The following is a 230,686-nucleotide window of genomic DNA, read 5'->3' on the forward strand; positions in this document are numbered from 1 at the left end:
CATATCCGTGATCCGCTGCTGGCTGTCGATTCGTTCCATGGGAGTGCTGCCTGAGTGCTCCGCCAGATAACTCTTAATCCCGTCATCATTGCTCGCGATCACCGAATATTTCGTTAGCTGGTCGATCATGGTGTCCATCTGACTCATGAAAAACGTCAGTCGGTTCCGCTGGCCCTCCTCCACAGCCGAACGGACGACGTTGATGCTGACCTGATGGGAGTAGGCATACAGCAAAATAATCGGAATAACCAGGACCGCCAGCAATGTTGTAAGCTTGGCAAACGTACTTGTTCTTAACCGCTTCATCAATAACATACCCCCGTGTCAGAGCGATTCGCTCTACTTCTCGCTGTCGATCAGTTCTTGCAATTGAACGTTTGCCGACTCCGCAGCAATTCCGACATCTTCGCCGATAATTCCTTTCACCACGATACCGCCGATAATGTCCCGTGCTTCCTTCACGTGAATGACTTTTGGACGGTCGTAGCTCATTCCGATCGGAATGGATTCATTGATCACCGGAATCAGCTCATCCGGAAAGCCGGAGATTCCTTCCTTGTCATGCCACAGCGAGCTCCGCGCTCCCGGATTACCGATCTTCTGGGCTTGCAGCACCATGTCCCTGCCCGAAGCCCACTCGATGAATGCCCAGGCAGCATCCTTGCGGGCAGAATTCGCATTGATGCCAATGGCCCATGCAGTGGTGCTATACGGCTTGCGACCGGCATCACCTGCCGGAAAGAGCGCATACCCGATCTTCTCCTTAGCTAATCCCGATTGCGCTAGCAGGGAGTAGATCGCGCTGGCATCGGTGAAAAATACCGCCTTTCCTTGCGCAAAGAGATCTGCGGATTGCGGCCAGCTGTAACTAAGCGCATCGGGCGGTCCATAGTTTCCGAGCAGCCTTACATATCGCTGAATCCCCTTGAGCGTTTCCTTTGTGTTCAATGCCGCTTTATCTGCGCTTAGAAAATTCCCGCCCTCGGAGTAAACGAATGACGATAGCTGGGTTACGAGAGCGCTTCGCTGCCCTCTAGCGACAAATCCGTACATGCCATGCTCGGGATCATGCACCTGTTTAACCGCCGCTTCCAGCTCTTCTAAGGTCTGCGGGACTTCGATCCCTTTTTTCTCTAGCAGGTCCTTGCGATAGTATAGTATCTGCTGCTCCGTCGATAGCGGGACGGCAAGCAGCTCCCCGTTCACCGTTACCGATTCCAGCGCCGTTGAAGAGAAATCGGCGAAGTCGTAACGCGGGTTCGATACGGCATACGATTCCAAGGGCGTTAACCAGCCGTTGTTCTCATACAGAATTAGCTCTTCCAGCGGCCGGATCATGAACACATCGGGACTTTCGCTACCTACCGTCATCTGTACGAACATCTTTTGGCTGAGCTGCTCATTGGTCAACGCTTGAAAATCCACCTTGATACCCGTCTGCTTCTCAAATTCGGGAAGATGGGCGCGAAGGATGTCCGCAACCGGATTTTTAGCCATATATGCGGTAATCCGCACATTGTCAAACGGGCGTTCCGGTTGGTGAGACATACTGCTGTCGGCCCCGTTCCTCCCCGCCATGCATCCGGTCGCCGACACCATGATGACGACAATCCATAACACCATGCAGAAACGTCCTGCAAACTTCATAACTTCCCCTCCTGTCAGTCGGTCATAAATCGATATTAAAGCGTTTACAATGGAGAAGACACTGAAAAAATTTAACATATGGTATACATATTTAGCCTTTCATGCATGGACCTAATTCTCATTCGGCATTACGACAGACGAAATGGCCCTCTTTATCAAAGACTTTATTAATAGAAAAAAGCCGCTGATCTCGTTCCGATTAGCGGCTTAGAAATTCACCTATTCTGCTTTCTCTTCATAGACAACGACGGTCTGACTTTCCGCTTCCCACTTGACGGTTGCATTCAATGCCTCGCTTATAAATCGTACGGGCACATACGTATTGCCCTTTGTAACGGTAGCTGGGGCATCCAGCGAAATTTTCTTGCCATTGACGGACGCTGTTTTACTGCCAACCAGGAGTTGGATGCTCACTCCGTCCTTCGAGACGGTGATGGAACGCTTTTCAGGATTCCATATAACCTCAGCCTCCAAAGCCTCGGCTATGGCGCGAAAAGGAACATATGTATTGCCTTTTTTGACAAACGGTTCGGTGTCCGAAGCTTCGCCGTTCACATACAGCTTAACTCCATTCTTTTTACCTGCCTTTTTATTGAGCTTTCCCATGGTTTTGTAAAGATCCAGGTTTTTAAAATTGGCTTTGATGGCTTCTTCTTGCAAATACACGGCTTCAGTCACGCTGCCGTTTGTTTCAAGCATGTCCGCTGCCGCTTCTAACGCCTTGTCCTTTTCTATAATGGCCTCAAGTTGTTTTTGTTGCTCGTCCGTTAACTCGGCCGCATATTCGGTAAGCAAAATATTGGCTAGAACGGCGCCTGCCGGTTTATCCTCAACGTTTTGAATGGCATTTAGCAAACCTTTGTATCCTTTGTGTCCTTTGTTCTTGGAATCGACTTTATCGGTGGAAGGGTCGTTTGCTTTCTCTGTTTCCGACGTTGTGGATTCCTGAACCTGGTCCTCTTCTTTGCTGGACTTATCAGAGGAATCGACTTCCTCGGTTTGCTGCTTGTCATTACGAGTTTCTTTTTCTTTTGGTCCCTTTGGCGATGCCGCGTTACTTGTCTTGCCGGGGGGCGTGTTGCTTGGTTTGGCTGAGATCGTGCCTGCGGCGGTCGCAAACATCAGGGCCGCGCTGGTTAGCAGGATGACTGTTTTTTTCATGATGATTCCTCCTGAATGATCAGATATGCATGCTCCATTCTTTATCGGCAGAAAAAATAGACTTCAATAGATCATCGTAAAGATTTGAATAATGCGGTGAAAATCAAAAAGCCGCCATGAGGGCGACTTTTCTTGCACATCTATTTTGTTATGATCTGCATTCATATTGATAATAGTCTTGTGCATGCACGGCTTTAAATCCAACCGACTCGTATAACCTCAGCGCATGGTCGTTTTTCGTTTCGACTTCCAAGTGCACCGAGTATCCGGCTGAGCTCTGTTCCTTCACGATTCGCCGCAACGCTTTTCTGCCTATTCCTCGGCCCTGATATTCCGGCAATATGGAGAAACCATAAATCCACGCCTGCCCCTCTTCGCGGCTGACTCGAAGCTTCCCGACCGTTTCTTCGTTTACGTCAATCATGAACATACCCGTATTATCAGCAAAATGATGGCTCTCCATCGCCCTGGCATCTTCTTCGTCCAATCCGAATGCTTCCACGGATAAGCGCACGCTTGTTTCATAATCTTCCCATGTTGCCTGCCTCAGCAGAATACCGTCCGAATCCTCAAGCGGCATTTCCTGCCACGTCATTTGATGCTCCGAGAAAGCATGCTCCGCACCTAGTTGGTGCAAAAATGCCTTTGCCGCATCGGATCCCGCTGGCGCGTTCAACAAGATTTTCTTGTATCCGGCGAGTTTTACCTGTTCCATTCCGAGATGAAACAATCGCTGGAAATGCCCTTTTCGTCGTTCGGCAGGCTTTACCATGCCGCATACTTCGACGGTCGAGCCAAACGGATATAGCCCAAGAAACGCTACAAGTTCCTTTTCCTCATAATGAAAAAAATCCAGATTCTCCGTTTTGCGTTCTCTGAGCATTTCCCAATTCAGCTTTAATTGGACATGGTCATGAAGTTCGCACTCGGCTTGCAATCGTTCAATGTCTTTTAGCTGTTGTGTCGTTAGCATGTTATCTCCTAATCGGTTCTGAATGTAATTTACGGTCTCGTGCTATTTCAAAATATGGGATAATACGGCTACCGGCTTCCGGCCGGTGATCAGCTGTTGGCCATCCGTATAACCCTCTTCGCGTCCTTCAAGCTCTCCGATGAGGACCGAACGCCAATACCGGATTCGTTCCTGCCGATCTTCGTCCCCGATCGCGTTGTGCAGCTCATTGGGATCTTCAACCAGATCGAAGAACTGCTCCTTGCCTGTTTGGGAGAACCAGATGTATTTCTCCTTTCCGTCGGTAACCCAATGATTGGACTGAAGCCCTTGAGCGTGCTCTCCATGAAGATGGGGACGCCAAGCAGGCTTGCTTCCCCCATCCCTTCCTGCTGACGCTAGTCTCCAGATGCTCTCGCCTTCGACCGTTTCCGGTATAGGCACGCCGGCCGCTTCCAGCAGCGAGGGCATGATGTCCCGCATTTCCACGACATGATCTGAAACCGTGCCGCTCTTCAGGCCTAAACGGTTGCCGGGATCGTTGACGATAAACGGCACGCGGGTGCTGCCTTCGTACGGAAGAGACTTTCGGAATAAATGATGGTCCCCCAGCAGCTCGCCATGATCGGAAGTAAACAGGATCACCGTGTTGCCTAGCTCCCCATATTCGTTCAATGATTGCAAAAAGCGTCCGATTTGGTGATCGATATGCGTGATCAGGGCGTAATAGGCAGCCATCGCTTTACGCAGACGGCGTTTCGGGACAAGTCCCCGCCCCGTTATAGGGGAGTATCCGGCCAGATCCGGGTCCTCCGTCTCTGCCCAATCGCCAACCGGCGGCTCCGGAATATCGGCATCCTCATACAGATCCAAGTAGGCCTGCGGAGGGTCGAACGGAGGATGCGGCCTGACGAATGACATCCACAGGAAGAACGGCTTCCCGGGGTCCCATCGCCGCAAAAAGTCAATCGACTGCGTTACCACCCAGTTGGTTGGATGCTGCATTTCCGCCAAATGCCAAGGACGAGCGACGGTCGATGAATTGCAGTCCAAACCAAGATCGGTCATGTCGGCGCCCGGCACCCTCTCGCGAAGCCACTGCAAGTAATCGTCAACTTGATCGTAATGCTCCTGCATCGGAATGCCGTGGTTATTGCGGTTGTGATGCAGGTAACCATCGTGAAGCATTACGTTGTGGAACCCCAGCAGATTGCGTGCAGGGTAAACATGCATTTTACCGATACACTGCGTGTGATAACCGGCTTTAGCCAATTCCCCCGGCAGCGTCTCCTTGTAATTCCACGGGACGCAGTCTTGATAGCCGACACGGCCGTGAGCGCGCTGGGATTGGCCGGTGAAGATCGCCGCTCTTGCAGGTACGCAGGTGGGTGTGGCAGAATACGCACGGCTAAACCTTACGCCGCTCCTTGCAAGCTCGTCCAGATTGGGCGTTTCCACCACAGGGTGACCTGCTATGCTAAGGCAATCAAAGCGCATCTGATCGACCGTAATGAGCAGCACATTCGGCCTTCCCTGGCATTGAGTCGAATTCATCATATTCCCTCCTCGGCATGATACTGATATCTATTTGATCATACCTTGTTGCTGAGGGTTGTCAATTACTCTGCGATTATCCGTAATGGCCCAGGATGATTACGACGGTTATGAATCCACCAATCCTACTCTGCTTTACTTCTCTGTTACGTCTACGTTTTTGCCATAGGCTTCAAGCTGCGTTAATGCCGGAAAAAGCGCCTCATCGCCTTTGATCAATCGTTTGAGCACCAACCATTCCACTTTGCGGGGTTGAATCTCAAAATATTGGATGCTCCGGCTTTTCACGGGATAGAGCTGCTCCGTTGAACCATCGGAGAATGCAATCGTGACTTCCTTCCACCAGCTGTCATGAGGAAAATCGCCGCGTAAAACAAGACCGATCCGGTCAAGCTCAACCGTTCGCCCGAAATCCAGCGTCAGCTCCGCATCCGACTGCTGGTTAATACCCCAGGATTGATATGGATAGGAGCCGTGATTGTTGTTGGCATAAATGCCGTCGATCGCATTGCGCGCAAAGAAGGTGGGATCATTTCGGGTTTCCACGTTGGCGTGAGCATGCGGGTAAGCGTTGGAATCATGCTTCTGGTCATGGGTATTCAATGCCAAATTCCGATATTGGGTAATTTCGCTATCCGCCGCATAGCGTACCGAAACATAATGTTTTGTCCCCGTAAATGCCTTCTCTGGGTAGGCTTGCTTGAACGACAACGGTATTTCGTATTCCCAGCTGGTTCCCTTGACATATACCAGGGACGGAAAGAGTGCCTCATCCAACTGAACCACCAAATACCGATTCGGGTGCTCCGTCGTAATTCTAAATTTGTCGCCGGCGGCGTATTCCAGCTGTTGACAGGCCAGATAAGTGAAATCCTCGTCTTCCCGCTCCATCACGCGGTCATGGGAGGATTGCGAATGACGGTCACCTTCCACCCTCACGTTCTGTTCACGATTCAGCAATTCAATTTTGATTCTTGGCATGATCCTTCTCTCCTTGTTCAAGACATATAATGAACTCAAATGGATTTATATGAACCCATACGAACATTATACATCGAACGAAACGAACAGCAACTCCTACGACAATAAACATCAATGATTATTTTTCAAGTGCAAATAGGGCTGCTGTTGTTCCATGAATCTGAGTCGTATCAAAAACAGGAATATTCGTATCGTCCTGTTTAATAAGAAGACCAATCTCAGTACAGCCCAGTATGACTCCCTGGGCACCTTGCTTCTGTAATTGGTTGATCACACGCAAATATTCGTTCTTGGATCGTTGAGAAATAATACCCAAGCACAATTCGTCATAAATGATATGGTTGATAAGTTGTATGTCATCTTCATCAGGAATCAGCACATGAATGCCGGCTGCAATCAGTTTTTCCTTGTAGAAATCCTCAGTCATCGTGTATTTGGTTCCAAGCAAAGCTACGTGATTTATGCCGCTTTCCATGAGCTTCTTCGAAGTGGCATCTGCAATATGAATAATGGGAATACGGATTCTTTGCTGAATGATTGGAGCAACCTTATGCATCGTATTGGTGCAGATTACGATAAAATCCGCACCACCCCTTTCAAGGTTTACGGCAACATCTCCTAAAATTTCTGCGCTCTTGTTCCAATTCCCAACGGCCTGGCATTCTTCAATTTCTTGGAAGTCCACGCTGTATAGCAAAATTTTTGCGGAATGCAGCCCACCCCATTGTTCCTTTACGACCTCATTTATAATCTGATAGTACATCACGGTGCTCTCCCAGCTCATGCCTCCGATGAGTCCAATTGTTTTCATCATTGCCTCCGTAAGTATCAATTTTTCTGTGTCATTACTCTAATGTAAATAGATGTTAAGATCAACGCAAGCAGCAGCCTTCGTAACCGGTCGACAAGACGGCCGTCGTGCCGAAAGCCAGGAATCCGTTAATCATAATGAGCAGCAGCCCTGGCGCCAACGCTGCCAGTGGCCAATGGAATCAGATCAGCCGATCAGCATCCATTCAAAAAAAGGACACTGCCCAAATCAGGCAGTGCCCTAACTCTCTCTATGACTCATAATCAATGCATTACAAAGTCATGGCATGTCCATATTTCGCGAGGAAGGCTTCCTTAGCTTTGTAGTCCTTCATCACGCTGCCGACGCATCGCCAGAAGGATCGGTCATGATTCATATGCAAGAGATGACAGAGTTCATGAATGACCACATAATCAATGACCTCGATGGGCGCCATCGCGAGGCGATAGTTGAAAGTGAGATGCTTCGCCGAGCTGCAGCTGCCCCATTTCGTTTTGGACTCCTCGATGATGAAGGATTTCGGCGTGACTTTGAGCTGCTTCTGATAAATTCGGATTCGTTCCGCGATCACCTTCTTGCAGCTTGCGAAGTAAAATTTCTTCAGATCCCGTTGAAGCTCCTCTTCCGTTCGCCCGTCCGTTTCGATTAACTCATGCAGCGAATAATACTGCCCAAGATGAAGGAATTTGCCTTCATCCTCGTATGCCTTGACCTTCGGAGCCGTTCGGGCTGCCTCGATCGCTTGCAATTGCTTCACGATTTTGCTCCCATGCCGCCTTACGGCGTTGATCACCGTCTCATCGCTTGTACGATTCGGTGCCTTCACCGTGATCAGACCCGATGGGTGGACATGGATCGAAAGCTTTTTGCGTGGACCGTATTCTACATGACATTCGATTTGTAGTTCTCCTACTTGGATTTTCATCTATCACCAACATCGTTTCCGTAAGTTTTTTATTGTCAGATGGCGGAAAGTCGTTTAAACCTCACGATTGCATCTCGTTTTCGATTCGTTTCATAAAGTCTTCGGCCGCACTGTAGCCGAGTTGTTTAAGATACCAATTGTTGGCCGCCGCCTCGATCAGACTGGCTACGTCGCGCCCCGGCTGAAGCTGAACCTCGATATGAGGAATTTGGATGCCTAGATATTCCGTAAATTGAGGCACGGCCTCCAGCTCGTTGTTTAGGGAATTTTCACGCCAAGGCACCAATTCAATGTCAAGCACGATTCGCGTCTCATCCTGAAAAGCCGTGCGCCCGTATTGACGCACCACGTTGATCAACCCGATGCTTCGCAGCGCAAGAAACTCCCGGGTTGTCTCATTATGCGTTCCGAGAAGAGTCGAAGGGCCCAGCTTTTTGAGCACCACGATATCGTCCGCCACAAACCGGTGGCCCCGCCGGATAAGGGTGTGGGCCGTTTCGCTTTTGCCAATACCGGATTTGCCCCGGAGCAGGATTCCAATGCCGGATACATTCACGCACACCGCATGGATCGACATCTCCGGAGCCAGCGTCTTCACCAAATAACTGTTCAACTTGGCAATAAACTCCGTTGTCGTCTCGGTTGTACGCAACAACGGTATGCCTTCCTGATTGCAGAATAGAGTCAGATAAGGGATCTCCTGCTGTCCTGAGGTGACAATAAAGCACGGCGGATGATATTTGACGATATTTCCGATATGCAGTTTGCGTTCTTCTATGCTAAGCGTCAATAAATAGTTAATCTCCTTACGGCCGAGCACCTGCACTCGCTCCATCGGAAAAAAATCGAAATACCCGACAAACTCCAGACCCGGTCTGTGCGTCTGCGGACGGGTAATCATTCGATCCATGCGATTGGCGCCTGCAAGCACTTCCAAATGAAATAACTCCGTAAGACTTTGAACGGTGATCGACTTCATGTTGTTCTCCTCCTGCGGCTATAAGTGTTCCTGAAAAGGCCTGATCATTATTGCAGCATTCGGATATATTCAACGGCCGAGGGGTACTTTCCTGCAACTCATTGCTCAAACGCTAGATGAACGACAGCCTCGCGCCGATTTGACCGATATGGTTAACGTCTGCCCACAAGATGAAATAAGCGTAGAACATATCCCCAATTTGGACAGGGCTCGGATATCTCACAATAAGGGCTGCTTGGTTATTCATCTCCGTTGGCTGGTCAGCTGACGGATAAATGAAGCACGCTTCTTGATTTTGTATCATAGCAGGGACAATCCTTGGAGAAGAACCGTAAGGCATTAATGGATGAAAAGCTTCGGAGCTGCATACATCGGCAATCCGGTCGCCAGACGAAATCGCGGATACCTGGAAGAAACCGTCGAAGCCCTCGTATCTCTCTTCACTGACCGGCCGCCAATTTGCGGGATACGGGAAGGATACCCGGTATACAAGGCTTGTGAACATGCTTTTCGGAACCTTCCTGCCACCTGGGGACCACTGCAAGGCAGTAATCCTGCCTCCGCTAACGACGTGCATCGGCATCTGTTCCCTGATATCGACGATCCAAAGCTGACTAGCGAATTCTTCAACAGTGCACCCGGACAAATAGGCGATTTTGGCACCGTCCGGCGACCAATCGACGGGCGTGGCGAAACAGTTGGAAACTGCAACCGTCCTTTGATCCTGACCGGTACGGCTGTCAATCTGGATGAGCGAATAGTAATTTGGCTCGCTGTAGGCTGTTGCGCTGTAAGCGATGCTTTTAGAATCAGGAGACCACGCGGGAAAATAGTTTTTCGCGAGTGGGCCGCCTTCCAATGCATAGATGGTGCCGTTTGCCAAATCCACCGTCGAAATCATGGAGATGCTTGCTCCAGGGGATGTATACAACGCGAAGGTTCCATCCGGGGAAATCCGAACGTCGTGGAGCGGACCGTCCGTTAGATGTGTGATTTGTCTCCGTTCCGTGCCATCGGTCCGAATGCGGTAGAGCTGCGTAACCCCGCCAGAATCAGGAGACGCAAATAGAAGCTCCATGCCCGAAGGGAACCATTGGGCGTCCGTTGCTCCGGTCTCCGGGATGGAATAGCTTCGATGAGAGGCCGTATCATAAATGACGATCCGATCATTCTTGACATACGCCAAAGACCGGCTATCGGGAGACCAGTCCAGCAGCGTGTACGGTTCGATTTGATCAATTCTGGCTACAGTGAACGATACGGTATCCAGCACATGGACCACATTGCCGATACCGATGAATGCGATACTCCTCCGGTCGGGCGACCAATAGGGAACCGAAAATTCCGCGCCGAGCCCTTGAGTAAGTTGAAAATCAAAACCGTCCTGAGGGCGGTACAGCCATATGTCGAACGATCCGCCGCGGTTCGATGTGTAGGCAATCCACAGTTGAACGATACCATGAGAAACAGTTTGCAAGGCCAACATCCTCTCTTGAATCATCTGATACATCAGATATATTCAAAGGAGGACGGTTAGGCGACCGTCCCGGAACGCATTTATGAGCAGAGCTTCACCATAATACCGACGCTTGGATCGGTAAATAATCTTAAGCGATGGGCGTTCCATTCGGCAGATCGAAATCCGGCTTCAGAAGCACCACGTCCCCTTGCTCCGGTACGCCGCCGAGCACAAGCACCTCAGATTGATAGCCGGCAATGCGTCTAGGCGGGAAATTGACGATGGCCACGACTTGCTTTCCTACAACGCTATCCGCGTCATACCGTTTCGTAATCTGCGCACTTGTACGCTTGATCCCGAGCGGGCCGAAATCAATCTTCATTTTAATGGCGGGAACGCGCGCTTCCGGGAAGGGCTCTGCTTCCACGACCGTCCCGACGCGAATATCCAGCTTGGTAAAATCATCGATGGTTGCCATGCATTTAACTCCTTACAGGTAGGTTATGGAACATGTTCATGTGCTTCGCGACATGAAATTTAAGTACCATCTTACCACCTGGGGTTGCAGGCATTCAAGAGACAGATTGGTTTAGATCGTTCTATGACGAAGGAGATCAGCTTAGGAGTCACACGAGATGCCTGACTGGCCCCTCTAAGATCGTTGATCTTCCACAAGCCTCAGCCAATTCTGATGATGCTTGCACACCTTTGCCCAAATCTGATCCCGTTCTAAAGTGGAGTAGTTGACGAGCGGCTCGTAAAATACGTCCGCCAGGATCTCGAACCACTCCGATTTCGACGAGACCTCTACGGTATCCAGCATGCTGCCGTTCCATTTTCTCCAAATGCAGCCTTTGAGCTCGTTCATGCCCACATCGTGCCGCTGCCTGACAACCAATAGATCCATCCATGGGGATTCCGGCGATCGGCTGTAAAATTCATGATTTGTTTTAAATAATTCCAAGCTGTTTACAACCTCAGGCGCATAATCTACCCCAACATAGGAATAATGGGGATCATGAATCAACCGCCAGCCCTGATCCGTTATGCCGGACGGCTCAAGCACATACGTGAACGGCCCCTGTTCATATTTCCCGAATTTCAATGGAATCGGCTCCCATGGCATATCCCCGAGACCGACGTCGACAAGCCAAGACTCTTCTTCCCCAAGTTCTTCGTTCATGAGGCTGACCGTTAACCCAAGATGGAAGCCGTTAATCCGTGGCTCTTGTCCTAACGGCTGTACGCCGGCCTTATGCCAACTAACCGCATACCCCAAGGCTCGAAGAAGAGCGGTAAAAGCTCCATTCAAATGAAAACAATAACCGCTTCGTTGATGGATCAGCAGTTGCACCGAATTTTGGATATCCAAGGGAGTCGGTTTCCCGGCAAAAATATCCAGGGTCTGCCAAGGAATTCTTGCTACGTGCGCTTTATGCAGCTCGAATAAATATTCCTTTGTCGGAGCCTTGATTTCGGATATTCCTAATCGGTTCAAATACGCCTTTACCTCGCTATGCGTGATCATAAATACCTGCTCTCCTTCTCCTGTTTTTAGCTTATCATAACTAACAAATTGACCTGCATGGAATGGTCAGTTTGTTGGTGTTATAAAAGACAGGAGGGTCCCGAGTGGTTAGTTCATGTTCCAGGCTTTTTGCAGCAGCCGAATGCCCGTTTCCATTTCGGACGCATTCAAGCTGGCAAATCCCAAGTATATCCTCGGGTACTGTCCAGCGTCTTGACGCTGATTTATCCACGTCTTCCGCAAGTCGTATACTTTCACGCCGGCTTTCGCAGCCTCCTGAATCAATTCCTCCGAGGTAGCTTCTTTTTTGACGAGCAGCTGAAGGTGAAGTCCGGCATTCTGACCCGTAATTTCAACAAAGTTGCCAAGATGAGCCTCGATCAGCTCGATCAACCGATGATGTCTTTTCTTGTACAGGTTACGAACTTTGCGAATATGGCGAAACCAATGCCCCTGTTCGAAAAAAGCGGTCATGGCCCACTGCTCCACACGCGATGGGGCAAAAAACACCTCCTGCTGCATTTGGGTCAACTGATGCTGCAGTGCCTGTGGAAGAACCAGATAGTTCATTCGCAGTGCGGGGGTGAGCACTTTCGAGAAGGTGCCGGCGTAAATCACCCGTCCGTTATCGTCCAATCCTTGCAGCGAAGCAATCGGCTTGCCTTGGTAGCGAAACTCGCCGTCGTAATCATCCTCGATGATGTATGCATGTTTAGCATTCGCCCACTCCAGCAATCGTTCCCGCTCCGGATACGGCATAATGCTTCCTGTCGGGAACTGGTGAGAAGGCGTTACGTACACGAGCTCTGCATGACTTTGCTCCAATCGGTCAAGCGAGATCCCCTTATCGCCAAGCGATATCGGAAGAATCTCGCAGCCATTCAGCTGAAATTGATCCCGTACCAGGCTGTAACCCGGTTCCTCAACGGCAACATGCTTCATCCCTTTCAGCATCCTGGAGAGGAGACCTATGCTATATGCCGTTCCGGCACCGATAACTATTTGATCCGGCGTCGAATTGACCCCTCTGGAATTCCGCAAATATTCGGAAACCACGCGCCGAAGGGCGTATTCGCCTTGTGGATCCCCATACCCTCCGATCTCGCATACATGGTGGTCCAGCGCTTCCTTGAGCATTTTATTCCAAATTCGTACCGGGAAGGCAGCTTGATCTAATCGGGTTGGGTTGAAATCGATGACATTGGGATTGGTATGCGCATGGGAACGAATAACCGGTATCGTGGTCATGGAGGGCGGCTGTTGATGCTGTTGGGAGTAGGAGAATTCCTTGTAGGGATTCATGACGTATAGCCCCGACCTCGGTTTGCTGATCACATACCCTTCTGCCGTCAGCATCTGATAAGCCGTCTCGATCGGCGTCTTGCTTATATTAAGCTGAAGCTGGAGGGATCGCACGGATGGCAATCGTTGTCCGTCGGGAATGGCGCCGTTTCGGATACCCTCACGAAGTTGAAGGTATAATTGCTGGTATAACGGAAACTCGCTTTGCTCGGGTAAAAGGATATCAAACATAATGGACCACCTCAGGCTTTTTAATATAAATTCACGACCCACATTCCATTCAATCTGACTTGCATAAACAGCTCCAAAGTGACCATTTCTATGTGGTCAAATATATTCTAAGCTAGCTATAGGCTGAATGTACACTATAACTACCCGTTCAGTACGAAAGGACGAATGAGCCAATGACAACGCTTATCCATCTTCGGCACAAAATAGGGCAAGGCATATCCCCCCGTCAATTTATGGAGGGCATGAGGAGCCTGGAAATGAAACTGAGCCGAATCCCCAACACCAAGGAACAGTTTAGGCAAGTCTATGACCGCTTTCAATGGGACGACCAAGAAGTTCAACGGTTCTTCGCTGAACGTAACGAGCATGGCCAACTGCACTGCCTTATCCTCTGTACGGATTGGTGTCCGGATGTGATCTGGAATGTTCCCGTCTTGTTCCGGGTAATGGAATACAGCCGCATACCGACCGAAGTGCTCATCATGGAAGAGCATCTGGAAACGATGGATCTCTTTCTTACGGGCGGTGGCCGCGCTCAACCGATCGCCCTCTTCCTTAATGCGGCAACCGGCGCGGTTCTTGGACAATGGGGCGCACGACCGGCATACATCCAAAACGTCATGGACGAGTTCAAAAGAAAACACGCTGATAAACAAGCCGATTCGTATCAGGAACAATTGGATCAGGTCTACACAAGGATCGGTGAACTCTACCATGACGGGAACGATTACCGAAAGGTCATGCTTCAGGAGCTAAAGGAGCGGTTTACTTCATTCGCATGATATGGAATCGCACTGACTGCGGTTCGACATCGGCATCTAGGACATGTACAAGGTAACGTGCGATCAAAACCTTCTATAGTGAGCATGAACGTAACTTAAATCACACTCCCACTGCTTAAATCTTCCTGAATATGTTATCATTACTATCGAAAGCGCCTAATGGAGTTGTTGTGTATACAACTGCTAATTAGGGTAAGTAATTAGAAGCTTTCCATGTATAGGATTCATTAACTGAGTGCAAGGGAGAGAAACATGGATGACAAAAAATGAAGCTCAGCGCCCGTCCCGCGTCGTAATCATCGGTACAGGAGCTGTAGGAGCAACGACTGCGTACACCTTATTCTTGCGGGAAAGAGTATCTGAACTGGTATTGATCGATGCCAACCATGACAAGGCTCTTGGCGAAGCCTTGGATATGAACCACGGCCTCCCTTTTGCCGGCGGGGTGAAACTTTGGGCTGGAGATTACAGCGATTGCAAGGATGCAGACATCATTGTCATTGCCGCAGGCTCCAACCAAAGACCGGGCGAGACGCGAATTGATTTATTGAAGCGGAATACGGCCATATTTGACGATATTATTCAAAATATCGTGAAATACAATGATCACGGCATCATTCTCGTGGCTACGAATCCGGTTGATATCCTGTCTTACGTCACATTGAAAAAGAGCGGCTTCCCGGTTAATCGGGTAATCGGTTCCGGTACCCTGCTCGACAGCGCCCGCTTCCGTTATTTGATCGGGCAAAACAAAGGCATCAATCCGCGCAGCATTCACGCCCATATCGTCGGCGAACACGGCGATTCCGAGCTGCCGCTCTGGAGCATCGCCAACATTGCCGGTATCGGGATCGATCTGACGGACGAGGAAAGAGAAGATATCTTTGATCGTACCAAGAACGCCGCATATGAAATCATCAACGCCAAAGGCTCCACTTCCTATGCTATCGCATTGGCGCTTGACCGGATCATCGTCTCCATTTTGCAAAACGAGGGTTCCGTTCTCAATGTGTCCACGCTGCTTACAGACTACCATGGCGTGTCCGACGTATATCTAGGGGTGCCTTGCGTGGTTGACCGCACCGGCGTGCGGGAAATTCTTAGCCTTGAGTTTAACGACGAGGAATTGACCCAATTCCATGCTTCCGCTAACAAACTGAAAGAACAGATTTCCAAAATCTTCGAATAACCCAAACAAGGCTTTCCGGATGAACGTTCCGGAAAGCCTTGCTTTATTTGGTATGGCATCCGTGCACGCCGAGGCCCGCTTGCTATCCATTCGCTGCATAAATTGAGAATGCGCTGTATATCAGAAGCAGTCCCATCAATACATTAAACGTACGTTCATATCGGGACAACAGGTTCTGGAACAGCGAACCGCATAGCGCCCAGGTCATATTGGCGCAAATGCCAACGATGGTGAGCAGTATCGAGAATAATAACAGCTGCACATGGGTTGTTGCGATTGGCATCACGAAGGTCGATACGGCCGTAATCCCGTATAAAATGACCTTCGGATTCATGAATTGAAATATGAATCCGAACGTAAAGCTGTTAAATCCGCCTGGCTTATCATCTGCATCCCCCTGCGGCCTGCTTCGCATGATTTTTACGGCAAGATAAATCATATACAGGAAACCGATCATATTCATAACCGATCGAATCTTCGGGATATATTGATACATTGCCAAGTTGAAGTAACTGGACAGCAGCATGATGATCAAACACCCGGTTGCAACCCCGCCGATAAAGCGCATCGTTGCTCGAAAACCGTAACTTCGTGCATTGGTCATCGAAATAATGTTGTTGGGACCGGGCGTAAATGAAGCTACAATGGCATAGGTCAACAGCGGAAGGATAAACAAGCTCTTAACTCCTTTCTTGTATGTATGTTATAGTGATTCTTATCGGTCGTTATAGCGACCGTGCGTTATCATTATACTTTATGTATGTTATAACGTACAATATGTACAGTATAGAGGTGAACCATCATTTGAAGCCCATCAATCTGATATTGGCGAACAATTTAAAGGTGCTCCGGGAGCAGAGAAAGCTGAGTTTGGATAAAGTCGCGGAAATGACCGGCATCAGCAAGACGATGCTGGGTCAGATTGAACGCGGGGAATCGAGCCCCTCCATAACCACCGTATGGAAGATTGCCAACGGATTAAAGCTTTCTTTTTCGTCGTTGATCAATGAGCCGCATTCCGGTACCGTCGTGGTATCACGGGAAGAGGTGCAGGCACTGGTTGAGGATAACGGCCGCATTCGAATTTATCCGTATTTCCCGTATGAAGACGGGCGGCGCTTCGAGATGTATTCATTAGAAATGGAACATGGCGGTTATTTAAGTGCAGAGGCACATATCGAGGGTACGGAAGAGTTTATTACCGTTTTCGATGGTGAGGTCACCATTCGTGTCGATCATGAGGAATATACGGTAAAGCAAGGTGAATCCATCCGCTTCAAGGCAGACAAACCACATGTCTATCACAATTCGGGTAATTCCCTGAACCGGTTAAGCATGGTGATCCATTATTCCGGATCATGATGTCGATGGAAGAACAGCAACGGCACCCTTCATGAAAAGGGTGCCGTTGCTGTTTTGATGCTGTTGTATTATTAACGTTTTACCGACGCAGCGAATTTGCGCTGACCACCCCATACCGGGACAGCAGCTTGCGGCCGAGCAGCCCCACGGCCCGGTCTGTCAGGAATCCCATCAACCCCAGGCAGATCAAGCCGACAAATATCCAATCTGTACGGAAGAACAATCGTGAATTCCATATAAGATAACCAACGCCTTCATTGGATGCAATCATCTCGGCCCCGATAATCGCCATGAACGAGGTTCCCATGGCAAGCCGAATGCCGGTGAACATGAAAGGGACGGTTGCAGGAATGACGACATGCAGCACAATCTGCCATTCGGACGCCCCCATGCTGCGGGCGGAGCGGATCTTATCCTCCTCAACGGATAAAACGCCCGTCAGCGTATTCAAGACCACGATGAAGAAGGTTGCATACAGAATAAGCATGATCTTCGATGTCTCCCCGATGCCGAACCAGACCAGAAACAGGGTTATGAACGCAATCGGAGGAATGAACCGAATGAAATTGAGGAAAGGCTCGGCGAAAGCACGGATCGGTCCGACCTTCCCAATCATGATTCCGACCGGGATCGCTAGCAGACTGCCAAACGTCCAGCCAAGCAGCACGCGGTACGAACTGATTCCGATATATTGAATCAAGGTGCCGTCCGTCAACAATTCGTATCCGCCCTTTGCCGTATAGACGGGACCGGGCAGAATTTCCGGGCCATACGCAAGGGACAGCAGATGCCAGAAGCCAAGTCCTACCATCCATAACAGGATATGCAGGGACCATTTTTTTAGATGATTGCTCACGGGAACGCCTCCTCACTACTCGTCAAAATGCGATTGGATTTGGTTGTACAGGGCATGGAAGGCCGGGTCTGACAAATCTCTCGGGTATGCAAGCGGCACCTCATAGATATCCGTTATTCTAGAGGAAGGTCCTGCAGACATAATGCCGATGCGTCCTCCCAGCAGAAGTGCCTCCTGAATATCGTGCGTCACGAAGATGACGGTTTTGTCCGTATCCTGCCATATGCGGACCAATTCCCTTTGCATCGTGCGTCTTGTCATCGCATCCAATGCACCGAACGGTTCATCCATGAGCAGGATCGAGGGATCATTGGACAACACCCGTGCCAGCTGTACCCGTTGTTTCATGCCGCCAGACAGTTCGCGCGGATATTTGCTTTCATGTCCCGCAAGGCCCACGAGCTCAATAAATTCGCCGGATATCTCCCTTCTCTTCTCAGCTGGCATCCGTTTCATGCGGAGGCCGAACTCCACATTCTCCCTAACCGTCAACCACGGAAACAAGGATGAGTCGGCTTGCTGAAACACGACGGCACGATCCTGGCCGGGGCGCTCCACTTCCTTTTCCCCTACCCTTACTTGACCTGATGTCTTGGAGACGAAGCCGGCGATCAGACTGAGCAGCGTCGACTTCCCGCACCCGCTCGGTCCCAGCAGGACGAAGAACTCCCCGCCTTTAACCGCCAGGCTGACGTCCTGGATGATATAATGTAAACCGCCTGCTGATGCCTGCGTGTAACTTTTATTCAACTGCGCAATATGGATTTCATTCTGCCTTGACGCTGCTCTCATTTTCATCATCTCCTTACTTCAAATCAATGACTCGATCCGGGAAGGCTGTTCTTACCAAATCCAGATTCAATTTATCATTCAGCTCGAAATCCTTCTCGATGATGCCGTTAGCGACCATGTATTCCTTCTGTCCCCGCAATCCCGCATAGGCTTTGTCCGTAAATCCAATGCTCCATGGATTCTTCGGCAAATCCTTTAAGGTCGCTTCCTTCGGCTGCTTGACTTCTTCGTACATCAAATCCGCTGTTTCCTCCGGATGGGCTTGGGCATAAGCCGACGCTTCATCCAGCGCTTTCAGAAGCGCTACGAATCCTTCCTTGTTGCTGTTGATTAATTCATTTGAAGCGATCAAACCGGTGCCAAGCCTTACCGGCGTCTTCGACATATCCGATAGCTCTCTGGCTTCGGCAAGGGCACCGAACTTTTCGTTCAGCACTGCGCCATATACCCATGCGGCGTCAATTTCTCCTTTTTTCAGCGCCACGTAGGCCTCGTCGAAGCCTCCTTGCCCGATCAGCTCCACATCCGACAATGCAACCCCGTTATCGGCGAGATAAACATCCCACAGATAGGGAATGAATGTGCCTCTGGAGAAACTCAATTTCTTGCCCTTGAGATCGGCAGCGCTGGCGATCTCTTTACGGACGAACAGTTTCCATTCGCTTGCGCTCAAATCCGTGGCTGTTCCGGTTGAGGCGAATATAGAGTAATCGCCTTTGCTAACAGCATTCAGGAGTGGGAAGTCTGCACCGAATGCAACATCCACCTGCTTAATAAACAAGGAGTTCACGCCTTCGGCCGGCGTTGCGAAGTTCACCAGCTCGGCATCAATCCCGTGTTTGTCGAAGATTCCCTTGCTCTTAGCTATACGAAACACCGCATTCGTGGAAATATCGGCGATTTTCAATTGAAATTCACTCTCTTGACTGTCACCGCTGGCCTTACCGCATCCGCTAAGCAAACTCATTGCCAGCGTCGATATCAGAAACCAAGCATGCCATCGTTTCAAATAAGGTCTACGCATCGCGATCCCTTTCTTTCTGCGTTATTTCATCGGTCCTGGCCACGCATAACGCTCCCTCCCCATAGGAGATCGTGCCTTCTACTTCCACGGTACTAACGGCACCTCTCGGTGCGGCACCTGGCAGGCGGTAATCTGCCACATCAAGCGGAGCAATCTCGGTCTCTATGGGCAATTCAAGCTGTGGCACCCATTCATAAGGAACCCGGTATGCGCGGTAGACCATATTGGAGTTGCGGATATTTTTATATGGCGAAATATATTCCCATACCAGTTCAAATTCTCTTGTCACCTCGAATATTCGGCCGTCGGCTCCTTCGGTAATCAAGGTGTTGCCGTTGGGCAGACGCTGTGCTGAGCTGATATACGGACTGTAGAAGCGGTAAGAGTCCAGCGGAGCCTGAAAGCCGGCCTCCATGGGCGTATACTGCCATTCAATCTCTAAGGTTACGGGATTGATTTCCAGAATTCGCGAATGGTCGCGCCGCGCTATTTTCAAGCCATCTGCCGCTTCCGGATTCGGCTTTCCGTATCCGCCCCAGCCGCCGTTGTCGAAGATCAGAATATTGCCTTCGCCCGGAAGTCCCTTCGGTATGAGGTGAGCATGATGCTGGCCGATAATCCAGCCAATATGCTTCGTTTCTTCCGTGGAATAGTCAGGGCCAAGCTTCCAGACAATGTTCCCGGTTTTTTTGTCGATGATGGCAATAATGTTCGTTTCCCGTGCATCCCAGATCATATTATCGGGATGGAAGCGTTCGTCCCCCGCATCATAAAACCGGTTAGGACCAAGCACAGATACCGAGTTAATATGCATCCAATCCCCGGCATGGGCTCCGAAGCCGCGGGTATTCGGATCACGGGATAACGCTAGCTTCGCGTCTTCATCAAACCCGAGTTCATCAAAGTGATCGCTAACCGCCCATTCCCAAATGACATTGCCTTCCCAATCCACTTCGATGATCGTATCGTCCAATAGTTCGATGTCGGAAATTTCGGGACGGTTCACATTTTTGTGAGCAAGAATAAGCGTATTGCCGGAACCTACCTTCGGATCCTGCCCGGGTACATAATAACCGACGGGATTGCCCTCCCGCTGGTAATCATGATGCTGTCGAGCCATCCATTGTGCCGGATGACCCGGGTCCTCTATGTATTCATAACGATCGAATTTCCAGACGATATTGCCCTCCCAGTCGACCTGTACCAGATTGGTTTCATCCTGAAACCCGTACTTCGGATCGCGCTCTGAGGTGCTCCCAAGCACATAACCTCCGGGAAAGAGCTTGTTCGGAAATCCCCGAAGCCCTTTCCATAAGTGAACCTCCCTGCCGTTCATGTCAATCAGGAGGGCGCCGGTATCCGCGGCTTGATAAATCGTGTAGCCGTTCCACGCCTTCCCCGGTTGAAATACGGTTGTACCCGTTGGATAAATCGTTGGATGTCCCATCGTTCAACTTCCTTTCTAATATGAATTTTAGTAAGAAATGAATTTGTTCGAGCGTTTCAGTGAGCCTGGTTTGCTATGATCAATTGCTGCCGGCGTATCGAAAGATGGGCGGGGCGGCCGAAGCACGAAATCCGAGAAGCCCTCCAGATGATCGTTCAACCGTTCAAAATAATGGATCAGATCCCGCAGCTCCTCCTGCGAGAATATTCCGAATATTCGTTCGATCGAACGCCCGCCTATGTATTCGTTACGCTTCACCATTTCTCTTCCAGCATCCGTGATGTCCAGCACAATCGATCTCCGATCGCTCTCGCTCCGTCTTCTTACCGCGAACCCGCAAACCTCAAGTTTATCGCACAAGGCCGTTACCGCTCCGGACGTAAAATCGAGCTGTTCCGCAAGCTCCCCAAGCTTCTGCTCCCCATCCCGCAATATGGTGTTCAGGATCAACAAACCTGGCAGCGATACGCCTTCTATCGAGATTTTGTCACGCTCCTTGACAAATCTCCGCACCATTTTGCGAAAATGCCAATCCGCCTCTTCCATTAATGCCCAATCCGTTTCTTCCATGCCGCTCCTTCCTGTGGAACGATAGCCTCAGACTCCAAGTCATAATCCGTAACGATGTCCGGAAAATACAGAAAGGCTCCCATTTCCCCTTCCGTTAAAATAACGAAATCGAGTAAACAGGAGCCTTTGGTAGACCAATCGGCTGATATATCGTTCAATACTAAGATAATGAATGATCATTTAATGAGGACTGAATGAATTTGCTTGTGGCTAGATTAAACCAATTAATACCACCTGTCAAGTAGGAATTAAATATATATTTAAACCATCAAAACAAAACCCCGCACTAGATGCAGGTTTCTCCAAAGCCAAGCATATTGATATTGCATAAAGGTTGTTCCTCTTCTTTGTCGATAGGTCTTGAAGAGGATGCAAGAATAGGCTGTATGTCGATTCAGAAAATCCTATAGAAAAAAGCCGTCGAGACGGTTCCTCGACAGCCTGCATGCATCCATATTTTTGAGCTTGCTGTTAACATGCAATCTCATCTACCTTAACCCGATTTTAATAAATGCCCGCTTTCTTGGAGGTTTGCTGAATCCCGTCGGTTCCATGAACCACCGTGTTTCCCCAGCCGGTTAGGTTTCCGCTTGGCCCTGCAGCCAGATCCAAATCGTCCAGCTCCGGGCTGTTTCCGTACCAGGACCAAGCCAGCCAGCCGACTTCCTTCTGCTGTCCGTACTTCATAATAGCAATCTCATCGACATCTGCACCTTGATGATAGCCGCCGAACTCCCCAATGATTAAAGGCAATCCTTTGTTTAAAACATCGTCCATATTCGTTTTCACCGTAGCGGCATCCTTACCGGCATACTCATACATATGGATGGAGAATACCGTATTCTTCAGTTGATCGGAAGCAAATACCGCGGCCCCCTCATCCACGATGGATTGCGGGTATTGCCCCCATCCCGCTGCATCAACGATCAACGTATTCTTAATGCCCGCGTTTCTTAATTTGGGAATGGCCTGCTTATAACCATCGGCCCATCCGCTGCTGTTCCAATTTCCATACCATTCATTAGCAATATTGACGATGACGCGGTCTTCTTTTCCGATCAATGCCCCTTTGATGCTGATCCAATAGTCGACGGCCGCTTCAAGGGAAGCATACTCATCTTTGCCTGTCGCATCATGCACCTCCAGAACGGCTATCATTTGATGCTGCGACACCAGCGAGATGATACTGTTGACGGCGTTCAGGTCATCCTTGGTCCATTGCGCCCCGTTCGACAAGACGACTCGTACGGTATTGGCTCCCGTTTGCGCGATAGCCGGAATAGCCGCGTTCAGATCATTCTTGTACCAGGTGTGGGGATGATTTACACCCCTCATCACAAAGGCCTTGCCCGTTGAATCATACAGCTTGGTACCGTTTACATAAAATCCTGTGGCTGCTTCTGGACTAGGAAGCCCACCGCCTACTGACACACACGCCAAGATCGCGACTAGAATAGACTTCCATCCCTGCATCCATATCAACATCATCTTCCTCCCTCTGGATTCATATCATTTGATTTCTAGCCTCGACACTAGATGATGAATCAAAACCGAAGTGTGTAGATTATTTAGGTAATCGTTTAAGTAATAATTCGAATTTTATATGCCTCACCTTCACCTGTCAATGGTGTATGCATGTTTATAATAATATTGCTTACAAAAGATTTCGTTGACATCGAACGATACTCTTTCTTAAAATATTTTCTAAGGTTAACGATAACTTAATGACGGAGGCTTTATATGACAATGACTTTACATACCCTGGGTTCTGAAATCCGAAAAGAATGGCTGGAGCATATCCTGCCTTTTTGGGGAGGATTGAAGGACGAAACCAACGGCGGGTTTTACGGCCAAGTGAACGCCGATTTAAAGATTGATGAACAAGCAGCCAAAGGCGGGATTGCCTGTTCAAGAATTTTATGGAGCTTTAGCGCAGCCTATCGGACGACGGGGCACGAAATCTACGCAGAGCATGCCAGGCATGCCTTTCAATTTCTCTCGCGCCACCTCATTGACCGCCAATATGGCGGACTGTATTGGATGGTGGATTACAAGGGAGTCCCGACAGATACCAGGAAACATATCTACAATCAAGCGTTCGGGGTATATGCATTAAGCGAATACCACCGCGCTTCCGGGAACCAAGAGGCATTGGATCTGGCCAAAGAGCTGTACCGTCTGATCGAGAGTAAGGGGTATGATGCGAAACGGCAGGCCTACAAGGAAGAGTTCGACCGGGAGTGGAACGAGCAGCCCAACGAAATGCTTAGCGGCAACGGCGTGGTCGCGCATATCACGATGAATACGCATATTCACGTCCTGGAAGCTTACTCCACGCTTTATCGGGCTTGGCCCGAGGCGGTGGTCCGAGAATCGCTTCATAACCTGCTGTCCATTCTGTACCATCATATTTTCGATGCTGATCGGAGACGTTTAGGGGTGTTTTTTGACAAGGATTGGAACCCGCTCGTGGATGTCACTTCATTTGGCCATGATATCGAGGCCAGCTGGTTGATGGATGAGGCGATTGAGATCATCGGAAGCACGAATCCGGATTATAAGCGCATGGTTCTGGACTTGGCGTATGCCGTTTCTGAACGGGCCGTGCAGCAGGATGGTTCGCTCATGAATGAGCAAGAAGGCTCACGTCTGGATACCTCCAGAATCTGGTGGGTCCAGGCTGAGGCTATGGTCGGTTTTTTCAATGCCTATCAGCGTATGGGAGATATTCAATTTCTTGAACAGGTCTTCAGAATGTGGAATTATACGAAAAAAAATAATATCGATTCCCGCCCGGGCAGCGAATGGTTTTGGTCCGTCAATGAGAACGGACGGCCGGATCAGCACGAGATGGCCGGACCATGGAAATGTCCGTATCATAACAGTCGATTTTGCTTGGAAATCTTAAATCGAATCGAACATGTAAGCAGCAAGCTCTAACAAAATAACAATCAGAAATGCGCCTTCGCCTTTATTTGTCTCAGACGAGCAGGTATACTGTACTTGGATCATGGAATGATTGCATACATACTCGGACAGATGGTCTACTTCGACTGTAGATAAAAGGAGACAAACGCGATGAACAAAAACATAACGATGAAGGACATCGCGGAGCAAGTTGGCGTCAGCACGGTGACCGTCTCGAAAGCCCTGAACGACAAGGAAGGCGTAAGCGACGAGTTAAAGGCAAGAATCAAATCCATCGCCAGCGAAATGGGCTATCGGGTGAACACCGTTGCCAGGTCCATGCGCGAAGGGCTGACTTACAACATCGGCGTCATCATTCCCGAACGTTTTACCGGACCCGACCAATCGTTCTATCTTCGCGTCTATCAAGAAATCTCCAAGGGATTGGAAGACTACGGGTATTACGGCATACTTCATATTTTAAGCAGCTCGGATGAACAGGCCTTGCAGCTGCCGCGCATCTATTATGATCGCAAAGTGGACGGATTCATTCTGCTGGGACAGATCAGCAAACCTTACATCGAGATCATGCACGCCATCGAACCGCCGATTCTGTTTCTGGACTTCTACGATGACCATTCGGATATTGATGCGGTGGTTTCGGATAATTTTTACGGTGCCTATGAACTTACCAATTACCTGATCCGGCAAGGACATCGCAACATTGCCTATGTGGGCAGCTTGCATGCCACAAGCAGCATTCAGGATCGGTTCCTGGGTTACTATAAATCGCTGCTGGAGCATCATATCTCGCTTCGGCAGGACTGGGTAATCAACGATCGGAATGAGCACGGCAATTATCTCGACATCGAGATTCCGGATGAATTGCCAACAGCTTTCGTATGTAATTGCGATCAGGTCGCCTATTTGGTTGTGCAGAAATTGCAAGGCATGGGTTACCGCATTCCCGACGACTGCTCCGTCGTCGGTTTTGACAACGATATCTACGCTACGCTGACCGTACCGCACCTGACGACGGTTGAAGTCAATATGAAGCAGCTGGCTCAAACATCGATCCAGTCCATCTTAAGCAAAATCAGCACCCCTGATACCAAATTCGGCAGAATTGTGGTGAAGGGCAAGATCATCTATCGTTCTTCCGTCGCCAAGATGTAAACCCTCCCACCATCAAGCATGCCCCAAACCACGCATCGTGCACACAGGGAGCAGTGCGCACGATGTACAAAACGATTGCAAAAGAAAAGACAGCTGCATGGATGCGGCTGTCTTTTAAATTCGCGAAAAATTTACGGCTATTTATTTGCTTGTCTTCCACGTTAGCGCAGGTCTCGTCAAAGAATAAACGGCACAAACCAGGGACACGATGACGATCCCCCCGCCTACCCAGGCCGTGCTGGCTACGGTGCCTCCCTGCTCTAACACGAGGCCCCCAATGGCAGAGCCCAATGCGATGCCGATTTGCAGCGCGGAATTGTTAAAACTTTGCTGGATATCGGACGAACCCGGATCCACTTGAATCAGATAATTCTGCAGAGGAGGAGCCAGGCTCCAGCTCAATGCCCCCCATATCATCATCACGATTAAAAACACGCCAATCGAAAATGTGGATAACGGAAGCACGAACAATACCAGCATGAATGACGTAATGATGATCACGATGCTCTTATGCGATCCGAGCCGATCCGCAAGCGCCCCGCCGAACGCCCCGCCGCCGACGGCGGATAGTCCGAACAGGAAGTAACAGATGCTGATCCAATAAGGGCTCAGCCCAAGCTCCGATTCAAGAAACGGCGTGAAGTACGCATATATGGTGTAATGCCCTGCAAGCATGAACAAGGTGGCCAGATGCGCACCGGCGATTTTCATCTTGCCCAGCGCCTTGATCTGAACGGATAACGGCGTAACATTTTCAGGCTTGATCCGGTCCAGGAACATATAGATCAAAATCATGGAACCGATCGACAGGAAGCCGATACCCAGGAACAACACCCGCCATCCGAAAGCCTCGCTGATCAGGATGCCGAGCGGCACGCCTAGCACCAATGACGAACTAATCCCCATATAGATAACGCCAAAGGCTTTAGCGCGATGTGCAGGCTCAACCACCTTGGCGGTAATCGTCAAAGATAACACGATAATCAATGCCGTACTCATCGCGGTTAAGATTCTGGCTGCCATGAGCAGCGTAAAGTTCGGACTTACATAAGCCAGCAAGTTACCAATAAAGAAAATAAACAAGGAAATCAGGTAAAGCCGTTTGCGCTCCACTCTTGCCGTCAGCGCAAGAAGCACCGGTCCCGCTATCGCATAGACCAGGGCGAACACGGTAATCAGCTGACCCGCCGTACCGAGTGAAATATTCAAGTCGTCCGCAATGAGCGGCAGTATCCCGCCAACAATAAGTTCAACCAGCCCGACGGATATCGTCGAAATCGCTAGAATTAATACTTTCAGATTCATCTGGAATGAAATCCCCTTTCTTCGATGTCATGTTTATAATCAACAAAAAAATCCTGACTACAAAAAATGACAAACATTTTCTGTAATCAGGATTTTACGGTTCCTGGTAGAGACCCTCAGACCATATTAATGAGGTTATACATACAAATAAAATATTCAGTTGCACAACAATCGTTGATTAATTTATCACATCCGTTACGAAAGATCAACCTCCCATGCAGGATTCCAGCAAATCTCCCACAAATGTCCGTCCGGATCGAGAAAATGACCGGAATAGCCTCCCCAGAAGGTGTCTTGTGCCGGTACGGTTACATTAGCGCCCGCTCTACTGGCTTGCTCCATCACCTCATCCACTTCTTCCTTGCTGCCGACGTTGTGGCCGATCGTGAATTCCGAAGAACTCGGGGACGATAAGGGAACATTCGCTTCAACCGACAGATCCTTGCGATTCCATATCGCCAGCTTCACACCGGCTTGCAAGTCAAAAAATGCTACAGCCCCATGCTCGAATTCAGTGCCAATGATTCCTTCGGTCGAAAGCCCGAGCCCGTCACGGTAAAATTCCAGGGACCGTTCCAGGTCATCAACGCCAATCGTAAGTACGGATATGCTTGCTCTCATTTTACATTACCTCCTGTACATCATCATTGTTACTTCTACCCCATTGTCGTTCAACACCGGAATGAAAGATTGTAAAAAAAGGACAAACGTTGCCGCCGCCAAGCATACAAAATTTATGGTTGAAAAGCCTGCTTCGGCGACATGCCGTATAAGCGTTTGAAGGTGTTAATAAAATGAGGCTGATCATAATATCCGTATTGGGCAGCGATTTCAGGAAACCGGTTAGGCTTGGAACGGCGCATCTCCTGCAGCAAATTCTGGAATCGTATGATGTCCGTCATTTCCTTCGGCTTCATCCCCAATTCCTTCTGAAATGCTCTTCTTATGTTTCTCTCGCTGTAATTCATTTTTTCGGCCAGGGCATGAATCGTTATTCTCCCCTTGGAGGCGTATAAATGCTGCATGCCTTGCTCCACCAGCGGTTCAGAGCGAATGTTACTCCGTCTTAACGCGTTGAATAAAAACGTCTCAATCAGCTCGATGCGTCGGGCGGAGTCGAGAGCTGTCACTATTTCTTCGTTCAAGTGATTCACCTCTGCCCCCCACGCTTCTTCCAAGAGGACGGGACCCTCCCGAAATTCGGAAGCGGGAAATTGGATGAACGGACGAACGGTTTCCGCATAGAAGCGAATACCGAACAGAGACTGCTCCTGCGTGAGTATCGCCGCTTCATAACGGGACATCAGGCCCGTAACGAAACCGGAAGCCGAGGCGGTCCGTGCCTTCAAATTAAAAATGATATCCACGCAGCCGTCGGGAAGGATGCGATGGAGCGGAGCTTGAATGGACGTGACTCGGTAATCCAAGCTCCAATAACAGGCTACATATGCCATCAATGGCTGGCATGGCCTATATTCCGTATAGGCATAATCTGAAACAGGAGATTGAATCTCTATGGCCGGTGCTTGTACAGGCATAAAATTCCGCAATGCGCTCACCCTTAATTATGCTTGAATTAACAAACAACTTGATAAGAAAGAAAAAACGTAGTCTTAGCGTCTATCAATCATGCTGTCCTGCTCGTATCTGCAGGTTCATAATTTGACCGTCTCGCGACGTAATGTAAACCTTCCAATCCCCCGTTACTCCACGCCCGTCATGCATGGCGAATGTCCGGGTTCCCTCCGTGTCGGCTTTGACATCCGCGTATCCGAATTCCTCCGTTCCCCGGTAGACCTTCAGCATCACGTGGCCCGTGCTGTTCTTGTTATGAACCTCAACGGTTAATTTGCTGCCCTGCTCCGGCATGGTGGTAAACGTGTTTTCGTACGCATTGACGCCCTGGTACTTATCCAAGTCTATATATTGCACCTTAAAAGGCGTGTTGCTGTCAGCACCATCAACTTCCTCTATGTACGATGCCTGATGATGAACGAGTTCGCCCGCACTCTGATGGAACAGCGCCAGCGCCAGAAACATGGCGTAGCCGACTCCAAGCCATTTCATTTACGGCGAAACACCTCCAATAAATTTCCCTATGCGCACCGCCGCCTCGCGCAGAGCTTCCTCTTCCTGCACCAGCGCGATTCGCACGTATCCTTCACCTTCAGAGCCAAAAGCATCTCCTGGTATAACCGCCACGCCTGTATTCAACAGCAATTCGCGGGCGAACCGCCGCGAACTCCATGCTTCCTCGCGAAAAGCTTCTGGCATCCGAGCCCATAGAAACATCGTGGCCAGCGGTTTAGGAACGTCCCACCCCGCTTCTGCCAGGGAAGCTGAGAGGACATCACGGCGTTGTTCATACAGCGAAGCAACACCGCGTTCTTCGTGGGAAGCAGCCATGGCTTGACGCAAGGCATGGACCGCCGCCGTCTGAACCGGCTTGAACACGCCGAAATCGATGTTGCTTTTGTATTCCCGCAGCGCGCCGACAGCTTCCTCATGACCGGCAAGAAAACCGATGCGACAGCCTGCCATATTAAAGCTTTTGGAGAAGGAGTGAAATTCCACGGCGATGTCGATGGCGCCTGGAGCCTGCAGTACGCTTATCGGGCGATAACCGTCAAAGCCCATTTCGGAATAGGCCAGGTCATGGACGATGAGCACGTCCCATTTTTTCGCCAAACCGACCAACTTTTCAAAAAAAGCAAGATCGGCCTGAACCGCAATCGGATTCCCCGGAAAATTCAGCAGGATGAAGGTTGCTTTCATCCAAATCTCGTCCGGTATGCTGTCCAGATCGGGCACGAACCCCCGCTTTTCTTTCAGTGGCAAATACCAAGGCGTTACCCCTGCGATCGCAAGGGCTCCGGCATAAATCGGATATCCCGGATTCGGCACAATAGCCAAATCCCCCGGATTGCATATGGCTTGAGCCAAATGCGATAATCCGTCCTGAGAGCCCATTAAGGCCAGTATTTCCGTGTCGGGATCGACGTTCACGCCGAAGCGGTGCTTCATCCATGCTGCCGACTGCTCTCGGAATTCCATGGTTCCTCTGGTGCCCGGATATGTATAGTTATCTTCTTTTAGCGCTTCTTGGCTCAGGATCTCGCGTATATCGTCAGAAGGACCACGGTCAGGACTGCCAATACTCAAATCGATGATATGTCTTCCCGCCTGGGCAGCTTCTTGTTTCCATTCGCTGACCTCGGCAAATATCGAAGAACCGATCTGTGATAATTTGTCTGCACGCCATGATCGCTTAGAAGTTTGATTCGGCATGGTATCCACCCACTCCACTTTTTTTTCCTACATTATAGCATGAAGCCGGCTTTAGCTTCTCTTGGAATTCCGATCTGGGGCTTGACTTGAAAAGCCTTTCATATCGTAAGATCGAACCATACAAAAAGAGAAACCAGGAGAAGAGACAACCATGACCAGATTGAGAGAAACCATTTTTATTATCGCGTTTACGTTTGCAGCCTTTGTGCTGGGTACCACCGAATACGTCATTGTTGGATTATTGAAGGACATTAGCGCAACTCTCAGCATTTCGCTTGCGGCTGCAGGTGTCCTCGTATCCTGCTTTGCTATCGCTTATGCGCTCGGAACGCCTTTTGCAGTGACGCTGCTCGGACGCATTCCACGGCATGTTACCATCCTGTCAGCGTACATTGCGGTGTTGGTGTTTAATTACTTGACCATCTTCGCAACCACGTATCCTGTCATGCTGTTCATTCGCATCATCACCGCCATTCTGTGCGGATTGACCTTGTCGCTCGCCATTGCCGCAACCAGTGAGCATATGAGCGCTTCCCGCAGGGCTGGCGCGGTTGCCTGGATCATTGGAGGTTTTTCCATAGCGAATGTCCTGGGCGTTCCCGTCGGGACGCAGATCGGCCAAATGGCTGGATGGCAAACCGCTTTTATCGTTACTTCACTTGTGGGGATCATCCCGCTTGCGTTCATGTTGGCCGTTATGCCCAAGAGCAATACGATTAGCGTAAGCTCCATGAAGCAGCAATTTGCCTTATTCAAAAACCAACGGATTCGTCTTGCGTTCTTCATTCCGGTTTTCGGCGTAGGCTCCGTATTTATCGTATACACGTACATCACGCCGCTGTTAGAGAACGTGCTGGGGATACCGCAGCAATGGATCAGCACCGTCCTGCTGGCTTACGGCGCTTTCACGATTCTAAGCAACTGGCTTGGCGCCAAGGTAGCGCAAGGCAATTCCCGGGTTAAATTGAAAGTGATTTTCACCATCCAAGCGATGATTATGACGGCTCTGGCTCTCACCCTATCGCTCCCGTGGATGGCATTAGCATCCTTGATGCTGGTCGCCTGCTTCTCCTTTGCGCTCAGTACCGCCGTTCAGTTATACCTGATTGACTTGGCAGATGAATCTTCGCCCGGTTCCAAGGACTTCGCTTCCACGCTCATGCCGGTTGCATCCAACATGGGAATTGCGCTCGGCTCCCTTCTGGGCAGCCTGGTCGTGGACAGCATTGGCCTGGCCTACCTGCCGTGGGCTGCAGTTGCATTCGCTATCGGAGCTTTTGTCATAACTTCCCGCTGCCATCAGCTCGACCAAGAGCAATCGGAGTTAACGCTCCTGACATCGGTTAAAGCTTCATAGAACTATTTTAATCCTTCTCATTTTAGGTGAGAGGGATTTTTTTGAACGGCGGAAATCGGTCATTCTCGCTATACCAGATACCTTATCTAAAATGGCACAGTAAACTCGTATTCATTCGATGGTCAACTAATCCAAAGCCTATTTGGAATTCAAAAAGCTTACCCGTTATGTAACGGTGTAAGCTTTTTGTTATCCTGTCATTCAGTTCGGCAGGAATCGGCATGAGTCCAATATCATGCCGATTCCGATTCCAGCAAATAGCGAATCCTCTGTCCACACAATCTCCCTATTCGGCTGATTTCACCGAAAAAAACACCAGGGGTTGCGTCGCATTACCGACTCATCCATTAGGATAACGCCATAGATACAGCTTTGTTAAACCCCTTGGATTTGCGATATTAGAGGACACTGGTTCCGCTATTCCATTGTTTTTACCTAATTCATGGCATTATGCGGACAAGAGATCCGCTATTGTTGGATTTAGCGTGGATTCTTCCGTGATTATGGTGCAATAACGGATGCTGTGTCCGCTTGATCACCATAATAGGCCCATTTCGGCGAAATAGCGGATCCTCTGTCCTCATGAGCTCCATTTGGGGCATTTTCCAGCATGTAGCTGGGCCTCTTCTATAAGCATGAGTCCAATATCATGCCGATTCCTGCAAATAGCGAATCCGCTGTCCACACAATCTCCCTATTCGGCTGATTTCACCAATATAGGGGCTGCGTCGCATTACCACTCATCCATTTGGATAACGCCATAGATACAGCTTTGTTAAACCCCTTCGATTTGTGAGGTTAACGGACACTGGTTCCGCTATTCCATTGTTTTTACCTATTTCATGGCATTATGCGGACAAGAGATCCGCTATTGTCGGATTTAGCGTGGATTCGTCCGTGATTATGGTGCAATAACGGATCCTGTGTCCGCTTGATCACCATAATAGGCCCATTTCGGCGTAATAACGGATCCTCTGTCCTCATGAGCTCCATTTGGGGCATTTTCCAGCATGTAGCTGGGCCTCTTCTATAAGCATGAGTCCAATATCGTACCGATACCAGTAAATAGCGGATCCTCTGTCCCCATCGTCTCCCTATTCGGCTGATTTCACCAATATAGGGGTTGCGACGTATCACCGACTCACCCATTAGCTGTCCTCACAATCACCATAACAGTCTCACTCCAGCAGGCAGCGGTGCCCCCTCATTCTACATCTGCCCACTTAGTCTACATGTATCCAATTATAGGACCATTCCAGCATATAGCGAGCCTCCGCATCGTCCATCTGCTCGATCGATCCCCTGCTTAAGCCGCCATCTCCCGGCATGCCTTCGCACATCTGAAGCAGGCTTCCGCACATTCCTGACAGTGCTTAGCATCATGCTTCTTGCACTCGTTTCCGCAAGCTTCACAAACATCGGCACAGATCCTGCATATTTCTCTGGCATACATGCTGTTCGTGGACATGGCCTGAGCCGCAAAATTACATATATCCGCGCACTGTCGATCCAATCGTATGCATTCCTTCATCATCGCAACATCCTGCTCCTCCAAACATGCGGTGTAACAATGGTTACAAGCTACCATACAGCGCAAGCATTCCTCGATGCATTTTCGAAATGATTCGTGTGACATACAACATTCTCCTTTCGGTCTTAGCGATTATAGGATTACCTTGTACCAAGGTTGTATGTTATTAACCAAAACTTGTGAAGATTCAATGAGGATTTTTTGGAGCATCGAGTTGTCGAGCTTAAAGGTGTGACTAGATTAGATAAAAAAAGACGACTGCGCAGCAGCCGTCTCTCCTTTTTCATGATGCCATGAATGCACCATTTCCCGTTAATATACTTCGAGTTGGGCATTCATCGAACATCCCATTATTTTAGCCAGTCCTCACAGGAATCCGCCATTTTTTGCAAAGCTTGAAAGAACATGCTGGCATGGTAACCATCACACACCGCATGGTGCACCTGCATTGAAACCGGCAGCAGCATGCGCCCTCCCTGCTCGGCGTATTTGCCGCCCGTGATGATCGGCAGCAAATATTCTTTATCATGGGCAATATTCAGGTTGAACCCGCTAAACCTTGCCCAGGGGATCATGGATATGGGAAACGTATTGGGCGGTGGATTCTCCTTAACGAAGATCCCTTTGACATCCCGATAACGTTCCATGTCCTGCTCATATAGATCATGGAATCGATCAAAATCGTCCACAAATTCAGTCCATAAGCTGGAGAAGGTATGATCATCCTTGTGAAAAAAAGTATAACTTGGCGTCATGGAATCCCAGTACCCCAGCTGCCCCCCTGGGCTATACGAGGTTTTGAATTCTGCGCGTTCATTGACAACCCGGGTCACCATGTAAATAAAAGCCGGGTAAAGCTTATACCCCCGAATCTTCAGTGCTTGAAGCAACAGCGTGATATCCGTGTCGACAGTCATGCTGTAGGTGCATTGATTTACGTTTGTGTAATGCTCGAAATACGGCAGTCTGTTCCACCGCTCGATATCAATGGTATGGAAATTCATTTATTTGCCCTCCTAAAATAAAATCATTCTATTTCAGGAGGGTACATCCACCGCTTTAACCACAAGCCATCACTCCAAAGTTTTATATATCCGTCAGCAAGCTCAACGATTACATTTAAAATCCCGTACGACTTTCACGGTATCATAGAAAAAGGCCGTGTTGAACGCTCATATTTTGTTGTGTCCCTATTATAAATCATCACGCTCTTAAAAAATAGAGAATGACAATCCATGCTCCCGCCTGCTTATGTACCTTTGAACTCAACTCAGCGCGTCTCGTCGACGGGATACGCTCTAAAGAAAAGGCTTCGCTCCTCGAGCAGAAGCTCAAGTCGCAAAGCCTTTATCCTTCCAATCTTAATGAATCACTTCCGGCAATTGGGTAAACAGCAGGTTTACCGGCAAATTGCTTCCCGGCGCAGCCGTCAGCATGATTTCAACCTTTTGCTCAAAATCGCCCGTACGGTAGAGAACCGCTTGCTCTCCTGGGGATACCTGGCCCAAGGAATAAATCGGTACGATCGTTCCGTTCATCATGGCATAACCCGAGTACTTGCCGCCCCGCGGGTTAAACGAGATCAGGGTATTCGGCGCTACGCGATCCAGCGTGATTTTATACAGGACCCCGAAGTTGCCGGTATTGTGCGTAATATCTCCAACCATAGGATCCATGCCTTGCAGGTTAGGGTCATCCTGGTTGTCTCCAAGAACGAGACGCTGGGATTCTGCCCCCACCAGCTCGGAATAACGAATGATCCGCGTCGAATCCGGATAGGTGCCGCGGTTATGAACGCCATCGCGATCCAGGATCGGCAGCGTGCTCAGCACCTTCAACGGATCGGATTTTTCGTCAATCATTACGACGTCGAACTGGATCGGCAGGTCGCTATACATATCCGAGTACAGGGAAATGACATGCCCCTGCTTCATTCGAATCTCGCTCAGCTCCGTCATGACCAGCTTCTGTTCGCCAGGTGCAAGCGTTACGGAAGTTCGCTTCGAATCGTCCTGCATGGATTGGAAATAATTCAGCACGGACTTTTTGCCTGCTGCCGTCGCGATCGGCGATGGACCTGCAAATCCCAGGTAATCTTGTCTGAGCGTTACCGGAGTACTGTTCTTGTTAGTTGCAATCACGTACATCTTCACGTTTTTGTTCAGATTGTTCACGTGGTGAATCATGAAGCGCATGTCGCCTACCGCTGTCTCTTGATACACGATGCCCTCGCTGTTTACGGTTTCCGGGCTGTTACTGCGGATCAGCGTGCTTGGCTCGTCGTAAAAATCATAATTGATCTTCGGACGCGAAGTGACATTGCCGAGGAACGAGAATTTCTCTCCTTCCGGAATGAACAGCATATTGAAGTCGTCTTGCTCATACAACGTCTCGTTCGTTACGTTGATGGTCGTCTCGTAGGAGGAGCTAAGTCCCTTCTTATCGGTGACGGTCAACTTGATGGTATACACGCCAGGCGAGAAGAAGGCATACTCTTTGTTCTCCCACTTGTACGTCAGGTCCTCGTTCTTGTCCTGGTCGTCGTAGCTTTGATCCGTATAGGTGATCAGCTCGCCCATTTTATATTCCATCTTGTCGGTTTCGAACATGGCTACAGGCGGAAGGTTCGGCTGAACGACCGTAATCGTTTGGCTGTATGGTTCACTCCAAGCTCCCGTCGAATCCTGAACCGAGTAAGTGACTATGTATTGACCTGGCGCATCAAATATATCTTGCTTGCCTTCCCAACGCTCATCGATGATTTCACCTTGTACATTCTCAACCTGAGGTGTATAGGTAACTGTAGTCTGCCCTGCAAAGATCTCTTTAGGTCCTACCGTAAACTTGGCAACCGGCTTGCTTTCCAGACTCATGATGACGCGCTTGCCAACATTGTCCACTTTATATTGAATGTCCAGCGCTTGCGTGATGGCTGTCAGCGGAACCATGAAGGTGCTCTTGGTTTGGTAAGAGGTGCCTTTCATAGTTTTGGTTACGCCGTTGACGGTATACTTGCTGCTGTCCGTTTTGAAGCGGAGCTCATTGCTTCCTTTAGTGATAATCGTTTCTTTGGTCTTCTTATCGTAAGTGACCTTGAAGCCTACACGATCCACAAGGGCACGGATGGGAACATAGGATACTCCCTTCTTGACTTGCATCGGCTGCGGTGCATTGTAGGTAACGCCGTCTTGAACCATCTTCGTGCTATTAAAATAAAGAATAAGTTCCTTGCCCGTCACGGATGGCGTGTTATTCTGGTTATCCTGCCCTACCGTAGTCGTTCCCGGATCTTGGACTTCACCGGACTCCTCCACCGGCACTTCGGTCGTTCCTGTTTCGGTTGTACCTGTTTCAGTGGTTCCTGCTTCATCCGGCGCTTGAGTTCCTTCTGTCTCTGTCGTATCGGATGTCTCTTGAGCAGCGCCTGAAGCGTTTGTACCCCCGGATTTTAGTGATTTCGTTGCCGCTGAATTTTGCTCATACACTTCTTGGGTGACTGACGGTTGCGTTTGGTCTGCGGCATTGGCATCCGCGCTCGCCGGATAAGCTGCGGCCAATTGGGCAACAGCCAATACGGTTAGCAATGATCGTTTCTTCAGTTTCATTCCATAACTCCTTCTAATCCTTTTTGATATTTTAATGAGGTCATACTATTAGACGTAAATTTTGGTAAAAAAGTTTCTCTGAACTGTGAATAATATTTAAGATGATGTAGAACTTTGTTAAAAACCTATAAAAAATCCCGAAACAGCATCAACGCTGAAACGGGACTAATTGGTCACACGATAGAATTCATATAAATGTTCCTAGATTTCATAAATCCATTAACCTTCCTAAGGTTCCGATTCATCATCATTTTGGAATATACAATATAGGCATTGTAATCAACCGAGCTCATTGTTCTACGTTCAGATGCTCCTGCAAATTCGTAGCCGCAATAACCTTTCTCCCGCTTGCCGGGTCATATTTCCACAGATGAAGACCCGTATCTCCTGTCGGCACATGAATGTCGGTATGATAAGGAAGATTCAAGAAGCTCCGAAATAACATCGAGATCATCCCGCCGTGAGAAACAATGCAGACGCTTTTCAACTCGGGTTCGTTATCGAAGGTAGTAAACAGCTTGGACATGAATTGCTCGGCCCTTGCTCTGAGCTGCACTTCAGATTCTCCGCCTTTAATGGCATCATGCCGCTTCCTTCCGCCCAGGGGCAGAGGGTACTTTATCAATGCCTCTTCCCTTAACATACCCGCGATAACCCCATTATTTTGCTCCATCAAATCAGGATCATAGGTAACGGGTACTTTTGTCGTTTTAGCGATCATGATAGCGGTCTGCTTTGCCCGCTGAAGCGTGCTGGAAAAAATCGCATCCAACGCATATGCATGATGAATCCAATCCGCCAGCAGTCGTGCTTGCTGTTGACCGAGGTCTGTTAAAGCATAATCCGCCCATCCTTCACACCGATTCAAAATATCCGCTTCCGACTGTCCATGTCTGACGACTAGAATTTCAACCATATGCAGTCCCTCACTTACATCCTTCAGTGATTATTGTTTGTTGCCAACGGCGATCCAGCGCCCGTCCACATCCTCAAACACAAGCTCATAATTGTTATAATCCGTTATGGTTAACGGTCTGACAATCTTCACGTTCAATTCCATGAGCTCCTGCTCGATCTCTTGTAGTCCATACGCAACAAAATAGGCATCGTACCCGTAACCGTAACGGATTCGATTCGGCACGACCTCCACGTCTGTCATCGTTAATACGATTTCAATGGAATCCCTGTATAAGCACACATGCGGTTCGTCTGCATCAAGATAGTTCACGGCACGGAACCCGATTTCTTCATAAAACTGACTTGTCCTCTTGATATCAGATGTCGGAAAGATTTGCAGGCAATGGGAAAACCCTGTACTCATGGTTCTATCTCCTTATCTCCTGTTCTAGCCCTCTTCATAACGACTAAACTGCTTATCCTTCATTTCCCGTATATCCCGGATCGCTCATGTGACCGGATCTTCTCCCGGATCCACAGAAATTGACGCAATGCCAAACAGATGAAGAATCGCTAAGTAGAATGGGTAAAGCGCCAATCCCGCTATGGCAATGAGTCCTGTTACAGGGCTGGGTTTGTCGACCGGATTCGTGATCGGGAACCATGCAGCCGTAATGTAAACCAGCATCATGAAATAGGGAATCCATAAAATTAGAGCAAAAAAACTTGCTTTGCGACCGTTTAACCAATATCGGACCAGCTTCGGAACCCCCCAACCCGACAGAATGAATCCAGCAACGCAATAGACTAAGGTCAGCGCATTCACGTGATCCAGGTCCCACCCTGTCAATCTGCCAATCCGGTACACGTTGACCATCAGTTCAATCCCGGCAAAAGGAAACAGCGCATACAAAGCAGCCGCCATATTTAATCGAATGATGAAGTTCATATCCACTCTCCTTGCACGCATTCAACTGTAACCGATATGCGGCAGGCCGCTTTATGAAATCAGCTCTTTAATCAAATACAAATTCAGATCATCATCCGCGCATACCATGTCGCCCGGCACCACAGGTTCGTTGTTGTACATGATCCCGTTGCCGTCCGGAATATAACCGCGCCGTACATAGATTCTTTGAGCCGCTCCATAGTCCCTGTATAATCCCACCCCGATGCCGATACGCGGCAGTTTCTTGCTCACGATGATCTCGAATTCTTCTATGATCCGATTGGCGATCCCGTTTTTTCGATACTCGGGAAACACGTTCAGATCATTGATTTCCGGAATGTTCTGATCCCGAAAATACGGATAAGCCGACTCATATTTCAAATGCGATACGCCGGCCAGCTCACCCTGTACAAAAGCCAACAACGTGATGCGTATGCCGATTTGGTTTTCAAATTCACAACGATCATAATACTCATCCGAGCGTTGTATTTTTTGCTGTTCAAATGCATCTTTCCAAATACGTTTAAGGTCTGCGTTATCCAAAACTTTCAATGTAATGTCCATAGGGCTACCTCGCTGTTATGTATTGGTATGGTGAGTACCGTCAGCCTCTATTTTAATGCTTTTCCTTAACTTGGTAAATCATTCCGAAGCAATTGATGCATGAAATCAAAACGGCCAAGACGAATGTCCCGGCCGCTGCCCGATTTTTACCACAAATAACCCTGTTGCTAAGCAAAAAACTCGGTCTCTGCTACTTTCTGGCCGACATCAGCATAAACATCGGACGGTGACCTTCTTCCTCCCATTCGGGATGTGCCGCCAATTGTGCCTCAGAAGGACCCCAGTCCTCAACATGAGTTATGGTAAAGCCAAGCCCGATCAACATATTGAGATAGGTGCCCATCGTCCGGTGCTGCTTAATTACGCCTTCGGCAAGCCAATTCGTTGTACGCGGTCCTTCTTGCTGGTAATGATCAACCGGCCAAGTTTGATGCCCGCTGGGATGCTGAATCCATTCGGGACGGCTTGAAGCCGTGTATATCGGATGCTCGACGGAGCATACCAGGCTTCCGCCGGGCTTAAGTGAACGGTGCACTTCCTTTAAGAGGCCCTGCAAGTTTTCAATATAATGAAAAGCGAGCGAGCTATACACCAGATCATACTTTTCAGAATCCAGCTCCAACGTCTCCAGATCCGCTTTGATATAGCTAATGTTGGAGTCCTGCGTTTCGGCCTTCCCCCGTTCCAGCATATTCTCGGACACGTCAACTCCTATCACTTTCTCGGCGCCGCCATGCTCCCTCGCCCATCGGCTGAACCAGCCGAACCCGCAGCCTAAATCAAGAACGCTGGCACCGCTCAGATCCGGCAGCATCGATCGCAGCGTTTCCCACTCGGGAGCGCCGTCCAAGCCATGAACGGAACGACTTAATTGGCTGTAACCCTGAAAGAATCCTTCATCATCATAAATGTTTTGCGTCATCACCGTTATAGCACTTCCTTCGTCTAGAATATCTCTCCTAAACTTACTTTCTTCATGCGTGGTTCTCAAGTTTATGTTTGTTTCTGCCTTAAACAGGATCAAACACCCATAAAAAAGCGATATCTGAAGATCGCCACCGATCCTTCAAATATCGCTGCATTCTAACTTTTCCTTCGTTCGGCCCGAATAATTCTTCGTATCGATTGCTCCGTTAAATAATAACGTTCAGACAAGGTACGAATGGAATCACCCTTCATATGACACTTGAAAATGTTCCGATTCCGCTCGTCCAGATCTCGCTTGGCTCCGGTTTGTTCTCCCCAGCCCTTGCGGTTCTCCGACTTTCTGGGAATATAAATATAACTTCCATCAATATACTGCTGAATGGTTTTGATTACGTGTTCCGGCAAAATATGTTGTGCTTTTTCGTATTTCATACCCCTTGCCCCTATCTACATGGAATCGTGTAAATAGTGAGCAAAGCCTGCACAAATATAACAGCGGCTAATTCATGTTGGAAGTAGGCTCCGAACAATTTCTCTGCCCGTTATTTCCGTGCAGCTTTGCCCGGAGCCTGATTTAACCACTTGAACGGTCGTGCTCCTAACGTGAGCCATCATCATTTTCACCTCGCCCGATTGGATGATACAAAGTTCGTTCGCTTCCCTCTATTGTAACAAATTCGATTTCCTTTGTGTCAGGTTCGAATAACGAGATGACGAGTTCTCCCGATCCCACACCTACCCAGCAACCTAGTAGACAAACGAATGTAAAAAAGCTTACTGGGCCGTTAAAATCAGCGGTCCATCCTTCGTGATAGCGATCGTATGCTCATATTGCGCCGACAGCTTGCCGTCGGCCGTTCTCGCCGTCCACAGATCGTCGTCGATCGTGATGCGGAACGTACCTTCGTTGATCATCGGTTCAATCGTAAACACCATGCCTTCCTTTAACCGAATGCCTTTGCCGGCTACGCCGACATGCTCGTAGTTCGGCTCCTCGTGCAGGCTCCGTCCGATCCCGTGCGCCAGCAGATCGCGCACGACCGAGAACCCGTTCGCTTCCGCATGCTGTTGAATCGCCGACGTTATATCGCCAAGCCGGCCCCCGGGGAGTGCCCGGGCGATCCCCAGATCCAGGCATTCCTTTGCCACCTTCATTATGTTTCGCGCCTCCGGCCGGATATTGCCCACTGGATAGCACCAGCACGAATCGCCGAACCAGCCGCCGTATTCCACGACGATGTCGAGCTTCAGCAGGTCCCCATCCATCAGCGCCCGGTTCGAAGGAATGCCGTGGGCCACCACATCGTTGACCGATGTGCAGGTTTCGGCGGGGAAACCGTTGTACCCTTTCGTAAACTGCTTGCCGCCCAGCTTGGTGATGTGTCTGGCAACAAAGTCATTGATCTCCCGGGTGGTGATCCCGGGCTCGATCAGTTTGGCCACCTCGCGGTAGCAGTCCGCAACGATTTGGCTCGCCGGCTTCATCTCTTCGATTTCCTTAGGTGATTTTAAAATGATCATCTATGTTTATTCGCTCCTTATCAGCTCTATAGTTTTAAAAACCGCACGATATCCCTGGCCTCCTCGTGCAGCTTTCCGCGGCGAAGCGAGAGCGAGGCGCAGCCGACCAAGGCGGCCAGCAGCATTTCCGCGCGCTGCAGCCGATACGGCGGCTCCGCCGCGTTTGCGCCGGAAGCGGCAGCCTCGTTCGCCGCCCGCCCGGTTTCCAGCAGCGCGGCAAGCGGCGCAAGCACCTCTTGGCGAAAGGCGGTCGTAAGCGGGGCCGAGCGCGCTTCAGGCAGCGCGGCAAAGCCCTCACCGGCCAGCTTATGCAGCAGGAATAGGGCGTGATCCTCCGCCCAAAGCTGCAGCAGCCGGACGCCGGCGGCGGCGACGGGGCCAAGCTCAGCGGCAGCAGCCGTTTCGAGGCTTGCGCTGCGGGAATCCGCGGCAGCCGAATTGCCGATGTCAGCCGCCCCAGCCAAGCCGAAAGGCCAGCCCACAGGCGCCTCTCCCGAAGCAGATGCGCGCGGGATCTCCGGCGGGGCGTCCCGTTGAGCATCCGGCGAGACCTTCGGAGGGGCATTCAGCGGGACCTCCAGCCATTCCCCGGCCCGCTCCAATGCGTCCCACAGCAGATCGTGAAGCAAATCGCCCTTATTGCTGTAATAATGGTATACCGTTCCATAGCCGAGTTCCGCCTGCGCAGCCACATCGCGGATTTCCAGTAAAGGCCCTTTATTCAAAAACACATCGGCAGCGGCTTTACGGATTTGCGCCAGACGCCGCAGCCGGATCTCTTCGTTTTGTTCCTTCGTCCGTGGAGTCATCTCGTCCGTTCACCTCTTTTTTTGACCTACTCTTATGTCAATATAAAACATCAGCTTGCGAATAACAAGAGTATAGCTGGAGGATTTGCGGTTCAGCCTAGAAATCGGTGCTTGACCACAGGTTAACCTTAAACGCGCGGACCTGTTTAGAACATTGCTGCGCTAACGTTTCTCATGGCCTTAATCGGCTCCAAAACTCAAATCATGGTCACCAACAACCATTAGATATTTCCCCTCTTTTACGCACCCGCATACACTCTTCCTGCCAAGCACCGATTGATCGTTTCGGGCCGGAAATCCCGCTAATCCCCTGGCTGAGGCTAAAGCACGTTTTATTTCAGAATCTTAATACTAGGACCTTTCTCCTCTTTTAAACGTTCATTCCGGCCGGCGGACACCGAGCATGGTATACTCTTCCCAACCATTCAATGATTAAGGAGCCTGTACCGTGCTAAAAGAACGTATTGACTACTTGTGCAAGAAGAAAGGAATATCCCGCAAAGAGCTGGTTGAAGGATTCGTGACCACTGCCCACTTTGCGAACATCCTTGCCGAACGATATCCATTGCCCGAAGACCTTGCCGGGCATCTGGCGCAGCGCCTTCAAGTGTCTCCTTCCTACTTGGTGAAGGCAGGTAACACCGATCAAGATACGCTGGAGACCGCAAATTGCATTTTTGAAGAGCTTTCCCAAGCGGCTTCGCTTCTATCAGAAGAGCGTATCCACGATCTTCCGGATCGTCATGACTGTTTAACGGTGGAGCTCACCGTAGCTTTGATGAAAGCCGTTTATTACCAACAAGTGAATGATGCGGTATCCCATGATTACCTGCACCAGAACTATCTGAATTTTTACCTCGAGAAGTATGGGCGCCCCGATGAAGCCGAGCTCCCGCTGCCTGCGAAGAAAGCGATGCTTTTCTACAAAATCCAATTCTACCGGTCCAAGAACCGTTATCATGAGGCTTTAAGCCACGCGAACCGGTTAAGCGAATATGTGCGGGAAGGGACCGATTTATGGCTGACCACGCAAAACTTCAAGATGGAGGCCAGCATTTTTTTGAAGTTATACGACCAGGCCAAGCAGGTGTTTGAAGGAACGATGCGACGGGTTTATGAAGAACGGCTATTTCACCGCTTGACCGATCTGTACATCGCTTACAGCGGTTATTGTTACTCGATGGGATTGTATCAGGAAGCGCTAGTCACCCTGTCGATGGCGGAAGCCAATCTGGTGTATGCGGTAAACCAGGGGAATATGTTATCCACCATCATGAACAACCGGATCATCATGCTGACGATGCAGGGAGAGCATGAAAAAGCGGAGGAAGAAATCCGGCGCTTTGCGGAACTTCTCGAACGGGAATCGGCGGAGGTACGGGAGCAATTCCGTCCGATCCTATTGATTTACCGCTGCGAGTCGGCTGCGGCTCAAAAGCAATGGGGGCTATTAACCCAGTACATGCAAGAGCTCCAATCGTTGGAGCTGACAACGGATCAAGAGATGTCCGCATTTTTTTATCAATGCCAGCTCGCCTTGGCTCATGGACACCATGAAGAATTTATGGAGTATGCCCTGAAATGCCTGCCGTATTACGAATCCGCTCAGCTCACCATGCGACTAGAATCCTTATATGAAGCATTGGCGGCCGTATCGGAGGAATCAAGGAAATACAAGGAGTCGACCGTCTATTATAAAAAGCTGGTCTACCTGCTTCGAAACAAATAATTCATGCGTTAGAAGGTCGAAACGACCAACTTCATTCGCAAAACTTTCATCATGACTTACCGTTCATTGGCTTTGCAACCGAATCAACCTGATTGAACCCTATGAATACCGCAAAAGTTTTTCCGAAACGATGAGGTTCATTCCATCATATTGCCCGAAGTTTTGTTTCCTTGCGAAACCATTGTCGCCACAGCTCACCGAGGCTAACATTGAATTATAAATAATTCATCTAAGCGAGGTGCTCGATTATGGGATGGTTTAGCAAAAAGAAAAGTCCGCAGGATGCGCTGGAGAAAGCAGATCAAATGATGAACAAAGGTTTGACGGGTATGATGATGAAGGGTTTAGTGCCGAAAGAACATCGACACGCCATCAATCAAAGTCTGGAGCAAGCGAAACAGGCACAGATGGCAGCGACAGGCGCCCTTTCGTTAACGGCGACCGCCAACGTACGATCCATACGGGATACCGGAAAGCTGATCAATTTCGATCCCGTCGTCATCCTAGAACTGGATGTCACCGAGAACGGAGGAAAGCAATATACCAAAACGCTGGAAACGCTCGTATCGAAACTGCAAATTCCGAGAGCCGGTGATACCATCGGCCTCGCTCAGCATCCAGCCAATCCATCGGAACTGGTCTATATGGGGCTGATAAGCTGAATGCGCCACGTAAAAAGGACCTGAATCAGGTCCTTTTTGTTGTTATATGCCTGCAGCTTCCTGCAATTTTTCGTTCAACATTCGGAAGGCTTCGTGAATGCTCTCTTTTGGCGTCTTGCCGTACCTCTCCCCGATGTTGACTTCCGAATAACACTGATCTTCCCCTGCCTCGTTCAGATAAGCGACCAATCCGACCCCCGTCGCACGGTACACATCAATCAGGATCGGTTCCAGCTGTTCCTTGTCCATTTCAAAGTACACATGGAACATATTCGATACGGGCACGGCAGGCTTCGTCTTCACGCCTCGGCACTGGCCGAACATCGCTGCTAGCTCTTTGGCTTCTTCGTAATACCGGCCCATGCTGCCTATTCTTTCCGCATAATAATAATCTGAGCTGATAATATACGGGTAAAGACTGACCAGATCGCCGCCATGCCGTCTCTTCCACACTTTGGACTTTGCCGTGAAATCTGTCCCGCCGGCCAGAATGGCGCCGGCAATCCCGCCGATGCCTTTATAGAAAGATACATACACGCTGTCAAAAAGAGCACAGATTTCTGCAGCCGTTTTCTGATAATACGGTGTAATCTCGAACAATCTTGCCCCGTCCAGATGCAGCTTGATGCCTTGAGTACGGCAATAGGCCGAAATGGCCTCCAACTCCGCGTAATCAGGCAGCTGCCCTCCGATTTCACGCTGCGGCAATTCCAGAAGCAGACATGCAATGTCACGATCCAAACGCTGCACGTCCTCAAGCGTAATCAAACGCTCCTGATCGCCAAGCAGAATCGGCTCGATTTGATGCAGCTCTTTAAGCCCGTCCTCCTCGTGAATCTCCAAATGGCAAAGCGGGTGATACGCCACTCGCTTCAGATCCGCATCATCGCACCAGATCCGCAAAGCAATCTGCTGCGCCATCGTTCCGCTGGGAAAGAATACCGCCGATTCCTTACCCAGAACCTCTGCCATTCGCGTCTGAAACTCTTCGATGATGGCGCCCTTGCCGTATGTATCCCCCATCTGCGACCCATCCGCGCTGCGAAATGCCTCGAGCAGCACTTCAACATTCCTGCGGCTATGGCCAATCAATGGGTATGCTGTTTCGCCGTAAGCCTCGCCAAGCGATTTTCGCTGTTCTCCCATGTCGCAATAACTCCCCTTGTTCCATCGATTTTGAGCCTAATCTCTTTACATTGAATGAACCACCCTTTAAGCATACTAGATAAATGAGCAAGTGAAAAATAATTTTGATGACCTAATTTTTCGGAAAAACTTGACAACAGGAGAGGTCTGAAATAACATTGTATATGAGCATATGTTCATATTAAAATTCAATCGGCTTTTTGAATCATTCGTTCAACATTCTTAGGGTTTATCTGAAGGGAGTTTACGATTATGCACCATCACAACCACCGGCACGGTCATGACCACAGTCACCATGATCACGCCCGCTCAGGGAATAAGAAAGGTCTTGCCATCGCCCTGATCATCACGCTCGGCATTATGATTCTAGAATTTGTGGGAGGCTTGCTTACCAACAGTCTGGCCCTGTTATCCGATTCCGGCCATATGCTAAGCGATGCCAGCGCTTTGCTGCTCAGTCTGGTCGCTTTATGGTTTGCCGCAAGGCCCTCATCGCCGAACAAGACCTACGGCTTTTACCGTTTCGAAATACTGGCAGCACTATTGAATGGCGTCGCCCTGTTTGTCATCGCCGGCTTTATCGTCTGGGAGGCGATTCAACGCTTTGATGACCCGCCGGCCGTTGCCAGCGGCAGCATGATGCTCATTGCATCCATCGGCTTGTTGGCTAATCTTTTGAGTGCATGGTCCTTGATGCGGATGGGCGACGTGAAGAACAATGTGAACCTGCGAAGCGCCTACCTCCATGTCATCGGCGATGCGCTTGGCTCCGTAGGTGCTATTGTCGCCGGGATTCTCATGATTGCATTTGGATGGTATATTGCAGATCCTATGATTTCCATTCTGGTTTCGATCCTGATCCTGAAAAGCGCCTGGAGAATTATACAGAATACCGTTCATATCCTGATGGAGGGTGCACCTGCAGCGATTAACCCTGATGAGGTAACGAAATCCCTGCTGTCCATTCCGGGAGTCACGGGCATCCATGATCTCCACATTTGGACGATCACGTCCAATTTCGACTCCTTGAGCTGCCATCTTGTCGTGAATGATGACGTGCCTGGTTATGAGATCCTTCAACAAGCGATTGATCTTCTGGAAAGTCGATTCCACATTGAGCATTCAACCATCCAGATTGAGAACAGCGCCATCGCTCATAAAGAATATAAAGTGTGATCTGGTTCCTGCGGTAGTCCTTCCGTTCATGAAAAGGGGAAATCCGGCTGCCGAGGTTTACACTTTTTACAAGCTCGGTTGACCTCCATAATGAGACTATCAAGACATTCTACGTAAGTTACCGCGAAATCCTGAATGTCTGATAGGGAGGCTGCCATGAATAACGATATATATACGCTGGAGAAGCTAAATGAATATCGGCAAGCACATTGGGACGAACTGGATCGTCAAGGAAGATTCATTATTCATGATGAGATCGGCGTTGGTGAATCGGAGTCAAATGCGAGGAATCGTCGACTTATCGATAAGCTTTACGGGTTCTTTCGAAAGCGGAGATCACGAAAAACCCATTCAAAATCCTTATAAGCCAAAAGAGCAAGCGCGGTTGTACGCGCTTGCTCTTTTTTACGGGAATCACGCCCGCCAGATCTGCTTAAAATCCAGCCATCCCAGATTATTAATGACGACTCCCTTGTAAGAAGGATGCAAACTTGCGAAGAATCTCGTATGAATCAGAAATGATACATGCGCTTCCTCCCGCAGCCTCTCCTCGATGTTCGATAAAATGCTCAACCGCTCCTCGCACCGTTCTCTGGCAAGCGCGTCATCGATGCATTCTTTTACCCAATCCTGCAGGGACGGATCCAGGAACTCTTTGACAATGCTGCCCTCCTGCTCGTAATTCTCGATGATGCATACTTCTTCGCCCGGAAGAACTAGGCCGTGCAAAATGCAGTCCATACTATTCACCACGTCGGGATGCAGCATGGTATCCATACGTATCTCCCGGATCATCAATGAAATCCCAACGGAAGCACACTGATTCTGGATCCATTCGGCATCCTTGATATGATTGGCCAGCGTTGCCATGATGACGGGGGAACCGGCGTAACCCGACTGCCTCAACAGCGACTTGGCGAACTCGGGATCATAACGGTCTTTGCGGTAAGGCGCTTGTTCATCCATAATGAACCCTCTGGCCGGATAAAGACGATTGTCGCCCAGCTCCCGAATCATCTCCGAACGGTTCAGGATCAGATTGAATGCGCGGCGAAATTCGACGGATTGAAACGGCCCCTGTTTTTTCATATTCCATGTAATCAAAGTCGTGCAGCCTTCGGAGGATTCTATGATATCCACAGCATGATGGTCGCCGCCATGACCGAATTGCTCCGAATCCTGCAGCAGCCGCTCCCAACTGACGTTGCAGTGCTCGGCATCTTCCGGCATCATAATGATTTGGATGCTGTCCAAATGCGGCCGCCCTTGATAATAGTGGGCATTCGCATGAATGGTCAGCCTTTCCTCGGTCCATTCCTCCACCTGAAAGGGCCCCGTTCCGACAGGAAGCCTCCAGAACTGTTCTACATCCTGAATCAGCAGATGTTTAGGCACGATGGACATGCATATGGAACTGAGAAACCGGATGAAAATCCGATTCGGCTTATTCAGGATAAAACGGACCTCGCGGGGCGACACCGCCTCTACGCTGTGCAGTTCACGCACGATCCAAGCATTCCGTCGATCCTGACCCAAGCGCTCCACGGTGAATTTCACGTCCTCGGCCGTTAATTCCTTGCCGTCATGGAACAGAATCCCTTTACGAAGATGAAACGTCCAGCTCGTTCCATCCTCGCTGCTCTCCCAATGATGCGCAATCACAGGCATGTATTGATCCTTTGCTTTATCGTATACCACCAATCGATCGAATATTTGCTGGATCATATGAGCTTGAAAACTGTAATAGCACTCGGCGGGGTCCAAGGTTTCGATCAGCCGATAAACCGGCAGCCGCAGCGAGTCCCTGGCTTCTTCCTCCCCTTCCTTCATCTCCTTGCAAAAGCCAAAATGCCCATTCATCCACTCCACGTAGGAGTCGTTGGTCCGAATGCCTTGTCCGTAGGTACGAAGCAGCTCAAAGGCTTGCTTGTATTCCCCTTTTTCCGCGAGCTGCTGTGCCGCTTCCTGAAGCAGCTCTGCTTGATCCGCTTGAAAGGTCAGCTTGGACCGGTTTCCTCGCCCGCGTCCGGCTTTCCACAGAATCCAGCCCTTCTCTTCGAGCTTGCGCAAAACGAGCTTCGCGTTACGCGACGTGCAATAAAGCGTGTCGGCTATCTGCTCAAGCGTCACTTCCGTAGCGGTATGGACTGGAGCGTTAACAGCAAGCTTCCGGTGCAGCATGAAAAATTGTTCGTACAGCATTGCGATCCGCTCCCCCCTTGTAAAATCCAATACGTTTATTCTACTTGGAGATCGTTTCGAGCGCGAGTACCTTTTCAGTAGAAATCCATTATATTCAAAAAAGAACGGCTCCATTCCCCCTAAACCGTTAGCCTTAAACTGCACATCCTTGTTACATCACAGAAGCACTTCGTTTCATATCAAGCCATCAAGTTCCGGCTTATGAACTCCTCCGCTTCCTTCAATTTTAATGTAAGCTCCATGCCGTCGGACATGTTCTTCAATCGAAGCACGCCGGCCGCCGCTTCATCTTCGCCGATCAGAATGGCATAAGGGATGCCTTCCGCCGAAGCGGAGGCTAAGGTCTTTTTCAATTTGCGCCGCTGGGTAGCCAATCGGGTACGAATCCCGCGATTCCGAAGTGCCGCAGCAGCCATCAATCCTTCCGGGACAGCTTCTCCTATCGGGATGACCACAACGTGTGGCCTGTTCGTTTCAACCACCCGGTCCCGAAGCATCTCCATGATGGATTCCATGCCGAACGAAAGCCCTACCGTCGGATATGCCATATCTTCCCGTCCAACAAGCTGCCCGATGATCGCGTCATATCTGCCGCCGCCGCCCAGGCTTGATCGAAAAGCATGGGACGCGTCGTAAATTTCGTAAACGGTTCCCGTGTAAAACGACAACCCCCGGGAAAGAAACGGATCAAATACGCAGACGTCCTGCAAACCGACACGCTGCAGCAGGCTTTGCAGGATTTGAACTTCGCGCGCGCCCCTCCCGGCTCCAGGTTGTATGTTCTGGTAATCTGCTCGAACGTCGGTTCCTTGAGATCCACGAAACTCAGGACGCTGCGGCAAATTTCCGGATCAATCACCTTATCCGCGAGCTCTTTCCGAACCCCTTCCCTCCCGATCTTGTCCAGCTTATCCAGTGTCAACATGACGGATGAACTTAGGTCGGCCGGTACACCCATAGCTCCCAGGAGTTCACCCAGAAAGCCACGATTGTTCCACCTGAGGACGATCGGAATTTCAAGTCTTCGGAACACCTCGGCTGCGAGCTGCATCAGCTCCGCTTCCGCTTCCGGACCCGCAACCCCCACCACATCGACGTCGCACTGCAGAAACTCCCGCAATCTGCCCCTTTTGACGGGGCCGTCCCGAAATACCTTCCCCATCTCATATCGCTTGAATGGCTGGCTGATGCCTGGGTTCAGCGCGATCACCTTGGCGAACGGTATCGTCAGGTCGTAGCGCAACCCCAGCTGTCGCGCCCCCTGATCCGTCAGATGATACATCTCCTTGAGTATTTCTTCTCCTCCAGCATACTTGGAAGACAGCAGCTCCAATTCATTCAGGATGGTTGACTCCATCTCCGCGAAATCGTAACATTCAAACACTTCGCGTAGCGTCGATTGCACCTTTCTCCTTACAGCCTGTTCCTGTCCAAAATAATCATATGTCCCTTTTACGTTCTGCATCGCTGCTCATCCTTTCGTCCCGAGAAAATAAAAAACGCGCCGGACCTCATGGTCCCGCGCGCTTGGTATGCGGCAGGGAGGCCAACGCGAACAGCGTTAGCCCGCCCTGTAGATTTACAGGCGTGCTAACGCTGCTTGTGATGATGAAGTTGATTCGATTTGATGCTGTTCATGTCATAATCCCCTTCACTTTGAGCCATTGATTAAGGGGAATTATAGCGCAGCTGATCTATATATTCAAGGGCAATTCCTCTTAGATGGTTCGGGACCAATGGCGATGTGCCGCAATCGCATCAATGAAGGCTTGGCCGAACAGCTTCGAATCCTCATTCTCTTGAGCGACCACGATCCCTTCACCGCTCGCCGCCGGAAGCAGATTCATTCCTTCGGCGATGGCCGCGATCGGTTTGAAATGCTGATAAGCTTCCTTGATGAAGTCCAGCACCTTCTGCTCCGTCAGGAGCTCTGACACGCTTAGCGCCCCGCCCGCCACAAGCACCGCGTCGAATAACACGGAATCCGCCCCCAGGAGCGAATGTTTCACTTCCAGTTCTCCGCCGGATTTGCCTGTAATGACGCCAAGCTTCGGGCTAACCACTTCGGTGATGATGCCGGCTTGCTGAAGCTGCGCAAGCACGAACGGAAGCTCGTCCGTGAATCCATTGCCTGCAAGCACAGCTACCTTGCGCGTTAACGGGAGCTTCACGGTGTTCATCATGCTGAGTGCCGGAGAGGAGTCTTTGGAAGCGGAGCCGCTGGTTTGGGGAGGAATGGTTCCTAACCCTTCCGAAATTCTTGTCGCGAGTTCGCTGTCCACATTTGCAAACAGGTCGACGATCTGCTGGCGGATCTCCTTCCGCTGCACTTTGCCAAGCTCGAACTGGAATGCGGATACGATATGCTGCTTCTCCACCTCGGACATGCTGTTCCAGAACAAAGCCGCCTGGCTGAAGTGATCCTTGAAGCTGTCGCTTCGGGCTTGCACCTTGCGACCCTCTACCTTCTCGGTATAATGCTCGTAGCCGCCTCGTTCGGCTGGAACGGGCTTGGGCGTGTTGCCCGCAATGCCGTTCTTATGATAGCTGACCGGCCCCTTATTGATGGTCATGCGGTGTATCCCGTCCCGTTGGTTGTTATGAACCGGCGCAATCGGACGATTAATCGGAATTTCATGGAAATTCGGCCCGCCCAGACGGGACAGCTGCGTATCGGTATAGGAGAACAGACGTCCCTGCAGCAGCGGATCATTGGTAAAATCGATGCCGGGCACGACATGACCCGGATGGAATGCAATCTGTTCCGTCTCCGCAAAGAAATTATCCGTATTGCGATTAAGCGTCATTTTTCCGATGATTCTGACCGGAATGATCTCTTCCGGCCATATCTTCGTCGGATCGAGGATATCAAAATCAAAATTGAATTCCTCGTCCTCCCCGATCATTTGAACGCCAAATTCGAATTCCGGATAGTTCCCCGTGTCGATGGCATCCCATAGGTCGCGGCGGTTAAAGTCGGGATCCTTACCTGCCAGCTTCTGCGTTTCGTCCCACACGAGAGAATGAGTGCCCAGCACGGGTTTCCAGTGGAATTTCACAAAATGCGCCTTTCCTTCCTCGTTCACGAAACGGAAGGTATGCACGCCGAAGCCCTCCATCATTCGGAAGCTTCGCGGAAGCGAACGGTCGGACATCGCCCACATCACCATGTGCGCGCTTTCCGTGTTGTTAGCTACAAAATCCCAGAACGTATCGTGAGCGGACTGCGCCTGCGGAATCTCGTTATGGGGCTCGGGTTTTACCGCGTGAACGAAATCGGGAAACTTCATCGCATCCTGTACGAAGAATACAGGCATGTTGTTGCCAACCAGATCATAGTTGCCCTCTTCCGTATAAAATTTAGTTGCGAAACCGCGCACGTCCCGCACGGTATCGGCTGAGCCCCTGGAACCCGCCACCGTCGAGAACCGGACAAATACGGGCGTCACGACGGAAGGATCCTGCAGGAATTTGGCTTTGGTATAATCTTTCATCGATTCATATAACTGAAAATAACCATGGGCTCCAAAACCGCGGGCATGCACAATGCGCTCAGGAATTCGCTCATGGTCGAAATGCGTCATTTTCTCTCTGAAATGGAAGTCCTCCATTAACGTCGGACCGCGTTCGCCGGCCTTAAGCGAATGCTCATCCTCAGAGACCGTAAGCCCCTGGTTCGTGGTCAAGTTCTTCCCGTCATTGTCTACCGTAAATTGTTCCAGCTGTCGGTCCTTGCTCGTCTTGTTGTTGCTGTTGTTGACATTCGAATTGGAATTTGAATTGTCCATGATCGGAACCTCCTGGTATGTAGTAGATGAGTCTCTGACAAGTGTTTCCCTTGGTAACAGGTCCGCTTGCGGACCCGACATCTAATTACCCTGCAATATGGAATACGAATCCAGTTTCATGCGACCTTCATAAAAAGCTCATGCAATCGAGCTGCAGGCTTAGCGCCGGGACATTCAACGTCTTTCCCTTGCCAATAAAAAAAGCAGCCTCCCTCTTCAAAAGGTCGACCGCAATGTAAACTGTAATGGCTTAAATCCCTGTCAGTTTATCCGGATTTCTCACGATATAGATTTCCTGCAGCAATCCATTCCGGATATTGAAGAAAACGACGCCCGTTACGTTCCCGGCTTGCCGGAAAACAACCCCGGTTTGATGGTTCAATTCCCTGACCTCGATCTCCGGCGCAACACCATCCTCCAGCAGTGCTTGGCGCAGAATGCCGCTAAGAAAACGGGCAACCCGCTCCCGGGTTTCGACCGGCCTTGCCGCCGCGATCACTTTACCGCCGCCGTCGGACAGAAGGACGGCATCGTCCGCCAGCAGGGACAGGACATGTTCGGCGTTTCCCTCGGACAGGGCCGCGAAGAATCGGTTTACCCATTCCTCCTCAACGGACCCTACGCCAATCAGGTCTTCCTCCGTGATCCCCATTTTTCCTCTTGCCCTGCTCATGAGCTTGCGGCAGTTGGCCTCGGTTTTATCGATCAGCCCGGCGATTTCCGGGTAATCGAATCCCAGCGCTTCCCGCAGGACGAATACGGCCCGCTCCGAGGGAGACAGCCGTTCGAGCAGAACCAGCATGGCATAAGAGAGCAGCTCTTGGTTCTCGACGGTCTCATAGGTCTCGCCATAGGATTCCGGAATCGGCTCGGGAAGCCAAGGACCGAAATACTGCTCTCTCCGATTTCTGGCTGACTTGATCTCGTCGAGACAGCGATTCGTCACCATTTTGCACAAATAGGCTTTGGGCTCCCGTATTTGTCCGATGGGAAGGCTTTGGACCTTCACGAACACATCCTGTACCGCATCCTCTGCATCCGTAACCGTTCCGGTCATTTGATACGCCAGATGAAACAGAAGACCCTTATACTGTTCATACAGCTCTAACATACCGTCTTTTCATCCTTTCAAGCAGGATCGTCCCTTATCTAACGAACCATGCTGGAATAATTCCACATGAACGATTTGACCTTGTAAGCCAGCTTTCCTGTGATCATCAGATCCATTCCCCAGGCACGTGACCACACCAGGCCGTGTCCGGGTCCCAATCCAACCGTATACCCTTCATTTACGCTCCTGTGCCTGGCGGCTGGGGTTCCGGTTACATCCGCCTGCACGATGCCGCCAAGCCGCGCCGCTTGCGGAATCGCTTCCTTGCATGTCATCCGGTCTGCAGCACCGCTTGCCGGATCGACCACATGCGCGCAATCGCCAATGCCGTATATTCCCGGCGCATCCTTGACACGGTAGCTTTCATCCACAACGATCTGCCCGTCCGCCGTCACGGGCAGTCCCAGGTTAAGCAGGGCGGGATTCGGAGCCAGACCAAGCGTCCACACCGTAAGGCCGACAGGGATAGGAGCTCCTTCAAGAAAATGAAGCTGCCCCTGTTCCTCCTTAAGCGCTCTTCTCCCCTGATGAAGGACGATGCCAAGCTCGGTTAGATATCGTTCAAGCCGTTTCCCTACTTTGGCAGGCCCTTCGAGGAACAAGCGATCCTGAGCATTGAACAGATGCACCCGAATATGTTCCGGGTCTAAACGGAGCTTACCCGCCTCAGCCCGCATCGCGTGAATCAGCTCGGCCGACGTCTCGATTCCGGTAATGCCTGCACCGGCTACGGCAATACTCATCAGCCGCTGCTTCTCCTGCGCATCCGTTTCTGCTGCCGCAAGCCTAAGATTGGACTGCCAGCGTTCCCGGATACGTTCCGCCGCTTCCATGCCTGTCAGCGATATGCCGCCTTGTTCCGGTGCTGCCTGGCGCACGACGCTTCCAACCGCCATCACAAGGACATCATACTCCATCCTATGCTCCTGCCCTCTGCCGTCTTCCAAGCTCAGCAGCTTGCTCTCCTTGTCAATGTTAGTCACCCTGCCCTGTATGAAGCGGGTGCCTTCCGGCATGACCTGTTCCCACGGGACGGTTATGCTTTCCCCACTTACGGCAGGGCGGAATAAAAGCACTTTCCGCACATGGGCGGAACCTTGATCGATAAGGAACAATCTTAGCTTTCTTCCGTTCAGCCCTTTCTGGCAGCCTTTATGAATGGCTTTGAGGGCATGTATGCCGGCAAAGCCTCCGCCTACGACAACGCATGTGAAATCCTTTATCAATACAACCCATCTCCTTTGGTTTATGCGATTTGCACATAACACGAGGAGGGGGCTGCTTTTGTGACATGACCGCCAACCTTTTTTAAGGAAACCGGCTGCTCTTCATCAGCAAGCCCCATAAATACTCTCTTTGCTGTCCGATTCATCCTTAAAATCATGCCAATATGTCCGCTAATTCAGCTTCATACGGCCCGATATCTCGACGAGGCGACGTATTCCCTCATCCAGCTGAACCTCGCTGATATAAGAGTAACTAAGCCTGATCCACGATTCCATCCGATCCAGCGGATCGCATATCCGTCCGGGAACAAACGCTACCGATTCCGCCAGGCATTGCTGCAATAACGCATCCACGTTGATCGTTTCCGGCAGCCGTACCCATAGATTCAAGCCGCCTCCCGGGCTGCTCCAGCTCCAATCCGTAGCCGCCAGCAGGTTCTCCATCCTCGCTTTTCGAAGCTCCAGTGCAATCCGAAGCTTGGCCACATGCTCCTGCAGCCTGCTGGAGAAGAAATAATGCTGAAAAATCTTTTGCGTCAACAAGGGCGTACCGTTGTCCGAAAGCGCCTTGACCGGTACGATTACCTTCATCAGCTCCGGACGAGCGGCCAGGACCGATATCCGCAGGCCAGGGGCAACGTATTTGCTGAAGCTTCGAATATGAATGACGTAACCCTCGGTATCGTAATAAAAAAAGGGCAGCGGCGGCGGATCTCCAAAATAAATGTCGTGATAAACCTCATCCTCCACCAGAATGCATTCATATCGTTCGGCTAGTTCAACCAGCGCCTTGCGCTGCGTTACCGGTACCGTATATCCTGTCGGGTTTTGAAACGTCGGGTTCATGTAGAACAGCTTCGGCTTCTCCGTCCGCATCATATATTCGATATGTTCCAGGTCGTATCCTTGCGGCGTAATCTCGATGGGGAGCAGATTGACATTTTGCTGAACAAAAACATCAATCGCCGGGCTATATGTCGGCCGTTCGATCAATACAGCATCTCCGCTTTTGACGAGCGAACGCGAAATCAGATCAATCGCTTGCTGGGATCCCGTCGTAATCAGCAGTTCTTCCGGATGAACCGCTATGCCCTGCTTCTCCATGAAATACCGGGCCATTTCCTCGCGCAGCTCCAAATCTCCGGACACCGAAGAATAAGTGCTTAATACCTTCGGATACATGTCAAACACTTGTTTGACGTGGTTGGACAAGAATGCATTCGGCAGCAGCGCAGGATCGATGAGCGCTTCCGACATCTGGTAATCGACCTGATGCCTGTGAATGTCGGACAAGCGGCTGCGATTGACGTACAGCGATCTGGCCTGATATTCCCAAGGCGGGCTGAATGCAAGGGGTTCCGCCGAAACGTCTTCTGCCTTACTCGCCACAAAATACCCTGATTTATATTTCACTTCCACGATGCCATCCTCTAACAGCTGCTGATAAGCCTTCAACACCGTTAATCGATGAACCTTCAAACGCTCCGCCATGACCCTAACCGACGGCAGCTTGTCAGACTCCTTCCACTCCCCTGTTGCAATGCCTTTTGCAATGGTGTCGTAAACCAGCTGCTGCAATGACCCTTTTCCTGCCTTTTCATCCATCATCGAAAGCTTCATCTGTTCTTTCCCCCTGACCTATTTGCAGGCGTATCTGTTCTATCAGACCCAAATCTGTTCTATTAACTACCTATTATAGTATAGAAAAAGGAGGATGCAGCATGATTATTTTTAACTACTTATTAATGTGCGCCATTTTCAGCACCACGTTTCTCGCGATCAAAATCGGCGTGGAGGCTGGGCTGCCGCCATTTCTCTCGGCGGGGCTTCGATTTCTTCTGGCGGGCGCCTTCATCTTCCTGTGGATGATATTGCAGCGCAAGGCAAAACCGAGCCTGCTCTTGCGCAAGGAATTCCTTCTGATCGGGATGACCAGCACGTTTCTGACGTTTGCGACGCTGTATTGGGCCGAGCAGCATGTAGCTTCTGGCATTGCCGCCATTCTGTCGGCTACGGGCCCCATGATGATCCTGATGATTCAATCCGTTGTCATGCGGAAGAAAGCCCGGCGCAGCGATTACTGGGGCTGCGCGGTCGGATTTGCGGGCGTGTGCGTGCTCATCATGCCCAAGCTGGCGATCGGGAGCGACCTCATCTGGATTCTGAGCTGCATGGTCATCCTTATAGGCGAAATCGGTTACAGCGTGGGCTCGCTTGCTACCCGCAAACTGTCCTTTGACATGCCGGATATCTCGCCGATTACGATCAATGCGGTGCAGATGATGCATGGGGGCTTGGCTTTATTGCTTCTATCCTTGTTCAGTGAACGCGGGCAATGGACTGGGCTGACAACGATGCCGGCCATAGGATCCGTCTTATATTTGACAATCGTCGGCTCGATGCTGGGCCATAGCCTGTATGCCTGGCTGCTAAAAGCGACGAATGCCTTTTTCCCGTCCACCTGGCTCTTCGTGTCGCCGATCATCGCGCTGGGACTCGGTGCATTTCTGTACGGCGAAACGATTTCACTTTATTCGGTCCTAGGCAGTTTGTTCATTATCGGCGGGATTCTGATCGTGAATCTGCCTGAGCTCCGGACACGTTTCATGTCGCGCCGCATGGCATCAAGCTCAGGATAAAGCGTAGCATGGTTCCCCGAATGAATGGACAAACGGAAACGGCTGCGACCCGTAATTCTCATTACGTGTCGCAGCCGTTATGCTATGCGTTCGTTCCTATTGTTATGTTACGATTCCTAATCCACTTTGGCACGATAAGCATCCGCGGTCAGCAGTTTGCCTAGCGCTTCGTCCAGATCGCCTTCCACCTCTACCTCCATAATCCATCCGCCTTCATACGGCTCTCCGTTCACAAGCTCAGGCTGGTCTTCCAAGGAGGTATTCACTTTCGTAATGGTTCCGGAAACAGGGGAATACAGCTCCGAAACGGTTTTGACCGACTCAATGGTGCCGATGCTATCGCCTGCGGAAACCGCAGCGCCCGTCTCGGGAAGCTCTACGAATACGATATCGCCCAGCTGGCACTGCGCATGATCGGAAATACCGACGCGCACCACATTCCCATCAACCCTCAATGCCCATTCATGATCGTCGCTGTACACCAAATTCTCTCTGATTTCGCTCATTTTCGAATACTCCTCTTTTCTTAAAAAATGAAATTAAGGTGAATGAAAAAAAGGACGCGAAAAAAGGCTTTCGCCTTCTCTCTGTCCTCGGTACCTGAGAGTTTGTGATCGGCCGCCTCTTAACGGTTCGATCTTTCCCCTTGGGTGGCTTGCGCACTCTCCAGAGCTGCGTCGGATGGCGGTTCGTTTACCTGAGAGATTACTCGTCAGCCCGGCAGGCATAACGGTTTGCTCCTTCGGTGCCGCTCGGGTTATCCCCAACTCGTTAGCGGTCTCTCCCATCCATCGTCATTCGCATATTCGGTTGGCTTATTCTCCCACAGAATAAAACAGGGACGAGTCGATGTCAAGATTTCTAACAAAAATTTTAAACATGAACAAATTTTTGATGAAATAAAGGTTGACACTTTATGGAGAGGCACGTTTATAATAATCACAAGAACGTAGGAAGATGACAACTCAATATGTTTCACGCGGATGATGGTATTGGGAGAGATTACCGACAGACTGACAGGTAGCGCCGAAGGAGTAAGCCGGATCACACGGTGAATCTCTCAGGCAAAAGGACCTTTACCGGACGCACCTCTGGAGAGAATTCTGAATAAGGAATCACCCACGGGGAAACTCACACACGCTTGACACAACACTAACATGACATGTGGGGTAACTCTCAGGTACAAAGGACAGAGCAGAAGGATTACGCAACGAGCGGGCTTTTTGAGCACGGCTTGTTATCCTTCTGTCTGTCCTTTTTTGGTGTTTCCCCGATAGACCATGCCAATTAAAGAGGTGAAGAGATGAGTTCATTACAACGTACACCGCTTTACCCGCTTTATTCCGATTTTCCTTCTACTCGCTGCATCGATTTCGGCGGCTGGGAATTGCCCGTGCAATTTTCCGGCATCGTGCAAGAACATGAAGCCGTACGCAAGCACGCCGGCCTGTTCGACGTCTCCCACATGGGCGAATTTATGATCAGCGGACAAGACGCCGAAGCTTTCATCCAGAACATGACCACGAATGACGTCACCCGAATTACGGTCGGTCAGGCCCAATATACGCTAATGTGTAATGACAACGGCGGTACGGTCGATGACCTGCTAGTTTATAAACTGTCGTCGGATCGATTCATGCTGGTTGTGAACGCATCCAACATCGATAAGGATCTTCAGTGGCTTCATGAACACGTCACAGGTGATGTCGCCATCCGGAACGTATCCGCGGAGACGGCACTGATTGCACTCCAAGGACCTGCCGCCGAGAACATCTTGTCGAAGGCAACCTCGGAGACGCTCGGCGATCTCCCCTCCTTCCATTTTATTCAGAACGCGCAAGTATGCGGCCATGCCGCCTTGCTCTCACGGACCGGTTATACCGGTGAAGACGGCTTTGAAATTTATTGCTCCGCCGGGGATGCGCCGGATATCTGGAGAGGCCTGTTAACCGCGGGGGAAGACCATGGACTCATTCCGGCCGGACTTGGTGCGCGCGATACGCTCCGCTTCGAGGCGAAACTGCCATTGTACGGACAGGAGCTTTCGAGCACGATCTCACCCCTTGAAGCCAGCCTCGGTTATTTCGTGAAGCTGGACAGCGGCGATTTCATCGGACGGGAAGCGCTTCAACAGCAGAAACAAGACGGTGTGCCGCGTAAGCTGGTTGGCATTGAGCTTATTGATCGCGGTATCCCGCGGTCCCATTACCCTGTATTCAACGGTAATGGTGAACCGATCGGTGAAGTGACCAGCGGTACTCAATCTCCCTCGCTTAAGCGAAATCTCGGATTGGCCTTGATCGAAACCCCTTATGCAAGCTTGGATTCCGAGGTATGGGTCGAGATTCGCGGTAAGAAATTAAAAGCCAAAGTGGTTAAGACACCATTCTATAAAAGAGGAGCTGCCTTATCATGAAGCATCGTTACTTGCCTATGACAGATCAAGATCAGGCCGACATGCTTGCCGCCGTCGGAGCGGAGACCATCGAAGACCTGTTTGCCGATATCCCTAAATCCGTCCGATACAACGGCGTCCTCCCGATGTCGAAACGGCTGGGCGAGCCAGAGCTGCTGAAGCATATGCGCCGCTTGGCGGATCGCAATGCCGATTTCGACCGGTATACCAGCTTTCTCGGAGCCGGATTGTATGACCACCACATTCCCGTCGTCCTCAACCATGTGATTTCCCGCTCCGAATTTTACACGGCGTACACGCCCTACCAACCGGAGATCAGCCAAGGCGAGCTGCAAGCGATCTTTGAATTTCAATCTTATATCTGTGAATTGACCGGCATGAAAGTAGCCAATGCCAGCATGTATGACGGTTCAACGGCACTGGCTGAGGCAGCGGCGCTTGCCAGCGGGGCGACCAAACGAAAGAAAATCGTTATTTCCCGAGCCGTTCACCCGGAAGCCCGGGAGATCGTTCTGACTTCGGCTCACGGTCTCGATCTGGAAGTCGTTGAAGTCGGCATCGTTAACGGCGTTACCGACCCGGATGCGCTCGCCGCTGCCGTTACGGATGACACGGCAGCCGTGCTTCTGCAATCGCCGAACTTCTTCGGCTGCATTGAGGACGTGAGATCGATCGAACCCTTGGTTCATGATCAAAATGCATTGCTCGTGCTGAGCGTAAACCCGCTGTCGCTCGGACTGCTCGAATCCCCTGGCGTGCTTGGGGCCGACATCGTTGTCGGCGATGCCCAGCCGCTTGGCATTCCTGCCTCTCTCGGCGGGCCGACCTGCGGATTCTTTGCGGTATCCGAACCGCTGATGCGCCGCATTCCCGGCCGGATCGTGGGCCAAACCGTCGATAAGGACGGAAAGCGCGGCTTTGTGCTGACACTGCAGGCACGGGAACAACATATTCGCAGGGAAAAAGCAACGTCGAACATCTGCTCGAACCAAGCGCTGCTCGCGCTGTGTGCCTCCGTTTATATGTCTACGCTGGGTAAAGCCGGCATGCAGGAGGCAGCGCTTCTGAATGTGCGCAAATCCCATTACGCTGCCGACCTTGTCGCCAAGGGTTCCCTATCCCTCCCATTCAGCTCTCCGTTCTTCAATGAATTCGTAGTGAAGCTGCCTGAGGGAACGAACGTGAAGGAGGTCAACTCGAAGCTGCTGGAGGCCGGTTATATCGGCGGTTACGATCTTGGCTCTTCGTACCCTGAGCTTCATGGATGCATGCTGATCGCCGTGACCGAACGGCGGACGAAGGACGAAATCGACCAGTTTATTGGTGAATTGGAGGCGATTGTATGAAACCGGAAAAAGCCTTGATATTTGAACTCAGCAAGCCCGGCCGCGTCGCCTATTCCCTGCCCGAATGCGACGTACCGGAAACCGACGCCGCTTCATTCATACCGGAGAGCCTGCTGCGCAGCAAACCGGCCGAACTGCCGGAGGTATACGAAGTGGATGTCATCCGTCATTATACCGAGCTGTCGCGACGGAATTTCGGCATCGATAACGGTTTCTATCCGCTCGGCTCATGCACGATGAAATACAACCCGAAGATCAACGAGGATGTTGCCCGTTTTGCCGGTTTTGCCAAGATTCATCCGTACCAGCCTGAGGAAAGCATTCAAGGCGCACTAGAGCTGCTGTATACCCTGCAGAACGACCTAGCCGCATTGACCGGCATGGATCAAGTAACGCTGCAGCCTGCTGCGGGTGCCCATGGCGAATGGACGGGGCTGATGCTGATTCGCGCCTACCATGAGAGCCGCGGCGAGAAACGCACCAAGGTCATCGTACCCGACTCCTCTCACGGCACGAACCCGGCCAGCGCAACGGTAGCCGGTTACGACACGATCACGATTAAATCCAATGAACGGGGCATGGTGGATCTGGATGCCCTCCGCGCCGTCGTTGGTGAGGATACGGCGGCCCTTATGCTGACGAACCCGAGTACGCTTGGCCTGTTCGAGGAGCAGATCGTGGAAATTGCGGAAATCGTGCACGACGCTGGCGGTCTGCTGTACTATGACGGAGCCAATTCCAACGCCATCATGGGAATTACCCGGCCAGGCGACATGGGCTTTGACGTGGTCCATCTCAACCTGCACAAAACGATGAGCACACCCCATGGCGGAGGCGGCCCCGGCGCAGGCCCTGTCGGCGTGAAAAGCCTGCTGATCCCGTTCCTGCCGAAACCGATCGTGTCCAAGCGCCAAGACGGCACCTTCTACTGGGATTACGACCGTCCCCAGTCGATCGGCCGCGTGAAGGCGTTCTATGGCAACTTCGGCATTCTGGTTCGTGCCTATGCGTATATTCGCACCTATGGACCGGAAGGACTTCGCCGCGTCTCCGAGCTCGCCGTGCTGAATGCGAACTACATGATGCATCGTCTGGCTCCTTATTACGAAGTAGCCTACCCGGGCCTATGCAAGCACGAATTCGTGCTGTCCGGCAGAAAGCTGAAGGAGTACGGCGTGCGAACCCTGGACGTTGCCAAGCGGTTGCTCGATTTCGGCTATCATCCGCCAACCATCTATTTCCCGCTCAACGTGGAGGAATGCATCATGATCGAGCCGACCGAAACGGAGAGCAAAGAAACGCTGGACGGTTTCATCGACACGATGATCCAGATCGCAAAAGAAGCCGAGTCTACGCCGGACGTTGTCATTAACGCCCCTTACACCACGGTTGTGAAGCGACTCGACGAAACGACGGCCGCGCGCAAACCGGTATTAAACTGCACCTGCGGATAGCGCAGGAGTTGATCCGTTATAATAGCTTAACAGCTATCGACATGCCTTCTGAGAAGCCAGACCGCATACAGCGGCTGTTTTCTTGCAAGCTAAAGATTAGATGTGGAACGTCTCTGAATTTCATGCTCTCTAATCTCATAAGAAAGGGTGTCCCTCACCGCACAAGCGGCTGTTGGGACACCCTTTTTATGTTGCATAATATAAGGCTTAATGCATCTGTGGGATCTCAGACACACAGCAGCCCACTTGCCCTCACATGATGCTCTGACACCCTAGGGACAATGGCTGGCCCTTTCCATCTATCTCAATAAACCTGCTGCCATTCCTGGTACTACCCATGCCAACGATTCAGCATCGCTCAGCGGCTCAGAATTGGGACCATATCAATTCTCCGCTAACGGCATCAATAAATTCCAAAAAATACTCTGAAACGGTTACTCCTGTTTTTGCTCGTCTTTTGTACACGGGATCATAGATTAACCGGTAGCGGGCCGTGTCGTCATCACCATCCATATACCACCTGAGCGACATCTCCAGCCGTTCCGCATATCGTGCGAGTGCCGATGCCGCAGAAACCGCAGCCTTAAACCCGCAAGCCTCCAGCTCACGGATTTTCTCATGTGACACGCTGCGGTACTGAAGCACTTCTCCTGTAATCGTACTTACGCAAATATTTACACGCTCCAGACGTACCCGGTATTGATCGATATATAGCGGCAAGTGGAAGAATTCCCGATCCCGCGGCTCAGCTTCGCCCTCATCTCCCACTTGCTCACTGTCCGTTATCCCGGCTTCCCAATCCCATTTCACTTCCAACCGCAAATACTTGGCGTATGACGGAAAAAATCTCTGCAAGAACAGCTCTGCTCGTTCCCAGCATTGCTCGCGAGTGAGCACCGCCTCTCCGTCGGAGCTTTCCGGTTTATATTGGTACGCCTCTAAGCTGCCTGTGGCCTTATCGATATGTATCATGTGAGCTGCCTGAAGATTGCGAAGCGTATTTCCCCACCGCCGTTCAAAATATCGATCCACCGATAACGGATCGGTTGCCGATTGATCCGCTTCATCCTCGTTCATATCGCTTTTATCAAAGTACAATAAAATCAGGTTTTGATCGTCTCCCCTGGGCTTATCCAGAACATACCGCTCCGTATCAATGCCCAGCTGGGCCTCCCAGAATGGAATTAAATCTGAATCTTCATCTGGGCGTGAATGTTCGGTTCCGGTCCTTGATGGGAGAACAGGCTTAACAGTATAGGCGTTATCTAAATTACCGGGATCCGCAGGCGTGATTGAAACAGTCGGCGGCAGCAAATCATGCTGCAGGTTATGTAAGGGCTCGCCCGTAACGGCATCGATCTTACGACGCCCCTGAATCGGTTCATACACCAGCCGATGTTGATCCTCCTCCCCCTCCATGTCATATATAGAGGGATACAGTGTGGTTATGATGGGCTGCATCTCCATATCCTGAAGGATCCTTTGCTTCGCAGCCTCCGCACTAACGAGCAGCCTGTCCGGCCAAACCGGCAGCTCCATTCCCGGGAATTCTTCCGCCTTGTAAAGCACGATATTGAAATCGGCGTCAAGCCGGATCTTACAACCGGAGCGCGGCAGCGGCAATCCGCCGACCTCTGCCCTAAACTCAATCTCAACATAGTTTCGTTTGATCTCTGATCGAATCCAGGTAAGCGCTGCATAATTCGGATGATGCCGGATCATGAACGCTTTAGCTATGTCCGCTGCCTGCTCCGTCGTGCTTCCTGCCTCTATCGCGCTTCCCCGTATCGTGTCATCACGCTCTTGATCGATTTGAAGCCTCATCAGCTGACCGGTCTCCAGGCTTAATGAAACCTCAATTCGGCTGTTCTCGGAATGAGGGTCCTCCCAAATAAACGTTCTCTCTTTTTCATCGAACCCCTTAGGGGTGTTATCCTCCATGACAAGTTCATAATGCTCAGGTATGAAGGTGATCGTTCCTGCAGCTGCCCGGAGCGCCTGGATATCCATGGTCATATCCCGCTTTGCCTCCTTCTCCTTCTCTATTAGAAAGCTCTATTTTATGATATAAAGTATATAATTATATACGGCTTACTTCTACCAAGCTGACAATTTACGAAAGATGCGGTGATCGAATGAGTAACCCGACATATGGCCTGGACGTTAACCAGTATCTTGACCGTATTGGATATACGGGCCCGATTGTGAACAGCGCTTATATGCTCGCCAGGCTGCAGGAGCAGCATGTGCATACCGTCCCCTATGAAAATCTCGATATCCTTGACCGAATTCCGCTGTCCCTGGATGTTCCCCATCTCTACGATAAAATCGTCACCCGCCATCGCGGCGGCTACTGCTTCGAGCTCAATGCGTTGTTTGGCTGGCTGCTGCAGGAACTGGGCTTTAAGGTCACTCATTACTTCGGTCGCTTCTGGCGGGATGAGACCGATACGCCTGCTAAGCGGCGGCACCATATCCTGCAGGTGGATATCGAAGACCAGCGATATATTGCCGACGTCGGAGTGGGAGGCGCCGGACCTCGCCACCCTTTGGAGTTGGTAGATGGCCTGGAACAAACCCAGGGGAACGAAACCTACCGGCTGGTTCAGACCGAGGCTTATGGCTGGATGCTCGAGGAGTGGAAAAAAGATGCCTGGGATCCGGTCTTCTCTTTTACGGAAGAACCTAATCTACCGAAAGATTTCATCACCACCTCCTTCTGGTGCGAGCATGCCCCCGATTCGCCGTTTAATAAAACGGCCCGGGTATCCATACGTACCGCTGAAGGCAGAAACACCGTGGATGACGACGAGTTCAGAATCTACAAGTCCGGCGGCGTCCACACCTTTAAACCGGGAAATCCACAGGAATATGCCGAAGCGCTTCATACTTATTTCGGTATCCCTATCGATAAATAACAATAAACCGGGCTTCCCCCTAGCAGGGAGCCCGGTTTTTACGATTAATATTCAATTTTTCGCTCCGCAGAGCTCCACGCTTGGAATGGCAGCAAATAATCCGCTGTCCGAACCTGCTTCATGGGGATGGAACGCTGATCCATCGGCATGGCGATTTCATCGTATATGAAATGATCATCAAACCCGATCTCGGCCGCATCCTGCTTCGTGCTTGCATAATAAACGGCATCGGGCCTTGACCAGTAGATAGCCCCCAGGCACATCGGACAGGGTTCGCAGCTGGTATAGATCGTGCAACCTTTCAATTGAAAATCCTCTAAATGCAGGCAGGCTTCCCGTATGGCTTGCACCTCGGCATGAGCGGTAGGGTCGTTCAACGCAGTAACCAAATTACGGCCCCTGCCGATCACTTGGCCATCCTTAACCACAATCGCCCCAAACGGACCTCCTTCCACATGTTGAACGTTACGATGGGCTTCTGCAATCGCCTGATGCATCCAGTACTCATGATTATGATCATTCATTATGTACAGCTCCCTTCCCATGTTCATCCCGTTCCCGGTGTGCGTAATCAAACATCCTGATCGACCGGGCGGCTAACTCTCATCATAGCATATCTTCTTTCGATCTCCTTCATTTTCCAACCTTTTCGCTAAAATGGATTGACGAACCGTATACAAACGTATACAATCACGAGTATTGGTATACAAACGTATACATTTGACGTTGAAGGAGGTTGGTTACATGCGGCAAGAGGAACCACCTATGCCGGGCCAGAGCCGGTCGGAGCATCGCGACCGGGACAGCCACCGGCAAGGCGGACGCCACGGAAGACGGCGCGAGGAAGGGCATGGCGGCAGGGAAGGCGGGAAGATGGCGCAAACGTTCCGCCGGGGACGTGCGCTCTCTTTTCTGGACAACCTGGTTGTGAAACGGGAGACCCTGAAGAAACAGGTCAATGATCCGGACCTGCAAGCTATTCGGGACGTGGTCAGCGGAGAGCTGAAAGCGGTGGACCAGATCATTCAGGAGTACATTCAGGCTTTTGAATTGTATGATACGAGGCAGTCTCAGGACGGCCAGCAATAATGGCCCAGGCCATTGATAAACCAATAACCATGACAGAGGTAGGACTTGGAGCGTGATGATTTTTGATTAGAAAGTTTTTTTCATACTATCGGCCCTATAAGGGACTGTTTGTACTGGATTTTACGTGCGCCGTCATTGCGGGACTGCTGGAGCTTGCTTTCCCGCTTGCCGTCAGCAAATTCATCGACGAGCTGCTGCCCAGCCAGGATTGGCCGCTTATCCTGATTGCCTGTATCGTCCTTCTGTCCATCTATGCGCTGAATACCGCGCTGCAGTATATCGTGACGTACTGGGGACATATGCTCGGCATCAACATCGAGACGGACATGCGGGAGAAAATGTTCTCCCACATTCAGAAGTTGTCCTTCCGCTTCTTTGATAACAACAAAACTGGCCACCTGATGGGCCGTATCACGAACGATCTTAACGACGTCGGCGAAGTGGCCCACCATGGCCCGGAAGACGTGTTCATCGCCGTCATGACGCTGCTCGGTTCCTTCTCCTTGATGGCCTACATCAACCTGGAGCTTGCGCTGCTGACCTTTATTATCGTGCCGCTGATGGCATGGCTGATCATTAAGTTCGGCGGCAGAATGACCACGACTTATCGTCAATTGTTCCGAAACGTGGGCAATTTCAATGCCCGCATCGAAGACAATGTCGGCGGCATCCGCGTGGTACAATCGTTTGCGAACGAAGAGCATGAGAATAAGCTGTTTCAGGAAGAGAACAAGCAGTTCCGCGCCACCAAGCTGCTGGCTTATAAAACGATGGCAAAAAGCACGTCCGTCAGCTATATGCTGATGCGTTTGATCACGGTATTCGTGATGATCTGCGGCGCATGGTTCTTCATTCAAGGCAAAATCGAGATGGGCGAATTCATGGCATTCCTGCTGCTCTCCAACATCTTCTTCCGTCCGATCGAGAAGATCAACGCGGTTATTGAGAGTTATCCGAAAGGCATTGCCGGCTTTAAACGCTACCTGGAAATCATGGATACCGAGCCGGAAATCGCCGATGTGCCTGATGCCGTATCCCTTTCATCGGTACGGGGAGATATCCGCTTCGAAGGCGTCACCTTCGGGTACGAGCCTTCCCGAACGATACTGAATAACATTCACCTGACGATCCGTGCCGGAGAAACGGTTGCATTCGTTGGGCCGTCCGGTGCCGGAAAGACCACGATCTGCAGCCTACTCCCCCGTTTCTATGACGTGGATCAGGGCTCGATCACGGTGGACGGGATCGACATCCGGAATATCAAATTGCAAAACCTGCGCAAGCATATCGGTATCGTGCAGCAGGACGTGTTCCTGTTCTCCGGCACGATCCGTGACAATATCGCCTACGGCGACTTGAATGCAACCGACCATCAAATCTGGGAAGCCGCACGGCGCGCTTCGTTGGATGAACTGATCCGAAGCCTGCCGGACGGCATGGAGACGGTCATCGGGGAACGCGGGGTTAAGCTGTCCGGCGGCCAGAAGCAGCGTCTGTCCATTGCGAGAATGTTCCTGAAGAATCCGCCGATCTTGATTCTGGATGAAGCTACCTCGGCACTGGACACGGAGACGGAAGCGCAAATCCAAAAGTCCCTGGCTGAGCTGTCCGTCGGCAGAACAACGCTAGTGATCGCTCACCGACTGACCACCATTCAGAGCGCGGACCGAATTATCGTCGTCAATTCGGAAGGCATTGCCGAGCAAGGCACGCATCAGGAATTGATTCACTCCGGCGGTGCGTACAGCAGGCTTCACCAAGTTCATTAATGAAGCCGATGAATGGTTTGGTTGTGGATGAAGATTCGCCTTCAAGAAATGAACATCCCGCATTAATACTGAAAAGGATGGCTCCCAGCGAAAGGGAGTCATCCTTTTTTTGCCGCGCACCTATAAGAAGCATCCTGCTGATTTTGAGCAATCAGAATATTGTTGAGAGGATCCTTGCAAATTGTCCATGGATAAGAAAGTTGTCGCAGGGAAACATTAATGGCGTACTACAAAGACCATCGTTACAGGAGGGCTATATGTTTTATATCTACAGTGTCGGTTTGCTCTTCGGCGGACTGTCGATCATCAATCTGGTCTTCTCGTACCAAACCAAGCATATCCAGCATCTGTTCTGGCCTACCCTGCAGTTTCAGTTGTGGATGCTTCCGCTCTTTGTCATTGCCAATATGTGCATCGGGTACGGGATCCGCTTTGGTTACAAAGCCACCGATCAGCTGGGGTACACGTTGATCTTCTCCAAATGTCTGGAGATCCTGATATCGTTGGGCGTGGCTTACTTGTTCCTGAAGGAGGTTCCCACCTGGAAAAACTGGGCGGGGATCGGCATTATTGCGCTCGGGATCTTTCTGGTGAAGCAGAAATGAGCGCCCCTGCGCACGGATGCCTGTTTTGCCTAAATTCATTCTTCGCCAACATCCTTCGGACATCGGTACCATGGTTATCGCTGTCTCTTCCCCATCCAGCCTTGTTCGAAGGCATAGCGGGTCAGCTGTACCCGATTTTCCAAATGCAGCTTTTGCAAAATGTTCTTCAAATGGTTCTTGACCGTATTTTCGGAAATGCAGAGGTCGCTCGAAATATCGCGGTTGGACAATCCCTCGGCGACGAGTCCCAGAATTTCCTTTTCCCGCGCCGTTAAGGGACTTTTGCTCGGGTCCGGCTTGTCGTATTGCGAAAATTCCTTCAGGATGCGGAACGCGAGTTCCCTGCTCACCGGTGCTTCGTCCACCGCAATGGCTTTCAGGTACTCGTGCCATGATTCGGGATTCAAGTTTTTTAACAAATACCCCTGGGCTCCACGCTTCAGGGCATCAAACAAATGGGCGATGTCGTCGGATACCGTGACCATAACGATCTTAACGTAAGGGAACTTGTCCTTCACCCGCTTGGTCGCTTCCAAACCGCCCATGCCGGGCATCTGAATATCCATCAAGATGATATCGGGCATCCATATTTCGGTCAGATCCAGGGCATCCTCACCGCTTTGCCCTTCCGCCACGACCTCAAAGGTCGGATCGCTGCTCAAAATGGTGCGAATTCCTTCTCTTGCCAGATCGCTGTCATCGATGATTAACACGCGAAAAGGTTGACTGTTCATGCTGTGCTCTCCTTCCTGATGTTGATAATCGTCTGGTCGTGCCGCCTTTCCATCTGGAACTTCCAGCCCATGGCCTCGGCCCGATCCTTCATGATTTTGATACCATACCGGTTGCTGCCGAGCGGCTTGTCCAGATCAAAGCCTTTTCCATCGTCGGTGACAGTGCAATGCCAGCCCGAATCCGTTGTATTCGCGGTAATCTTGACGTGTTTTGCCTCGGCGTGCTTATGGATATTCAATAAGGATTCCCTGATCGAAGCCAGCAGCTCCACCTTTTCTTTGGCTGACAGCATGGCGTCCGGAATTCCCCACTTGATGTCGAAATGCAGGTCCGTCTCCTGCTTGATTTCCTCGATCAGGCTGCTCATGCTGTGCATCCACGGAATGGCTTGCGGATCTGCCGGGTAGCGGAGATTCGCAATAGCCTCTCTTACGTAGGTGTTGGTACGATGAACGCTTTCCTTGATTTCCTGATACGGAATGTCCCCCGTACGGCCTGACTTCTCGATTCGGTCGATCTGGGCGTTCAGCAGGAACAAGGATTGGGCGATTCCGTCATGGAGCTCCCGGCCGATCTTCTCCCGTTCATGCATGGCTGCTTGCAATGCCCTCGATCGGTTCAACTCCTCTTGATTCCGTTCAATCAACGAAAATAACTGGGTAAGGAACAGTATGGAAACCAAAAAAACGATGACAGGTGCCAGCAGATTGCCAAGATCCATCGATATATAAGGCAGCAGGAACTCATGGCGAACATATTCCCATATGCCAATCGTCAAGGTTGGAATGATGAGTATCAACCATTTCATTTGTTTATAAGACATACCCTGCCTCCTATTTCAATATAAAAGTAATGTAATGACCCCGCCTTTCTTCCTACTATGTTACCATTGGTTATTCCTTCATTGTAACCAAAATCGTTCATGAGCGGAATGACTCAATAGAGCTACGAATAATCACCGGATTCTCTCGTGCTGTAATAACCTATTTACAATTCAAGTGCTAATCGCTTATAAAGAGTAAAAGATATCCATTCATTCCATTTCCGATGAAGGGGGCTGCAGTTGGATGACGCAAAAAATTGCAGTGATCATTGTACACGGATTGGGAACACAAAAGAAAAGTTATGCGGATAAATTCATGAAAAACTTGAGGGACACCTTCTCCCGGACCTCCGGCATCCCGCATGAGCAGTTGGCCATGGAGGCCGTGCATTGGGCCGATGTTTTTGCGGCACGCGAGGATGAATTAATCGGCAGCAGCATTAAACCTTACCGTTTACGTTATCAGCACCTCCGGCAGTACGTAATCCATAATCTGGCGGATGCCGTGGCTTATCAGCCCGTGGAATCCGAAGATCAGAACTACGAGGCCATTCATCGGACGATCAGCGAGGCGCTGCACCGCCTTGCCCTGTCAGCCGGCCCCCGTGCTCCGTTATGCGTAATCTCCCATAGCTTGGGGTCCGTGATCGCCAGCAATTTTTTCTACGATCTGCAATTTTCCTCCCGCGGGCATCGTCTGGTCGTTAATCCCGAAGCACCGCTGGAGCGAGGAGAACTTCTGACCTTGTTCTATTCGCTCGGAACCACTTTGCCGCTGTGGAGCATGCGTTATCGTGACTTTGACAAGCCGATCGTGGTTCCTTCAGCTCAGCTGAAGCTCTATTATGAACATCTGCTGGGTGAATGGGTCAATTTCTATGATAAGGACGATATCCTTGCTTACCCCCTCAAAAGCATTAACGAAGAGTATGACCGCACGGTACGCCAAGACATATCCGTTAACGTGGGCAACTGGCTGACAAGCTGGAATCCGTTGTCGCACAGCGGATATTTCTACAGTAAACCGATTCTCGAATATATCGCTTCGCAATTGGAAGCGACCTGGCGAAGCATAAATCAGGTTAAATAAGCAATGCCGCAAAGACATAGGATCTTTGCGGCATTGCTCTTATATGATGATCCGATCATAGAATGAACTTAAGCACCAATTCCAACGTTGATCGAAGATGGCAGCATGTTTTTCACTTTAGAAAGCTGCTGTTATATCAGATGGTTAGATTCATCACCCATTGCTCTCCGATCGGCCCCATTCTTCTTCTGCCTGTATCTTTGAAACCAACACTTGCATACAGCTGCTGAGCCGGTACATTCTTATGATTCACGACCAGCACCACCTCATTGCAGGAAGGAAATTCTCTCCTAATGAACGCTGGCAGCGCAAGCATCCCTCGTTTGGCGTAACCTTTACGCTGCTGTCGATGATCAATGGATAAAGCAGTCAACAGCATCGCATGAGAATGACTTGTATATTCCTTGACGCGCTCCGTAGCATGCAGGATAAAGAAACCGACAGGATGACCATCAGCTAAAATGACGATGGGAAACTGACCTTCCCCTAGGTTTAAAACTTCTTTCGGATGAGAGGTGAATTGGACTTGGTCCTCCGGTAGCTCGAATTCTTTCAAGACGGGCAGATGTTCTGCCGTGCGGACAACAAGCTGGATTTGTTCTGCGATTGGCATGGGCCCTCACTCCTCTGTCAAGGTGACGTTGATTTAATCAAGTCTTCTTCGCGTTGAACATTTGTTCCCGCCTAATTATCCTGTTTCTTCGCCGTACCATAGCTGTCGGAAGCTTTCGCTGGAAGCCAGCAGCTGCTCCGCCGTGCCCTCGGCCTCAATCTCACCGCCGTTCAACACGATGATATGGTCAGCATGGTTAAGCGCAGCCTTCCGATGCGATACCACAAGACAAGTCGCACCTCCGCGCTCGCTGAACAGCCTCTCCCATAACTTGCGCTCCGTCTCAACATCCAATGCACTGGATAAATCGTCGAATACGTAGAGTTCCGCATCCCGTACCAACATTCTTGCCGCGGCTGTCCGCTGCGCTTGACCGCCGGACAGCTTGACTCCGCGCGGACCCACCATCGTCTCCAACCCATTTTGCAGATGTTTGATATCTTCTTCCATTACGGCCGCATGAAGCGCGCGTTCCAGACTGCCCGGCTGCTCGGATATACCCAACAGAATGTTGTTGCGCAGTTTGTCGCTGTACAGCCTTGGGATCTGCGCAGTATAAGCACTTTGTGGCGGTATGAAGAAATCAGCCGGATCCGTTACCCTTTCGCCGTTCCATCGGATTTCGCCCTTTTCGGCTGGCAGCAAGCCCAGCAATGTGCGAACCAGCGTCGTTTTTCCGCTGCCTATCATCCCGGTTACGACCGTAAAGGTACCGCGCGCGAGTCTCAGATTGATATTCGAAATGCCCCGTCCGGTTTCGGGATACTGGTACGACAGCCCTTGCGCTTCCAGCAGCGAGAGCGGAGGTGCCTCGATATATGCCGTTTCCATCCCGTCTTCGATCGGAGCGCCGGCAGCGTGATTGGATGCCCCATGCGGTTGCCCATATCCTGCGGCATGATGACCGGAATTCTCTTCATGGGTTCGCTTGCTCTTAACCTTGCCGATACCAATGTAATGGGCTGCGGTAAGCAGAGAAGCCGGTGCTCCTTGCAGCATGGATTTGATGCGCTGAAAGCTGACGCCCATCTGCTTGTAATACGTCATGAAATTGCCGACGTTCGATATGAGCTGGGTAACAAATGTTAAATAATATACAAAGAGGGACAAATCCCCGACGGTAAAATCGCCGTTTCGCATCTTAAGGCTTGCGAGCACGAGGATCAGGCCGGTACCGAGGTTAACGGAGTTCGTGAATACGGAGGACAAGGTTTCCGTCAGAAGTTTATCCTTCACCATGGATTGGCGCCGTTTCTCGCTCAGACTTACGAAACGCTCCACCACGCGTTTCTCCGCTCCTGCGACCTGGATCGCCTGCACGTTGGCAAACATTTCGCTGATCGCCCCGGTTACCTTGGCGGTCGATTCCCGGCTTGCCGCCCTGTATTTCTGGATGCGCGCGGTTGCGATCTGGGCTGCGGTCACCACCAGAATCAAAGGAACGAACACGAGAATCGTTAGCTGCAGATCGATGGATATGAGAATCCAGCTGGCGACAATGACGAAACCGACAAGCCCTAATGTATCTACTGACCAGCTCGTCGCTTCTTCGGCCTGATCCACGTCATCCCGGAAATTGCTGATGGCTTCTCCGGGCGAGCAAGGGATCGCTCGCGCGCCGGGCTCCTTCATGACATGCGACAGCATATTGCGGCGGAGCAAGGTGCTGATGCGGAAGCGGAAATGCACGTCTGTCATAAAGCCGCCGAAGATCAGCGCAATCCGTGCCAAGGCAGCGCCGATAAGCAGCACCGCAATCGCCCAAACGCCGTAAGGAAAAGAATAAGTGCCTTCCAAATGGTCGAAGAAGGCCTTGGTTAACAGTCCGGGCACAAGCGGGGCCATATGGATAAGGGACCACGCAAACAGGTTGATGAGGTACAACCCCGGGCGGTACATAATCAACCGCCAGAAAAAATGCCTAGTTTTCATGCCAGCACCTCCTCCATTCCAACGGCAAGCATGCGGCTGAACCGCGATTGCGGATCTGAGGCCAGCTCTTCCCTGCGGCCGCTTTCGAGCATTCTTCCGTTCTCCAGTATGAGAATCCGGTCGGCGCGCTGAACCGTAGCCAGACGATGGGCAATTATAATGCAGGTCTTCTCCTGCAGCAGACGCGAAATGGCTGCTTCGATCCGGTATTCCGTTAACGGATCAAGCCGGGAGGAAGCCTCATCAAGAATGACAAGACCCGGATCCGTCAAAAATACGCGTGCAAACGCCAGCAGCTGGGCCTCGCCCGCAGACAGGCTTCCGCCTCCAGAAGCCAGATTGGTATCCAGCCCTTCGGGAAGCGAGCCGTACCAATCCCCTAGTCCAAGCTCTTCTAACACGGATATAATGCGGGTATCGGCTATGCCTTCATCAAACAAGGTCAGATTATCCCGGACGGTTCCCTCAAGAATCTCAATATTCTGCGTGACCATGGCGACCTTCCGCCTTAGTTCATGGAGCTTGCAGCCTCGAATATCGGTTCCCGCCAGCTCGATGCTTCCCTCCTGTGGATCATAGAAGCGTAGCAGCAGGCGTGCGATCGTCGTTTTGCCGCTGCCTGTACGGCCGAGCAGCCCAAGAGTCTGGCCCGGCTCAAGGCGCAGCTGCAGATTTTCAAGCGTAGCCTGCCCGCCCTCTTCGTAAGCGAAGTTAAGGTTCCGGAATTCCACCGACAATGGGCCTGACGGAAGCGGCGCGCCAGGGCCGTCTTTGATCCGGGGCTCGGTTGCAAGCAGGTCGCGGACCCGCATCAAGCTGGCATCCGCTTTTTGCAAATCCTCCAATTGGGTACGAATCTTTTCAATAGGCTTGGCCAGCAGCTCCGTATAATAAAACACGAGATAGATGGAGCCGATCGTCAAGCCGCCCTGTCCGTTTTTCCACAGTATGGCGCACACGATAAAAGCCGCTGCATTGCCAAGCGCAAACACCAATATCGTGGTGCTCCACATCAAGAAAAATCCGATGAACGCACGAACGCGAACCGGCAGCATCCGCCTGGCCATCTCATAAAATCGATTCATGACATATCCGGCCGCCCCGTTGGCACGCGTATCTTCGGTTCCTTCAAGGTGCTCGCCGATGAATCCGTAGAAATCCGCGTTCAGCTCGCGCCACCGCTTCCAGACCGGTATCGCAAATCGCCGGATATGTTGAATGACGTAAATGCTGCCGACCACAAACACCGTCATGACAAGGCCGATCCAGAAGTTCTCCCGATACAGCAAAGCCAGGATCCCGATCATGAGGATCAGATTGCCGAACAGATGGATAATGAAACTGGAGAAGAAATTGGCGAGCGCATTCACATCGCCATCCACCCGTTCAATTAGAGATCCGGAGGTTTGGGTTTTGTGGAAGCTCATATCCAGCGACAGGCAGTGCTCCGCCAACTCGGCACGAAGCTTGTTGGTGGTCGTCCAGCCCAGGTTCTCGCTATAATAAGCCGCCGCTATGGAAACGCCTTGTTGAAGCAATGAAAAGAGAATAAAAAATCCTGCCGCATAATAAAGGGAGGTCAGGCTTCCCTCTCCTTGAGCCGTATCGATGAAATACCGGATGATCTGCGGATTGATCAATTGGAGCCCAATGGAAAATAACAGCAGCACCGTCAGGGCTGCCAGAAGCTTCTTATGGGGGAATACGTACCTGACGAGCATCTCCCGATACATCCCAATCCCCGTGGTCCTTCGCTTGCTGTTTAACGTGTGATCGCTTTGCATTTCGTTTATAATCCCTCCGCTTCGGTTAACCCTATTGATAATAATAAGCTCCATGGTAAGATATGACAAGAACGTGGGTTCCCGTTTTTCAAATAAATCACTAGGAATCGTTATGGGACGCACCAGCACCAAGTAAAACCTGAGCCCTAGCTTCTGGATCACGCCAAGAAGACCAGCCCCTCGGCATGGGAGCTGGTCTTCTAACAGGTTACGTATAGGAATCAAGATTTCTTATGTCTCTGCAACTATTTTCAAGAATTGATTGATCATTTCAGGGGTTATTTCCTGCTTCTCAGGCATGGTTGTAACGGCTGCGTTCTTGTCGACAGATTGAATGGCTACGTTGGATCTGACTCCATTCGAAGCGATACCGGTTCGGGCTTGACCATCATGAACGTTATCATGGTTGGCTAACATCATCATCAAAAAAGCACTTCCCAATCCGATCGACCACATACTCATTTTGTTTTTCTTGTTCATCGTCGTTGCTCCTTCCATCACTTGTAGTGACATACTTAGTATAAGGTCCGAACCTTAGTGAGAGATGAAAGCAATCTAAAATTCAGTTAAGCAAGTGACGATAGGATCAATTTCATGATAGTCCGTCTTTGGGCTGGATGCATAACATTGTTTTTTCATAGACTCGAACGAATCGTTCGCCTAACAAGAATAATAAAGTGATGCCGATAACGTTTATTTCCAAACCTGATCAAGTTTATCAGAATAAAAAGCAATGGCTCTCTGATAGCTCCTGGTCCCCTCGTCATTACTGGTTTCGCTTAATTCTCTAAGCAGCAGTTCCATCGCCTTGTCATACTGTCGCAAATTGTACAAGGTCATCGCGTAGAACACCCTGAACTCCCGCGCCCCGGGGTAATCCCGCAGTCCCTGCTCGAATGTCTCCTTGGATTTGCCGTACATCCCCAATGTGCGGTATGTGCTTCCAAGTCCAAGCAAGGCGCCGCACCGTTCTGGATCCTTCAGCCCTAAAGAGATCGCCTTCTCGTAATAAGGAACCGCTTCGCTCTCAAGGCCCATCATATCATGCACCCAGGCCAGCTGATAATGGATATCCGGATCATCCGGGGATTGGGGCAGCAGCTCAAGGAGAATTTTTTTCGCTTCCTCCGGTTTGCCTTCGGCGCGAAGTTCAATGGCTTGTTGTATCGTTGTCATGGGGCACATCCCTCTGAGTTTTATCCGCGTTTCCTACCTTATCTTACCAGACGCCATCCGCACTGGTCAAAATGCAACACCCGCCTCATCTTATAAATAACTTAAAGATGAGGCGGGTGTCACAAGCTGCCTGCTTACTTCTTATTGTTTATGCTTTGTTCTCAACGTTCAAAGCTGGCTTTCCTCAGCCGCCATATGGGCTTTGCCCGGCCAGAACGCCCACTTGCCCAACAGCGTCGTGATTGCGGGTACCAGGAAAGGTCTCACGATGAACGTATCCAGCATAACCCCGATGGCCGTGATGATCCCAAACTGTACCAGCACTTGAATCGGAAGCGTGGCCAGTACGGCAAAGGTTCCTGCCAGGATCAAGCCGGCCGAGGTGATCACCGAGCTGGTCTCTCCAACGCCTTCTTTGATCGCTTGCTTCAGCGGCATTTGCTTCCGCTTTTGCCATATGCTCGAGATCATGAAGATGTTGTAGTCCTCGCCTAACGCAACCAGGAACACGAACGAATACAACGGAATCGCTCCCTGGATGGCTTCCGCGCCCAGGCCGTAATGAATGATGATCCAGCCAAGCCCGAGGGCCGAGAAGTAAGACAAAATGACGGTTGCAATCAGATAAACGGTAGCTACAACGGATCTCAAATATACCAATAAGAGCAGCGTAATCAAACCGATAACGACGGGGATGATCAATTTGGCATCATGCTCGCCAGCGATCTCGGTGTCGTACTGGGTAGCCGTTTGACCGGAGATCCACACGGCTTCGGCCGGATTGCCGACACCTGCCTTCTCCAGTGAAGCCTCCGCGATCTCCCGAAGATCCGGAATGTGCTGCATTGCTTCCATGGAGTAAGGATTCATGGACAGCTCGATTTCATAACCGATGATATCGTTATTCTCGGCCCCATTCTGCGGCTCGGATACGCGATCCACGAAATCCAGCGCTTTCAGCCGCTCCTCGAGGTCCAAAGCTTGCCCCCCGCTGTCCACCATCACGCGAACCGGCGCAAGCTCTCCTTCCGAGAACTGCTCGCCGATGACGGCGAATCCTTCACGCGAAGGTACATCCTCAGGGAAAGAGGATAAGAGATCGTAAGTGAACTTGATTTGGGACGAGAACGTTGCGAGTCCACCCAGTAATACCAATGCTGCCAAAACGACGGTCCAAGGCTTCGTTGTCACCAAGCGGCCGATCCGGCTCTCCTTCTCCTTGTGAGGGGCAGGAACCGGCTTTCCTTTTTTCCGTGCGCGTTCCGCTTGCATCTCCGGGGTTCTCGGAATGAAAGGATAGAACGAACCTCTGCCGAAAATAGCCAACAATGCGGGCACCAATGTCAGACTGGCTATAAACATGATGAGAATCGACAAACTGAAAGGCACGGCAAAACGTTGATATGCCCCGTACTGAGCCAGCAGCAGCGCGAACAGAGACAATACAACCGTGAAGCCGCTCATCGCAATAGCGCCTGATGAGCTGGTAATCGCCTGAAACAAGGCCTTGCGTTTATCGGGCTCGTGCCATAACAGCTGGCGGAATCTCGAGATCAGGAACAAGCAATAATCCGTTCCGGCTCCAAAGAGCAGCACGGTCATAATGGCGATGGACTGGGAATCCACCGTGATCCAGCCTTGATCCGCCATGAACCCGAGAATCGGGCTTGTTACCATATACGCAAAGCCGACCGCAACCAAAGGAATCAGGGCCAGAATCGGTGAACGGTAAATCAACAGCAGCAATATCAGAACAAGAAGCACGGTTGCAATCATGAGCGATACGTCGGCATCCTCAAACAATCCGGTTGCATCAATAGATATTCCCACCGGTCCCGTTACGCGAGCGCTGATTCCGTCTCCGCTCTGAACGGCAGCCTGAAACGGATTGCTGCCCAGCAATTGTTCCGACCGCTTCTCCAGCTCGGCCGTTCCTTCCTTAAGCTGGTCCGTCTCCTGATCTTCTTCAAAAAATACAGGCATCACCAGCGTGCTCCGATCCTCTGATAACTGGGCGCTTAAGGCTTGCGGAGGCAGCTGATGGAAAGGAACGACGAACGTCTGATACGGGAGCGGATCGGACTCAAGGCTTGCCGTCAATTCCTGCAGCTTGGTCAGATCCTCTTCGTTTAATCCGCTTTCTTTATGCCATACGACGAGAGCCGGCACGCCGCCGTTGCTCGGAAATTCCTTGTCGGCCATCGCTTCCGCTACGACGGACGGAACATCCTCCTTCAGATTGGCTGCATTGTTATCCTCTTTATCTCCAACAGCCGGCCATAGCAAATTCAACGCCAGCGCGATGAGTATCCATACACAGAGCGTGACCCATTTGCTTCGCTTTCCCGCTACCCATTTTCCGTAATTCGGTCCTGATCCGTGCATATGCAGATCCTCTCCATTCCTACGTAGTCTTTGTACTTCATCATGGTTCTTCCTTCGTAAACCTTTCGATGCAACATTGCAAATTAATTATATATACCGGTCGGTTAATTTTCAATATTTATTTTGAAAATGCGCCCCTCATGTCTTACACTATACACAGGAGGTCATCATGACAAAAATACGTAACCCCCGAAATCCCGGACGTCCCAAAGCAGCTGCCGATCAGATTCCCATCCAGGAAACGATCCTCTGGACCGCCTCCAAATTGTTCATGGAGAATGGCTACGAGTCCGTATCGTTGCAGCAGATCGCGAAGGCTTGCCAAGTGACCAAGGCTTCCATCTATTATCATTTCACAAGTAAACCCGAGCTGTTTAAAATAGCGGTAACCACGATTCTAGATAAAGCTTATGCTTCTACACATCGCTTTTTGCAGGAAGCCGATACCCTAGAGGCTGGATTGATCCGGGTAGCCGAAGCGAAGATTGCCAAGCCTCATGCCGAAATGGAGACCATGATGCGGGAAGCGGAGCCTTTCTTGTCTAAGGAGCAAATGGCCGCTATCCGTGAGGCGGAACAGCGGATTCATGAAGTCCTTGCCGAACAGATTCATCAAGCCATGCAATCCGGCGAACTTCGGGAAGGCAACGCCTTGCTAATGGCACAGGCTTTCTCGGCCATGCTGATGCTGGGCAATCGTGAAGACACCCGAAGCGGTTATGCCAGCTCCCGTGATATGGCTGTTGACATCGTTGATTTATTCCTGCATGGGGCTGTAAGGCCTTCCAACGAGAATCTCGATGTGTAATTCCAAGCATAATCGGGCAAATTTCTAGACTAGAAGAGTTTCAACGACTACAACCAAAAAGAACGGAGGTCTGTTAATGACCTCCGTTCTTTTTGATGCCTGTTTAGATTTCATTCCAGAACGCAACGTCTTCCAGCGGCAATCTTACCGTCGGACGGCCTGGAGCGGCTGCTTTCCCGATGGCGATCAGCATCACGCTGCGGTAATGGGAAGGAATATGGAACTCCTCCACAAACCGATCCTTGTTATATCCGCCCATCGGAACGGTATCGTATCCTCTGGCGCGAGCGCTCAGCATCAGCTGCATGGAGATCAGTCCGGCATCCACGTCCACGATGCTTTCCTTAATGGACGGAGCCAGGTTCGCATACATATTTTCGGCCGTATGAATGAAGCGCTGCTTCACCTCTTCGGTCATATAACCGGCTTCTTCAGACATGGAATAAATTTTCTCGCCCTTCTCATACCATTTCAGATCGCCCAATACAGCGATGACGGCCGATGCTTGAAGAACATGCTCCTGATTGTTGGCGATCGGATGCAGCTTCTTCAAGAGGTCCGCATCATCGATCACAAGAAAACGCCATGGCTGCAGGTTGCTTGAAGAAGGCGCAAGTGTAGCATCCTTCAAGATCGCTTCCATCTCTTCTCTTGGAATCTTCACCGATGGGTCGTATTGACGAACCGAGTGGCGTTCCTGAATCACCGTTTGAAAATCGGGTTTTGTTGTCGTTGTTGCAGACATGGTTATCCCTCCAAATTTATATTGTGCAATATTCTGCACAGTTTATATCGCGGCTTAACTGTGTTGTTTAATGCACAGTATAAAGCACACCTAAATTATTTGTCAACCCAATTTAGAAGGGTTCATTGAGCGATGTCCGCGATCGTGCGCGACTCCAGTATTTTCAAGGTGCTCTCCTCAATCTCGGACAAGATGCCGGCAAAGGACTCCTTGATTTCCTCGGCAAAACAATGCCCTGCTGCCGCGTCCAGCATGCTGTCGCTAATCGAGCTGTGAACCTGAAGAATCGAGTATACTTCAGCCAGCGAAATATCGTGGGCATTCTTCCTCAGACGGTATCCCCCGTCCCTTCCTTCACGCGATTCAATCAGATCCGCTTGGGCAAGAGTTTTCAGCACGCGCCGAATCAACGTCGACTCCGAGTGGAGATACGATGCGATATCGCCGCTAGAACACTTGCCGGAGTGACGCTCAAGGGTCACAAGCGCTTGCACGGCAATACTGAAGGTTTTATAGGTGGACGGGCAGGCCATTGTCGATTTTTTGGAGGCCGCTTCTTTATTTATGCTCATGTTCCTACCCCCTTTTTAGAATAAAAAGCCCTTGAATGGGTACTCACCGGCAGAAGCAGATGTTCCCATCCAGCTTTTCATTATTGTAACGTAATCCTGACACTCCTTCAAGAACATAAGGGCCGCTGCTTAATGGCCCTCGTCCTCGACCAGCGCTTGCGACTCAAACAAATTCGCCTCCCGGTAATTCACGTCCATTCTAAGCTGGCTTGCCTGCGTCCGGTCTATATCGCCTTGCTCGAACATGCTCTGAATCTCGTTACGCTCGGATTGAATCGCTTTAAGTTCCAGTTCCATGCGTTCACTGCTCAGCTTCTGTTTTCTTCGGCTCCAAACGCGATCGTTCTGGAGAAAATGCTCCATTGCACGATAATCCGCGATTACCGCTTGCAAGATTTCCTTCTTCTCCGCCGGCTTCACCGCTTGAATTTCGACGATCGCCGCACGAATGGCCTCGAGCTTCAACGCCTTATACTGGTCCCAATCCGGATGATCCGGAGACATCGGCACTTCTTTGGGCTCGTTGTTTGTCAGCAAGCGCTTCAAATTCTGCCATAATGTTCTCATTAACAGCTTGATTTTGTATCGGCTGGCAAGCAGCATTTCGACTCTGTCAAGCGAGGATAGGAACAGCTCGGCTGCTCGCGTTGAGGCTTTATGTTCCTTAAGCCATGCTTCGGCAACGCTTCGCTCCGCCGCCAGGCCGATTTTTCTAACTGCGATCGTGGCTTCCCAGAACTCCTTCATGTCGCTCTTATCCGTGATATGAGATTGCTGAAGCCGCTTAGTATACGCATAGATGAGCTGGACTGCCTCTTCCTTGTTCTCGTCGGTCATTTCTTCCCGTACGGTGCGAAGACCCGCCTGGAGCATTTGAATCCGTGCTTCTTTTCCAGGATCGATCATCGTCGCCGTATCGGCATTTTTTTCCCGGGTCAACAGCGGGAGCAGGACACTCGCGATCACCAGGGTTAAGAGAATGACGCCCGCACAGATAAACAGCATCAAGCTTCGCTCCGGAAAAGGACGGTTGTCCGCAAGGGTCAGCGGAATGGAGAAGGCCGCGGCCAGCGTCAATGCTCCCCTAACGCCCGAGAGGGCCGTCAGCAGGGAAGATTTGAACTGACGGTTCGTTGATACCCATACCCATGCGAATCGCAGCAATATCAGCACAGCCGTTATCAGAAATATGTAACCGACGACTTGTCCGTTATTATAGGCAGGGTCACTCCATATTTGATTCACGACGCCCGGAATTTCATGCCCTAGCAGAATGAACACTAATCCGTTTAGCGTAAAAAGAATGACGGACCAGGTGCTGTCCGATACCACTCTGAGCTTGATGGACGCCGAGCGCATGCGATCCCTCTCCACTGCGTGGGTGACGCCCGCCGCAACGACGGCCAGAATCCCGGATACATGAAACTCCTCGGCTATGAGGTAAATGATAAACGGCGTCAGGATGATGATCAGCATATGAAGCGTGACATCCTCCATACCGAGCCGGCGCAGCAGCATTCTGAACCAGATCACAAGAAAACCCAGCAATGCACCGATGATGATTCCTCCGACCGCGATAACCAAAAAACTGCCGATAGCCTTCGTCAGGGAGAAATAACCCGTCACCGTTGCTGCAATTGCAAAGTTGAATGCAACCAGACCGGATGCATCATTCATCAGCGCTTCGCCTTCAAGCAAATGCATGATTTTACCCGGTAGCTTCACTCTACCCGACAAGGAGCCTACCGCTACCGCGTCCGTAGGCGACAGTATCGCTGCCAGGGCGAAGGCCGCCGATAACGGGATTGCCGGAATGAGCCAGTGAATGAAAGGCCCCGCGATGAAGACCGTAGCAAATACGAGACCCAGCGCCAGCAGCAGGATGTACGATCTCAGCTTCCATAACTCGTCGCGCGGGGTCAGCTTTCCATCATTGAACAAGAGCGGCGCGATGAACAGAACCATGAACAATTCGGGATTCAGCGGCACATGATGAAAACCTTGGACATAGGCCACCCCGATTCCGAGGGCGATCTGGATCAGCGGGACCGGAATGAACGGCAGAAATCGATGGATCATATTGGAGATCCCGATCAAAACCAGAAAAATAAGGACCATTAAAAATATTTCCACCCTGCATTCGCTCCTTTTCTGAGGGGATTCATCTATGTAACATTCACTGCCTTTCAATAGACGGGTTTAGGTTATGTAGAATACCAATGGTTTATTAATGAGGCGGTAAAGTTTCAGCCTTTTGCCTTGATCATAAAAAGGCCCCCTAAAGAGTGTCCTTTAGGAAGCCTATTTAACCAGCCGTTTCGTATTAATAAGCAGTCCAGCCGGCATCGGCTGTGACGACGGTGCCGTTGACAAAGCTGGCTTCGTCCGAAGCGAGGAACAATACCACCTTCGCGATCTCTTCCGGTTCGCCCGCCCGCGGGTTCAGGTTCATGCCGGCCATGGCTCGTTCCATGCCGAACGAATTCGGCGCGTTGATGGTGGTGCCGATATTGGTGCTGACGCCGCCCGGAGCAACCGCATTACAGCGGATGCCCTGCGTCGCATACTGGAAGCCGACATTTTTGGTCAAGCCGACCACGGCATGTTTGGCCGCCGTATACGAAGCGCCCGCCCTGGACCCCATCAGGCCTCCGGCAGAAGCAATGTTCACAATGACTCCGCTTTTCTTCTCCAAGAAGATCGGCAATGCTTTACGAATGGTTCTCATCGGCCCCGTTGCGTTGATGGCGAATACGCGGTCCCACAGCTCATCCGTCACGTCCGCTGCCGGCACGAAATTGTCCATGATGCCGGCATTGTTGATCAAGATATCAAGCGTTCCGTATTCTTTAACGGTGGCGTCCACCAACTGCTGCACTTCTTCTTCCTTGGCAACATTCGCGGCCACAGCCAAGGCCGTGCCGCCATTCGCTGCGATTCCGTCCACTACGGCTTGCGCCGCCTCAAGCCGAAGGTCGGACACCACGACTTTTGCGCCTTCTGCAGCAAACAATTCTGCCGTCGCTTTTCCCATTCCGGAAGCAGCCCCGGTTACAATCGCAACTTTACCAGATAATCTCATGCTTCATACCCCCATTATTCGTTGATCAAATTTTAATATCAGGCACAATATATCAACAGCTGTTCAATACCAGACATATGTCAAATCTAGTATAATCAAAGTATGATATAGGTCACAATCATTAAAAAACGCAAAAGTGTGCGTTAACGAACAAAATACGGGGATCTGTTTATATTTGAAATAATTAAATTCGTTATATTTTCACCGAAAGGACTCTTGCCTATGCAAACGAACAGAAAAAGGAGCGACCGGCGCATCGTCCGCAGCAAAGAGGCTTTAAAGCAGTCGCTGCTGTCGCTGCTCTCGCAAAAAAGCTTCTCCAGCATTTCCATCACGGAAATCGTCGAATCGGCCAACTATAATCGAGGTACCTTCTATACCCACTATGACAACAAAGAGGCTCTGCTGGATGATATCCTGACTCCGCTCATGGAGGAGCTAATCGCTTCATTTAGAGCTCCATACGGGGATGTCGACGTTTTTCATATCGATGAGCTGCCCGCCAACGCGGTCAAAATATTCGACCATATCCATCAAAATGCCGGCGTGGACACGTCCCTGTTCAAAAGCGATGTGCTGCCGCTGATCCGGGATAAAATGTTCTCCGCCCTTAAGCAAATCGCCTTGGAGGATTTGGACTATCCGGGCGAAGAGCTCAATCATGAACTTCTCATCATTTATAATATGAACGCCTTAATCGGCCTGGTATTCCACTGGATCGAGAACAATTTCCACTATTCCGTCCCTTATATGAGGGATCAGCTGATTCTTATGATCAACTGGAGGCCGCGAAGCGTTAGGACGCAGATCAAGCGGACGGACCCTACATGAAATCGGCGTTGATAACCTTGATAAGGAAGTAGAAAAACCATGAGCCCTTTCTTAAGCAAGTGAAAGGATTCATGGTTTTTCAACGTCGAACTGCCATAGAACACCATTTAAAATACGCTTTCTCCTTTCCTTCACAGGTTCCTCAGCGGTTAATCGATCATGAACCCGCTTTTCTTACAACCGGATTCTTATTCTTGTTGGTCTAAAGGCATGGATAGGACCGTCATCGTCGTTGTATGCCCATACTCGCTGCACTGATAGATAAAGGTTTCGAGAGACTTCATCGAACCTGTTTCGATTTTCATCAGAAAATTGTATTGACCGCTGACTTGGTATATCTCGACGACCTCCTGCGATTGTTTGGCGAATGTCGTCAGACGGCCGCAATGACTGGCCTGGATCAGGATGAAGGCCGTTACGCCCTTCCCCATTTTTTCAGCTGAAAGAACCGTACGATACTCTGTAATTACGCCTTTCTCCTCCAAACGCTTCACACGCTCGGATACCGCAGGCTGCGTCATGTTGACCTTTCTCCCCAATTCGGAGAAGGAGATTCTTGCATTATGCTTTAACAGCTCCAAGATTTGAAGATCAATTTGATCCATGATTACACACTCCCTGCCTTCCCAACTACAATTTCCAAGTCGAATGTACGAAACAGCTATGATTTCAAAGTATTACGGTAGGAATTCCTTGATTATCATCTGTAACTATACGGCTCTGATTTATACAATGGAACTAGGTTAACAAGCCACATTCTAGGAGGTAAATACAATGACGATCAGCCTGCACGATTCCATACGAATCGGAACCTTACAATTGAAGAACCGAATGATCATGGCTCCTATGCAGCAAAATCAAGGAACGCCGGATTCTCATGCAACCGATTATCATGTGAAATTTTACAGTGAACGGGCGGAACATGTCAGTATGATCATTATCGAATCTACCGTCGTGTCGGCAAACGGCCGGTTGTTCCCGGACGATATTGGAATATATACCGAACTGCATGCAGCTTCCCTACGCAGAATTGTCGATGCGGTCCATGCGAAAGGAACGCCGATCTTCATCCAATTGACCCACGCTGGCAGAAAAGCATGGCCTACCGTCACCGAAAAAAGTCTGGCTCCTAGTGCGATTGCCTACGATGATCAATATGGACTTCCCGAAACGATGTCCCAAGCGGACATTAACGCGGTCATCGACCAGTTCCGGATGGCTGCCCGCCGAAGCCTCCAGGCCGGCTTTGATGGAATCGAGCTTCATGCCGCCCATGGTCATCTCCTCCACCAATTCCTCTCTCCGCTGTCGAATCGGCGAACGGACGCATATGGTGGGAGCCTTGAAAACAGAGTCCGCTTCATCCAGGAAGTTCTGGCGGGCATCCGTACCGAAGTAGGAAACGCCTACCCGGTGCAATTGCGGGTTTCTGCATCCGACTTTGCCGATGGCGGCCTGACGCCGGCAGAGGTTGCGCTGGCCTTGACGTACCTTCAGTCCGAACTGGATGCCGTGCATGTATCTTCAGGCGGTCTCGTTCCTGCTGCGCCTTTAGCCACGCCGGAAGGCTACCAAACACCTTATGCGGCGGTGATCAAACAATATGTAAACATTCCGGTAATCGCGGTCGGCAATATACGCACCCAGGCGTTCGCCAATTTCATTCTAGCAGATGGGATGGCAGATATGATAGCCATCGGCCGCCCATTGCTGGAAGATGCAAATTTCGGTAAAAAAATGCTGACCTTAGTTTAATGACTGCGAACTCAAGCAACATAGTCGTTAACTTGCGCAATTCAATAGAAAAGCCAAAGGCCGTCTCCACAGGGAGCTTGAAACTCCCCTTGGAGACGGCCTATTCTTGAAGCCGATCAATTTTGCATCTGAACCAATTTGCCGATCCTCCTCAATAAACCGTGATCAAACGCCCCCATTGCTGTAGCAAATGGACAGGAGGTTTAGATTACCGTCAGGATCGAAACATCTTAAGCCGGCGGCAGGGTCGTCGATTGGCGGACGATCAGCTCCGGGGGGAGCACGATTCGACGGGCAGGATCACCCTTGCCGGACAGCCCCCTTACGACAAGATCAACCGCCATGCGGCCCATCTGCTCGATCGGCTGGGCAATAACGGTCAGCGGCGGATCGGTTACGCTGGCCAGAATCGTATCGTCAAAGCTGACGACCGAACATTCCTCCGGTACGCGCAGTCCGAGTTCGCGGGCCGCCCGAAGGGCACCGACCGCCAGCAGGTCGTTGCAGCAGAACAGTGCCGTGGGTCTTACCGCTAGCTCCAGCATGGCTTTAGCTCGTCGGTAACCATCCTCGATCTTATGGTCACAGGCCGCAATACAGCCGGGGGACAGCTCCAAACCGTGTGAAGCGGCAGCTTCAACAAATCCCCTTACCCGCTCGCTGCTGCTTGTCACCCGTTCATTCTCAGCAAGCACTGCGAGTCTGCGATGACCCAATTGTAGCAGATGCTCCGCAGCCAGCCGTCCTCCCTCCAGGTCATGTACCCGGACGCTGCTGGCATCAAGCGCAGGATTGTCCCGGGCAATAAGCGCTATCGCCAGCGAATGCTCTTGAAGCGGCTTAAGCAGCTCGCCATGGGATATACCCGTCCCGATAATCACGCCATCCACTTGCTTCTGCCTCAACAGATTAACGTAGCGCTTTACTTTCTCTTCTTGGTTGTCCGTGCTGCAGATGATCACGCTGTAACCGAGCTGATGTCCTTGATCCTCGACGGAGCGAGCCATCTCGGCAAAAAACGGGTTGGAGATATCGGGAACGAGCAATCCAAGAGTAAAGGTTCTTTTGCCGGCGAGGGCGGAAGCAATCGCGTTCGGCCGATAGTTCAGGCGCTTCATGATATCCAGAATTTCCTCACGCCGTTCGCGGCTGATCTTGCCCTTGCCGTTGATGACATGAGAAACGGTGGCAATGGAGACGCCGGCTTCGCGCGCAACGTCATAAATAGTCGCTCTTATCATCCCTTGTGCTCCATTTGTTTAATTTTGGAATTTCAATTTATTATGCGCCTTCCTCTCTTTTAGCGCAAGGCCGATTTATCGTTAATGCCGCCTGCAGACATTCAATCAAGAACCCTTGCCTGGATCTTATCTGACTTTATCTCATCAGCCAGTCATGATCCGGGTCGTTGCGGAATTTCCATATTCGCTTCGGACCTGCCATGACGTTCAGGTAATATACGTCATAACCCGGAGGGGCGGAAACCGGATGGTAGCCTTCAGGCACCATCACGGCCTCGCCGTCTTTGACCGCCATCGTTTCGTTCAGCGACCGGTCATCCGTGTAGACCCGCTGCACGGCAAACCCCTGCTCCGGCTCAATCCGGAAATAGTAGGTTTCCTCCAGCAGCGACTCCTCCGGCAGCTCGTCGCGGTCATGCTTGTGGGGCGGGTAACTGGACCAGTTGCCTCCGTCCGTGAACACCTCGACCACCAGCAAACTGTCGGCCGGCTTTTGCTCCGGCAGAATATTGTGCACCAGGCGCGACATGCTGCCGCTGCCCCGGTTCTCGACGCCCACATCCTGCGGCTCAATCAGACGTGCCCGATGATTCCCTTGCCCCGGGGCAAGGCACACCGCCAGCTCCGTTTCAGTAAGAGCCTTGACCTCATATTGCTGTTGCGAAGGCACATAAACGGTATAGGGGGGCGTCTTTTCGAACACGCTCATGCGTTTGCCAATGTTGTCCCAGCTTTCTCCCGCGGCCTTCACGTCGGCCCGCCCGGACAGCAGAACAAGGGCCGCCTCCTGATCTCCCGTGGCCCGGCTCAGCGTCTGGCCTTCGCTCAAACGGAAAACCTGGAAGCCTACGTACTCCCATCCTGCCGTCTGCGGCGTAATCGACAGCACGCATCCGTCCCGGTCCGGAGTCGTTGCGGGTACAATGAAGTTCGGCATGGTCTTTCTCCTCCTTTGTCGTGGATCAGATCTGCTAATCACGAAGCTATTAACCCACTGAAGTACCGGCGGTCAGCTCGGCCAGCTTCACCGGACGGCCCTGTTCCAGCGAGCGTTTAGCCGCCAGCGCAATCAGCTCCGCCTGCAGGCCGTCGTGACCGCTAACCGGCACTGGCGTGCCGTTCTGAAGGCTTTCGATAAACTGCTTCGCCTCGTTCATGTACGCTTCCGTGTACCGTTCCAGAAAGAAATACAACGGCTTGTCACGGGTGACGCCTTCCGGGCCGCTGACCACCGTGGTGCTCGGATAATCGTTGTCGGCGGTCACGCTGCCGCCGGAGCCGAATACCTCCACCCGCTGATCATACCCGTAGACGGCTTGGCGGCTGTTGTCGATGACGCCGAGCGCGCCGTTTTCAAACCGAAGCATCGTCACGGCTGTGTCAATATCGCCCTGCTCGCCGATGGCGGGGTCCACCAGCACCGCGCCTTGGGCAAACACCTCGACCACCTCGCTGCCCGATAGGTAACGGGCGATGTCAAAATCATGAATCGCCATATCCATAAACAGGCCGCCGGAACCTTTAATATATTCCGGATGCGGCGGGTTCGGATCGCGCGAGGTTATCTTGATCAGATGCGGTTCCCCGATCCTTCCCTCGGATACAATCTCCCGAACGCGTCTGAAGTTGTGGTCGAACCTGCGGTTGAAGCCGATCTGCAGGCTAACGCCTGCCGCTTTTACGGCCGCCAGCGCTTCGAGGGTCTGGTCCACGCTCAAACTGACCGGCTTCTCGCAGAAAATATGCTTGCCGTTTGCGGCGGCCTGCTTAATGAACGGGACATGCGTATCCGTCGAGGAGCAGATCAACACGGCATCGATATCCGGGCTTTCCAAGATTTCGATGCTGTTGTTTGTGACGACGGGGATGGCCCGCGACGCCGCCCAGGCACGCAGCTCATCGCCGGCGAACAGGTCGCCGATGGCCGATATTTTCGCGCCGGGGATGCGCAGCAGGTTATCCGCATGGATTTTGCCGATTCGTCCGGCACCGATGATTCCGATATGAATGGTTTTCATATGAACGTCTCCTCTGCTTCAGGGCTACCAGCGCGCCGTCACCATTTTTTTGCGGGTATAGAATTCCACGCCGTCCGTGCCGTTGGCATGCAGGTCTCCATAGAAGGAGTTTTTCCAGCCGGAGAACGGAAAGAAAGCCATCGGCGCAGGAACGCCGAGGTTTACGCCCAGCATGCCGGCATCGATATGTTCGCGGAACTGGCGCACATCGCTGCCGTCCTGCGTGAACAGACAAGCCCCGTTGGCGAAATCGGAGCGGTTCGATATGTCGATGGCCGCATCCAGTGTTTCCGCCCGCATGATGGACAACACCGGGGCGAAAATTTCGTCCTTCCAAATCTTCATTTCGCTTGTCACTTCATCGAAAATCGTCGGTCCGACGAAATATCCGGCCCCGTTCACGGCCTCGTCCGCGCGGCCGTCACGAATCAGCTTCGCTCCTTCCCGCTCGCCCGCTTCGATATAAAAGAGCGTGCGCTCCTTGTGGGCTTGCCGGATCACCGGCCCCAGGAAGACGCCTTCGTCCGCTCCGTTGCCGATGGAGATTTCATCGGCCGCCTGCTTCAGCTTCGCGATCAGCGGTTCGGCTACGTCCCCTACGGCCACCACCACGGAGCAGGCCATGCAGCGCTCACCGGCAGAGCCGAAGGCAGCGCTGACGATCTGGGTGACGGCGGCGTCCAAATCGGCTGTCGGCATCACGATGCTGTGGTTTTTTGCTCCGGCCAAGGCCTGCACGCGCTTGCCATGGGAAGAAGCGGTTTTGTACACATGCTCCGCCACCGGTTGGGAGCCGACGAAGGACACGGCGGCGATGCCGGGATGCTCCAGCAAAGCGTTGACTACATCATGGGCGCCGTGAACGAGGTTCAGGACGCCGTCCGGCAGGCCCGCTTCCGAGAACAGCTCTGCCAGGCGCTGAGCCAGGAGCGGCGTACGTTCCGAAGGCTTCAGCACGAACGCGTTGCCGCAAGCGATAGCGAGCGGAAACATCCAGCATGGCACCATCATCGGAAAATTGAACGGCGTGATGCCGGCCACAACGCCGACCGGATACCGGTACATGCCGGATTCCAAATGGGTGGCGATGTCCGGAAGCTGTTTGCCCATCATCAGCGTCGGCGCGCCTGCGGCAAACTCGACGCATTCGATGCCGCGCTGGACTTCGCCGTAGGCTTCGGCATAGCTTTTGCCGTTCTCCGCCGTAATCAGGCGTGCCAGCTCCTCCCAGTGCTCCACGAGCAGCTGCTGATACTTGAACAGAATCCGCGCGCGTCGCGGCACGGCGGTCTTGGCCCAGTCGCGTCCGGCTTTGGCGGCGGCCTGCACCGCCTGGTCCACATCCTCCTTGGTGGAAAGCGGAACGTAAGCAAGGATTTCTTCCGTCGCCGGGTTGTAGACCGGATCGCTGCGTTCCGATCGGGATGGCACGAATTCTCCGCCGATATAATTGTTCAGGATTTGCGTCATACGCGTTGGCTCCTTTCGATGAATCAGTCAGAATAAAATAATGAATGCTCCTTCAAGAATTGGCGGTAATTTCGCCTCGCTTGCAGCGCTCGATATAATCGAGAACGGCAGCGCTTGTCGGCATCGCATCGGAGCAGCTGTGGCTGGAGATGACGATGCTCGCTGCAGCACTTCCGAACTCCATGCAGCGTTCGATGGCCCAGCCCTGCATCAGGCCGTACAGGAGGCCGGCGGCATACGAATCCCCCGCTCCGAACGTCTTGATGACCTTCGCCGGAAAGCTTTGGGCCGTATGGCTGGCACCGCCGGGGGTATAAGCGATGGACCCCTCCTTGCCGTGCTTGATAATGACGATTTTGGCCCTGTAATCAAACCACTTGGCAGCCGTGACGCGGTCGCTTCGTTCCGGGTTCCCGCCGAACTGCTCCATCATATCGAACTCCTCGCGCGTGCCGAGGACAATGTCGCATTTTTCCGCCGCTAAATTGTAATAGGTTGCCGTCTCCTGCGGGGATTTCCAGGTGTACGGACGGTAATCGAGGTCGAACGCGATCACGGCTCTGTGGCGCTTGGCATAGTCCAGAGCCAGAAACACGGCTTCCCGGGAGGGGCTGGCCGCGAGCGCGGTCCCGGAGATGAGTACCATTTTGGCGGATGCGATCAGCTCCTCGCTCACTTCCCCCGTCTCCAGCAGCAAGTCCGCGGCGTTGTCCCGATACATCAGAATGCTGCAATCGGTCGGGCTCCTGATCTCGGTAAAAGCCAGACCCGTTACGGCCCCCGTGTGGTCGGTGGAAACGCCGTTCGTCGCAATCCCGTTATCCTCCAGATATTTGGTAATAAAACGCCCCATCTGATCGTCCGCCACCTTGCCGATGAAGCCTGTATTCAGGCCCAGGCGGGCCATCCCGATACAGATATTGGCGGGGGATCCGCCCACATATTTGGTAAACGTGCTCGTCTCTTCCATCGGCCGGTTAATCTCATTGGCGTTCAGGTCGATGCACAGTCTGCCCACGGCCACGAAATCCATCGGTTTTTCGTTATTGAACGTGATTTCACTCATGGATAAACCTCCTCGTTCGGATCAGCCCTGGCTGAGCAACCATATGATTCTGACTCCATGGCTCCGCTCTTCTATGGACCGTATCGCTTACAGCTCGTAATACTTTCAGTTAAAAACTTCCAAACGGTAAATACTCCCCGCTCAAGCCACTCACATTTGAGTTCGTTACTGGGGGATGAGTAAGTTACGATTCCTCCCCAAACGGGAGTCATGTCGCCTTGAGCCAAGCTCGACCCTCGAGAGGTGGACTTCAACCCTGTATCTTCTTCAGTCCGTCCAAGCTGTCCAAGTATTCAATCGCCCGTTGAGCGTACTCCTTGGCCGGATGCAGCACCGGATCCTGCTCACCCTCCAGCATCGCCCAGCCTTCATAGCCGCGTTCAACGAGCTCTCCGATTATCGGCGCGAAATCGATGCATCCATCGCCGGGAACCGTAAACACGCCCCTGCGGATGCAGCTTACGAAATCGCAGTTGTCCAGTCTCGCCTGTTCCAGCACATCAGGCCGGATATCCTTCAGGTGGATATACGCGATCCGGTCATAATGCTTGCGGAGCAGCTCCAGCGGGTCGTTCCCCCCGTAATAGGCATGACCGGTATCGTACAGGAGAGACACCAGCGAAGCGTCGGTCATGGCCATCAGCCTGTCGACCTCGTAAGGCTGCTCCACAACCGTACCGCCATGATGATGATAAGCCAGCTTCATGCCGTAACTCGCCGCAATCTCCCCTGCCTTGTTCAGCCCTTCCGCCAGGCTTTCCCATCCGGCGTCATCCAACCGGAGCACGATGCTCTCATTCGGCGTCCGGCGGGGATCGAAATGCAGCGAGCCGCCTACCTCCGCCGTGCTGATGACTTTGCTGCCGAACCCCGCCAGAAACTCCGCATGCCGGCGGTAGTCCTCCAGCTCCTGCTTCCGGTAATCGGGATCGGAGAACAGTACCGATTTCCACTGGGAAACCAGCTGGATACCGCGGGCATCCAGCTCCCGCTTCAGAACCGCAGGATCCTTCGGGAATTTACGGCCCATCTCCGTGCCTTTCAGCCCCAAAGCCGCAATATCGTCCACAATCGTCTCAAACGCCGTGCCTTCTCCATGCTCTTTTACATCCTCGCCGACCCAGTTGATGGGATGGATCCCAAGCTTAAACAGCCTGTTGCTCATATCCAGCACTCCTTTGCTTTGTGAGGTAGGGGCATGCTTCCTTGCTCAAGTGCCCTTAGCAGTCGGCTTTCTTGCCCCGAACACCTTCATGGCCTTCCGTCTATCGGGCTACCTTGACAGCCTTTCTTGTCCGCACCGCGCTTGCTTTCTCCGGCGCAGATGTTTCGCGTTGGATGACGGTCATCAACCACATCCTTAGGCTATAAAGTTAAAGGCCTTTCAGCGCTGCCGCTTAGTAGGGCCTGGCTTCCTTGCTTCGAGCCGCCATCTGGCGCTGCGCATCGGTTACCTTGTTAGTGGAAGATACCTCCGGCACCTCCACGCGCCACCAGGACTCATAACCGTCGGTGTTCGTTCCCGGAACGACCGGAATTTCGATCAGCGTTGTCACCGTTTCCTTCCGTGCCTGAAGCAGCGCTGCATGCAGTTCTGCCGGCGTGCGGCCCTTGTAGGCTTTAGCCCCTAGCGCGCGTGCGTGGGCGGCAAAATCAATCGGAAGATAATCGCCGGTGAGTCGTCCCGTGCCTTCCTCGCGGCGGCGGAACTCGTTGCCGAAGCCGTCGCTGCCGTTGCTCCGCTGCAAATTGTGAATGCATTGGAAGCCGTGGTTGTCGAACAGCAGTATCGTTATCTTGCGGCCTTCCTGCAAGCTGGTGACCAGCTCCGAGTGCATCATCAAATAACTGCCGTCCCCCACCAGCGCGTAGACCTCGCGGTCCGGTTCCGCCAGGACCACGCCCAAGGCGCCGCTTACCTCATATCCCATGCAGGAGAAACCATATTCCATGTGGTACGTTTTCGGTTCGGCCGGTCTCCATAACCGGTGCAGATCTCCCGGAAGACTGCCAGCCGCACAGACGATGACCGATGACGGGGAGATGACCTCGTTGATGATGCCGAGCGCCCTCGTCTGCGACAAGCCGTCGGGATGCTCCGCAGCGTACAGACGGTCTACCTCGCTGTCCCACTCGGCTTTCAGCTCAGCAAGCTCGCCTTTTTCGTACCAGGCTTGATAGCCTTTTTGAGACAGGATCTCCTTCAGTGCCTGCAGCCCTTCCTTCGCATCGGCGATCAGCGCTTCGCCCCCGAGCTTGGCTCCGTCCGCGCTGTTGACGTTCAGGTTCAGGAACGATACGTCCTCCCGTTGAAACGCCCATTTGGAGGACGTCGTAAAGTCCGAATAGCGGGTGCCGATGCCGATAATCAGATCGGCCTTTGCCGCTGCGCGGTTCGCCGCCAGCGAGCCGGTTACGCCCATCGCCCCCAGGTTCAGGGGGTGATTCCAGGGAAGCGCGCTTTTACCGGCCTGCGTTTCTGCAACCGGGATGCCGAAGGCTTCCGCAAAGGCTGCCAAATCCCCGGTTGCCTCGCTGTAGTGCACGCCGCCTCCGGCGATGATGAGCGGCCGCTTGCTTGCTGCAAACCGCGCCGCCGCCCGCATCAGTCCATCTGCCGCAGGCGGTCGGCGGTCGATGGCGTGCACGGTTTTCTCGAACAGCGATTCGGGATAATCGTAAGCTTCAGCCTGCACGTCCTGCGGCAGCGCCAGCGTGACCGCTCCCGTCTCCGCGGGATCCGTCAAGACGCGGATCGCCTGCCGGACCGCCGCAATCAGCTGCTCCGGCCGGGAGATCCGGTCCCAGTACCGGCTCACCGGCTTGAATGCATCGGCGGCCGATACGGTGTAGTCCGACGAGGCTTCGATCTGCTGTAGTACCGGATCAGGCTGGCGGCAGGCAAAGTTGTCCCCAGGCAGCAGCAGAACCGGAATACGGTTCACGGTTGCCGTTGCCGCCGCGGTGACCATATTCAGCGCGCCGGGTCCGATGGAGGAAGTGCAGGCCCAGATTTGCCGCCGGTTCTTTTGCTTGGCGTACGCCGTCGCGGCGTGCACCATGCCCTGTTCGTTTTTGCCCTGCATATAAACCAGATCCCCGGCGCTTCGTTCCAAAGCCTCGCCAAGGCCGGTCACGTTGCCGTGGCCGAAGATTCCCATTACCCCGCGCACGAACTTCGTCTCCACCCCATCGACGGAAACATACTGTGCATCCAAAAATTTCAGCAGCGCCTGTGCCATCGTTAATCGAATCGTTGTCAACCGGTTCATCTCCTTTTCATCGTCAATATATCCTGTGAAGAAAGCCATTTACGAATTAAGCGCTTAACTCATCGTACCGAAACGCCTAACCAGTTAACGGTTAAGCGCTTTAATGAAAGTGTATGCCTTACTTGCCGTTCAGCATGCCTTTCAATTTCATGATCTCCGCGCACGCCAGCATCATGATCCCGATCCCGTGGTTGTCATTGACCACCGTGAGCAGATCATGCTTATAATAGTCCCCGGTGAATGAATAACGGGATCCGCTGCACACTCCGTGCACGCTGCCGTGACGGTCGATGGCCTGCTCGGTCAACCCCTGCCATGCTCGAATGGCTGCATCGGCAAAAGGTGCCGGTTCCTCCAGCCAGCCGAACCGGACGCCTCTGGCAAAGGCATAGGCGAACATGGCCGAGCAGGAAGCTTCCTCATAAGCTTCCGAATCGGTAATAACCTGCCTCCAGAGTCCTGACTCCCCCTGATAAGAAGCAATTCCGGCGCACAATTTACGGAAAAACTCAAGCAGCGCAGGCCGGTCCTTATGATCCTCCGGCAGACGTTCCAGCAGTTCCGATAAGGAGAACAGGCTCCATCCGTTTCCGCGCCCCCAAGGAATTCGGGTCGCTTTCCCGTATTTGAAATCGAATACGTGGCTCATCACGCCTTCCTCCGGCATGAACAGATACTCCCGGTACCTCAAGAACTGCCTGGCCGCTTCATCCAGATAGGAGGAATCGCCTGTCATCCCGGCGTAGCGTGACAAGAACGGCGTGCTCATGTACAGATCATCCGCCCACATCGTATCTGCGGAATACTCCGAAACGCACAGACGATAGAAAGCGCCGTCCTCCCGGCGTTCCAGTCGGTTCACCATAAAATCCGCAATGTCCTCCGCGACTTTTACAACTTCCGGATTGCCGCTTTCCTTATCGTCTTCCAGCATCGCCGAGCCGAACGAACCACAGTTGTCCAGCATCTTGATCAGCACCAGCTGATGGTTCACGGACGGAAATCCGTAGGTATCCCGGTCCCAGACGGCGTATTCGTACCATTGGGTGCAGATGTCGATATGCGCCCGGGCATATTCCGCGATATCGGGCCGCCCCAGCGCTCGCGATGCTTGAAGAAGTCCATACATCGTCACACCGAGCGGATAGTCCCAGCGCCCGAAATTGGTGGCGGCCCCGGAGGTCCATTTGTTGCTCAGCATGGCGTTCTCATAGAACGGCCTGACCCGGTGGCCCGGCGCATCCAGGGACCAGCCGGTCAAACCGCGGCCGTCCGCACGCGGAAACAGTCTATTGACCGAGCACACCTCCTCCGGCGTTTGCTCCTCCCCTGCGGCCAGCGGCCCGGCATACATCCACGGAGACGGGGCGCCTTGTACCGGGACGGGAAGCTCAAACTCCAGCTCTCCCTGTGAAGCATAGGCATGAAGCTCAACCCCCCATCCCGACGGCCCGCGGCAGCTGCGTACCAAAAGATCCCCGCGGCAGGCCGAAGCGGGCAGCTTGCAACCGAAGACGCCCCCCTCAATGTCCATGACGGAATCATCGCCGATCCAGATCTCCGTCCTGCCCAGAGCGCTGCCCTTGAACTCAACATGGTCAACGCCGGCAGGCACCTTAAGCCGGCTCCATGCATACCCCGCAGCCGGGGCCTCCGGCAAGCCGAATATTCTCTCGAAATTCGGTTTATCCGCTTCCTCTTCACTCCAGCCTGTGAGCGGAAGCCAATCCATGCCGGTGTCTACTTCGGACCCGTGAGCGTTCGGAAAGACGCCGCTTTCGCCGAGCGTGCCGGCAGCCAGCGGTCCGACATATGCCCAACCTGCGGTGTCCTTCCGGTCTGCAAAAGGAGACAGCACCTGCAGAATGCGGACCTTGCCCTCCACGGCTCCGAAGCGGCAGCCGAATCCGGCTTCGGTCCTCCGGGCCTCAATCAACAATGTGTTCCAGCCCGGGCTCAGCACCAGCGGAATGGCGATTTTGGCATCGGGCTTCATCTCGTCCTCGGCACCCGAACGATACATCAGCCGCTCGTTCAGATAGAAGCGCATCGGGCTGTACGGCATGATCGCGGCATCCAGCGAACGTTCATCGTCGCTCCACACCAGACCAAGGGCGTAGGCCGCCTCCCCTTGCTTCGCTTCCCGGAACCGGTCGCCGAAGTTGAAGTCATAATATCCTTCCTCGGTCTGAAGAATACCCGTTTCGGCGAACGGCCGCAGCGCGAACGGAATTTCCGGATTCGCCCCGATATAGCGCCCTGCGATCGTCTTCAGTATCCCGGCATCATCGTCGCCCATCCAATACCGTATGCTTTCACGGGCTTCGATATAGCTTGTCATGATGATCCTCCCCTTTCCGTTCGGTCGAACCTAGCCGCTGGCGAAAGCTTGATATGAATCTCCTTCACGAAGGGAGTCACCACATTCAGCAGCAGCGTTCGGAAGCCGAGCGGATAAGCCGCTTCCCGGACGCCAGCCGCCGTGTGCTGCAATCCGCCCCGGCTGATTTCCAGCCAATCGCCGTCCATCTCGTAACGAATGCTCCCTTCCATCCAGAACTGGGCATCCCCGCCGGCTGGAGCAAGCTCTCCGCCGCTAAGACTGCCTGCCGCCGGAAAAATCAGCGAGATTTGCGACACGACCTCCTCCGGCTCCGTCGAGGAAATGACCAGCTTCCAGCCGTCACTCGCTTCCACCACTTCCACCTCCACCTTGTGCCGCTGGACATGCGTCTGCGGACGGCAGTGATGCGGCAGCAGATACCAAGGGCTGACGCCTTCCCTTGCACTATCAGGCAGAGCTGCTTCCGGCACCGGTCCGTTATAACCCTTTTCCTGTTCGCCGGATAACCGGTATCCCTGCTCCAGCGTCGTCAGCCGGCTCATCTTGACAAAGCCGGGGTCGAAATAGGAAGCGAACTGCACGCCGAGAAGCCGAGCCGCTCCATGACGCAGAGAAAAGAAGGAGGACATCTCCGTGCTCACGGTCACGCTGGTGCGGCCCTCACGGATTCGCGCGACCGGAGCCCCAAAATCCGTGTGCATCCGGCTGTATCGGATAACGCCGTGATGGCCGGCACCGGCATATCCGGACAAGTAGCGCTCCCTTGGAAATTCGCCGTTCAGCACGACGCGGTAATGCTCCGGCATGGGCGTTGTCTCTGCACGCTCGCGCATGAGACCCGGATCCAAGAGCAGCCGAACGGCTGCGTTGGTCGGTGCTCCGCCGGGATGTTTCAGCAGAGACAGCGACTGTTCCGCCATCCCTTGAAATACCGGATCGCGGTCCAGGGAAGCCATCATCAGACACGGCAGGAAGTACCCCGACATATCAAAACGCTGACCATAATCCTGCCGTCCGGAATATTCCGTGACGATTTCCCCGTCCGGGTGGACCAAATAAGTCATCATCTTCAGATTGGCCCGTACCGGTACCAGCAGCTCCGGACGCTTCAGCAGCCTGGCCGCGTGAATCAGCATGACATCGCTGACGACGTTGTAGATTCCGTTGCTGCGCTCGGTCCATTCTCCGTCCAAGGTGGCGTCCATGCCTTCGGCGAGCCACTCCTCCGCCCTGTTCAAGGCATCCCGCGAATCAAAAAGCTCATTCAAGAAGCCCAGCGCCGCGCAGATCACCCATCGGTGGTTCGGCGTATGGCAGCCTCCGGTAATCAGCGCAGGCAAGGTGCGCTCCAGAAACAACAGCATATCCGCAGCCGCTCCCTTCAGCTCCGCCCAACCGTCAGCCAGAATCAGCTGTGCAGCTTGCGCATATCCAACCACCACGAAGGCGGTATCCGGAGGGGAATGGAAATTCGTCCAGCCGGGCGAAATCGTACCGTCGCCGTGCTGAGCCGCAAGCATATAACGGGCCGAAAGCGCAAACCTGTGTGCCAGCTCCTTATCGCGGTAATATGCCGATGCCGGATTACAGAGTGCTGCTGCCCATATCGCCATGGCGGTCGGCGTCCCTGTGTTATGGTTGGGCGATGGCAAACCGTTCTCCATGGTGCGCACCCCGCCGTGCCAGCGATGCGTTTCCTCTAAGATCTGGCGGTCCATCCCCTCCCGCACCCAGCTGTCATTGACTTCAAAAACCCTGTTCAGCATCATACGATCCCCCTAATATCCGTCATCCTTAACCCTTCACGGCACCCAGCATCACGCCGCTGACGAAGTAACGCTGCAGCCACGGGTACACAACAAGAATCGGCACCGTGGCAAATACGACGCTTGCCGCTTTCAGACTTTCCGTGGTTGCTCTGACACCGGCTGCCGGTCCCTCGTTGCGGGTCAAATCCGTAATCATATTGTTTTGTACCAGCTGATAAAGCTTCAGCTGCAGCGGATACAGCTCTTCCTTCGTAATATAGAGCAGCGTGTCCTGGAATCCGTTCCAGCGCCCGACCGCGTAGAACAGGCTCAGCGTCGCAATGACCGGCAAAGACAGCGGCAGAATGATTCGAAGCATCGTTCCGATTTGGCTCGTACCGTCGATCTCGGCCGCTTCCTCCAGACTTTCCGGAATTCCGTTGAAGAAGGAGATCAGGATAATCAGATAAAACGGACTGATCAGCCCCGGAAGAACAAGCGCCCAGATCGTATTCAGCAGGTTCAAGTCCTTCACGAGAATGTACTCCGGGATAATGCCCCCGCTGAAGAACATGGTCACAATGATGATAAACATAAACACTTTGCGGCCCTTCAGCTTCTTTTTCGTCAACGGGTAAGCGGCAATCATCGTCATGACCATGCACAGCACCGTCGTCAGCAGCGTCAGCATAATCGTAAAGCCGAGAGAACGGATCATGCTGGAATCCGAGAATACGGATTGATAAGCCTGAAGGCTGAACTCCACCGGAAACAACGTCACCTCGCCGGACGTTACCGCCCGGTTGGAGCTGAAAGAAATGGCGATAATATGGAAAAAAGGCGCCAGACAGAGAAGTACGAAAACCGCCAGCAGGATCATGTTTACGGAATCAAAAACGCGGCTCGACACACGCTCGCTCATGAGTGAATCTCCTTTCTGCAAAAACGTTAAATGATGGACTCGTCCGTCAGTTTTTTGGATGCATAGTTGGCGCCTAGGATAAAGACCAGCCCGACGACAGCCTGGAACAGGCCGACCACCGTTGCCAGGGTATACTGCCCGGATTCCAGCCCCGTCCGGTACACATAGGTACTCAGCACGTCGGAATAATCCATGACCGCTTTATTGCCGATGACAAACGGACGGTCAAAGCCGATCGAGATCATATTGCCGAGGTTGATGATGAGGAGCGTCACAATCGTCGTTTTCAGGCCCGGCAGCGTGATATGCCAGATGCGCTTGAATCTGCCCGCTCCGTCCACCTCCGCCGCTTCAAACAGCTCCTTGTTGATGCCGGTCAAGGCAGCCAGATAGAGGATGGTTCCCCAACCGGCGCTCTGCCACACCCCCGTCGCGAGGTACGTAATGAGCCACGTGTTTTTTTCGGTTAGAAAAGGTACCGATTCAAAACCGAGCGCCATTAGCATGTTGTTGATCATCCCGGATTGCGTGCCGAACACCTGGTATACGATGCCGCCTATGATAACCCATGAAATGAAATGGGGAATATACAATATCGTTTGGGACAAACGTTTAAACCACTGGATTCTAAGTTCATGAAGCATGATGGCGAGAATCAAGGGCGCCGGAAATGATACCACAAGGTCCAGCAGGTTGAGCATCAGCGTATTGCGGAGGGTTTTATAAAAATCCTGGGTCTGGAAAACTTCGCGAAAAGCATCCAGTCCAATCCATTCACTTCCGGTGATTCCTTGGAAGAAGTTGAAGTCCTTAAAGGCGATCTGTACGCCCCACATCGGGCCGTATTTGAAAATAATGAAATAGACCAAAGGCAGAACAAGCAGTGCGTATAATTGCCAGTACCGGCGCAGGTAAACGGTTCCTCTCATCTGTATCATCCTCTCCTTGTCCATGACGCCGGGAGCGAAGGAACGGCCTCTTGAAGAAGCCGTCCTTTCCTTTTTCCCGCTGGTTTACTCAGGTTGCATTTCCTGATAAACTTTGGTCCGCTCATCAAGAATCGCCTGGCCGCCGCTGACCATGTAATCCTTCATGGTCGCTTCAAATGTTTTCTCGAAATCTTCCGGTTTCGCCATGGCCGTCTTCACGATCATCTCTTCGTATTTGGCCTGCAGGTTCGTGCCGTATTTCGCCTCAGCCTCGATCGGACGGTCGAAATTGACCGGCTTAAACGTATCCGTTGCCGAGATTTCCACGGCCTTGCGATGCAGATCCTGGAACTTTTCCGGGAAGTTGGTTGTCAGTTTCTCCCGGTTCTGCGTTTCGTCGCCTACAAAATTACCGTTGGCGATAATGGCAATGTCGCCGCTGTTGTAAAGTCGGTCAATCACCTCTTGAGGGGCGTCGGTCTTCATGACGGGAATGCCGTCCACCATTTCGTAGTTTTCGCCTTCCACGCCGTTTTGCAGCGCCAGCAGATTGTCCGGGTCGGCCATCCAATTCAGGTATTTGATCGCTTCTTCAGCATGTTGGCTTGTTTTCGGAATCATGATGTACATGCCGTTTGGAGCGTATTCCGGCTTCGCATGCTTGCCTTCGGAGTTGGTGAATGGATCAATCGGCGTAAGCTTGGCGTCCGGCTGGTTTTTGAGGAGCGTATCATAGGTGCCGTCGGCGTAGTACATGTTCGGATAATCCTCCGTCAGGAAGCCCGTAAGACCGTTGGTCACGTCCTGGGTCAACTGCTTCTTGTCTTCGTCCAAACTGAAGTCGCGGCTGATCAGCCCTTCGTTGTAAAGCTTGTTGAAAAATTGCAGCGCATCCTTAAAGCCCGGAAGCAGCGTCGGATAGTCGTTGGCTCCGAGCTTTTGCAGCAGCGTATACTTCTGCTCTTCCGTAGTCGGCTGAATAAAGGACCAGATCAGCGGATCATATTGAGCCGGTTCGATCGTCATGCCGAAGGGAATCACCTTGCCGCCGGTTTCGCCCGGATCCTTTTCTTTAAAAGCTTTCAAAACCGCGTACAGCTCATCGGTCGTTTGAGGCACCTCCATGCCGAGCTTTTCCAGCCAATCGGCGCGGATAAAGGAAGAATACTTGCCAAGGAAGGCCCGTTTGCCGGGAACGGCGAACTGTTTGCCCATGTACTGGCCGTAACTCATCGCGTCCTCATCGAGGAATTCCTTCAGATTCGGACCGTGCTCGTTGATCAAATCCGTCAGTTCCGTCAGCCCGCCCTGCTCCGCGTAGCGGTTGAAGGTCGGCGTGTCATACGTAAATACGATATCCGGCACATTGCCGCCGCTGGCCATGAGAACGTTCAGCTTCTTGATCTCCTCGGAACGGGGGACCGGTACGAATTCCATCTTAATGTTGTTAGGGGTTCCAAAGTTGTCCTGGATATATCGGGTAAGATAACTGTCGGTGATGGTATAAGGCTTCGGTGTATTGCCGCGGTCAAAAATTTCGACCTTCAGCGTAACCTGCTTGCCGTCATTGGAGCCGGAATCCCCGCCCGAAGCATTGGTGCTGCTGCCAGAGCCTGAGGAGCACCCGGATAATACGACCGTTCCGACCATCAACATGACCAGCGTGAGCTTTGCGAGCTTGCCCCATTTTTTCTTGCTTGCTGCCATCATTACATCCCCTTTTCTATTTGGATTATGTCCCTGCCGATTTGCGCCGATCTTATTCATGATAGAAAGCTGCGGATTCATCCGAATTGCTTCGGATCCCATAATGTAAGCGCTTAACCTCTCGGGTGTTCTCAGTATGCCTCAAGGGCAAGCGGATGACAATAAACCAAATTCCAAACGCGAGAACCCGCTTCGTTACAAGGTTTCAACGTAGAGAAATGACGATTTTCGTTATCTAAACCGTTTTCTAATCATGACTTTAATGCTTGATATATCCGGAGTTTGTTCCGTTTGCAGAACCCTTCCACATAACCCGCTGCATTCGGTACGCATACCGACATTCTCCAGAAAATGCGAAACGGGTGCTGCTTCCGGCCGGAAACTTCTGCACCCGTTTCTGGATAAACTATAATCATAAACCGTTTTCGTTATCGAAGCGCTTTCTAGGATCCGAGCTCCGTCCCCGGTGCAGGCTTCATTTGCAGCTTTCGGTAGTCGCCCGGCGTCACACCCGACGTCCGTTTGAACACCCGCCCGAAGGTAATGGAGTTGGCGTATCCAATCTTCTCCGCAATTTCCTGTATCGAGAGGTCGGTCTGCGCCAGAAGCTCCTCCGCCCGCTTCATGCGCAGCTGTACGAGGAAATCCACGAATTTCATATCGTATTCCATCTTAAACAGATAGCTTGCATATTTTCCGGAAATCTGAAAACGGTCGCTCAGATGCTTCAGGGACAAATTCGGATCGTCGAAATGCTCTTCTATATAGTGCTTCATCTCGCTGATCATGGCACGGTAGCTCTTGGTTTCGCTAAGCGCAACATAGGTGCGGTAAATTTCCGTCAACTGATCGGTGATCCTGCTCTGCAGCTCCTCTAAGGTTGCGGCTCCAGCCAGTACATGCTCCCTGCCCTCCGACAGCTGGTTCCTCAGCTCGTCGGATAACACACCGACCTCCCGGGCCAGCAGCTGAAGCATGCTGTTGACCAGAGAACGGATCGTATCGTCCTTCAGACGCTCTGCCTTGAATGAAACAAACATGTCCTTCAGACGGGTTCTCCAGCCTTCATTATTTAATCGGAAGTCCTTGACCAGCTCCGAGATTTCATTCAGATAAGGAAGCAGGCGGCTTAAATCTCCCTGGGGCAGCTCGTCCCCGACCAGCACGGCATGATCGCCCATCGCCAGCCTGTGGCCGAGCGCCTCGGAGGCTGATTGGTGCGAAGCGCCTATTTCATGCAGCCCGGCAACCGTGCTGCCCAGCCCGAACCTCACCGACAAACGAAGCTTTTCCTCGACCCAGCTCCGACATTCCTCAGCTGCGCGGATCAGGGAAGCACGCGTCTCCTCCTTCATCTCTGGAAGCGCGATCAGAATGCCTACGCGGCTGCCGGCGATCCATTCTAGCCAGCTGTTGAAGCCGGCATTGCGTGCAAGCTCCTGGAACACGTTCATCAAGGCAAACTTCAGCACGTTCTGGTCGCGGACGGTATGAACATCCTGAAAACCGCTGTAATCGTTGATTTCACCGAGCAGGATGACGTAACCCGCCGGCTGTTCCGGCAGCTTCATCGGAATCAGCTCTGCCATCCGGGACAGCAGTTCCTCTTCGGGCTTCTGCCCGCTGATCAGGTCCATGAACAGCTGGCTGCGCTGAAGCTGGAGATTCTCGTGCCGCTTTTTGTCATAGTCCATGGACCGGCTGATCAGGCTTTCAAGCGCACTATCGATCATGGAAAGCTCATCCTTGGCGGCCTGGGGCATGTTGAGCTGAATGGACTCGATGCGGTTCATCATGGCTTTGATCGGCTGATAATTCCGCCTGGTAACATAGACGATATAAATAACGGCAAGCACCACGGTTACGAAGCCGATCACGATCCAGATGTAGGACACGACCGACACCCAAGCATAGAGCTGCCCGACCCGGAGACCGCTTTCAAAAGTCCATCCCAGCTGATCCGATTGCAGCGTCGTCAGCACCTTGCCTTCTTTGGCCCGCTTATCCTCTCCGATTTGGGATGCTTCAAATATGAGATCTCCGCTGGAGTCCAAAATATTCAAAAAGGAAACGCTGTCATTTATCATCGGATTGATCATCTGCTCCACCCGGTACATGCTTACGTTAATGACGAGCAGCCCTTGGCTTCCGAAGGGAAGCGGCAAATTTTTATACATGGAGATGACCTGCTTCGGCTCGTTCTCCCCGAGTCCCGTCATGGATCGAACGGCGGACCACCCCCGGTAGTCGTGCTCTTTCACGGCAAACTCGATATAAGAACGGTCCGGAAAAGTCGAGAGCGGGCTTTGGCCGCTGGTGGTCAGCACCGACTGATCCGAATGACGGTATAAATAGACCGATTCGATCAGGTCGCTGCCCGATTGTAACCCGCGGAGACGTTTGACAAGCGAGTACATCAAATTTTGGTCGGATGACGGGTTGCTGAACAAATAGCTTGAGTATAGGGCACTCGTTTCCGCTTCGTTCAGCACGTTCATCTCGATGGCGTTGATGGAACGATCCAGATCTTCCATAATAAAACGCGTGGAAATTCCGTTCGCTTTGGCTGCCTCTTCGCGCGAGGCCTCATTAAACATGATGAATGAAAGAAACACCAGGATCGTAATCGTGATGAGGAATATGGGAAAATAGGAGAGAAGCAGCTTGCGGTACCAGTTTTGCTGCAAAGAAGTCATTCCTTTCTCTTCCAGGTTAAGCGTTTTACTTATGCTTGTGCTATATTGTAGCATGTCCGTGTCCCTCCCTGGAAGAGGGCTGTCTTCGAAAGACGGACGCTGATAAAGCTATGAAATGAGGACATCCATTGTTACAATAAAAAAAGCCGCGATTATCGCGACTTCTTCTATGCTTATGTTCACGCCCCGCACGTAACTGCAAAGCTATTCGAGCTCAGAGGCAGGATACGTTTCGAGTACTCCTCAGCCAAGGTTAAACGCCCATTCCGTTCATGAACTCCGAAATCATGATTTTCCGTCCGGTCTTGGCGCTTTCCAATGCAGCCAGCACCATCGCCATGCTGTATACGTTGTCGCTGCAGTCGGTTTCCGGCTTGATGCCGGCTTCCAGTGCGTGAAACATATTTTCCAGACAGCCATGATGCCCCGTCTTCCCCATGGCTGGCAGCGTGCCTTCAATCCGCTCATACTTCCGAATGAAGCTTCCCGATTGATCCCCTTCCGCCACGACCTCCGCATAGATCTCGTCATGTCCGTCCCAGATTGCCGTTCCCCTCTCACCCGTGACGCGCCAGGCGGCTTCCCAGGAGGTTTGAGCGCCTTCGGCACACCAGGACCCGCGGTAATTGAACACGGAGCCGTCCGACATTTCATAGATGCATATCGCCATCGCATTGCCGGCGTACCAGGAACCGGGCGGGTTGAACTCCTGACAATATACGGATACCGGATCGGCTCCGCTGATCATGCGGGCCTGATCGAAGGTGTGAATGGCCATATCTAGCAGCAGGGGACTGTCCATCAGGTCCCGAAATCCGCCGAAATGCGCGCCAAGAAAGAAATCGGCCCCTATGAAACCGGGCTTTCCGATCGCTCCGCTATCGATCAAAGACTTGAAAGCACGTATTCGCGGATCAAATCGGCGGTTTTGCATGACGGCATGGGTTCTGCCAGCAGACTCCGCCAGCTTCACGATATCCAGACATTCCGTCATCGATTCCGCTAACGGTTTTTCGCTGAATACATGACACCCGTGCTTCAGCGCAGCCGTGCTAATCCCATAGTGGCTGGCGGGAATGGTCACATCGAATACGATATTCGCACCGCTTGAAGCAAGTGCATCGTTAATATTGTCATACGTCGGACAGGAAAGACCGTGCCGATCGGCAAATGCCTTCGCGAAAGTCTCCTGAATGTCCACGAGACCCACGATTTCAACGTCCTCCCGCCCTTTGGCATAATCCGCCCAAGTATTCGCCATGCTCCCGCATCCCGCGATAACAACTTTAAACGCCGTGGTCATATTTCCATTACTCCCCCTGAATACGTCATCGTTTGATTAACCGCTTTCAAATCATCGCCTAGTGGTTGTAATCATTCCGATATTGGCTTAATGTAGATGAAGCAACTTCATTATAATGGCGAGACACAACAATATCTCTATACAACCTTGTGCAATACCACTCTTATCTTGCGGTTCGAGGTGAATTCGTATGTCCTATCCTAGAGAGCTTCATGAGAATACCAGGCTTGGCGATAAGGCGTATCCCGTACAGGTATTTCATAACTTCTGTCCCGGTGCCAAAACGAAGGATTGCATCCTCTATCTCCACTGGCATGAGCACTTTGAGATCCTATGCATGCGCCAAGGGCGCGCCGTGTTCCATATTGATACCACCCCATATGACGTTAAGGCTGGAGAGTTCATCATCATCCCGGGCGGCAGTCTGCATGTGGGTTATGCCCTCGAGGATGGCGATGTGCGGTTTGATTGCGTCGTGGTGAATGCATCCCTGTTCAACGATTCTCTTCATGATCCGGTTCACTCGCGTTATGTCGCTCCATATATGGAAGGCCGGCTGCGTTTTCCCGTCAAGCCTGCGGAGAGTGACCCGGCTGGCGCAGATTGCTATCCGCTGCTGGATGAAGTCATTGAAGAGCTTGCCGTCCGCCGTCCGGCTTATGAGCTCATTGCCAAGTCGAAGCTGTACACCCTGTTCGTGCTGCTGGCGCGCACGTTCATGCCCACACAGCTCGCGGAGAAAACGAACGAGCCTTATTTTGCGAATCGGGAGCGTTATAAAAAGCTGATACAGCATATCGAGAACAACATCGGCGAGAAATTGCCGGTGGAGGCCGCCGCTGCGGAAGTCGGTTTGAATCCGTTTCATTTTTGCAAAATGTTCAAGCGTTTAACGGGCCGCACCTTCGTGGATTACGTCAACCTGACCCGGATGAATGAAGCGGAACGGCTGCTTCGCGAACGGACGTTGACCATCACGGAAATTGCCGGCATCGTCGGCTGCAGCAACCCGAATTATTTTACCAAGCTGTATAAACAGTACAAGGGCATGACGCCTTCCCAGGCAAGGATGGTATAAAGCTGCAAGTTGATCCTGATTGCTTAGCTGTTATTTCAAGCTGCTCCCTGCTCGATGATAAATTGGCACCATGCATCCTATATAATAAAAGACTCAACTCCAGCAAAGGCTGCTGTATGTTGAGTCTTTTGGCATTCGTTATCGCATCGGCGAAGCCCCACTTAATACGCCTTGGGCACCTCCACTTTCCTGGTATTCCCGTCTTCGTTCGTGAAATAGATATGAACCCCATGGTCCTGATCGTCCAGAAAATACGAGACGTATTTACTCTCATCCACCTTCATCGGCACCAGGAGAGTCGCGATGCGATGGCTTGAAGCTGACTTCGTCTCCGCATGCAGATGCCACTGATTATCCAGCCCTTCGATCTCTTCGGGATCGACGCCGGTGAATTGATTATGCTGATTCAGCGATAGATCGCCTGAGGAGCAGTACACGAATCGCCCCTCCATCTCCGCTTTGCTGCCCATCACTCGGAACGTCTGCCCCGACAGCTTCATCCGGTTCAAGGCATGGAACAGCCACTCGATGCTGGCTGGCTTGGCGAGGTCCACCGTATCCACGATCACAACATAAGATTCGTCGAAGAAATAGATTTCGCGCACATAACGCTCCAGGTAGGGGACATTCTCCCGATAGGCCTGCGTTGCGTTCATGCGGGCGTACCCCAAGCCTGCTGCAGCGTCGACTTGCTCCACCCTGCCGCTGGCCTCGATGCAGAGAACCTTGTCTTTTCCCGCATACTGACCATGGCCATCGATAAGAATATTGTTCGTGGAGCGCGTCTGCCTACGCCAGTTCATATGCATCGTGCTGCCGAAGGCGATATAGTACCCGCTCTGGATAGCCAGCGGCTCGCCGTATGCGTGCAGCAGGAAGCCGTTCTGGTCACCGTGACTGTGGCTCATCGAGCCGTATCGGCTGCTCTTCGCAAGCAGCATGATATGTTCATCCGGATCATCCATCCGGTGATGCATTGCCACCCAGTCAATATCGCGGAACCATTTGACGGATTGAATGGCCCCTTCATTGGGTTCCGAAGCGTCCGATAAGGCAAAGGGAACGGTATCCGATGGAGGAACGGCTTCCACCTGAGGAAAGTCATGCCGATACAGCATATCGTCAAACCGGAAATCCCACCAGCCGTAATTATAAAATTTGGAGTCGGCATCCGTATCCGATTTGGCCACTTGTTCGAAATACCATTGATACAGCCCGTTTCCTGTAATGCCTGCAAACTGGCGAATATTGAAGGCCGTCTTCAGGCTGACCGGTTCTCCGAGGTAGGACTGGTCGCCGAAGCTGGCCCGAATCGTATCCGGACTGCTGCAATATAGCGGAAAATCGCCGGTGCGCCTGAAAAACGGACGTTTATAAAAATCGATCGCTACGTAATTGCGGATGAGATTGAGCGCATCGATCACGAATGCCATGCCGGTTGTCCAATAGAGCGGCCCTTCCGCCCAGCCCCCGTCCTCTCCGCCCCATGGGGAGTAGAGGCAGGCGTAGTATTCCAGCGTGTAATCCAGCCATACCCGCGCGCTTGCTTCTTCATGAAGCATGGCGATGCAGGCGGGGACCAGAACCGAGGATAACGAACGAACCGCATGGCTGTCGTAAGGGACATGATGGATCTTCGAGCGCTCCATCACATGGAAGGCCACCTGCTCGGTACGGCGCAGCAAGGCGCCCCTGACGAGATCAATCTCCTCAGCGCCGAGGTAATCGTGAAGCCAGTCGTACCCCCAGGCAAGCGCCCCGACCATGCGGAAAGCGGCTTCATCGTTGTAATCGCGGGACGTTGTTCCCTCCGTATCCCAACGGGCCGCGTGGAGCAGCCACGTTTTCGCTTTGGCTATCAAAGCGTCATCCTGCAATATAACTCCTGCCACGCTTAAATGCCGGACGGCATAGAGCGTTTCCTGGCAATCCATGTACATTTGTCGCCACAGCTTCGCGACGCGCTTGTTGCCCGGATAACGCTCCGGTTCCGGGATTAGCGGCTTATTCACCCATGGAAGGACCGATCTCTCGTAAAAGGCCTGCCAGCCGCAGTAATTTTCATCCTTGCGGAGACCTTCCCGGAACGCCTCAATCCCCTTTTCGTCCAACCATAACCGCGGATGACCGGTATGCGTGCGTTCGTACCTTTCCGCTCTGCCGGGCAGGGGAGTCTCGGGCAGCCCCGCCGGGACATGAAACATTCGGGATTGGCTCCAAGAAGAACGGTTATGCTCCAAGTCCGCGGTATCCTCGACTTGCTCACCGGTCAGCAAGGCATAGCGCCAATAATAAGTACCCGGCTCCAGCGGTCGATCCGGAGTGTATAAGTTATAGGGAATCGGCGATATCGTCGTCGTGGCCCCCGTTTCATACGAGGGTGAAGTCGAGATCTGCAGCATATAACGGTCGTCCTCAAGCTGTCCCGGCATCCAGGTGAAACGGGGAGGATTCTCCAGAAGCTTACTCCCTTCGTCCGGTTGATACGGCACGGACAATAATCCGCTTTTCGGTTCAAACAAGGTTTTCATCGAGCACCCTCTCCTTCAACCCGTTGTTGGTCATTGTAAAGCTTCTTGTCGTCCTCCCATCCGACAGATGGAGCCAATCCCCGTCCGCAGCATGCGTCCATCCCAAGGATATCGGCTCATTTCCGGCACGATAAACGACGATGAAGCGGGCTTTCGAATCCAAACGGTGAAGCCGGATTCCTTCCATGGGACGGCTGGGATCGTCAGCAAGCCCAGGCGATTCCACTCGTGAGCATACCGTTCCTTCAAAGGTGGCAAAGGATGCTACCGCAAGCGCTCCTGACTCGTTAGCGATATGAAGGTCAACCTGCATACCGTCTCTGGACCATACGTTAGAGGAGCGCTCTTTTACGTATGCGCGTCCGTCCTCGTTTCCCGGTTCCGCCGACCCGCTGTACTGAACCTCATCCGAAGCTTGGCGAAGCTGCCCTGTGCCGACGTAATGAAACCACCAATCCACGGCGGCCGGTTCATCCAATTCCACTTCGAACCAATCGAGCAGCCAATCTTCCGCCATGATCAAATGCCGGTCCAGAACGCCATGATCGTAGGCCTCATCGGCCCGAACCCAAATATAGGAACGGTTTGGAGCGGATTCATACCGCATGCATTTGCCTTCGGCCGGATTCTGCGAGCGGCCGCCTACGGAGACGGTGTTATGGCAGGCAGTATGGGGGTACCATTCCTTTTTCAGAACCGATCCATAAGGTACAGTTCCACGATCTGGCGAAAGAGGCTGATCCCCGGCATGAATCATCAGATTCAATTTATCAAAGTGACCATGCGATCCGCCATGGGGGCCAAAATCAATCAGCGCTTGAAGGCCTTGGGGATCGTTCGACCTTAACAGGGCGAACCCGCTGTGAGGAAGAAAAACGGAATTAGGCGATTCGCCGTCCGCATGGTTTAAGGTACCGCCTGCGATCCCCCCCGCTTCATGAGCTGTCAGATCACGATCTGCTTGCATAGCTTCTCCCGGTCTTGGGACCTCACGGGTGACCTGTACTTCGATAATATCCCCCGTTTCCCATATCCCGCCCGATTTCAACATACGGGAGTTCCTCATGCCTGGAGCGGCCATTTCGTTTCGGCCATCCCAAGATCCCGTGCCGTACAGCAGTGCCTCCAGCATGCCGATTCTGCCGGCTTCTCCGTTCAGTTCCCGATATGCATGGCCAAGCAATCGTCGATAGCTCTTATCCCCATACACGGATAAGCCGATCTCCGCAACTTCAGCAATTTCTCGCGCGAATGGTGCCCTGCGATAAGGACCGTCGTGAAGTGCAGGCAGGAAGCCGTTTGGGTCTGACAATCGAACCAGGACCGATAACATTCCCTGCATGCATTGGCCTTGCTCCCCTCTCAGGGAAAAAAGCTCTTCACCAACCCTGCTCCCCATTTCCGCAGCAATCAGGTAAGCACGGAGCACGAATACGTGATAGTAAATGCTGCCTTCAAATTCAAGCTGATCTGGCTTGACGGCAATGGTGAGATGATGGCGCAGCCCGCCTTCCTGCTCAACCAGCTGCTTCAGCTTCTTCGTTTCGCCTTGCACCGCATAGATACAGAACAAAGCGGCGATCAGCCAAGCGGTATAGTTGTTCTCAGGATTTCCGCGTTCCCGGGACAAAATATGATGATATTCCGTCATGCTGCTCTCCAGCATGTGCAGGAACCGGTCAATCTTCCGAAGGTCCGCCTCATCAAACCATACGCCCTCATCCCGCAGAAGCAGATATCCACGAAGAAGCGTCGTTGCCCAGATGGCTTCGGTTAAAGCTTGATGGAATGCCCTCCCTTTCAGCATCCATGGCTGCGCATCCGGGTGGACAGGATACAGCGGAAATTGCTCCGCATACCGAACGATCAGCCGTTTTCCAAGATCGGCGTAAACCTTCTCCCCCGTGCCCGCATAGACGGCGGCGGATTGCAGAGCATACCGTGCCATGGCCTGATGCTTGAATACCAGCCATGCTCCCCGATACGGTTCTCCTCCCCATTCGCAGCCATACGGACAGCGAAAGGTGCTGGAGTCGTCTTCCAGAGAATCAAACAACAGCTCCGTATGATGTTCGGGACAAACGAATTGGTGCCACCAGCCGCCGGGCTCGAGGGGAACATCCAGTTTCCGGTCCATTACTTGGTCCAGCTCGGCCTTCAGAATATCGATCGTTTGCACGCCCCACGCATACGAGTTCAGCTTCGCCTTCACCTTCATCCCATCCCTCATCGCATGAACATGCCGCCGTTGATTTCGATCGTCTCACCCGTTATATAAGAAGACAGGTCCGAAACGAGAAACAGCACGGAGCCGGCGACATCGTCCGGCGTGCCCTCTCGCCCAAGCGGAATGCCCTGAATGGTAGCTTTGCGCGCATCATCCGGGGTAAAGGTCGCGTGAAACGCCGTTTGCCCGATAAAGCCCGGGGATACGGCATTCACGTTAATTCCGCTTGAAGCGAGCTCCTTCGCCAAGCCTTTGGTAAAACTCAGGACGGCAGCCTTGCTCGCTGCATAAATGCTGGCGCCCGGTCCGCCGCCGTTGTGCGCAGCAACGGAGGTCATGTTCACGATGCGGCCTCGACCGGCCGCTTTCATCCCCGAAATGACGGCTTTGCTCACGAATACCGTGCTTTTCATATTGACGTCCATGATCTTGGCGTAGAGCTCCTCGGTCATTTCCGCATTGGCCAGCCGCTGGACCAAATGCCCCGCATTGTTAACCAGAATCGTTACCGGTCCGCCAAACGCCTTTTCCACTTCCGCCACAAGCGCCTCCGCCTGTTCTGCTTGCGCAACGTCTGCGCGAAAAGCGTGGGCTTCGCCGCCAAAATCTCGGATCTCGGCAACGGCCTCTTCGGCAGCCTCCTTGCTGTTCAGATAATTCAGCGCTACCTTGGCTCCGCTTCTCGCCAGCATGATGGCAACCGCCCGACCGATTCCTCCGCTAGATCCTGTGACTAAAGCGACGTTACCCGATAGATTTATTTGCATGTTGATCCCTCCTGATTAGGTTTGCAGCTGTTTCAGCCTGTTTTCTTGCTCACGCATTCTTTCCATTCGCGGCATCGTCATGACGATGCTTGTGCCTTGACTCGGCGAACTATGAACCGTTATCCCGTACGCTTCGCCGTAAACCATCTGTATTCGCCGATGGACGTTCACGATGCCGATGCCGCCTCCGCGCCGGGCGCGTTTCCCCTCTTCATCATCGACCAGGCGGTTTTCCTCGAGCCTTTTGCGCAGTTTATGAAGCTTATGGTCCGCAATGCCTGCCCCGTTGTCCTCGACAATGACCAGCAAATTGTCTCCGTCGACTCTCGTATCAATCCGAATGTAATGCCACGCCTCGATTCCTTCCGGAAAGGCATGCTGGAAAATATTCTCCACAATCGGCTGCAGGGAGAGCCTGACCATCTTCTCCAACAGGAGCTCGGGCGGCGTTGCCACCTCGATCTCAAAATCGCGCCCGATCCGATGCTTCAAGATCATCATGTAATGCCGCACATGGTTCAGCTCGTTGGCAATCGTGATTTCCTCCAGATTGGTCTGAATGGAATATCGAAGCATGAAAGCCATGGCCTCCACCATGTCCGAAATTTCGTCCGAATCCTGAACGATCGCGTAACAGTTGATCGTTTCCAGCGTGTTGTACAAAAAATGCGGATTGATCTGCAATTGAAGCGCCTGAAACTCGGCACGCTGGCGCTCCAGCTGGATGTCCTGCAGCTCCAGCTGCGTCTTCTGGTTGTGGAGCTCCGTGTCGTATACCTGCTCGATCATGTCGGACAACCGGCTGACCATGAGATTGTAGCTGTGGATCAAACCCCCGATTTCATCCTCGCGCGGTTTCACGTCGGTGATGTGCGTCCAGTTCCCCTTCTCCGTCTGCCTCATCCCGTTCTTTAAATTGCGGATCGGATTCACGATCGATTTCCCGAATCTGTATGCCAGAACGAGCGCAATGAACAAGGTGACAAAGCCTACGATAATGGTGGTGGAGCGGATGCCCGAAATCGGCGCCCGGAGCTCATCCAGCGGCATCATAATGACGAGGCTCCAGCCCGAATATTCGGACTGGCGCGAGATGATCATCGCTTTCTCGCCTAATACCGGTTCAATGAAGCGATGATCGCCCTTGGCGATAATGCGCTTCGGCAGGTCCGTGGTCGTGATGCCCTCCATATCCACGTGCTCTGGTGCGTAAACGACCTCGCCTTCACGATCCAGGATGAAAAAGAAACCCTGTTCCCCGAGGTCGACGCCATTCCATAAACCCGACAGCTGATCTTCATTGAATTCTACTGCAAGCACGCCTTTGACGTCGTAGGAATTCATTCCACGGATTTTGCGGGCAACCGTAATGACGTTGTCGCGATCCTGTTCCAGCAGGCTGGTCTTCAAGATGACGATCTCCCCGTTCCCCGGCGTCTTCTCCGTCAATTCACGAAGTCGGTCCGACGGATCGATCGACATGGCGGAGAAATTCTGGTTCTGATCGAAAATCGACCGGCCATGGAACCCCAGAATGTACATCATATGGGTCTGCGTGGGGTATTGAATGAAAATCTTCTGAAAGACATCCTTTCGGATGAGATGGGTGAACCGGTAATGCTCGTAGCTGTCGCTGGGGTCCATATCCAAAAATCGCTTCACCGAATCCTGCAGCAAAATCGTATTGCTGATCCGCTCGAACATTTTCAGCTGATTATCCGTTTGCCTTGCGGCGTTCGTGATGACGGTGGTCATATACTTCTCGACCTGCTCGTCGATCGCTTCGGATGATTTCATATAGAAGAATACGCCGACCGTGGTAAGCGAGAACATCACGACGATGAAGAAGTACAGGAAGATTTGACGGGACAGGCTCTTTCGCATCATTCGATCCCCAGCATCTCCCGGTATTCGGAAGGGGTGTACCCGGTGACCTTCTTAAAGGTTTTGGTAAAATGGGGATGATCCGCATACCCCACTTCGAACGAAATGTCCGTAATTTTATAATGCGGAATGGCAAGGAGCTTCTTCGCCTTCTCCATTCGTTTCTTGATCCGGTAATGGACAAAGGTCTCGTCCGTCATCTGCTTGAACAGCTGGCTGAAATAGGACGGGTTGAGTCCAAGCATGTCGGCCACCTCATCCAGCGAGAGATCGCGGGACAAGTTGCGCTCGATATAGGCTTTCGCTTCCTCTACGGGCTCCTTCGCATTTCCTTTTCTCTTCTCGCGTATGAGTTTCACCGTCTGATTCACGGCCAGACGAAATCTCTCAAAATAATGATGGTTCCCTCCGGGCGCAGGCCCCGATATTCCCGTCATGCGTTCGAACGAATATACGTCCCTGCCGTTTAACTGCTTGATCAATTTCGCGTACAGCTCATCCAGCAGCTCCTGAAGCTGGACCGATTCGAACCGGCGCTCATTGCAATAATCCTCGATTTCCTGCAGCTTCATCTGGATATCGTTCATTTGCAAATGCCATACGGCCAGCTCGAGCTGCTCCAGCCAATCCTCCAGCTTGGAAAGCGGAAAATAGAACCGCTGCTTCTCCTGCATGGATTTTCGATCCGCCATCAATTTGTTCATGGTGTTATGTACCACCGATTTGGTCACGGGCTTGAGCAGATATTCCCTAACCCCATACGACATGCATTTCTGGGCGTATTCGAAATCGCCGTAACCGGAGATGACAACGACCGTGATATCGCCGTATGCTTCATATAACTGCTTGCTTAACTCCAGGCCGTCCATCTTGGGCATCTTGATATCCGTAAATATGAAGTCCGGTCGTGCCGTCTGGATCGCTTCCAATGCTTCCATGCCGTTTCCGGCCGTTTCTGCTTGAATCATGGCCGGATCCGTCTGCGTGATCAGTTTCGCCAAGCCCATCCTTATCATAGGTTCATCATCAACGACCAGAATGCGGTACATCACCCATTCCCCTTTCAAACCAGCGAGAGTAGTTTAGCTTTAGCAAGATACTCCTCTGCTTAGGCAAGCAGAGGAGTCATTCATCAACACTATACTAAAACATGCCCCGCCTATTCGAAAGCGTTTTCTTTTTCGTTGTATCGTTTTGTGGCTTCCTCAATAATCTCTTTACCGCCCTTGGACAGATACTCCTCGAGCACCTTGCCGTAGTTATCGATCGGCTCCCTGCCGTATACCATGCGAAGCACATGCTCCAGAATCAGCGGGGGCAGTTCATCCGACTTCGGATTCAGCTCCGGATATTTCACCATCGCCTCCAGTCTCGGGTCGAATTCTATTCCGCGGCGGCCCTCAGTCGATAACATGTTATCAAAAGCATCAATCAGCTCTTTGCCGGAATCGGACAATTCGGACACGCGTTTGTTGTACGTTGTGTCCTGCACCAGCCACAGCCAGTAGTTCAAATAACGCATCTTATCCGCGCCTGCAGCGTCCGTCGGCACCTCGAAGACCGGCTTTCCGTCGGTTACCTGATAATCCTCGCCCTCGATGCCGAAGCTGAAGAACAATTCCGCGTCCTCACTGACCATCCAGTTGAAGAACTTCACGATATCCTCCGCTTTGTCCTTCGCCTTCGCGTTGATGAAGAAGGAACGCGTGACCGGATTATAATGGGCATATCCCCCTTTACCGTCAGGTCCTACAGGCGAAGGAATCAGCGCCACTTTCGCGTCCGGCACATTCTCCTTCAGCTGGGTTCCCCAGATCGGAAGCTCGTTGGCATTCATAGACCACATGCCGGCTTTGCCGCTCGTGACGATGGATTTGAAATCCGCGCTTTCAATGGTCGCGAATTCCTTGCTGATCAATCCTTCCTCATGCATCGTCTTATAGATCTGAATGGCCTGCTTCATATTTTCTTCGTCAAAAAAGGTGGGCTTTACTTGCCCGTCCGGGAATACCTTGAATTGGTTCAGGTAACCCAGCACGTCATAGGCGCCGAAGAAGGTATCGGCATATTTGAAATTCTGACGTCCCGCATAAGGCTGCTCCACACCGGCTTCCTTGAACGCGCGCAGAACCTCCATCGTCTCTTCCACCGTCGTCGGGATCTCCTTGCCTACCTTTTCCAGCAGGTCGGTCCGAATCCACGTGGCCCGTCTGGACGGATTGGACAGGATTTCGGGAATCCCGTAAATATTGCCCGTCTTGGAATCCGTCATCCGCTTCCAGGCTTCCTCGGGGATAAACTTGAGCAGGTCCTGTCCGTGCTCCTGCAGCAGGTCGTTGAGCGGAAGAAAGACTCCGTTCTCCACGGCACCCGCCAGCTCGGGACCGCTGATTCCGCCAGTGCCCTGCACCACATCCGGTATATCGTTCGTTGCGAACATCTGCACCATTTTATCCTGATATTCGTTATGCGGAATGAGGCGGATATCGAGGTCCGTATTCGTCATTTTCTCTAGCTCCAGCACGTACTTATCCTTGTTGATATCCGGATTCTTCTCAACGTAGGAAACGTTAAGCGTCCGCATCGAAATGGAAAATTTCGTGGCTCCCGCTTCATTCCCGCCTTGGCCGTCGCCCCCGGCGTTGGCTCCTCCGCCTCCGCCATTATTGCCCGCACAGCCGACGAGCATGGCCAGCACAAGACCTGACGTAAGCGCACGTGTCCAGCTTTTTCTCATGAATACCCCTCTTTTCAAGCTAATATAGTCGCTTATAATAGCGCTTTCAAACTTATTATCAGTATAGAGAGCCGTCTGGGCGGGAACAAGGAATGTCTTTGGCTCGGTTTGTCGTTTTTTTAGGGCTATTCTTTGATCGACCCGATCATCATCCCGTGAATGAAGAAGCGCTGCAGAAACGGATACAAGAGAATGATGGGCAGCGTGGCTACCAGAATAACCGCCATCTGAATGCCCTGCACGGACTGGGAGCTTGCTTCGAACGCCATGTTGCCCGTATCGGTCAGGCCCTCGTTCACCAAAAGTTCCCTCAATTTTACCTGGAGCGGATACTTGCTGCGGTCATTGATATAGTAAAGGGCATCCATATATTTGTTCCAATTCGTTACGGAATAGAAAATCCCTACCGTCGCCAGCGCCGGCTTGGATAACGGAAGCACGATGCTCCATAAAGTACGGACCTCGCTGCATCCGTCGATTCGGGACGAATCGATCAGTTCGCCCGGAATTTGGGTGAAAAACGTGCGAAGCACAAACAGGTTGAATGCGCTGATCGCCGATGGCAGCATCAAGGACCACAGCGTGTTGACGAGATTCAGTTCGCGCATCAGAATGAATTGCGGGATGAGCGGCGCCGTAAAAATCATGGTCAATAAGATGATAATCATGATGGTTTTCCTGCCGACGTATTCGGGCCTGGAGAGCGGGTACGCCAGCGAAGCGGTTGCTGCCAGATTGATGAAGGTTCCGAATATCGTAATATAGACGCTGATCCCGAACGCCCTCCAGATGGAAACATCGTTGAATACATGCTTGTAGTATGCAAAGGTAAATTCCACCGGCCAGAACATCACTTCTCCGCGATCGATAGCGCCCGGGCTGCTGAACGACTGGGCAATGACATTGAGAAAAGGGAGCAGCATGGTGAGTGCAAGAAAAGTAAGGATGATATAGTTCAATACAAGAAACATTTTTCTGCCTGCACTGTCATATTTCACGTTGGTGGTCACTCCCCTCTAATACAGCGACTCGCCGGTCGCTTTCTTGCTGATGGTGTTTGCAATGGTGATCAGGAACAAGCCGACAACGGACTTGAACACCCCGATGGCGGTGGCATAACTGTACTGAAGCTGCTGCAAGCCGGCTTTGTAAATATATGTGTCCAAAATTTCGCTGGACTGGATGTTAAGCGGGTTCTGAAACACGAATACGCGTTCAAACCCGTAATCCATGAAATCCCCGATCTTGAGCAGGAACAGGATCGTTATCACGGGAAGCAGCGCTGGCAGGGTAATGCTTAGGGTCTGGCGCCATCTCCCCGCTCCGTCGATTTCGGAGGCTTCGTAGAGATCCGGATTGATGCCTGCGAGCGCCGCCAGATAGATGATGGTTCCCCAGCCGACATCTCTCCATAATCCGGAGCCCACCAATACCGTTCGAATGTAGGAATCTTCGCCTAGGAAATAGATCGGTTCGATGCCGAACCACCCGAGCACCACGTTCACGATCCCCGATGATGGGGACAGGATGCCCACAAAGATACCGCTTACAATAACCCATGACAGAAAATGCGGCGCATAGAATATCGTCTGGACAATTTTCTTGTAAACGACCTGGCGAACCTCGTTCAGCAATAAAGCCAGGACGATGGGGGCCGTAAAAGCAAACAGAATGTCATATGTCCCCAGCAGAAGCGTATTGCGCAGAATTTTCAGAAAATCATAGTGCTGGAACATTCGCCCAAAGTGTTCAAGGCCCACCCAGGGACTTCCCGTTACGCCCGCAAACAAATTGTAGTTCTGGAATGCGATCACGGAGCCCATTAACGGAACATATTTGAACAATGCGAAGAACAGCAGTCCCGGCAGCGATATGAAGTACAGCGCCCTGTATTTCCACATGAATCCGAGCAGCTTTCTCCGTTTATCAAGCCTTCCGTCCAGAATCGGGCTTACCGCTGCTTTGTTTGGCTCGGCCATCTGTCATCACCTCTTGTTTCTCAAATGGGCCGGTGCGTTGTCATCTATCGGAATTTCGTCAAACCGGATGCTGATAAATTCAGGCTCCCGGTCAATGATCCGCGACAGCTCCTTTGTAAAAACGTCAACGATTTCGTTCTTCTGCTCATCCGTGCGTCCTTCGTACATTTTAATCGTAATTTGCGGCATCGGCTGATCGCCTCCTTAGGAAATGGATGTGATGAATATCCTTATCCTATAAGTTTTCATGACCGGGCAGCAATGGAGGAAGATCGGTTCCTTTGTGTTTTTTTTAGGTGGATCGGCGGCTTGTGTTTTTTTAAGCTCGGCTTGTGATTTCAACAGTTTTTAAACGGCTGGTCTAGAAATTCGAAGCGTTCTGTGGAACAATGGTTCAAAGCAGATGCCAACACGGGCCGCTCGATGCCATCAGTTATGGGAGGTAAGCGATGAACGGACAAGTGAAGGAAGAGGTAACGACCTATGCGTCGTTATGGGGAAAACTCGAAAAGAAAGTAACGCGCATGACGGGTCAGCTCCAAGGCAAAGTTCCCCATGCCACAAAGAACGGGATCTATGATTCCACCCGGATCGATTGGTGGACCTCCGGTTTTTGGCCGGGGATGCTTTGGATGATGTATGATATGACCAACAAGCCGCAGTATAAGGAAAGGGCTTGGGAATGGGATATTCGGCTTGAAGAGGCGCTGATCGAAGACAGTAACTTTCATCACGATGTAGGCTTTCAATTTCTGCCGACGGCCGTCATCAAATATAAACTGACCGGCGATCCGGATGCCCGGCGGAGAGCATTGTTGGCGGCTACCCTGCTCGCAGGAAGGTATAACCCCGTCGGCAGATTCATTCGCGCTTGGAATCAGGTGAAGCCTACCTCGTGGAACCACGGAAACGAAGGCTGGTCCATCATCGATTCCACCATGAATCTCTCCCTCTTGTTCTGGGCTTCCGAGGAGAGCGGCGATCCGAGATTCGCTCATATCGCCAGAGAGCAGGCCAATACGGTTGCTGAACATTTCATTAGACCCGACGGCTCGGTTCGGCACATCTGCCGGTTTGACCCGTTGACGGGAGAATATATGGAATCGCTCGGCGGGCAAGGCTTTGGACCGGAATCGGCCTGGAGCCGGGGAGCAGCCTGGGCTTTGCACGGGATGGCGAACACCTATCGGTATACCGGCGATATTCGGTATCTCGACGCTGCCAAGCGAGTCGCTCATTTCTTCGTGGCTTCCCTTGAGGAAGATTCCATTCCGCTTTGGGATTTTCGGGCGGAGCGCAAGGATATGGAATCCCCCGATCATGACGGGACGGAAACATCCCCAATGGCACCGGTGCCAAGGGATACATCCGCGGCATCCTGCGCCGCATCCGGGCTGCTTGAAATCGCGGACCTCGTCCCGCAAGCCGAAAGCGCTCTGTACCGCAGCAGCGCCTTGCGTATCATCGACTCTTTGACGAACCGTTACGCCGAATGGGATGACCCGGATTATGAAGGCATACTGAAAGAAGCCACAGGGCATCTGCCTGCCGGACAAAATATAAACGTCTCGCTCATCTATGGCGATTATTATTATGTTGAGAGCGCAGCCAAGCTAATGGGATGGAAAAACCGGATCTTCTGATCCGGTTTTTTTGTCGCGTTTATTTATTCTTTTTCGGAATCCGAATAAAGAAGCAGCTACCGCCAACATGCTCATCTCCGCTTTCGGCCCACACGTGACCGCCATGAGCGGAAACCAACTGCTTGACGATGGCCAGGCCCATTCCGCTTCCGCCGCTTAACCGATTCCTCGACTTATCGCCCCGATACAGCCTTTCGAATATATACGGCAGATCGGATTGGGAGATGCCCTGTCCCGAATCCCGAATCCGAATCAGGGCATCGGCCCCTTCGTCCACGAGATCGGCTTGCACCGTACCGCCGGACGGGGTGTAGTGCAAGGCATTGCTTAACACATTGATCAGAATCTGATGCATCCGGTCTGGATCCACCTCGACTGCGATCGAAGAACTGCCGGCATATTGCAAACTCACTTCTTTTTCATGATACATCGCCTTCGCCAACGTGACGGCTCTCTCCATAATATGGCTCAGATCCTGCTCGGACCGGGACAGCTGAAACTCCGGGGATTCCATATCGTGCAGCTCCTCCAGCTCCGTGACGAGCTGAATCAAACGGTCGATTTCATCCAAGCAGGTGCGGAAACGGTCTGCAGTCGGCTCCCATACTCCGTCCTCGAGTGCACGGGTGTGACTCTTTAAGGTGGTTAGCGGCGTTCGGAGCTCATGCGCGATATCCTGCGTCATGTTCCTGCGAAGCTGCTCCTGTTTCTGCAGCTGTACTGCAAGCTCATTCAGCGAAGCACCAAGCCCCGCAATTTCATCGTACCCTCCGGCTGCCACGCGGACATCCCAATCTCCTTGCGTCATCATTTCTGCCGCCCGCTTCATCTGGACGAGGGGAGCCGATATCCTTCTTGCTACATAGATTCCTATTATGGAGGCTATGGCAATCGATAACAGGCAGGTTAAGATAATCGATTGCATCTGCGCCTGCTCCAAATGGTAGTTCAGCTCATCCATTCCGCTGTGTCCGCTGGACTGCTGCTGGTACATCGCGATATGGTAATGGTTCGTCACGATGTTGATCACGGTAAACACGATCAGGATCCCTGCCGTGATGCTGATAATGATGGCGGCGAGCCTCAGGTCTAGGCGATGCTTCAAGCCCCGTCACCTCCGAAGCGATAGCCGAATCCGTAAACGGTGAGGATATATTTCGGCTGCTTTGGGTCGGATTCAATCTTTTGACGCAGATTCTTTATATGCTGATCGATGATGCGGATGTCTCCGATAAAATCGTAGCCTAATACCCGGTCAACCAGTTCCTCGCGAGAGAAGTTCCGCTGCGGGTATTTGGCCAACAGCAGCAGCAGTTTATATTCGCTCGGCGTCAAATTCACGATTTGTCCATGGCTGGTGACCTCATGCTTCATGGAATGGATGACCAATGCGCCTTCATCATATACAATGACGTCCGCGAGCAGCTTGCTGTCATCCCCCCGCCTCAAAACAGCCTTGACCCTTGCCACGACTTCCCGAGGGTCGAACGGCTTCACGATGTAATCATCGGCTCCGATCGCAAATCCGCCGATCCGGCTGCTCTGAGCCACCTTAGCCGTTAACATCACGATGGGGACCGAGCTAAACGTTCGAATTTCCTTGCATATCCGTTCACCGTCCATATCCGGCAGCATGAGGTCCAATAGGACAAGGTCCACGGCTTGTCCTCGCAGGCAATCGAATGCCTCGGCACCGTTCGCCGCTTCCAGCGTCAAGTAACGTTCTTTGTTCAAATAAGATACAAGAACTTCTCGAATATTCGGTTCATCATCCACGATTAATATGGTTTTCATTCCGGTATCTCCTTATAGAATCCTTCATCAGTACAAGTCAACTGTAACATAAGTCTCCATTGTAACTGAAACTTGTGAAGATTCCATGAGGATGAATAAGATGGTCCATGAAGCCCATGAGATTGTTGGGCTTCATGGTATACTAATGCATTTCGTTTTATCACGTGGCATTTATAAGAGACTTCAGATAAGAGACGCTTTGCGGCACCTGGCTTTCATGCAAGCCATGAAGAATCAGCGGCCCGTTAAAACGATAAGCGCGCAGGAGCTGAATGTATGCTTCATAATCCAGTTCTCCGGTACCGGCAGCCCTGTACCGGAATCCATCTACAGTCGAATAATCCTTGGCATGAGCGATAATAACATGTTCACCGAGCAGTGACAGCGCTTGATCTACTACCTCTGTCAAAGCCTTTCCGTCGTTCGGGTTGAACAAATTCGCTGCATCCAGTACCACCTTCAACCGCGGAGTACGCATCGTATCCAGCAGCTGTCTGGCTTTAACGGCATCGCTGATCACATTGGCCGGCTCCGGTTCAACGGCCAGCTTGAGCCCGAATTCCTCTGCTATATTCACCAGTGCCTGCATGGTGATCAGCAGATCATCCCATGCTTCCGGCGAATCGTTGTCCGGATGTCTTCTCCACATATCGATTGGATCCCTCGTCCCTGTGCACAGGGTAATGACCGACGTCCCCATGAAATGGCACATCGCTGCCAAATGGCGAAACCGAAGAATGTCATGCTGCCGTTTCTCCTGATCGGGGTGGATCATATTAAAGGTCCCGGATACGGCCGCCATATGAAGATGCCGATTCTCGCACGCAGCTTGTATATGTGCCGCGGTCCCTAGATCGACGGCCTCCGGCAGCGACGGAAGAGCGGCGCAGGTAAGATTGAACTGGATGACCTCCAATCCGGTTGCTATGACAGCGTCCAAGTTTTCTTCCAGTGTCGGCCTCTCAAACGTCTTGGAGAATATGCCCAATTTCATCACTCATACGCCTCCCGATACTTCAGCCAGCTTTACCGTCTTGCCGCTCTCAACGGATCTGGCGATCGCCGCCATCGCGCGCATGGCTGCTACTCCGTCATCCAGGTTGGCTCCTCGCATGGGTGCCTGCTCCAGAATCGTATCCGCGAAGCCTTCAACCTGCAGCTTGAAGAAATGCGCATCTTCACCTAGCGGCCTGTGATAACAACCGTCGCGCGAGGAGAACACCTCGACGTCGCTTGACTTGAAGAGCCACGGATTGTAGGTCTTGCCAACAACGCTTCCGTGTTCACCGTAAATTTGAAAGCCTTCATGCCAGTCCATCCGGACGGCGACCGTAAGATCTAGATGCCCTACAGCGCCCGATGCAAACTGAACCGTGACGAACCAGTTATATGCGCCGAATTTCTGCGTATTCCATGCCGTCACGCTCACCAGGTCTCCCCCTAAAAAGCGGGCCATATCCACCAGATGGCTGCCATGCGTCAGCATGTAATAACGCAGCTTATCGAGCTTCGGATTACCTTCCGGCCTCAGGGCATTCGGACTAAGCCGCACCAACGGCTGCACGTTTTCGGTGACCGTATACCGGTAGGTGGAATCGCAGTACCATGCTTTCAGGGCGAGCATCTCCCCCATCTCTTGCTCAATAAACCGTTTAGCATAAGCGATGCCGGGATCAAAGCGTTTCATGTTTCCGATTTGGACAACACAACCGGAATCCCTTGCTCTCCGCTGCAATTCCTCACACTCTTCTACGGTGACGCCAAGCGGCTTCTCCACGAGAACATGTTTTCCTGCTTCGATAGCTTTAAGGGCGGCTTTCACGTGAAATTGATCCGCGATCCCAATGATGACAGCTTCCACCTCGGGATCTGCCAGCATCTTGTCATAATCCTTGTAGGTTCGTACCGGCTGATGGATTTCGGCCATGCGGTTCAGCAAATCCTCCGCGACGTCGCATATCGCATAAAGGCGTGCATTGCGCGCCCTCCGGCAAGCTTCGAAATGTCCGTACTGCGAAATGGGGCCGCAGCCCAGCACGGCTGCATTCAATGTCGTTCTATTCTCGGCCATGACAGCACCTCCTGTAGTTGATGATTATAAGAAAAACGCCGATCGACGTACTTTCTCAGAAGACAGACCGCGGTTAGAGGATGTTTTTCTTGCGATATCAGGAAGGCCCGTGCTTCGAAGTTTATACTTTCTGATATCTAAAGAAAAACGCCAATCGACGTACTTTCTCAGAAGACAGACCGCAGTTAAAGGATGTTTTTCTTGCGATATCAGGAAGGCCCGTGCTTCGAGGTTTATACTTTCTGATATCTAAAGAAAAACGCCGATCGACGTACTTTCTCAGAAGACAGACCGCGGTTAAAGGATGTTTTTCTTGCGGTTATTGAATTGTTCGGCTCCGCTGAAAACTAATAAATTCTATAATCTATGGCAAAAGCCGCAGGATATACTCCTGCGGCTGCATTCCCTCTTATTTTTTTGCCATGTATTTGCGAATGTCAAATGCTACCGCTGCTACGATAATAAGCCCTTTGATGATCAATTGCCAATAGGGACTGACGCCGATAAAGGTTAACCCGTAATTGATAACGCCGAAGATCAGAACCCCGGCCATCACGCCGGGCACCGTGCCGATGCCGCCAGCCGTGGATACGCCTCCGACCACGCATGCCGCTATCGCATCAAGTTCATACATGTTGCCATAGTTGTTGGTCGCACCACCGGTTCTTGCAGCCTCCAGCACGCCGGCGATGCCGTACAGTGCACCGGAAATAGCGTAGATCGCGATGAGATTGCGAGCGACATTGATCCCCGATACATGCGCAGCTTGCACGTTGCCGCCAATGGCATACATGTTTTTGCCGAGCCGGGTCTTGTTGAAGATGACCCAGCAGATGAACGCAACAAAGATAGCGATGATGACGATGTAAGGGAGTGAGTAACCGCCGCCGAAGTCGATGTAGCCGCTGCCCCACACGGTAAAATCCGGTCGTAAGCCGCCGATCGGCTGGGACTGGTTCGGCTCCATATCAAAATAGATGGAATTGACGCCGTAGATCCCGACCATCGTACCGAGCGTCGCTATGAACGGCGGCACATGCAGCTTGGCAACAATGAAGCCATTGATTAGACCGACGACAAGCCCCGCTACGATACCGATCAGGATCGGCAATAGAACCGATACCTGGGGCAAATCCGGGAAAAAGCGGTTCGCATAAACCTCCGTTTGCAGCATCGAAGCCGATACGACCGCGGTTAAGCCTACGACGCGACCTGCGGAAAGGTCTACCCCGCCAGTGATCAGAATGAATGCCGCTCCCAGCGCGATGATCAATCTGGTCGAGGATTGCTGCAGGATATCCCGCAATGTGGAAAAGGCCAGAAAGTTGGGATCTGCGACGGCAATCCCGATGACGAGCAGTATCAATACTACGAATATGGCGCGCTGCGCCAAATAATCTTTAACCTTGACGATGGCTTGCGTATTCATCGACTTCCCCTCCCGGATCGGCCGACCGCTGCTGTGCGGCCAGCCGCATGATTTCCTCTTCGCTTGCTTCCTGCCCTTCCAGAATTCCCGTCATCCGCCCTTCGCTCATCACCATGATCCGGTCGGACATTCCGAGCAGCTCGGGCATTTCGGAGGAAATCATAATGATGCTCTTCCCTTGCGTCGCCAGCTGCGTAATGATGGAATAAATCTCGAACTTGGCGCCCACATCGATCCCTCGGGTCGGCTCATCCAGCAGCAGGATCTCGGGCTCCGTAAGCAGCCATCTCGCCAGCAGCACCTTCTGCTGGTTCCCGCCCGACAGATTTCGAATCTGGGTATTGACCGACGGCGTCTTGGTTCTCAGCTTCTCCACGTTCGTTCGCGCATCCTCGATGCCTCTGCGTTCATTCAGCAGGAACGCCCAATTCTGATACCTTCGAAGATTGGCAATGACCGTATTCTCGTAGACCGAGAGTACCGGGAATATGCCGGTGACTCTACGCTCCTCCGTCAGCAGTGCCATGTTGTTTTTCTTCGCATCGGAAGGCGACTTGATCTTCACTGGTTTCCCGTTAATCGATATGGTTCCGGAGGCCACCGGACGAAGCCCGAAGAGAGCCTCAACCAATTCCGTGCGCTGAGCGCCGACAAGGCCGCCAATGCCCAGAATCTCGCCCTTTCTCAGCTCGAAGGATACATTTTGAAACGAGTTCGGATTAGTGGAGCTTAATTGGCGGACCTGCATCCGGGTTTCGCCCGGAATGTTCGTCCGTTCAGGATAGCGCTCCGTCAAATCCCGTCCCACCATACGGGTAATGATCAAATCGGTCGTCAATTCTCCTGCCTGCCAGGTTCCTACGTACTTCCCGTCCCGCATGATCGTGACATCATCGGATATGCGCAGAATTTCTTCCATTTTGTGCGAGATGTAGACGATGGACACGCCCTGCGACCGCAGCCTGTTCATGATGCTGAACAGATGCTCCACCTCGTTCCCGGTCAGAGATGAGGTCGGTTCGTCCATTACGATCACTTTGGAGTGATAGGACACCGCTTTGACAATCTCAAGCGATTGGATCTTGGACACAGAAAGCGCTCCTGTCCTTGCTCTGGGATCAATATCGATATCAAGCTCGCGGAACAGCCGGAGCGTGTCCGCTGCCATCTGTTTCTCGTTCACGAATTTCAAGGGCCAGAAGCCCGTCATCGGAAATCTTCCCAGCCATATATTCTCCATCACATTGCGGTGCGGCACGGGATGAAGCTCCTGATGAATCATGGATATTCCGTGATTTAATGCATCCTTGGAGCTGTTGATGGCGACCTTGTCGCCGTTTAAGTAAATGTCGCCTTCATCAGGCTTGTAGATGCCGAACAAACATTTCATCAGCGTTGATTTGCCGGCTCCGTTCTCGCCCATGAGCGCATGCACGGTTCCGGGTCTTACCTTGAACGTTACGTCGCTTAATGCCTGAACGCCTGGAAACGCCTTCGATATATTCCGCATCTCCAGCACATACGATTCCGCCACTTTGAATACCTCCTTCGCTTTTCCGGGCCAAAAGGGTCCAATATAAAGGGACAACGCTACGATGAGCCGCTGCCCCTTCTTATAACCCTGCCATTATTTCGCGTCGGCGATATTGTCCTTCGTTATTTTTTTGTAGGCGATCCACACGTATTTACCGTCGGTAATATCAAAGCCGGTATTCTCCTTGTTCGGCGTTTCTCCTTTGGAAAGCGCGGCCGCTATGGCAACGGAAGCTTTGCCCTGGCTCTTGGCGTCGTTAAGCACGGTTCCGAGAAGGGTTCCATCTTCCAGCGCCTGGACGGCGGGAGCCGTCGCATCGACGCCCACGACCGGCATGTACTTGTCGCCGCTGAAATAACCTGCCGCTTTCAAAGCCTCAATCGCTCCGAGCGCCATATCGTCATTGTTGGCCAGCACCGCTTCAATCTTGTCGCCATGGGACGCGAGGAAGGTTTGCATCTTTTCCTGTCCTTTCACGCGGTCCCACATGGCGGTATCCACCGCAAGCGCTTCCACTTCAATGCCGGCGTCTTGAATCGCCTGAACGGAGAATTTGGTCCGCAGCTCGGCATCCTGATGGCCCGGCTCCCCCTGCAGCAGCACATACTGCAGCTTGCCGTCCCCGTTCTTGTCTGCCTTCGGATTCGCTTTCCAATAATCGACGATCAGCTGTCCGGAGATCGTGCCGGATTCCTCTGCCTTCGCCCCTACGTAATAAACCTTATCCCATTTGTTCATGTCTTCCGCGATCGGCTCCCGGTTCAGGAAAACCACCGGCGTATTGGCGGTTTTCGCCTTGTCGATAATGACGCCCGCTGCCGTGCGGTCCACGGGGTTGATAATCATGGAGCTGTATTTTTTCGAGATAAACAGATCGATTTTCTCATTCTGGGTCGGCTGCGCATTTTGACTATCCACGATATCCAGTTTGGCTACGCCATTCGCTGCATCGGACATCGCATTCCGAACGCCTGTCATAAAGGTATCGTCGAACTTGTAAATCGCCACCCCGACTTGAGGCGTGCTGCCGCCTGCCGCGTCGCCGCCCGTGCTATCGCTGCCGGTTGAACTGCTCCCGCCGTTGTTGCATGCCGCCGTGGTCAGCATCATGCCTGCCATAAGGACAAACAGCCATTTTTTCTTCACTTGGGTTGACCTCCCTGATTCATTCGATATTTCAGTGCTGGCTGCGGAACTCCGAAGCCGTATCTCACTGACTACCGCCATTATGCCGGAATGACCCTGATATTCGAATTCAAAATCCTGCTGATTTCTAGCAAAATTCTCATCATTTACCGATTGGCTTCGTGACTTCCTTAATTACTTCACAAATGGAAACAGCACCTTCTGATTATCCATCCAGAACATATTGTCGGCATCGATCACCTTGGTCTCAAGCACGATCGGCTTATCATATCTCGAACCGTCCATGACCTTCACAGCCTGCTCTACGCCCAAGTAGCCCGTGCTGAATCCGTTCTGTACCACGAGTTTATGAAGGATGCCATCCTGAAGAAGCTGAAGCTGTTCCAGATCGCTGCCGAAGGTGATAATCTTGATCTCACCTTGAACCTTCCGCCTTGCGACTTCTTTAGCCGCTCCCAAGGAAGCCTGAATATCGAGTGCCAGAATTCCGTCGACGGCGCCCTGATCCAGCAGCTGTTTGGCGGCCTGCCAGCATGCATCCTCGCGTTTGCCGCAAGCCGCGCCGCCCGCTATTTCAATTCCGCCGATATCTGACCATGCCCGTTTGGCTCCCTCTTCGCGGGCGATCAAGTCGGGGTCCTCCCTGTCGGAACGCAGGATGGCCACTGTACCCCGACCTTCAAGCAAGTCGGCCAGCTGCTCGCCCGCCTTGCGTCCGGCAGCTTCATTATTGATCGCGATCGCGGATAAGATGCCTGTGGTCATTCGTTCATCATTCAATGCAATCACGGGGGTACCCGCTGCCGCTGCCTTATCGCCTAATTCCTGCAGCACTGCCTCCGATGCCGGGTCGATCAAGATCGCGGAGGCGCCCTTCTCCAACATCTTCAAAGCGGCCTGCAGCTGCTCCTCCTCATCGTCGCTAGGCTCCAGGGAAACATAATCGAGCGCCAATCCGTATTCCTTGGCGGCCGCCTCGGCGCCTAAACGGATCGCATCCCCCTGCTCTTCGGCGTGTACGGGAGCCACAAGGGCAATATGTTGAAGCCCGGGCTCCTCATCCGGGTCCGTATCGGATGAACACGATGTTAAGAGGATCAGGACAGCGACGAGTGCAGCGAAACAGCCCCTAGGTCCAATCGGTAACCGCAGCGGCCGAATAGTTCTAATCATGCTCGCGTTCCTCCTCGTCCATATCGTGAATGACCGGAATCCGTATGCGAACGGTAGTGCCCGCCTCCTGCTCGCTCTCGAATTCCAGCCCGTACCGTTTGCCGTAATACAGGCGAATTCGGTCATGGACATTTCGAACGGCCACGCCGGAACCGGCCGTATTGATAAATTGTGCCGGGTTATGAGGCGTTTCTTTAGCGTCCAAGATTCCTTCAACCATCTCGGGCGTCATCCCAACCCCGTTATCCGTAACCGTCATTTCCAACAATTCGCCTTTTACGGCTGCCCCTATGCGAATATGCCCCTGATCCACCATATACTCGATGCCGTGCACGATGGCATTTTCGATTAAGGGCTGAAGCACCAGCTTGAGGGTGTAACAGGATAGCGCGGCTTCGTCCGCTTCGATCGCAAAATCGAATTTCTGTTTATATCTCATCTGTTGTATGGTCAAATAATGCCGTGCGTGCTCCAGCTCTTCCCGGACGCTTATCGATGTCTTCCCTTTGCTCAAGCTCAAGCGAAACAGCTTCGACAAGGAAGTAATCATCATAATGACCTCCTCCTTCTTGCTCATTCCTACCATGCGAACAACCGAATTCAGGGTATTGTACAAAAAATGAGGGTTGATCTGGGCCTGCAAGGCTTCCAGCTCATATTTACGCTTCGATTCCTGCTCCTTCACAATCTGTTTCATGAGCTGCCTGATCTTATTCAGCATCAGGTTGAAACGGCTGGACAGCTGCACTACTTCAAGCGGTCCCTGCAACGGGAGCTCCACGTCGAAATCGCCCCGTTCCACGGCTTTCATCGTTCGGCCCATGCGGCGGATGGGCCGGGTGAGCATGGCCGAAAGAATCAGGGATACCGCGATGGCCAGCACCAAGACTATGGCAACCACCCGGACCAAATAACGGTTGACCTCTTCTCTTGTGGTCATGATCTCATCCAAATAGGATACGCCCACGATTTTCCAGCCTATGTTGACGACCGATTTGACCGTATTGAGCCGCTTGACCCCATCCGATTCATCAATGTAGCTCTCCGAGGAGGTCAGCGCCCGCTCAACGCTCTCATTCCGAAGCCCCATGTAGATTAATTGCTGCTGCGGATGGTACACGATATTTCCCGCTCCTTCGTCGATGATATACGCATACCCGCGCTTCCCCAGACTGATGCGGCTGCTCAGCTCGTCGATCTTCTTGAAGTTGATATCCACCAGCAGAATGACGTACATCGGCTCACCGTCATGAACGACCGTAATGCCTTTGCTCATCGTGACGACCCATTCAAACGTTTGGTCGTATAAATTCTGAACATGGGGCAGCGAGAAGCTCAGATGGTCGGAGACTCTCATGGCCGAGTGAAACCAGCTCTGTTCCGTCACCTTGGCGCTGGGCTTGACCGGAATGGCCGGATGGTTCCGCAGCATGTCGCCCTGATCATTAAACAAAGCGATCGAGACGATGTCATCTCGGCTTCGCATAATCGTATCGAGCTGTTTTGTCACCTGTTCATCGTCCCACTGCCCGTCTGCCAGCATATTTTCCTCGATCGCCCGATACAGCTGCGCCATCCCGTCCACGTAATCCTCGAGATTATAGCTAACCTGGTCCACGATTTGCTGGGCATTCAGGAATACGCTTTGCTCTGCCGATCGCGAGAATTTATTGAAGAGCAGTACGGCTACCACGATCACAATGAGCAGAATGAACGCCGAGAAGGACCACATGATGATGGATTGAATGCTGTGCGCCCGGAATCGCTTAACCCATCGTTGAACAAAAGGTAGGACCGAGTATCGCTTCGTATACGTGATTTTCACCGATGCCCTACCCCCTCGCTTGTGCCCGATATTCCTTAGGCGAAACGCCGACCTGCTTCTTGAAGCTGAAGCTGAAATAATTCGGATCGGCAAACCCGACGCGCTCCGCGATTTCGAAAGCCTTCAGGTCGGTGGAACGTAAAAGCTCCTTGGCCGTTTCCATCCGCAGCTGCATTAAGTACTGCACATAGGTCATTTTGAGCTCTTTTTTGAATACGCCGCTAAAATAGCCTGTGCTGATATGCAGGTGCATGCACAGCTTCTGCAGCGATATATCCGGGTCGCCGTAATGCTCCCGCGTGTATTGGAGCGCTTTCTCCACGATGTCTTTATAGGCATGCTGCCTAGAGCTGGAGATTTGCTTGCGGATGGCCAAACTGACATCCTGAAGCCAAGCTTTAGCCTCCTGTAGTCCGGAAAACTTGAAGATCTCGGCATGCAGCTGATACCCCGCTCCAAACATCTCCTCAAGCTCGATCCCGGATTCTTTAGCCGTTCGAAGTATGGCCGTTACGACTTCCAGGAGATAGATCTGAACCTCTTGAATCGTGCAGGATGCTCCGATCAGCTCATCGAATATGTGCGTCATCGCTTCACTTAATTCCTCCGCGGTTCCGAGCTTAAGATTGCGGATCAGCGCTTGCTCCTGCAATTCGTCCAGGCGGACCCCTTCCTGCCTCGGACTCTCCACGTCATCGATGAAGATGACTTTCTCGGCGCCGAGAATCAGCCGGTAGTCCAGCGCCAGCAGCGCATCCTGGTAGGAGTGCTTAAGATCGGACAGAGTCCGGACCCTGGAACCCACGCCGATCGTAACCGGCAGCTTCAGATAGTGAAGAATGCTTTTGAGCAAACGATCCAGTGCGACCTGCAGGTCGCCAAACCACGACTCGTCCTCGCAGCCGTCATTCGTAATCAAGAACACGATGCTATCCTGATATATGAATGCGCTTCCAAAAGAAAGGGGATCCATCAGCTCTTTCGCAATGTTCAGCATGGCGTGCAGCATCAAGTCCATATCGCCGGAATGCCGCAGGGAGCTTGATGGAGCACTCTCCTTATGCTCAGCCGCCGGATATAAAGCCATCACCGCGGCGAGATAACAGGCGCCGTTCAGCGGAAGGCCGTAATTCCGAGTTTTCTCCTCAATGATGGAGCGGGGCAATTTTCGGGTTAACAGCGAAGCCAGGAACGATTCCCGAAGCAAAGGCAGGCTTGTCCGGTAATGCTCCTTCAATTGGCGAACGTCCTCACGCTCCGCCACCTCCATATCGATTTTGTCCTTGATCTTGCCTAATAACTCCATGAAGCTTTCGGCAGAGAACGGCTTGAGCAAATACTCATCCACGCTGAGCGTAATCGCTTGGCGGGCGTAATCAAATTCGTCATAGCCGGTCAAAATCACGATTTTGCACAGCGGCTGATGCTCCCTTAGCCATGAGGCCAGCTGCAGCCCATCCTGAAAAGGCATACTGATATCGGTAATAACGACATCCGGCTCCAACCGCTCCGCAGCCTCCACGGCCTCTCTTCCGTTCTCCGCCGTCCCCTTGATCTCGAATCCGCAGGCTTCCCATTGGATTTCCTGAACGAGGCCTTCTCTCACATCGGCTTCATCATCCACTAACAGCACTTTATACAATGCGACCCCTCCCGTTTCTGTCCTGTTCGGCTGCAAACTGAATCTATAGTGATCTTACCTCGCCGCGCCAAAATTGGGAATCTTCCACATTATGTTTTTTGCAACAAAAAAAAGAACGAATGCACGACTTCAGCGAAACAGCGCTTCCCTGTTCCTCGAGTCATGATTCGTTCCGAAATCGATTGTGCAGCATTCCTTACGCCTGAACGGGTACGGAGACGGGTTTTACCGGCGTGCTCAACCTCTTGATGCTCAGATAGTAAGCGATGCCGAGCGGAATAACGGCGCCCAGCCAAGCCAGCGGATTTGCCAGGCTTGCACCGAGGAGGCCGATCTGCGCGGTCAGGAAGATAGCAGCCAGTACCCGCATGATCAGCTCCATGATGCCCGCCACAGTGGGAATTAAGCTCCGACCAAGCCCCTGAAGCGTGAAGCGGTAGATAAACAGCAGCGACAGAAGCAGATAGGTGCTGCCGTTCGATAAGAAATACAGCCTGCTGAGCGACAGCAATTCCTCTTGGCCTTGACCCACAAAAAGGCTGACGGCGGCAGGACCCGCGAATATAACCAGCAGGCCCACGACGATGCTGAATGATCCTGAGAGCCAAATACACTGCTTAACCCCCAGTTTGATCCGGTCTATGCGATTCGCTCCGAAGTTCTGAGCGGCAAAAGTCGCCATCGTAATCCCGAAGGAACTCATCGGCTGCGTGGCGAGCATATCAATCTTCTGAGCTGCGGTATAAGCCGCAACGGCTGTTGCCCCGAGACCGTTTAGCGTGATCTGCAGAATAATGGCTCCGATGGCGATGATGGAGGCTTGGAAGCCCATCGGAAAACCTACCCACATATGCTGGCGAATAAATTTCCAATCGATGGACCAGTCGGCATTCTTGAATTGAAGGAGCGGGACCTTCTTATGAATGTAGATCAGACAGAGCAGGCAGGAGAACAGCTGCGATACAACCGTGGCAAGTCCGGCTCCGGCTACTCCCATCTTAAATACGAGAATGAATAAGAGGTCGAGCACGATGTTCAGTATGCTTGCAACGACCAGGAAGAGAAGCGGCGTCCGGCTGTCGCCGAGAGCGCGGAGCAGGTTAGCCAGCAAATTAAACAGAACGGCCGCGCCGACGCCCCAGTTAATGACGATCAGATACGAATACGCATCATCCAAAATTTCGGCAGGGGTGTTCATCATGACGAGGACGGGTCTCGTAAATATAACGCTCACGATGGTGAGGAATACCGTGAACACCAGACTGATCCATACACTCGTTCCCACGCTTTTGCGGACGCCTGCGATATCCTTAGCTCCAAAACGCTGTGCCGTTATGATAGACAAGCCAGCCGTCAAGCCTTGGGCAAAGCCGATGACAAAAAACAAAATGCTGCCTGTCGAGCCAACGGCTGCAAGTGCGTTTACGCCTATGGTACGTCCCACGATTAGGGTGTCTGCCATGTTGTAAAATTGTTGAAAAATATTACCGATCAAAAGCGGGATGGTAAACATGATAATCAGCTTGATCGGACTTCCTTGCGTCATGTCTCTCATGTAGATTCTCCTATGCCGTCAATAAACGTTCCTCTAAAGATTTATTTGAAATATTATGCTTCAAACAGCGCTTATCGCATCGAATGGAAACATTATAATGGGTGAGGGTCGTTTGTATTCTTGTGTATCTTATCATGAAAGAACATAAATTTCTCCTATTTATTCCCGAAATCAAAACTAAAAGCAAGTACTCGTCATTCGAAGAGTCTGTACCCGATTTGGATCCCTGATTTCTCTATAACTGAAAAGGCCAACCGGTCATTTCGGTTGGCCTTTTCAACATGATGACATGTGATATCCCTATGGAATTCCGATGTTTATGCCTCTTCGACGGCAAGCTTATCCAAGGCCAGCTTCGCACGTGACCGCGCTTCTTCGACATCGCCGGCGGTTGACAGCGCGACTGCTACTCGTCTTCCGACCTTGGTTACCGGTTTGCCGAACATGCGAAGCTGCGTATTCGGAACGGCCAGCGCTTGATCGGCGCCTGTAATCGTATAGTCTTCCAGCTCTCGGCCGGCTTTCAGGGGGCGGCTGGCTCCCGGCGTGATCAATTCGATCTCTGGTATCGGAAACCCGAGAATGGCACGGACATGAAGCGCAAATTCGGATAGATTTTGCGTGACCAGCGTAACCAGCCCAGTATCATGCGGACGCGGGGATACCTCGCTGAAGTACACCTTATCCTCGGCCAAAAATAATTCAACGCCGAACAAGCCGTATCCGCCAAGCTCGTCGGTAATCTTCCGCGCAATATATTTAGCTTCCTCGATTTGCGCTTCAGACATGTCGTGCGGCTGCCACGATTCGATATAATCTCCGCTTTCCTGAATATGCCCGATCGGCGCACAGAAGCTTGTTCCATTGACGGAGCGGACGGTCAGAAGCGTGATTTCCGACTGGAATGAAATGAATTCCTCAATGATCACCCTTCCGTTCTGAACGCGGCCGCCTTCCATGGCGATGTTCCAGCAGGACTCGATATCCCCTTCCGAACGGCACACGCTTTGACCTTTGCCGGAGGAGCTCATCAACGGTTTGATCACGCACGGAAAACCCATGTCCAGGACAGACTGCTTGAATTCCTCATAGGTATCGGCAAATCGATAGTCCGCAGTCGGCAGTCCCAACTCCTCTGATGCCAACCGGCGGATCCCCTCACGGTCCATCGTAAGCTTTGCGGCTCTGGCGGTAGGAATCACCCGAAACCCCTCATCCTCCAGCTTCACCAGCTCCGCAGTAGCCAGCGCTTCAATCTCCGGAACGATCAGGTCCGGCTTTTCCAACTCAATAATAGCGCGCAGCTTCTCTCCGTCCAGCATATCGATCACATGGCTGTGATCGGCAACGTGCATGGCAGGAGCATCGGCATAACGATCGACGGCAACGGTTTGGACACCCAATCGTTGTGCTTCAATTACGACTTCTTTCCCTAGTTCTCCGGATCCCAGCAGCAATATTTTTTTCGTTTTGAACATCGTTGTTTTATCCCCTTTTCATAGTTTCAGAGACGATAGAAGCCCAAGAAAATAATAAAGAGGTAAGGGAAATAAACTCCCTTACCTCTGCCCAGGCGTACGGCCGTTGTCATTCATGTGCTCCCTCATGGTTCCCCCATGCTACGCCAGTCACACATAAACCTATACATTGTTACATAAATGATACTGAATCTTTTCGTTAAATGCAATATCAGCCTGCGTCCTTAGGATTTAGACTTCAACATTTCGATCATATCCTGAAGCGAGTGTGACAGCCACTTCTTAGGATGAACGACAATCTGGATGTCCAGTCGAATGTCAGGGTGTTGAAAGGGAAGAACCGCCAGCTCTCCCCTCTTGATTTCCTCCTCTGCTACCATTCTCGGCAATAGGGAGATGCCGGTGCCGGACATGATATATCTTTTTATTGCCTCGGGGTTGCCCAATTCCAAACCAATACGGACGGGAGCTCCGCTGGCGCGCAGCACTTTTTCCAACATGATTCGGTAATTGCAAGTATCCTCGGTCATAATCCATTCGTAATCAGCCAGATGCTCCAGCTCGATGACGGGCAACCAGCGAAGCGGATGATCCGGATGGGCAATCAAATGGAGGGGCTCTTCCCGGATCGAGATCCAATTCAATGAAGTGTCTTCCGGTTTGTTCTCCAGAATAAGCCCGAGATCGTACTCGCCCTCTCTTACCTTACTGACGATGCTATCTTCACGATCCGTTTGCAAGCGGATGGCAAGATCTTCATGCTCCTGTCTTAGCCGATGAAGGACGGATGGAAGAAAATATGCGGCAAGCGAATCGATCGTTCCAATCGATAAGATGCCCCCGCCTTGTTTCGTCAGCTTTTCCTTAGACTGCTGGAACAGATCCAGCATTTGGACAGCATACTTGAACAGCTCCTCCCCTGACTTCGTCAGGCGCAGGCCTCTGCCATACCGTTCAAACAGCTTGACGCCGTATTCCTTCTCCAGCTTCTGAATCTGGGTGGTAACGCTGGATTGTGCATAACCCAATTCGTCAGCAGCTTTAGTAAAGCTCTTTCGAACAGCAACCTCCCTGAAGGTTTGCAGATAGATCAGTTCCATCGCTTTCTCCTCATCAATAATATTGATAATAACTATCTATTATTATAGATAACACCGATTCCGATTCCCATGGTAAAGTAAAGCCACAATTCATGAAATGGAGGAAAGATCATGTTGAGTCCGCAAGATTTGAGAGGTATTTATGTTCCGGTGGTCACTCCCTTTTCACATGAATACGCATTGGATGTTCCGTCTTATCATCGTTATTTGGAGAATTTGTTATCCCATGACATTCAAGGATTGATCATCAACGGTACGACCGGAGAGGCGCCGACGGTAACTTGGGAAGAGGTCGTTCAGGTGGTGGAGGAAACGCGAAAAGGTCTGGACGGACGGCAATTGCCGGTCATTATTGGTACGGGTACCAACGATACGTTCTCCAGCATGAAGCGGACGGAATGGGCAGGACATATCGGGGCAGACGCGGTATTGGTGGTCACGCCGTATTACAGCCGCCCTTCGATTGAGGGCATTATACAACATTTCTGCAAAGTCGCAGAGGTGGGGATACCGGTTATTTTGTACGAAGTTCCTTCGCGCACTGGAATTTCCTTACCGGTTGATGCCATTCGAAGAATCATGGAGATCCCCGGTGTCATCGGAATGAAGGACAGCACTGCGAGTACGGAGCTTATGAGAAGCTTGTCTCCATACGATACGAAGCCTGTTCTATGCGGGGACGATGTCCGCTTTCATGAGATGCTGCGTCATGGTGCATCCGGGGGCATTTTGGCGTCGGCCAATGTGAATACCGAGGCTTTTATTCGTGTGTATCAATTAGCTGCCCAAGGGGATTATTCTCGTTCCGAAAAGGAGTTTGAAGTGCTGCTTCCCGTTATTCATCAGTTGTTCGCAGAATCCAATCCCGCTCCGCTAAAATGGCTGCTTGCCAAGCAAGGCCTTATCTCATCCGACACCCTGCGCCTGCCGATGGGCACCATTACGGATGAGCTCAAGCTATCCTTGGATCAAGCACTCAAAAACTGAGAAACTTTAAATCGTGGACGTAATAGATTTCTCCTCAAGAGTGGCGGGGCGCATACGCTGCCTTGCCTTTCTTGAATGGATGATTCGGATGCGATAGGGCGCACATGCTTTCAATCAGCAGATGATGGGATGGATGATACTGACATTTTACGCAAAAAAAGAAATCCTGCTTAAATCTATCGCTTTAAAGGATTGATGAATGAAATCGCCCCACTTATAATATGGGTACATTCAATTCCTCCCAGAAATTTGAAAGGAGACTTGCAGTGCTGCCCTATTCCACCCCTAATCATGATTTTGCCTTCGAACAATCTGTAATCGGTATGGCTTTGGTATCGCTAGATGGAACGATTCTTAAGGTCAATTCGGCACTATGTGATCTGTTGGGTTACTCGCCGCAGGAGTTAACTGCCGGGGCGCCGCAAGAAGAAAACAGCCTGCGCGAGTTATTGAATCGAGTGATTCAGAACGCTAGGGCTGCCCAGGGTCATCAGCCATCCGTCCCCCCGGTTGAACATGCTTACCGTCATCCGTCTGATCGCGAGTTATACCTTAGTGCACGCTGCAGCGTTGATCACGATCCGGAGCGGGGGCCCAAGGGATACTTGGTACAATTCGAGGATCGATCGCTGCTGAGGCAGCTCATGAAACAGCTGGAGCAGAAGGAACAGAAGCTGAACGAGAAGGAAAATTCGTTTCTGCAGCTGCTGGAAGAGCTCCCTCTCTCCGTACTCATAACTAAAAAAGGCATTGTGCACTATGTTAATTCTGCCGCGCTCCGACTCGTCAATGCGACGCACTCACATGACGTGCTGGGCATTTCAACCGACGTGATCGTCGACGCATCGTATCATCAAGCATTGATGAAACGCAGGGCAACGTATGCCGAGAGCGGAGAAATCGGAAGCGTCGATTATCTGATACGCTGTCTGGACGGGCAGGAGAAGATGGTCACGGGATTCACGTTAATCATACAATATGAAGGCGAGAAAGCGGCCGTCGGCATCTTCAAGGACATCACGGAGCAGCGAATGGAAGAGGACCGCGTGATGCAATCCGAGAAGCTGACGACCGCCGGCCAATTGGCCGCCGGCATCGCTCATGAAATTCGAAATCCATTGACATCGATTAATGGATTCGTGAAGTTATTGCGATCCGCGGAACGCAGCAACGAGCTTTATTTTGAAATCATCGAATCGGAGCTCAAACGCATCGAGCTCATCGTCAATGAACTCTTGGTGCTCTCCAAACCGCAGGGCGCCCACGTGAGCGGACCCATCGACGTGTCGGCCATACTGGATCAGATCATTACGCTGATGAAGGTGCAAGCCGCTCTCAAGAATATAGAGATCATTCCCCATTATCCACTGGTTCCGATCTATGTACAGGGCGAAGTCAACCAGCTCAAGCAAGTGTTCATCAATCTGCTGAAAAACGCGATGGAAGCGATGAATCACGGGGGAAGCATCACCTTGGACATTGTGCACAGCGGTCCCGAGGTACAGATTATCGTGCAGGATGAAGGAGTTGGGATGACGCAGGATCAGATCCAATCACTGGGACAGCCCTTTTTTACAACGAAAGACACCGGCACGGGACTCGGTCTCATGATTACCAAGAATATTATTCATAATCACGGCGGTACGATGAACGTGGAGAGCACTCCTGATCATGGGACAACCTTTACGATCCATTTACCTGCATTATAATGCGTACAATCGGAGGACATAGGCATGGACATTCAAGATTCAAACTTACATAAACAATTTGCAATAAACTGCTTCAATCAGGTCTGGGATATCTTGGAGAAGAAGCAGCGGACGACGGAAGACGAAGAGAACATGATTCACATGTGTCATGCTTCCTTTTGGCATTGGAGCCGGGTGGCGGATCATACAGAGCGCAACCTGTCTATCGGGTATTGGCAGCTCTCCCGAGTATACGCGGTAACGGGTCAGGGCGATCAAGCACTGCATTATGCCAAGCGCTGCATCACGATCGGGTCATCGGCTAACCTCGAACCCTTCTACATCGGTTACGGATACGAAGCGGAAGCCAGAGCCTATCTGGTTCTGAGGAACAAGGAGCTTGCATTGGCATCCAAGCAAAAAGCGGCAAGTTATCTCGACAGGGTAACGGATAAGGAAAGCCATCAGATGCTTGCCAACGATCTCGGAAGTCTGGACTAACACGCAAACTGCGCATTATCGGATCTTTTATCGAAGGGGTTTCGCCAGATGATAACCGATATAATAAAAGACCTCTCTGCATAAAAAGGGGAGCTTGCTTCTTACGCTTTGGTAAACGCTCCGTGACGAGGGAGAAGGATTGGCTTCGAGACCCATATCTTCAGCCATCGCCATCGCCCGCTTCATGTGCAGCGGATCGCTCACGATAATATATGAGGACAGCCCTGCCGCATCGCCTATCTTGTTGGCATAATACAGGTTTTGCTCGGTGATCGTCGAACTCGTCTCTACCAGGATGTCCCTCTCCGGAACGCCGTGTTCGATGGCATATTGTTTGGCCGCTTCCGATTCGGCTACTTCCTCTTCGGACCCGCGTCCCCCTGTAAAAATGAGCTTGTCTACGTATTGTTGATCATACAGCCATAACGCATGATCGATGCGCCCCTGAAACACAGGCGAAGGTCTCCCCTCCCATACTGCTGCACCCAGAACGATCGCTGCATCGGAGGGAATATTCACCGTTCGCCCTGCATATTTCCAAATCGTGTATCCCACATTAATCGAATAAACCAGCATGATGGCTATCAGTCCCAGCAAAACTCTCAACAAGACGCGCTTTCTTCTGCTTCCTGCTTTCCGCGGCTGCATCAATCGGGTCATGCAACACCTCCAACTTCCACTCGTTCAACTCCAGTCTTCATTTTAGCATCATATGTACAGGGATATAATACAGCAAAGAAGCCTGCAGCTCCATAATGGAGCTGCAGGCTTTTGATTATCCAACTTCCTCTTGGTTCCAACGGACATCAATCCGTTTCATATCCATATAGCGTGACTCTGTTCTTCCCCTTGCTCTTGGCAATATGCATGGCTTTTTCCGTTTCGTCAGTCAAATGGGAAAGACTCAGCATGGAGGTGGGCGTTAGGCAAGCCGCTCCTACGCTTACCGTCATAAATCCGTCTTCCTCCGTTCGGTCCTTGGGGATGCTGAGCGCCAGGACGCCTTGACGTATCTTCTCGGCCACTTCATAGGTTTGGTCGGGATCGGTATCTTTGATCTTCAATATAAAGGTTCCGCCGCCGTAACGCGAAATGGCCGCTCCATAGTATTCGCCTATGATTTTCAGTGCGTCGGCAATCCATTGCAAACATAAATCGCCGCCATATAGACCATGAAGCGTGTTATACACCCGGAAATCATCGATATCGACCATCAGCAAGGCCAGAGAAACCTGGTTCTGAACGCTTTCCTCCCAATCCGTCGCCAATTCTTTTTCGAAAGTAGCCGGATTGGGCAGTTCGGTCAACGGATCTGTTGTCACGTAGCTCTGAAGCTGGTTCAATACATCGGAATATACGCGATCGGGGCCTCCATCCGGGGTACCTTCTCTCAAAATGACCATAATGGACGATTTGCGTCCCTGATGAATGGCTGCCAGCATATATTCAAGCTCCATCCTCTTTCCATCCAGCGTATCAAACCAGCCGCTGCCGGAAACGAGCTGGGCCTGATTCTGATCCATCCGTTTGATTTGCTCTCTTAGACCCATGCGGGAACCATCGCTAGCCAAGGTGTATATTTCAAGCTGGAGCAGTTCCTCCGGCCTCGTTGCGCCAAACAGCGTCTCGGCCCGCGAATTGCAATACACGATGGTTCCCGCCGTTGTCAGTGACAAGAAGGCTACGGGGGAGTGGCCCATAAGCTGCAAATACCGCTCCTCGTTCTCCCTGAATATGCGTGCATTTTGAATGGCCTGTTCTTTGGCTTGTCTTAATTGAAAATCGGTTTGCTTGCGGACAATCGATTTCAATTGGGGGAGAACGCTTAATTCCTGAGCCTTCCATGAGTATGAAGTGCCCTCCACCACCTGCCTCCATTTTTCGAACGATTTTCGAGGGGATAAACGCATTTTATCCTCTTCTTGTATAACGGCTTTGGCCGGATCGCCAGCCCAATCCACGATTTCAACAACCTCCGGCCTGAACCACACGACATAGTTTTGTTGACCTGGCGACAGGGCGAGATACAATACGCCGGAGGCCGCACCCTTGAATGCTTTGGCAGGCTCATACTCTGCGCTGAGTTTCGAGCTGTGGTACGTATAATCCTCTGCTTGGGCGGATAACCAGCCGGCCAGCTCCATGACTTGCTTCGAAGTGGGCGTCGTGCCGTACAGCATCAAATTGTCCTGGTAATAGACGGCGGCACCGGTAGCGCTCATTAAATCCAGCAGGCCCTGCTCTTCGGTCTCAAGCTGCTCAAGCACCTGATAGACATCGGTGTTGCCGATGAAAATTTCGGTAAAACGGGCGGATAAAATTCGAAGCCTGAGCTCGGTTTGGTAATCGTCGAGCTGCTGGCGTTGATACAGTTCGTTGGAGAAAAAGGATCCCAGAAAATTGCACAAGTTGCGGGTGCGGTGAGATACGTATTTTCGGCTGTAGTGATGGCAGGTGATTAATCCCCATAACTGGTTGTCATGGATAAGGGAGATCGTGGTTGTCGCGCCGACCCCCATATTATGAAGGTACTCAATATGAAGCGGCGACACGCTGCGAAGAACGGATAAACTTAGGTTCAGCGGCTTTCCGGTCAAAGGCTGCACGGTAGGGATGATCTCGACCGGCGCATAACCCACGTCAACAATCGTACGCAGCCAATTTCTCAAATACAGTTCACGGGCTTGCCGAGGAATATCCGATGCCGGATAATGATGGCCCAGGAAGGATTCCAGCCCTTGCTCTTTGGCTTCGGCAATCACTTTTCCGTTCCAGTGATCATCGAATTCATACAGCATCACACGGTCATAACCCAGAATGTCCTTTACGAGCTCGCAAGCCACTTGACTTGCTTCAACCCGATTCTCGGTTCGTTTCATCCGACTGAAAAAAGTCTGGATCCATTCAAAATCATCCGTAAAGGGCACGGTATCTTCCGAAACCGGCTCCAGTTCCAGCAGAATCAGCCCTTCGCTTTCGTGAAGAATTCCGATAAACTCAATCGGCTCATCGGCAACCGAAATCGTAAGATTGATATATTGTAAGTCCGGTGTCGCTATTGCTTGAAGGTCTCGGCGAATCATAAGCTCAAATTGCGTTTTTCCGATAAGCTCCTCAAGGCTCTGTCCCAAAAGGGATTCGGCGCTGATCCCGAGCAGCTGCTCCGTATTTCGGCTGCACTGCGCGATCCTGAAATCGTCGATAGGATTAATGGCAAGCAGTACGCCATGGGGCTGAATGTATCCTGGAATGTGAATAGGTTCTTTTTCGCAATTGGTCAGGTCGATCGGTTCATCCGTTACATAATCGCCCTCCGTCAGTAACTTTCGATTAAGTGCATCCTGTTCAGTCATTGCTTATCAACTTCCCTTATTCACAGATTTAAAACCAAATGCCCAATGCATCTCATTGTTATAAAGAGATACATTGGGCACAGCATATTATAACAACAGGTCTATGAAATTGTACGCCATTCAGACTCTAGGATAGCATAGTAATACTCATCCCACCAAACTTCGCCTCGAGGGATACACTGCCTAAAGCAGCCTTCTCTCCTCATGCCAAGCTTCTCCATCACCTTATACGAAGGCGTGTTCTCTGGCTGGCATGTCGCGATGATCCGGTGTATTCCCAATGCTTCAAAGCCATACTGAAGCAAGGCTCCGGCGGCTTCCGTAGCATACCCCATACCGTGGTAGGCTGAATGAAAGACCCAGCCGATCTCGTAAGTATGTTCGCCAAAGCAGGGATGAAACACCATGTGTCCGATCACGCGTTGTTCCTTTTGCAGCATGACGGCATAATGATGCGCCTGCCCGCCCTTGTTCTGCTCCAGAAATTCCTTCACCGTCTCTTCCGTATGGACCGGCTCCGGCATGTAAAACATCACCAAGGGATCGGATGTATATTGAAGAACATCCTGCCAATCTCCTGGTTCAAATTCGCGAATCACTAATCTTTCGGTAACGATATGCATTTGCCCGACTCCTCTTCAAGTTGTATTTCCGTGTCCTCTCTGCTCACACTTCAATACAGGGACAAATGCGATTCGCCGTTCATCCTTATCTTTGTCTTTCTTGATAACGCCGGGTCACCCTCTTTCATGCTGCAGGCTGTTTATACTTTATTCGACTTTATGTATGAAACCCCTTCATAAATTGTAAAATTACTGGGTATTTTGTCTTAATATCGATTTGATTTTATCAAAATGCATGCCTTCATGATATAAGCAGAAGCTTAAGAATTCTTCTATCTTGGATAACTTTAAACCTTTGGATGTCGTGTAGGGAGACAAGACGGTATCTTGCAGATGTGTTGTGTACCTCTGTTCGATCCACTGGACTTGACCTTCAAGCCGTTCGATAAGTTCGCTCATGGAAGGCCATGAAGCGTTGATCTCCCTTGGTTTGGAGCCCGTCTGGAACAGCTCGGTATAATGCTCGGGGAGGTGCATGGTCTCGCCATTCACGCCGAACGTAAACCGTTCCAGCGTCAAATAGATATGTCCTGCATTCCACTTCACGTGGTTGTTCATTCCGCTCGGAATCCATTCCGCCATATCATCCGGGATATCTCTTACAAGATTCAAGGTTTGTGCACGTACAAATTCCAAATGTTCAAAAAGGTATGGTCGCATGTACCTCGCTCCTTCAATCTGATCTAGCATCCGCTTAACCGAGTGTACCCTATATAATAAAAAAGGAATAATACCGATTACGCTTCGTTTCATAAAAAAAATGGATGAATCAGGCGCGAGCCGTTCATCATCCATGGATATCGTAGTGTCTTTCGCGGATATCCGCCTGGATATAGGAAATAAAAGAACGGATGTGTGCGGGTATCGCTTCTAGCTTTTTGGTACACACCCGTATGGGATGCGGGATCGTTACGCCTGTTACCTTTACCTTGCTAAGTTCGCCGGAAGCCAGCTCTGCCTTGATGGATAGAGCCGGGACCAGGGCAGCCCCGTAACCCGCTTTAACCGCCTCAATGGTTTCGTTCAACCCCTCGATCGTGATGGAGGAACGAGGTCCCCGGATGCCTAAGGCCTCAATCAGAGACATTAACTGTTTTCGTGTGTAACTCCCTTCCTCCCTCAGCACAAAAGGCTCCTCCATAAGCTCGAATCGAGTAACTTCTCTGCCGGCTAGGCGATGAATTGCGGGTACGGCAAAAATCAATTCGTCCTCCATAATCGTAAAGGACTCAATGACCTCGTCTTCTATGGACCAACTGCCGCAAACGATCGAGATATGTACCGAATGATCCCGTAATCGCTGCAGCGCTGTGTTGGAATTCCCTTTCTGTAGCTCCACATCCATGCGTGGATTCTGTTGTTTATATCCAACCAGCCATCCGGGAAGCAAGGCGGTCTCCGGCAGCTCCGTCGCACATATCCGCAAACTTCCCTCCCGGCCAGATTTAATGGCTTGCATCATGTCTTCCATCTCGGCTTCCATCGCAAATAACCGCTGGGAATGCGCGGCCAACGCTTCACCGGCTTCTGTCAATTGAATATTGCGCCCATTCGCCTCAATCAATTTCAAGCCGAGTTCCCGCTCCAGATTGCGGATTTGGGCGGTAACGGCCGGTTGGCTTAACATTAGATTGCCGGCCGATTTCGTAATGCTTCCCGTTTTGGACACATCATTAAATATGCGGAGTGCATGAAGATTCATGGTTCCATCCCTCGATTCTTGAACGATTCACTGTGATAAAGAAGGCTTCCGATAAGGTTTGATCGGTTAACGACATCCCGACTGGTGTCAGCGAGTATTTCATTCTATCATGCGGATTACAATAACCATAGGCAAGCCTGAACTTTCGTTCGTCAGCTTGCACAAATCTGTCACGTGCTCCAAGTTCATATGTTCCATGGCTGCCCCCGTCTTCTAGTTAAATAACGGAATCGTTCAGCATGTTTTTCCGCCCGTGCTGCAACATTTCTACAGATCTCCCGTCTATAGAGGTGCAGCAAGTACATTTTACCAATTCGCGCATGGCTTGGCTGTATCCTAGCCTTTAGGATAATCTACACTTGGAGGATACCTATCATGAACAAAATCTACAAAGTATTAACAACCGCTACAATTCTGGCGATGGCAGCACTGCCGGCAGCCGCTAATGCACAGGACGCCCCTCCTGCTTCAGTCCATACGGGGCAAGGCAGCATCGTGAATCAGGCAAAGAAAAGCGTTCCTGGAACCATGGGTTATATAACGGAATACGTAAACGATAAAACGGGCAAATGGATTACGGTCACCGGCCGCGGTCTCGGTGCCACCGATCAACAAGAAATCAAGCTATCCATTTCCAAGGACACTAAAATCATCGATGCCAAAGGAAACAAAGTCCAACTCCAAACGATTGTGGACAAGAACAAAGCAATTAAAGCCTTCTATGGCCCGAATATCACCAAGAGTCTGCCTGCTCAAGGCTCAGCGCTTACGATCATCGTTCAGGATAAAGACTTTGCGGGTATTGATGGAACCATCGCTGAGGTAACCAAGCAAGGCATTCTGGTGGAGGGTACCAATCTGTACAACGACAGTGAAGAGACTATCCTGCTTCATCTGGATCCAAAAGCGACAATCATCAATGCAGACGGCAGCAAGCTCAATGCGGGTGGCCTGGAAGCCGGCATGAGCATTCGCGCTTTCTACGGACCTTATGTGGCGTTAAGCATGCCGCCTCAATCGTCAACCAACTACATTCGGGTTCAAGCCCAAGCAGAAGAGCCTGTACAAGAAGAAGCTGCCGGCACGAACGGAATCATTACGGACAAGGCAGATAACAAAATCACCGTCATGGGTCAGGCACTGGAGTCGGGCGGCGTCAATTACGTCATCCTTACCGTAGACGAAAATACGGAGATCGTCGATGCGAAGGGTAAACCGCTGACGGCTGAAGCTTTGAAAGCAGATCTCCGCATCGAGGCCTATTACAGCCAAGTGATGACCCTGATTTATCCTGCCCGGACTCACGCTGATAAGATCGTGGTTTCGGAAACGACCGCTCCCAAAATCGAAGGCACCGTTGCAGCATCCGACCGCACGACCAAAGACCAGCTGTATATCAATGTAGGCTCCGACCAATCAACGGAGAATGACGTCATTCTTAACGTTACCGAAGACACGCAAGTGATTGCGGGGCTCAGCACGGAATCGGAACTGAAACCAGGTGCGAAAGTCGTAGCCTACCACTCGCCTATCATGACCAAGTCCATTCCAGCCATCACCTCGGCCGATGTCATCATTGTTCAATCCGGCCAATAAGGGTTAATCCAAAATAATAGCTATGCAGCAAAAAACCATCGTACGCAGGACTCCTGAATACGATGGTTTTTTAATAGGATATCGATCCGTATCAACTATTCCTCAAACTCCACGTTGTGATAGACTTGCTGAACATCCTCAAGGTCTTCCAGTGCGTCGATCAGCTTCTCGAACTGCGCCTGTCCTTCTTCCGGCAGGGACACAAAATTCTGTGCCAGCATCGTCAGCTCGGCAACGGTAAAGTCCGTTATGCCAGCAGCTTTGAATGCTTCCTGAACCGCATGGAACTGATCCGGTTCAGCGTAAACGATCACAGCTTCTTCCTCTTCCAAGATGTCGCGGACATCCAGGTCGGCTTCGAGCAGCAGATCCATGACTTCCTCTGCCGTCTTTCCTTCCACTCCGATAACGGCGGTTGGATCAAACATATAGGACACCGAACCGCTGACGCCCATATTGCCCCCGTTCTTGTTAAAGGCAGAGCGCACGGCAGGCGCCGTCCGATTGACGTTGTTTGTCAATGCATCCACGATGATCATCGATCCGTTCGGACCGAAGCCTTCATAACGAAGCTCTTCATAGTTCTCGTCCCCGCTGCCCTTGGCTTTATCCAGGGCGCGGTCAATGATCGCTTTCGGCACATTGTATGTTTTGGCACGCTCTAGTACAACCTTCAGCGCACGGTTGGATTCAGGATCCGGCTCGCCTTTTTTGGCGGCAACATAAATTTCCACACCGAATTTCGCGTATACGCGACTTGTATTAGCATCCTTGGATGCTTTCTTTTCCTTAATATTATTCCATTTACGGCCCATACGTTTCGACTCTCTTTCATCATTGAATCTGAAGCCGGTATTCAATAAATACCCCTGTCCATTATATCTCTATTAAGTCCCTTGAACAAGGTTAAGAGCGTAGATCCGGAAAATAGACACATACCCGTAATAATCATCAGGTTCGAAGGTACTTCAAGCGCATGATCCAATGCGGGAAGTGCCTTTTTGGAGAGCGATTTATAGACAACACAAAATATATGTTGATTATTTATAGACAAAATATTATTATGTCTATGTATTAATCAACGAAATGCGCATTCGCTTGTTTTTTACGATGTCCGGCCTGCACAATGCAGGTCACGAAAGGAGAATCATTCATGATGCTTAACAACCCGTATGTCCGAACCGTTGTGTTCTCACGCGTACTCTTGAACCTCGGCATTTGGGTCCGCAACTTCGCCATTCTGTTATACGTTACGGACATGACAGGCAATAATCCTGTGTATGTATCTCTCATATCCGTAGCCGAATTTGCCCCTATTTTCTTGTTTGCCTTCATCGGCGGTACTTTCGCGGACCGCTGGCGTCCTAAACGTACCATGGTCCGTTCGGATGTTTTGTCCGCGTTATCGGCATTTCTCGTGCTGATCGCCGTTCATAACGGGTCGTGGCAGGCATTGCTGGTACTCACGTTCTTCTCTGCCACCGTGTCACAATTTTCCCAGCCCTCGGCGATGAAGCTGTTCAAACAGCATGTGCCCGCTGAACAGCTGCAATCCGTAATGGCCATGTTTCAATCCATGGTTGCCTTCTTTACGGTCATCGGCCCGATCGCAGGCGCATTTGTATACCAGAAGTACGGCATTGAAATATCGCTGATCGCCACAGGCGCCCTATTTCTGGGTTCTGGCTTGATTCTGACTTTATTGCCTCGCGATATGCTGGAAGAGACACAATCCAAGCACCAGAATCTCCAGCAAGAACTTATCGAAGGCCTTCGTTATGTATGGAGTAATCAAACGCTCCGAACACTAGGTGCGACCTTCGCCGCCGCTGGCTTGGCATCGGGACTTATCCAGCCGCTCGCGATTTTTGTGACGATTGAGAACCTCGGGCAGGATAAATCATTCTTGCAATGGCTGTTAACCGTCAATGGGGCGGCGATGCTGGTCGGAGGGGGATTCGTCATGGCATTTGCCAAGAAAATAACCCCTCAAACCTTACTGGCTCTCGGACTGACCGTTAGTGCTATCGGAAACCTCGGTATCGGCTGGTCAACAAACATCATGTTTACGCTGCTGCTTCTGGTGCTTAACGGATTCTTCTACCCCGCCATCCACATTGGAATCAACACCCTGATCCTAAACAATGCGGAGGGGCCATATATTGGTCGGGTGGGCGGCGCGCTTACCCCGATCTTTATGGGCATGATGGTGCTGGGCATGTCGCTGGGAGGATTGCTCAAAGACCAGCTGTCCCTGTTCTTCGTCTATGCGGTCAGTGCACTCTTGCTCCTCACAGGATCGGCGTTGCTGATCCCATTATTTAAAAAGAAAACGAGCACGGCCGGCGTATTGGAGCAATGAGCAGCGAAAAAGAGCCGCCTCCCATTTCGAGAGGCGGCTCTTTGGTTTGAAATATGGGGCGAGACGGACAATGAGGTGCGATGAACGTAACAAACCGGAGTTCTTCTTTAAGAAGGGCTCCGGTTTGTTAATAACTTAGTAGAATTACGCGTGAAATTGTTGACCGTCCAATACTTCCTTCACGTAACCGGCGCGAATGACATAATCGCCCAAGCGCTCGCCGATCTCGCGTTCTTCTGCGTACTGCTTCATGATCTGGCGAAGGGAGTCCAGAATCTCAGCCTCCCCGATGTTCTCTTTATAAAGCTTGTTCAGCCGGTGTCCGGAGAATCCGCCGCCCAGGTACATATTGTATTTGCCCGGTGCCTTACCGATAAACGCGATTTCGGCCAGCATCGGTCTGGCACAGCCGTTCGGGCATCCTGTCATTCGAATGACGATGTCCTCTTCGCTCAGTCCGTTCTCTTCCAGGATCGGATCGATTTTATCCAATAGCGTCGGCAAATATCGCTCGGATTCGGCCATGGCCAATCCACAAGTCGGCAAGGCTACGCATGCCATGGAATTTCTGCGCAGCGCAGAATAATGATGGCCGTCCGTCAGCCCGTAACGCTTGATGAGTTCTTCAATCTTCTTCTTTTTGTGGCTGCTGATATTGGCAATGATCAGATTCTGATTGGCCGTCAATCGAAAATCGCCATTATGGATTTGGGCGATTTCGCGAAGACCCGTCATCAGCAGGTAATCGGCATCGTCTTTCACGCGCCCGTTCTGGATGAACAGCGTGAAATGCCATTTGCCGTTGCTGCCTTTTACCCAGCCGTAACGATCGCCGTTATGATCGAAATGGAACGGCTTTGCCTCCTCCAGCTTCCATCCCAGACGGCTGGTCAGCTCGTTAACGAACCAATCGATTCCGCGGTCATCAATCGTATATTTGAAACGAGCATGCTTGCGCACTGCGCGGTCTCCGTAATCACGCTGAATCGTCACCGTTTTCTCGGCCAAGTCCACGATCTGCTCGGGTTTGCAGAATCCGATGACTTTCCCCACTTGAGGATAGGTTAGCGGATCACCGTGCGTCATTCCCATGCCGCCGCCTACCGAGACGTTAAAGCCTTTTAATTTGCCGTCCTCCACGATCGCTATGAAGCCGAGGTCCTGGGAATAAACATCGACATCGTTGGAAGGCGGCACGGCCATCCCAATCTTGAATTTCCGCGGCAGGTACACCGGGCCGTAGATCGGCTCCTGTTCCTCTCCATTCTGCGTGCTGTCCACGATCTTCTCGCCGTCAAGCCAAATCTCATGATACGCACGCGAACGCGGATCGAGATGACTGCTGAGCATGCGTGCCCATTCGTATACCTCCGAATGAATTTCGGATTGATCGGGGTTCGGATTGCACATGACATTACGGTTAACGTCACCGCAAGCGGCCAACGTGCTAAGCATGGCTTCATTGACTTCTTTAATGGTGCTCTTCATATTCCACTTCAATACACCGTGGAGCTGGAAGGATTGACGCGTTGTCAATCGAATCGTGCCGTTTGCATACTTCTGGGCTACGCGGTCCATCATCAGCCATTGCTCCGGCGTGACGACACCGCCCGCTGCGCGTACGCGCAGCATGAACTGATAAGCGGGCTCCAGCTTTTGCTTGTGCCGTTCGTTTCGCAAGTCCCGGTCGTCCTGCATATAGCTGCCGTGGAATTTCATCAATCGGTTATCGTCTTCGGGAATCGATGCCGTAATGCGATCCTCCAATGTTTCTACAAGACTGCCCCGCAGATAATTGCTTCGACGCTTGATGTCCTCGACATCGCTATGCGGCGCACTATTCGGTGATACAAGGTTATTATCAGACATGTTCCTTTTCTCCTCTCGAAAACCACAGGGATGACCTCAATACACATCCCGCTGATAACGTTTCTGTTGCTGCATGAGCGTCAGATATTCCGCAGCTTCTTCCGGACTCATCCCGCCTTCATGTTCAAGAATGGACCCCAGGGCGGAGTGCACGTCATGAGCCATCTTTTTCTCATCGCCGCAGACATATACGCAAGCCCCTTCTTGGAGCCACTGGTACAGCTCCTTGCTGTTCTCCAGCATCCGGTGCTGCACGTACACTTTCTTGTCCGTATCCCGTGAGAAGGCAACATCCATGCGAGTCAACACCCCATCCTTCAACCAGCGCTGCCACTCGATCTGGTAGAGGAAGTCCGTCGTGAAATGCTGATCGCCGTAGAACAGCCACGATTTCCCTTCTGCGCCCGTCTCTTCCCGTTCCCCCAGGAAAGCCCGAAAAGGGGCCACGCCCGTGCCGGGTCCAATCATAATAATCGGGGTGCCCGGATTCTCGGGGAGTTTAAAGTTCGGGTTATGCTGAATGTATACCGGCAATGTATCGCCAGCTTCCAGTCGTTCTGCCAATTGTACCGAGCACACCCCGTAGCGGTTGCGGCCGTGTGCTTCATAGCGGACCGTACGAACGGTGACATGGACTTCATCCGGAAACGCTTTGGAGCTGCTTGCGATCGAGTACAGACGAGCCGGAATCCTGCGCAGAATGGATACAAAATCGCTTGCCGCCACTTGCTGCAGCCCATAATCCTGTACCAGATCCAGCAAATCCCGTTCCTCGATATAGGCACGAAGTTCCTGCTCATGTCCAGGCTCCAGCAGTTTCCGAAGCCCTTCGCTCCCCGACAGCTTAGCCGCCTGTTCAATCAGAGGTTTCGTGAGAACCGTGATTTCATAATGACGGAGCAAGGCATCCCGCAGCGTCCGCGCTTCGCCACTTTTGTTCACAACGACCGCTTCGTCTGCATTCCATCCCATTTCAGCGATGAGATCATCTACCAGCTGCGGATGATTTTCCGGATAGATGCCTAAACTGTCGCCAGGCTCATACTGCAGATTCGATCCTTCAAGCGATATTTCGATATGACGGGTTTCCCGGTCAGACCCTCTTCCGTTCAAATTCAAATTTTCGAGGATCTCGGCTTGAAACGGATTGCTTCTCGAATATTCCGATTCCGTACTGTCGGTCAGGGCTACCGCGCTTACATGTTCAACAGCAGACGATCCCGCTCCGGCCTCATTCAACGATAGGAGGACCTGATTCATCCATTCCGCGGCCGATTCATCAAAATCCACGTCGCAGTCTACTCTTGGCGTCAGCCGCTTACCGCCCAGTTCCTCGAGGCGCTTGTCGAAATCTTTACCCGTTTGGCAGAAAAATTCATACGAGGTATCCCCCAGCGCCAGTACGGAATATTGAAGATTCTCCACCTGAGGTGCCCGCTTGCCATGCAGGAACTCATAAAATGGAATCGCGTTATCCGGCGGTTCGCCCTCTCCGTGCGTACTTACAATAATGAGGAGATTCTGTAATTTCTTCAGGTTGTTCGGCTTGAAATCGCTCATCGAGGACATGGTGACCTGCAATCCGACTTCTTCAAGCTTCTTCGATAACTTTTTCGATAATCCATGACCATTGCCCGTCTGAGACCCATATAGGACGGTGACTTCTTTAGGAGCTGACACGACCGGTACCGATACGGCTGCCGCCGCACTCGCTTGCGGTGAAGCAGTAACTGCCGCAGCGGCTGCCGTTCCCTGCAAAGCCGCGATAAAGCCGCTCAGCCACGTCCGCTGGGATTCCGTCAGTGTAGGCAGTAAGCGATTCAGCAATTCCACTTGTTCCTGATTAAAAGGACTGTTCGTTACTTGAAGTTCCAACAATATCCACCTCTCAAAAGCGCACATTATTAATTCCTACTATTGCGATACAATTAATTTTATTGCTCCTCTGAACCTATCACAGCTTACGGGACCGGTCAATTACAATGTTCTTATAGCATTTATCAGTTTTCCTGATAAATCGGTTTTCCCGACGTTTACTGGATAAAAGCAAGCCGAATTACGGAATATCGCCATCCCCGAATGGTAATGATACCAATGATAAGGAGGAAGACATCGGATGCACAATCAAGACTGCAATTTTACGCCGCTGAAACGCAAATTAAAGGAACAGCTTTCGGATATCACGGGCCACCTGCAGCAGGTTATCGTCAATTTGGATCGAGACGGCTCCTGCCTGCTAGGGGAGCTGGACTCGATACGAACCAAGTTCATGGAAGCCGAATCGATTTCATCAACGTATTATCTCAATTGTTTTCTCTTCCCCTTCACCAGCAAATATCAAGAAATCGCGAAATCTGTATACCATCTCAGCCAAAAAAATCTGGGTGCGTTAATTGTTATTCAACGCGAGGACGGCCTGGATTCCTTAATAACGCCCGGCATTCCCTTGTCGGCAGAAATCACGAGCCCCCTGCTTGAATCCATATTCGTTCCGGGCAGTCCGCTCCACGATGGAGCTGTGCTCGTGCGCAAAGATATGATTATTTCGGCTGCGAACGTGCTCCCGTTAACCGCCAAAACCTACGGGGATCGCAAGCTCGGAACCCGTCACCGTGCAGCCATAGGACTATCCGAGATCAGTGATGCCTTGGTCCTCGTTGTATCGGAAGAGACCGGGAGAACCTCCTTCTGTATGGAAGGCACAATGTATCCTTTATCCATCAGCAGCCCCTAGCATTGGCTGTTGATTCATTCTGCCTCCTAGAAGCAAATGAAGAGTAACCCTTCCTGACCGAAGCCGACATATCTCAGTAGACTAAACCTTGAAAAAAAAGAGCCGCAGATGCTGAGTCTGCGGCTCTTTTTATGGATCCAACCGATGATGGATCTTTTATGCAAAGGTATAGGTCCAGAAACGCTCCGTTCCGAAGCGCTGCTCCACTTCCTTGGCCTTCATCTGTTTCTTGCCAAGCAGCTCGGCTGCTTGGAATTGAGAGCGATGAGCTTGAATGGAGTTCAGCTTCTGCACCATAAACATGGATACGTCTTGGTAGACATCCGGTTTACCCAATTCCTGTTCACAGTTGTTGGAGAAAGCCAGACATTGGACCACGGGTCTTTCTTCGGACGGCATCCGACCAATCGTTCGAATGACGGCCGCGCCTGTTGCATCATGATCGGGGTGCACGCTGTAACCAGGGTAGAACGTGAACACCAGCGATGGCTTGATCTCCTGAAGCAGAGAAGCAATCACGCCGTCCAGTTTGTCCTGATCCTCGAACTCAATCGTTTTATCATGGAAACCAAGCAATCTCAGATCCTGTATGCCGATGGCTTTGCAGGATTCTTCCAGCTCCGCTTTGCGTATCGTTGGAAGCGTAATGCGATTCGCGAAGGGAGGAATGCCCATGTTGCGGCCCATTTCCCCCAGCGTTAAACACGCGTAGGTTACATGTGCGCCTTCAATAATATATTTAGCCAGCGTTCCGGACAAACCAAAAGCCTCGTCATCCGGATGCGGCAATACGACCAGTATGTTTTGCTCCATCGATCCTCGTCTCCTCTCTCTATTAAAAAGGTTCCCGGCTCAGCTGCAAAGCGACAACCAGTTTCCCCTGACTGTCATGACCCGCCATGATGAGCCGTTCGGTGTCCGTCTGCTCGAAGTGGGTGAGTCCTTCCGTATATACCCAGCCTTGGCCCATCTTCAATCCGACCCTGTAAGGTCCGTTGCCGGATATGGAACCATGACTGTAACGAATGGTTGCGTTCGTTATAAAATTAGCCGCCGGGTGTTTGGAGCTGTCATAATGGGCAGCATAGGCGCCTGTCGTCATCTCAAGATGGATATATAAATCCTGATCCTTCAATTTATCAATCATTTGCTGTACTTCAGTTTGATTTATGAGTTCCATATTTCCCTCCATATAAAGAATCACTTCGCCATAAGCAGTCGATAGGATAATTCTATCATAATTATTGAGCAGGACGAAAACCCTCAAAACCGATGAACAAGATTATCTCTCGGCAAAGAGAGTTGCGTATTCCGGCTGTGCCGCATAAACGCTTAGCTCGTGCTCAGATATAACCGTATAGCCTTCCCGGCGCAGAAGAGCCGTAGTCACGCCATAACCGGCCTGTTTCACATTGTCAAATTCTCCGTTATAAATCATGGCACTTCCGCAGGAAGGACTTCCCTCTTTCAGGACGATCAGCAAGGCTCCAAGCTCTTGTGCCATTCGAAGAGCCTGGTATGCACCTTGGATATACATCTCGGTCACGTCTCTGCCCGATAGCTCCACCACTCTGGCTTTTCCCGCCAGTACATCATCCCCGTTCCCTCCAACGATTTCCGCAGGTTCTCGAGGGATGGTGAATCCACCCAGCAGTTCGGGACATACGGTTACGGCTTTCTTCGCTTCAACGAGCAGCTGAATATTCGTATCCATGCTGTCAGTCGCATTATAGCGAACTTTCATACCGGCTAAACATGAGCTTACAACAATCACAGATGCCACCTCAAATCTTTCGTTCATACAAACTTACAATCGAAGCCGTTCGCCCTCATTCAAGTATCATGAATCAGAACCCAAATGTCAACGAAATGCAATGAAGAGCTGCCGCTGCGTTCGGAAGCCCTTAATGCCAAAAGTGTATCCATTTTACGAACCAGACCGCTTCTCTCCATCATGACTCATCTCAGCATGGGAGCAACCCTCTTAAGGAAATGATTCATTAAAATCGGCAAGGAAATCAGAATCGGCGGATCATCCAGCCGGGGAACGTGGAGCGTAACATGAAGATGCGGCGTCCTGGCGTACGGCTTTACGATAACGGGCTCCTTTGAACGGGTACGCAGCGTAGTGGACTGAGGAAGCAGGAAATCGACCGCCTGCATGCCCCATGGGACCGAAGTAGCCATCAAATAATACGTGCCGGGTCTGACGTCGGTAAAACGAAAGGAGCCGACGGATGAAAGCAAAGTACCGTATAGGGGAAACCCTTCGGGGATCGGCTTGGCAAACAGCCCGATCAAAATCACGCCCTGAAAGGGAGCCGCGGCCTCGATCGTGCCTTCAACCGTCAAATCGGGATTATCTACCGGCATGGACTCGCGCCAGCTGTTCAGCTTCTGCAGGGCTAACAGATGCTCGTCGGCCTCCTCCTTCGAGTTCCGGAATTGCGAAGGGGTCACCCCCACCCTCTCCGTGAAGCGCGTCGTAAACGTCCCCAGACTCTGCTGGCCGATCTCCATGGCGATATCCCGTATGCTTAGATGCGTATGTAACAGCAAATCCTTTGCCTTCTCCAGGCGAAGCGATGAAACATAATATAACGGAGGCAGCCCGATTCGATCCTTGAATATACGCGAGAAGTGATATGGGCTGTACCCGATGTAATCCGCAAGCGTTGATAACGGGAGAGGCTCGTAAATATTCTTGTGAATATAAGCGATTACTTCATCGATTTCAGCATATCGATCAGTCATCAGGTCTGCACCATCTTTCATACCGGATATGTTATGTATGGATTCCAATTCATCTCTGTCGAAGAACAATTGTTCGCATTCATACTATCATATCCATTTAAAAAATGGAAGCATTTGCAATGCTATATTCACGAATTAAATAATTAAAATTGCAACTAAAAAGCCGCGCTGGTTGCACGGCTTTCATCATCTTAATCCATATCCGGAATATGGATTTCCACTTCTTTTTTGCTTTGGGAGGATCGCAGAATACCGTCCAGTATCGCTTGATTGCGAAGCACCTGCTCACCCGGAATCGGCGCCGGCTTGCCTTCGCGCACCGCGCTAACGAAATCCTTGATTTTCTCCTGGAATACATTCAGCTCATGGCTGATCAGCGGTATTGCGCTTTCGGTATGATGGCCCTGGATATCGTGGAACAAGGAAATCGATCCTACCTTCCCGTCCCATACACCGCTCCAAGGGCCTGAGCCTGCAGGCGTAATCTTCATGCCCGCATCCGTCCCAAGGAACATCGTTGCCCCGAGCGTATCCATATGCATAGCCCAGGATGTTTTAAAGTTAAGCACAAGGTCGCCTTCAAACCGAATGATGGCTACCCCGAAATCCTCTACGTTAAACGCCCCGGCTTCCGCATGGTATTTGGGATTCGTCCCGAAATAATTCGACGTATAAGCGGATACCGTTAATGGCTTGGGATATCCCAGGGCGTTCAGCGCCATGTCCAGGGAATAGCATCCGATGTCCGCCATAGCGCCTGCCCCGGCGATTTCCTGGCGTACAAAGGTGCCGCCTGGCATTCCCCGTCGGCGGCCGCCCCCGGTTTCCACATAGTACACTTTTCCAAGCTCGCCGTTCTGGATCAAATTCTTAATGATGCCCATGTTCGGGTCATATCGCGGCTGGAAGCCTACATTAAGCATAATCCCGGTCTTCTTCGAGATTTGAACCATCTCGATCGCTTCATCCAAAGTGACCGACATCGGTTTTTCAAGCATAACGTGTTTGCCCGCCGACAGCGCATCGATCGTTGTACGGTAATGAGCGACGTTCGGCGTACAGATGCTTACGCCGTCCAGGTCAAGATCCAACAATCTGCGGTGGTCATCGAATCCGATGGCTCCCTGCAATCCCCAGCGCTCAATAAACTGATCGGCTCTGCCGGGTAAAATATCAGCTACGGCAACAATTTGCACATCGTCAATTTGTTTATAGTACTTTGCATGCTCCCCCGCAATGCCGCCGCTTCCAATAATTCCAATTCGAATGGTTTTGCCCATGGCTGATACTCCCCCTACAATTTCACATTCATGGCTCGGTATGTTGTTGGCGTATACCCGTATCTCTTTCGGAAAACGGTATGCAGATAACTGCCGCTGGAGAAGCCTTCGTGAATGGCGATTTTGTCAATCGACCAATTGGTATCGATCAGCTTCCTGCACACGGCTTCGAGGCGGACATGCTCCAGGATCTCGCTGAAGGACTGACCTTCCGCTTGCTCCTTGAATATCCGCTGCAGCTGTCTTGAGCTGATATGCAGCTTCTCTGCGACGTCATCCAGCACAACCTCCCCCGAAGAATTCGCATGGATATACTCCAGCGCCAATTGATAACGGTAAGCCTTCATATCGCGCGAAGGCAGCTCCGCTTCCGATGGCTCGGATTCATATGCGCGCACAGCGCGCAGCAATATCTGAATAAGGCATTGCTTGATCGTTGTGTACAGACCCGAATATTTCTCCTGCGAAGCCTGATAAGCCTCAAGAAAATAAGGCATCGCGCGATGGATGTCCATCGTCGGCTTCATCGGCAATTCTCTGAGCTTCTCCATGCAGTCATCGGCTTCCGCCATTTCCCAAGGATCCGAAACAGGCAGTGCCGGGCTCTCAGGCTCGGAAATCTCATCGCGGGGAATGATGTCGACGTGCAGGCATAATTCGTCCATCGGTTCCGCGGTATCCGCTTCCTGATAATGAAGCACGTTCGGACCCGTTAAATAGAACATCCCTTCCCGCAGCGCATACGGCTCATCCTCCATAATAACGGTCCCCTTGCCGCGGGGTATGAAATGAAATTCATACTCCGCATGCTTATGGAAGGAGACAATCTTCCCGGGCGGGAAGGTGGTCAGATGAAACCGAAGGACCCGGATCTCGTAACGTCCCCAATAGACCCTAAGATCAAGCCGCTCCAAGGCATCCTGCCGCTCTTTCATCATTTCGTATGGAAAATGGTTATTCATCCCGGTGCATCATCCCTGTATCTTATGCTTGAAGTTCATCCAATCTTACAGCACGATGCTCCTTGGCCGAACGATTGGCTGCCTCCATCAATTTGGTCAATTCAACGGCATATGCGATATTTTCTTCGGCAACGGTATCTTCTTGAATATGAGAAATCCATTGTTCAAAGGCACTTGCGCGGTTCGCCGGTACCGGCAGCTCAACCCATGCATCCTTGTACTCTTCTTTTTTCGTTGAACGAATCAGAAGCTTGCTATCCGGCGTACCGTACAGGATGGTTCCATCCGTGCCATGAATCTCGATCGTGAACGGAGAGAAGTTGTTAACGAATCCGGCTTCCACCACGCCGACGGCACCCGCTGCCGTAGAGAGCGTGGCAACGGCGTTGTCTTCTACCTCTTTGCCGGTTATGTATCCGAAATTCGCTTGGACGTCAATGGCTTCCTCGCCAAGGAACAGGCGCGTCAAATACATCGGATGGCAGCCCAGGTCGATCAGGGCACCCCCGCGGCACTCCTCCAGGCTGTAGAAATGCTCAGGCAGCCAACCGGCGGTTGCGCCATTGTGGGACAAGCGAACGCGAACGAGCGTCACGCTTCCCAGCAATCCCTGCTCCAATACCTCACGGATCGCCAGCGTATAACCGTCATTCAGCCGCGGTAGCGATACCGTGAATTTGACCTGATTCTCCTTCACGGCTTTAATGATATCATTGACCTCCTGAAGGGTTGCAGCAATTACTTTTTCCGTGAAAATATGCTTGCCTGCCGCTGCGGCCTTCAACATGACTTCTCTGTGCATGGATGTCGGAGCATCCACGATCACGGCATCAATATCGTCGCTTTGCAGCATATCATCCAGCGATTCATGAAAACGCACGCCTTGCTTCTCGGCGGCTTCTCTTCCCCGCTCCGGATTCTCATCCCATACCGCTACGATCTGAGCATCGGGATGCTCCTGCGCTTGTTTCGTATAATCCCATGCGTGCACATGCCAATAACTAATTTTTCCGATTCTGATCATTCTAGTCACCTCAGTATCTAATATTAAGACATCATGCCATTAATCTATCACACGTACCGCCTGATTCACAGTGTAAAATTGCGACAATCAAGTTAGAAATCACGACATGTCCGCACAAAAAGAACCCCGTCGTATGACGGAGTTCAATGTGATTTCGACTAAAATCCAAATCGTTCTCTGGCTGACGTGATGTGGGCAATGTGGTGATTTCCATGCCATGCATACATGCCTGCGGCGTATTCCAAACTCGTTGTTCGCTGGTTTTCGGGATGGTAGAACGTTCTCAGATAGTCCCCATCCTTCATATTCTCCAATAAAGCGACCCATCTGGCATGTAATCCGTCGATCAATGCAAGCGAAGCCTCAATGTCTTGTGTCAATGAATCGTGCAGGGCAGCCCATTTCTGTTCGTCATACGGTTTAATCGTCGGGTTCTCTTCCGTCAACGCAAGTTTAAACCGGATATAGCTGTTCATATGACTGTCAGCAAGATGGTGAACAACCTGGCGGATCGTCCAGCCGCCCTCGCGATAAGCCGTATCCAGTTGCTCGTGGCTTAACCCCTGGACCGCTGCCCTCAGCTTCTCCGGCATTCCCTTAATCTCTCGGACCCAGACTTTCCTGTGCTCAGGCGACGTGCTGCCTTCCCAGTCAAACTGTCCTATCGGATACCTCAAATCCATGTTCCCTCTCTCCCTTCCATTATGTTTGAGATCATTCCATGTCATGATTTTAGCATCTCCGCCGAAAAATAATAGTGTCTGCACTCCTGATGGATGCTGCTAATTTCCCGTCGAAAAGGCCCTCGGCATCTGCCAAGGGCTTCTCTCCTGCTACATAACTGGAATGTGACTACATGGAGCCCAGTATTCCTTCGATTTCGTTCATCTGTCCAGCCGTTAAAGGTCCTAAAGCAACGGCTCCTATTAATTCTTCCGCTTGCCTTCTCGTTTTGAAACCCGGAATCGGAATCGCCGCGCGGCTTCTTCCCCAAATCCATGCTAACGCTCCTTGAACTAAAGTACGGTCTTCACTCGTCAAAATCTCCCGCACCGCTTCAAGTTTAGCGAGGAACGACGGTACGGCTTTACCCTCCTTGAAATAGGAGACCCAGTCGTGACCGCTTCCTCGCACATCTTGATCACTGAATCGGGTGTCCTGATTAAATTTCCCGCTTAACAGCCCCATGGCCAAAGGCGTATTATTGATGCTCGCCAAACCATGACGTTCGCAAAGGGCAAGCATCTCCTTATCGTCACTGAGAACATTCAGCACGTGCTGAATGGCTGCCGCTTCGGATCGCTCTGCAAATAACTCGGCATTGGCCGTATCCCAGGTACTCCAGCCATATGTACGGATCAGCCCTTCTTGACGAAGACCGTTTAAGGCATCAATCACCGTTTCCACCTCACCCGGTCGTAATCCGCCTACATGAATCTGATAGAGATCGATATAATCCGTATCGAGTCGCTGAAGAGACCGCTCGCAAGCGTAGCGGATATAATCCGGCGTAACATTATAACGCGTAAAAACTTCCTTCGTTGTTTCATCATAGGTATATCCGAATTTGGTGGCTATCACGGCTTCGTGCCGCTTTCCTTTTAATGCGCGGCCAAGCACCCGTTCGCTATGACCGGTACCATAAACGTCTGCCGTATCAAAAAAGTTAACGCCCCTCTCCAGGGCCGCATGAATCCCTGCAACGGATTCACGTTCGTCCACCTCGCCCCATCCGTCGGACAAGCCGTCCAACGTAAAATTCCCGCCCATTGCCCAGCAGCCTAAGCCGAGCGGGCTTACCGGGATTTGCGATCTGCCTAACGTTCTATCCATGATAGTTCCTCCCTTTTCGAATTGGTTCGCCTTCATTATAATTAGGAAAATGGTTTGTGATGAGATCCAATGATGGTGAATTTGGAGGAACCAATTAAAGGAGGGATACGGTGTACGGCATTTATATCGACCGTGAATCGAAACGATCCGTTACCCATCAGGTATGCCAGCAGCTGCGAAGGCTGATCGAATCGGGACAGCTGGCAGCGGGAGCACGGCTGCTTCCGACCCGGGTTCTGGCCAAAGAGTGGGGCATTGCGCGCAATGTAGTCATCGAGGTATATGAGCAGCTGACGGCTGAGGGATATTTGGAAGGGCGCGTAGGATCAGGCACCTATGTAGCGGGCGGGATAATACCTTCTCCCCGTCCACGAAACGAGCCATCTGTCGGCGAGCAGCCGATCCATAAAGTTACATCGACTGAACATTCGCACATGATCGATTTTGCCGCCGGCATTCCCGATCAGAAGATGTTTCCAAGGCACATCTGGGCCAAGTACTTGAAACAAGCTGCTGAGGACTCCGTGAATGCAAACCATGATTACGGTCACATCAAAGGTGATAAGATGCTGCGCTCTGCCATTTGCGACTATGTATTCCGGTCCAAGGGCATCCAATGCTCATCCGATCAAATCGTGATCGTGTCCGGCGCTTCCGAAGGGTTGCTCCTCCTTGCCAAATCGTTAGCTTCCAGGTTTCATTCCATCTATATCGAAGACCCCACGATCGATATTACCCGCGATATTTTTCAGATGATGAACTATCGGCTTGTGCCGGTTGAGGTGGATCACAGCGGCATGCGCATCGACGCCGTGACGAGTTTCGCACCAGGTCATCTGGTTTTATTAACGCCGTCACATCAGTTTCCTTCCGGCAGCGTACTATCCATACAGCGCAGACATCAGGCCATCCGGATGCTGGAGGAAGCCGACTCCTTCGTGATCGAAGATGATTATGACAGCGAATTCCGGCTTCGAGGAATCCCGGTGCCTCCTCTGCAGACGCTCTGGCCTTCGAGAGTCATTCACGTGGGAACATTCAGTAAAACCTTAACGCCGAGCCTCCGGATCGGATTCATGATCGTCCCGCCTGATCTAACCGATGCCATAACCGAGATGAAAGATAAACTGAATATACATACCCCAACCGTCATTCAACAAGCGCTAAGCCAATTCATTCTGGACGGCCATCTGGAACGGCATATCCATAAGATGAAAAAAGTGTACAAGAAACGCCGCAATGTATTAACGGAGCGGCTCCATCACTTGTTCGGGCAGGATATTTCCATTGTCGGCGATGATGCGGGGATGCATCTTCAGGTGATATTCGGTCCTCAAGCTTACGCTCTCCTCCCATGGAACGATACGGTCTCATACGGGTTTCGCGTCGAGCCTGCTTCTAATTACAGAATCTCGCCATCGCGTCCTCCGGGTTCGACAGGGATCGTATTGGGATATGGAAACCTTTCGACGGAAGAGATCAAAGAAGGCTTAAGCAGGCTTTACGCATTTGCTTCCCCTTGCAGGGATTCATCTTGATTTGCGGGCATATCTTCCCTACTCCAAACAACAATGGCTCGGTACGCTGTACGGCGAACCGAGCCATATCTGTTTCATCCTCAGGATCTTGCCATCATATCCCTTCAATCCGGTCAAAATTACGCAGCGTCCGAAGCGCATTCAGTGTCATAACGCCCTTCCATTCTTCCTTGGCCGACGGCCATACCTCTTCGAATTGGTACCAGCTCCAATTCGGCTCCCAGGCCCCATCTTCGCCCTGGTTCTCTATAAGCAAGTCCAGCTCCGCCGGAAGAAGCGCTCGATATTTTGGAAAGTAAGGAGAGTTCGGCGTGTCCATAATGCTCAGCGGTGTTGCCCCGTATCCCTCCCGGCTGCCGGGGTCCAGGCTAATGCAGTTGTCCATGAAAGCCTCCAAAGCCTCCCTGATCTCCGATGCCTGTTCCTTTGGCAATCGCTCATGCAAGCGCAAGTAACAAAAAAGTTCATGCATTTCTTTTAAATCGCTGGTTCGATTCAGATAGTCCAGAGCATAACGAACCAAGGAATCCAGCGATTCCAGAGGATACAGCTCCCGTTCATCGATAAAATAAGCGATGATGTCTGCATTGGGATTGCCCCAATGGTCCTTAAAAGCGCCGTATTGCCACCAAATCGCTCTAGGTGACTGCTCCGCTTCTTTGGGGATAATGTCCCATCCTGAGCGTTCAGGCACATACGTATGCTCGAGATACTGTAACGCGGATAAAACCCGTTCGTTCCGCTCGGGATGATTCGGATGTAACCGAAGGATCTCCAGCGCTCTGGTCGTCGCCAGGGCGGATGATTCCTTGCAGCGAAGGTCAGGCTCAAGACCATGACCGAATCCGCCATCCTCGTTCTGGTAGCTGGAGAGCTCAATCAGCACATCCGTAAACGACCCGTTCTCGAATTCATATCGGAACAAGGCCCGTTCAAGGCTTCTGGCCCGCTGCAGCATATATTGCCTTGCTTGTTCCCATCGTATCTCGTTTAGCTTCATCACTCGGGTTCCATCTCCTCGTAGTAAGTGATTCGATTGCCGAACGGATCCGTTACACGTACCTCTTTGCTGTTCCATGGGGCGATCTCGATTCCGGGTCTCTGATACGGATAGTTCTGGTTTGACAGCTGTTCGTGAAAAGCTTCAATTCCTGCGATCTCCACGCGAATGGCTGCTCCAGGGGAGCAGTCACCGTAATGCTCCGTTAAATGGATCAATAACGAACCTTTGGATATTTGCATGTAAAGCGGCGCCGAATCGTCAAACCGGTGCTCCCAGTCCAAGGTGAAACCAAGATACTGCAAGTAGAATTCCCTTGCCTTCGTTTCGTCGAACACCCTGAACAACGGTATGATTTTGCTCATGCCAGCCCCTCCCTCCTCTCATCATTCGTTTACATTATGTATGTGCTGCTGTTGACTTAATTTAGATCTTATCATAAATCACTTCACAGCTCGTCCCTATCTTATATAAACTAAACCCGAGCAAACCAATGATCCTTCGCCGGGTCATGGATCCAAACTATTCATTCCTTGTCACTTTGGTTAGTTTCTTGGCCTTCTCGCGTTTCACGCGGCTCCAAACCAGCAGAACGAGAAACGAACCTGCCAGACAGAGAAAGATGACTTTCAAATAATGCTCCACTACATTCAGAATGTACTGCCACTGCTCCCCGAATATAAAGCCTATGCTGAAGAAGGCCAATACCCATGCAGCCACTCCCGTGTATCCGTATATCCAAACCGTCCGATAGGGAACTCGAATCATGCCGATGAAATACCCGATAAACTGCCTGACTCCGGGTATGAAAAAACAGACAATGAGCAGCTTGTTCCCATACTTGCTGTAATACGCCTGTGTTTTCTCCACAAGGGACGGCTTGATGAACAGCCATTTTCCATAGCGTTCAATCAGCGGCATCCCTAACCGGTAGCCGAGGATATAGGTAATGGTCAGTCCCATGGCCGCTCCTATAAAAGCAGATCCCATGGCCGGAACCATGTCGATGACCCCCTTATAGGTCAGGAACCCGGTATACGTCAGGGTAGTATTTCCTGGAGGAATTGGAAGAGCAATAAAATCAAGAGGGAGCCCAATCAATAACACCAGATAACCATATTGTTCAAACAACCGCTCAACCAATTCAAACAAATTCATGGGGAAAACTCCTTCGTCTTACCGATAACTGTCATGGTAGTGGTGCAGGGCTTCATTCACATAAACTTCCCTGTTCAGCACCTCGTAGGGCACCGGGTTCTTTTCTTCGGCCCATTCTCGCGAAGGGCGGTAACGCCGTTGAATCTCCATCAATCGGGTCAGAACCGATAGAGCCGAATCTTTATGCGTGTTAATGGCCGCTTTTCGCTTCATCTCTTGCAGCAAGGACGGATCCGTCATTAGCGTCATGAATTGAAGCTGCAGTTCTCCCGCCATAGCTTGACGAGCCACGCCAATGCCAACCAGGTAGTCGGCATTGTCCTGCTCTTGGCCAGGCAAGGGTTTAACCAACAGCATGGGACGTTCCATCGTTAATGCTTCGGAAATCGTGAGACCTCCCGGCTTCGTCACCATCAAGTCGGCCATCGCCATCAATTCATGCATACGATCCACATAACCCATGACGGTGATTTGCGGATGCTCCGCAAACTCTTCCAGCAGCGATTGATATAATTTCATATTGCGTCCGCACACGACCATAAACCGAACATCCTGCGGGTATGCCCTGGATTTCAAGAGCTCGATAATTTCTTTATCGATCATCCCTTCTCCGCCGCCCATGATCAGCACGACCTGCTCGGATGGTTTCAAGCCATAATAATCGCGCAGCCGTTCCTCATCCACCGGTTGACTATAGAGCGGGTTGACGGGGATTCCGGTCACCGAGATTTTTTCGCTCGGCACGCCTTTGCGCTCCAATGCAACCTGGACCACATCGGAACCCACCATGTAATAATCCGTATGCGAATGGATCCAATAGCTGTGATCCGTATGATCCGTCATGACGGTGGCCGTCGGCACGTCCGTGTAACCCATTGCTTTCAACAGCGATATGCCTGCCGCTGCCGGCGGAAACGTACTGACTACGATAGCCGGCTTTTCGATTTCCAGCATTGCGCTCAGTTTTTGAAGACTGAAGGTACTGAAGCGTTTCAGCATCTGGATGAGCGTGTTTTCCTCGCGCGTTTTTTGGAACAAATAACCGTAAACGGATGGAAAATGCTTCATCCACTGCACAAAGAAAAACTGTCCGGCCACATGCAGCCGCGGATGGGTTAACTCCATGTAATCAATGACTTTAACGCGCAGATGAGGGTATTTTCTTTTTGCTGATTCCACAATGGCCTTTGATGCCTGGTTATGACCCTCTCCCAGACTTCCGGTTAATATGATGATTTTTTGCTCATATATGGATCTCATTGATATTACTCCTTATCTAACGTTATGTGTTTCCCAAGACATGCATCAGGTAAACGACCAGCCATCCCGATCCGAATCCGATCAGGCTTCCCGCCAGACAATCGGTCGGGTAATGATATCCCCAATAGATACGGGATAGACCGACCAGCGCAGCCAGCATGATCAGCAGTATCGTCGGCAGCGGCGAAACCAGAAACAGCAGCGGGGTAATGACTGCAAAAATCGCCGTTGTATGACCGGAAGGGAAGGAGTAATCCTTCAGCGGGAAATTTCCGATCTTTACCTGCTCCAAAACCCGGAAGGGACGATCTCTTCTGACGATTCTCTTGATGAGGACCACGATCAGATGGCTAACGGTTAACGCAATGGCACTCTGATATGCCGTTATATCCCAAGCTTCGAATGCTGCCCAGGCGATAAGCAACGCGCTCAGAATGGTGAAGGTGGCTCCGCCGAGATGGGTGATGCCGCCGAACAACCGGTCAAAGGCTCGGTTGCTGATCGTCTGGTTGCACCAGACGAATACCCGGTGATCAAAACTTTGCAGTCGCTTTATCATTCATTCTTCACCTGCCGTTACGTCAATTGAATCTTTTGGTCCCTTCACCACGGGGACATCCGAACGTTTATCCCTGCGCTTCTTGATAAGCCGCACCGTCAACCAAATGCCCCCGATCAGAGCACCTACGGATAACAAAATAATCGTAAGCACGCTGTCCACCATATTCTCGGCAGCACGGCCATATACGTAGAACAGCACACCCACCGTGTAGAACTTCACGGCGCGTCCGAGCGCTGCATAGCTGATAAGCTTCCATAAAGGATAGTTCATGCAGCCGGATAGAATGGTGAATATTTTGAAGGGAATCGGCGTAAACGCACCGACCAGGATAGCGGCTTCGCCATGCTTGGTGAACAAAGCAGTGGCAGAATCATACCATTTTTTCTTCATGATCTTGGTCAACACCAAATGACCTGAAGCCTTGCCGATTCCATATCCGATGGGCGTTCCGATCAAGCACCCGACAAACCCGATCGTGGCGAGCCAGATCGCACGGTCCGGACTCAAGGCACTTAAGGACAACTGCGAGAACAGTGCCGGAATCGGAAAAATGATGGCGTCGATCATGGCATGAATGAATAATCCGATATCGCCTAAATTACGTAAAAAATCCATCAGGCCTAATCTCCTCTGCTTGGCTGACCCTTGGGCAGCCCGTGTATCGTGCGATATCGTTGCTTACATACAAATTTGAAATCATCGGTTCACATTCCTCTCCCGTATCATGTTAATGCAAGGATATCACGAATGGAGGAGGATGCCTTCCGTCTTCAGACGATAATGAACCTAGACTTAGGTCTAGATCCTAATAGTAGATATAATATAGTAGATATAGTATAAACGAGTTTTATGATCAATAAGTTGGGTTTATAACCAATTGGACCAAAAACAAAAAAACAGCTCAGCCGCAATGTGCGCGGCCAAACTGCCAGGATCCAAGACCAAGCCCTATTCAAATTGGCAAATCCTCAGAACGTCCCCGATGGAATCCACGACATGATCGGCTTGCGACAAATCCTGATTTCCCGAATTCGGGTTCACGAAGCCGATGCATGTCATGCCGGCCGCCTTCGCTGCAGCAACGCCATGCCGGGCATCCTCCAGCACCATGCAGTGCTCGGGCTCCACGCCTAACAATTCAGCTGCTTTGAGGTACACATCCGGCGCCGGTTTTCCTTTTTCCACTTCTTCACCGCTCACGACGCATTCGAATTGATCCAGGAGATCGAACTTGCGCAAGACGGCCGTAATAAATACGGGAGGCGAGGATGATGCAATCGCAGCAGGGATACGACGTGCTTTAAGTTCAGCCAGAAGCTCCCGAATGCCGGCAATCGGCTCCATTTCCCGAGAGGTGAGCATCTCGATTTTATTGGACAATTGGTATTCGATAATCTCCGATACGGATTGCTCAAGCTGATGCTCATGTTTAATGGCTGCCCACATCTCCGGATTGGTCATGCCTACATACTTCTCCAATTGTTCATGGGTTATCGAGGATCCGTAGTAGTTCATCACCTGGATATCCACTTCAAAGTGCAGCGGTTCGCTGTCAATAATGACCCCGTCCATGTCAAAAATAAATGCCTGTATCATGTTCATGCTCCTTTGCTGAATGTTCTGTTAGTTAACCCCAGATGAGATCGAGCACCGTTCCCAGCACTCCGGATTGATGTCCGCGGAGGACATCGGGATTGAATACCTCGACGAAACCGCACCGCGTACAGGATACGAAGAGATAATGATGATAGTCGATATCGAATATTTTGCTTATGCCCGTACCGCTCATGCTGACTTCCTGCGAGCTGCATTCACGGTGACCGCAGCGGCGGCAATGGAACTTGCTGGCCATTAATTCCTCAATGCTTAGGTAATCCATTTCGGCTGTTGAATCGTACCGGTCGGTAGTCTGTTCATTCGTCTCTGTGCTCAGATGCTCCGGCAATACCTCATGCTTGCATTCCGGACACATACTATGAATCAACGTTACCTCCTGCGCACACCATGGACACTGAACCACCTCTGCACCTTCCTCCCTTTTCGCATGGAACCTATTGGAAAACCCTCAGCATAATTGAAACATCTAGAAAGGATTATATTGCCCCAACTTCATCAATCTGGCCAAAGCACGGTCATTCGGATGAAATGATGTCGTGAAGCTCCTCCAAAGTATGTATTTCATACTTGGGGTGTATGGACGTCGGATTGGCCTTTCGCTGCGGGTTATACCAGCAGGTATCTATCCCGTAACGGATGCCTCCTTGTATATCGGAAGTTAACGAATCGCCAACAATGAGCACCTCGCTTTTATCCGGGTGGTTTAACTTATGGAAGGCGTAATCGAATATTCCTTCGTGCGGCTTTTGAGATCCTGCATCCTCCGAAACCACGATACATTCAAAGGAATCGCACAGCGCCGATCGGCTGATACGATTAAACTGCACTTCCTTGATTCCGTTCGTGATGATGGCCATGCGTTGACCGCGCTCGGACAGTTGACTGCACAGCTTCTCTGCCCCTTCCATGAGAAAGGAGCCCTGTCCTAAATACTTTATGTATATATTGCTAAAGGCTTCAGCGTCCAAAGCGCATTTGATACTATGTTCCTCCAGGAGTCTTTCGAACCGAGCCGTACGCAATTCGCCCTGCGTCACGATCCCCTGCTCGAAATCGTTCCACAACTGCTGGTTTATGCGCCTGTAACTGTCTACGATCGCATTCGTGCACTCCTGGTGGATTTCGCCAAAAACGCCGGCTAACGCAAACGCCTCCGATTGGGCATAGTCGTATAGCGTATCGTCCGCATCAAATAAAATAACGTTGTATCGCAAGGCTGGGCCTCCTTTCTTGCTGCTTAACTTCAACCATTACCCTTTCGCTACCCAGCATAACATTTCATTCATCCGGATTCATCGAACCATTGTCGGATGTCGAAGTTAATCTGGATTGCCGGTTCAATTCCTGGATCCTCTGCCTTTGTTGATGATCTAGACGGTCTCTGTTACTCTTCACCAACTCCGTCAGACGCATGAAAATTAACAATAATATCGTAATGATTACACCTGCTGAGAACACCATCATTGCCCATTCGTCCACGCCTAAAAGCGTGATCAAAAGCAATTCCGTCACAATGAAGATCCCCGCTCCAAGGGCAAGCTGTTTCATTGGGCCTCCCTGTTACTCATCGCATAATTTATAGTGATGATACCGCTCCTGCTCAAGTTCGATCTCGCCGATATAGGCAAATCCGCACTTTTGGATTACTTTATTGGAAGCATGATTATGAACGACGGCGATTGCGTTGAGTTCTCGCTCCCTTGTATTCCGGAACAAATAACGGATTAACGCCCGCACGGCTTGGGTGGCATATCCCTTATTGTAATACCGATTGGAGATTCCGTACATAATCTCCCGGTTAGGCGGGGGCAGCTCTTCCTTAGGACCGCTATTGCACCAGCCGATGCACTCGCCTGTTTCTTTCAAGACGATGGCTAACCGCAGACGCAGCTGCCCCACATCCCCGCCGTCTTGAACGGCTTGCAGGAACCGCCGATTCTCCGGCATTTCATAGTCGGTTAACCATTCTCGCCGCTGTTCCCTTGATACATCCCATCCAGGCAGGAACTGTCTGATCTCCGGTTCGTGCGTGATCTTGCAGATCGCATCCAGATCTTCCAACAAATATTCCCGAAGGAAGATGTCCTCACATTCAATCGTAAAGGGCTTACCCTGGAAATCGATAGTTGTCTTGCTGTTTCAATATAACCCCTGCTTTCATTCGCTCAATGATTCCTCGCCATGATCCATGTTATCAACTGATCGGGCCGTGTAAACATATAGTCGGGTTCCACCGCAAATTGTGCATTCTGAACGGTATCAAACCAATGCGCCCCGATGGTTAATACCTGAGCTGATTTGCCAGCCGCAATGTCGGCATCGCTGTCCCCGACAAAAACCACGTCCGATGTCCTCAGACCCAACAGTTGAACGGCTTTGAATATCCCTTCCGGGTCCGGTTTAGAACGTTCAACCTCATCTCCCGTAATGGTAGCGGCAAAATACCCGTCCAGTTTCAGGTTTCTTAAACATATATCCAGGCATCTTCTGCTCTTGCCCGTGATAATAACCATGGGTAAACGTAAATCCGACAGCTTCACAATTAGATCCTGTACGGCTTCCGATACCTGCACATGCTCTTGAAAATTCTGCTCAAACACTTCGTAATAATATTCTACGGCTTCATCAACATGGGCCGGATTCGAAAGATGATTGGCAATGATCTCTTCCTCCGTTGGCCCAAACGTCTGAACGATCTCGGCATCGGTCAACCGCTGGCCTTCGTACTTCAAGAAAACCGCCCGGAACGCTTTAAACGAGAGCGGCAGCGTATCTGCTAAAGTACCATCGAAATCAAACAGCACCGCTTGTATGGTGTTCATCCCAAAGCTCCCCTTTCACCTCAGAATCCGACTGAACAACACGACTTGCTCAGACCAAATCCAGCCTCATCTGAATGGTAATCATTTTCCGATCGTCATCTAACGCCGTGATGCGGACATCGAACGGCTCGAACCCCAACTTATGATAAAAAACAAGCCCTCTGGAATTGGTATTATGACAGCTTAGATAAAAACGTTCCATTTCGTATTTTTCTTTGGCGATGTCCATCATGGTACGCAACAGCTTCTGCGCTGCACCGAGTCCACGGTGCGACGGTGCAACAACGACATTGCCAAGCCACAACGATCCATCCGCATCTTCATAAAAATTCGCGTAGGCGACGACCTGCCCGGTGGATTCTTCAACGATAACCGTGGGATCAAAGCGGTTCTCAAGCAAACTCAGGATTTGATCCGGCGTCAAAGGGAATTCCGATCTCGGGCTCATGTAAAACAGTTCTTCCGGCGTTTGAGGAAAGCTGCAAATCGCTTGCAAATCCTCATCCCTCAGCGGTCTATGCGCATACATATTTTGAGGTCCTCCTTACTAAGCTATTCGGGCAATATACATGCCTCTTCCGATCAAGCCTTGCGTATCGTGCTCCACATCCAGTCCCGCTTCCCGAAATGCCCCGATCATCTCTTCCACGGTAAACAGACCCATACGATGCTCCTCCGTGTAATGCTCGATTCCAACCTCGCTGCCAAACAAATACGAAAAATTCATGATCGAAACATTACCTGCGCGATCCGAATGGGACATTCTGCTCATATGGATCCCATGGCGCTCGGTCGTGATCGTGTCCACTCTTCCGGTTGTCCAAACGTCCGGCGTAAGCCATGGCTCAACTAGAATGATACCTTCCTCGTTCAGATGTTCCCTAAACTGCACAAGGGTTTGAACCAACAGCTCCGGCGTCTTCACATACCCGATGGAGCTGAACAGACACATAATCACGTCATACTTCCGGCCGAGTCGAAAACGGGTCATATCAGCCACCGAATAATCCCCCTTGGGATTCTTCGACTTCGCTATAGCTACGAATTCGGGGTTCAAATCGATTCCATCGATTGCATAGTGCTGCTTCAAGAAAACAGCGTGTTCCGCCGTTCCGCAGGCTACATCCAGAATGGTTTGGTACTCCTTGCTTTGTCTTTCGATATATTCCCGGACCTGCCGCGCCTCCTGCTCATAGTCCTTGAAGCTGTAGATCACGTCATAATACTTCGAAGATAAGTCGAACATGATTTCACCAACTTTCTGTATCCTTCATGAGTACGTTAGAAAAAGGGAAAACGCGATTTATGACTGCGAACAGCCCATTTGACTAAAAAGACCCAACTTAGACAGCTTCATCTAAGGCGGGGTCCTCTGTGGCAGGCATCTTCCATGATTATACAACCGTTCATTCGATTGGGTAACCCCTGGATCCGATAAGCTCAGATTCACCGGTTCTTACGCTACGGATGCTGCCTTTATCCTTCGATACGCTTATGTCTATACCAATAGGAATAGATCTCCCTGTACTGAAGACGATCGTACAACCGGTTTGCAGCAACATTGTTCTGGACCACTTGTAGATAGCTGCTTGCGGCTCCATTCTTCTTGGCCCAATGCAGAATATGTAACAGTAACTGTTTTCCGAACCCGCGATTTCGGCATGCCGGAGCTGTGGCGAGATCAAATATGCCGACGACGCCTTGCTCTATTGCCCCGATCCCGCATGCCACAGGTTCACCAAGATCATATAGGATGAAGAATCCGTATTGAATCACGGAATAGTTGAACAGCTTTCTTTTTACAGCCTTATATTTCTCGGATATTCCAGTTATCTCGGTCAGCCCGCTCAGCCATTCATCCGTCAGCCGTTCTTCGATCTTAACCTCCTTATGCGTTGGAAGCTCCAGATGATCCAGATGATCTAACACCCTCAGACTGGTTGGATCGAGTATGGAATAACCCCTGGAATCCAACATACGGTCCAGCTCCTGCGGATTGAACGGGGTGATTTTAAATACGACGTCAAGCCCAGCCTTAACATATAACCGCTCGCATTCATGAATTTGGGCGTCAAGGTCTATCGATGGATCCGTGTATAAGGCATTAATCGAGTTGGATCTCTTCGTATAACCGTCTGCAAAACGTAACAGCCACCCATGGTGCGTCAAGGTTTGAAGCGCCGGCCAAGCGTTTAAGGCAAGTTCTTCGATTCTCTTTAGCACGTATACCACTCCTACCGTATGATAGGAATTAATATACATTTATTTGTATCATTATTCAAGTAAAATGATCTTCTTCATGTATCCTGCACGCCACTCGATTCTGCTAATTCCTTGGATCTATCGGCGATACTAAACACAATGGGAACGTCCGTCATCCTTCTTCTCCATATCAAATGGTCGATTCCGCGCCCCCAGTGATCTTGAAGGACGTAATCGGGTTCACCTAGTTTCTTCTTCCATATTTTCTGAGCACGCGTATATCCGCTATCCAAACAAAATTCCGTTATCCCCTTATTGAGCAGCGTAAGATACATGATTTGAAGCATCAGACTGCCGATTCCCTGTTGCTGATAATCAGGATGCACAAATACGGTTCCGATTTCAACCACGTCACGCAGTACTCCATTGGAACTTTTCCGTATCAATGCATTGGACGGGCCAAACTCGATGCTGCTTACAACGCTGTTGTCTATAAGTCCGATCAGAAAATACCTCTGCTCTCCGTTCGTTGCAATATCCGCGTTCAAGCACCTAATTTTGCTGTCAATCTCCTGCTCGATGTCCTCCGATAAATCTGCCAGGCCTTCTTTGGCAAACGTATCGGTAATCACGAACCGGAAAAAATGCTCCATCGCTTTCATATCACTACGATTCGGCCGCCTAATCTCTACATGAAACATGAGGAGTCCTCCTCCTATCGTCAATTACAAATAGACTCACCATTTTTGGGTGTGTTTGATAACATGGGCTTTTATTTCATCTTTTTGTTGATCCGATAGCTGAACGGGTGTCCAGGAATGATTGTCGGGGATGTGGATGGTTAGAGGTGTTTCAAGCTCCTTTTCTTGGCTGCTGGAATCCTCGTTCGGTATATTTTTCCATCGTTTATGACTCTGATCATACACCCTGGTTTTCACAAACTTCCCTTCGCTATCGTAATAGTCTTCAATCGCTCGTACACGCGACAGCGTGGCCCCTTGATTATCTTCATGATTGGTTATCGAATTCACTTTTTTATAACCTGAAGGCATGTTGAGTCCATCTGCAGTTATCATCACATCTTCAACGATAAAAGCCTCAATGTGCTCTACCCGCTCCCCTCCGTTCTGACAAGAGCATAATGCCAACACGATCCATAGGATACAGATCCACGAACCCGTTTGTTGTATGTATTTCAGTAACACGCCTAACCTCCTTGTACATGGATCCCTTCGGGAGCCAATAATGTGCTCAACTCCGCAGCCGTGTTCTGTACGAACCTCTCCACTTTATCTCTTACTTATCAAAATACAAAAACTCAGCACCTTCGTACATGGAATCTCAGGTCCCAGTCTAAATGTTGTCATGATGAAACGAGAAGAATAAGTGTAGAGACTCTCTTCCACATGATCTACTCCATACGTTCGTTACGGAGCACCATGTGAAGGTGGTCTTCCCATACACCGTTTATCTTCAGGTATTTGATCGCCAGACCTTCCTCATAGAAGCCCAGTCGTTTCACGACGTTCATCGAGGCTTTGTTTCTCGGCATGATGTTGGCTTCCAAACGGTGCAGCTCCAGCGTATCAAAGCAATAGCCGACCACGGCGCTCAGAGCTTCGGTCATATACCCTTTTCCCGTATGAGATTGCGCCAGCTTATACCCGACATGAGCCGATTGAAAAACACCCCGCACGATATTGCTGATCGCAATCGAGCCGATCATCTCATCGTTTTGATGCAGCCACACTTTAAGCAGGGAACCGTCAGCGATGCTTCGACTTTCCGCTGCCAGAATCTCAGCCTGTTTCTCCAGGGTATAAAACTCCGCTTCCCTGGCAGGCTCCCAAATCTTCCAAAACTCATCGTTCCTGACGATAAAATCCAACACATCCGCTGCCCGTTCCCGATCCACGGTTTTCAACTGCAGACGTGAAGTTTGTAGCGTTATGGACATGCGATGCTCCCCCCTGAACAGCTTTAAACTAAAAATTGCAACACCATATCAATCCATTGGGATATCATGCTTTAGCATGGATCGTGTAATTCCACGGGCTTCCCCCTCAGGCGTCAATCGGTATTCAAACTGCATAATCGTATCATGGGCAAAATAAATATACTCTACCTCAGGCTCGTCTTTAAATACCACGACGGCATAAAAAGGAGGCAGCTTAACGCCCCAAATGCCTTGGACCGACTGGATTTCATCCTGCGTATAATGTTCTTCTTCAAGCAGGTAAGTCTTCACCTTCTTGGCATAAATCATTTTGTTGGATTGCACATACACAAAGGGAGACAAGAGCACAAGCACTAGCAAAACCAACAATGCGATTTTGATTTTCTTCATTGGATTCCCTGTTGTTTGCATAGCATAAAATGACGCCTGACCTCTTCGTAGTTCTCCCGAACACTTCGGCTCCCGTCCACGAACATCACCTTGAATCCGCGGTCCAAGGCATCCTTGGCCACGTATCTCGCAAAACCGATATCCCGGTCCATCCAGTTTCGAAACGCGCCGCCGGGATCATCGCATGATACCAAAATTTCGTGGATCCATTCCCGTTTGGCATAATGCTCCTTCTGGAATGCCGGAACCGGGACGATCCATATCGCATGATGGGGGCTGGGTACCAGGTGCTCAACTTTTTCCGGCAATAGAGCCGCACCTTCAACGATGATGGGGCTCGTGTCCGGCAGGGCCGAAACATCATCCATAATCATGCCAAATTCCTCTCGGTAAAATTCCAATTCTTCCTCAACCTGCTGCTCCACCGGCCGCGACCACAATGCATTCCAGGACATATCCTTCAATCGGGACATGGTGGGGTGCTCCGACGGATGGCATATGGTCACATGCTTCTCGTTGAATAGATCGCATTGATAATAGGTGCAGCTGTAATCCTTCGCCAATTTTTCGGCAATCGTCGACTTGCCCGAGCAGGGGGAGCCTCCGATCCAGTATACATGGGAGTAGTCTTTTTTCTCGCTCTGCATCGTATCACGCCCCTCTGTCGCCATCACTTCTTAACTCGTTTCGAATGTCCAGCAACACGTTCCAAATTGCCCTCAAATATACCACAACGAACAAAAAGCCCACAACTAGTATCAGTGCGACCAGCTCCATGTTAACTCCCCACCTTTACTCTGCGACTGGGCACCCCGTCGACCTAAGATCTACGGATCTTAGGCCCCGGAAGCATGTGGTTACGCAACTTTATCCCTTCATTTATTATAACTGTCTTTTCTGCGGCAAAGTTACGCTATCCTTGCATTCATACCAGATGTCCTAAACAACAAAAAGAACCGGTTCAAAACCCGGTTCTTTCATTTAAGCCTATGATACTTACTCTTCTCCCTGAGCCTAGCTCACCACGGCATCCAGTTCGGACTCTTTCCGTTCATGCTCAGGTACCAGCACCTCTACCACCACTCTGGTCGGCACGCAAATAATCTGTTGATAAGGTTCCGAGATAAAACCCATGTCCAGCGCGATTCGCTTCGGAGCATCCGAATATATCATCTGGATCCCGTAGTCATAAACTTTCAATGTATTGTGTCCAAACTTGGTCTTAATGTCGATGATGCGTTCGTCCCCGTTCAGTGGGACGGTTTCGTATTCTTTGCCATTCACCGTGATCAGCGCCTGAAGCTGACCCTGCTGATATTCCACGTGACTATGCTTCCACCATTGCAGCCCCGTGAAGGATCCAAGGATCAGGATGATGGCGAACAAAATCATATCCCCGCGTCTTATTCTGGACAAGGTGCTCCCTCCCGACGTGCAAAGTCTTCGGAACCCAAGTATGAACGATGCTCGAAGCCGTGGAAATGAGTTTTGTCACATTCGCTATCCGGGTTAAACGGCTGCCCGGTTTTATGAATTGATGACTGTTTTGCTCCAGCAAAATATTCAGGACGGCCAATCGCGACCTTGGCACAAACCTTTGAAAACGTCCTTCACTATGTAGACGAGCATTACATGGATCCTGATTTGACGGTAAAACAGCTGGCGCACATGGCTCGATTATCTTCGACCTGGCGTTTCACGCCTATATTCCAGGAACTCACAGGGAAGAAACCATTGCATTACGTAACCGATTTGCGTATTAACCGTGTCAAAGAACTTCTGCTACGGAAAATGAGCCGATGCGATCCATTGCCCAAGAAGTGGGATACACGGATGAGTACTGCTTCAGTCGCCGTTTCCGCCAGATCACGGGGATGTCGGCTTATCGACAGGGCTGTACCAAACACGAGGGTTTCAGCCGACGGAACCTGTCCGTACGGTTCTGAGCGACGGGATGGGTATTCTATGCATGCCTCATTCTTCGATCAATACATTTCCGTAGATCGGCATGCACAGATTACATACCGCCCATAGACTCTGGCTCCTTGGTAACACCAGTCCCGTCCGACATAAGGATGTACGTATTGCGAGATGCAATCCTGACACTTGGCCCGATGTCCCACCGGATCGCTTGTATACCACCACCCGGAAGGATAAGGACATAAGCCCTTGCAATCGTTGATCACCGTCTTTGGCGTGCAAATGATATAATCGGACGGGCAGGAGGCATCTGCGCCGCAGCCCGTGCAATATTGTCCGTGCGGAGGTCTGCAGGGCCCCGCGGCAAACGCGTGTTTGAGGATATCGTCATCGTTGGGCCGTACCAACACTTTGGCGAGCGCCTCGGCCGTCCTTTGCGCGACTTTATTCAGGAGCGTCTTGCGGTTCATTTTCCGGGTAACCCGGCTGATCAGCACCTGCGTCTCTTCGTCCTTGCTCTCCGGCTTCCTCCACATGCTCTCACCTCGTCTTAGGAAACTCTTGATGCTTTCGCATACGCTTCAAGCTGTTCCCGGCTGTTGACCAGACCCTTATGCCTGATGATGCCGTTTGTATCCACCGCATAGGCGTAAGGCGTGACCTGTACATCCAAGTGATTTGCGAACTCCGAGCTTACGATCAGCACCTCATCGTCATATGCTATTTTGCGGACATAATCCGAAGCCAAATCCGCGGACGAAAATAACAGCAGGATCGGTTTCACGTTATTCATCATGGCGATCCGCTGAAAATCCGGCAGGATCTCGGCGCATTCCTTGCACGTCGGTGATCCGAACAGCATGAGGGATGGCGTGCCAATCAGCTCGCTGGTGGACCACTCGGCTCCTTGCAAGGTTGTCGTTGTGGCTCCGGGCATTTTGTTGCCGACTGGGATACCGGACTGATTCACTCCTCTTGCGGTACCCATCACCATAATCCCGAGCTGCCGGAACAGGACCAAGTTCAGAATCACCAAAGGCACGACCAAAATCCATAGCATGGCATATGAGATCCAGAAGAACGTGTTCATCGCGGCCTCCTCTACCTTCTTTTTATCTTTGAAATATGCGGTGCGGCAATTTCGCGGTATATTCGGATTGCGTGTAAGGCATCCGGAACTCCTACAACTACAAACAGCGTAAGCAGTAATATCATGCCTTCCAAAAGCAGACCCGTTACCGTGAACGACTGATGAAACGCAAGCCTTGCGGCAGAGCTGCAAACCAATCCCGCGAAGCCCATCGCCAGATTAAACCCAATCAACGGAAACCCCAGCCTGGAGCTGATCTGAGGCCCGAAGCAGCCGCAGTCCACCCTTCCTTTTATTCGGATGAAATAAGCCACGCCCAGTCCTTGAATGAAATAGAGCAAGGAAATGCCCAGGAAGCTGATCATCGACGGAAAGCTGTATACCAAGGTCACCGTCAAAATTTGCAGAAGAATGAGCAGCACATGCAGCCCAGCTCCCCCGGGGAATGGATCCGGATCACCGAAGGCACGGCCCCAGGCATAACTTGCCACCGACAATAGCATGGGAAGCGTAACGAATATCGCGAGAACATCGTACATGGACCTGTATGCTCCTTTTTGGCATCATCAGCTGATGATGCAGATGATGGCTCCCATGATCAGCAGCATGGAAACCGCCAGCCGCACCGCGGTCAGCAGCGTGAAGCTGTATACTCTTCTTTTAAGCATGCGGTATACGATGGACCGGCTCAGAGGAAGGCTGAACACGGTGCCTCGAACCATTCCAAACGTCGCGCCTGCCAGCAGGCTCAACCACCAGGGAGCCGCAAACAAGGAAACCACGATGTAGGCATGAAAGAGGACGCCCACTTGCAGCGTGATAAAACCCAAGCCCAGAATCAGCCCCCATAACGCCGCGGATCGGTACCCTGCAGCCTTGATCCATTCCGAGGGAACGATAAAATTTCCGGAGGGCAGGATTCCCGTTTTTTGTATCAACTCCAAGACCAGAAACACAACCAACAGCACAACGATGACGTAGTTTTGATATAAGCCCGCGGGGGTTAATTTCAGCACATAATTGATGCCCCCGAGCGCAAGCCCCGTTACGGCGCCGCCAAGGGTACAGGTCACGATATAGACTAGCGCATATTTGAATTTACTGACCTTCGTGCTGTCCAGGCTGCCTAGCACGTTCAGTCCGCAGGTGGTATCCACGCTGGCCACTGCGGCACCGACAGCAAACATAAAGAGCAGCATCGTCAACAAACCATGCCACCTCCCCACAATCCCGTTAAATGAATCCTTAACACTTCATCTTATGAGCGACAGCCTGTCGATTATTTGCACGAATCTCCGACGGCTTGGGCATGTTTGCCCGAGGCTATCTTATCCAGAAAAAAGAAACCGTCTATGGATGATCTCCGTGGACGGTTTTTCTGTAAGCTATTCACTTTTTCTAATTAAAACCAAAACATAACACGCTTGCCTAACCGCGTGGAGCCGATTTGGTCCACTCCATATAAATCCGGTCGTCGAAGCCTTTCTCATCCGAGTCCTCGGATATACGCTTAAACTCCCGAAATCCTAATTTCTGATATAATCGAAGCGCGGTTTGGTTGCTGTCCGTCACTTCCAGAACGTAACGCCTGTATGGCAGCTCCGTCATGACGTGTTTCATCAAAGCGGTTGATACGCCTTTGCCGCGTGCTTTTTCGGTTGTGGCCACACATTCGATATATCCGGTCTCGTCATCATAGGGCAATGCCGGGTTGAATTCGTCCTTCATGACGTTATATGCAAGCTCTCCCGTCTTGTCTCCAAAAGCATCCTGAAGCGGGGCTAACGCGACCGGCATGGCCCGCTGCCCATTATGGGAACAAGCCAAGATTCCGACTATGATTCCCTGGACCTCCGCCACATAAAACACCTCCGGGCTGAACAACGTCCGGAAGGCGTTCTCCAGCATGTTCCGGTCTCGGGTGAAATAAGACAACTCCTTATAATACCCGTTAACAAACACCTCGGCCACTTCGCCGCGAACATCGCGTTCGTAATCGGCCATGCTTCTAACCGTGATCGCGCACATCGTGATTACCTCCTGTCAAAAATGTAGTCTGCGCTTCATTTCCTTGCGGAATCCCTTGTCTGCAATCAGGCACATCCCGCCGAATGTCAGCAAGGCGTACACCGCCGCAGCTACGGCTGTCCATAATACGTGCGACATGCCAACGGCATACAGCAATAAGGGAACGATACCAAGAAGGATCAGAGTTAATAAGTAACCTGCGAACTCCCGCCAGCCCATTTTTCGCGAACAGCATATAACGGTAATGAGCAAGGTTGCCGCCATCATCAGGAACGGAATGACATAGCCGGTCGACCAGTAAGACGTTCCCGACGCCACGTTGATCCACAGCAGCATACCGGACAGCCCGAGCAGCTGAACGATAATTTTGCCGCCGAGATGCGACCCGGACATCAGGGTATGCCTGATGGACAGCCACGCATACAACACGCAGGGTATGAGAGTTAAACTCCACCATACCTCGCGATTTCCAAGTAGGTTAATCAGGACGGATATCCCCATGACGGATACCGCAAGAAAGGTAAGCCACTTGGATACAAGACTGCTGCTCGCATGCTGCTCCTCCATAGCCTCATAGACGGGATACCATGAATTACTTACGAGGTACTTATCATCTTTACCCTGCACATTCCTGCGGCATAAGGGACACGCTTGATGCGCCGGATCTACGGATACGCCACAGCTTTCGCATCTCATGCGCCCATCCCCCAATCATTGCTGACAATCGTAATGTCCAATTCGCTTAGGCTGGCAAGCTGGCGAAAAAAGCGCATGATCACATCGCTTTCGACGATATTTCGCGCAAACGTGATGGTGAGCTGATCGTTGATCGAGCTGACGGCACAGTTCATGGGACTTTTGGCTGTGGGATACATCGTGGTTTCCATCGCCTCGATATGCGAGGCCATGCTAACTGGAATGTCGACTCGGCCTAGGTTGGTAAGCGTAAGCGTTTTGGCTTCTTCCCCGAAATGGTCAAAGCCGTAACGGATTGCCAGATCCTTTAATTTCAGCGGCGTGAATCGGGAAAACAGGTTTTTTTCGTACTTCATGCTGCCGGCCATCGCTTGGCTTAAATAAGACTTGGTCGTTTTCTCTTTCATCTGTGCATGAACGATTTCGAGCACCTGCTCGAATGTCATGCCTTCCTTTAGTTGTACACCAATGTTGATGACCGCAAAAAAGTTGCGGAGGCTGCTGGAAGGGAACATTTTTCGCAGGTTCACCGGCATGCTGATCACGACCGGACGGTTATCCTTATTGAAAGGCAGTGTGGTATCGTAAACCGCCATAATCAAAATTGCCGTCAGGTAAGCGGTAAGGGTTGCTCCCTTCTGCTTGGCTGCCGCATTCAGCCGCGATGCGTGAACCATCCCGTGTATGACGTTGTGTCCAAAAGGCGAGAAACGGGTGCCCGGAATTTGAAGTGCATCCTGCATCCTGGCGTCGGGAGTGGCCGAAGTATAATGCGCTTGAAAGCTATCTTGAGCTTCAGCATATCGGGCAAATGAAGCGGGCGGCAGAATCAGGCCTTCCTTGTCCTCCATGTCCTCGCCGAGCAGAGATAAATACTGGAATACCAAGGTTTTGAGGAACTCCAATGCCCCTCCTCCGTCCGTTAGAGCATGAAAAATTTCCACGCTGATCTTGCTGCCGTAATACAGAACCCTTACCAAGCTTCCGTTCTCATGCGAAAGAGTAACGGGGGCACAGGGATAGGCGGATTCCTGCTCCACCGTCAAGCGTGTCTCTTTCTCCCGCAGAAATTTCCAGAACAGTCCATTTCTTAGCTCGACATTGAGTAGAGGAAATCTCTTAATCACGCTATCGAGCGCCTCTTGCAAAACCGATGGTTTCACCCGGCTTGTCAGCATCATCGACAGCCGGTAGGTGGATGAGTTCTCCCTCCCCGCAACCGCGGGGAACAGCTTTCCCGCGTGGTCAAGTTTATACCATTCTTCCATGTACGTTCTCCCCGTTTCTTCATATTCTCCCGTTTAAACAGCATACCGGTCTACTATATGGATATATCGCCCTTATACTCAACCTTCTACCGCAGCCGATACGAAGACCGCGTTCCCCTCTTCATGTGGCTGTCTCCGATCTCCCATCGAAAATCGCTTCCTTAAAGAGGATCGGGTATGAATCAACTTCATCGGTACGAGCAATTCGGTTCTTCGATCGATGCGGCTCTTCCCCTCCGGGTGCATCACGGACAACAGCATGCGCAGATAGGAAGTGGTCAGCTTCTGGAACAGATCCGGTTTCATTGCTTGATGCTCAAAACCAAGTCCATGCGTTAATCCCCGGTGAAGCAGCGTAATCCCGACCAATGCGTTAACCTCGCTGAACTCGGACTGGCTTTCATAAGCCCGGCTAATCTGCTGCATGGATTTTCTTCCAAGTCTCGCAATCTTCAGGGCCGCGCGGTCCGGCCCTTCTGCTCGAATGAGCTTCAGAACCGTCTCATTATCCAAATGAAGCTCGCCTACCAGATCCCCATCCTGAATGACCGTGGAATCCTCGCAGACGATGCGCTCCCCCCGATGCTTCTTGATCATGACCGTGCATATGCCAAAGCGCGAGATATGCGAGCTGCGGAATCTGGAAATAAAGCTGAAGAAGCGTTCCCATATCATCCATGTGCTCTGCATGATGGTTTTAAATGATTTTTGCAGCAGATCCAACACCCCATTTTTTGATGAATATTACATTCCATCATTAGTCAGGAAAAAATCGTTACTCACATCTTAATGGAGATCTGCGCAGGTTCACACCGCCTCAGGTATAGAGTTTTACTCGGTCTCCAGGCGGAGGTCCATTTCAAACTGCTCTTGTCGATTGAATGGACGCCCATTCGAACACAACAAAAATAACCTGACACATGCCAGGCATCGGTTCTAATCGATCTTTTTCGTAATATTTAAAAAGTAAGCGCTTTAAATTTGCGCAGCATGGTATTTTTAGGCTCTTCCGATCATGATGGCTGCCGTTGAGTCCATTTGGTTTACATCAAAACTGACAAGGATGTGACTAAGATGATGCTTTCACATTTACGAAGGTGCGGGCTTTTGTTTCTGGCGGCCGTTCTGTTTACTACACTCTGCGTTCCATTGCCGCAGGTTAAAGCGGCAGCGTTCATTACGATTGACTCCCATCAGGACGGGCAAGCAATACAGCCGGGCGTAACGGAGTTATTCGGAACCTATTCCGGGGTGTATGAGCTTCAACTCATCGTGAACGGTGAGTTCATGGCGGATGTTCAGATGGAGGATCCAAACGGCGATGACAGCGGGAACTGGTCCTATAAACTCGACACAAGCCGACTTGACGGCCCCGTCGAAATGGTCCTGAAAGGCAATGACGCGATAACGCGTTATGGCATCTGGTCTCCTTGGATTCACTTGAACATCGATAATCCTGCAGCTGATACACCGGAAGTGGAGATTACCAGCCCAACCGAGTCTACGCTGCAGCGCAACAAAATGAAAATCAACATATCCGCAGAAGGGAAGAATCCGATTGCGCTGGTTGAGCTCCGCATCGACGGCGGCGACTGGCTGCAGGTTTCCCCTGCCAAGAACGGATATCAATATACATTGGATCTACGACAATCCCCTCGCCACGTTCACAGTCTGGAGGCAAGGGCAACCGATTCACGCGGCAATACAGGTTATAGTCTGACGGTCTATGCAAGAACCGGGGGACAGACGTCGGCTCAGCAAGATCAGGATTTCGCTGCGGTTACGAATACCGTTTATATGTCGGATGATCATATCAACCCACATCTCGCTAATGTAATGGGTGATGTTTACAATCCCTCGGCGACGAATCCTGAGACGGTGACCAGCAGCACGTATGACCCGGAACCGCTGCCGGATCAGGATCGTGCGATCTGGATCTGGGAGAATGCCTCCTATCCCCTGGTCCTGAATCCGAATTCCCGAGCCGTTCTCTCTTCTATGGCGAAGGATGTTACGACTTTTCATCAACGTCCTATCACGACGCTCTATTTGGCTGTGGGGCAATATAATGGAGCAAAAATGTTGGAGGATTACCGGAGCGAAGTCCAACAGTTCGTCGAGTGGGCTCACGCCGAGGGTTTTTATGTTCAAGCTTTAATCGCCGGGGGGACCGTGCCGCCTTACTTCGGAGCCTACAGCCGATATCAAACTCACGCCGTGCGGGAGTTTGAGCAAATCCTGAATTACAACCTGGCTTCCGGCGATTCCGCTCGCTTCGACGGCGTGAACGTGGATACGGAGCCGTATATCCTGCCGGACTTCAAAACCGCAAAGCCCTCCGTCCAAATTCAGTATCTGGATATGCTGCAGCTGCTCATGGAACGCAAACAAGCATCGGGACTCACCTTGTCGGTTGGCGCAGCGATCCCGAGATGGTATGACACTTCGGCCGATGCGAGTAATATCCCGTGGAACGGGCAAACCAAATGGCTGTCTGAACACATTCAGGATACCGCCGATTACATCTCGATCATGAATTACCGCGATCAGGCGGATGGCAGTGCAGGCATTATCGCGCAAGCGCTGAATGAGCTGGCCTATGCTAATCTGATCGGCAAGCCAAAATCGGTTGTGATCGGTGTCGAGACCAAAGACATCGCGGATGGCGGGGACCCCGAAACCATCAGCTTCCATGAAGAAGGACGAATTTATATGGAGTCGGAGTTAAACAAGGTGTACGACGCTGTTCAGAATGACCCGGCGTTTGGAGGCATTGCCCTCCACCATTACTCCTCAATCTTGGATTTTCCAAGCGAATGGGGACCTGGCGGCTATACCTGGCAGCCTCCTGCGGACCATGAACCGCCAAGCGCGGTCAGCGGAGCAGCAGCTATCGCATTTGATTATCAACGGATCAATATAACCTACGATATGGCTATGGATAACAGTGCCGTAAATGCATACCGGATCTATCGTGGGACCGAAGCCGGCTTTGAGATTGGATCCGCTACTTACGCCGGAACCTCGAAAGGACTTTCTTATAAAGATACAGGGTTGCTGCCGGACACCACCTATTATTACAAAATCACTGCAGTCGATATCAGCGGCAATGAAGGAGCTCCCAGTTTGGCTGCATCCGCATCAACGATGCCGTCTGCGATGAAACCGATGGTGATCGACCAGATGAACATCACTTACACCGCCGGCATCGCCAAAGTCACTTTTAAGATGGTTGATATGGAGACAAGAATGCCTGTTGCGGCCAAGATCAGCGGACGATTCACCCATATGGCAGGCAAATACATTACGGCCGCGACGAGTGCGGAAGGCATATTCCAATCGCAGTCCGAGCTCGTCACCGTATCCCGCGGCGAGATCGGCTTCCTGCCGAGGCGAATCATGGGGGATTCCTACTATTGGGCAAGTGCTTATGACCAACTCCCGTATCCAACGGTGATATGGGAGCCGTGAAACGCAGTTTGTATTTCATGGCGGATTAAAACCCCATATTCAGATAGAAGATGCGCCCTGGCTTAGGCCGGGGCGCATTGCTGTTCCACTGTCTGCATCAAAAAATGACCGTTCCCCCTCAGATATTACGGGATAAACGGTCGCTGTTTTTCTTTTCTAAGCAATGCAGCACTACGCATGCGGATCATGCTTCCGATCCCTGTTGCCCCCAGATTTCTTATTATCCTATTATATGGTGGAAATCCGGGGACAAAGGGGACCGCTTCGCTTCTCCACCATGATTCCGCCTGCTCCGTTGAGGCTAGATATCCATACAGAAACCTCTCTGTGATCATGATGGTTTGAGACCACCACTCATCTAGGAGAGGTTTCCTTATTTTATATAAAATCTACTTAAGTTGTACAAATATCATGCGTATTAAGGAAGGGTGTTTAGGAATGGTCTCACCGTTTTGGCAAGCGCGTAATTCGTAGTCGCATCCCAGTTAATGGACCACGTCATTGCTCCCCGTATATCAGGGTATTTAGCTACAGGCTTATAACTTCCACAGTTGTTTCCAGTTGCTAGACAATTCAGGGCATTATTTACGACCGCTGGAGAAACATATCCACCTCCGGCAGCTGAAGAGGTAGCAGGTACTCCTATTCCCAATTGGGAAGGCGATACCCACTGCAGCGTTAAGTCCGAAAGAGCCGTCAGGAAATCAACCGTGCCTTGGGAATAGCATTTCCCGTCGCGTCCTAACATGCATCCAGAATTATAATACTGGACGTTAATTACGGTTGTCATATCCTTCAGATTGTTATATAGCTGCATGTAAGAAGTGTTTGGATTCTGCATGTCTATCGTTTGGGGAGCCATCGTCAGAACAAAATCATTTCCTACTTTTTGTTTTAGTTGGCGGATCGCATTGGTTACATTAGGTACATTCATGCCATGCTCCAGATCAATGTCTATCCCGTCAAGCCCATATTGAGTGATGATTCCGTACATGCTGTTCACAAAGTTCGCTACATTCGGGGAAGGATTATTCAAATTGATGTTCCCTAATTCCCCTCCAATGGATATGATGACCTTCTTACCTTGAGCGCGTTTAGCCTGAATATCCGCGATTAGTTCGGCACTGGTGTACCCGCCAAGAGCTGCGGATAGTGCGGAATCAACGTTGAAAGTGACACCACCAGGGTTAGCAGGATCCATCTCGGCAAACGCTAAAACAATGATGTCGTACTGATCCGGTATATCTCTAACTTTCAATTTGCTGGCACCATTGACAAAGTTCTGCCAGTACCCTGTCAATATATGTTTCGTCGGCTGGGGACCCCCACCCGTTCCATCTGAAGTGGTGGCATTGACGATCGCACTGGCAGGAGAAAGGTTCCCGGCAGCATCCTTTGCAATGACCTTAAAAGAATATGTCGTGTTCGGTGAGAGACCCGTTATTGTCGCTGTCGTTCCTGTAACAGAGATGGCAAGGGATGTTCCTCGGTATACATCATATCCTGCCACACCTACATTGTCCATAGATGCTTGCCAGGATAAAGTAACGGTTGAAGAGGTGATTGCGCTTACAATTACATTCGTAGGAGTTGTCGGAGCTACTGTATCATTACCTCCACCACCTTGAACAAACTGCCACAATGCAGGAACATTGGGTGGTTCCCATCCGGGTAATGAGGTATGAGATTGAATAGCTTTATACGCCTTCCCGTCGTACGTCACGTTGTCGTTAACGACATAAGATACATTGGGTGCCCAAGCGCCCCGTTCTGCTGCAGAAACTTCAAGGGGAAAAAAGTTCATAATCATAGACATGACGACCATTAAAGGCAATAACATCACTCTCGATTTGTCCAGCAATTTGGATAAATCCCTTTTCATCCATTAATCCCTCCTCAATCATTGATAATTAAACGTTAGCCTATCTTGATGTAAGCCGGCATCACCTCCTTTATGAAAATTAACTTGTTAATTTAAAACCATGTCGATGCATTGTTCTTACTCATTTTTGATTCTTTTACGTATTTTGTAAGTTGATTGATATGTAAAAAATTTACTTTATATGTTAATCATTATCAATAGCTCAAAAGGATCAATTTGGTGAAAAGAAAAACCACAAGTCGAGTTTTAATCGAATTGTGGTCAGAACATTTCATTTTTTCAATTTCATCCAATCTAGGATTTCATAAAAGGACCGAGTGCCCGATCGTCCCAAACCTGCACTTCAATATATCGCTCAGGTCCATGACGACCGTCTTTGTTCCAATCTTGAGGCCAGCCAAACTCGTCTACAAGTTGAAGGATTTCGTTTTTTACATATACCTTTCCTCTATAAGGCTTGTCGTCTTGATACCGCATGGTCGGAAATAAGTCGCCATAAGTGAAACTCATCATTTCGGGTTGCATATCATCCAGCAGAATCCTGATTTCTTTTCCATTCGGATACCATTCCTTAATCCATTCGCAAGATCCAAGCGTCATGTAATGCGGATATTCTTTTGTTGGTTTGCCGCCTTTGGCCCTGAATAGAGCTCTCGCCCGTGCTTCCAGATCGCGACGGATGGTCATATAATCATCCGCACGTTGACTCGCAAACCAATTTTTGTTTTGTTTGAGCCTCCTCTGTACCTGCAACGCTTCTTCGATGGATAGCGAGGATAGATTTTGAAAGGGTCCTGTTGTCGCATCATAATAATGATACAGATATAAATCCATGGCGACTGTCCTTTCTTCGTCAACCGGTGTTATGGTTTGTTCCAAACTTTAATTACCGCTGTTCATACTCGAGTTTCTTCTTCTCACGATCTATGTAGGCATATATATTTGCGATTTCTTCTTCATAGTTCTCTTGAATTTCAAAATAAGGGACATTCGATGACGCACACTTTTCACGGAATACATCATGCTCATGAGTATAGTCGGCAACAGTTCTCTCTTCAGGATACATTCGCGCTTCGATAGCATTGCGGTGTTGAACGATGTTGGATTGGAAATTCTGCCGGATGTACGAGGTGGAGAATCCTAAGAACACGGAAATGATGTGTTGTGAATAGGACGGCTCAAAATCTTGCAGATGATGAGGCAAAATGTAACAGCCTTCGATGATTAGATTTTGCTTGTTTTCGATGTTTGTCATGATGATCCCTTTGATGATCGGCCATAATTGTGCACCGATATGCTCGGTTGAATCCACCGGCGTGAAACCGCAGTTCATGTCGGCTCTGTACAAGCCCATTTTCAAATGATCGATGGACAGATAAGGCACGTGATACTTTTCAAGTAATTGTTGAGCCATATATGTCTTTCCCGTGCAGCTGTTTCCGCTGATTAATATGATCATTTACATGGCGTCCTCCCTGCATGCTTGATGCTTCGTTCAAATCTCTGGAATGATTTCATGAAGTGTGCTACTCATCGAAAAATCGTAAGACTTCGTTGTTAATTCAAGTATTCTCGACTCATAAATGCAGCCCATCGCTCTCAGTTCATTTATTAAAAACTCATTTAGGTCGTACGTGTGGGTCAACAAGATGCCCGCTTCTTGAAGATCTGCAATGCAGGCCAGTTTATTCTCTAAGCAAGCCTCTTGAAAAAACTCCCGCACTTTATTGTTCAATACATCATATTTATCATATTCCTCTACATTAAAGGTTGGTCCTAACTCACGCGCAGTCATTCGTTTTACGCCGATTCCGTTTATGGTTTGCACAACTTCTTTGGAACGCTCCCTCAGCATGTTCTGACGGTAAGAAACCGGTTCTATCTTTTGGATTCCCAACTCATGAATAAGTTTGGCTTCTACGGCTGGTAAATGAGGGTGCGTTTCAACAGCACTCGGTTCTTGACTTGGTTCATTAACCGTGGAAAACATATTTATCATACATTTATAGGTTAAAAATAAACCCAGGTAATCCCTTATGTTTCTCGCAATTAGAGTGACATGAAACTCCTCTGATGGTAAAGCTTGGACAAACACGACAGGGGCATCCTCGAGATCAGTCACCGATCCAAAATCGGTCAAAAATCCGAAATGCTCGCCTCCAAAAGCGGTAAAGGCAAATGGAATTACATCCAACGGATGGCCGCTGTATGCAAATTCGGCGTCTTGATTGTTAAGATCATAATCCATATAGATTTCCAGAATATCGTCCAGTTCCACCTCGAGATCATGTACGATTTGCTCATTCATTTCTTTCAACTTGAGCAGCGTTGCGGGTATAGGGTACTTTTGATTCCCTCGTCCAAACATTTAGAATTCCTCACTTTTCATTGACTAAATTTCCGATATCATTTTTTCCAGTGTTTCTCGCCTGTCTTACAAGACGTTTGTCGCCAACATCGGTCCCACTTGTTCTATCCATTTATGCTCTTGATCGGCCAGCAAGGTTTTCCATCCAAGGTCGATAGCCGGTTTCAGGTTCTTTTCCTGATCATCAACATAAACAACCGTCAGTTCTGAACGTTCGAATTGTTTCACAACATGTTTATAAATTTGCAGATCAGGTTTCCTCAAACCGACTTGATTCGAAATGGTAATGCTCCTAGCATAAGGTTCTACTTTTTCTAATATCGGCTCCAGCCATTCCTTGCAATGATTGCTTAGTACATGGATATCCGCGATTTCGCTCCATTGCGCCAAGTGATTTAATCCAGGAAGCGGTTGCAACGATTGAGTTATTAACTCCCTTGCTTCCTCTTTGTTGATTTGCTTCATTCGCAGGCTCATCCATCCCCAAAACTCATCTTCCTTCATCTTTCCTGTCCATAAGTCTCTACGAACCTCATCAAATTGTACCCTGATTTCTTGAAACGAGATTTCGGAGCCCTCCGCTAATGTAGGCCAAAAAGCAGATGAAAAATTACTCACCAATACGCCAGCTAAATCCAATACCAGTTGTGGTTTTGCCGTCATCGTCTCGTCTCCTTATATCTTACTTATTTCATGAGATGTATGTATTCGTGTTTACGAGGGACCGTCCGCTTAAACACTAGTCGTCATTGCCGACTTCCCAAACTAACAATCGTATGCCTTTGATGCCTCGATTAATTCCTGATGGTTATCCAGTTCTTCAAGCACTCTTTGTATATCGCTTCTTTGATAGCTTCTAACTATAATCATATGTTTGATATGAAGCCCTGGTGGGTCAATATTTGCCCTATTCAAATTATTCAGTAACCTTTCCGGCGTATACAAAATACTCCATCTTTTAGAGCCATCACTGAAAACCATAGTGATCTCTATCCAGTTCCACTCATCTGGGTCATCAACTACTTCGTCATCAAATTGCCAGCTAATTAACTTAGGTATATATGTATTTTTAATCTCCATTGCAACCGCTCCTTTCGTATGAGGTTCATTAGGAGCTACTTTAAATTAAAGCCACCTCCACGAACTTCGCCTTCCCTAAATCGCAATGCGAATCCGAAGTTCGTGGACGTTTCACACTTTCAATCCATGGGTCGAACCGCTAAATCCCCACCATCACATTGCCGCCACATACCGGAATATAAGCCCCTGTGATAAATGAAGACAAATCCGAGGCCAGGAATGCCACGGCATTGGCAATCTCCTGGTCCGTTCCGCGGCGTTTCAGGGGCACGGAAGCTTCGTAGGAGGCGCTATGCTCGGTACCGTTCTCCCGATCGCGGTCGCTGATCGTCCAGCCGGGCGCGACTTGATTGACGGTGATCCCATGCTCGCCGATTTCTTTCGCGAGTACGCGGTATACGCCGTCCATGCCGCGCTTGCCTGCTACGTAGGCGGATTGACTCGGAAAGTTCTGGATCGAACATTCGGTATTGATGCCGATGAAGCGGCCGCTCTTTCGCTCGATCATGGCAGGCACGAAGGCTTTTGCCAGGTAGACGCTTTGCATGACGCAGGATTGGAACTGGCTCTCGTAATCTTCCGGCGCTTGCTCCAAGACAGACGTCCATTGATAGGATTCCACGGCATTCGCAACGATGATATGAGGCAGCATGCCAAAGTGTTCAAGCACTGCATCCCGCATGGCATTCACGGATGCTTGATCCGTCACGTCGGCTTGCACCGTGTACGCGCGTCTGCCCATCGACTCCACCTCGCGCTGAAGCTCTTCCGCCTTGGCTAAGCTTCCCCGATAATGGATAACCACATCTGCGCCGCATTCCGCCAAGGTTCGGACCATGACCCGGCCCAATTGGCCCGCAGCACCGGTGACTAACGCAATTTGATCCGTCAAATCCAACTTCATTGTTCATTCGCTCCTCTACGTTTGACTGGTGATTTTCGCCTATCATACCATAATCATCTACTGCTGGGCATGATAAAAAGACCGGAAGCTATCTCCCGGTCCTCACCTTTAAACTCTTTCATTTAACATCTTACACAGCAAGCGCTCATCTGCTAGACGAGCCATCTAACGTTTAAGGTTCAAAACCCTTCTGACTGACAAATAGCTGCTCTTGCGGAAACGCCCTGCTGAATCGATCGTAGACCACCTGATAGGCGGCGGGATCATACCATTCTTCCAGATCAAGCTTCTCGTACAACGCCTGAACGGGCAGCCGTTTCGTACGTTTGCCTCCGCTGCCGTCCCCCATGAAATAATCGTCGATGCACACGCGATTGACGAGCGGTCTGAGGATCTGAGGAAATGCCTCCGTGCTTGGAAGGACGGGAGCAATCGCTGCTTGCGTTGGTATTCCTGCGTCTCTTAACAGCTCAAGGCTTTTCAATCTGGCTTGGATCGGCGGAGCGGAAGGCGTAAAATGCTTGCGAATATCCTCTCGATCGGTCTCGACCGTCATGCTTACCCGCACGCGTGCTCCTAACTGCTGCAGCAAATCGATATCCCGTCGGACCAGCGGACTGCGCGTCTGCACCAGCAGGAAATCCGGCGGCTCGCTAACCATGGCCTCCAGCAAGGCACGGGTCACTTCTTCCTTGGCCTCAATCGGCTGATAGGGATCGGTACTGGATGACATGAAGATCGTGACGGGCCCCTTGGACTTGGCACGCTTCAGTTCTTTACGCAGAATGGCAGCAGATTCGAGCTTAACGTCAACCCAACTTCCCCATTCCTGATTTCGGAATATCGAAACCGGCATTTGCCGGACGTAGCAGTAGGAGCAAGCGAAGGTACATCCTGTATACGGATTCAAGGTATGGCTGTATCCATTCAGGAAACCGGTTCCTTTATTGAGCAGGGTCTTCGGCGTTTTATAAAGCACTTCATGTTTCACCTGGGACACCTCATTCCTATACTTTCTTCTATTATACGACTTCCCTCCTTTCATTACGAATGAGTGAATGCGCATCCAGCTCCTTTACTTCGCGTCATGAAAAATAATCCCCAGGCTGTATCTTGTCCCCGACGTGACCGTGCTGACGCCATGCCGGAGCGTAGTCCGGTAATATCCCCTTGTTCCCTGCACCGGACGATGGTTGGTCGGAAAGATCAGTCCCGCTCCCTGATCCAAGGCGATCGCATGTCCCCGGCTCTGTGCCCGCGGCCGCTGCTCCACCAGCAGAAACTCCCCGCCCGTGTAATGGACTTCCTTCTCATTCAGCACAAAGACCGCTTGGAACGGAAAGAACTCATCACCGTACAAATCCTGATGCAGGCAATTATATCCGCCTTCTTCATATTTTAAAATCAGCGGCGTTGACCGCTCCTGACCTTGGGCATGACACATCCCCAGAAACTCATCCAGACTTGCCGGATACTTCTCTTCATGCCCTAGCCGGTTCAACCAGCGGTTCGCCGTCAGCGCAAGTTCAGGATACAAGCCTTCCCGAAGCTGCTGCAGCGTTTCGGGAAGCGGCGCCTGATAATATTTGTACTCCCCCAGTCCGAACCGGTGCCTGGCCATTTGGATCGTGCTGCGAAAACGCTGCTCTTCCGTATACGTGCCTATGATCTCTGCGCATTCCTCGGGCAAGAGCAGCTTGGGAATGACCGCATATCCCTGTTCATCCAAAGCTGCCTGTACGGCAGGCCAATCCAGATTCTTTATGCGCTGCAGCAAAGGATTAGGCATACTCCTTCGTCTCCCTCACGGAGACGTTCATTCGCTCCAATTGCAGCAATCTTGTCTTCATTTCAAGTCCCCCGCGATATCCCGTCAATGCGCCGCTTTTGCCGATTACCCGATGACAAGGCACGGTGATAAGCAGCGGGTTCGCCCCGATAGCCGCACCAACAGCACGCACAGCCGCCGGCTTGCCGATCTGGTGCGCAATGTCAGAGTACGTGAAGGTTTGCCCATACGGGATCTGGCACAGTGCATTCCATACCGCCATCTGGAAATCGGTACCCTTGTAATCCATTGCGAACTCAAACCGTTCCCGTTTCCCCTGAAAATAGTCCGCCAGCTCGGCGGCATATGGCTGCATGCCCTCATCATTCTGGAATAGTTCACAGCCAGGAAATTTCGCGTTCACCCATTCCTCCAGCTCTTTGAACGGTTTATCCGGTGATCCGATATAACATAAACCTTGCGGCGTGGCCGCGATATATATGTTCCAGTCATCATGCCGCAATCGTGTCCAGCTAATGATCGAATGATTAGATTTCATGATTATGCACCTCCGCACTCGTATTGTTCATATATTGCCCTCGATAGCTTAGGGGGGTCATTCCCGTCTTTTTCTTAAACAGCGTGATAAAATAAGCCGTGTTCTCTATGCCCACTTGATGGCCGACATCCGAAATAGCCAGGCTGGTATTCGCAAGAAGCTCTTTGGCCTTGCCGATCCGGTAATCCTGAATGTATTCCATCGGAGTCTGCCCTTTGACCCGCTTAAAAATCCGGTGCAGATGGTACGGACTGCCGTGGCTTACATCCGCCAAGACATCCAGCGTCAAATGATCCGTATAATGCGCATCGATATACTCGGCAACGAGTTCGATCCATTCGTGGTCCGGCAGGCGCTCGCCGGTCGGCTTGCACCTTTTGCATGGCCGGAAGCGTTCGGCCCTCGCTTCATCCGCCGATCGAAACACGCGCACATTTTCAAATTTCGGGGGCCTGGATTTGCAGGATGGCCTGCAGAAGATTTTCGTCGTCTGCACCGCGTAGAAAAATTGGCCGTCACTGTCCTTGTCATTGTCGATAATGGCTTTCCACTGGGCTTCGGTCGGTTGTATCCGGTTTGCCACGTTTCCTCACCTCCGCTAACATTATAACCACAGGAAGATCCGGTTGTACGCTTTTTGGAATATAAGAGCAAGATAACAAAATTATGAGGTCCGCGTTTATGGTACAACTAGTATAGAGTAGATCAGGAACGAAAGGAAACGATGATCATGCATGAACCGGACCACAATCGCGGCGACAAGCCGTATACCATGGAACAACAACAACGGCTTCCCAAGGACAGCTGGGAGGATCATATCCATACGCTAAAGCTATTCGTTCCGAAGGAATTCAGCTTTCAGGAGAACCTCAATTATTTGCAAAGATCGCCGAATGAATGTCTCTTTACGATTCGGAACGACAGCATCTACCGGGCGATCCCGCTTGAAGATGACGTTGCCGTGATCGAAGTCAGCGCCAGGAATCAAGAGCAAGCGATCCTGGTTCGATTTTTGGGGAATACCACCCCGACCGAACCAAGCAAGCGGGCGGAGGTAGCCATTTATGTCCGGGACTGGTTCGATCTAAACACCGATTTAGTGCCGTTCTATTCGATGGCCGAGACCGATCCCCTGCTCAGTCAAGCCGTACAGTCCTTCTACGGGCTTCGCAACATGGGCATTCCCGATCTGTTCGAGGCTTTATGCTGGGGCATTCTGGGACAGCAGATTAACCTGGCTTACGCGTATACGCTAAAAAGGCGTTTCGTCGAGGCCTTCGGCAGACGCATCGAGTGTGAAGGCGAGGTTTACTGGATGTTTCCAAGGCCTGAGGACATCGCGCCGCTGCGTGTTGAAGATCTTGGTGGACTTCGGATGACCGTGAAAAAAAGCGAGTATCTCCTCGGAGTAGCTGAGCTTATGACGGATGGAAAATTAACGAAAGAACTGCTGCTGGAAGCTGGCAGCTTAAAGAAAGCGGAGAAACAACTGGTCGGCATCCGCGGCATCGGACCGTGGACGGCCAATTATGTGCTGATGCGCTGTTTGCGAATGCCGGCGGCTTTTCCCATCGATGATGTGGGACTGCATAATGCCATCAAACATCTGCTGGGCCTAGAGGCGAAACCGACGAAGAGGGAGATTCTGGAGCTGTCCGCAGGATGGGCGAACTGGGAATCTTACGCCACTTTTTATCTGTGGAGGTTTCTCTACTAACAAGTCCACACATAATAAAGAGGACGTCTCCCTCTTCTGCCATACAACAGACAGCTGGGAGACCTCCCCTATGATCACTTCATGGATCGGAGACTGCTATTCAATGAAATACAGTTTACCGTCAACCTCAAGCGAAATGGCAGATTGCGAAAGATCATCCTTGAGTTTCTTCGCATAGTCTACCACTTGATTGAGCGAATCCTTGTCGAGTTTCTCGGCAAAAGCGTACACGATGGTTACTTTTTCCTTGATCAAGGTTTTGTTGTTATCCACCCAAGCCCCTTCGCCCGGTATTGCCGTTGCCCCGCCAAACCAGCCGGACAGCTTCGTCAACGCTTGATCGACAAACTTTTGGTGAGCCGCATCCGTGATGGGAATATCCCCCTTTACGGTGGAAGGCACGTAAATCTTCACGACGTGATCCAAGTGGAACTGATTGTTCAGGGCGCTCTGCGTAATGGCCGTTGCCGTCGGATTGCCCTCTGCGCTAAAAGACTGCTGAACCGGTACTACGATAAGCGTTAACAATAATGCCGCTGCAAATGCGATTAGCCAACCTTTTCTTTTCATGTCCATTTCTCCCTTATGTATAGTTTCGTGTCCGTACGGAATCAGCAGAGTTTCAGTTGTTAAATACACTTCTTGCCATCTGTACGGTACAAACTAGCACATATTATATACTGACCTTTGCGTATCAGCTATGGGACGTACGGATTATATTATGCAAAATCATGTAAAAAAGCCGATATTCCCGATGAACAAACTTAGGGAATTCAGCTTTGGTCAACTAACTTCTTATTTTATCGTCCCGATCCAGGATAAACTCTCCACCGTTCGATGATCCATGCTGCCGTTCAATATGGCTTGCACGTCATGCAGCGCCTCTTGCAAGTGGACCCGCTCGCCTGGCAGTCCGGTATAAGCTTCAGCAACGTAAAAAGGCTGCGTTAGATAAGCTTCGAGCCGTTCTCCCCGCTCATAAACCTCCATTTCGGATGACGGAATGGCCTCCAATCCTCGTACTTGAACCAGCGAACGCAGCTCCCGATAGCGGCGAAGCAGCTTCTGGGCCCGCTGTTGGACCGCTAAGTGAGCCTGATCCAGATGAACGCCTTCTAATACGGAAGAGGTGGAATATAACGGGTTCACGGCAGGAAACAGATGTCTTGCCGCCAGATCGGCATCGAAATACCACAGCGTCTCCAGCGGCCCGTAAGGCATGTTTTCATCAACAACCGCACCTTTGAGGTCCACAAGAAAAGTCGTGATCTGCTGCATGCCTTCCTGTTGAAAACGTTCCTGAAGATCATAGATCTTGCCGGTTAAGACATGCTCCCGATCCGCGGCAAACACAATTTCTTTATCGGTATTCGCATGCGATACGATAGAATGGATTTCTTCTATTGAAGAAGCAACCCGCTCTACGTCATTCAGCATATCCTGCAGCTCCGGGTAGTTCCCTTCCGGCTTCAGCAGAATCGTCATATACCCTTCCTGCTTGAAGTGATGAAACAACTCCCCGAGCAGCACCAGCTGCCCCATACCGGGACGAGCTACCAGCCCGACGGTGCCGCCTTTTGCCAGAGGAGCGAATAGATCAAGAGGCTTAATGCCCGTTTCGATCATCTCCACGCTTTCCCCGCGCAGGATCAGTTCGTCAAGACTGCATTTCGCCAAGGCTGCCAGCGCGGCTATGGTGCGAACTTCCGCCCGGCCTACGGGTATTTTTCCCGTACATAGATTGGAAACCGTGGCGGGCCGCAATCCGACGGATTTGGCCGCGCTGGTCAGGTTCGGAACCCTTTGTCTTAAAAGTGATACATTCAGCTTCAGATTGTCCAAGTCCGTACACCCTTCTTGTGATAGTTTATTGATTTCTTCTTAATCTCTCTCAGAAAAGAGTCTGCGGTGCGAACAAACTCGTCCGCATCCGGTTCGAAAATATTATGATCATGCTGCTCGAATTCCACGATTCGTGCCTGCGGCAGCGATAGCTTATATTGTTCCACTGCTTCTAATGATAACCCGGGATGCGGTTTTGCGCCACGTATAATGAGAACAGGGCATGTGAATCGGGACAGGTCGCTCCAAAATTCTACCTTCGCGGAATCCTTCTGCAGGGCATGCAGGGCCGATGGTTTCATCCGGTCGAATAGCTTCTTCCCTCTCCAAGGCGGCAGCGTTGCAAAGAAATCCACCCATCCCGCTGGCAGCTGGGTATGTATCGCCGGATAGTCTCCGATGATCAGACCTTCAATGCGTTTCGGGTTCCGAATGGCATAACCTAATTGATAGGCTACCCCTCGTGAGTACCCCATGAGTACGAACTGTTCCAGTTCAAGATGGCGAATGGCCGCATCCAGATCGCTGATATGATCCTCGAGCGTGTATCCCGAATCAGGAGAATCACTTCGGCCACGGCCTCGGAGCGTAATGACAACGATATGCCTGGGCGACAGCGTTACCATTTTTTCCATAATGTCGATATAATCCTCGGCCGACTCGGAAAGCCCCGGGATGATAACCAGTGAGCTTTGTTCATTTCTAAGTTCCCGATGTACCTCCGTCACATGAATATGTACCCCATGGTTATTGACCATCGTTTCGTATAACTGCATGCATGAGCCCTCCTATAAAATCTACATTTAAAAAAGCCAACACTTGGTGCATTCGTTCACCTCAACGCGCCAAAAGGCAAAAATGCATGCACGCCCTTCAGGATATTCACGATCTGGGTTACTCTCAGATCCACCGTCAAGGTGGCGTATGCGTACGCCTCCGTTCTCGAAATGGAATAAAGCTCTGTCATGAGATCCAGCATCCCGCTCAAGGCCATCCACATCGCTTCGTCCAGGTCCTCGTGGAATCCCATCGTCAGCCAACCGGTACTCGTCTTTGCTCTGGGCATCTTAATGGGCATGTCGTCACGGACATGAAAGGTTAGGCTCACCTTCTCCATGGGACATTCCAAAGCGGGACCGCTAACTTCGCCGTCGCCTTGAGCCGCATGTCCATCCCCTGTTGAGAACAGCCCGCCATCTACCGGAATCGGCAGATACAAGGTGCTCCCGGCGGTTAATTCTTTGCAATCGAGATTTCCTCCATAAGGGCGCGGCACAAAAGTCGTATGCTGACCTTCTTCCTCCGGCGGCATGCCCATAATCCCCATGAATGGCTTCAGTCCGACGCTGTACTTGAAATTTTCGAACTGACTCCTGCCAGTCATTGTTTTGGCATCCAATTCAAAGTCCAATGTCATTTCCTGGGTATCGGTCATGCCCAGCTTCTCGTTCCAATAGCTTGGAAACCCTCCGGCAGAGGTCCAACCCCACGGCCCGGGAACGACCTCGTTGATCTGAATCTCCAAGGTAAGCCCCGGTTTAGCCCCTTGGATATGCACGGGACCCAATAAGGCATGCCCGAACTGCTTCTCCACCCGCTCCGGCGCACGCTCCGTAAACTTCGATCTCGGCGCTCCCGGAGCAGAGCGCTTCGCAAGTCCCCATCCCGCATCCAAGGTTCGATACACCACGGTATCCCCGGACTGAATATATAGGGCCGGTTCCAGCTCCTTGCTAAAAAATCCGTGAAGCGTGTGAATATCCGGTTGAAGACTATGGATTGTTGACATCCGTTTCTCTCCCTTCACAACAACCATGATTCGATTGGACTTTTTCAATGTGAACCTCCTTGTTACTTTATAGAGTATTTTAAATTACTTTAATAGTCAATAAATTTTACTCTGAAGAGTAATAATTATTACCCTTACAGCGAACACCTCCGCTTCTCAGTTCGCTATGATCCTACAAATCCTTGATCCACGACAAAGTCCCCAACCCGATCACGCAAGCGCGAAGGTTGGGGACTTCCCCACCAAAGATCATTTCCTTACAACAAAAAAAAGAACCGTTCTCTTGGCAGTTGTACTGCTAGGAACGGTTCAACACCATATTCAACGCAAGCATGCTAGTTCATGATGGAGCCTTTATCATGACGTTCATGTTCATTCGGAAACAACCCATTATACTCCATCCTCGCTTCATATCTTTACGCTGGAATCGCGCACGACCATCTGCGGCATCAATTTCACGGCCCGCTCCTCCCTCGGAATTCCCATTATGCGATCCATCAGGATCTGGGCCGCTTTGCGGCCGATTTCCTCCTGCTGCAAAGCAACGGACGTCAGCTTGGGATATACGCGGGAGGCAATGTCCAGATTATCCATGCCCACAACGGCAACGTCATGGGGAATTTTTAATCCGGCTTCTTCGCAAGCTTTCATGACGCCGATCGCCATTAGATCGTTCGCGGCAACGATGCCCTCCGGGTGGTCGGGCCCTTGCAGCCACGCTTTCGCCATCGCATAACCGCCGCTTTCCGTATAGTCGGATTCGGCGATAAAACGAGGAATCAAGGGGATTCCTGCCTCCAGCATGGCATCCCGATACCCGCAGAACCGCTCATGGCCGGTCTGCTCGCTGAGATTACCGCCGACATAGGCGATGCTGCGCAGGCCTTGCTTGATCAGATGCTCCGTGCTTTGCTTGATTCCGTCATACGTATCCACATATACGTAATCGAAGCGGTCGCTGCCATCCGGCGACACGTATTTATTCGTCAGCACGACCGGAGCCTGCAGCGCATTGATAGCCCCGATATTTTCTTCTCCAAAATCGAAAGACACCATGATCATGCCGTCGGCGACGTTTTCCCGAAGCGTCTGGATCGCCTTCATCTCCTCCTGGAGCCTGTGCTTGGTGTAGAACAGAATCATCAGGTAATCATGCTCCTCCAGCACCTGATTGATGCCGTTGATCATATCGAAATAGAAAGGGTTGCATATATCCGGAACGGCAAAAATGATTTTATTGGTTTGCCTCATTTTCAGCATCTTCGCTGCATGATCGGGCGCATAGTTCATTTCTTGGGCAGCCGCCAGAATTTTGCTCTTCGTCTTGGGACTGCAGTAACCTCTCCCCGACAAGGCTCTGGACACCGTGGAAGGAGATACGCCTACCCGATCTGCAATGGTATAAATTGTATGTTTGTCCATCCTATCCTCCATTAACGACCATGAAACCGACAAGCAGATGCAAAAGGGTCCATGGCTTCACACTATCACCATACCGGAAGCTAAGCAATAGCGCCTGCTTATATAACCTCCCGCTCATCGTTATCCGGGAGTTCCGGGAATGGCGCATGGGGCTCCGCCTGATACCAGAACGCCGTCGATGCAATATCGCTCTGCTGCGGCAGGTATCTGCCTCCTGACCTCCAGCCGAGGTCCTGGATCGTGACGCGAAGATCGCTTTGGAAGCGGATCGGATCCATGACATGCCATCGATACATGCCGAAGCGCTGCTGGCTGCGATATAATCCGTCCGGCTTCAGTACTTGGTGCATCCCCAGATAAGGCGTCGAGTAGGTTCGGTACGTACCGATCGGCTGTTCCCAGTTCCAAGCTCCGCCGAAATAATCCTCCGTTCCCGTACCGCAGATGGTCGGGTAATCCTGGTCCCCGTCCATATAAAACTTGATCTCCCCTTCGCCCCACCAGCCGCTGTTGTTCACCTGCCAGGCTAGGTAAGTCCCTACATAGTGCCCCTGTCCCTTCACGCCATCCAGGATCGTGTAAACGTCCTTATAAGGAACGGAATTCGTTCTCCGCCACTGTGCATGAAAATAAGCCTCTTCTTCGGGGATGTCCGTCAGGGTATAGTCGATTTGGTAGTAAAGGACCGCCTTTTCCGGCGCGCGATTCTCCATCGTCAATCGGGCTTGCTTGCGAAACGGCATCTGCCAGTAGCTGTTCATGCCGCCGGCCGGATTGACGGCAACCGGAATCGAATTGACATCGCTACGTTCACCCCACCCGTTACAGAACAAATCGCCCACCGGAACCTCAACCGAAGGGTCCTGCTCTTCGTCCCAATACATGCGGATAATCATATTGCGCCACAGCGACGGATGACAGGTCAGCCAAATATGCTGAATGGCCCCAGGGCCTTGAATGTCACCCATAGTAAAGGTTTCTCCCGGCATAATCTCCACGGAAGGAGACACCTTCCAGCCCGCGCCCAGATCCCTGGAAGCCGCTGCACCCGTGCCGTCCGTCGCCATGCCCCCTTTTCCTTTCTCGCCGGTAAAATTCTCCGCGCTGATGGATCTCGTCTGCGCATTAGACAGCTTGGATAAGTTTCCGAGATGCATGTTGAGCCCGTTAAAGTTCATCATCCGTAATCGCTCCTTTAATGTGTGATATCGTATCCGTACCGGTCTTTCAACGTCTGACCCAGATGGGCCTTGATCCGCAGGTAAGCTTCGGCGGCCGCGCCGTTCCCCCAATCAAAAATGGTGAAAGTCCCCATGCCCCGCCCATCCTCACCTACTTCGCCGTCATGACCGTAATTCTCCATCATGAAGCCGTAATCCTTCTCGTTAAAGAAAGGATACGCCCGTTCCCACTGCTGTTTAGTTTTTATATTCTCGGGGCAATACATCATGGCAAAAGAGGCCTGCAATGCGGCAACACCGCGTTCAATATATTCCGGCTGGTCCAATTCCACGCCATATTGAAGGATCAGCTCGGCAAACAGGCTTTGCCTCGCATCATTCCACTCCCCGTCGCAGTTCATGACGCCGAATCCGCCCAATACGTCAACATACAGATAGGGAGGCTGCCAGGAGGCTTGCGTCATCAGCATTTCATCCAGCACACGTGTGCCGAGTTTCAGATATCGCATCTCGCCGGTCGTCTTGTACATCTGAAATAAGGCCTCCGCCGTCCAGAACATGGAGAAATTGCACTGCTTGAACATGTTATTCCTAACCACCTTGCAGCCGGGGAGCTCTTCGCGGCCATAGGAGCAGCAGGACCAATACGTCTCGAAATCCTCCCATCTGCCGGACGGCACGATCTCGTTGACGACAACCTCCAGCGCCCTTACTGCCGTTTCCAAATATCTGGGATCCGGCCGCATGTCGTGCAGCTTCAGCAAAAACGTGACGGAGAGCGACGTCTCCGGAGACTCTCGAAGAATATCCAGCGGCGCTAACGTCTCTTGGTCAAGCCAGGCCGGAAAATAGCCCTTCTCGTCCTGAAGAGCCAGAAGCGCATCCGCATAGCGTACGGCGTATTCCATGAGCCTTGGATCCGGCTCGATTTCATCATGCCAGCGAAGCATGAGCAGCGCCGTCCAGCTCATGTCCAGCACATGGTAAGGCGCTTCCGCGATCGAGCCCCAAGGATCGGCCGGATTGCGATTGGAATTCCCCCAGAAGGCATGGTCCCAACTACCTGACCGGTTAACTTCCTGTCCCTCCACCATCACCCGCTTCATCTCCGTCGCAATAACGGCGGGAAAGAACCCGCTTCGCTGCGGAGCAGCAAGAGCCAGCTCTTTCATGAGCCTGGCCTTGCGAACCAGTTCCGGATCATCCTGTTTCTTACCGTAACGATAGAGGCCTTGCGCCGAACGAAGGGAGCTGAACCACGCTTGGTTCCAGATCGATCGGCTTTCCCGTTCGTTCGGAACGCCAGGATAATTCGGGCTTTGACTCACGTCGGCAATGAATACGGGAGCCCCGACCTTCAGTCCGTTCCATTCGAATTCCTGCCACACCGTATCTTTCCAATGGCGAAAAGCCCAGTCGTACGCATGTTTTACATAGTGTTCGAGAGGAGCTCTGTCATGGATGCCCTGACGGAGTTGGGAGTGACCCCATCGCTCCCATAAAAATTGCAGCACCGGCCGCCAGGGGTTCAATGCAGCTTGATCATCCTCCAACGTCATGAGGTAGAAGCCGATGCAGAACGTTCCGGGCGAATAAGCAGCACCCTCCACCTTCTCAAACAGCACGTGATCACTCACACGGGTCCGGCTCATTCCCAAGACGAATTGGTTGTTCGGAGCATCCAGATCCAAGTACCAACGAGCGTCCGCATCCTTCGCGATCAGATCCAGATCCGGTATCAGTGTGAGCAGTCTGGTGCCGTCATGAGCAATGAGGGCAGGCGACCGAAAGCAGTGCTGATCCATCACATGCCGGGAAGTCGGCGTTATATGAGGAGCCCAGTGAAAATACGGCTGGAACGCAGGCTCCAGGCGCAGCTGCCAATCATCCTGTCGAATCTCCTGATCCAGCTCAAATGTCATTATGCAGTGATAAGTGCCTTTATCGATTTGTTTAAGACTCAGCTTGGGAGCTGCACTCCCTAATTGGTCATAATCCCACCACTTTACATAAGCGTCCGGTAATTGTGCCATAAGTCCTCCATTCTGCTCGTTTTCCGGCAAGAAATCCCCCGCCAGCGACACGTCGTCCATTCTTTAACAGGCTGAAATCGTCAATCTGATCCAATTGTCCGACGTCGCCGCCCCAATTTCTATCATCCTCCGCCTCAGAAAACCGCGTCATTGTGCCAAGTTAAGGCGAAGTCAGTTCCAACATTGCTATGCTTCGTGCCGGCAGCTTAAGCAAACGCAATCCGCCTTGTTCCATGGAGCAATCAATGGGCGGCTCTCCCGCTTTCGTGTACAGCTGCCCGGTCACGGTCGTCTTTCCGAAGTCTTCCGGACGGAGCTCGATGCTTATTGTCTGCTCCTCGCCGGTCACATTCGCAAAGAACAAGCCGACATCCCCTTGATCATTCTGCCATGCCGAGTGGATAACGGCGTCTGTCAGCAGTTCTCCCGAGTTGTTATATTCCGGCGTATCCTTGCCGTGGTTGTAATGAAACCACTTCATCGGCGTCATAGGAACGTCGAAGGAGAGCGGCCGAAGCATCGTGCCATACGACCAATACGGCTTCGCGGCACCGATTCGCAGCCGTGCATACAGAGCCAAGTAATCGGCCCTGTTCGCCGAGAAGGCATACCCGCGCGGTTCAAACGGATAATAATGCTCCTCCGCGGTATTTTCGTTGCCGTCCAGCGCCTCCATCGGACTGTACTCGTAATTCAATTCGTACAGGCCGCCCCAGAGATACGTGCGTGCTACCGTAAAATAGTAAAGCTCTCCGATTTCCTCGGTCAGCTTGCCCCAGCCGTCCAATCTCAGCGCGCCGTACTCGTGATATACGTAAGTAAACATCGGGATGAGATAGGCCGCACCAGTTTTAAGCAGCTCCCGGATCGGCCATCCTTCGAGCGGCGCCGCCGGCTGCCCCCCTGCCCGGGCTTGATAGTAGTCGATCAGATCCAGCATCGTTTCATTCATCATCTCGGTACCCATGGGGATATAGCGTCCGGCTGTTTCGCACATGGCCGCCTTCGTATCGGCAAAGTTCCGCCGGTAAGCCTCCTCAATGATGCTGCCGGCTCCGACCGGATGACCGTGGCTGTCATCCATGCAGATCTTCAGAATGTTGTTGGCGGAGATATCGTAGTAGATCGAATCGATGTCATCGCTCTGCTGCAGTGCCGTATCCCGCCTCACATGAAAATCGTGGGTGTACGGATGCGCCGGACAAAGGAACGGAAAGCGGTAAGCATCCACGCTTTTTTTCAGCTCGGGAAACTTCTGCTCGGCAGCTCTGCCAAGCTCTCCGTCGGCTCCGTCAAAATGATAAAGGTAATCGAATTCGAACGGAGCGAAGCGATGGCCCAGCTTTCGGATCAGAGCGATGTTTTCTGGGTTGAAGCGGGTCGGAAACCAATCATCATATCCCCCTGGCACGCCGCTGCCGAAGGTTTGCGGCCGATGCGTCCAATCGGGGCCCAGGATGTGGAGCATCGGCGTTCCGATGCTGTCGTGGTATTGTTGTATCCATGCCGTACGATCCGATCCCGCATTGATACCGAAGGTTGCCGCGCCCATATCCTCATGCAGCCATGGACTGCCTTCCGTCGCAGCCCTCTCCGAAAGCTTGCCGCGTCTACACCACTTCTGTTGCACGGCCCAGCACTTGTACCGGTCAGCAGCTTCGTACCAGCCGCTTCCTGACAGAATCGACACTTGCACCGGATAATGCGGCTTGATCCCCTTGCCGGGTCCCATATCACTGCAGCCATGGATCACGGAGGCTTCCAGCAAGCCGTTCCCGTTCTTGAAGAAATTGAGCCATTTCGGATGGCCCTCGCCGTCCAGGGCAGCGAGTTGCAGCCCGCCCCTGTCTTTGCCGTAATAGGCAAAAAACTGCATCGTTGCCCCGGAGAAGCTCTCCGGATACGGCATGAAACGAAATCCGATTCCGTCCGTTTCAAATACCTTCATCGGGTTGTTGACCTCAAAGCCGGTTGCAAAGGAATGGGCGATATAATCCTCCTCGCCGTGCTCCGTGATCGTGGTCAAATTCGGAATAACCGGATATTCCAGGCTCAGCAATCGGATTCCCGAATGGTTCTCTGCTGCGCATCGGAATTCAATGCAATCCGCTTCTTCTGCGAGCTTTACGGAAGCCGTGACGATCATACCTTGCTGCGTGTCCCAGCTCAACTGAACCTGATCTGTCCCGTCTTCCGTATTTTCCCTGCTCCATCCGAAGTTCTGAAAGGAGCTGCTGAAACCCGCGTCCGTCTCCAAGCGAAATGGATCCGCCGTGCCCGTATCCGCGATAAGCCCGATTCCTCTAACGTTATCGCGAATGCCTCGAACCGTGCCGTCAATCTCGCTGATTTCCAGCCGGATATGCCTGTTCTCAAGTATAATCATGTCCCACCTCCACCTGTTGGCTTAGAATGTTACTTCAAACCGGAGATTTTGATTCCTGAAATGATGTGCTTCTGGAAGAAGAGGAACAAGATAATGGTCGGCAGGCAGGAAAGCGCCGATCCGGCCATCAGCATGCCCATTTCGGTTGCCCGTTCGGAACGGAAGGTGTATAAATATTGCATGATTTGAAAGAGCTCCGGGTTGGTGATCGTCATCGTCGGCCATACGAAGGAGTTCCAATAGGCCAAATAGGAGCCTATGCCCACGATGACGAAGACCGGAAACGACATTGGAATGAAGATATGCGTAAAAATCTTGATCCTTCCTGCTCCGTCAATCAGCGCCGCCTCTTCAAGCGCCATCGGAATATTCAAGTAGAATTGGCGGATGAAGAACATATGACCCGCGGAAGCAATGCCGGGCAATACGAGCACCGCCAGCGTATCGAGCATTCCCATCTCATTCACCACAATGAAGGAGGTCAGCAGAATGGCCATGCCTGGAATGAACATGGTGACGATGACATAAACCCACAGCATCGTCTTGAACCTGAATTCCAGCCTGGCGAAGACGTAAGCCGCGGTGGCGTTCACGGCCAAGCTCAGCGCCGCGAAGAGAACGGCGCCCCCGAATGTGACCAGCATCGATTGAATGAAGGTCGCGTCGCTCAGAATATCCGTGTAATTCTGAACCATCCATTTCTTCGGGAAGAAACGGAACGGCGTTGCAAGCACCTCCGCCTTATCTTTGAAACCGGCAATGATGACCCAGAGCAGCGGGAACAGCGCCATGATCGTCACCAGTCCGGTCAAGAGCGTCATCAATGTTTTTTGGACACCGTTTAACGATTTCATCATGTTATCCTCCTGCCTTCTTATCCGTCGATCGCTTTTTCCGAATTCAGTACTCTGAAGATAATGGCCGAAATACTGCCAAGGACCACAAACAACAGCAGCGATGCCGCGATGGAGTTCCCGACCATGACGTCGTTTCGGAAGTGGTTCAGGATGTAGAGGTTCGGCGTCGTGGTCTCGCTGAGCGGGCCGCCGCCCGTCATGACGAGGGACAGCTCGAACTGGGAGATTTGCGCCGTAAATCCGGTTACGAGCAGATACAGGATCACATTGCGCATGAGCGGAATCGTGATGTACCACATGCGAACGAAGATGCCCGCCCCCTCGAGTTCGGCAGCCTCATAGTAACTTTTTGGGATATCGTGGAGGCCTGCCAGCATGATGAGCGTCGTGAGTCCGAAGCCCAGCCACACGGCTGGAGCCGCGATGCTCGGCAGCGCCGTTGCCACGTCGGCAAGCCAGGCTTTCGGCTCCGATCCGAACAGCCCGATGATGTAATTGGCCAGGCCTCCGGCATAATCGAAGATGAAGACAAAGATGACCGACGCCACGATTCCGGAAATAATGGTGGGAATGTAGACGGAAGTCTTAACAACGCTTGCGAAACCGGAGCCCAGATTCTTAATGATGTTCGCGAATAGAAACGAGAGAATCAGCATCGTCGGAACGACCATCAGCGCGAACTTAAGCCCTACCCAGATGGATTGGAGAAAGAGGTCATCGGTCAGCACCATATAGAAATTCTGCAAGCCCACAAAGGTGGAATCCTGATAGAAACTCCAATTATAGAAGCTCACCCGCAGTGCATAGAAGAACGGAATGATGACAAAGACGGTCAGCAGGATGACGATGGGAGCGAGCAGCATGTAAGCCACGCCGTTGTCCTGCCGATAATTTTTCTTGAACATGTAGCGTCACCACCATTGGCCAAGGATGAAGCAGCCATCCGAAAATAACATTTCGAAAACCGGATTTCCGGACGGCTGCCAACACTATTTTTTCGGATTCGTACCGGCAAGCTTATTCTTCGCGATGAAATCGTTAATGTCTTTCTCTGCCTTCGCCAGCGCCTTATCCACCGAAGTACCCTTCATGGCGGACTCGATGGACGTGGCGAGCGCGAAGCTGATGTCCCACGGATAAACCGGCTCAGCCTGCGAATGCGGAATGATCCGCTCGGATACGAGTGCACGCCATTCATCCTTGGATGCATCCGGATCGGATTTCATCGCTTCGTCCACGGATTTGCGCGGGGAGAACTTGGAGAACTGGGACGTCTTGAAAAAATCGATCATGATGTTCGGGTCGCCTGCGAGCAAATAGGAGATGAAATCGGCCGATTCCTGCGGATGCTCGGATTTGCCGTCCACCGCCAGCGACCAGCCGCCGAGCGTTGCCGTCGGCTTCGTCAAATCGCCGTCCATCGATGCCATCGGCGCAATCCCTACCTTATCCACCATGTCTTTATAGGTGTTACGAAGCTGACCGATCGCCCAGGAACCGCAAATCTGGATGGCGATCTTGCCTTCGCCGAAAGGCTTGATGTCCGCATATCCGGCCAACGCCTGCTTCGGCATGACGCCGGACTGGTACGCTTTTTGGTAAAAGTCCAAAACGGCCTTGTAACCGTCATTGTTCACGTCCGCTTGGGACCAGTCCTCCGTAACCGCCAGATGACCTGCCCCGTTATACTGCAGTCCCCAGCTCGACCAGCCCAGATCCGGCGCAGTTTGCGCAATCGATAAGCCGAACACGCCTTTCTTGGTCAGCTTCTGGGCCGCATCCAGAAGCTCAGCCCATGTTTTCGGCGGCTGATTGGGGTCAAGCCCGGCTTCCTGGAACATATCCTTCCGATAGAACATCACGGCAGACGGCTCAACCAGCTTCGGATATGCATAGTACTGACCGTTAACGGATACGAAGTCCTTCATGTTGTCGTACAAATCATCGAAGGCTGAAGGCTCCATTAAATCGTTCAGGGCCATCAGTTGACCCGTTTTTGCCGCATTGGCCACATTGCCGTAGTTGATCGTTCGGATGTCCGGTGCCTTGCCTGCGGCCTGCGCTGCTTTCATCTTCTGGTCCCAGGCGTCGGCCGGAACGATGGTCAGCTTCACTTCAACCTCGCTCTGGGATTTATTGAACTCGCCGACCCATTTCTTGAACCAGGCATCGGTGGTATCCTCGAATTTTTGCGCCCAGAAATCGATCACAACCTTGCCGCTGGCTTCATTCCCGTTGTTTGCGCTTTCATTTTCCGGTGGATTGCTTAAAGCTCCTCCTCCGGGACCGCCAGATCGTCCGCCGCAGCCCGTAACGAGCATCGCCAGAACAAGAACAACGGAGAACAGAACAGGCCAGGATTTGAAGCCGATGGTTTTTTTCTGCATCATGAACCCTCCTTATAATGGATCAAACTATTTAAACGCTGGTCCGCATTTAAACCGATCATTCTTGGAATCCGCGCCTCACTTTTCGAGCGAAGCCTTAAACCAGAAAACATTGTAGGGATCCCATAAAGACAATGTGAAATAGATCGTCTGCCCGTCATTCTCCGTATACCGATCGTTCATATAGGGCCCGTATAGTCCCGGATAATCCTCGGCTCGGACCAAATCCAGGGGCTCGCCCCAAGGCCCCCAAGGCGTCATGCCTTCACGTATGACAACCCCTTGGCCTTCCTTCAAATAGGTCATCAGCCAGCGTTCCAGATAAGAATTCCACACTACGGACAGCTCGCCGACGGTGTCATCCACCACATACCTGGCATCCTTCATATCCGCGCTCCACCTGGGACTGCCGTCATCGTTCGATCCGCTGTAATATCGGTACTCGGACATATTCTCGATGTGCTCCTCGCCCACCTTCATAAGCTGAACGCCGCCAAAGCGGCCCGAAGGAATCCCCCAAAAATAAATATCCGAACCGCCTGCTTCATTCTCCACCTTATAGGGGCTAACCTGGATGAAATTGCTGTCTCCCGGCCAACGGAGCCGGTCCTGCAGCTCCCAGGTTTCACCGTTATCGGTCGATTTGGCCACGCTGCTGTAATTAGCGTCCCACTTCCCCGGATCGCCCCAATGGTTGACCGACATGTAGTGCAAATACAAGGCGCCGCCTGCCGCAATGCCATGGGTCGGAATTTTCGTCATTTCTTCGTAATCGATTTTGGCGGAAGGCAGCAGTTCCTTCGCCGTACCGAATTCATCCGTGATCATTCCCTCGAATGCGATACCGTCAGCCGGATGAGCGTCCGTTGTATAGGCTATCGTATTGGAGCGCCAATAGCTTCCCCCTCCGCCTGTCTGATCAAGCGCCCTCTCGCCGAACGTATCCCCGAACACGAAGTAAGTTCGTTCCCCGTCATTCATCATGGAACCCAGATCGGTGCCGTACACGGCGTATTGATCGGTACGATTGGGGGAGGATTCCCCGGTTAATTGCGAAACCTGCTCCACGCCGGTCATGCCTTTTAATAAAAAGCTTTTGTCTGTCGCATCAAGCAGAGGATTCACCTTGCTGCCCCCCGCGCAGCCGCATAACAGCAAAATCATGCCTGCGAAGAGGGCATTTTTCCATTTCAAGCTCATCTCCCCTTTCGATCTGATTGTGGATTCCTATATTCCACCCGTGAACATCAGGGATTGTTATGACCGAATATCTGATTCAAACTTGCAGGATTGAGCGGCTTCGTATCCGGCATTGGCAAGCGTTTATCCACCTTTGGCAGCTTCGGGAAAGAACGATGGGGTTCCGCCTGGTACCAGTACGCCGTCGAGGAAATATCGTCGCTCCGATGATTGTTATGACCGTGCTCGATCGTGACCTTGATGCTGCTATCGAACATGATCGGATCCAGGATATGATACCGGTACGTGGAGATTTTTCCGCTCCAGTTCGGGCCGCCGCCCATAATGATGCCATGATACGGGGTGCACACCTCCTGCTGCGGACACCAGGCCGTATTGAAATAATCCTCCATGCCCGTGCCGTGCAGAGTCGGAGGCCATGGCTCCCCATCGATGAAAATCATGTCGTCTCCTTCGCCGTACCAGTTCCATTCCCGCGTATCGCGGAGGTTATGGACATTGAAGTTACAGCCGATGTAATGGCCCTTCCCAACCGCGTCCAAAATGACATAGTTGCCGCTGCCCGTCGTATTCTTGCCGCCGAATTCGTAGAAAGCGTTATCCACCCCGTGATCCGCGATCCCGTCGGTCGGATTTTCCCGGTGCCACTGGGCATGGAATCGCAGCTCCTCCTCGGGCAGCTTATCGTACGATTCATAGTCCACATAGAAATAAAATTTAATCGGATGCTCCGCTTCGCTCTCGATCGTTATACGAGCGCCATTCCCATACGGCATGCGAAAAAAGCTGTTGAATGCTTTGCCGTCCTCGGGACTCATCATCAACGCCGCTGACGTATAATTTTTGGTGAGGCCGTGCCCCATTCCGAAAAAATCGCCAATCGGCGCTTCCACGCTGGGCTCGGTCTCCTGGTCCCAGTACATGCGGAGTACGACTTTGCGCGGCAGATACAATTCCTCGGCAGGGGCGTCGGTCGCCATGGTCATCCAAATATGGGTGATGGCACCCGCTCCCGGAATGCTACAAATTTCGGTCAGGTCGCCCGGCTGGATGGAGAAGTAATCCTTATTCCCTCCCGAACGGTCGTAGCTGGATTCCCTTTTTCTTTTTCCGGATCGCTTGCGGCTGAGTGAAAATAACGCTGTTTGATTGTCCATGGATGATCGCTCCTTATAAGTTGATGGCGTTGGTAAAAAGCGCTTCTTAAAACGATTTGCCAACAATGTGACATCGATTGCAGAATGGGTGGTTAAGGAATGCAGGCCATGCTACCAACACGACAGCCTGCATTCCTTATGTGAGTCATAACCCGTTGTCTATCCTCGGGCCGAATCCGTTGATCCTTCAGAGTTAAAACTGCTTCTTAACGCTTTCAGCCGTTTCAACACCCCATTTTCGTCCCTGCCCAAATAATCATGAAGTCCTTTATACTCCTTGTATAACAGGTCATACATTCGGACGTTAGCTTCAATCGGCTTGAATGTTTCTTCCCGAACGCGGGCCATCGCCTCCGAAGCTTCCACGATGCTGCCATATCCTCCCTGATCTTTGCCTGCCGCAACCGCACCGAACATGGCTGCGCCAAAAGCGGCCGTCTGCACGGTATCCGCGATCTTGATCTCTTTGCCGGTAACGTCGGCATAAATCTGCATCAGCAGCCGGTTGCGCTGCGGCAATCCGCCGCAAGCATAAAGCTCCTGAACTTCAATGCCGCTATCGGTAAACGCCTCGATAATAGCCCGGGTACCAAAGGCTGTGGCTTCGAGCAGGGCCCGATAAATCTCCTCCGGCTTGGTCTGCAAGGTGAAACCAAGCATGACGCCGCTTAGATCGGCATCCATCAGCACGGAACGGCTTCCGTTCCACCAGTCCAGGGCAAGCAGTCCGCTTTGTCCAGGCGCGTATCGGGCCGCTTCCTTCTCGAGCCACTCATGAACGCCAAGCCGCTCTTCTGCAGCCTTAAGCCTAACGTATTCCGGAACTGCCTCATCCACATACCAGGCGAATATATCGCCAACGGCCGATTGTCCTGCCTCATACCCGTAATAACCGGGAATGATCCCATCCTCGACGACGCCGCAAATGCCTTCGCCGGTCACTTCTTTGTCGCTTAAAATCAAGTGACAAGTAGAGGTTCCCATAGCGAGTACCAGCTTTCCCGGGGTTACGACGCTGACGGCCGGTACCATCGCATGGGCATCGATGTTGGCTACGGCTACCGCGGTTCCCGGCAGAAGCCCCGTCATCGCCGCCATACTTTCGGTTAATCCGCCTGCTTTCGAACCCAGGGGCTTGATCGCTCCTCTCAGCTTCGTCTCGACGAGATTTCCGAACCTTGGATCGAGCGAATGCAGGAACGCCTTGGACGGATAACCCTCCCGTTTATGCCAATTGGCTTTATAACCGGCGGTGCAGCTGCTTCGCGCGAGCTGGCCGGTCAATTGCATGACCACCCAATCGGCAGCTTCCATGAACAACACGGACCGTTCATATAATTCGGGAGCTTCCCTCAGAATCTGCAAACACTTTGCAAGCATCCACTCGGAGGACAGCTTTCCTCCATAACGCGCAAGAAATTTCTCGCCCCGCGAAGCTGCGGCTGCATTGATCAGGTTCGCTTCTTCCTGCGCCGCATGATGCTTCCACAGCTTCACCCAGCTGTGCGGATGGTCCCTCCATTCCTCCGTCATACAGAGCGGGGTCCCGCCTGCATCCAGCGGCATCATCGTACATGCCGTAAAATCGATGCCAATGCCGATGACTTGATCAGCCGATATCGCTGCATCCGACAGCACGCGGGGGATCGATTGCCTAAGAACCTCCAAGTAATCCTCCGGATGCTGCAGCGCCCAATCCGGCTCCAGCTTCAAACCCGAATGGACCAGCACCTCGTCCATGACTCCATGCGCGTAAGGCGTCACATGCGTCGCTACTTCCTGGCCCGTCGTGATATCGACAAGCAGGGCCCTGCCCGATTCCGTACCGAAATCAACCCCGATGGTGTATAACTGCTTCATATCATCTGCCTCCTATTTGTACAAAGGACCATAAGACGCGCATGCCCGGTAATCGGCAGAAACCGGCTCCAGCCCGCCGAAAGCGGTCCAAGCGCTTGGCCGGAAGATCCGCTCCTCCGGCACGTTGTGCATGCATACCGGAATGCGGAGCATCGACGCCAAAGTAATCAAATCTCCGCCGATATGGCCGTAACTCATGGCGGCATGGTTGGATCCCCAATTACTCATAACGGTGTAAACATCCTTGAACAGTCCCTCGCCGGTAAGGTTCGGGACGAACCAGGTCGTCGGCCAAGTGGGGTCGCTTCGCTGGTCCAATACATCGTGCACGGCCTCCGGGAGCTCCACGGTTATTCCCTCCGCGATGTGAAGGACCGGTCCGACACCCGCGACCATATTGATTCTGGCGATCGTTGCCGGCATGCCTCCCCGGGTCGTGAAGTCCGTGGAGAATCCCCCGCCGCGGAAGAAATCAATAGCCGGACACCACTTGACTGCATCCAGACAATCCTGAACTTCCTCCTGCGTGATATCCCAGAACGGCTTCATGGCCGGCTTGCCGTCTTTCGATTGCCTTCCCGTTCCGTCTAGTGCTGCCGGTCCTGAATTGATCAGGTGGATCACGCCGTTGGCCGCAATGCCCTCCAGCTCGTATCCCGTCACTCGCTTCACGGCATCCGGACTCCAATATGTACGAACGTCTGCAAACACCTGGGCCGCATTCGTCAGGAGATGACCGAACAGCATCGTGATTCCATTCAGATTGTCATTCTCCGTTGCGACGATATACGGCTCCCTCAGACCGTTCCAATCAAAAGAGGAATTCAATATCGCCTCCATGAAATCCCCCGTCGGGAAGTAATCCGTCCAGGCACGCTGTCCCTGGAATCCTGCAGCCAGTGCATGTCGGCCGAGCGCTTCTTCTCCATATCCCATGGCCGCCAGCTTCGGATTGCCCACCATCAAATCGCGTGCAATCAGCGCCATCTTCGCGACGGTTTTCCAATCCTGTTCCTTCTGTTCTTCGGACCGCTTTAAATGCTCCGGATTGACGTCCGTTCCCGGCTTGCAATTCTGTTTAATCCAGGCCAGTGCCCGCTCATATTCGTCGTGATCGTAAATTTCCAGCTCGATCCGCCGTACGAATTCGGTCATATCCACATATTCGTTGCGCATCCCCAGATACCTCTGAAAAAAGTTTTCGTCGACGATGCAGCCCGCGATGCCCATGGATACGGTGCCCATCGATAAGTAGGATGTCCCCTTCATCGTCGCTACGGCAAGGCCTGCCTTGGCAAATTGCAGAAGCTTCTCCTGAACATCCGCCGTTATTTCGGTATCCCCGATATCCTGTACATCGCGTCCATAGATGGAGAAGGCCGGCAGACCCTTCTGATTATGCGCTCCCAGCGCCGCCGCCAGATATACGGCCCCGGGACGTTCCGTCCCGTTGAAACCCCAAATTGCTTTTGGCCTGGTCGGGTGGGTATCCATCGTTTCCGTCGGATAGCACCAGGATGGTGTCACCGAAATGGTAAGACCTACATTCTCCCTGGCAAATTTCTCTTCGGTTCGTGCGGCCTCAGCTACCCCTCCGATACAGGTGTCGGCAATCACGCATTCCACTGGAAGCCCGTTGCTGTGCCTTAGCCGTTCGGTGAGCAAGCGAGCGGTTCGTTTCGCCATATCCATGGTGACATCCTCTAACGATTCCCGGATACCACCCCGCCGGCCATCCACGATAGGGCGAATGCCGATTTTAGGCAATTCGTTCTGCAATCGATTGCAGATGTTTGATTGATTATGCATCTCCATCATCCTCTCTGTTTTTAGAGCGGCGGCATGTACGATCAGTTCAACTGTTTGACTTCATTGCTGTATATTTCATAAGCCGGTGGATCCTGCCGGGCTTCTTCCCGTATTCGGCTTAGAAGGATTTCTCCGGCCTTGATTCCCATATCGTAGGGATGCTGCTCCATGTAGTAGAGTCCCGATTCCTTGAGTAAAGGTCCGGCTTCCACCTCGCCGAAAGAAGCAACTGCCATGTCGGCAGGAATTTTCAGGCCGCTGCGCACAATCTCGAGCAGGACGCCCAGGCTCATGCGGTTATTCAGGGAAATGATGGCGGTTGGCCTGCGTTCCGCGTTCAGAAATTGCTGAACTGCCCGGATTCCGTCCTCCGTGGAAAAATCTCCGTTATACACCAGGGGGCCCTCGTTCAGCCCAAATGCCTTCATCGCGTTCATGACGCCTTCGAGACGTTCCCTCCCCGTGCTTGATCTCGTTGGCCCGTTAACTACGCCGATAGCCGTATGTCCTTCCTCCAGCAGCTTCCGGGTTAGACGCGAGGCTCCCTCGGTATTGTCCTCGGCTACCAGATCGAGCATCGATCCTGTTTCCGGCGAGTCCAGCTTCCTGTCCACAAGCACGATCGGCATGTTGGAATCCGCGATCTGCTTGATCGCCGGGTCGTTCCCGCCCGACGTTGCCAATACGACGGCGTCCACGCGCTTTTCCTGCAGAAGCTTTAGCAATCGCCTCTCCTTCTCCGGGTTTTCGTCCGAGCTGCAAAATATTAACTGAAAGCCCTCTTTACCTACAATATCCTCAATGCCTCGGGATATGCCCATGAAATAGGGATTTGAAATATCGGGCACGATCACGCCGATCATGTACGTGCGGTCCTGCTTCAGGCTTCGTGCGATGGCGCTTGGACGATAATTCAACCGGTTCACGGCCGCCATCACCCGCTCTTTAATTTCATCGCTTACGTAATCGCTGTTGTTAAGCACTCTTGAAACGGTTGCCGTTGATACTTCTGCTGCCGCTGCTACTTGTTTAATCGTTGCTTTTGCCAATCATCGTTCACCTCAAAATATCATCCTGATTCCAGTATGTAATCGATTACGTAAACGATTACATACACAGAGTACAAGAAGGGACATGCTGCTGTCAACCCTCTTTTTAAAATTTTCCTCAAATACAAATCCGGACGGAACGAAGGCGTTTGGCACCAGGAACTATTCCGCGCAAATTAAAAATCACCGCCTTCGAGAGCGGTGATAGAATGCCTATGATGAGTGCCGATTTTCTAGTCTACGCACTTCCGGGCAGCCCACAGTCCGCTCTCCCGAATCAGATGACGCACGGATTCTATCCGAAAAGACGGCAAATGATGACCTGGCATCAGATATACCACCCGACCGGAGCCGCAGTGATGTGCCCACGCCGCAGGCCAGCGCTGGCCGTCATGCTCGTATTCCGCAAAGACAACCGTTGTTTCATGCGGACTCAATTCGAACCGGTAGGGTTCTTCATCGATCGTAAAATCGGTTAAGCTCTCCACGATCGGATGGCTCCCCGATTGATATCGAACGGGCAGCGACGTATATGCCGGATGTCCCGTAAATCGCCCGCCGATTAACTTTTCAAGCTCCGTGCTCCGCTGCAGCGAGATGCCGTTGTGGATAACTAAGAGCCCCCCGCCGTTGCGCACATAGGATATGAGCGCTTGTACCTGCTCTTCAGGTAACTCCCCATCCGAAAACTCTGCGTACGATATGAACAGATCATATCCCTCCAGCTTATCCTTTTGCAGTACGGCGTAATCATCCGTGCATTCCACGTCCATCGCAGGTTCGAAAATGGTTTGCAGTTCGCGGTCAATCTGCGTAAACGGATGATATTTCGCTCCCTCGTATTGTCCCAGCGCAATGGCTTTCATAGATTTGCAGTCTCCTCTCCCGCCCTTTCACCAGGGCCACACTTGTCCTTCATAATCCAGAAAAATCGGCTGTTCGCCAGCGTATGCCTTATGGTCCATCACAAGTTTCATGATGCGATCGGCAGACACGTCCGGCGGCACGGCCGCTTCTTGATTCAGTTCGCCGCTCATGTAGGATTGCAGCCACCCGGGATAGAACACCATGACCTGTCCTCCATTGGCTGACAGATGCTGATGCAGTATCGAGGATTGCATATTGAGCGCGGATTTCGACATACAGTAGCCGTACATCTCCTTGCGTTTATTTCTGCTGACGCTGCCGGCTTCGGAAGAGATATTGACCACGAGCTTGTTGTTTCCTTGGAGCAGCAGATCGATAAGTGCATGACTTACCCGAAGAGGTCCGAGGGTATTGACGTTGTAGATTTGGGCCATGTCGGCAAAATCCAGTTCGCCCTGAATGTTCGCCAGATCGGACCGTTTCGTGATGCCGGCATTGTTTATGAGCAGATCCAGATGCGGCGCCTTATCCCGGATCAGCTTGGCTGCCTGCTGCACGCTGGCATTGTCGCCGATATCAAGCGGAATCAGTTCCAGCTGGTCCGGATAATCCTCCAGCAATCGATCCAGGGCGTCCCAATCCTCCATATAGCGTCCGGCAAACACGGTGTATCCGTTTTCAAGAAGCCATTTCGCCAAGCTCAATCCTAAACCCCGATCGGCTCCCGTGACGCAAGCGATTGTTTCCAATGGGCATCAACTCTCCTTTATCCATTAAATGCGGTGCAACCGACATACGGGAGTTTCCCCAAATGCCATTCCTGCGTAATCTCTTCTAATGCTCTTTAGCAAACGTTTAAGCATAACCTGATACTGCTGCACATTTCTGCGTGATATTCATCTAGGAGTGCTTTAGAGCAATTGGTCGTTTAAATATTCGTTTTTCGACAATATGGACCTAAACCTTGAGATGGTACGATGACCGATAGGTACATCATTCGCCTTAAACAGCATGATTCCTCTTAAACAGGCTATGGCTTCAAACAATTCAAGCTCTTGTTCTTCGTAACGATACTCGGCACAACATGCGGTACGATAGATGGCGGCTTGCTTTTCGCTTGCAAATACCCACATTACGATAATCGACCAAGCAACATCATATCTGGGATCCCCCCGTTGAGCATTTGTCCAATCGATCACCGTCAGCTTGTCTTTGGTCTCAAGAATATTGCCCAGGTGGTAATCGCCATGGATCAAACATGACTGTTTCATATCCGCACGCTGAAGAAGCTCTTCCAGAAGAATTCGGACATCGGGGTGGTTCTCGATGCGAGGAAAGAAATAATCGATGAACTCATATCGGGGTAACCGATCACCAATAAAATCTTCAAGCGGGAGCTTATGTATATCCGCTAAAATTTTCACCAGCTTCGTTAGTTTACGCTGATCGACCGTTTGCACGGGCGTTCCGTCATAACTGGTCAGCAATGTTGAATCGCCATTTCGGTCCGTTCCCCAGCCCACGGGCTCAGAGACCGAACATCCATGCGTGAATAAAGCATTCAAAATCTGATATTGAGCGTGTACATTCGGCTTGGACGCTTTGTTCCACACTTTCAGTACGTAGTCTGCCGTTGGCGCGGCGATTTTCATTACCTCTGCCTCCAGCCCCGAATCCAAGGAGACGGTATGAAATGAACCTTCATGCTCGAGCAAAACTTCAAGGGTATTGCTTTTCTCCACCCAATTGATTTCCCGCAATGGGTTTCCGATGTTCATCACAGCCTTTCAAGGGATGTTAGCTTAGCGCTTAGTGTCCAACAGCTTACAAGTTCATTCGGTATACCCCAGCCTCCCCGAGAAAATCTTTCCTGGTCAATCCTTTTTCTCCAAGCAATATCCGATAATTCGTTATCGTACCATCATGTGAAATAAAGAATATTTTTTTATAACTTTCCCCGATCCACTCTAACAACCGCGCAGCATATCGTTCGAAAATATCTTGTTCGATCCTATTGATCCCTTCTTTCCAGCAATCCAAATTGAAATCAAGAATTTCAATATCTCCATACAGATGGGTAATTTCCGTTTTAGAAAGGATGTGATCGCAAGCTAAAAAAGGAAGTTCGGGGTTCTGAGGAAACATTCTCGGACCAACCAATGGAGAAATAATGAAGTCCATGCCATTTTTTATAATCATTGCCGTCTCAATTGTACGTTTAGTGGGACTTACAAGAACTAAATCATCAGGATCCATTTTAATTTCATTTCGTAGCTGCGTTACTTGAAATTTGCCGTACTCTGTAAGACGAGGATGGGGCGTATTTAACCGATTCGGATAATCGTTGAGATGTTCTCCATGACCGTGCCGAATAAATGTGAATTCCATTTTCCGCCCTCCTAAGATCAAATCCCATATTAGGTATTCTATGATTTTATTGAGTAATCCTGCCCGTTAACTTAATGCTAGGTGCAGTGAAATATAGCTAAATGCTTATCTAACCGGTTCATGAATTGCGGAGAGTTTAAAAAAGGCAGCCGATCACAAATGATCAGCTGCCTTCTTATTTTGACAGAGCCATCGATTACCGTGAACTTAGATCAATGAATCACATTTGTAGCCTTAGTGCAGCCTACCCATTATTCCGCGAATCTCCCTTTGCTTCATTATGGTGCGGAATTAATTCATATAAGGCACGAACGTCACAACCGATGGAATCGGCGATCGATACGGCAATTTTGAGTGGCATCACTCTTTTGTTCTCAATAAAGTCGTATACTCGTTCCGGTTTAATAAGCAAGTCTTTTGCCAACCATTCCGCTGACTTCCCGGATTCCACCAATCGTTCATTCAGTAAGCAACGTCCTAGTTCAAATTTCAAGAAATTATGACCTCCCACATAAGATTTACTTAACCTTAAGCGTCGTCCGTTGCCAGCATGAATATACTTCATAAAGGGGCCCGTAACGATGAAGTTCTCCATACGTCTGCCCCATAGGTTGGACGAGTTCCATTGCCGGGCTATCGCTGCCCATGCAACGATTTGCTCCATTTATTATTTAAAGATGGATAAGAATATTGATAAGTTTCCCGAATGGGTCCCTAACAAAAAAACGCCGAACCCCCCAGGGCTCCTCGGTTGGTCCATACTCAATTGGAATTCCTGCTTCTTTTATCCGAGTTATCGCTTCATCAAGATCATCAACCTCAATCGACAGATCAGGCACAGGTGCTCCGGAGCCTCCCTCTGATAGGAAACTAACCTGGGTGCCCATTTTCTCGTGCGAACCGTATGTTGCAATAAATCCCATATCCATTAGTTGATCAAGTCCAAGTACTTCCCCGTAAAAATACGAAGCTTTGGAAATGTCCTGCGTCGCAACATTTGTAACAATTCGTTTGACCTTCATTTTTCATCCTCCTAAAGTTTTGATATCAAATTTTTACTCAACAATGGTCCCGTTCGAGGAACAACCCCATCCTTATACTCTCAGAATACCATAGTTTTACTTTTATACAATTATATATAAATTCGTTTTCACACTATTCATAAAGACGATTGGGAAACAGGTATATATACGTGACTTCGTGTTTTCCAGCTTTTGCTTTACCATTGTTTATGGCAAATCTATAGGCTTCTTTCTCTCATCTATCCTTTCGTCATCTCCCTCATAATCAACAACGCGTTCAAGAATAAGCCCAGCGAGATGACGGGATGTGCCGCTGCCGCAAATCCGATTTTTTCCGAAAAGACAGCCGTCGCGAAGATCAAAAGGATTAGGCCGATCAGCACCAAACTCTTAACTTTCATGCCCTTGGGCAGTCTCGCCGGAAAAGACAATATAAACAACAATACGGGGATAGGCGCGAAGTACATGGCGAAATTACCATGCATCCCCCATTGAGACGAATCCACGAACAGCGCGAATCCAGCCAAGAACACCTGTAACGCGATGCAGATCGCAAAAAGCACGTTCAATATACTAAAACCTAGCCGCGCATATTGAGCGGCAGCCGGCAGCGAAGAGCGGGTAGCGGTTATTTATTGTACTTCCATCGTTAATTCCTCCCTTAGACTAACCTTTCGGACACCGCACGAATGGTGTATGGGTACGGATCCAACTGAATCTCCCCTTCTTTGGAATCGAGAATCGTCATTCCGATAGGATGAACTTCCGGAATCTTCATCGAAGGATACCAGCCGGTGGCCATATCCCCCAGGATGAACATTCCGTACTCGTCACCGAGCATCTGAAACGTCTTTCCGTCCCCGATATAACGCGTGACGTCAAATCGAGAATCTAGGCGCTGAACGGCCTCGGATACGCTTCCGCGGAGCGGAAAGCCGATCTCGCTGACATTCAGAATGGATTCATGATCGAAAGGCTCTGATAAGGCATTATCCATTCGATGCCGCGCGATGAACTCCACCAGATTCCCCGAAGGATCCTCGAAATAGAAGGCATGCGCATCCGTTCCTTCGAAATAGGCGATATCTTCGTTTGCCTGGATTCCAGCGAACGGAAGCGGTGCAGCGGAAAGCACCTGACAGCCTTTGGCCAGGAGCCAGCTTTTCGCTTCGCGAATTTGGTTCTCGGGGATGTTCATTGCTAAATGGTAGGACGGCCGTACCCCTTCCTCCTCCTCGCGAACGAAAGTCAACCTCGTTTCACCGGCAACGATCGTGATGGAATGTTCCGTGATATCTGCTAGAGCAAATCCAAGTCTTTCTGTGTAGAACTCCTTCAGTTCGGCTAACCGGGCGGTTCTCAGTTCCAATTCGATGATTCTCATCTCACTACCTCCTCCAGATATTTGAGTTTGTCAGGATTTGCAACTGTATAAATGGAACGAATCCGACTGTTCGAAGCCTCAAACGAGTAAACGTAAGCAACGCGTCCGCCGATCATCATGACGATTCCCGGGCTTCCGTTGACCGTAGTGATGATATAGGAATAATGGCTGTCGGGACGCCCGAACCAATCCATCCATTGCATAAAAAACGGAATGACTCGCGTCGCTCCGACGACGGGCTGCTTCGCGGCCGGCGCTTTGCCGCCTCCATCTGTATAATGGACGGCGTCAGGATTCGAACTCGCTGCACTCCCGTTACCATGCTCAACAGCATTGACTTTCCTGCCTGTAATCAAGACTACGCCGAGCCGACGTGCTTCCGAACACATCTCCTCGATCAGGGCTCCCCCAGCCTTTCTTCAAATAGTACACGCCAGCGATACGCCGGCGCGTTTTCCTCCTCTTGCTAAATAAAGAGCTGCGGTCAGTCCGGCAATACCTCCACCCACAATGGCCACATCATGCTTTGCAATCCATCGAAGAAACCTCCTTCATGCGTTGTCATTAAACAAGACAGGAAGGAGGCCGATTATGTGACAAAATGAAAACAGCGATCTAAAAATAGCCCGTATAGTGCAGCCCACAATGGTCGTCTATCTTGATTCGATTCTCCGCGCTGGCTGTAAAGGCTAAATATTGGCCCGGCCCGCAATGGATACATATCCCGCATTCATGAATACCTGCGGTGCTTACCGCTTGTTCGCATTCTTCATGCACTACGAACAAGGGTTGCGACATCTTTCAGAGGTAATCGCAATATTTCTGCTCATTCCTTTTGGTGATTTGGACCATAGGTCCGTACAACAAAAAAACCGCGATATCCGCGGTTTTCGAATGTGTTAACATACCTGCTTAATTCTTAGCGATTCTGGTCCGATCCCCGATCAGAGGGAATTCTCCGATCCGAAGCTTCGCGCTTCCGTACGGAACCAACTCCAATTCCGTAACGGGCTGGCCGTCCGTGTTCGGATGCAGCGGTGGGTTTCCGGCGTTGTTGCCTTCCATTTTCCAATCCCGGATCAGCTGGCCCTTCACCTTCACCCGTACAGGCGCATCGGCAGCCAGGAACGGTTGACGGACCACCTCCCGCTCCAGCACCTCGAACGACGTATCGGCCATCAGTCCGTATTTCCATGGGGAAGCAGGATAGAGCTCCCAATCGTGGAACATCTCACGCTGCCGGATCATCTGCCAGTTCTCCTTCACGGGCAGCACGTACACCAGCGGTCCTCTTGTAATGCTGGTTGCGTACATGCTGCGTGAATCGGTCTTCACTTCCATAGGCAGGTACAGTTCCAGCAGATCGCCATTCTGCCAGGTCTGCACGATCTCGGCATAACCGGACTCTGCCTGAATTGTCATTTCGCGCCCGTTCAAGGTAATGACGGGATGGTCGCACCAGGCCGGGATGCGCAGCGATATCCGGAATGATTCCGCGCGTTCAAGCGACAGATGGATTTGAATGCGATCCTTGAATGGATATTCGCCGGTGACCGCAATCTCAGCGGACACGCCCTGGCGGCCGACCGTTGTTCTAACCGTGCAGGGAGCATAGGAAACGGCAACTAACCCGTCCTCCTGGTCCTTCATCCACAGGTGCGAGGCCAGCTTGGGCCAGCCCTGATGCATATTGGCCGTGCAGCACCCGAAATTCGGCTCCAGACCGAATACGTTGGCATCGGGACTGTTGCTCCAAGCCCGCGGAGCGACGTTGCAGATCATTTGGTTGACCTGCTGATCATACTGATGTGAGGTCCAGTCCGCAGAGATGGCGGCAGGCAGCGCATTAAACGCGATCTTCTCCAAAATATCCCCGAAGCGTCCCTCCCCGAAAATGCGCGTCAGCTGCTCCATCGAAAACATATACTCGACGACGGCACACAATTCAACCCCTTGGCTCGGATGCGTGCCGGACAACCACTCGTCTCCCGAGAACATGCCGTGCGCTTGCCCGTGGTACGTCATCAAGGAATCGATGCCCCGGTGTACGCTTTCCCGCTCCACGGGATTTCCGTGTAATTCATACAGCACGCCCGGCGTTTTGATGCCCATCGCCACGTTCACGACATGGGTTGTCCAATCCCACTCTTCAACCTTGCGCCAGAACGGAAAATCATGAAAAATACCGCTCCAGTCCGTGGTTTGTTCCGCGATCGTATCCGCAAGCCGCAGCAGGAAAGGCTGCGCCGTTCGTTTATGCAGCCACACGATGCACAGCAGCATCTCGGCCCCCCTGGTTTTGGCCCAGCCCCGCAGCGGCTGTTCCTCGATGACCGAATGGACGTAAGTAAAGAACTTGGTCAGAAACGGAATGATGCGTTCGTCGCCCGTTGCTTCCTCATGCTGCATCATCACTTTCAGCATGATCATGTAATGCCACCAATCCTGATCCTTATCGATATCCTGATTCACGGAGGTGATGCGCGCCGGACCGAACATGCCGTTCTCCTGCTGGCTGGCAAGCGACCACTCGACCCATCGATTCGCTTTAGCGATCAAAGACTCGTCCTCCAGCAAATAAGCTAAAGGAAGCAAACCGTCGACATAATAAGGTCCCCGCTCCCAGCTCTCTCCCTGGCCGCCAAGCCATCCGTTGTCTGCTCCGACGTCCTTCCACTGTTCCTCCAGATGTCCCGTAAACCCGCTTGCTTGAATCTCCAGCTGATCCTTAAGCCAGCCGGCCGGCTTAATCGCTCTAAGCGGCAAACTATTAAAAGCCGTCTGATGCAGCATCGACTTCCACGCTCCTTGTTCTGTCTTATAGGTGCTTACTCAGGTAGAAATATATCATCTCAACCGGCGTTTCCCTATACACAGAAACAACATCTTTTTATCCGATTACAACATCATGATGGATTGAATCCGGAGCAACAAAACGATTATCATGAAGAAAAGCTAGTTGGAGAAGGAGGACCGGCCGGAGATGATTTTCCAGTTTACGGCTCCGCCATTGCCGCATTATATGATTTGCGGAGAAGATACCTACCAGGAGGGAGATCGACATCCGGATCGGTATAACATCGGTGTCTTTGATCTGATTCTCGTGACCAGAGGGGAGTTATTCCTGGAAGAGAACGGAGTATCTTACAGCATAAAGGCAGGGTATCACCTGATTCTAAGACCCGATGCCGCACACCGTACGTACCTGCCCTGTCAGGAGGAAA

General features: G+C 51.3%; 212 protein-coding genes, 2 pseudogenes and 5 riboswitches (2 of these 219 running past the window's edge). Of the genes and pseudogenes, 34 read left to right on the forward strand and 180 right to left on the reverse strand.

All coding sequences use genetic code 11. The features are described from left to right. The 13 genes from RB297_RS06505 to pdxR (RB297_RS06565) all read right to left on the reverse strand — a co-directional run. Positions 1 to 306: the 5' end (the start) of a sensor histidine kinase gene (locus tag RB297_RS06505; RefSeq protein ID WP_375120085.1), read on the reverse strand. 1,431 nt of this gene lie to the left of the window's left edge; 306 of the gene's 1,737 nt are visible here — the first part of the coding sequence; the start codon lies at positions 304 to 306; its stop codon lies beyond the left edge, outside the window. 33 nt (positions 307 to 339) lie between these two features. Further along, positions 340 to 1,647: an ABC transporter substrate-binding protein gene (locus tag RB297_RS06510; RefSeq protein WP_096774108.1), complete on the reverse strand. Its 1,308-nt coding sequence runs from the start codon at positions 1,645 to 1,647 to the stop codon at positions 340 to 342. A 219-nt stretch (positions 1,648 to 1,866) separates the two neighbouring features. Continuing rightward, a complete protein-coding gene (locus RB297_RS06515) occupies positions 1,867 to 2,808 on the reverse strand; it encodes a copper amine oxidase N-terminal domain-containing protein (RefSeq protein WP_375120086.1) in 942 nt (313 codons plus the stop codon). 148 nt (positions 2,809 to 2,956) lie between these two features. Beyond that, positions 2,957 to 3,781, reverse strand: coding sequence for a GNAT family N-acetyltransferase (locus RB297_RS06520; RefSeq protein WP_375120087.1), 825 nt, complete (start codon positions 3,779 to 3,781; stop codon positions 2,957 to 2,959). 42 nt (positions 3,782 to 3,823) lie between these two features. Next, positions 3,824 to 5,314 (reverse strand): arylsulfatase, encoded by a 1,491-nt coding sequence (locus RB297_RS06525; protein WP_375120576.1) that lies wholly within the window; start codon positions 5,312 to 5,314, stop codon positions 3,824 to 3,826. Positions 5,315 to 5,449: 135 nt separating this feature from the next. Further along, positions 5,450 to 6,295 (reverse strand): hypothetical protein, encoded by an 846-nt coding sequence (locus tag RB297_RS06530; protein ID WP_375120088.1) that lies wholly within the window; start codon positions 6,293 to 6,295, stop codon positions 5,450 to 5,452. A 118-nt stretch (positions 6,296 to 6,413) separates the two neighbouring features. Next, positions 6,414 to 7,106, reverse strand: a complete 693-nt coding sequence (locus RB297_RS06535; RefSeq protein WP_375120577.1) for an aspartate/glutamate racemase family protein — start codon at positions 7,104 to 7,106, stop codon at positions 6,414 to 6,416. Between the two features lie 271 nt (positions 7,107 to 7,377). Next, on the reverse strand, positions 7,378 to 8,031 hold the full coding sequence (locus RB297_RS06540) for a M48 family metallopeptidase (RefSeq protein WP_096774114.1): 654 nt from the start codon (positions 8,029 to 8,031) through the stop codon (positions 7,378 to 7,380). A 61-nt stretch (positions 8,032 to 8,092) separates the two neighbouring features. After that, positions 8,093 to 9,010: an HPr(Ser) kinase/phosphatase gene (gene hprK, locus RB297_RS06545; RefSeq protein ID WP_009593767.1), complete on the reverse strand. Its 918-nt coding sequence runs from the start codon at positions 9,008 to 9,010 to the stop codon at positions 8,093 to 8,095. Positions 9,011 to 9,122: 112 nt separating this feature from the next. After that, on the reverse strand, positions 9,123 to 10,496 hold the full coding sequence (locus tag RB297_RS06550) for a hypothetical protein (protein WP_375120089.1): 1,374 nt from the start codon (positions 10,494 to 10,496) through the stop codon (positions 9,123 to 9,125). 121 nt (positions 10,497 to 10,617) lie between these two features. Continuing rightward, positions 10,618 to 10,947 carry a chaperone CsaA gene (csaA, locus tag RB297_RS06555; RefSeq protein ID WP_375120090.1) on the reverse strand — a complete coding sequence of 110 codons (330 nt, stop codon included), beginning with the start codon at positions 10,945 to 10,947 and terminating at the stop codon, positions 10,618 to 10,620. Positions 10,948 to 11,121: 174 nt separating this feature from the next. Further along, positions 11,122 to 11,997 (reverse strand): arylamine N-acetyltransferase family protein, encoded by an 876-nt coding sequence (locus RB297_RS06560; RefSeq protein WP_375120091.1) that lies wholly within the window; start codon positions 11,995 to 11,997, stop codon positions 11,122 to 11,124. Between the two features lie 108 nt (positions 11,998 to 12,105). Continuing rightward, the gene (gene pdxR / locus RB297_RS06565; RefSeq protein WP_213578934.1) at positions 12,106 to 13,530 is read right to left on the reverse strand and encodes a MocR-like pyridoxine biosynthesis transcription factor PdxR; all 1,425 of its coding nucleotides are present in this window, start codon (positions 13,528 to 13,530) and stop codon (positions 12,106 to 12,108) included. Positions 13,531 to 13,787: 257 nt separating this feature from the next. On the opposite strand from pdxR (RB297_RS06565), the gene RB297_RS06570 reads away from it, so the two are divergent. Beyond that, on the forward strand, positions 13,788 to 14,312 hold the full coding sequence (locus RB297_RS06570; protein WP_375120092.1) for a thioredoxin family protein: 525 nt from the start codon (positions 13,788 to 13,790) through the stop codon (positions 14,310 to 14,312). Positions 14,313 to 14,568: 256 nt separating this feature from the next. After that, positions 14,569 to 15,501 (forward strand): L-lactate dehydrogenase, encoded by a 933-nt coding sequence (locus RB297_RS06575; RefSeq protein WP_096774118.1) that lies wholly within the window; start codon positions 14,569 to 14,571, stop codon positions 15,499 to 15,501. Positions 15,502 to 15,583: 82 nt separating this feature from the next. On the opposite strand, the gene RB297_RS06580 is transcribed toward RB297_RS06575, so the two are convergent. Next, positions 15,584 to 16,177 (reverse strand): LysE family transporter, encoded by a 594-nt coding sequence (locus tag RB297_RS06580; protein WP_096774119.1) that lies wholly within the window; start codon positions 16,175 to 16,177, stop codon positions 15,584 to 15,586. Between the two features lie 128 nt (positions 16,178 to 16,305). Here RB297_RS06580 and RB297_RS06585 point away from each other — a divergent pair, with 128 nt between their 5' ends. Next, on the forward strand, positions 16,306 to 16,863 hold the full coding sequence (locus RB297_RS06585) for a helix-turn-helix domain-containing protein (RefSeq protein WP_096774120.1): 558 nt from the start codon (positions 16,306 to 16,308) through the stop codon (positions 16,861 to 16,863). 79 nt (positions 16,864 to 16,942) lie between these two features. On the opposite strand, the gene RB297_RS06590 is transcribed toward RB297_RS06585, so the two are convergent. The 6 genes from RB297_RS06590 to RB297_RS06615 all read right to left on the reverse strand — a co-directional run bounded on the left by RB297_RS06590 (position 16,943) and on the right by RB297_RS06615 (position 23,037). After that, positions 16,943 to 17,719, reverse strand: a complete 777-nt coding sequence (locus tag RB297_RS06590; protein ID WP_096774121.1) for an ABC transporter permease — start codon at positions 17,717 to 17,719, stop codon at positions 16,943 to 16,945. A gap of 15 nt (positions 17,720 to 17,734) precedes the next feature. Next, positions 17,735 to 18,511 carry an ABC transporter ATP-binding protein gene (locus tag RB297_RS06595; RefSeq protein ID WP_096774122.1) on the reverse strand — a complete coding sequence of 259 codons (777 nt, stop codon included), beginning with the start codon at positions 18,509 to 18,511 and terminating at the stop codon, positions 17,735 to 17,737. A 13-nt stretch (positions 18,512 to 18,524) separates the two neighbouring features. Then, complete coding sequence (locus RB297_RS06600; protein WP_213578940.1) at positions 18,525 to 19,535, reverse strand: ABC transporter substrate-binding protein; 1,011 nt, start codon at positions 19,533 to 19,535, stop codon at positions 18,525 to 18,527. Continuing rightward, positions 19,528 to 20,982 (reverse strand): aryl-sulfate sulfotransferase, encoded by a 1,455-nt coding sequence (locus RB297_RS06605; RefSeq protein ID WP_375120093.1) that lies wholly within the window; start codon positions 20,980 to 20,982, stop codon positions 19,528 to 19,530. Before RB297_RS06605 ends, RB297_RS06600 begins: the two co-directional genes overlap by 8 nt. Positions 20,983 to 21,009: 27 nt before the next feature. After that, positions 21,010 to 21,552: a MarR family winged helix-turn-helix transcriptional regulator gene (locus tag RB297_RS06610; protein WP_096774125.1), complete on the reverse strand. Its 543-nt coding sequence runs from the start codon at positions 21,550 to 21,552 to the stop codon at positions 21,010 to 21,012. Positions 21,553 to 22,056: 504 nt separating this feature from the next. Next, positions 22,057 to 23,037, reverse strand: coding sequence for a glycoside hydrolase family 5 protein (locus RB297_RS06615; protein ID WP_096774126.1), 981 nt, complete (start codon positions 23,035 to 23,037; stop codon positions 22,057 to 22,059). A 255-nt stretch (positions 23,038 to 23,292) separates the two neighbouring features. Here RB297_RS06615 and RB297_RS06620 point away from each other — a divergent pair, with 255 nt between their 5' ends. Together RB297_RS06620 and RB297_RS06625 are read left to right on the forward strand one after the other, a co-directional pair. Further along, on the forward strand, positions 23,293 to 24,492 hold the full coding sequence (locus RB297_RS06620; RefSeq protein WP_375120094.1) for an AGE family epimerase/isomerase: 1,200 nt from the start codon (positions 23,293 to 23,295) through the stop codon (positions 24,490 to 24,492). A 138-nt stretch (positions 24,493 to 24,630) separates the two neighbouring features. Next, the gene (locus RB297_RS06625; RefSeq protein WP_375120095.1) at positions 24,631 to 25,635 is read left to right on the forward strand and encodes a substrate-binding domain-containing protein; all 1,005 of its coding nucleotides are present in this window, start codon (positions 24,631 to 24,633) and stop codon (positions 25,633 to 25,635) included. Positions 25,636 to 25,776: 141 nt separating this feature from the next. Here the strand turns inward: RB297_RS06625 and RB297_RS06630 are convergent, their stop codons facing one another. The 5 genes from RB297_RS06630 to RB297_RS06650 form a co-directional block, all read right to left on the reverse strand. Beyond that, complete coding sequence (locus RB297_RS06630) at positions 25,777 to 26,940, reverse strand: MFS transporter (protein WP_375120096.1); 1,164 nt, start codon at positions 26,938 to 26,940, stop codon at positions 25,777 to 25,779. Between the two features lie 63 nt (positions 26,941 to 27,003). Further along, positions 27,004 to 27,103, reverse strand: a riboswitch (purine riboswitch). A gap of 32 nt (positions 27,104 to 27,135) precedes the next feature. Next, a complete protein-coding gene (locus tag RB297_RS06635; RefSeq protein WP_277746149.1) occupies positions 27,136 to 27,561 on the reverse strand; it encodes a VOC family protein in 426 nt (141 codons plus the stop codon). Positions 27,562 to 27,674: 113 nt separating this feature from the next. Then, positions 27,675 to 28,478 (reverse strand): DUF6597 domain-containing transcriptional factor, encoded by an 804-nt coding sequence (locus RB297_RS06640; protein ID WP_375120578.1) that lies wholly within the window; start codon positions 28,476 to 28,478, stop codon positions 27,675 to 27,677. 85 nt (positions 28,479 to 28,563) lie between these two features. Then, entirely contained in the window at positions 28,564 to 29,007 is a 444-nt protein-coding gene (locus tag RB297_RS06645; RefSeq protein ID WP_375120097.1) for a hypothetical protein, read from the reverse strand. Next, positions 29,008 to 30,228 carry an aminotransferase class I/II-fold pyridoxal phosphate-dependent enzyme gene (locus tag RB297_RS06650; protein ID WP_375120098.1) on the reverse strand — a complete coding sequence of 407 codons (1,221 nt, stop codon included), beginning with the start codon at positions 30,226 to 30,228 and terminating at the stop codon, positions 29,008 to 29,010. A 151-nt stretch (positions 30,229 to 30,379) separates the two neighbouring features. On the opposite strand from RB297_RS06650, the gene RB297_RS06655 reads away from it, so the two are divergent. Continuing rightward, on the forward strand, positions 30,380 to 31,585 hold the full coding sequence (locus RB297_RS06655) for an MFS transporter (protein ID WP_213578948.1): 1,206 nt from the start codon (positions 30,380 to 30,382) through the stop codon (positions 31,583 to 31,585). 1,306 nt (positions 31,586 to 32,891) lie between these two features. On the opposite strand, the gene RB297_RS06660 is transcribed toward RB297_RS06655, so the two are convergent. The 11 genes from RB297_RS06660 to RB297_RS06710 all read right to left on the reverse strand — a co-directional run bounded on the left by RB297_RS06660 (position 32,892) and on the right by RB297_RS06710 (position 42,388). Continuing rightward, positions 32,892 to 33,221, reverse strand: coding sequence for a four-helix bundle copper-binding protein (locus tag RB297_RS06660; protein WP_375120099.1), 330 nt, complete (start codon positions 33,219 to 33,221; stop codon positions 32,892 to 32,894). Between the two features lie 245 nt (positions 33,222 to 33,466). After that, positions 33,467 to 34,120, reverse strand: a complete 654-nt coding sequence (catA, locus tag RB297_RS06665; protein ID WP_375120100.1) for a type A chloramphenicol O-acetyltransferase — start codon at positions 34,118 to 34,120, stop codon at positions 33,467 to 33,469. 357 nt (positions 34,121 to 34,477) lie between these two features. Continuing rightward, positions 34,478 to 36,721 carry a stalk domain-containing protein gene (locus RB297_RS06670; RefSeq protein ID WP_192571561.1) on the reverse strand — a complete coding sequence of 748 codons (2,244 nt, stop codon included), beginning with the start codon at positions 36,719 to 36,721 and terminating at the stop codon, positions 34,478 to 34,480. Between the two features lie 289 nt (positions 36,722 to 37,010). After that, entirely contained in the window at positions 37,011 to 37,637 is a 627-nt protein-coding gene (locus RB297_RS06675) for a histidine phosphatase family protein (protein WP_375120101.1), read from the reverse strand. Between the two features lie 30 nt (positions 37,638 to 37,667). Beyond that, positions 37,668 to 38,042: a VOC family protein gene (locus RB297_RS06680; protein ID WP_096774136.1), complete on the reverse strand. Its 375-nt coding sequence runs from the start codon at positions 38,040 to 38,042 to the stop codon at positions 37,668 to 37,670. Positions 38,043 to 38,126: 84 nt separating this feature from the next. After that, positions 38,127 to 38,567, reverse strand: coding sequence for a hypothetical protein (locus tag RB297_RS06685; protein WP_096774137.1), 441 nt, complete (start codon positions 38,565 to 38,567; stop codon positions 38,127 to 38,129). A 51-nt stretch (positions 38,568 to 38,618) separates the two neighbouring features. Then, the gene (locus RB297_RS06690; RefSeq protein ID WP_096774138.1) at positions 38,619 to 39,131 is read right to left on the reverse strand and encodes a GNAT family N-acetyltransferase; all 513 of its coding nucleotides are present in this window, start codon (positions 39,129 to 39,131) and stop codon (positions 38,619 to 38,621) included. Positions 39,132 to 39,321: 190 nt separating this feature from the next. Further along, positions 39,322 to 40,053 (reverse strand): class I SAM-dependent methyltransferase, encoded by a 732-nt coding sequence (locus tag RB297_RS06695; RefSeq protein WP_192572615.1) that lies wholly within the window; start codon positions 40,051 to 40,053, stop codon positions 39,322 to 39,324. Positions 40,054 to 40,214: 161 nt separating this feature from the next. Then, positions 40,215 to 40,490, reverse strand: a complete 276-nt coding sequence (locus tag RB297_RS06700; protein WP_015735839.1) for a CD3324 family protein — start codon at positions 40,488 to 40,490, stop codon at positions 40,215 to 40,217. A 342-nt stretch (positions 40,491 to 40,832) separates the two neighbouring features. Beyond that, positions 40,833 to 41,579, reverse strand: coding sequence for a type I methionyl aminopeptidase (gene map / locus RB297_RS06705; RefSeq protein ID WP_375120102.1), 747 nt, complete (start codon positions 41,577 to 41,579; stop codon positions 40,833 to 40,835). 26 nt (positions 41,580 to 41,605) lie between these two features. Further along, positions 41,606 to 42,388: a TetR/AcrR family transcriptional regulator gene (locus RB297_RS06710; protein WP_375120103.1), complete on the reverse strand. Its 783-nt coding sequence runs from the start codon at positions 42,386 to 42,388 to the stop codon at positions 41,606 to 41,608. A gap of 448 nt (positions 42,389 to 42,836) precedes the next feature. Here RB297_RS06710 and RB297_RS06715 point away from each other — a divergent pair, with 448 nt between their 5' ends. Continuing rightward, positions 42,837 to 44,117: an XRE family transcriptional regulator gene (locus RB297_RS06715; protein ID WP_375120104.1), complete on the forward strand. Its 1,281-nt coding sequence runs from the start codon at positions 42,837 to 42,839 to the stop codon at positions 44,115 to 44,117. Positions 44,118 to 44,365: 248 nt separating this feature from the next. Continuing rightward, a complete protein-coding gene (locus RB297_RS06720) occupies positions 44,366 to 44,779 on the forward strand; it encodes a hypothetical protein (RefSeq protein WP_096774143.1) in 414 nt (137 codons plus the stop codon). 42 nt (positions 44,780 to 44,821) lie between these two features. Here the strand turns inward: RB297_RS06720 and RB297_RS06725 are convergent, their stop codons facing one another. Continuing rightward, positions 44,822 to 45,925 (reverse strand): threonine aldolase family protein, encoded by a 1,104-nt coding sequence (locus tag RB297_RS06725; RefSeq protein WP_375120105.1) that lies wholly within the window; start codon positions 45,923 to 45,925, stop codon positions 44,822 to 44,824. A gap of 252 nt (positions 45,926 to 46,177) precedes the next feature. On the opposite strand from RB297_RS06725, the gene RB297_RS06730 reads away from it, so the two are divergent. Further along, on the forward strand, positions 46,178 to 47,101 hold the full coding sequence (locus RB297_RS06730; protein WP_277746158.1) for a cation diffusion facilitator family transporter: 924 nt from the start codon (positions 46,178 to 46,180) through the stop codon (positions 47,099 to 47,101). A 414-nt stretch (positions 47,102 to 47,515) separates the two neighbouring features. Here RB297_RS06730 and RB297_RS06735 read toward each other — a convergent pair whose 3' ends face one another. From RB297_RS06735 to RB297_RS06770, 8 genes and pseudogenes are all read right to left on the reverse strand, one after another. After that, positions 47,516 to 49,303 carry an ABC transporter substrate-binding protein gene (locus RB297_RS06735; protein ID WP_375120106.1) on the reverse strand — a complete coding sequence of 596 codons (1,788 nt, stop codon included), beginning with the start codon at positions 49,301 to 49,303 and terminating at the stop codon, positions 47,516 to 47,518. 179 nt (positions 49,304 to 49,482) lie between these two features. Next, the gene (locus RB297_RS06740) at positions 49,483 to 49,851 is read right to left on the reverse strand and encodes a His/Gly/Thr/Pro-type tRNA ligase C-terminal domain-containing protein (protein WP_375120579.1); all 369 of its coding nucleotides are present in this window, start codon (positions 49,849 to 49,851) and stop codon (positions 49,483 to 49,485) included. 18 nt (positions 49,852 to 49,869) lie between these two features. Next, positions 49,870 to 50,145: pseudogene (locus RB297_RS06745) on the reverse strand (ATP phosphoribosyltransferase regulatory subunit); the annotation flags it as partial. 20 nt (positions 50,146 to 50,165) lie between these two features. After that, positions 50,166 to 50,768 (reverse strand): annotated as a pseudogene (locus RB297_RS06750) (ATP phosphoribosyltransferase regulatory subunit); the annotation flags it as partial. A gap of 253 nt (positions 50,769 to 51,021) precedes the next feature. Further along, positions 51,022 to 53,091: a catalase gene (locus RB297_RS06755; RefSeq protein ID WP_375120107.1), complete on the reverse strand. Its 2,070-nt coding sequence runs from the start codon at positions 53,089 to 53,091 to the stop codon at positions 51,022 to 51,024. Positions 53,092 to 53,341: 250 nt separating this feature from the next. Continuing rightward, positions 53,342 to 54,202, reverse strand: coding sequence for an RNA polymerase sigma-70 factor (locus tag RB297_RS06760; protein ID WP_375120108.1), 861 nt, complete (start codon positions 54,200 to 54,202; stop codon positions 53,342 to 53,344). A 38-nt stretch (positions 54,203 to 54,240) separates the two neighbouring features. Beyond that, positions 54,241 to 55,428 (reverse strand): NAD(P)/FAD-dependent oxidoreductase, encoded by a 1,188-nt coding sequence (locus RB297_RS06765; RefSeq protein WP_375120109.1) that lies wholly within the window; start codon positions 55,426 to 55,428, stop codon positions 54,241 to 54,243. 171 nt (positions 55,429 to 55,599) lie between these two features. Further along, positions 55,600 to 57,048 carry an aminotransferase-like domain-containing protein gene (locus RB297_RS06770; protein ID WP_192571549.1) on the reverse strand — a complete coding sequence of 483 codons (1,449 nt, stop codon included), beginning with the start codon at positions 57,046 to 57,048 and terminating at the stop codon, positions 55,600 to 55,602. A gap of 101 nt (positions 57,049 to 57,149) precedes the next feature. Here RB297_RS06770 and RB297_RS06775 point away from each other — a divergent pair, with 101 nt between their 5' ends. Further along, positions 57,150 to 58,067, forward strand: coding sequence for a DMT family transporter (locus RB297_RS06775; protein ID WP_096774153.1), 918 nt, complete (start codon positions 57,150 to 57,152; stop codon positions 58,065 to 58,067). Positions 58,068 to 58,183: 116 nt separating this feature from the next. On the opposite strand, the gene gcvH is transcribed toward RB297_RS06775, so the two are convergent. Further along, the gene (gene gcvH, locus RB297_RS06780; protein ID WP_036660848.1) at positions 58,184 to 58,573 is read right to left on the reverse strand and encodes a glycine cleavage system protein GcvH; all 390 of its coding nucleotides are present in this window, start codon (positions 58,571 to 58,573) and stop codon (positions 58,184 to 58,186) included. Between the two features lie 169 nt (positions 58,574 to 58,742). Continuing rightward, a riboswitch (glycine riboswitch) is annotated at positions 58,743 to 58,865 on the reverse strand. A gap of 185 nt (positions 58,866 to 59,050) precedes the next feature. Continuing rightward, a riboswitch (glycine riboswitch) is annotated at positions 59,051 to 59,153 on the forward strand. A gap of 3 nt (positions 59,154 to 59,156) precedes the next feature. Further along, positions 59,157 to 59,262, forward strand: a riboswitch (glycine riboswitch). Positions 59,263 to 59,370: 108 nt separating this feature from the next. On the opposite strand from gcvH, the gene gcvT reads away from it, so the two are divergent. The 3 genes from gcvT to gcvPB are packed head-to-tail and all read left to right on the forward strand — an operon-like array spanning position 59,371 to position 63,283. Then, positions 59,371 to 60,483 (forward strand): glycine cleavage system aminomethyltransferase GcvT, encoded by a 1,113-nt coding sequence (gene gcvT, locus RB297_RS06785; protein ID WP_096774154.1) that lies wholly within the window; start codon positions 59,371 to 59,373, stop codon positions 60,481 to 60,483. After that, on the forward strand, positions 60,480 to 61,829 hold the full coding sequence (gene gcvPA, locus RB297_RS06790) for an aminomethyl-transferring glycine dehydrogenase subunit GcvPA (protein ID WP_375120110.1): 1,350 nt from the start codon (positions 60,480 to 60,482) through the stop codon (positions 61,827 to 61,829). Before gcvT ends, gcvPA begins: the two co-directional genes overlap by 4 nt. After that, positions 61,826 to 63,283 carry an aminomethyl-transferring glycine dehydrogenase subunit GcvPB gene (gcvPB, locus tag RB297_RS06795; RefSeq protein ID WP_277746165.1) on the forward strand — a complete coding sequence of 486 codons (1,458 nt, stop codon included), beginning with the start codon at positions 61,826 to 61,828 and terminating at the stop codon, positions 63,281 to 63,283. The genes gcvPA and gcvPB overlap by 4 nt, the downstream gene beginning before the upstream one ends. Positions 63,284 to 63,649: 366 nt before the next feature. On the opposite strand, the gene RB297_RS06800 is transcribed toward gcvPB, so the two are convergent. Continuing rightward, positions 63,650 to 65,299, reverse strand: coding sequence for a DUF4901 domain-containing protein (locus RB297_RS06800; RefSeq protein ID WP_375120111.1), 1,650 nt, complete (start codon positions 65,297 to 65,299; stop codon positions 63,650 to 63,652). Positions 65,300 to 65,418: 119 nt separating this feature from the next. Between RB297_RS06800 and RB297_RS06805 the strand changes: the two genes are divergently transcribed. Continuing rightward, the gene (locus RB297_RS06805; protein WP_192571543.1) at positions 65,419 to 66,201 is read left to right on the forward strand and encodes an arylamine N-acetyltransferase family protein; all 783 of its coding nucleotides are present in this window, start codon (positions 65,419 to 65,421) and stop codon (positions 66,199 to 66,201) included. 44 nt (positions 66,202 to 66,245) lie between these two features. On the opposite strand, the gene RB297_RS06810 is transcribed toward RB297_RS06805, so the two are convergent. Further along, a complete protein-coding gene (locus RB297_RS06810) occupies positions 66,246 to 66,725 on the reverse strand; it encodes a nucleoside deaminase (protein WP_096774159.1) in 480 nt (159 codons plus the stop codon). Between the two features lie 220 nt (positions 66,726 to 66,945). On the opposite strand from RB297_RS06810, the gene RB297_RS06815 reads away from it, so the two are divergent. The 3 genes from RB297_RS06815 to RB297_RS06825 all read left to right on the forward strand — a co-directional run bounded on the left by RB297_RS06815 (position 66,946) and on the right by RB297_RS06825 (position 69,664). Continuing rightward, the gene (locus RB297_RS06815; RefSeq protein ID WP_096774160.1) at positions 66,946 to 67,290 is read left to right on the forward strand and encodes a hypothetical protein; all 345 of its coding nucleotides are present in this window, start codon (positions 66,946 to 66,948) and stop codon (positions 67,288 to 67,290) included. 62 nt (positions 67,291 to 67,352) lie between these two features. Then, the gene (locus RB297_RS06820) at positions 67,353 to 69,059 is read left to right on the forward strand and encodes an ABC transporter ATP-binding protein (protein ID WP_015735862.1); all 1,707 of its coding nucleotides are present in this window, start codon (positions 67,353 to 67,355) and stop codon (positions 69,057 to 69,059) included. A gap of 257 nt (positions 69,060 to 69,316) precedes the next feature. After that, positions 69,317 to 69,664: a hypothetical protein gene (locus RB297_RS06825; RefSeq protein WP_015735863.1), complete on the forward strand. Its 348-nt coding sequence runs from the start codon at positions 69,317 to 69,319 to the stop codon at positions 69,662 to 69,664. A 74-nt stretch (positions 69,665 to 69,738) separates the two neighbouring features. Here the strand turns inward: RB297_RS06825 and RB297_RS06830 are convergent, their stop codons facing one another. Both RB297_RS06830 and RB297_RS06835 read right to left on the reverse strand, forming a co-directional pair. Then, positions 69,739 to 70,398 (reverse strand): response regulator, encoded by a 660-nt coding sequence (locus tag RB297_RS06830; protein WP_375120112.1) that lies wholly within the window; start codon positions 70,396 to 70,398, stop codon positions 69,739 to 69,741. Continuing rightward, complete coding sequence (locus RB297_RS06835) at positions 70,395 to 71,222, reverse strand: sensor histidine kinase (protein WP_036660854.1); 828 nt, start codon at positions 71,220 to 71,222, stop codon at positions 70,395 to 70,397. The genes RB297_RS06830 and RB297_RS06835 overlap by 4 nt, the downstream gene beginning before the upstream one ends. Positions 71,223 to 71,466: 244 nt before the next feature. On the opposite strand from RB297_RS06835, the gene RB297_RS06840 reads away from it, so the two are divergent. Beyond that, complete coding sequence (locus RB297_RS06840) at positions 71,467 to 72,312, forward strand: chemotaxis protein (RefSeq protein WP_375120113.1); 846 nt, start codon at positions 71,467 to 71,469, stop codon at positions 72,310 to 72,312. Between the two features lie 136 nt (positions 72,313 to 72,448). Here the strand turns inward: RB297_RS06840 and RB297_RS06845 are convergent, their stop codons facing one another. The 6 genes from RB297_RS06845 to RB297_RS06870 all read right to left on the reverse strand — a co-directional run bounded on the left by RB297_RS06845 (position 72,449) and on the right by RB297_RS06870 (position 80,202). Beyond that, positions 72,449 to 72,925: a GNAT family N-acetyltransferase gene (locus RB297_RS06845; RefSeq protein WP_213578968.1), complete on the reverse strand. Its 477-nt coding sequence runs from the start codon at positions 72,923 to 72,925 to the stop codon at positions 72,449 to 72,451. 75 nt (positions 72,926 to 73,000) lie between these two features. Then, the gene (locus tag RB297_RS06850; RefSeq protein ID WP_375120114.1) at positions 73,001 to 74,857 is read right to left on the reverse strand and encodes an ABC transporter ATP-binding protein; all 1,857 of its coding nucleotides are present in this window, start codon (positions 74,855 to 74,857) and stop codon (positions 73,001 to 73,003) included. Further along, the gene (locus RB297_RS06855; protein WP_375120115.1) at positions 74,854 to 76,641 is read right to left on the reverse strand and encodes an ABC transporter ATP-binding protein; all 1,788 of its coding nucleotides are present in this window, start codon (positions 76,639 to 76,641) and stop codon (positions 74,854 to 74,856) included. Before RB297_RS06855 ends, RB297_RS06850 begins: the two co-directional genes overlap by 4 nt. Positions 76,642 to 76,872: 231 nt before the next feature. After that, entirely contained in the window at positions 76,873 to 77,121 is a 249-nt protein-coding gene (locus RB297_RS06860; protein WP_036660860.1) for a hypothetical protein, read from the reverse strand. A gap of 213 nt (positions 77,122 to 77,334) precedes the next feature. After that, complete coding sequence (locus RB297_RS06865) at positions 77,335 to 77,817, reverse strand: tetratricopeptide repeat protein (RefSeq protein WP_096774167.1); 483 nt, start codon at positions 77,815 to 77,817, stop codon at positions 77,335 to 77,337. A 168-nt stretch (positions 77,818 to 77,985) separates the two neighbouring features. Then, positions 77,986 to 80,202 carry an MMPL family transporter gene (locus RB297_RS06870; protein WP_375120116.1) on the reverse strand — a complete coding sequence of 739 codons (2,217 nt, stop codon included), beginning with the start codon at positions 80,200 to 80,202 and terminating at the stop codon, positions 77,986 to 77,988. Between the two features lie 169 nt (positions 80,203 to 80,371). Between RB297_RS06870 and RB297_RS06875 the strand changes: the two genes are divergently transcribed. Further along, entirely contained in the window at positions 80,372 to 81,010 is a 639-nt protein-coding gene (locus RB297_RS06875) for a TetR/AcrR family transcriptional regulator (protein WP_192571537.1), read from the forward strand. A 103-nt stretch (positions 81,011 to 81,113) separates the two neighbouring features. On the opposite strand, the gene RB297_RS06880 is transcribed toward RB297_RS06875, so the two are convergent. From RB297_RS06880 to RB297_RS06895, 4 genes are all read right to left on the reverse strand, one after another. After that, the gene (locus tag RB297_RS06880; RefSeq protein WP_090908614.1) at positions 81,114 to 81,755 is read right to left on the reverse strand and encodes a nitroreductase family protein; all 642 of its coding nucleotides are present in this window, start codon (positions 81,753 to 81,755) and stop codon (positions 81,114 to 81,116) included. Between the two features lie 122 nt (positions 81,756 to 81,877). Next, positions 81,878 to 82,327, reverse strand: coding sequence for an RrF2 family transcriptional regulator (locus RB297_RS06885; protein WP_096774170.1), 450 nt, complete (start codon positions 82,325 to 82,327; stop codon positions 81,878 to 81,880). Positions 82,328 to 82,456: 129 nt separating this feature from the next. Beyond that, positions 82,457 to 84,460: a Na+/H+ antiporter gene (locus RB297_RS06890; protein WP_192571536.1), complete on the reverse strand. Its 2,004-nt coding sequence runs from the start codon at positions 84,458 to 84,460 to the stop codon at positions 82,457 to 82,459. Positions 84,461 to 84,650: 190 nt separating this feature from the next. Beyond that, positions 84,651 to 85,409 (reverse strand): SDR family oxidoreductase, encoded by a 759-nt coding sequence (locus RB297_RS06895; RefSeq protein WP_096774172.1) that lies wholly within the window; start codon positions 85,407 to 85,409, stop codon positions 84,651 to 84,653. Positions 85,410 to 85,631: 222 nt separating this feature from the next. On the opposite strand from RB297_RS06895, the gene RB297_RS06900 reads away from it, so the two are divergent. Beyond that, positions 85,632 to 86,240 carry a TetR/AcrR family transcriptional regulator gene (locus tag RB297_RS06900; RefSeq protein WP_375120117.1) on the forward strand — a complete coding sequence of 203 codons (609 nt, stop codon included), beginning with the start codon at positions 85,632 to 85,634 and terminating at the stop codon, positions 86,238 to 86,240. 188 nt (positions 86,241 to 86,428) lie between these two features. Here RB297_RS06900 and RB297_RS06905 read toward each other — a convergent pair whose 3' ends face one another. Next, positions 86,429 to 86,845, reverse strand: a complete 417-nt coding sequence (locus RB297_RS06905) for an Lrp/AsnC family transcriptional regulator (protein WP_015735878.1) — start codon at positions 86,843 to 86,845, stop codon at positions 86,429 to 86,431. A 169-nt stretch (positions 86,846 to 87,014) separates the two neighbouring features. On the opposite strand from RB297_RS06905, the gene RB297_RS06910 reads away from it, so the two are divergent. Continuing rightward, positions 87,015 to 87,995, forward strand: coding sequence for an oxidoreductase (locus tag RB297_RS06910; protein ID WP_096774173.1), 981 nt, complete (start codon positions 87,015 to 87,017; stop codon positions 87,993 to 87,995). Positions 87,996 to 88,225: 230 nt separating this feature from the next. On the opposite strand, the gene RB297_RS06915 is transcribed toward RB297_RS06910, so the two are convergent. The 14 genes from RB297_RS06915 to RB297_RS06980 all read right to left on the reverse strand — a co-directional run bounded on the left by RB297_RS06915 (position 88,226) and on the right by RB297_RS06980 (position 108,711). Next, positions 88,226 to 89,236 (reverse strand): LacI family DNA-binding transcriptional regulator, encoded by a 1,011-nt coding sequence (locus RB297_RS06915; RefSeq protein ID WP_176502415.1) that lies wholly within the window; start codon positions 89,234 to 89,236, stop codon positions 88,226 to 88,228. A gap of 136 nt (positions 89,237 to 89,372) precedes the next feature. Beyond that, the gene (gene iolB, locus RB297_RS06920; protein WP_375120118.1) at positions 89,373 to 90,173 is read right to left on the reverse strand and encodes a 5-deoxy-glucuronate isomerase; all 801 of its coding nucleotides are present in this window, start codon (positions 90,171 to 90,173) and stop codon (positions 89,373 to 89,375) included. Positions 90,174 to 90,222: 49 nt separating this feature from the next. After that, positions 90,223 to 91,254 carry an inositol 2-dehydrogenase gene (gene iolG, locus RB297_RS06925; RefSeq protein WP_096774175.1) on the reverse strand — a complete coding sequence of 344 codons (1,032 nt, stop codon included), beginning with the start codon at positions 91,252 to 91,254 and terminating at the stop codon, positions 90,223 to 90,225. Positions 91,255 to 91,278: 24 nt separating this feature from the next. Next, entirely contained in the window at positions 91,279 to 92,724 is a 1,446-nt protein-coding gene (locus RB297_RS06930) for a CoA-acylating methylmalonate-semialdehyde dehydrogenase (protein ID WP_015735883.1), read from the reverse strand. A 52-nt stretch (positions 92,725 to 92,776) separates the two neighbouring features. Further along, entirely contained in the window at positions 92,777 to 93,790 is a 1,014-nt protein-coding gene (iolC, locus tag RB297_RS06935) for a 5-dehydro-2-deoxygluconokinase (protein ID WP_375120119.1), read from the reverse strand. A 250-nt stretch (positions 93,791 to 94,040) separates the two neighbouring features. Continuing rightward, positions 94,041 to 94,955, reverse strand: a complete 915-nt coding sequence (iolE, locus tag RB297_RS06940) for a myo-inosose-2 dehydratase (protein ID WP_375120120.1) — start codon at positions 94,953 to 94,955, stop codon at positions 94,041 to 94,043. A 232-nt stretch (positions 94,956 to 95,187) separates the two neighbouring features. Further along, on the reverse strand, positions 95,188 to 97,053 hold the full coding sequence (gene iolD / locus RB297_RS06945; RefSeq protein ID WP_096774178.1) for a 3D-(3,5/4)-trihydroxycyclohexane-1,2-dione acylhydrolase (decyclizing): 1,866 nt from the start codon (positions 97,051 to 97,053) through the stop codon (positions 95,188 to 95,190). Between the two features lie 127 nt (positions 97,054 to 97,180). Continuing rightward, the gene (locus RB297_RS06950; protein ID WP_096774179.1) at positions 97,181 to 99,403 is read right to left on the reverse strand and encodes a glycoside hydrolase family 88/105 protein; all 2,223 of its coding nucleotides are present in this window, start codon (positions 99,401 to 99,403) and stop codon (positions 97,181 to 97,183) included. Next, positions 99,400 to 101,175: a hypothetical protein gene (locus tag RB297_RS06955; protein ID WP_096774180.1), complete on the reverse strand. Its 1,776-nt coding sequence runs from the start codon at positions 101,173 to 101,175 to the stop codon at positions 99,400 to 99,402. The genes RB297_RS06950 and RB297_RS06955 overlap by 4 nt, the downstream gene beginning before the upstream one ends. A gap of 25 nt (positions 101,176 to 101,200) precedes the next feature. Next, entirely contained in the window at positions 101,201 to 102,076 is an 876-nt protein-coding gene (locus tag RB297_RS06960; RefSeq protein ID WP_096774181.1) for a carbohydrate ABC transporter permease, read from the reverse strand. Positions 102,077 to 102,102: 26 nt separating this feature from the next. Beyond that, positions 102,103 to 103,005 carry an ABC transporter permease gene (locus RB297_RS06965; protein WP_036660881.1) on the reverse strand — a complete coding sequence of 301 codons (903 nt, stop codon included), beginning with the start codon at positions 103,003 to 103,005 and terminating at the stop codon, positions 102,103 to 102,105. Between the two features lie 84 nt (positions 103,006 to 103,089). Beyond that, on the reverse strand, positions 103,090 to 104,715 hold the full coding sequence (locus tag RB297_RS06970) for an extracellular solute-binding protein (RefSeq protein WP_096774590.1): 1,626 nt from the start codon (positions 104,713 to 104,715) through the stop codon (positions 103,090 to 103,092). 440 nt (positions 104,716 to 105,155) lie between these two features. After that, complete coding sequence (locus tag RB297_RS06975) at positions 105,156 to 107,462, reverse strand: helix-turn-helix domain-containing protein (protein WP_255250514.1); 2,307 nt, start codon at positions 107,460 to 107,462, stop codon at positions 105,156 to 105,158. 199 nt (positions 107,463 to 107,661) lie between these two features. Next, complete coding sequence (locus RB297_RS06980; protein ID WP_096774183.1) at positions 107,662 to 108,711, reverse strand: Gfo/Idh/MocA family protein; 1,050 nt, start codon at positions 108,709 to 108,711, stop codon at positions 107,662 to 107,664. 190 nt (positions 108,712 to 108,901) lie between these two features. Here RB297_RS06980 and RB297_RS06985 point away from each other — a divergent pair, with 190 nt between their 5' ends. Further along, a complete protein-coding gene (locus RB297_RS06985; RefSeq protein ID WP_096774184.1) occupies positions 108,902 to 109,789 on the forward strand; it encodes a helix-turn-helix transcriptional regulator in 888 nt (295 codons plus the stop codon). 161 nt (positions 109,790 to 109,950) lie between these two features. Here the strand turns inward: RB297_RS06985 and RB297_RS06990 are convergent, their stop codons facing one another. The 9 genes from RB297_RS06990 to RB297_RS07030 form a co-directional block, all read right to left on the reverse strand. Then, positions 109,951 to 112,320, reverse strand: coding sequence for a DUF4962 domain-containing protein (locus RB297_RS06990; protein WP_096774185.1), 2,370 nt, complete (start codon positions 112,318 to 112,320; stop codon positions 109,951 to 109,953). Beyond that, positions 112,304 to 114,538: a heparinase II/III domain-containing protein gene (locus RB297_RS06995; protein WP_096774186.1), complete on the reverse strand. Its 2,235-nt coding sequence runs from the start codon at positions 114,536 to 114,538 to the stop codon at positions 112,304 to 112,306. Before RB297_RS06995 ends, RB297_RS06990 begins: the two co-directional genes overlap by 17 nt. 8 nt (positions 114,539 to 114,546) lie before the next feature. Next, on the reverse strand, positions 114,547 to 115,314 hold the full coding sequence (locus RB297_RS07000; RefSeq protein WP_096774187.1) for an SDR family NAD(P)-dependent oxidoreductase: 768 nt from the start codon (positions 115,312 to 115,314) through the stop codon (positions 114,547 to 114,549). A 15-nt stretch (positions 115,315 to 115,329) separates the two neighbouring features. Further along, complete coding sequence (locus tag RB297_RS07005) at positions 115,330 to 117,201, reverse strand: cache domain-containing sensor histidine kinase (protein WP_096774188.1); 1,872 nt, start codon at positions 117,199 to 117,201, stop codon at positions 115,330 to 115,332. Further along, entirely contained in the window at positions 117,198 to 118,247 is a 1,050-nt protein-coding gene (locus RB297_RS07010; RefSeq protein ID WP_096774189.1) for a response regulator transcription factor, read from the reverse strand. Before RB297_RS07010 ends, RB297_RS07005 begins: the two co-directional genes overlap by 4 nt. 110 nt (positions 118,248 to 118,357) lie before the next feature. Beyond that, positions 118,358 to 119,935, reverse strand: coding sequence for an extracellular solute-binding protein (locus RB297_RS07015; protein WP_015735900.1), 1,578 nt, complete (start codon positions 119,933 to 119,935; stop codon positions 118,358 to 118,360). Positions 119,936 to 120,060: 125 nt separating this feature from the next. Further along, positions 120,061 to 120,933: a carbohydrate ABC transporter permease gene (locus tag RB297_RS07020; protein WP_036660892.1), complete on the reverse strand. Its 873-nt coding sequence runs from the start codon at positions 120,931 to 120,933 to the stop codon at positions 120,061 to 120,063. 18 nt (positions 120,934 to 120,951) lie between these two features. After that, positions 120,952 to 121,914: an ABC transporter permease gene (locus tag RB297_RS07025; RefSeq protein WP_096774190.1), complete on the reverse strand. Its 963-nt coding sequence runs from the start codon at positions 121,912 to 121,914 to the stop codon at positions 120,952 to 120,954. Between the two features lie 6 nt (positions 121,915 to 121,920). Then, entirely contained in the window at positions 121,921 to 122,103 is a 183-nt protein-coding gene (locus tag RB297_RS07030; protein WP_009590941.1) for a tautomerase family protein, read from the reverse strand. A gap of 260 nt (positions 122,104 to 122,363) precedes the next feature. Between RB297_RS07030 and RB297_RS07035 the strand changes: the two genes are divergently transcribed. Further along, positions 122,364 to 123,557, forward strand: a complete 1,194-nt coding sequence (locus tag RB297_RS07035) for a glycoside hydrolase family 88 protein (RefSeq protein ID WP_375120121.1) — start codon at positions 122,364 to 122,366, stop codon at positions 123,555 to 123,557. A gap of 19 nt (positions 123,558 to 123,576) precedes the next feature. Here the strand turns inward: RB297_RS07035 and RB297_RS07040 are convergent, their stop codons facing one another. From RB297_RS07040 to RB297_RS07100, 13 genes are all read right to left on the reverse strand, one after another. Continuing rightward, on the reverse strand, positions 123,577 to 124,662 hold the full coding sequence (locus RB297_RS07040; RefSeq protein ID WP_096774192.1) for a sensor histidine kinase: 1,086 nt from the start codon (positions 124,660 to 124,662) through the stop codon (positions 123,577 to 123,579). Beyond that, entirely contained in the window at positions 124,659 to 125,351 is a 693-nt protein-coding gene (locus RB297_RS07045) for a response regulator transcription factor (protein WP_036660898.1), read from the reverse strand. Before RB297_RS07045 ends, RB297_RS07040 begins: the two co-directional genes overlap by 4 nt. Before the next feature lie 160 nt (positions 125,352 to 125,511). Continuing rightward, positions 125,512 to 126,345, reverse strand: a complete 834-nt coding sequence (locus RB297_RS07050; RefSeq protein WP_096774592.1) for a sugar phosphate isomerase/epimerase family protein — start codon at positions 126,343 to 126,345, stop codon at positions 125,512 to 125,514. Between the two features lie 3 nt (positions 126,346 to 126,348). After that, positions 126,349 to 127,422, reverse strand: coding sequence for a Gfo/Idh/MocA family oxidoreductase (locus RB297_RS07055; RefSeq protein ID WP_375120122.1), 1,074 nt, complete (start codon positions 127,420 to 127,422; stop codon positions 126,349 to 126,351). 409 nt (positions 127,423 to 127,831) lie between these two features. Then, positions 127,832 to 128,851 (reverse strand): galactose/methyl galactoside ABC transporter permease MglC, encoded by a 1,020-nt coding sequence (gene mglC, locus RB297_RS07060; RefSeq protein WP_096774194.1) that lies wholly within the window; start codon positions 128,849 to 128,851, stop codon positions 127,832 to 127,834. Then, entirely contained in the window at positions 128,823 to 130,361 is a 1,539-nt protein-coding gene (locus tag RB297_RS07065; RefSeq protein ID WP_096774593.1) for a sugar ABC transporter ATP-binding protein, read from the reverse strand. Before RB297_RS07065 ends, mglC begins: the two co-directional genes overlap by 29 nt. Positions 130,362 to 130,478: 117 nt before the next feature. Then, the gene (locus RB297_RS07070) at positions 130,479 to 131,504 is read right to left on the reverse strand and encodes a galactose ABC transporter substrate-binding protein (RefSeq protein WP_374705882.1); all 1,026 of its coding nucleotides are present in this window, start codon (positions 131,502 to 131,504) and stop codon (positions 130,479 to 130,481) included. A 201-nt stretch (positions 131,505 to 131,705) separates the two neighbouring features. Continuing rightward, positions 131,706 to 132,704: a substrate-binding domain-containing protein gene (locus tag RB297_RS07075; protein ID WP_096774195.1), complete on the reverse strand. Its 999-nt coding sequence runs from the start codon at positions 132,702 to 132,704 to the stop codon at positions 131,706 to 131,708. Beyond that, on the reverse strand, positions 132,697 to 134,529 hold the full coding sequence (locus RB297_RS07080; RefSeq protein WP_375120123.1) for a cache domain-containing sensor histidine kinase: 1,833 nt from the start codon (positions 134,527 to 134,529) through the stop codon (positions 132,697 to 132,699). The genes RB297_RS07075 and RB297_RS07080 overlap by 8 nt, the downstream gene beginning before the upstream one ends. Before the next feature lie 7 nt (positions 134,530 to 134,536). Further along, positions 134,537 to 136,171, reverse strand: a complete 1,635-nt coding sequence (locus tag RB297_RS07085; protein WP_096774197.1) for a response regulator — start codon at positions 136,169 to 136,171, stop codon at positions 134,537 to 134,539. A gap of 196 nt (positions 136,172 to 136,367) precedes the next feature. Next, on the reverse strand, positions 136,368 to 137,726 hold the full coding sequence (locus RB297_RS07090; RefSeq protein ID WP_375120124.1) for an MATE family efflux transporter: 1,359 nt from the start codon (positions 137,724 to 137,726) through the stop codon (positions 136,368 to 136,370). Between the two features lie 317 nt (positions 137,727 to 138,043). Next, a complete protein-coding gene (gene purT, locus RB297_RS07095; RefSeq protein ID WP_096774198.1) occupies positions 138,044 to 139,204 on the reverse strand; it encodes a phosphoribosylglycinamide formyltransferase 2 in 1,161 nt (386 codons plus the stop codon). 82 nt (positions 139,205 to 139,286) lie between these two features. After that, a riboswitch (ZMP/ZTP riboswitch) is annotated at positions 139,287 to 139,368 on the reverse strand. 60 nt (positions 139,369 to 139,428) lie between these two features. Continuing rightward, a complete protein-coding gene (locus RB297_RS07100) occupies positions 139,429 to 140,304 on the reverse strand; it encodes a LysR family transcriptional regulator (RefSeq protein ID WP_096774199.1) in 876 nt (291 codons plus the stop codon). 111 nt (positions 140,305 to 140,415) lie between these two features. Between RB297_RS07100 and dapA the strand changes: the two genes are divergently transcribed. From dapA to RB297_RS07115, 3 genes are all read left to right on the forward strand, one after another. Next, the gene (gene dapA, locus RB297_RS07105; RefSeq protein WP_096774200.1) at positions 140,416 to 141,291 is read left to right on the forward strand and encodes a 4-hydroxy-tetrahydrodipicolinate synthase; all 876 of its coding nucleotides are present in this window, start codon (positions 140,416 to 140,418) and stop codon (positions 141,289 to 141,291) included. A gap of 266 nt (positions 141,292 to 141,557) precedes the next feature. Continuing rightward, a complete protein-coding gene (locus RB297_RS07110; protein WP_375120125.1) occupies positions 141,558 to 143,000 on the forward strand; it encodes an ATP-binding protein in 1,443 nt (480 codons plus the stop codon). A 24-nt stretch (positions 143,001 to 143,024) separates the two neighbouring features. Further along, complete coding sequence (locus tag RB297_RS07115; protein ID WP_096774202.1) at positions 143,025 to 143,480, forward strand: hypothetical protein; 456 nt, start codon at positions 143,025 to 143,027, stop codon at positions 143,478 to 143,480. A gap of 27 nt (positions 143,481 to 143,507) precedes the next feature. Here RB297_RS07115 and RB297_RS07120 read toward each other — a convergent pair whose 3' ends face one another. The 5 genes from RB297_RS07120 to RB297_RS07140 form a co-directional block, all read right to left on the reverse strand. Next, positions 143,508 to 144,140, reverse strand: a complete 633-nt coding sequence (locus tag RB297_RS07120; protein ID WP_096774203.1) for a YdcF family protein — start codon at positions 144,138 to 144,140, stop codon at positions 143,508 to 143,510. A 146-nt stretch (positions 144,141 to 144,286) separates the two neighbouring features. Further along, positions 144,287 to 146,833 (reverse strand): diguanylate cyclase domain-containing protein, encoded by a 2,547-nt coding sequence (locus tag RB297_RS07125; protein WP_096774204.1) that lies wholly within the window; start codon positions 146,831 to 146,833, stop codon positions 144,287 to 144,289. Between the two features lie 101 nt (positions 146,834 to 146,934). Then, positions 146,935 to 147,456 (reverse strand): GNAT family N-acetyltransferase, encoded by a 522-nt coding sequence (locus tag RB297_RS07130; protein ID WP_096774205.1) that lies wholly within the window; start codon positions 147,454 to 147,456, stop codon positions 146,935 to 146,937. A 189-nt stretch (positions 147,457 to 147,645) separates the two neighbouring features. Beyond that, positions 147,646 to 148,116: a DinB family protein gene (locus tag RB297_RS07135; RefSeq protein WP_251496825.1), complete on the reverse strand. Its 471-nt coding sequence runs from the start codon at positions 148,114 to 148,116 to the stop codon at positions 147,646 to 147,648. 127 nt (positions 148,117 to 148,243) lie between these two features. Beyond that, on the reverse strand, positions 148,244 to 149,158 hold the full coding sequence (locus RB297_RS07140; protein ID WP_375120126.1) for a LysR family transcriptional regulator: 915 nt from the start codon (positions 149,156 to 149,158) through the stop codon (positions 148,244 to 148,246). A gap of 375 nt (positions 149,159 to 149,533) precedes the next feature. Between RB297_RS07140 and RB297_RS07145 the strand changes: the two genes are divergently transcribed. After that, positions 149,534 to 150,754 (forward strand): peptidase, encoded by a 1,221-nt coding sequence (locus RB297_RS07145; RefSeq protein ID WP_375120127.1) that lies wholly within the window; start codon positions 149,534 to 149,536, stop codon positions 150,752 to 150,754. 95 nt (positions 150,755 to 150,849) lie between these two features. Here RB297_RS07145 and RB297_RS07150 read toward each other — a convergent pair whose 3' ends face one another. After that, positions 150,850 to 151,569, reverse strand: a complete 720-nt coding sequence (locus RB297_RS07150) for a YebC/PmpR family DNA-binding transcriptional regulator (RefSeq protein WP_009596040.1) — start codon at positions 151,567 to 151,569, stop codon at positions 150,850 to 150,852. Between the two features lie 338 nt (positions 151,570 to 151,907). Between RB297_RS07150 and RB297_RS07155 the strand changes: the two genes are divergently transcribed. After that, on the forward strand, positions 151,908 to 153,116 hold the full coding sequence (locus tag RB297_RS07155; RefSeq protein WP_083775418.1) for an MFS transporter: 1,209 nt from the start codon (positions 151,908 to 151,910) through the stop codon (positions 153,114 to 153,116). 144 nt (positions 153,117 to 153,260) lie between these two features. On the opposite strand, the gene cysI is transcribed toward RB297_RS07155, so the two are convergent. Continuing rightward, a complete protein-coding gene (cysI, locus tag RB297_RS07160) occupies positions 153,261 to 154,985 on the reverse strand; it encodes an assimilatory sulfite reductase (NADPH) hemoprotein subunit (RefSeq protein ID WP_096774211.1) in 1,725 nt (574 codons plus the stop codon). A gap of 36 nt (positions 154,986 to 155,021) precedes the next feature. Next, the gene (locus RB297_RS07165; protein WP_375120128.1) at positions 155,022 to 156,860 is read right to left on the reverse strand and encodes an assimilatory sulfite reductase (NADPH) flavoprotein subunit; all 1,839 of its coding nucleotides are present in this window, start codon (positions 156,858 to 156,860) and stop codon (positions 155,022 to 155,024) included. A gap of 241 nt (positions 156,861 to 157,101) precedes the next feature. On the opposite strand from RB297_RS07165, the gene cdaS reads away from it, so the two are divergent. Continuing rightward, positions 157,102 to 157,719 carry a sporulation-specific diadenylate cyclase CdaS gene (cdaS, locus tag RB297_RS07170; protein WP_096774213.1) on the forward strand — a complete coding sequence of 206 codons (618 nt, stop codon included), beginning with the start codon at positions 157,102 to 157,104 and terminating at the stop codon, positions 157,717 to 157,719. Between the two features lie 156 nt (positions 157,720 to 157,875). Here cdaS and bshB2 read toward each other — a convergent pair whose 3' ends face one another. From bshB2 to RB297_RS07215, 9 genes are all read right to left on the reverse strand, one after another. Further along, positions 157,876 to 158,532, reverse strand: a complete 657-nt coding sequence (gene bshB2 / locus RB297_RS07175; protein ID WP_096774214.1) for a bacillithiol biosynthesis deacetylase BshB2 — start codon at positions 158,530 to 158,532, stop codon at positions 157,876 to 157,878. A gap of 22 nt (positions 158,533 to 158,554) precedes the next feature. After that, entirely contained in the window at positions 158,555 to 158,899 is a 345-nt protein-coding gene (locus tag RB297_RS07180) for a YojF family protein (RefSeq protein ID WP_015735930.1), read from the reverse strand. Positions 158,900 to 159,001: 102 nt separating this feature from the next. Continuing rightward, positions 159,002 to 159,493 carry a 2-thiouracil desulfurase family protein gene (locus tag RB297_RS07185; RefSeq protein ID WP_192571500.1) on the reverse strand — a complete coding sequence of 164 codons (492 nt, stop codon included), beginning with the start codon at positions 159,491 to 159,493 and terminating at the stop codon, positions 159,002 to 159,004. A 185-nt stretch (positions 159,494 to 159,678) separates the two neighbouring features. After that, entirely contained in the window at positions 159,679 to 160,473 is a 795-nt protein-coding gene (locus RB297_RS07190; RefSeq protein WP_096774594.1) for a helix-turn-helix transcriptional regulator, read from the reverse strand. A 191-nt stretch (positions 160,474 to 160,664) separates the two neighbouring features. Then, positions 160,665 to 161,753 (reverse strand): Gfo/Idh/MocA family protein, encoded by a 1,089-nt coding sequence (locus tag RB297_RS07195; protein WP_375120129.1) that lies wholly within the window; start codon positions 161,751 to 161,753, stop codon positions 160,665 to 160,667. Positions 161,754 to 161,767: 14 nt separating this feature from the next. Beyond that, positions 161,768 to 162,715: an AraC family transcriptional regulator gene (locus tag RB297_RS07200; RefSeq protein WP_015735934.1), complete on the reverse strand. Its 948-nt coding sequence runs from the start codon at positions 162,713 to 162,715 to the stop codon at positions 161,768 to 161,770. A gap of 22 nt (positions 162,716 to 162,737) precedes the next feature. Continuing rightward, entirely contained in the window at positions 162,738 to 163,739 is a 1,002-nt protein-coding gene (locus RB297_RS07205) for a Gfo/Idh/MocA family protein (protein WP_375120130.1), read from the reverse strand. Between the two features lie 158 nt (positions 163,740 to 163,897). Then, positions 163,898 to 164,422, reverse strand: a complete 525-nt coding sequence (locus RB297_RS07210) for a YfiT family bacillithiol transferase (RefSeq protein WP_375120131.1) — start codon at positions 164,420 to 164,422, stop codon at positions 163,898 to 163,900. 169 nt (positions 164,423 to 164,591) lie between these two features. Beyond that, complete coding sequence (locus RB297_RS07215; protein WP_375120132.1) at positions 164,592 to 165,572, reverse strand: aldo/keto reductase; 981 nt, start codon at positions 165,570 to 165,572, stop codon at positions 164,592 to 164,594. A 110-nt stretch (positions 165,573 to 165,682) separates the two neighbouring features. On the opposite strand from RB297_RS07215, the gene pdxR (RB297_RS07220) reads away from it, so the two are divergent. After that, positions 165,683 to 167,110, forward strand: a complete 1,428-nt coding sequence (gene pdxR, locus RB297_RS07220; protein ID WP_375120133.1) for a MocR-like pyridoxine biosynthesis transcription factor PdxR — start codon at positions 165,683 to 165,685, stop codon at positions 167,108 to 167,110. A gap of 94 nt (positions 167,111 to 167,204) precedes the next feature. Here pdxR (RB297_RS07220) and RB297_RS07225 read toward each other — a convergent pair whose 3' ends face one another. The 21 genes from RB297_RS07225 to RB297_RS07325 form a co-directional block, all read right to left on the reverse strand. Beyond that, the gene (locus RB297_RS07225; RefSeq protein WP_375120580.1) at positions 167,205 to 168,110 is read right to left on the reverse strand and encodes a hypothetical protein; all 906 of its coding nucleotides are present in this window, start codon (positions 168,108 to 168,110) and stop codon (positions 167,205 to 167,207) included. Further along, complete coding sequence (locus tag RB297_RS07230; protein ID WP_192571496.1) at positions 168,110 to 168,475, reverse strand: glyoxalase superfamily protein; 366 nt, start codon at positions 168,473 to 168,475, stop codon at positions 168,110 to 168,112. Before RB297_RS07230 ends, RB297_RS07225 begins: the two co-directional genes overlap by 1 nt. 157 nt (positions 168,476 to 168,632) lie before the next feature. Then, positions 168,633 to 169,268 carry a DedA family protein gene (locus tag RB297_RS07235; RefSeq protein WP_036661097.1) on the reverse strand — a complete coding sequence of 212 codons (636 nt, stop codon included), beginning with the start codon at positions 169,266 to 169,268 and terminating at the stop codon, positions 168,633 to 168,635. Between the two features lie 18 nt (positions 169,269 to 169,286). Continuing rightward, positions 169,287 to 170,528: an MGDG synthase family glycosyltransferase gene (locus RB297_RS07240; RefSeq protein ID WP_375120134.1), complete on the reverse strand. Its 1,242-nt coding sequence runs from the start codon at positions 170,526 to 170,528 to the stop codon at positions 169,287 to 169,289. A gap of 22 nt (positions 170,529 to 170,550) precedes the next feature. Next, entirely contained in the window at positions 170,551 to 171,087 is a 537-nt protein-coding gene (locus tag RB297_RS07245) for a phosphatase PAP2 family protein (RefSeq protein ID WP_015735943.1), read from the reverse strand. Further along, the gene (locus tag RB297_RS07250) at positions 171,088 to 171,705 is read right to left on the reverse strand and encodes a YqaA family protein (protein WP_375120135.1); all 618 of its coding nucleotides are present in this window, start codon (positions 171,703 to 171,705) and stop codon (positions 171,088 to 171,090) included. A gap of 333 nt (positions 171,706 to 172,038) precedes the next feature. Continuing rightward, entirely contained in the window at positions 172,039 to 172,686 is a 648-nt protein-coding gene (locus tag RB297_RS07255; protein ID WP_192571494.1) for an HAD family hydrolase, read from the reverse strand. Positions 172,687 to 172,717: 31 nt separating this feature from the next. Continuing rightward, positions 172,718 to 173,074: a zinc ribbon domain-containing protein gene (locus RB297_RS07260; RefSeq protein WP_375120136.1), complete on the reverse strand. Its 357-nt coding sequence runs from the start codon at positions 173,072 to 173,074 to the stop codon at positions 172,718 to 172,720. A gap of 148 nt (positions 173,075 to 173,222) precedes the next feature. Continuing rightward, positions 173,223 to 173,921: a YjjG family noncanonical pyrimidine nucleotidase gene (locus tag RB297_RS07265; RefSeq protein WP_096774226.1), complete on the reverse strand. Its 699-nt coding sequence runs from the start codon at positions 173,919 to 173,921 to the stop codon at positions 173,223 to 173,225. Between the two features lie 64 nt (positions 173,922 to 173,985). Next, the gene (locus tag RB297_RS07270; protein ID WP_090908551.1) at positions 173,986 to 174,255 is read right to left on the reverse strand and encodes a hypothetical protein; all 270 of its coding nucleotides are present in this window, start codon (positions 174,253 to 174,255) and stop codon (positions 173,986 to 173,988) included. Positions 174,256 to 174,267: 12 nt separating this feature from the next. Then, complete coding sequence (locus RB297_RS07275; RefSeq protein WP_375120137.1) at positions 174,268 to 174,768, reverse strand: GNAT family N-acetyltransferase; 501 nt, start codon at positions 174,766 to 174,768, stop codon at positions 174,268 to 174,270. 104 nt (positions 174,769 to 174,872) lie between these two features. Beyond that, on the reverse strand, positions 174,873 to 175,529 hold the full coding sequence (locus RB297_RS07280; RefSeq protein ID WP_375120138.1) for an HAD family hydrolase: 657 nt from the start codon (positions 175,527 to 175,529) through the stop codon (positions 174,873 to 174,875). 49 nt (positions 175,530 to 175,578) lie between these two features. Continuing rightward, positions 175,579 to 176,058, reverse strand: a complete 480-nt coding sequence (locus RB297_RS07285) for a GNAT family N-acetyltransferase (protein WP_015735951.1) — start codon at positions 176,056 to 176,058, stop codon at positions 175,579 to 175,581. Positions 176,059 to 176,076: 18 nt separating this feature from the next. After that, entirely contained in the window at positions 176,077 to 176,775 is a 699-nt protein-coding gene (locus RB297_RS07290; protein WP_096774229.1) for a class I SAM-dependent DNA methyltransferase, read from the reverse strand. A gap of 230 nt (positions 176,776 to 177,005) precedes the next feature. After that, positions 177,006 to 177,752 (reverse strand): GNAT family N-acetyltransferase, encoded by a 747-nt coding sequence (locus RB297_RS07295; RefSeq protein WP_213579012.1) that lies wholly within the window; start codon positions 177,750 to 177,752, stop codon positions 177,006 to 177,008. A 74-nt stretch (positions 177,753 to 177,826) separates the two neighbouring features. Further along, a complete protein-coding gene (locus RB297_RS07300) occupies positions 177,827 to 178,432 on the reverse strand; it encodes a GNAT family N-acetyltransferase (RefSeq protein ID WP_096774230.1) in 606 nt (201 codons plus the stop codon). 36 nt (positions 178,433 to 178,468) lie between these two features. Further along, entirely contained in the window at positions 178,469 to 178,936 is a 468-nt protein-coding gene (locus RB297_RS07305) for a hypothetical protein (RefSeq protein WP_375120139.1), read from the reverse strand. Between the two features lie 206 nt (positions 178,937 to 179,142). After that, entirely contained in the window at positions 179,143 to 179,688 is a 546-nt protein-coding gene (locus RB297_RS07310) for a GNAT family N-acetyltransferase (RefSeq protein WP_036661139.1), read from the reverse strand. 48 nt (positions 179,689 to 179,736) lie between these two features. Continuing rightward, positions 179,737 to 180,078, reverse strand: coding sequence for a DUF3139 domain-containing protein (locus RB297_RS07315; RefSeq protein WP_375120140.1), 342 nt, complete (start codon positions 180,076 to 180,078; stop codon positions 179,737 to 179,739). Beyond that, positions 180,075 to 180,725, reverse strand: a complete 651-nt coding sequence (locus tag RB297_RS07320; RefSeq protein ID WP_375120141.1) for a hypothetical protein — start codon at positions 180,723 to 180,725, stop codon at positions 180,075 to 180,077. The genes RB297_RS07315 and RB297_RS07320 overlap by 4 nt, the downstream gene beginning before the upstream one ends. A 367-nt stretch (positions 180,726 to 181,092) precedes the next feature. Beyond that, a complete protein-coding gene (locus RB297_RS07325; protein WP_375120142.1) occupies positions 181,093 to 181,494 on the reverse strand; it encodes a NusG domain II-containing protein in 402 nt (133 codons plus the stop codon). 383 nt (positions 181,495 to 181,877) lie between these two features. Here RB297_RS07325 and RB297_RS07330 point away from each other — a divergent pair, with 383 nt between their 5' ends. Then, positions 181,878 to 182,024: an AraC family transcriptional regulator gene (locus RB297_RS07330; protein WP_375120143.1), complete on the forward strand. Its 147-nt coding sequence runs from the start codon at positions 181,878 to 181,880 to the stop codon at positions 182,022 to 182,024. Between the two features lie 39 nt (positions 182,025 to 182,063). On the opposite strand, the gene RB297_RS07335 is transcribed toward RB297_RS07330, so the two are convergent. From RB297_RS07335 to RB297_RS07370, 8 genes are all read right to left on the reverse strand, one after another. Beyond that, a complete protein-coding gene (locus RB297_RS07335; protein ID WP_096774236.1) occupies positions 182,064 to 182,534 on the reverse strand; it encodes a hypothetical protein in 471 nt (156 codons plus the stop codon). 14 nt (positions 182,535 to 182,548) lie between these two features. Continuing rightward, positions 182,549 to 183,088 (reverse strand): redoxin family protein, encoded by a 540-nt coding sequence (locus RB297_RS07340; protein WP_375120144.1) that lies wholly within the window; start codon positions 183,086 to 183,088, stop codon positions 182,549 to 182,551. A gap of 11 nt (positions 183,089 to 183,099) precedes the next feature. Further along, entirely contained in the window at positions 183,100 to 183,627 is a 528-nt protein-coding gene (locus RB297_RS07345) for a MauE/DoxX family redox-associated membrane protein (RefSeq protein ID WP_375120145.1), read from the reverse strand. 27 nt (positions 183,628 to 183,654) lie between these two features. Beyond that, positions 183,655 to 184,287, reverse strand: a complete 633-nt coding sequence (locus tag RB297_RS07350) for a hypothetical protein (protein ID WP_375120581.1) — start codon at positions 184,285 to 184,287, stop codon at positions 183,655 to 183,657. Between the two features lie 229 nt (positions 184,288 to 184,516). Beyond that, on the reverse strand, positions 184,517 to 185,116 hold the full coding sequence (locus tag RB297_RS07355; protein ID WP_375120146.1) for a GNAT family N-acetyltransferase: 600 nt from the start codon (positions 185,114 to 185,116) through the stop codon (positions 184,517 to 184,519). A 15-nt stretch (positions 185,117 to 185,131) separates the two neighbouring features. Continuing rightward, positions 185,132 to 185,812, reverse strand: a complete 681-nt coding sequence (locus RB297_RS07360) for a DUF6320 domain-containing protein (RefSeq protein ID WP_375120147.1) — start codon at positions 185,810 to 185,812, stop codon at positions 185,132 to 185,134. Next, positions 185,809 to 187,080 carry an alcohol acetyltransferase gene (locus RB297_RS07365; protein ID WP_375120148.1) on the reverse strand — a complete coding sequence of 424 codons (1,272 nt, stop codon included), beginning with the start codon at positions 187,078 to 187,080 and terminating at the stop codon, positions 185,809 to 185,811. The genes RB297_RS07360 and RB297_RS07365 overlap by 4 nt, the downstream gene beginning before the upstream one ends. A gap of 78 nt (positions 187,081 to 187,158) precedes the next feature. Continuing rightward, positions 187,159 to 187,770 (reverse strand): YkoP family protein, encoded by a 612-nt coding sequence (locus tag RB297_RS07370; protein WP_096774596.1) that lies wholly within the window; start codon positions 187,768 to 187,770, stop codon positions 187,159 to 187,161. Between the two features lie 384 nt (positions 187,771 to 188,154). On the opposite strand from RB297_RS07370, the gene RB297_RS07375 reads away from it, so the two are divergent. Then, on the forward strand, positions 188,155 to 190,551 hold the full coding sequence (locus RB297_RS07375) for an Ig-like domain-containing protein (RefSeq protein WP_375120149.1): 2,397 nt from the start codon (positions 188,155 to 188,157) through the stop codon (positions 190,549 to 190,551). Between the two features lie 418 nt (positions 190,552 to 190,969). Here RB297_RS07375 and RB297_RS07380 read toward each other — a convergent pair whose 3' ends face one another. The 11 genes from RB297_RS07380 to RB297_RS07430 form a co-directional block, all read right to left on the reverse strand. Beyond that, the gene (locus tag RB297_RS07380; protein WP_375120150.1) at positions 190,970 to 192,433 is read right to left on the reverse strand and encodes a chitinase; all 1,464 of its coding nucleotides are present in this window, start codon (positions 192,431 to 192,433) and stop codon (positions 190,970 to 190,972) included. 294 nt (positions 192,434 to 192,727) lie between these two features. Next, entirely contained in the window at positions 192,728 to 193,267 is a 540-nt protein-coding gene (locus tag RB297_RS07385; RefSeq protein ID WP_096774245.1) for a hypothetical protein, read from the reverse strand. A 52-nt stretch (positions 193,268 to 193,319) separates the two neighbouring features. Further along, the gene (locus RB297_RS07390) at positions 193,320 to 193,847 is read right to left on the reverse strand and encodes a 2-phosphoglycerate kinase (RefSeq protein WP_375120151.1); all 528 of its coding nucleotides are present in this window, start codon (positions 193,845 to 193,847) and stop codon (positions 193,320 to 193,322) included. An 81-nt stretch (positions 193,848 to 193,928) separates the two neighbouring features. Continuing rightward, positions 193,929 to 194,801 (reverse strand): hypothetical protein, encoded by an 873-nt coding sequence (locus RB297_RS07395; protein WP_277746231.1) that lies wholly within the window; start codon positions 194,799 to 194,801, stop codon positions 193,929 to 193,931. A 66-nt stretch (positions 194,802 to 194,867) separates the two neighbouring features. After that, positions 194,868 to 195,464: an HAD-IA family hydrolase gene (locus RB297_RS07400; RefSeq protein WP_375120152.1), complete on the reverse strand. Its 597-nt coding sequence runs from the start codon at positions 195,462 to 195,464 to the stop codon at positions 194,868 to 194,870. Positions 195,465 to 195,566: 102 nt separating this feature from the next. After that, a complete protein-coding gene (locus tag RB297_RS07405; RefSeq protein ID WP_192571472.1) occupies positions 195,567 to 195,881 on the reverse strand; it encodes a hypothetical protein in 315 nt (104 codons plus the stop codon). A gap of 139 nt (positions 195,882 to 196,020) precedes the next feature. Further along, entirely contained in the window at positions 196,021 to 196,785 is a 765-nt protein-coding gene (locus tag RB297_RS07410) for an SDR family NAD(P)-dependent oxidoreductase (protein WP_192571471.1), read from the reverse strand. A gap of 172 nt (positions 196,786 to 196,957) precedes the next feature. Continuing rightward, positions 196,958 to 197,776, reverse strand: coding sequence for an SPL family radical SAM protein (locus RB297_RS07415; protein WP_213579025.1), 819 nt, complete (start codon positions 197,774 to 197,776; stop codon positions 196,958 to 196,960). A gap of 84 nt (positions 197,777 to 197,860) precedes the next feature. Continuing rightward, positions 197,861 to 198,574 (reverse strand): 2OG-Fe(II) oxygenase, encoded by a 714-nt coding sequence (locus RB297_RS07420; protein ID WP_192571469.1) that lies wholly within the window; start codon positions 198,572 to 198,574, stop codon positions 197,861 to 197,863. After that, a complete protein-coding gene (locus RB297_RS07425; RefSeq protein WP_096774251.1) occupies positions 198,567 to 199,112 on the reverse strand; it encodes a methylated-DNA--[protein]-cysteine S-methyltransferase in 546 nt (181 codons plus the stop codon). Before RB297_RS07425 ends, RB297_RS07420 begins: the two co-directional genes overlap by 8 nt. After that, positions 199,102 to 199,695, reverse strand: coding sequence for a bifunctional transcriptional activator/DNA repair enzyme AdaA (locus tag RB297_RS07430; RefSeq protein WP_192571467.1), 594 nt, complete (start codon positions 199,693 to 199,695; stop codon positions 199,102 to 199,104). Before RB297_RS07430 ends, RB297_RS07425 begins: the two co-directional genes overlap by 11 nt. A gap of 147 nt (positions 199,696 to 199,842) precedes the next feature. Here RB297_RS07430 and RB297_RS07435 point away from each other — a divergent pair, with 147 nt between their 5' ends. After that, complete coding sequence (locus tag RB297_RS07435; protein ID WP_375120153.1) at positions 199,843 to 200,829, forward strand: DNA-3-methyladenine glycosylase family protein; 987 nt, start codon at positions 199,843 to 199,845, stop codon at positions 200,827 to 200,829. A gap of 96 nt (positions 200,830 to 200,925) precedes the next feature. Here RB297_RS07435 and RB297_RS07440 read toward each other — a convergent pair whose 3' ends face one another. From RB297_RS07440 to RB297_RS07565, 26 genes are all read right to left on the reverse strand, one after another. Further along, complete coding sequence (locus RB297_RS07440) at positions 200,926 to 201,399, reverse strand: hypothetical protein (protein WP_015735984.1); 474 nt, start codon at positions 201,397 to 201,399, stop codon at positions 200,926 to 200,928. A gap of 225 nt (positions 201,400 to 201,624) precedes the next feature. Then, complete coding sequence (locus RB297_RS07445; RefSeq protein ID WP_096774254.1) at positions 201,625 to 202,671, reverse strand: ATP synthase beta subunit C-terminal domain-containing protein; 1,047 nt, start codon at positions 202,669 to 202,671, stop codon at positions 201,625 to 201,627. Further along, positions 202,659 to 203,447, reverse strand: coding sequence for an alpha/beta fold hydrolase (locus RB297_RS07450; RefSeq protein WP_213579030.1), 789 nt, complete (start codon positions 203,445 to 203,447; stop codon positions 202,659 to 202,661). Before RB297_RS07450 ends, RB297_RS07445 begins: the two co-directional genes overlap by 13 nt. Before the next feature lie 56 nt (positions 203,448 to 203,503). Continuing rightward, on the reverse strand, positions 203,504 to 204,460 hold the full coding sequence (locus RB297_RS07455) for an acetamidase/formamidase family protein (RefSeq protein ID WP_192572609.1): 957 nt from the start codon (positions 204,458 to 204,460) through the stop codon (positions 203,504 to 203,506). A gap of 408 nt (positions 204,461 to 204,868) precedes the next feature. After that, a complete protein-coding gene (locus RB297_RS07460; protein ID WP_015735988.1) occupies positions 204,869 to 205,882 on the reverse strand; it encodes a LacI family DNA-binding transcriptional regulator in 1,014 nt (337 codons plus the stop codon). A 98-nt stretch (positions 205,883 to 205,980) separates the two neighbouring features. Next, positions 205,981 to 207,063 (reverse strand): glycoside hydrolase family 172 protein, encoded by a 1,083-nt coding sequence (locus RB297_RS07465; protein WP_375120154.1) that lies wholly within the window; start codon positions 207,061 to 207,063, stop codon positions 205,981 to 205,983. Between the two features lie 14 nt (positions 207,064 to 207,077). Continuing rightward, the gene (locus tag RB297_RS07470) at positions 207,078 to 209,096 is read right to left on the reverse strand and encodes a hypothetical protein (RefSeq protein ID WP_375120155.1); all 2,019 of its coding nucleotides are present in this window, start codon (positions 209,094 to 209,096) and stop codon (positions 207,078 to 207,080) included. 160 nt (positions 209,097 to 209,256) lie between these two features. After that, positions 209,257 to 211,482 carry a DUF6259 domain-containing protein gene (locus RB297_RS07475; protein ID WP_375120156.1) on the reverse strand — a complete coding sequence of 742 codons (2,226 nt, stop codon included), beginning with the start codon at positions 211,480 to 211,482 and terminating at the stop codon, positions 209,257 to 209,259. Between the two features lie 29 nt (positions 211,483 to 211,511). Then, on the reverse strand, positions 211,512 to 212,339 hold the full coding sequence (locus RB297_RS07480) for a carbohydrate ABC transporter permease (RefSeq protein ID WP_145037911.1): 828 nt from the start codon (positions 212,337 to 212,339) through the stop codon (positions 211,512 to 211,514). A gap of 17 nt (positions 212,340 to 212,356) precedes the next feature. Then, positions 212,357 to 213,244 carry a carbohydrate ABC transporter permease gene (locus RB297_RS07485; RefSeq protein ID WP_277746240.1) on the reverse strand — a complete coding sequence of 296 codons (888 nt, stop codon included), beginning with the start codon at positions 213,242 to 213,244 and terminating at the stop codon, positions 212,357 to 212,359. Positions 213,245 to 213,328: 84 nt separating this feature from the next. Further along, positions 213,329 to 214,729: an ABC transporter substrate-binding protein gene (locus RB297_RS07490; RefSeq protein WP_249732746.1), complete on the reverse strand. Its 1,401-nt coding sequence runs from the start codon at positions 214,727 to 214,729 to the stop codon at positions 213,329 to 213,331. 75 nt (positions 214,730 to 214,804) lie between these two features. After that, positions 214,805 to 215,920 carry a glycoside hydrolase family 183 protein gene (locus tag RB297_RS07495; RefSeq protein ID WP_375120157.1) on the reverse strand — a complete coding sequence of 372 codons (1,116 nt, stop codon included), beginning with the start codon at positions 215,918 to 215,920 and terminating at the stop codon, positions 214,805 to 214,807. 53 nt (positions 215,921 to 215,973) lie between these two features. Further along, a complete protein-coding gene (locus RB297_RS07500) occupies positions 215,974 to 217,083 on the reverse strand; it encodes a glycoside hydrolase family 172 protein (protein WP_192571460.1) in 1,110 nt (369 codons plus the stop codon). Between the two features lie 159 nt (positions 217,084 to 217,242). After that, the gene (locus RB297_RS07505) at positions 217,243 to 218,943 is read right to left on the reverse strand and encodes a ribulokinase (RefSeq protein ID WP_375120158.1); all 1,701 of its coding nucleotides are present in this window, start codon (positions 218,941 to 218,943) and stop codon (positions 217,243 to 217,245) included. A 12-nt stretch (positions 218,944 to 218,955) separates the two neighbouring features. Then, positions 218,956 to 220,752, reverse strand: coding sequence for an L-fucose isomerase (locus RB297_RS07510; RefSeq protein ID WP_375120159.1), 1,797 nt, complete (start codon positions 220,750 to 220,752; stop codon positions 218,956 to 218,958). A 41-nt stretch (positions 220,753 to 220,793) separates the two neighbouring features. Beyond that, a complete protein-coding gene (locus RB297_RS07515; RefSeq protein ID WP_096774258.1) occupies positions 220,794 to 221,801 on the reverse strand; it encodes a LacI family DNA-binding transcriptional regulator in 1,008 nt (335 codons plus the stop codon). A 233-nt stretch (positions 221,802 to 222,034) separates the two neighbouring features. Then, entirely contained in the window at positions 222,035 to 222,667 is a 633-nt protein-coding gene (locus tag RB297_RS07520; RefSeq protein ID WP_375120160.1) for a ThuA domain-containing protein, read from the reverse strand. A gap of 27 nt (positions 222,668 to 222,694) precedes the next feature. Further along, positions 222,695 to 223,417, reverse strand: coding sequence for an SDR family NAD(P)-dependent oxidoreductase (locus RB297_RS07525; protein WP_375120161.1), 723 nt, complete (start codon positions 223,415 to 223,417; stop codon positions 222,695 to 222,697). A 162-nt stretch (positions 223,418 to 223,579) separates the two neighbouring features. Further along, positions 223,580 to 224,410 carry a phosphotransferase family protein gene (locus RB297_RS07530; protein ID WP_375120162.1) on the reverse strand — a complete coding sequence of 277 codons (831 nt, stop codon included), beginning with the start codon at positions 224,408 to 224,410 and terminating at the stop codon, positions 223,580 to 223,582. A gap of 82 nt (positions 224,411 to 224,492) precedes the next feature. Next, positions 224,493 to 225,056: a histidine phosphatase family protein gene (locus tag RB297_RS07535; RefSeq protein ID WP_096774262.1), complete on the reverse strand. Its 564-nt coding sequence runs from the start codon at positions 225,054 to 225,056 to the stop codon at positions 224,493 to 224,495. A gap of 244 nt (positions 225,057 to 225,300) precedes the next feature. After that, the gene (locus tag RB297_RS07540) at positions 225,301 to 225,549 is read right to left on the reverse strand and encodes a transcriptional regulator (RefSeq protein WP_096774600.1); all 249 of its coding nucleotides are present in this window, start codon (positions 225,547 to 225,549) and stop codon (positions 225,301 to 225,303) included. A gap of 178 nt (positions 225,550 to 225,727) precedes the next feature. After that, the gene (locus RB297_RS07545; protein ID WP_375120163.1) at positions 225,728 to 226,078 is read right to left on the reverse strand and encodes a VOC family protein; all 351 of its coding nucleotides are present in this window, start codon (positions 226,076 to 226,078) and stop codon (positions 225,728 to 225,730) included. Between the two features lie 239 nt (positions 226,079 to 226,317). Further along, the gene (locus RB297_RS07550; protein ID WP_375120582.1) at positions 226,318 to 226,641 is read right to left on the reverse strand and encodes a DUF6220 domain-containing protein; all 324 of its coding nucleotides are present in this window, start codon (positions 226,639 to 226,641) and stop codon (positions 226,318 to 226,320) included. A 98-nt stretch (positions 226,642 to 226,739) separates the two neighbouring features. After that, positions 226,740 to 227,462, reverse strand: coding sequence for a VOC family protein (locus RB297_RS07555; RefSeq protein ID WP_375120164.1), 723 nt, complete (start codon positions 227,460 to 227,462; stop codon positions 226,740 to 226,742). Further along, positions 227,459 to 227,851, reverse strand: a complete 393-nt coding sequence (locus RB297_RS07560) for a sigma-70 family RNA polymerase sigma factor family protein (RefSeq protein ID WP_213579043.1) — start codon at positions 227,849 to 227,851, stop codon at positions 227,459 to 227,461. Before RB297_RS07560 ends, RB297_RS07555 begins: the two co-directional genes overlap by 4 nt. Before the next feature lie 523 nt (positions 227,852 to 228,374). Continuing rightward, positions 228,375 to 230,255 carry a beta-L-arabinofuranosidase domain-containing protein gene (locus tag RB297_RS07565; RefSeq protein ID WP_375120165.1) on the reverse strand — a complete coding sequence of 627 codons (1,881 nt, stop codon included), beginning with the start codon at positions 230,253 to 230,255 and terminating at the stop codon, positions 228,375 to 228,377. A 190-nt stretch (positions 230,256 to 230,445) separates the two neighbouring features. Here RB297_RS07565 and RB297_RS07570 point away from each other — a divergent pair, with 190 nt between their 5' ends. Further along, positions 230,446 to 230,686, forward strand: partial view of a helix-turn-helix transcriptional regulator gene (locus tag RB297_RS07570; protein ID WP_375120166.1) — the start only. It continues 626 nt past the right edge of the window; only the first 241 of its 867 coding nucleotides appear in the window; its start codon is at positions 230,446 to 230,448; the stop codon falls past the right edge of the window.

This window comes from Paenibacillus sp. CR_12, assembly GCF_041953985.1.
Classification (GTDB): Bacteria; Bacillota; Bacilli; order Paenibacillales; family Paenibacillaceae; genus Paenibacillus_AQ; species Paenibacillus_AQ lautus_A.

Coding starts and splice junctions, on each gene's coding strand:
- RB297_RS06510 (WP_096774108.1), bottom strand. CDS start 1,647: ATGAAGTTTGCAGGACGTTTCTGCATGGTGTTATGGATTGTCGTCATC.
- RB297_RS06515 (WP_375120086.1), bottom strand. CDS start 2,808: ATGAAAAAAACAGTCATCCTGCTAACCAGCGCGGCCCTGATGTTTGCG.
- RB297_RS06520 (WP_375120087.1), bottom strand. CDS start 3,781: ATGCTAACGACACAACAGCTAAAAGACATTGAACGATTGCAAGCCGAG.
- RB297_RS06525 (WP_375120576.1), bottom strand. CDS start 5,314: ATGAATTCGACTCAATGCCAGGGAAGGCCGAATGTGCTGCTCATTACG.
- RB297_RS06530 (WP_375120088.1), bottom strand. CDS start 6,295: ATGCCAAGAATCAAAATTGAATTGCTGAATCGTGAACAGAACGTGAGG.
- RB297_RS06535 (WP_375120577.1), bottom strand. CDS start 7,106: ATGAAAACAATTGGACTCATCGGAGGCATGAGCTGGGAGAGCACCGTG.
- RB297_RS06540 (WP_096774114.1), bottom strand. CDS start 8,031: ATGAAAATCCAAGTAGGAGAACTACAAATCGAATGTCATGTAGAATAC.
- hprK (WP_009593767.1), bottom strand. CDS start 9,010: ATGAAGTCGATCACCGTTCAAAGTCTTACGGAGTTATTTCATTTGGAA.
- RB297_RS06550 (WP_375120089.1), bottom strand. CDS start 10,496: ATGTTGGCCTTGCAAACTGTTTCTCATGGTATCGTTCAACTGTGGATT.
- csaA (WP_375120090.1), bottom strand. CDS start 10,947: ATGGCAACCATCGATGATTTTACCAAGCTGGATATTCGCGTCGGGACG.
- RB297_RS06560 (WP_375120091.1), bottom strand. CDS start 11,997: ATGATCACGCATAGCGAGGTAAAGGCGTATTTGAACCGATTAGGAATA.
- pdxR (WP_213578934.1), bottom strand. CDS start 13,530: ATGTTTGATATCCTTTTACCCGAGCAAAGCGAGTTTCCGTTATACCAG.
- RB297_RS06570 (WP_375120092.1), top strand. CDS start 13,788: ATGAAACTGAGCCGAATCCCCAACACCAAGGAACAGTTTAGGCAAGTC.
- RB297_RS06575 (WP_096774118.1), top strand. CDS start 14,569: ATGACAAAAAATGAAGCTCAGCGCCCGTCCCGCGTCGTAATCATCGGT.
- RB297_RS06595 (WP_096774122.1), bottom strand. CDS start 18,511: ATGAGAGCAGCGTCAAGGCAGAATGAAATCCATATTGCGCAGTTGAAT.
- RB297_RS06600 (WP_213578940.1), bottom strand. CDS start 19,535: ATGCGTAGACCTTATTTGAAACGATGGCATGCTTGGTTTCTGATATCG.
- RB297_RS06605 (WP_375120093.1), bottom strand. CDS start 20,982: ATGGGACATCCAACGATTTATCCAACGGGTACAACCGTATTTCAACCG.
- RB297_RS06610 (WP_096774125.1), bottom strand. CDS start 21,552: ATGGAAGAAACGGATTGGGCATTAATGGAAGAGGCGGATTGGCATTTT.
- RB297_RS06615 (WP_096774126.1), bottom strand. CDS start 23,037: ATGTTGATATGGATGCAGGGATGGAAGTCTATTCTAGTCGCGATCTTG.
- RB297_RS06620 (WP_375120094.1), top strand. CDS start 23,293: ATGACAATGACTTTACATACCCTGGGTTCTGAAATCCGAAAAGAATGG.
- RB297_RS06625 (WP_375120095.1), top strand. CDS start 24,631: ATGAACAAAAACATAACGATGAAGGACATCGCGGAGCAAGTTGGCGTC.
- RB297_RS06630 (WP_375120096.1), bottom strand. CDS start 26,940: ATGAATCTGAAAGTATTAATTCTAGCGATTTCGACGATATCCGTCGGG.
- RB297_RS06635 (WP_277746149.1), bottom strand. CDS start 27,561: ATGAGAGCAAGCATATCCGTACTTACGATTGGCGTTGATGACCTGGAA.
- RB297_RS06640 (WP_375120578.1), bottom strand. CDS start 28,478: ATGCCTGTACAAGCACCGGCCATAGAGATTCAATCTCCTGTTTCAGAT.
- RB297_RS06645 (WP_375120097.1), bottom strand. CDS start 29,007: ATGAAATGGCTTGGAGTCGGCTACGCCATGTTTCTGGCGCTGGCGCTG.
- RB297_RS06650 (WP_375120098.1), bottom strand. CDS start 30,228: ATGCCGAATCAAACTTCTAAGCGATCATGGCGTGCAGACAAATTATCA.
- RB297_RS06655 (WP_213578948.1), top strand. CDS start 30,380: ATGACCAGATTGAGAGAAACCATTTTTATTATCGCGTTTACGTTTGCA.
- RB297_RS06660 (WP_375120099.1), bottom strand. CDS start 33,221: ATGTCACACGAATCATTTCGAAAATGCATCGAGGAATGCTTGCGCTGT.
- catA (WP_375120100.1), bottom strand. CDS start 34,120: ATGAATTTCCATACCATTGATATCGAGCGGTGGAACAGACTGCCGTAT.
- RB297_RS06670 (WP_192571561.1), bottom strand. CDS start 36,721: ATGAAACTGAAGAAACGATCATTGCTAACCGTATTGGCTGTTGCCCAA.
- RB297_RS06675 (WP_375120101.1), bottom strand. CDS start 37,637: ATGGTTGAAATTCTAGTCGTCAGACATGGACAGTCGGAAGCGGATATT.
- RB297_RS06680 (WP_096774136.1), bottom strand. CDS start 38,042: ATGAGTACAGGGTTTTCCCATTGCCTGCAAATCTTTCCGACATCTGAT.
- RB297_RS06685 (WP_096774137.1), bottom strand. CDS start 38,567: ATGAACTTCATCATTCGATTAAATATGGCGGCTGCTTTGTATGCGCTG.
- RB297_RS06690 (WP_096774138.1), bottom strand. CDS start 39,131: ATGGACATTACATTGAAAGTTTTGGATAACGCAGACCTTAAACGTATT.
- RB297_RS06695 (WP_192572615.1), bottom strand. CDS start 40,053: ATGACGCAAAACATTTATGATGATGAAGGATTCTTTCAGGGTTACAGC.
- RB297_RS06700 (WP_015735839.1), bottom strand. CDS start 40,490: ATGAAATACGAAAAAGCACAACATATTTTGCCGGAACACGTAATCAAA.
- map (WP_375120102.1), bottom strand. CDS start 41,579: ATGATCATTTTAAAATCACCTAAGGAAATCGAAGAGATGAAGCCGGCG.
- RB297_RS06710 (WP_375120103.1), bottom strand. CDS start 42,388: ATGACTCCACGGACGAAGGAACAAAACGAAGAGATCCGGCTGCGGCGT.
- RB297_RS06720 (WP_096774143.1), top strand. CDS start 44,366: ATGGGATGGTTTAGCAAAAAGAAAAGTCCGCAGGATGCGCTGGAGAAA.
- RB297_RS06725 (WP_375120105.1), bottom strand. CDS start 45,925: ATGGGAGAACAGCGAAAATCGCTTGGCGAGGCTTACGGCGAAACAGCA.
- RB297_RS06730 (WP_277746158.1), top strand. CDS start 46,178: ATGCACCATCACAACCACCGGCACGGTCATGACCACAGTCACCATGAT.
- RB297_RS06735 (WP_375120106.1), bottom strand. CDS start 49,303: ATGCTGTACGAACAATTTTTCATGCTGCACCGGAAGCTTGCTGTTAAC.
- RB297_RS06740 (WP_375120579.1), bottom strand. CDS start 49,851: ATGGCATATCCGACGGTAGGGCTTTCGTTCGGCATGGAATCCATCATG.
- RB297_RS06755 (WP_375120107.1), bottom strand. CDS start 53,091: ATGGACAATTCAAATTCCAATTCGAATGTCAACAACAGCAACAACAAG.
- RB297_RS06760 (WP_375120108.1), bottom strand. CDS start 54,202: ATGTTAGAGCTGTATGAACAGTATAAGGGTCTTCTGTTTCATCTGGCG.
- RB297_RS06770 (WP_192571549.1), bottom strand. CDS start 57,048: ATGAAGCTTTCGATGATGGATGAAAAGGCAGGAAAAGGGTCATTGCAG.
- RB297_RS06775 (WP_096774153.1), top strand. CDS start 57,150: ATGATTATTTTTAACTACTTATTAATGTGCGCCATTTTCAGCACCACG.
- gcvH (WP_036660848.1), bottom strand. CDS start 58,573: ATGAGCGAAATCAGAGAGAATTTGGTGTACAGCGACGATCATGAATGG.
- gcvT (WP_096774154.1), top strand. CDS start 59,371: ATGAGTTCATTACAACGTACACCGCTTTACCCGCTTTATTCCGATTTT.
- gcvPA (WP_375120110.1), top strand. CDS start 60,480: ATGAAGCATCGTTACTTGCCTATGACAGATCAAGATCAGGCCGACATG.
- gcvPB (WP_277746165.1), top strand. CDS start 61,826: ATGAAACCGGAAAAAGCCTTGATATTTGAACTCAGCAAGCCCGGCCGC.
- RB297_RS06800 (WP_375120111.1), bottom strand. CDS start 65,299: ATGACCATGGATATCCAGGCGCTCCGGGCAGCTGCAGGAACGATCACC.
- RB297_RS06805 (WP_192571543.1), top strand. CDS start 65,419: ATGAGTAACCCGACATATGGCCTGGACGTTAACCAGTATCTTGACCGT.
- RB297_RS06810 (WP_096774159.1), bottom strand. CDS start 66,725: ATGAATGATCATAATCATGAGTACTGGATGCATCAGGCGATTGCAGAA.
- RB297_RS06815 (WP_096774160.1), top strand. CDS start 66,946: ATGCGGCAAGAGGAACCACCTATGCCGGGCCAGAGCCGGTCGGAGCAT.
- RB297_RS06825 (WP_015735863.1), top strand. CDS start 69,317: ATGTTTTATATCTACAGTGTCGGTTTGCTCTTCGGCGGACTGTCGATC.
- RB297_RS06830 (WP_375120112.1), bottom strand. CDS start 70,398: ATGAACAGTCAACCTTTTCGCGTGTTAATCATCGATGACAGCGATCTG.
- RB297_RS06835 (WP_036660854.1), bottom strand. CDS start 71,222: ATGTCTTATAAACAAATGAAATGGTTGATACTCATCATTCCAACCTTG.
- RB297_RS06840 (WP_375120113.1), top strand. CDS start 71,467: ATGACGCAAAAAATTGCAGTGATCATTGTACACGGATTGGGAACACAA.
- RB297_RS06845 (WP_213578968.1), bottom strand. CDS start 72,925: ATGCCAATCGCAGAACAAATCCAGCTTGTTGTCCGCACGGCAGAACAT.
- RB297_RS06850 (WP_375120114.1), bottom strand. CDS start 74,857: ATGAAAACTAGGCATTTTTTCTGGCGGTTGATTATGTACCGCCCGGGG.
- RB297_RS06855 (WP_375120115.1), bottom strand. CDS start 76,641: ATGCAAAGCGATCACACGTTAAACAGCAAGCGAAGGACCACGGGGATT.
- RB297_RS06860 (WP_036660860.1), bottom strand. CDS start 77,121: ATGAACAAGAAAAACAAAATGAGTATGTGGTCGATCGGATTGGGAAGT.
- RB297_RS06865 (WP_096774167.1), bottom strand. CDS start 77,817: ATGACAACGATACAACAAGCCATTGAACTTCGCGCCGAAGGCAAACCG.
- RB297_RS06870 (WP_375120116.1), bottom strand. CDS start 80,202: ATGCACGGATCAGGACCGAATTACGGAAAATGGGTAGCGGGAAAGCGA.
- RB297_RS06875 (WP_192571537.1), top strand. CDS start 80,372: ATGACAAAAATACGTAACCCCCGAAATCCCGGACGTCCCAAAGCAGCT.
- RB297_RS06880 (WP_090908614.1), bottom strand. CDS start 81,755: ATGTCTGCAACAACGACAACAAAACCCGATTTTCAAACGGTGATTCAG.
- RB297_RS06885 (WP_096774170.1), bottom strand. CDS start 82,327: ATGAGCATAAATAAAGAAGCGGCCTCCAAAAAATCGACAATGGCCTGC.
- RB297_RS06895 (WP_096774172.1), bottom strand. CDS start 85,409: ATGAGATTATCTGGTAAAGTTGCGATTGTAACCGGGGCTGCTTCCGGA.
- RB297_RS06900 (WP_375120117.1), top strand. CDS start 85,632: ATGCAAACGAACAGAAAAAGGAGCGACCGGCGCATCGTCCGCAGCAAA.
- RB297_RS06905 (WP_015735878.1), bottom strand. CDS start 86,845: ATGGATCAAATTGATCTTCAAATCTTGGAGCTGTTAAAGCATAATGCA.
- RB297_RS06910 (WP_096774173.1), top strand. CDS start 87,015: ATGACGATCAGCCTGCACGATTCCATACGAATCGGAACCTTACAATTG.
- RB297_RS06915 (WP_176502415.1), bottom strand. CDS start 89,236: ATGATAAGAGCGACTATTTATGACGTTGCGCGCGAAGCCGGCGTCTCC.
- iolB (WP_375120118.1), bottom strand. CDS start 90,173: ATGCCGAACTTCATTGTACCCGCAACGACTCCGGACCGGGACGGATGC.
- iolG (WP_096774175.1), bottom strand. CDS start 91,254: ATGAAAACCATTCATATCGGAATCATCGGTGCCGGACGAATCGGCAAA.
- RB297_RS06930 (WP_015735883.1), bottom strand. CDS start 92,724: ATGACGCAAATCCTGAACAATTATATCGGCGGAGAATTCGTGCCATCC.
- iolC (WP_375120119.1), bottom strand. CDS start 93,790: ATGAGTGAAATCACGTTCAATAACGAAAAACCGATGGATTTCGTGGCC.
- iolE (WP_375120120.1), bottom strand. CDS start 94,955: ATGAGCAACAGGCTGTTTAAGCTTGGGATCCATCCCATCAACTGGGTC.
- RB297_RS06950 (WP_096774179.1), bottom strand. CDS start 99,403: ATGACAAGCTATATCGAAGCCCGTGAAAGCATACGGTATTGGATGGGC.
- RB297_RS06955 (WP_096774180.1), bottom strand. CDS start 101,175: ATGATGCTGAACAGGGTTTTTGAAGTCAATGACAGCTGGGTGCGGGAG.
- RB297_RS06960 (WP_096774181.1), bottom strand. CDS start 102,076: ATGAGCGAGCGTGTGTCGAGCCGCGTTTTTGATTCCGTAAACATGATC.
- RB297_RS06965 (WP_036660881.1), bottom strand. CDS start 103,005: ATGAGAGGAACCGTTTACCTGCGCCGGTACTGGCAATTATACGCACTG.
- RB297_RS06970 (WP_096774590.1), bottom strand. CDS start 104,715: ATGATGGCAGCAAGCAAGAAAAAATGGGGCAAGCTCGCAAAGCTCACG.
- RB297_RS06975 (WP_255250514.1), bottom strand. CDS start 107,462: ATGCTACAATATAGCACAAGCATAAGTAAAACGCTTAACCTGGAAGAG.
- RB297_RS06980 (WP_096774183.1), bottom strand. CDS start 108,711: ATGACCACGGCGTTTAAAGTTGTTATCGCGGGATGCGGGAGCATGGCG.
- RB297_RS06985 (WP_096774184.1), top strand. CDS start 108,902: ATGTCCTATCCTAGAGAGCTTCATGAGAATACCAGGCTTGGCGATAAG.
- RB297_RS06990 (WP_096774185.1), bottom strand. CDS start 112,320: ATGAAAACCTTGTTTGAACCGAAAAGCGGATTATTGTCCGTGCCGTAT.
- RB297_RS06995 (WP_096774186.1), bottom strand. CDS start 114,538: ATGAAGGTGAAGGCGAAGCTGAACTCGTATGCGTGGGGCGTGCAAACG.
- RB297_RS07000 (WP_096774187.1), bottom strand. CDS start 115,314: ATGCAAATAAATCTATCGGGTAACGTCGCTTTAGTCACAGGATCTAGC.
- RB297_RS07005 (WP_096774188.1), bottom strand. CDS start 117,201: ATGATGCGAAAGAGCCTGTCCCGTCAAATCTTCCTGTACTTCTTCATC.
- RB297_RS07010 (WP_096774189.1), bottom strand. CDS start 118,247: ATGTACCGCATTCTGGTCGTTGATGATGAACCTATGATAAGGATGGGC.
- RB297_RS07015 (WP_015735900.1), bottom strand. CDS start 119,935: ATGAGAAAAAGCTGGACACGTGCGCTTACGTCAGGTCTTGTGCTGGCC.
- RB297_RS07025 (WP_096774190.1), bottom strand. CDS start 121,914: ATGGCCGAGCCAAACAAAGCAGCGGTAAGCCCGATTCTGGACGGAAGG.
- RB297_RS07030 (WP_009590941.1), bottom strand. CDS start 122,103: ATGCCGCAAATTACGATTAAAATGTACGAAGGACGCACGGATGAGCAG.
- RB297_RS07035 (WP_375120121.1), top strand. CDS start 122,364: ATGAACGGACAAGTGAAGGAAGAGGTAACGACCTATGCGTCGTTATGG.
- RB297_RS07045 (WP_036660898.1), bottom strand. CDS start 125,351: ATGAAAACCATATTAATCGTGGATGATGAACCGAATATTCGAGAAGTT.
- RB297_RS07050 (WP_096774592.1), bottom strand. CDS start 126,345: ATGAAATTGGGCATATTCTCCAAGACGTTTGAGAGGCCGACACTGGAA.
- RB297_RS07055 (WP_375120122.1), bottom strand. CDS start 127,422: ATGGCCGAGAATAGAACGACATTGAATGCAGCCGTGCTGGGCTGCGGC.
- mglC (WP_096774194.1), bottom strand. CDS start 128,851: ATGAATACGCAAGCCATCGTCAAGGTTAAAGATTATTTGGCGCAGCGC.
- RB297_RS07065 (WP_096774593.1), bottom strand. CDS start 130,361: ATGCGGAATATATCGAAGGCGTTTCCAGGCGTTCAGGCATTAAGCGAC.
- RB297_RS07070 (WP_374705882.1), bottom strand. CDS start 131,504: ATGGCAGGCATGATGCTGACCACGGCGGCATGCAACAACGGCGGGAGC.
- RB297_RS07075 (WP_096774195.1), bottom strand. CDS start 132,704: ATGATTAGAACTATTCGGCCGCTGCGGTTACCGATTGGACCTAGGGGC.
- RB297_RS07090 (WP_375120124.1), bottom strand. CDS start 137,726: ATGAGAGACATGACGCAAGGAAGTCCGATCAAGCTGATTATCATGTTT.
- purT (WP_096774198.1), bottom strand. CDS start 139,204: ATGTTCAAAACGAAAAAAATATTGCTGCTGGGATCCGGAGAACTAGGG.
- RB297_RS07100 (WP_096774199.1), bottom strand. CDS start 140,304: ATGGAACTGATCTATCTGCAAACCTTCAGGGAGGTTGCTGTTCGAAAG.
- dapA (WP_096774200.1), top strand. CDS start 140,416: ATGTTGAGTCCGCAAGATTTGAGAGGTATTTATGTTCCGGTGGTCACT.
- RB297_RS07115 (WP_096774202.1), top strand. CDS start 143,025: ATGGACATTCAAGATTCAAACTTACATAAACAATTTGCAATAAACTGC.
- RB297_RS07120 (WP_096774203.1), bottom strand. CDS start 144,140: ATGACCCGATTGATGCAGCCGCGGAAAGCAGGAAGCAGAAGAAAGCGC.
- RB297_RS07125 (WP_096774204.1), bottom strand. CDS start 146,833: ATGACTGAACAGGATGCACTTAATCGAAAGTTACTGACGGAGGGCGAT.
- RB297_RS07130 (WP_096774205.1), bottom strand. CDS start 147,456: ATGCATATCGTTACCGAAAGATTAGTGATTCGCGAATTTGAACCAGGA.
- RB297_RS07135 (WP_251496825.1), bottom strand. CDS start 148,116: ATGCGACCATACCTTTTTGAACATTTGGAATTTGTACGTGCACAAACC.
- RB297_RS07140 (WP_375120126.1), bottom strand. CDS start 149,158: ATGAATCTTCATGCACTCCGCATATTTAATGATGTGTCCAAAACGGGA.
- RB297_RS07145 (WP_375120127.1), top strand. CDS start 149,534: ATGAACAAAATCTACAAAGTATTAACAACCGCTACAATTCTGGCGATG.
- RB297_RS07150 (WP_009596040.1), bottom strand. CDS start 151,569: ATGGGCCGTAAATGGAATAATATTAAGGAAAAGAAAGCATCCAAGGAT.
- RB297_RS07155 (WP_083775418.1), top strand. CDS start 151,908: ATGATGCTTAACAACCCGTATGTCCGAACCGTTGTGTTCTCACGCGTA.
- cysI (WP_096774211.1), bottom strand. CDS start 154,985: ATGTCTGATAATAACCTTGTATCACCGAATAGTGCGCCGCATAGCGAT.
- cdaS (WP_096774213.1), top strand. CDS start 157,102: ATGCACAATCAAGACTGCAATTTTACGCCGCTGAAACGCAAATTAAAG.
- bshB2 (WP_096774214.1), bottom strand. CDS start 158,532: ATGGAGCAAAACATACTGGTCGTATTGCCGCATCCGGATGACGAGGCT.
- RB297_RS07180 (WP_015735930.1), bottom strand. CDS start 158,899: ATGGAACTCATAAATCAAACTGAAGTACAGCAAATGATTGATAAATTG.
- RB297_RS07190 (WP_096774594.1), bottom strand. CDS start 160,473: ATGACTGATCGATATGCTGAAATCGATGAAGTAATCGCTTATATTCAC.
- RB297_RS07195 (WP_375120129.1), bottom strand. CDS start 161,753: ATGGGCAAAACCATTCGAATTGGAATTATTGGAAGCGGCGGCATTGCG.
- RB297_RS07200 (WP_015735934.1), bottom strand. CDS start 162,715: ATGAATAACCATTTTCCATACGAAATGATGAAAGAGCGGCAGGATGCC.
- RB297_RS07205 (WP_375120130.1), bottom strand. CDS start 163,739: ATGATCAGAATCGGAAAAATTAGTTATTGGCATGTGCACGCATGGGAT.
- RB297_RS07210 (WP_375120131.1), bottom strand. CDS start 164,422: ATGGATTTGAGGTATCCGATAGGACAGTTTGACTGGGAAGGCAGCACG.
- RB297_RS07215 (WP_375120132.1), bottom strand. CDS start 165,572: ATGGATAGAACGTTAGGCAGATCGCAAATCCCGGTAAGCCCGCTCGGC.
- RB297_RS07225 (WP_375120580.1), bottom strand. CDS start 168,110: ATGAAGCTAAACGAGATACGATGGGAACAAGCAAGGCAATATATGCTG.
- RB297_RS07230 (WP_192571496.1), bottom strand. CDS start 168,475: ATGAGCAAAATCATACCGTTGTTCAGGGTGTTCGACGAAACGAAGGCA.
- RB297_RS07235 (WP_036661097.1), bottom strand. CDS start 169,268: ATGAATTTGTTTGAATTGGTTGAGCGGTTGTTTGAACAATATGGTTAT.
- RB297_RS07240 (WP_375120134.1), bottom strand. CDS start 170,528: ATGAGATCCATATATGAGCAAAAAATCATCATATTAACCGGAAGTCTG.
- RB297_RS07245 (WP_015735943.1), bottom strand. CDS start 171,087: ATGATAAAGCGACTGCAAAGTTTTGATCACCGGGTATTCGTCTGGTGC.
- RB297_RS07250 (WP_375120135.1), bottom strand. CDS start 171,705: ATGGATTTTTTACGTAATTTAGGCGATATCGGATTATTCATTCATGCC.
- RB297_RS07255 (WP_192571494.1), bottom strand. CDS start 172,686: ATGATACAGGCATTTATTTTTGACATGGACGGGGTCATTATTGACAGC.
- RB297_RS07270 (WP_090908551.1), bottom strand. CDS start 174,255: ATGAAACAGCTTGCCCTTGGAGCGGGGATCTTCATTGTGACGGAATTG.
- RB297_RS07280 (WP_375120138.1), bottom strand. CDS start 175,529: ATGAACACCATACAAGCGGTGCTGTTTGATTTCGATGGTACTTTAGCA.
- RB297_RS07285 (WP_015735951.1), bottom strand. CDS start 176,058: ATGTATGCGCATAGACCGCTGAGGGATGAGGATTTGCAAGCGATTTGC.
- RB297_RS07290 (WP_096774229.1), bottom strand. CDS start 176,775: ATGTTCGACTTATCTTCGAAGTATTATGACGTGATCTACAGCTTCAAG.
- RB297_RS07300 (WP_096774230.1), bottom strand. CDS start 178,432: ATGTTTCATGTAGAGATTAGGCGGCCGAATCGTAGTGATATGAAAGCG.
- RB297_RS07310 (WP_036661139.1), bottom strand. CDS start 179,688: ATGTCCATAACGCTACAAACTTCACGTCTGCAGTTGAAAACCGTGGAT.
- RB297_RS07315 (WP_375120140.1), bottom strand. CDS start 180,078: ATGAAGAAAATCAAAATCGCATTGTTGGTTTTGCTAGTGCTTGTGCTC.
- RB297_RS07320 (WP_375120141.1), bottom strand. CDS start 180,725: ATGCAGAGCGAGAAAAAAGACTACTCCCATGTATACTGGATCGGAGGC.
- RB297_RS07330 (WP_375120143.1), top strand. CDS start 181,878: ATGCGATCCATTGCCCAAGAAGTGGGATACACGGATGAGTACTGCTTC.
- RB297_RS07335 (WP_096774236.1), bottom strand. CDS start 182,534: ATGTGGAGGAAGCCGGAGAGCAAGGACGAAGAGACGCAGGTGCTGATC.
- RB297_RS07340 (WP_375120144.1), bottom strand. CDS start 183,088: ATGAACACGTTCTTCTGGATCTCATATGCCATGCTATGGATTTTGGTC.
- RB297_RS07345 (WP_375120145.1), bottom strand. CDS start 183,627: ATGTACGATGTTCTCGCGATATTCGTTACGCTTCCCATGCTATTGTCG.
- RB297_RS07350 (WP_375120581.1), bottom strand. CDS start 184,287: ATGCTGCTCTTTATGTTTGCTGTCGGTGCCGCAGTGGCCAGCGTGGAT.
- RB297_RS07355 (WP_375120146.1), bottom strand. CDS start 185,116: ATGTGCGCGATCACGGTTAGAAGCATGGCCGATTACGAACGCGATGTT.
- RB297_RS07360 (WP_375120147.1), bottom strand. CDS start 185,812: ATGAGATGCGAAAGCTGTGGCGTATCCGTAGATCCGGCGCATCAAGCG.
- RB297_RS07365 (WP_375120148.1), bottom strand. CDS start 187,080: ATGGAAGAATGGTATAAACTTGACCACGCGGGAAAGCTGTTCCCCGCG.
- RB297_RS07370 (WP_096774596.1), bottom strand. CDS start 187,770: ATGCAGAGCACATGGATGATATGGGAACGCTTCTTCAGCTTTATTTCC.
- RB297_RS07375 (WP_375120149.1), top strand. CDS start 188,155: ATGATGCTTTCACATTTACGAAGGTGCGGGCTTTTGTTTCTGGCGGCC.
- RB297_RS07380 (WP_375120150.1), bottom strand. CDS start 192,433: ATGAAAAGGGATTTATCCAAATTGCTGGACAAATCGAGAGTGATGTTA.
- RB297_RS07385 (WP_096774245.1), bottom strand. CDS start 193,267: ATGGATTTATATCTGTATCATTATTATGATGCGACAACAGGACCCTTT.
- RB297_RS07390 (WP_375120151.1), bottom strand. CDS start 193,847: ATGGCTCAACAATTACTTGAAAAGTATCACGTGCCTTATCTGTCCATC.
- RB297_RS07395 (WP_277746231.1), bottom strand. CDS start 194,801: ATGTTTGGACGAGGGAATCAAAAGTACCCTATACCCGCAACGCTGCTC.
- RB297_RS07400 (WP_375120152.1), bottom strand. CDS start 195,464: ATGACGGCAAAACCACAACTGGTATTGGATTTAGCTGGCGTATTGGTG.
- RB297_RS07405 (WP_192571472.1), bottom strand. CDS start 195,881: ATGGAGATTAAAAATACATATATACCTAAGTTAATTAGCTGGCAATTT.
- RB297_RS07410 (WP_192571471.1), bottom strand. CDS start 196,785: ATGAAGTTGGATTTGACGGATCAAATTGCGTTAGTCACCGGTGCTGCG.
- RB297_RS07420 (WP_192571469.1), bottom strand. CDS start 198,574: ATGCCTAATCCTTTGCTGCAGCGCATAAAGAATCTGGATTGGCCTGCC.
- RB297_RS07425 (WP_096774251.1), bottom strand. CDS start 199,112: ATGAAATCTAATCATTCGATCATTAGCTGGACACGATTGCGGCATGAT.
- RB297_RS07435 (WP_375120153.1), top strand. CDS start 199,843: ATGCATGAACCGGACCACAATCGCGGCGACAAGCCGTATACCATGGAA.
- RB297_RS07440 (WP_015735984.1), bottom strand. CDS start 201,399: ATGAAAAGAAAAGGTTGGCTAATCGCATTTGCAGCGGCATTATTGTTA.
- RB297_RS07450 (WP_213579030.1), bottom strand. CDS start 203,447: ATGCAGTTATACGAAACGATGGTCAATAACCATGGGGTACATATTCAT.
- RB297_RS07455 (WP_192572609.1), bottom strand. CDS start 204,460: ATGTCAACAATCCATAGTCTTCAACCGGATATTCACACGCTTCACGGA.
- RB297_RS07460 (WP_015735988.1), bottom strand. CDS start 205,882: ATGGACAAACATACAATTTATACCATTGCAGATCGGGTAGGCGTATCT.
- RB297_RS07465 (WP_375120154.1), bottom strand. CDS start 207,063: ATGATGAACTTTAACGGGCTCAACATGCATCTCGGAAACTTATCCAAG.
- RB297_RS07470 (WP_375120155.1), bottom strand. CDS start 209,096: ATGGCACAATTACCGGACGCTTATGTAAAGTGGTGGGATTATGACCAA.
- RB297_RS07475 (WP_375120156.1), bottom strand. CDS start 211,482: ATGATTATACTTGAGAACAGGCATATCCGGCTGGAAATCAGCGAGATT.
- RB297_RS07480 (WP_145037911.1), bottom strand. CDS start 212,339: ATGATGAAATCGTTAAACGGTGTCCAAAAAACATTGATGACGCTCTTG.
- RB297_RS07485 (WP_277746240.1), bottom strand. CDS start 213,244: ATGTTCAAGAAAAATTATCGGCAGGACAACGGCGTGGCTTACATGCTG.
- RB297_RS07490 (WP_249732746.1), bottom strand. CDS start 214,729: ATGATGCAGAAAAAAACCATCGGCTTCAAATCCTGGCCTGTTCTGTTC.
- RB297_RS07500 (WP_192571460.1), bottom strand. CDS start 217,083: ATGGACAATCAAACAGCGTTATTTTCACTCAGCCGCAAGCGATCCGGA.
- RB297_RS07505 (WP_375120158.1), bottom strand. CDS start 218,943: ATGAAGCAGTTATACACCATCGGGGTTGATTTCGGTACGGAATCGGGC.
- RB297_RS07510 (WP_375120159.1), bottom strand. CDS start 220,752: ATGCATAATCAATCAAACATCTGCAATCGATTGCAGAACGAATTGCCT.
- RB297_RS07520 (WP_375120160.1), bottom strand. CDS start 222,667: ATGAAAGCCATTGCGCTGGGACAATACGAGGGAGCGAAATATCATCCG.
- RB297_RS07535 (WP_096774262.1), bottom strand. CDS start 225,056: ATGGAATTCACATTTATTCGGCACGGTCATGGAGAACATCTCAACGAT.
- RB297_RS07545 (WP_375120163.1), bottom strand. CDS start 226,078: ATGAAGGTCAAACGAATTGTTACAAATGTTGCGACGCAGGACATTTCC.
- RB297_RS07555 (WP_375120164.1), bottom strand. CDS start 227,462: ATGAGAATCATCGAATTGGAACTGAGAACCGCCCGGTTAGCCGAACTG.
- RB297_RS07560 (WP_213579043.1), bottom strand. CDS start 227,851: ATGTGTTCGGAAGCACGTCGGCTCGGCGTAGTCTTGATTACAGGCAGG.
- RB297_RS07565 (WP_375120165.1), bottom strand. CDS start 230,255: ATGCTGCATCAGACGGCTTTTAATAGTTTGCCGCTTAGAGCGATTAAG.